Here is a 230,686-nt window from a genome sequence, read left to right on the forward strand (position 1 = left end):
GCCGGGCGAGCACCCGGCGTGCGGCGGTGCGGGCGCCCGCGTGACGCAGTCCGTTCGGCCGTGACCTGCGGTGCGGCACCGCGGGTCCGGCCACGGAGAGCAGCCGCGGGTCGGCGGCGGACGGCGGGTCGTGCGTGGCGCCCTGCCGCAGGTGGGCGCCGCCGCTGTCGCACAGAGCGCGGTACTCGCGCTCAGCGGCACTCATCGGGCCTCAGTCGGACATCGCGACGAGCACGCGGCGGGTTCCGGTGAAGGGCCGACGGCCGTGCGAGACCAGCATGTTGTCGATGAGCATCAGGTCACCGGTGCGCCAGTCGCAGTTCACGGCGGCGTCCAGGCCCCGGTCACGGATCTGGAGGACGTACTCGTCGGGGATGGGCGTGCCGTCGGCGAACGTGACGGATTGCGGCAGTTCGTCGGCCGGCATGATCTGGGCGAGCGCGGCGGCGGTGTCGTCGCCGAGGCCCGCCGGGTGCCACTGGTCGGACTGGTTGAACCAGACCTCCGCGCCGGTCACCGGGTGCACAGCGGTCGCGGGCCGGATCTGGCGCACCCGCAGCGAGCCGTCCGGCTTCCACTCCCACTGGGCGCCGGTCTGTCCGAGGAAGGCCTCGACCTCGGCGCGGTCGGTGGTCTCGAAGGTGTCCTGCCAGCTCTTGCCGAGGCCGAGGCCGTCGTGCAGGTTCTGCTGGTAGCAGACGCCGTCCTTGAACGCCTCCCTGACCTCCGGGTCCAGGGACCGGAGCCAGAGGGCGGAGTCGGTCACGGGGGTGGCGCCGCCGGTCTCGGCGGCCTTCTGGCAGAAGAAGAGCAGGCGGGCCGGCCACGCGTGGGCGTACGACATCTCGTTGTGCATCGAGATGGTGAACTCCTGCGGGTACTCCGTGGAGGTGTAGACGTTCTTGCCGACCTTGGTGCGCGGCGAGTTGCCGTGGACGTAGGCGAGCCGGTTGGGCAGCAGCTCGTCCATGACCGGGTCGAGTTCCTCCTGCGTGACGCCGAAGCCGCGGAAGATCAGCGCCTTTTCCTTGACGAGCTGGTCGTCGATGGTGGCGGTGTCGCCGATCACCTTGAGCAGCCCGGCGGCCGAGGCCTCGACCCCGGCGCTCTGCGGGGTGATGACCAGCGGGGTCCAACTGAGGGTTGCGTTCATGAGGTGCGTTCTCCTTCTTGTTCTCGTATGGGCTCTTGCTGCTGCTCTTGAGAGGCCTGCTGTTCCTGGGAGGCCTGTTGTTCGTCGGAGGCGAGGAGGCGGGTCAGTGCGGAGGCCGCGGCGACGAGCGCCAGGACGCCCATCGCCACACCGAGCAGGGCGGCCGTGCGGGCCGCGCCGAGGGAGTCGAGGAGCACTCCCCCAGCGAGCGCGCCGAGTGCGTTGGCACCCGAACCCGCCAGCTGCAGCGCGCTGTTGACGCGGCCCTGGAGGGCATCGGGCGTGGTGCGCACCTGGTGGACACCGCCGGCGACGGTGACGGCGCCGCCCACCAGGCTCATTCCGGCCAGCAGCGCTCCGAGGAGCAGCGGCGACCGGGTCAGGGCGAGGGCGGGCACGAGCAGCGCCCACACCACGAGCGCCCCGCGGACCAGGCCGGCCAGGCCGATGCGGCGCGTGGCCCAGCCGCCGCACAGGGCGCCGACGGCGCCGCCCGCCCCGCTGATCGCCGCGATCACGCCGACGGTCGCGGGCGAGAGCCCGTCCTCGTACAGGACGAAGGCGGGCAGCAGGGCCAGCGCCTGGAAGATCACGTTGCTGCCGGAGATGAGCAGCGTGATCCGGCGCAGGAAGCGGCGCCGCCACAGCCAGCGCAGCCCCTCGGCGATCTCGGGCCCGAGCCTGCGCCGTTCGGCCGCCGGCCTGCCGCCGAACGGCGCCCTGACGCACAGGACTGCGAGCAGCGACAGCAGGTGCGTGACGCTCCCGAGCAGGAACGGCGACCACCGGGCGGCGGCGAACGCGGCGCTGCCGAGCGGCTGTCCGAGCAGGCCCGCGGCCCGTCCCCGGGCCTCGTTCCCGGCGAGCGCCGCGGTGAGCTGCGACGCCGGCACGACCTGGCGGACGCAGGCCCGTTCGGCGAGGCGGTGGCAGACCATCAGCGATCCCTCGACGAACGCGGCCACCGCCAGGTGGGCCAGATGGACCTGGCCCACCCCGACCGCCGCGACCACGCTCGCCGTGGACACGGCGCAGCCCGCGCTGCACACGAGCATCGTGCGACGCCGGTTCCACCGGTCGACGAGCGCACCTGCGGGCAACTGCACGATCAGGTGCGGGAGTTGCGCCGCGAAGGCGGCCATCGCCCCCGCCGCCGCCGATCCGGTGGACCAGATCAGCAGCAGCGGGTAGGCGACCGAGGTGGCGCGGGAGCCGAGCAGGGTGAGCCCGGCGCCGCTCCACAGCATGAGGTAGTCGCGGTTGCGTCGCAGCGGGACCGGATCCGGCCCCTTCGCCTGCGGGTGCGCGGGAGCCGTCCGGCCGTCGGTGACGCTCACTCTCCCGGTGCCGGCTGGCCGCCTGCCCGGCACCACTTCAGGACGGCCATCGCGCTGTGCATCTTGTTCTCGGCCTGCTCGAAGGCGATGCTGTGCGGCCCGTCGAGCACCTCGGCGGTCACCTCGTCACCGCGGTGCGCGGGCAGGTCGTGCAGGAACACGGCCTTGGGGCTGGTCTCCCACAGCCGCGCACTGACCTGGAACGGGGCGAAGACGTCCCGCCAGTCGGGGTCGGGCTTGGTGGTGCCCGTGGTCTGCCAGCGCGTGGTGTAGACGGCGTCGACGTCGGCGGGCAGGTCGTCCATGTCGTGGCGTTCGCGCACGCTCGCACCGGTGCGGGCGGCGTGCGCCTTTGCCCGTGCCAGATAGGCCGGGTCGAGCCCGTAGCCGGGCGGGGTGCGCAGTTCCAGTTCGGTGCCCGGGAAGCGGCTCAGGGCGAGGGCGAGCGCGGACGCCGAGTTGTTGCCCTCTCCCACGTACAGGACGCGCAGCCCGTCCAGCCGGCCGAAGTGCGCGCTCAGCGTGGTGAGGTCGGTGAGGGCCTGGGTGGGGTGCTCGCCGGCGCTCATCGCGTTGACGACGGACATCCGCCGCTGGCTCGCCCAGGCCCGCATCTCCGCCTCGTCACCCGCGGTGCGGGCCACCAGGACGTCGAGCATGCGGGAGAGCACGGCCCCGGTGTCCTCGCTGGTCTCGCCGGTGTTGAGCTGAAGGTCGCCGGGCCCGTAGGTGATCACGGAGGCGCCCAGGCGCAGGGCGCCGCTGGAGAAGGCGGTGCGGGTGCGGGTGGACGTCTTGCTGAAATAGATCCCCACGACCTCGTCCCGCAGCGGCTTCGGGCCGCCCTTGCGGTCGGCGGCGCGGAAGGCGACACCGTCCGCCACCAGGGTGCGCAGGTCGTCGTCGGTGAGGTCGTCCACGGAGATGAGGTGGCGTGTGCGGGGGTGGTGCACAGGGTCCTCCTGGATGATGGTGGCCGTTCGCGGGCCGTGGGTGGTCATGCCCGCTCCTCGTCGGTGACGACGGGGCTGAGCAGCGGATGATCGGCGGGGGCGGCGGAGCCGGTGCCGGCGGCCGCCCAGTCCGCCATCAACTCGCCCTTGCCGAAGGTCTCTTCGTGCTTGCCGAGCCGGGCGGTCAGATGCTTGACGACTCCCTTGCCGCTGTCGGAGTTGGTGAGGGCGACCAGGCCGGCGCCGCTGCCGAGATGGGAGAGCGAGAGGTTCCAGTAGCCGGCGGGTTCGCCGCCGTGGCCGAACTCGGCGTCGCCACCGGTGTCGTCGACGATGGTGCCGAGGCCGTAGAAGCTGCCCGGGTGGGTGGCGAGCAGCTCCTGGGCGACGGCGCGGGGCAGCAGGGCCCCCTCGTGGCCGAGGAGCGAGGCCCGCACCTGCCGGGCGAGCCGGGCGATGTCCTCGGCCGTCGTCCACAGTCCGGCGGCGGCGAGGTGGGCGCGTTCACGCCAGCCCCCTTCCATGGCCACGCCCTTGACGTGGTGGCCGAGTGCCACCGGCCGCCCCGACGTGCGCGGGAAGTCCTGGTCGAAACTGCTGCCCGTCATGCCGAGCGGCGCGAGGACCAGGCGGTGCGCGAGGTCCTGGAACGCCTCACCGGTGACGTCCTCGAGGAGCTGCTGGAGGACCCAGTAGTGGGTGCTGGACTTGCGGAACGTGGAGCCGGGCACCAGCTGGCGGCGTACGCGCGGGGTCGAGACGGCGCCCGTGCCGTCGAGGAGGTCCCGCAGGGTGGGCACCTCGCCGCCCGGCGGGAATCCGACGCTGCGGTGCCGGGCGAGCCCGGCGGTGTGCCCGAGCAGGTGCCGGACGGTCACCGCGCCGGGCGCCGAGTCCAGCTCGTCGAGGCTCCAGGACGTTAGGTGCGTCTCGATGGAGTCGTCGAGGCCGATGCGCCCCTCCGCGACGAGCCGCAGGGTCGCGAACGCCGCGACGTGCTTGCTGATCGAGCCGACCTGGAACAGCGTGTCCGGGGTCACCGGACGGTCGCCGTCCACCGCGAGGACGCCGGCCGCGTGGGTGCGCACCGAGCCGTCCGCGCCGAGCAGGGCGAGGCTCACACCGGGCACCCGGTGCTCGGCCATGAGGGCGTCCAGGTCGTCGAGAGCGACCGTCTCCCCGGCCTCGGCGGCGGCCTGCGCGCCGCCGCCGAGCAGGGCCGCGACCTGGGCGAGCGGCCCCTCGGTGAGGCGTGTGGCGTCGCCACCGGCGGCCTGCCGCAGGAGCGAGGCGAGCAGCTCGGCCGGGACCTCGACCGGTGCGGGCTCCGCCTCGGCGGCCTTGGCGGCCTTGGCGGCCTCCTCCGCGGCGGCGGCCGCCCTGTCCTCGTCGATGGCCGCGGCCAGGTCGACGAGCGTGCCGTGCTGGTACATGCGCCAGACCGAGACCGCGAGGCCCTCGCGGCGGGCCGCCGCGAGCACCTGGATCATCAGGATCGAGTGCCCGCCGAGCTCGAAGAACTCGTCGTGCACGCCGATCTCGTCGACACCCAGCACCTCGGACCAGATCTTGGCGAGCGTGCGTTCCGTGTCGGTGCGCGGCGCCACGAACTCGCGGCCCGAGCGCATCGCCGAACGGTCGGGCGCGGCCAGCGCCTTGCGGTCGACCTTGCCGTTGGCGTTGAGCGGGATCGCGTCCAGGGCGACGAACGCGGAGGGCACCATGTACTCCGGCAGCAGCGCCCCGCAGTCCCCGGCGAGAGCCGAGGCGTCCGGCAGCCGCTGTCCTTCCGCGGGCACGCAGTAGGCGACGAGGCGCTTGTCGCCGGGCGTCGGCTCGTGCACGGCGACCACGGCGTCCCGGACGGCCGGGTGGGCCGCCAGCACGGCCTGCACCTCGCCGAGTTCGACGCGGTAGCCACGGATCTTCACCTGGTCGTCGAGGCGGCCGAGGAACTCGATGTTCCCGTCGGCCGGCATCCGGACCCGGTCGCCCGTGCGGTACAGGCGGCTGCCCGCCGGCCCGTACGGGTCGGGCACGAAACGTTCGGCCGTCAGGCCGGGGCGGCCCGCGTATCCGCGCGCCACGCCCGTGCCGCCGACGTACAGCTCGCCGACGACACCGGCCGGCACCTCGCGCATCGCCGCGTCCAGGACGTACGCCGTCATGTTCGGCAGCGGGCGGCCGATCGGGACGACGTCGAGCGCGACGTGGTCGGTGACGGGGTGGATGGTGGAGCCCACGGACGCCTCGGTCGGCCCGTACTCGTTGATCATGCGGCCGGAGCCGAGGACTTCGAGGGACCGGTTGGCGGTGGAGCCCGGCAGGGCCTCGCCCGCGACGACGTAGACCTGGCTGAGCCGGTCGACCTGCTCGGTGGTGAGCTGCTCGGTGAGGATGTCCAGGTGGCCCGGGGTCAGCTTGACGAAGCTGTACGGGCCGGCGTCGAGCAGCGCGGCCGGCAGGTCGGCGGGCAGCGTGTCCTGCGGGACGACGTGCACGGCCTGGCCGGTGACCAGCGGCCCCCACAGGTTGGGGACGACCAGGTCGAAGGCGACCGAGGAGAACAGCGGCGCACCGCCGGTGCCCCGCACGGCGAGCTCGTCCGCCGCCCAGGCGACGTGGTTGGCCAGACCCCGGTGCGGGACCTGGACACCCTTGGGCCGTCCGGTGGAACCGGAGGTGAAGATGACGTAGGCGAGCCGCTCGGGGTCGTCGACCCGGGCCACCGCACCGAACTCGCCGTCGTCGTCGGCCAGTCGGGCGATGTCCAGCACCGGCACGGCGGCGGGGAAACGGTCCGCGTAGCCCTCCTGCGTCACGGCGAGCTGCGCGCCCGCGCTGTCGCACATGGAGGCGATGCGCTCGGCCGGGTAGGACGGGTCGATCGGCACGTAGGCGCCGCCCGCCTTCCACACCGCGAGCAGCGTCGCGAGCAGGTCCGGTCCGCGGTCGAGCAGCACGCCCACCGTGGACTCGGCGCCGACGCCCGCCGCGCGCAGCCGGTAGGCGAACCGGGTGGCCCTGGCGTCGAGTCCGGCGTACGACAGCTCGCCGCCCGCGTGCCGTACGGCGACGGCGTCGGGGGTGCGGGTCACCTGCTCCTCGAAGCGCTGCAGGACGGTCGCTTCCGGGAAGTCGCGGGCCGTGTCGTTCTGCGCGAGCAGCCACTCCCGCTCCTGTGCGGGCAGGTACGTGTCCTGGGCGCTGCCCCGCGGGTCGCCGGCCATGGCCTCCAGGACCTGCCGGTACAGGGCGGTCAGGCGCTCGCCCTGCGCGCGGGCCAGGGCGTGGGTGTGCGTGGTGAGCAGCAGGTGCCCGGAGACCGCGGAGACCGCGAGGGCGAACTCGGTGCCGCCCTCGCCGCCACTGGCCCCGGCGTCGACGAGCTTGTCGTCGACGTGGTCGAAGTCCTGGTAGCTGAACCGGACGTGGAGCAGGCGGCCGGCGCCCGCGTCCCGCTGGATGACGGGCATCGGGAATCGCCGGCGGTCCCAGACCTCGGCCTCGCGGGCGAAGACCTGGCGGACCAGGTCGGTCCAGTCGCCCGCGGTGCGGTCGAAGGCGAACGGCAGGGTGTTGAGGTACATGCCGTAGACGCGTTCCGCGCCGGGCGACTCCGGGCGGGCACTGCACACCAGGCCGCTGAAGAAGCCGTCCTCCTCGGTGAGGGTGCTCATGACCTTCAGGTGGGCGGCGAGCAGCACACTCTTGAACGACACCTGTGCCTGGGTGGCAAGGGCGCGCAGGCGCGGTTCCAGGTCGTGCACGGGCACGGCGAGCCGGTACTTCTCGCTCGGCTGGGTGGGGTCCCCGGCCCAGCCGGCGGGCAGCGCGAACGGTGCGTACCGGCCGATGATGTCCTGCCAGTACGTCCGGTCCTCCGCTGATTCCAGGGAGGCCAGTTCGGCCGCGATGAAGTCGGCGTAACGCACCGGCGTGGGCTCGGCGGGAGCGGGGACGCCGCCCTCGCGCAGCGCGCGGTAGACGTCGAGGAGCTCCATCAGGAGGGCGCGGTGGCTCCAGCCCTCGGTGATGGCGTGCGAGACGGTGACGACGAGTCGCCAGGAGTCGTCGGCCTCGACCTGGGCGGTCATGCGCAGCAGCGGGGCCGCCGCGAGATCGAGCCCCCGGGTCCGCTCCTCGCTCATGATGTTCCGTACGCGCAGCTCGCGAGCGCCCTCCGACAGCTGCCGCAGGTCCTCCACGGCCAGCGGGATCCTGGCCTTCGGGTGCACGATCTGCAGCGGCTGGGTGAAGGTGTCCAGGTCGAAGGAGGTCCGCAGCATCTCGTGCCGCCCCGTGACCACGTCGAGGGCGGTGCGCAGGGCGTCCGCGTCGAACAGGGTGCCGTCGGTGATGCGGAACGACGCGACGTTCAGATAGACCCGCCGTTCGTCGTCGGCGAGCATCTCGACGAGCATGCCGAGCTGGACCTGCGACATCGGGTACGCGTCCACGACGCCCTCGGGCAGCCCGGCCCGGTCCTCGTCGGCGAGCAGGGCGAACGGCTCGACGGGCGCGGCGGTCTCCTGCGGCGCCGGGCGCCCGGTGAGGAACTCGCTCAGCTCGGCGACCGTGCGGTACTCGAAGACCTCCCGCACGCCCACGTCGAATCCGGCCGCACGCAGGGCACCGACCAGGGCGACCGCGCGGATGGAGTGGCCGCCCAGGTCGAAGAAGCCGTCCAGGACGCTGACCCGCTCCAGGCCGAGGACCTGTGACCAGATGGCCGCCACCTGTGCCTCGGTGATGGTGCGGGGCGCGACATGGGACGTGCCGCCGTCGAGGCCCGTGTCGTCCGGCGCGGGCAGGGCCCGCTTGTCGGTCTTGCCGTTGGCGTTGAGGGGGATCTCGTCGAGGGCGATGTAGGCCGCCGGGAGCATGTAGTCGGGCAGCCGGGCACCGCTGTGCTCGGCGAGTTCGGCGGCACTCGTGCCCGCGCCGGACGGGACGTAGTACGCGACGAGCTGGATGTCTCCCGTCGCCGTCTCGTGCGGGACGACGACCGCCTCACGGACCGCGGGGTGCTCGGCGACGACGGTCTGGATCTCGCCGGGTTCGATGCGATAGCCACGGATCTTCACCTGGTCGTCGAGGCGGCCGAGGAACTCCACGGCGCCATCCGGGCGCGTCCGGGCGAGGTCGCCCGTGCGGTAGAGACGCGCGCCCGCCGGCCCGTACGGATCGGGCACGAAGCGCTCGGCCGTCAGACCGGGCCGGCCCGCGTAACCGCGCGCCACCCCGGTACCGCCGACGTACAGCTCACCCGCGACACCGACCGCGACCTGGTCGAGCCGCGCGTCCAGGACGTACATCGTCATGTTCGGCAGCGGGCGGCCGATCGGCATGACCTCGCCGGACTCGGCGTCGGTGACGGGGAAGACGCAGGTGCCGACGGAGGCCTCGGTCGGCCCGTACTCGTTGACGAGCTCGGTCCCGGGCGCCAGCGCCCGCCACCGCTCCACCGTCGTCCGCGTCAGCGCCTCACCGGCGATCACCAGCACCGGCGCGAGGGCAGAGGCCTGCTCCGCGGTCAGCTGGGAGGCCAGGACGTCGACGTGCCCGGGGGTCAGCTTGATGAAGCTGAAGGGGCCGGCGGCAGACAGTTCCCGTGCCAGGTCGGCGGTGTCGGTGTCCTGCGCGATGGTGTGCACCCGCTGACCCGTGACCAGCGGCGCCCACAGGTTGGGGACGACCAGGTCGAAGGCCACCGACGAGAACAGCGGCGCACCCGTCGTCCCCCGCGAGGCCAGATCCCGCGCCGCCCAGGCGACATGGTTGGCCAGACCCCGGTGCGTGACCGCGACACCCTTGGGCCGGCCCGTCGAACCCGACGTGAAGATGACGTACGCCAGCGCCTCGGCATCCTCCGCACGCTCCGGCGCCGACCGCGGCCGCGCGTCGATCTGCGAGGCGTGCCGGTCCACGAGAACCAGACCCACATCACCGCCGAAACGGTCGGCATACGCGGACTGCGTCAGGACGGTGGCCGCACCCGCGCTCTCCAGCATCGAGGCGATGCGCTCCACCGGGTAGGACGGGTCGATCGGCACGTACGCCGCGCCCGCCTTCCACACCCCCAGCAGACTCGCCACCAGATCCGGTCCGCGGTCGAGCAGCACACCCACCACGGCACCCGGACCACTCACGCCCGACGCACGCAGATGGTGAGCGATCTGATTGGCCCGCACATCGAGCTGCGCGTACGTGACCACCTCACCGCCGAAACCGACCGCAGGCGCCCCGGGCGTGCGGGCGGCCTGCTCCTCGAAGCGGGCACACACGCTCGCGTCACCGAAGCCGGCACGCTTGCCCGTGCCCTGTTCCAGGAGCGTCTTCCTGGCGGCGGAGGGGAGATACGAGGCACTCGCGTCGCCCTCCGGGTCCGCGGCCATCGCCACGAGGACCTCGCGCAGGGTGCCCGCAAGGCGGTCCAGGGCCTCGGCGGAGACGTGCTTGCGGCCGCCGGTCAGGAACAGGTGGCCGAGGCGGGCCGAGACGCCGAGCGGGAACTCGGTGGGGCTGTCGTCGATGCTCGCCAGGTAGTCGACCCGGTCGCGGTCGACCTGGTCGAAGTCGTGGTAGCTGAAGCGGACCGAGACGAGCCGCTGCCCCTCCTCGGCCTGCCGCTGGATGTCGGGCATCGGGTAGCCGCGGTGCGGCCACAGTTCGACCTCGCGTTCGAAGACCCGGTGCACCAGGTCCCGCCAGGTGCCAAAGGCGCCGTCGAAGGCGAACGGCAGCGTGTTGAGGTGCATGCCGTACAGGCCGTCGGCGCCGAGAGCCTCGGGGCGGGCGTTGCACACCAGGCCCGTGAAGAAGCGCTCGTCACCGGTGACCGTGCTGAGCACCTTCAGATGGGCGGCGTGCAGCACACTCTTGAGGGAGGCGCCGGCGGTGGACGCCAGGGCGCGCAGCTGCGGCTCCAGGTCGTGGAAGGGGACCTTGACCCGGTGCGGGGCGCCCGCGACCCCGTCACCCGCCCAGGCCTCGGGGAGCGTGAACGGTGTGTGGCCCTCGATGATGCCGGTCCAGTACGCGCGGTCCTCGCCGGCCTCCCGGGAGGCGACCTCGGCGGCGATGAAGTCGGCGAACCGCACGTCGGGGGCGGCCGGCGCGTCCACGGGCTGCCCGTCGCGGGCCCGGTGGTAGCCCTCGACGATCTCCATCAGGAGGGAGTGGTGGCTCCAGCCGTCGAGGATCGCGTGGCATTCGGTGATCGTCAGCCACCAGCTGCCGTCGTCGCAGGCCGTGCCGTACAGGCGCAGCTGCGGCGCGCTGTCCAGCGGGATCAGCCGGGAGCGCTCCTCGGCGGTGAAGGCGCGCAGTGCGTCCCGCACCGCCTCGTCGCCGAGGCCGCGCAGATCGCGTTCCCGCACAGGCAGTTCGACCTGCTCGTGCACCAACTGCATGGGCACGGAGTAGGAGTTGAGGTCGAAGGACGTGCGCAGCACCTCGTGCCGGGCGACGGCCGAAGCGACCGACGCGCGCAGCGCCTCGATGTCGAAGGAGCGGCTGTCGGGGACGCGGAAGGAGGTGACGTTGTGGTACGGATGCCGGCCGCTGTCGCTGAGCATCTCGACGACCATGCCGATCTGCACCTGCGACATCGGGTACGCGTCCACGACGCCTTCGGGCAGTCCGGCCCGGTCCTCGTCGCCGATGAGGGCGAACGGGCGTACGCCGTGGGTGGTGGTGACCGGCGCCCGGTCGGCGAGCTGCTCGCACAGCAGGGCCACGGTGCGGTACTCGAACAGGTCGCGGACGTTGACGTCGAGCCCCGCCTCGCGCAGCCGGCCCGCCAGGGTGATGGCGCGCAGCGAGTGCCCGCCCAGGTCGAAGAAGCTGTCGTGGACGCCGACCCGGTCCACGCCGAGGACCTCACCCCAGACGGCGGCGGTGCGCTCCTCCAGGGCGGAGCGCGGCGCGGCGTACCCGGACGCGGCCACACGCGCGGCGGGCGCGGGCAGCGCCTTGGCGTCGAGCTTGCCGTTGACGGTCAGCGGCAGCGCGTCGAGGGCGACGAACGTCTCCGGGACCATGTACTCGGGCAGTTCGCGGGCGAGCAGGGCGCGCAGCCCGGCGGCGTCGGGGGCGGCACCGTCGGCGGGGACGACGTAGGCGACGAGCTGCTTGTCGCCCGGGATGTCCTCCCGGACCAGGACGACGGCGTCCCGCACACCGTCCTGCGCCGTGAGCGCGGCGTTGATCTCACCGAGCTCGACGCGGAAACCGCGGATCTTCACCTGGGCGTCGTTGCGGCCCAGGAACTCCAGGCTGCCGTCGGCCAGGCGGCGCGCGACGTCGCCGCTGCGGTACAGACGGTCGCCGGGCGCCCCGTACGGGTCGGGCACGAACCGCTCGGCGGTCAGGGCGGGACGGCCCAGATAGCCGCGGGCGACGCCGCGGCCCGCGACGTGGATCTCTCCGGGCACCCCGATCGGCGCCAGGTTGCCGTGCGCGTCGAGGATGCGGACGGCGAGGTCGTCGAGGGGGACGCCGACCGGGCTGACGGAGCCCCGGGCGAGGTCGTCCTCGTCGAGGAGGTGGTACGTGACATGCACGGTGGTCTCCGTGATGCCGTACATGTTGACGAGCGTGGGGGCGTTCAGGCCCACTCGGTGCGCCCACGCCCTCAGGTCGGCGACTTCGAGCTTCTCGCCGCCGAACACCACGGTGCGCAGGGCGAGTTCGCCGACGCGCGGATCGCCCTCGCGGGCGGCGGCGACCAGGGCGCGGAACGCGGACGGTGTCTGGTTGAGCACCGTCACGCGCTGCTCGACGAGCAGGTCGAGGAAGGCGGACGGGTCGCGCGAGACGTCCTGCGGCACGACGACGAGCCGGCCGCCGTGCAGCAGCGCGCCCCACATCTCCCACACGGAGAAGTCGAAGGCGTAGGAGTGGAACAGCGTCCACACGTCGTCGGTGCGGAACCCGGTCTGGTCCGCGCAGACCGTGAACAGGCGCTCCACGTTGGCGTGGGTGAGGCCGACGCCCTTGGGGCGGCCGGTCGAACCCGAGGTGTAGATGACGTAGATCAGGCTGTCGGCGTCGGTCCGCGGGGCCGGGTCCGTGACCGGCCGGGCGGCCAGCGCGGCGCGGTCCTCCTCCCCGTCGAGGACGAGGACGGGCCCGTCGTGCAGACCGTTCAGCAGCTCCGCGTGGGCGCGTTCGGTCACCACGACCGGGGCTGCCGCGTCCTGGAGCATGTAGCCGATGCGGTCGGCGGGCTGCGAGGGGTCGAGCGGCAGGTAGGCGCCGCCCGCCTTGAGGATGCCGAGCAGGGCGGGCATCAGGTCGGCGCCGCGCTCCAGGCAGACGCCGACCAGGGTCTCCTGGCCGACGCCGAGGCCGACGAGGTGGTGGGCGACGCGGTTGGCGCGCTCGTTGAGCTCGGCGTACGTCAGCTCCTCGCCGGCGGCGTGCACGGCGACGGCGTCCGGGGTGCGGGCCGCCTGCTCCTCGAAGGCCCGGTGGACGGTGCGGGTGACCTCGCCGGTGACGGCCGCGCCCTGCGTGAGCAGCCGTACCTCGTCCGCGCCGAGGAAGGCCAGTTGAGCCAGGTCGGCGTCCGGGTCCGCGGTCGCCGCGTCGAGGAGGCGCACGAGCTGCCCGGTGAGGCGCTCGGCGGTGGCCCGGTCGAACAGCTCGACGGCGTACTCCAGGTGCCCGTGCAGCGTGCCGTCGGCGTCCTGGCGCAGCTGAAGGTCGAGGTCGTACTTGGCGGCGTCGCCCTCGGCCCGGTACGGCTCGGCGGCGATGCCCGGCAGGGCGAAGGAACTGGTGCGCTCGCCGTGCATGGTCAGGGCGACGTCGAAGAGCGGGTTGCGGGACAGGTCGCGCTCGGGCTGCACCGCGTCGATCAGCCGGGCGAACGGGACGCCCTGGTGGTCGAAGGCGCCGAGGACGGTGCCCTTGGTGGCGTCGACGAGATCACGGAAGGAGGTGCCGTCGGCCCACCTGCCGCGCAGTGCCAGCGTGTTGATGCCGTAGCCGAGCATGCCCTGCAGCTCGGGGCGGCCCCGCCCGGACACGACCGTGCCCACGGTGACGTCGGCGGAGCCGGTGTGCCGGGCCAGCAGGCCCTGGAACGCGGCGAGCACGACCATGAAGGGAGTGGCGGCCCGCTCCCGGGCGAACTCCCGCACGCGCCCGGCAAGTACGGCGGGCACGGAGAAGGCGACCGTGTCACCCCTCGCGTCCCTGACGGCCTTGCGGGGCCGGTCGGTGGGCAGCTCGATCGGGGTGATGCCCGCCAGCTCGGCCTTCCAGTGGTCGAGGTGCCGCTCCAGGGTGGCGCCGGACATCTCGGTGCGCTGCCAGGCGGCGAAGTCGGCGTACTGGACGGCGACGTGGGGCAGCCGCGGCTCCTCCCCCTTCACCAGGGCGGCGTACAGGGCGCTGAGTTCCTGCCCGACGATCTCGGTGGACCAGGCGTCGCAGGCGATGTGGTGGAAGACGACGGCGAGCACGTGCTCCTGGTCGCCGAGCCGGATCAGACGGGCCCGCACCGGCAGGTCGCGCTCCAGGTCGAACGGCACGAAGATCTCGCCGGTGACGATCGCCTGGACGCGTGCCTCGCGCTCGTCCTCGGGCAGGTGGGTGAGGTCTTCGAGGGGCAGCGTGACCCGCTCCCGCTCGGAGACGATCTGCACGGGCTCCTCGCCGTGCAGTCCGTACCGGGTGCGCAGGATCTCGTGCCGGTCGGTGAGCCGCTGCCAGGCGTCGGCCAGGACGCCGGCGTCCAGGGACCCGGTCAGCCGGACGAGCAGCGGGACGAGGTACTGGGTGCTGTCGGGGTCGAGGCGGTTGAGGAACCACATCTGCTCCTGCCCGTACGACAGGCGCAGCGGGGCGTTCCGGTCCGCCTTGGCTATCGCGCTTCTGCGCGTACGCCGCCGCCCGGCGAGTCGCTGCCGCACGATCGCGTCGCGCGCCTCGTCCGTGTCGATGCCCGGGGGCGTGGTGGCACCGGTGCTCATGCTGTCTCCTTGACCGGCGCGTGGCCGTTGATCGCGGGGTCGGGGTGGGTGGACGCGTTGGCGAGACCGGACGGGTCGTCGAGGTCCACGGGCCGGAGCAGGCCGGACGGGTCGTCGGGCTCCGAGGGGTCCTCGGGCTCCGGCGGGTCGGCGATGCCGGACGGGTCGTCGGCGTCCACCGCCTCGTCGGGGTCCGACAGGCGTGGCGCGGCGGCCGCGTCCTGTCCGTCGAGGTCGGCGAAGATCTCCCGTTCCACGGCGACGGCCAGCTGAGCCACCGTCGGGCCCTCGAAGACCGCCCGGACCGTGAAGTCGATGTCGAACTCCTCCTGGATGCGGGAGATCAGGCGGATCGCCAGGATCGAGTTGCCGCCGGAGTGGAAGAAGCTGTCCGTCATGCCGGGCTCGACCGCGAGGAGCTCGGTCCAGATCTCCGCGAGGCGTTCCTCGGTGGCGGTGCGCGGAGCGATCCGGCCCTGCGGGGCGTCCGTGGCGCCGGCGTCCGGCGCGGGCAGGGCCCGCCTGTCGGTCTTGCCGTTGGCGTTGAGGGGGATCTCGGCCAGCGGGACGTAGTGGCCGGGGAGCATGTACTCCGGCAGCCGCGCGGCACAGTGCGCCGCGAGCTCGTCGGCCGGGCTCACGTCCGCGTCGTCCCGCGGGACGTAGTACGCGACGAGCTGATGGTCACCAGCCGCCGTTTGACTCGCCACCACGACCGCCTCACGGACCGCCGGGTGCTCGGCGACGACGGTCTGGATCTCGCCGGGTTCGATGCGATAGCCACGGATCTTCACCTGGTCGTCGAGGCGGCCGAGGAACTCCACGGCGCCGTCGGGGCGGGTACGAACGAGGTCACCGGTGCGGTACAGACGCGCGCCCGCCGGCCCGTACGGGTCGGGCACGAAACGCTCGGCCGTCAGACCGGGCCGACCCGCATAGCCGCGCGCCACCCCGGTACCACCGACGTACAGCTCACCGGGCACCCCGACGGGTACGAGAGCGAGCCGCGCGTCGAGGACGTACATCGTCATGTTCGGCAGCGGGCGGCCGATCGGCATGACCTCGCCGGACTCGGCGTCGGTGACGGGGAAGACGCAGGTGCCGACGGAGGCCTCGGTCGGCCCGTACTCGTTGACGAGCTCGGTCCCGGGCGCCAGCGCCCGCCACCGCTCCACCGTCGTCCGCGTCAGCGCCTCACCGGCGATCACCAGCACCGGCGCGAGGGCAGAGGCCTGCTCCGCGGTCAGCTGGGAGGCCAGGACGTCGACGTGCCCGGGGGTCAGCTTGATGAAGCTGAAGGGGCCGGCGGCAGACAGTTCCCGTGCCAGGTCGGCGGTGTCGGTGTCCTGCGCGATGGTGTGCACCCGCTGGCCCGTGACCAGCGGCGCCCACAGGTTGGGGACGACCAGGTCGAAGGCCACCGAGGAGAACAGCGGCGCACCCGTGGTCCCCCGCGAGGCGAGATCCCGGGCCGCCCAGGCGACGTGATTGGCCAGACCCCGGTGCGTGACCGCCACGCCCTTGGGCCGGCCCGTCGAACCCGACGTGAAGATGACGTAGGCCAGCGCCTCGCCATCCTCCGCACGCTCCGGCGCCGACCGAGGCCGCCCATCGATCAGGGACGCATGCCGGTCCACCAGGACCACGTCCGGATCGCCGCCGAACCGATCCGCGTACGTGGAATGCGTCAGGACGGTGCCCGCACCCGCGCTCTCCAGCATCGAGGCGATGCGCTCCGCCGGGTAGGACGGGTCGATCGGGACGTACGCCGCGCCCGCCTTCCACACCCCCAGCAGACTCGCCACCAGGTTCGGGCCGCGGTCGAGCAGCACACCCACCACGGCACCCGGACCACTCACGCCCGACGCACGCAGATGGTGAGCGATCTGATTGGCCCGCACATCGAGCTGCGCGTACGTGACCACCTCACCGCCGAAACCGACCGCAGGCGCCCCGGGCGTGCGGGCGGCCTGCTCCTCGAAGCGGGCACACACGCTCGCGTCACCGAAGTCCGCGGCGGAGGCGTTCCACTCCGTGGCGATCAGGTGCCGCTCCGCGTCGGACAGCAGCGGGACCTCGGCCAGGCGCGCCGACGGGTCGGCGGTCACCTCTTCGAGGAGGCGCACGAACTGCTCCCGCACCCGCTCCACGGTCGCCGCGTCGAACAGCGAGACCGCGTACTCCAGGACCCCTTCCAGGGAGCCGTCCGCCGAGCGCCCGATGAACACCGACAGGTCCGTCTTGGCGACGGTCCACGACTCGGCGAAGGCGCGCAGGTCGGCGGCGTCGGTGGCGATGCTGGTGACGCCCTCGCTGTGCATGTCGAAGGCGACCTGGTACAGCGGCGTGCGCGACAGGTCGCGTTCCGGCTGGATCTCGTCGACCAGGCGGTCGAAGGGCAGTTCCTGGTGGGCGAAGGCGGCCGTCGCGGCGGCCCGCACCCGGCCCAGGGCCTCCTCGAACCGCAGCTCGGGACTCAGCCCGCAGCGCACCACCAGGGAGTTGAGGAAGAAGCCGACGGTGCCGGACAGCTCCGGCCGGGTGCGGCCGGCGACCGGGGTGCCGACGGGCACGTCCCACTGGCCGGTCTGCCGCGCCAGCACCGTGGCGAACGCGGTGAGCAGCGTCATGAACTCGGTCGCCGCGTTCTTCCGGCTCAGCCGCTCCACGGCCGCCGCAAGGCCGGGCTCGATCCGGACCGGCACGACCCCACCGCGCGGGTCGCGCACGGCGGGCCGGGGCCGGTCGGCGGGCAGGTCGAGCGCGGCGATGCCCTCGAGCGCGGTGCGCCAGTGGGCGAGCTCGCCCGCGACGAACTCGTCGGTCTGCCGTCCGGACTGCCAGGCCGCGTAGTCCGCGTACTGCACGGTGACCGCGGGCAGGACGGGCTCGCGGCCCTCCCGGGCGGCGGCGCACAGCTCCTGCAGTTCGCGCTCCAGGACGACCGTGGACCAGCCGTCGCACGCGATGTGGTGCAGGGTGACGAGCAGCACGTGGTCCTCGCCGGGGATCCGGGCCAGCAGCGCCCGCCACAGCGGTCCGGTCACCAGCTCGAAGCCGCGCGCGAACTGCTCCTCGAAGTGCTCGGCGAGCCGCTCACGCCCGGTGTCGACGACCCGTAGCTCCACGGGGTGCGCGGCGCCGATCACCTGACGGGGTTCGCCGCCCTCGTCGACGTACCGCGTGCGCAGCGCCTCGTGACGGCCGCCGAGCGCGGTCAGCGCCGACTGCAGCTGCTCCGGCGTGGTCGCGGCCGGCAGGCGCAGGATCAGCGGGGCGACCCACTCGCGGCTGCCCGGACCCATCCGGTCCAGGAACCACAGCCTGCGCTGCCCGGACGAGAGCGCCAGGCGGCCCGTACGGTCGACCGCCGGGATCGGGGTGCTGTCCGCGTCCAGCGCGCCGATCAGCCGGGCCTGGGCCTCGACCGTGGTGGCGCTGAACAGGCCGCGCATCGACAGGGTGACACCGGTGGCGCGCAGCCGGGCCGCGAGCCGGGTGAGCTGCAGCGACGTGCCGCCCAGGGCGAAGAAGTCGTCGGTGGCACCGATCTTCTCGCGTCCCAGCAGCGCCGCCCACACCTCGGCGACCTTCTCCTCGGCCGCGTTGCGCGGGGCGATGTAGGCGCCCTGCCCGGTGAGGTCGTCGCCCTGCTCCAGGGCGGCGGTCAGAGCCGCGCGGTCGATCTTGCCGTTCGGCGTCAGGGGCAGCTCGTCGAACGTGCGGAACAGCGAGGGGACATGGCTGTCGGGCAGCCGGGTGCGCAGGAAGCGGCGCAGGTCGCTCCCGGTGAGCTCGCCGCGCGTGGTGACGGCGGCACCGATGCGTACCGCGTCCTCCTCCGTGCGGAACGCCACGACGGCCGCGCCCGTGACCTCGGGGTGCGCGCCGAGCTGGGCCTCGATCTCGCCGGGCTCGATGCGTACGCCGTTGACCTTGAGCTGACCGTCGGCACGGCCCTGGTACTCCAGGAGACCGGCCGCGTTCCAGCGCACCAGGTCGCCGGTGCGGTAGAGGCGGGCGCCGGGCGGACCGTACGGGTCGGGCACGAACCGCTCCGCCGTGAGGCCGGGGCGGCCCGCATAGCCCTGGGCGACGCCGACGCCGCCGGCGTACAGCTCTCCCGTGACGCCCTTGGGCGCGAGGCGGCCGTCCGCGCCGAGAACGAGGACCCGCATCCCGGTGAGCGGCCGGCCGATCGGGACAGGCCCGGCCTTCTGCGCCGGGTCGACCTTGTGGGCGGTGATGTCGATCGAGCACTCCGTGGGCCCGTACGTGTTCCAGACCTCGATGCCGGGGCCTGCCAGCGCCCTGACCCGCTCGACGAGTTCGGCGTGCAGCGGTTCACCAGCCGACGCGAGCAGCCGCAGCGCGCCGCAGCCCTCCCATGACGGCTCCTCGACCAGCAGGCGCAGCACGGACGGCACCAGCTGCAGCACGGTCACGCCGCCGTCGGCGACGGCCTTCAGCAGCGCGGCGGGGTCCTTCTCGGCGCCGTCCGGCGCGACGACGACGCTCGCTCCGCAGACCAGCGGCGCGAAGATCTCCCAGCCTGCCGCGTCGAAACCGACGGACGTCTTGAACAGGATCCGGTCGCCGGCGCCGAGCCGCTGGGCGCGCACGGCCCAGGCGACCCGGTTCGCGATGCCCTCGTGGGTGATCTGTACGCCCTTGGGGGCGCCCGTGGAACCGGACGTGAAGATCGTGTACGCGAGCGAGACCGGGTCCGCCGGGGTCGGGCCGGCCGGGCCGTCCTCGGCTGCGGTGGTCAGCTCTTCAACACTCAGGACGCGCGGGCCGTCCTCCCCGAGCGGCCCGCGCAGTGCTGCTGTGGTGACGACGAGTTCGGCACCGGCCTGGGAGGCCAGGGATCTGAGGCGCCCGTGCGGATGACCGGCGTCGAGCGGCAGATAGGCCGCGCCCGCCTGCCACACCCCGAGGAGTGTGGCGATGAGTTCGGTGCCCCGGGGGAGGCACACCCCGACCAGGGAGCCCGGGCCCACGCCCTGCGAGCGCAGGAAGCGCGCGGTGCGCCCGGCGGCGTGGGCCAGGTCCCGGTAGGTCGTCGTGCGTGGGCCGTCCAGCACGGCAGCCGCGCCGGGCGTGCGGTCCGCCTGCGCGGCGAAGAGCGCGGGCAGGGTGGGCGGGACGGTTCCGCTCAGGGTGTTCCCCGGCAACTGTGCGGCGTTCAACAGGTGCTCCTTCAATGACCTGGCGTACTGGACGGTTCTCCGAAGTGACGTTCAGGCGGGTGTCGTTCAGGCGGCGGTGACCTGGGTCTCCATGCGGCGGCGCAGGCTCAGCGGGCGCATGTCGGTCCACACCTCGTCGATGCGGGCGAGGCACTCCTCGCGGGTGCCCTGGGTGCCCTCGGCGTTCCAGCCGGCGGGCAGTTCACGGCCGGCGGGCCAGATGGAGTACTGCTCCTCGTCGTTCAGGACGACGCGGTACTCGGGGGTGGCGGACTGCTGGGACATGGTTCTCCTCGTGGGGGTACGGAAGGGGCTGGGGAAGGGCGGGTACGGGCACGGGCCGGGTCAGGACAGGAAGTCCGTGACCTCCACGCCGATGCCGAGCTCGCGGGCGGTGGCGTGCACGTCGACGGCGAGGGCCAGGTCGAGGACGCCGAGGCCGAACGGCGAGTAGACGGTGACCTTGTCCGGGTCGGGCGTGAACGCGGCGGTCCCGTTGATGAGCTGGCCGATGGAGGCGTCGATGAAGGCGCGGCCGCCGGTGATCTGCTCGGTCAGGTGCAACGAGGTGCGCTCGCGGCACACGTGGTCCGCGTCGTCGACGATGTTGTGCGCGCCGTCGATGGAGAGCGGGTCGATGTCGCGCAGCGAGACGTGCAGGACCACGGTGCCGGGTTCGGCGGGCGTGAGGTCCACGTGCGGCTCGCCCGCGTTGGTGGCGAACGAGACGAGGCGCTGCGCCTCCAGGGCGTCCTCGATGCTGTCGGCGAGGGTGACCCCTGCGTCCGGCAGGAGCTCATGGCAGCGGCGGGCGAACTCCTCGGCGCGCACCCGCGAGGTGTCGTAGAGCGTGATCTCGCCGAGCGTGCCGATCGCGGCCTTGAGGTAGCGCAGGATCTCCAGGTTGATGACGCCGCAGCCGATGAGGGAGACGCCCTGCGGGCGCCGGCCCTCGGTGAGGATGTCGGCGGCGAGTGCGGCGCTCGCGGCGGTCCGCGCGGCCGAGATCAGCGAGGCCTCCAGCAACGCCTCGGGGTGTCCGGTGCGCAGCGAGTTGAGCACCATCACCGCACTGGCACGGGCGATTCCGGACTGGATGTTCTCGGGGAACGAGGAAATCCACTTCAGCCCCGCTGCCGGGTTATCGCCGCCTCGATAGGACGGGAGTCCGATGATCCGGTTCGCCGGCTGGTCGGGGAAGCGCAGGAATATGGAGTGCGGTACGGCCGTCGCCCCCTCGTCGTGCAGGGAGTAGGTCTGCCGGACCAGCTCGATGTGCTCCTTCTCCCTCCCACCGAGTATTTTCTCTACGTCTGCCTTGCGCAGTACGAGCATCGGGAGTTTCAGTCCTTCCACAGGTGCGACACTTCACCGAAGTGTTCGCGCACCCAGTCGTCGGAATAGATGGTGTCGAGATAGCGGTCACCGCCGTCGGGGAATATCAGTGCGCTGACCGAGCCGGGCGGAATGCGTGGCAGCATTCGCTCCGCCGCGGCGAGCGTCGCCCCGGAGGAACCGCCGGCCAGGATCGCCTCGCGGACCACGAGACGGCGGCAGGCCGCCACGCAGTCGAGGTCGGAGACGTGGACGACCTCGTCGGCCGCGGCCGGGTCCATCAGGGCCGGCACGACGGAGGCGCCGTGCCCCGGGATCAGCCGCCGGGTGGGCAGCTGGCCGAAGATGGCGCTGCCCTGGGCGTCGACCGCCACGATCTTGGTGCGCAGCCCCTCCTTGCGGAGGTGGTCCGCGCAGCCGCGCAGCGTGCCGAAGGTGCTGACGGAGCAGAAGAGGTAGTCGAGCCGCCCGTCGAGCTCCTCCACGATCTCCCGCATGGTCCGCTCGTGGGCCCGCGGGTTGGACAGGTTCCCGTACTGGTTCGGGGAGTAGGCGTGCGGGATGCTCGCCACGAGCTCTCGCACCCTGCGCAGCCGCACCGGCAGGAACTCGCCGGTCGCGGGGTCCCGCTCGTCGATCACCACCACCTCGGCCCCGTAGGCCCGCATGATGGCCAGGTTCTGCTCCGTGGTCTTGGCGTCGACCACGCAGATGAAGCGCAGATCGAAGTACCGGCAGATCTGGGCGAGCCCGACCGCCAGATTCCCCGAACTCGATTCCACGACCACGGAACGCCCCGGCGTGATCTCGCCGTTGCGCAGCGCCTCGAGAAGCATGTTGAGGCCGCTTCGGTCCTTGATGCTGCCACCTGGGTTGAACCGCTCGATCTTGGCGAAGAATTGCGAGCGTTCCCCGGGGAACACTCTCTCCAGTTTCACCAGAGGTGTCTCGCCGATCGTCCCCAGAATCCCCGAATCAAACGTTTTCGGCATGGATTCCCTCTCACCTGTTAGGCGTGCAGTGGAGACACTAGTTCGCCTTTGGACGGGGGTAACGGGTTCAGCGCTGGCAGCCAGATGCAGGCGCAGGATCCTGACACCGGGATCCTGCGACAGCGCTCCTTGCGGTGGCCAAGACTGGGGTTATTCAGAAATCCGGAGTGCACACATTCTCAGATTCAGGTGGAGTCGTGACGGAACCTCAACTCGCACCCCCGCGGCGGTACGCGCCGTACGACCGGGCCGGCGGATTCGACCGCTCCCTCGGCCATCCCGCCCGCCGGGACCTGCCGTTCTTCGCGGCCCGGCTGCGTGAACTCGACGCCGCCGAGGCGTTCCCCACGGACGCCGTGGCCCGCCTCGACGCGCTCGGCATGGCCGCGCACTACGTGCCAGCCCGGCACGGCGGCGCCCTCCACAGCTACGAGGACCTGCTCCAGCTGGTACGGGTGGTGGCCCGGCGCGATCTGACCGTGGCGATCGCGCACACCAAGACGTATCTGGGCGCGGTGAGCACCTGGGTCGGCGGAACGGCGGAGCAGGCACAGGAGCTGGGCGCCCGCGTCACGTCCGGCGCCGTCGTCTCCTGGGGCCTGACCGAGCGGGCCCACGGCAGCGATCTGCTCTCCGGCGAGCTGACCGCCACCCCCGTGGCGGGCGGCTACCGGCTCGACGGCGAGAAGTGGCTGATCAACAACGCCACCCGCAGCGACCTGGTCTGTGTCCTCGCCCGGACCTCCCCGGCCGGCGGCACCCGCGGTTACAGCCTGCTGCTCGTCGACAAGGACCTGCTCGCGGAGGGCAGTCACACCTGTCTGCCCGCGGCGAAGACGCACGGCATCCGCGGCGCCGACATCAGCGGCATCGCCTTCGACGGCGCCGTCGTGCCCGCCTCCGCGCTGATCGGCGAGGAGGGCGAGGGCATCGAGACCGTCCTGCGCAGTCTGCAGATCACCCGCACGATCTGCGCCGCGCTCTCGGTCGGCGCCGGCGACCACGCGCTGCGCATCGCCACCCGGTTCGGCCTGGAGCACCGGCTGTACGGCAAGCGGCTGATCGACCTGCCGCAGGCACACCGCGCGCTCACCGAGGCCTACGCCGACCTGCTCGCCATGGAGGCCGTCACGCTGCTCGCCTCGCGGGGCGTGCACACCCTGACCGAGGAGATGAGCGTCTCGTCGGCCGCGGTGAAGTACCTGGTGCCCACCACGGCCGACGAACTGATCTCCGCCATGGGCCAGTTCCTCGGCGCCCGCTCCTTCCTCAGCGAGGACTACGCGCACGGCCTGTTCGCCAAGCTGGAGCGCGACCACCGGATCGTCGGCATCTTCGACGGCAACACGCTGGTCAACCTGAACGCCCTGATCAACCAGTTCGCCGCCCTCGCCCGCGGCTACCGCGCCGGGCGCACCGACGCCGAGGGCCTGGCCGCCGCGGCCACGTTCGACGCACCGATCCCCGCCTTCGATCCGGCCCGGCTGCTGCTGACGTCCCGTACGGGCAACAGCGTCGCGGCGTCCTTGCCCCGAGCCGTCGCGGAACTGCGGGAGCTGGTGGCGTCCGGCGAGGCCCCCGCATCCCTGCTCACCGTCGCCGAGAAGCTGCTGCGCATCAGCGACACCACGCACGAGCGGATGGCCGCCCACCGGCCGAGCCCGCGCGACGTGCCCGCCGCGGCCTTCGACCTGGCGCACCGCTACACCCTGTGCTCCGCTGCCGCGGCCTGCCTCCAGGTGTGGCTGCGCAACCGGACCACCGTCGCCGCCGACACCACCGCGACCGCGGGCCTGTGGCAGGACGGGCTGTGGGCCGAGGCCGCGCTCTGCCGCCTCGCCGACCGACTGACGCCCGGCATGCTGCCCGAGGACGGCACCGACGGCTCGGCGGTGCTCGACCGGCTGATGCCGCTCCTCGTCGACCAGCACGACAGCGGCGAGATGTTCTCCCTGCTGCCCTTCCCGCTCGCCGAGGCGGCCGACTCCCTCACCGAGGAGGCGTCATGACCGGCCCGAACTCCGTCCCCGGCGGCCCCGACGTCCTGGAAAGGGCGCTCGGCGACGCCCACGACCCGGACAACCCGCTGGGGTTCGAAGCCGTCCTCGCCGCCGACGAGCGCGCCGAGATCCTGCCCGCCGGCGAAGCCGCTCTGGACGCCTACGGGTTCAACGCGGAGTACGTGCCCAGACGGCTCGGCGGACGCCTGGGCCGGATCGACCGCCTGATGCGCATGATGCGTACCGTCTCCCGCCGCGACCCGACCCTGGCGCTCGGCCACGGCTTCACCAACTACATCTCCGGCTCCGCGATGTGGACCGCGGGCAGCGACGTCCAGCAGAAGCGGATGGCGGGCCTCCTGCTGTCCGGCGGCAAGACCGCGGCGGGCTACAACGAACTGCCGCACGGCAACGACTTCACCCGCACCGACCTCACCGCGACGCCCTCGGCCGACGGCAGCCACTACCGGATCAACGGCCGCAAGCAGATCGTGAACAACCTGGGCCGGGCCGACGCCGTCGTCCTGCTCGCCCGCACCGGCGCCGGCCCCGGCAACCGCAGCCACTCCCACCTGTGGGTGGACCTCACGCAGGCCCCGGCCGACCGGTTGCGCAGGGACTACCGCTTCCCCACGGTCGGACTGCGCGGCTGCCTCATCGGCGGCGTCGACTTCACCGACCTCGAGGTCCCCGCGGACGCCCCCGTCGGCCCGGTCGGCAGCGCGATGGAGACCGTCCTGCGCGCCTTCCAGACCACCCGCGCCGTACTCCCCGGCATGATGGTCGGCACCGCCGACACCCAGCTGCGCACCGTCACCCGATTCGCCCTGGACCGTGCCCTGTACGGACGCAGCGTCGCCGACCTGCCGCATGCCAGGGCCACCCTGGTCGGCGCTTTCCTCGACCTGCTCGCCGGCGACTGCATGGCGACCGTGGCGTGCCGCGCCCTGCACGTCCTGCCCGGCCAGACCAGCGTGATCACCGCGGTCAACAAGTACGTCGTTCCGAAGGTCCTGCACCGGTCGTCGCAGACGCTGGGCACCCTGCTCGGCGCCAACTCGTACTGGCGCGACGGCCGCTACGGCATCTTCCAGAAGTTCTACCGCGACCTGCCGGCCATCACCTTCGCGCACGCCAACGCGGCCGTCTGCCAGGCCACGACGCTGCCGCAGCTGCCCCGCCTCGCCGCCACCAGCTGGGGCACCGCCGAGGTGCCGCCCGCCGCGCTCTTCGACCTGTCGGCGCCGCTCGACGACATCGACTACCAGGCACTGGAACTCACCTCGCGCGGCGCCGACCAGCTCACCGCGCTGCTCCACGACCACACAGGCGGCCCGGCGCTGCACCCGGCGACCGCCCGGATCGCCGCCCTGCTCCGCGCCGACCTCGACGACCTCGGCCGGCGCTGCCGTCAACTGCCGCCGAGCGAGCACTCGGTGGTCGCGGGCCGCTCCGGTTTCGCCCTGGCCGAACGGTACGCGCGGCTGTCGATGGCCGCCGCGTGCATCGGCGTGTGGCAGCACAACCAGAGCGGCGTCGATGCGTTCCTGCGCGACGACGCCTGGCTGACCGGCGCCCTCGCCCGGATCGCCGCCCGCCTCGGCCACGACGTGGGCGCCCTGCCCGACGCGGTGGAGCAGCGTCTGTTCGCCGAACTGACCGCCAGGGAGGAGGACCGTGCCGGTTTCGACCTCGACCGTTCGCGGCTCGCGCGCGCCTGACCGAGCACCCGGCGGCGCCCACCGCCCCGGTCCCTCCCACCCCGGCCCCTACCCGTATCCGGACCAGAAGCCCTACCCCACCGATTTCCACACCCTTCACATCACCAGGAGCCTTCTCATGGCCACACCCGCCACCACCCCCGGGACCACCGGCACCGAGACGACCGGAGCCGAGGCAACCGGAGCCGCATCCGCCGGCGTGGAGACGATCCGTACCTGGCTGACCGAGCGCGTCGCCTACTTCCTCGACGTCCGGCCGCAGGACATCGCCGCCGACGACCTGCTCGTCGAGATCGGTCTCGACTCCGTGTACGCCCTGACGCTGTGCGGCGACGTGGAGGACGAGTTCGGCATCCTCGTCGAGGCCACCCTCGCCTGGGACCACCCCACGATCGACGCGCTCACCGCCCACATCCACTCCGAACTCGCCGCTCGGTGATGGACCGGGAGCGAGCCCTCTCCATCGGGCAGGAAGCGCTCTGGTTCCTGTACCGGATGGCGCCCGACAGTCCCGCCTACAACGTCCAGGCCGCCCTGCGCGTGCGCGGCGCGCTCGACGAGGCGCGACTGCGGCGCGCCCTGCGCGCGGTCGTGGAGCGGCACGACGTGCTGCGCTCCACGTTCACCGAGACCGCGGCAGGTCCGCGGCGCGTGATCGGCCTCCCGGACCTGGTCCCCCTCCAGGTCCGGGAGGTCCCCGGGGTCACCGACACCGGCCTGCTGGAGAAGCACGTCAAGGCGTTCGGCGACACCCCCTTCGACCTCACCGGAGAGGGAACGTGCCGTGCCCTCCTGCTGCGCACCGCCCCCGACGACCACGTGATCGTCGTCAGCGCCCACCACATCGTCACCGACGCCACCTCCCAGTGGCTGCTGCTCCAGGAGCTGCTCGACGCCTACGCGACGGACACCGCGCCGCCGCCCCTGGCCCGCGGCTACGACGACTGGGTACAGGGCGAACAGGAACTGCTCCAAGGGCCGCGACGGGCACAACTGGTCGCGTTCTGGGCGGAGTTCTGTGCGAACGCGACCGCCGGTGAACTCCCCGCCGACCGGCCGCGGGCCCCCCGCCCGCCGGCCGTCTTCAACGGCGGCACCTGCGAGGCCCGGATCCCCGACGAGCTCGTGCCCCGCCTGCGCGAGGCGGCCAAGCGGGCGAAAGTGACCCCGTTCGCGCTGACGCTCGGCGTCTTCCAGGCCCTGGTGCACCGCTACAGCGGACAGCGCGACTTCCTCGTCGGCTGCCCGACGACCACCCGCAGCGGGCCCGGCATGCGCGAGGTCGTCGGCTACCTCGTCAACACTCTCGTCCTGCCCGCCCACTTCACCGACACGACCACGTTCGGGCAGGCCGCGCACACGGCCCAGCGCCAGGTGATGCGGGCCATGAAGCACATCGGCTACCCGTACGCCCTGCTCGCCGGCGAGGAGCCGTACAGCAGCCGGAACCCGCCCGTGCGGATGGTGTTCACCATGGTGGCACCCGGCCGCCTCGAACCCCTTCTGATGCAGGTCACCGAGGCCGCGGCCCGCGGCACGGACACCGAGTACGCCGGCCTGCGCATCGAACTGATCGAGGTACCGCAGCTGGAGGGCCAGTTCGACATCAACGTGGAGATGCGGCAGAGCGCCTCCTCGCTGACCGCCGTGTTCCGCTACGCCACCGACCTGTTCGACGAATCCACCGTCCGCCGGCTCCTCGACTCCTATGTGCGGCTGCTCGCCGAGGCGATCGACGACCCGGACGCCCCGGTGGCCGGCGCGGCCCTGGTCGAGGCGGGCGACCTGGACGACCTGCTGGCCCTGGGCGAGGCCACCGACTGGTGACCGAGCCCGCCGACCCACACCCGCTTCCTGCTACCCCCCGGGGGGATCCCATGCTCACGGACGACCACACACTTCTGCAGGCCCGCAGCGCCACGGCCCGCATCCGTACGAACGCCCATGTCACCCCGGACGACCCGGCCGTCATCTTCGTCCGCGACCCCGACTCGCCCGACGGGGACGAGACCTGGTCGTACGCCAGACTCGACCACGAGGCCCGCAAGATAGCCGGCTGGCTCCAGGAGAGGTACGCGCCCGGCGACCGGGTGCTGCTGCTGTATCCGGAGAGCCTGCAGTTCGCCGCCGCGTTCGTCGGCTGCCTCTACGCGGGCATGGTCGCCGTGCCGTCCTCGCTGCCCGGCCAGTACAGCCACCAGCGCCGCCGCGTGGACTCCATCGTCGAGAACGCGGCCGTCGCCGCCGTCCTGACCAGCGAGGCCGTCGCCGCGAACGTCCTGGACTGGGCGGCGTCCGACCCGGGCCGGGAGATCACCTGCGCCGTCACCGACGGCCCCGGCTTCACCGTCGCGCACGCCGAGGCCTGGCAGGTGCCCGACGTCGACCGGAACACCCTGGCCCTGCTCCAGTACACCTCCGGCTCCACCTCCGACCCGAAGGGAGTGATGGTCCACCACGGCAACCTGCTGCACAACTCGGCTGCCCTCAGCTCCGCCTTCGGACTCGACCGCACCACCCGCTTCGGCTCGTGGATCCCGCAGTACCACGACATGGGACTGCTCGCGATCCTGCTGCCCCCGCTGCTGCTCGGCGGCTCCTGCGTCCTGATGAGTCCGACGACCTTCCTGAAGCGACCGCACCGGTGGCTGCGGATGATCGACAAGTACCGAATCCACTGGTCGGCCGCGCCCAACTTCGCGTACGAACTGTGCGCACGCCAGATCACCGAGGAGCAGCTCGCCGAACTCGACCTGTCCTGCTGGCGGTTCGCCGCCAACGGGTCGGAGCCCGTCCAGGCCTCCACCCTCACCGCATTCGCCAAGCGCTTCGCCCCGGCCGGCTTCCGCAGCGACACCATGGCCCCCTGCTACGGCATGGCGGAGGCGACCGTGTTCATCTCGGGCACCGGGCCCCGCGAACTGGCCGTCACCCGGGTCGACGAAACCCTCCTGGAACGCCACGAGTTCCGGCCGGTCACCGAGGGCCGGCCCGGCCGTGACGTCGTCAGCTGCGGCAGGGCCGAGGAGTACACGGTACGGATCGTCGACCCGGCCACCCGCGAGGTGCTGCCCGCGGGCCGGGTCGGCGAGATCTGGCTGCGCGGACCCAGCGTCGCGCAGGGCTACTGGGGCCGCGAGGACGCCACCGCCGAGACGTTCGGCGTCAGCACCCTCGACGGGGACACCGGGTACGTCCGCACCGGCGACCTGGGTACGCTCCACGACGACGAGATCTACGTCACCGGCCGTCTCAAGGAGATGCTGATCCTGCGCGGCCGCAACATCTACCCGCAGGACGTGGAGCACGCGCTGCGACGACTGCACCCGGAGCTGGTGGGACTGTTCGGCGCCGCGTTCGCCGTCCCGGTGGCCGGTGCCGACGGCGCCGCCGAGGAGCAGCTCGTCGTCGTGCACGAGGTGCGCGGCTCAGTCGGCGCCGAGGAACTCCCGCGCCTGGCCGCCCGCATCAGGGGCGGCATCGCCCGCGACTTCAGCGTCCGGCCGGCGGCGGTGTCCCTGGTCAGGCGCGGGGCGGTCCTGCGCACCACCAGCGGCAAGATCCAGCGCGCGGCGATGCGCGCGCAGTATCTGGACGGCCTCATGGAGAGCCGTCACCTGGACGGCCCGCCGGCCGCGTAGCCCGAGGGGACGGACACGAAGAGAGGGCGCCTTGCGGCAAGGCGCCCTCTCCCCCAGCTTCCCGGCGCCACGGCCCCGAGCAACAGAAAACCCCAGGTCACTGGCTATGTGACCTGGGGCCCCAGGAGAGCCGCCTTCGGGATTCGAACCCGAGACCTACGCATTACGAGTGCGTTGCTCTGGCCATCTGAGCTAAGGCGGCGCGCTGTCCGCACTATGGTGCGATCAGCAACGACGGTAAGTCTACACAGTTTCGAAGGGTGCTCCGTACCGGCCCCGGAGGCGGGCCCTCCAGGGCCGGGGGCTGCGGTTATGAGCAGCGCTTCCCGTCCTGGGGCGGGGTGCCGCGGAGGAGGTAGGCGTTGATCGCGCGGTCGATGCAGGCGCTGCCGCGGCCGTAGGCCGTGTGGCCGTCGCCCTCGTAGGTGAGGAGGCGGGCCGAGGAGAGCTGGCCGGCCAGGGCCTGCGCCCAGCGGTACGGGGTCGCCGGGTCGCGGGTGGTGCCGACCACCACGATGGGCGCCGCGCCCTTCGCCTCGATGCGGCGCGGCTCGCCCGTGGCGTGCACCGGCCAGTACGCGCAGTTCAGCGAGGCCCAGGCGAGGCCCTCGCCGAAGACGGGGGAAGCCTTCTCGAAGTCCGGCAGCGCCCTGCGCACCTGGTCCGGGGTGTCGAAGGAGGGCGGCAGGTCCAGGCAGTTCACCGCCGCGTTGGCGAACATCAGGTTGCTGTAGGCGCCGTCGGCGTCACGCTCGTAGTAGCCGTCCGACAGGACGAGGAGTCCGGCGCCGTCGTCCTCCTTCATCGCGGACGTCAGCGCCTCACGCAGCTGCGGCCAGGCCCCCTCGTCGTACATGGCCGCGATCACACCGGTCGTGGCGAGCGACTCCGTGAGACGGCGGCCGTCGGGGTCGCCGGTGGGGATGGACCGGGCGTCCAGTTCCTCGAAGAACGCCTTCAGGTTCTTGCCCACCCGCTCGGGCGAGGTGCCCGCGCCGCCCAGCGGGCAGTCGGTCTGCCGCACGCAGTCCCGCGCGAACGAGCGGAACGCCGTGTCGAAGCCCGCCGTCTGTTCCAGGTTCAGCCGCCGCGCGGGCAGCGACGGGTCCATCGCGCCGTCCAGCACCAGCCGGCCCGCCCGGTCCGGGAAGAGCCCGGCGTACGTCGCCCCGAGGAACGTCCCGTAGGAGGCGCCGACGTAGTTCAGCTTCTTGTCGCCGAGCGCCGCCCGCACGATGTCCATGTCCCGGGCCGCCTCCACGGTGGACACGTGGCGCAGCAGCCTGGGCGCGTCCGCGCCGCAGCCCTCGGCGAACGTCCGGTACGCCGCGACCAGCCCGTCGTCCTCCTTCCTGTCGTCGGGTGTGATGTCCGTCTGCGTGTATGTGTCCATGTCCGGCCCGTCCAGGCACTCGACGGGCTCGCTGCGGGCCACGCCGCGCGGGTCGACCGCCACCATGTCGTAGCGGGCACGGACCTCCGCCGGATAACCGATGCCGGCGTACGACTCCATGTAGCCGATCGCCGAACCGCCCGGCCCGCCGGGGTTCACGAGCAGCGAGCCCAGCCGCTTGCCCGTGGCCTTCTTGCGGGCGACGGCGAGCCGGACGTCACCGGCGGTCGGCCTGGCGTAGTCCAGCGGCGCCTTGACGGTGGCGCACTCGAAGCCGGGGACGCCGCAGCCGCGCCAGGCCGGCTTCTGCGCGTAGTACGACGTGAGCGCCGCGGGGACGGACTTCGGCAGCGCGGCCAGTGCCGCCGGCTTTGCCGCCGCCGAGGCCGCGGACGTCGTCGGGCTCCCCGAGGAGCAGGCGGAGACGAGCAGCGCGGCCGTGGCGAGGAGGCCGACAGCGGTCCTGGCTCCGCCACGGGCCCTGCGGTGGGCGCCGCCGGAACCCGCGCGGCGGGGAGCGGGGGTGGAGGCGGAGCGGGGGGTACGCCTTGTGTGCATCCAGCGAGCGTAACTCTGCGCGATGGAATGAGTGCCGTGCGTGCGTGTCGTGCCTCGTACGAGTTACAACGTCAATCCCACGTCCCCCGGCCGCACCGGGTGTCAGCCCGCTCTGAGGGCCATCGTCATCGCCTCCACGGCGAGCAGCGGCGCCACGTTGCGGTCGAGCGCGTCGCGGCAGCCGGCGATCGCCTCGATGCGGCGGAGCGTGGACTCCGGGGAGCTGCCGCGGGCCAGGCGCTCCAGGGCTTCCTCGGCGTCCGCGTTGGCGATGGCCACACGGGAGCCGAGCTGGAGGGCGAGGACATCGCGGTAGAAGGCCGTGAGGTCGGTCAGGGCGAGGTCGAGGCTGTCGCGCTGCGTGCGCGTTCTGCGGCGCTTCTGCTTGTCCTCCAGGTCCTTGATCACACCGGCCGTGCCACGCGGCATCCGGCCTCCCTGGGCCGCGCCGAGAGCGGCCTTCAGCTCCTCGGTCTCCTTGGTGTCCATCTCCTCGGCGAGCTGCTTGGCGTCCTCGGCGGCCGCGTCGACCAGTTCCTGGGCGGCCTTGAGCGCGCCGCCGACCTCCTCCACGCGCAGCGGCATCCTCAGCACGGCGGCACGGCGTTCGCGCGCGGCCGGGTCGGTGGCCAGGCGGCGGGCCCGGTCGACGTGGCCCTGGGTCGCGCGGGCCGCCGCGGCGGCGGCGGCCGGCTCGACGCCCTCGCGTCGTACGAGCATGTCGGCGACGGCGTCGACCGACGGCGTGCTCAGGTTCAGGTGGCGGCAGCGGGAGCGGATGGTCGGCAGGACGTCCTCGATGGAGGGGGCGCACAGCAGCCAGACCGTGCGGGGGGCGGGCTCCTCCACGGCCTTGAGGACGGCGTTGGCCGACTTCTCGTTCAGCCGCTCGGCGTCCTCGACGAGGATGATCTGCCAGCGGCCGGTCGCCGGCGAGGTGAACGACTTGCGGACGGTGTCGCGCATGTCGTCGGCGAGGATCTGCGAGCCGACCGCGGCCACGGTGGTGACGTCGGCGTGGGTGCCCACCAGTGCCGTGTGACATCCGTCGCAGAAGCCACAGCCCGGGGAGCCGCCGAGGGCCCGGTCGGGGCTCACGCACTGCAGCGCCGCCGCGAAGGCCCGCGCCGCCTGGTTCCGCCCGGCTCCGGGCGGCCCCGTGAACAGCCACGCGTGGGTCATCTTCGACGCCTCGGGCGGAGGGGTGTCGGCCGCGGCCGCGGTGACCAGGGCGTCGGCGTCCCGGGCGGCAGCGTCCAGCTGCGCGCTCACCCTCTCCTGCCCGACGAGGTCGTCCCACACGGTCATGGGTCACGCCGCCCTTCCGTCACGTCCGCGTGTGCGGACCGTACTGCCGCTGCGAGATCCATTGTGGGGGCGACCACTGACAATCCGGCCCCGGCCCTCAGAGGGCCGGGGCCGGGTGATCTTCCGGAACCGCCTGCCGGGCAGGGCCTCAGCGGCCGCGGCCCCTCCCCCGGCGCCCACGGCCCTCGTCCGGCTCGTCCTCGTGCGGTCCGAGCAGCTCGTCCGCCAGTGAGGGCAGGTCGTCCAGCGGCGTCTCCTCGGCCCAGTCGGACCGGCGGCGGCGCGGCCCGCCCTCGGCGTCGACCTGGGGCATCTCACGCGTACGGTCCTCGGTGCCGTCGGGGCGGGTGTCCGGGGAGTCGTCCCGGAAGTACCCGGGCGGCAGCCGGTCCGCCGGTTCGTCGCCGCGTACGGGCGGCAGCACGGCCGTCTCCTCGGCGTCCCCCGGCCGGACCGGAGGCAGCACGGCCGTCTCGTCCCCTGCCCAGGAAGGCGTGTCCTCGGCCCCGGGGCGAACCGGAGGCAGCACCTCGGTCTCCTCGCCCGCCCCCGGCGGCACCGGCGGCTTCGGCAGCTCGGCCGTCACCTCGGCGTCGGCTCCACCGGAGGTCCGGCCCCGGCCTGAGGCCTTGTCGCCGGCCTTGTCGTCCCGCACCCGGCGCAGCACGGTCGTCTCGTCCACGGAGCCGGAGCCCGAGCCGCCCGGGGCGTTCTCCGGTGTCACCACGGGCGCCGGCACGGTCGCCGCGTCCTGAGCGGCCGGCGCCCGGGACGCACCCCGCGGAGCGGAACCCCGGCCGGCCCCCGGGCCAGAACTCTTCGGTCCCGCCTCCGCGGCCGCGGCCGCCGCCTCCGCCAGGCGTCGCGCCTCCTCGGCCCGCAGCAGCGCGTCCTCGGCCTTGCGCTGCTTCTCCAGCCGGAGTGCCTCGGCCTCGGCACGCAGCCGGGCCTCTTCCTCGGCCTGCTTACGGCGCCGATCCTCCTCGGCCTTGCGGCGGGCCTCTTCCTCGGCCCGGGCCTTCTCCTCCGCGAGGAGCCGCGCCCGCTCCTCCTCAGCCTTCTTCTGCGCTTCCTCGGCCCGTCGCCGGGCCTCCTCCGCCTGCCGTTCGGCCTCGCGCCGCTGCGCCTCCTCGAGCTCGCGCCGCTTGCGCTCCTCCTCCTCGGCACGCAGGCGGGCCAGCTGCTCCTGGCGCTCACGCTCCAGGCGCTCCTCCTCGGCCTTGCGGGCGGCCTCTTCCTCGGCCTTGCGGCGGGCCTCCTCCTCGGCCTTCTTCCGCGCCTCCTCCTGGGCCTTGATCTCGGCCTCGGACAGCGGCAGCACCTGGTCGAGCCGGTGCCGGATGACGGTCGTGACGGCCTCGGGCTCCTGGCCGGCGTCCACCACCAGGTACCGCCCGGCGTCGGCCGCGGCCAGGGTCAGGAAACCGGAGCGCACGCGCGCGTGGAACTCGGCGGGCTCCGACTCCAGCCGGTCGGGCGCCTCGGTGAACCGCTCGCGCGCGGTCTCGGGCGCGACGTCCAGCAGGACGGTCAGATGCGGCACGAGCCCGTTCGTGGCCCAGCGGTTGATCCGGGCGATCTCGGTCGGCGACAGGTCGCGGCCCGCTCCCTGGTAGGCCACGGACGAGTCGATGTACCGGTCGGAGATGACGACCGCGCCGCGCTCCAGGGCGGGCCGTACGACGGTGTCGATGTGCTCGGCCCGGTCGGCCGCGTACAGCAGCGCCTCCGCGCGGTGCGACAGGCCCTCGCTGGACACGTCCAGCAGGATCGACCGCAGCCGCTTGCCCACCGGCGTCGCCCCCGGCTCGCGCGTCAGCACGACCTCGTGGCCCTTGCCGCGGATCCACTCGGCGAGCGCCTCGGCCTGCGTGGACTTGCCGGCCCCGTCGCCGCCCTCCAGGGCGATGAAGAAACCGGTGCTCGCGGGCGCCTGATCCGGGTCGTCGCCGCGGAGGAACGCGTCCCGCAGGTCCTGCCGCAGCGGCACGCCGGAACGGTCGTCGACCTTGGCCAGCACCAGCGCGGCGACCGGCAGCAGCAGGGCGCCGGCGAGCATCAGCGTGAAGGCCGCGCCGCCGTGCGCGAAGACGAACTTGCCGCTCTCCAGCCGGTGCGGCCCGATCCCCGCCGCCACCAGCGGGGCGATCACCGCGCCGAGCGCCACGCAGACCCGGACGACCGCGTGCAGGTGCTCCGTCGTACGGGGCCGCCGGTACTCCTCGGTCTCCTGGTCGAGCAGCGTGTGCCCGATGTTGGCGGCCATGCCCGCGCCGATACCGGCCAGGGCGAGGATCAGCAGCACGGTGGTGACGTCCGGGACCAGCCCGGCGGCCAGCAGCGCGACACCGGTGAAGGCGATCACCAGCGCGAGCAGCCGACGGCGCGACAGTGCGGGCAGCAGGGCGGGCGCCGTACGGATGCCGACGACGACACCGCCGGTGAGCACGCCCACGAACAGGCCGTACAGCACCGGGCCGCCGCCCAGGTCCTTGGCGTGCAGCACGACCACGGCGACGGCGGCGGACACCGCGGCGGCGACGGCCGCGCAGGCCAGCACCAGCAGCGGCATCGCGCCGGTGCGGCCCTTGTCGGGGCCGGTCGTGGTCTTCGGGCGGCGCAGCCCCTCGAGCGGCGACCGCGCGCGCGGGGTGCGCGTGGCGGGCAGCTCGAGGAAGGTCAGCACGGAGAGGGACGCGGCGAACATCCCGGCCGCCACGTACGAGGCGAGGGCCGCCTGGTGCTGGCCGAACCAGTCGATGCCGACGCCCAGCAGGTTGTTGAACAGGGCCGCGACGACGAGCGCGACGGCCGCGAGCGGGATCGCGACGAATCCGGTGCGCAGCGAGAGCCGGCGCAGGGCGTCCAGGTGGTCGGGCAGCGGCCGGACCGTGGCGCCTTCCGGCGGCGGTGCGGGCAGCAGCGCGGGGGCCGCGCTCTCGCGGCACACCGTCCACAAGCGCTCGGCGACTCCGGTCACGAAGGCCGTGACGAGGAGCATGGCCAGCGCGTCCTCGGGCATCCAGTCGATCCACAGCGGCGCGACGATGAGCAGCGCGGCGCGCAGCCCGTCCGCGCCGACCATGGTCCAGCGGCGGTCGAGCGGGCCGTCCTGGGAGGTGAGCGCCGTGAGCGGACCGAGGAGCACGGCGCCGAAGAGCAGCGTCGCGAGGATGCGTACCGCGAAAACGGTCGCCACTGCGAACGCCACGCCTCGGTAGCCGCCCCCGAACGCACCCTCGGCGACAGCCGCCTGGAGGGTGAGCAGGACCAGCACGAGAAGGGCCAGGGTGTCGCCCACGCCGCCCACGAGCTGTGCGCTCCAGAGCCGCTTCAACTGCGGACGGCGCAGCAGGGCGCGGACGGCGCGCTCGCGGGAGTCCGCGACCAGGGCATCGTCGGGGGCCGGCGGAGAGGCCGTGGGGTGCTCGGCTCGCGTCATGCATTCAGCCTATCGGGAGCCACCGACACCCTGGAGGGCCCCGTCTGGCATGCGCACGCCCCGACACCGAAGTGTTGCCGGGGCGTTCGCTTTCCGAACCCTGGGCGAAGACCCGGGCCTGGGCGGCCCGGGTATCGAACAGGTCCTCAACGGGTCCTGACCGGGCCTCAGTCCTCCGCCGGCTTCGAGGCAGTCGCCGTCTTGGCCGCCGTCTTCTTCGCCGTGGTGGTCTTCTTGGCCGTCGCCTTCTTCGCGGTCGTGGTCTTCTTCGCCGCGGTCTTCTTGGCCGTCGCCTTCTTCGCCGGGGCCTTCTTGGCCGCCTTCTTCGCGGTCTTCTTCGCCGGCCCCTTCGCACGCTTCTCAGCGAGGAGCTCGAAACCGCGCTCCTGGGTGATCTCCTCGACGCTGTCGCCGGAGCGCAGGGTCGCGTTGGTCTCGCCGTCGGTGACGTACGGGCCGAAGCGGCCGTCCTTGACGACGACCGGCTTGCCGCTGACCGGGTCCTCGCCCAGTTCCTTCAGCGGCGGCTTGGCGGCCGCCCGGCCACGCTGCTTCGGCTGGGCGTAGATCGCCAGCGCCTCCTCCAGCGTGATCGTGAAGAGCTGCTCCTCGGCCTGGAGGGAGCGCGAGTCCGTGCCCTTCTTCAGATACGGGCCGTAGCGGCCGTTCTGCGCGGTGATCTCCTGGCCCTCGGCGTCGGCGCCGACGACGCGCGGCAGCGACATCAGCTTGAGGGCGTCGTCGAGAGTCACCGTGTCCAGGGACATCGTCTTGAAGAGGGAGGCCGTACGCGGCTTGACCGCGTTCTTGCCCGTCTTCGGGGTGCCCTCGGGGAGGATCTCCGTCACGTACGGGCCGTAGCGGCCGTCCTTGGCGACGATCGTGTGGCCGGTGGCCGGGTCGGGGCCCAGTTCGTAGTCACCGCTCGGCTTGGCGAGCAGTTCCTCCGCGAGGTCGACCGAGAGCTCGTCCGGCGCCATGTCGTCCGGGATGTCGGCGCGCTGGTGCTGCTCGGTGTCCTTCTCGCCGCGCTCGATGTACGGCCCGTAGCGGCCGACCCGCAGCACGATGCCGTTGCCCACGGGGAACGACGACACCTCGCGCGCGTCGATCGCGCCCAGGTCGGTCACCAGCTCCTTGAGGCCGCCGAGGTGGTCCCCGTCGCCGTTGCCGGCGTCGGCGGCACCGCCTTCGCCTGTGCCCTCACCGAAGTAGAACCGCTTCAGCCACGGCACGGACTGCGCCTCACCGCGGGCGATGCGGTCGAGGTCGTCCTCCATCTTGGCGGTGAAGCCGTAGTCGACGAGCCGCCCGAAGTGCTTCTCCAGGAGGTTGACCACGGCGAAGGACAGGAAGGACGGCACCAGGGCCGTGCCCTTCTTGAAGACGTACCCGCGGTCGAGGATCGTGCCGATGATCGACGCGTACGTCGACGGGCGGCCGATCTCGCGCTCTTCCAGCTCCTTGACCAGGGAGGCCTCGGTGTAGCGGGCCGGGGGCTTGGTGGCGTGCCCGTCGACCGTGATCTCCTCGGCGCTCAGGGCGTCGCCCTCGGAGACCTGGGGCAGCCGGCGCTCACGGTCGTCGAGCTCGGCGTTCGGGTCGTCGGCGCCTTCGACGTAGGCCTTCAGGAAGCCGTGGAAGGTGATCGTCTTGCCGGACGCGCTGAACTCGACGTCCCGGCCGTCGGCCGCCGCGCCGCCGATCTTCACCGTGACGCTGTTGCCGGTCGCGTCCTTCATCTGGGAGGCGACGGTCCGCTTCCAGATCAGCTCGTAGAGCTTGAACTGGTCGCCGGTCAGTCCGGTCTCGGCGGGAGTGCGGAAACGATCACCCGAGGGGCGGATCGCCTCGTGGGCCTCCTGCGCGTTCTTGACCTTCCCGGCGTACGTCCTCGGCTGCGGCGGCAGGTAGTCGGCGCCGTACAGCTGCGTGACCTGGGCGCGGGCGGCGGCGACCGCCGTGTCGCTCAGGGTCGTGGAGTCCGTACGCATGTACGTGATGTAGCCGTTCTCGTACAGCTTCTGCGCGACCTGCATCGTCGCCTTCGCGCCGAAGCCGAGCTTGCGGCTGGCCTCCTGCTGCAGCGTCGTCGTACGGAACGGGGCGTACGGCGAGCGGCGGTAGGGCTTGGACTCGACGGACCGCACCGAGAACTGCGTGTTCTCCAGGGCGGCGGCCAGGGCGCGGGCGTTCGCCTCGTCGAGGTGGAGGGTGCTCGCGCTCTTCAGCTGTCCCAGGGAGTCGAAGTCGCGGCCCTGCGCGACCCGCCTGCCGTCGACGGTCTGGAGGCGCGCGACCAGCGACGACGGGTCCGACGAGTCTCCGGCGCGGCCGGTCGCGAAGGTGCCCGTCAGGTCCCAGTACTCAGCCGAACGGAAGGCGATGCGCTCGCGTTCCCGCTCGACGACGAGCCGGGTGGCGACCGACTGGACACGGCCCGCGGACAGCCGCGGCATGACCTTCTTCCACAGGACCGGCGAGACCTCGTAGCCGTAGAGGCGGTCGAGGATGCGGCGGGTCTCCTGGGCGTCGACGAGCTTCTGGTTGAGCTGGCGCGGGTTGGCCACGGCGGCCTGGATCGCGGCCTTGGTGATCTCGTGGAAGACCATCCGCTTGACCGGGACCTTGGGCTTCAGCACCTCCTGGAGGTGCCAGGCGATGGCCTCGCCCTCGCGGTCCTCATCGGTGGCGAGGAAGAGTTCGTCGGACTCCTTCAGCAGGTCCTTGAGCTTCTTGACCTGTGCCTTCTTGTCGGCGTTGACCACATAGATCGGCTGGAAGTCGTGTTCGACGTCCACACCGAGGCGGCGGACCTCGCCGGTGTACTTCTCGGGCACCTCGGCGGCGCCGTTGGGAAGGTCGCGGATGTGCCCGACGCTCGCCTCGACGATGTATCCGGGCCCGAGATAGCCCTTGATCGTCTTCGCCTTGGCAGGCGACTCGACGATGACGAGTCGGCGGCCGCCCTCTGCGGTCTCGCTGGTCGGGGACAACTTCGCTCTTCTCTCCGGTCGACGCTGGGGCCTCCCCGGAGTCGCTTGCCCGGGGCTGGGTCGTGGTGACGCTGCGGAGTGTGACGGTACAGCCCGCCCCCGTGTCAAACGGGAAAAGCCCGCAACGGCCACTCGAACGGTAACCCGACTACCACCATTCCTGCCGCCCGGAGTGCCCGGACCAGGCCCGGCCCTATGCGGAGCGCGATCTCTTGATTACCGGCGGGCGCGACGCCGATACGGGCTTCAGAGGCGGGTGAAGCACCATGTTCCGACCGTCAGGGCGAGCACCGCGACGACGCTCGCGAGGGTCGCCGATGCGACGGGCCTCACACCTTCGGCGACGGGCAGGTGCCGGCGTACGCGCGTCACGGTCCACGCCAGCAGTCCGCCTCCGAACAGGGAGAACACCGCTCCCGCGAAGATCGCCGGTTCGCTCTCCATGGCCCCCGTGCCCCTTTTCCCCGGTCCGCGACTCTCCAGCCCCGGGAGGCTGACACGCGTGGGCGGCGGGCAGGCGAACCGTAGGTGAACGCCGGGGCGACGCGGCTGTGGATTTGGGAGGACCGGCCCCTCGGGACCCGTGCGGGACGAGGTGTTCAAATCGACTCGAAATTTATTGGCGGGCCTCTTCGCCGGGCCCCTCAGGCCCCGCCTCGCCCGGCCCCGCCTCGCCCGGCGCCGCCTCGCCGGGCTCCCTCAGCGGACCGGATCCAGGAACCCCTGCTCCACGAGCAGCCGGATCTGTGCCGGTGTGCGGTCGCGCAACAGCACCGGGTCCTCGCCGATCAGCTGGGCGATGGCGTCGAGGATGCGGCCGGCACTCATCGTGCCGTCGCAGACGCCCGCGAAGCCCGCGCCGACCGTGTCCACCCGGGTCGCCCGGCGCATGCCGCGGTTCTGGCGCAGCACGACGTGCTCGGGGTCCTCGGCGCCGGGCAGCCCGACCTGTTCCTGCACGACCTCGGCGGCGAGCCGGAAGCGCCCTTCGAGCAGGGCGGCGTCGTCGTGGCCGCGCAGGTGGTCGATCCGGTCGAAGTGGGCCCTGATGGTGTCCCCGAGCGGCTGCTCGACCGGATGCGGCCATTCCTCCACCGTGAGGGAGGGCACGGCGGCGCCCGTCCTGCGCAGGGTGATCCAGCCGAACCCGACGGCCTTCACCTTGCGCGCCTCGAACTCGTCGAGCCATGCGTCGTACCGCGCCTGGTACCGCGCCGCGTCGCCCTCGTGGTCGCCCGCGTCCCGCAGCCACAGCTCGGCGTACTGGTTGACGTCCTGCACCTCGCGCTGCACGATCCACGCGTCGCAGCCCCGGGGCACCCAGGACCTGAGCCGGTCCTGCCAGTCCTCCCCTTCCACGTGCTGCCAGTTGGCGAGGAACTGCGCGAAACCGCCCTCGTTCAGCCGCTCCCCAGCCTCCTGAACGAGCGTGCGGCACAGATCGTCCCCGCCCATGCCGCCGTCGCGGTAGGTGAGCCGGGCACCGGGAGAGATCACGAACGGCGGGTTCGAGACGATCAGGTCGTACGTCTCGTCGTCCCGGACCGGGGTGAAGAGGGAGCCCTCGCGCAGATCGGCGGCCGGGGCGCCGGACAGGGCCAGCGTGAGACCGGTGATGTGCAGCGCGCGCGGGTTGAGGTCGGTGGCCGTCACGCGTGTGGCGTGCCGGGCCGCGTGCAGCGCCTGGATACCGGAACCGGTGCCGAGGTCGAGGGCGGCGCCGACGGGCGTACGGACGGTGATGCCGGCGAGGGTCGTGGAGGCGCCGCCGACGCCCAGGACGACTCCCTCGTCGCGGCTGCCGATCCCGCCGGCGCCACCGACCGCGCAGCCCAGGTCCGACACGATGAACCAGTCCTCGCCGCCGGGCCCGCCGTACGGCCGCACGTCCACGGTGGCGGCGAGCTCGTCCGCGCCGGCGTGCTTGAGCCAGCCGGTCGCCAGGCAGGCGTCGACGGGCAGGACGTCCGCCACGCGCGCGTGCGGCACGGGTTGCTGGAGCAGGAACAGCCGGACGAGCATCTCCAGCGGAGTGTCCCCGCGGGTCGCCCGGAGTGCGGGCACGGTCTCGCTCCGGGCCAGCGCCGCGTACGCGGGGGCGCCGAGCAGTTCGAGCAGTCCGTCGGCGGTGAAGGAGGCTCCGAGCAGGGCGTCCCGGAGCCGGGCGGCGACCTCGGGGCGGTCGGGGGCGGGCAGCGGGGACAGGGGTGACTGGCTGGCGTTACTCACGCCCCCATTGTGGCCGCCGGCACCGCCGGCGCACCTGCCCGTGCCGGGGATCGGGTGCGCCTGCCCTGCTCGCCTCGGCGGTCACTCCGGCTCAGCGGTCCCCGGCACCACATGTCCTCAGGTCGCCGACGCCGGCCCCGTCGCCGCCTTGCAGCTCGACTGCCGGGCCATCGCCTGGCCGACCTCGCCCTCCTCCAAATTCCTGAGCGCGTCGTTCCCGCTCTTGCTGAGCTTGTCCAGCTCGGTGGCGATGTCCTTGAGACCGTCGGCGAACTTGCCCTGGTCCTTCGTGTCGAGCCCGTCGACCTGCTTCTTCAGCGAGGCGTACGACGCGGAGATCGTGTTGAGCTCCGTGACCGCGTCCTTCTGCTTCTTCTCGCCGTTCTCGACGTCCGGCGCGCCGGCCTTGTTCACCGCGGTCCCGATCGCCTTGTAGGCGTCGGACATGTCCTGGAAGGCCTGTGCGTCGGTCTTCTGGACGTCCTCCGGTGTGCTGTTGTCCGAGGTCTCCTTCTGGATCGAGGCATTGGCCGACTCGATCTTCTTGGCCTGCGGCTGTACGGCGTCGCAGACGTCCTTGGCCCAGGAGTCCAGCTTCTCGTTGTCGTCGCCGCCGCAGCCCGACAGCGCCAGTACCAGTACCGCACCGCCGGACAGTGCGGCCGCGAGCTTCTTGTTCACCGGTTTGGTCCCTTCCATGGCTCTCGGCCCCGGAACATACACGCCAGATGCACGGCAACCCCACGCCGAGCACCCATTAAGACCTTTTTGTTACCTTTTGCTCCAAGCGAGATAAGGCTCACGACGTGGTGGTGCGGACACACGGTGCGGGCGGACGACGCGCCAACGCGCGCCGCCCGCCCGCACCTTGAGCTGGGGCTCGACGGACTTCCCTACGAAACCACCGCCGGATCCGGTGACTTGGGTTCCGGTTCGGCGTTGTCTTCGTCACCTACGGCGATGCCGCGCCGCTTTGACACGTAGACCGCCCCGGCGATCACGGCGAACGCGAGCGCCGCGATCAGGATCCGCATACCGATGCTCTTGTCCGGGCCGTAGGAGAACTTGATCACCGCGGGCGCGATGAGCAGCGACACCAGGTTCATGACCTTGAGCAGCGGGTTGATCGCGGGACCGGCGGTGTCCTTGAACGGGTCGCCGACGGTGTCGCCGATCACGGTCGCCGCGTGGGCCTCACTGCCCTTGCCTCCGTGATGACCGTCCTCGACGAGCTTCTTGGCGTTGTCCCAGGCGCCACCGGAGTTGGCCAGGAACACCGCCATCAGCGTGCCCGCGCCGATCGCGCCCGCCAGGAACGCGCCGAGCGGCCCGACGCCGAGCGTGAACCCGATGAAGATCGGCGCCAGCACGGCCAGCAGACCGGGCGTGGCGAGCTCGCGCAACGCGTCCCTGGTGCAGATGTCGACGACCTTGCCGTACTCCGGCTGCTCGCTGTAGTCCATGATCCCGGGCTTCTCGCGGAACTGCCGCCGCACCTCGTAGACCACGGAACCCGCCGACCGCGACACGGCGTTGATCGCCAGCCCCGAGAAGAGGAAGACGACCGCCGCACCCGCGATGAGACCCACGAGGTTGTTGGGCTGCGAGATGTCCATCATCAGGCTCATCGGGGCGCCTTCCCCGCTGAGTTTCTCGCCCACGTCCCGCGCGCCGGTGATGATCGCGTCGCGGTACGACCCGAACAGCGCCGCCGCCGCGAGCACGGCCGTGGCGATCGCGATGCCCTTGGTGATCGCCTTGGTGGTGTTGCCGACCGCGTCCAGGTTGGTGAGCACCTGCGCGCCCGCGCCCTCGACGTCACCGGACATCTCCGCGATGCCCTGCGCGTTGTCGGAGACCGGCCCGAAGGTGTCCATCGCGACGATCACGCCGACCGTGGTGAGCAGGCCGGTGCCGGCCAGCGCCACCGCGAACAGCGCCAGCATGATCGACGTACCGCCGAGCAGGAACGCCCCGTACACGCCGAGGCCGATCAACAAGGCGGTGTAGACGGCGGATTCGAGACCGACGGAAATACCGGCGAGGACGACGGTGGCCGGACCCGTGAGCGAGGTCTTGCCAATGTCCCTGACGGGCCGGCGGGTGGTCTCGGTGAAGTAACCGGTCAGTTGCTGGATCAGGGCGGCGAGCACGATGCCGATGGCCACCGCGATGAGCGCGAGGATCCGCGGATCGCCGTCCTTGCCCAGGATCGCGGCGTCGGTGACGCCGTCCAGCTCCGAGTACTTCCCCGGCAGGTAGACGAACACGGCCACCGCCACCAGCACGAGCGAGATCACCGCGGAGATGAAGAACCCGCGGTTGATGGCGCTCATGCCGCTGCGGTCGGCACGCCGGGGCGCCACCGCGAAGATTCCGATCATCGCGGTGATCACACCGATCGCCGGCACGAGCAGCGGGAAGCCGAGCCCGGCGTCGCCGAAGGCCGCCGAGCCCAGGATTAGCGCGGCGACCAGGGTGACGGCGTACGACTCGAAGAGGTCGGCCGCCATGCCCGCGCAGTCGCCGACGTTGTCGCCCACGTTGTCGGCGATGGTCGCGGCATTGCGCGGATCGTCCTCCGGAATGCCCTGTTCGACCTTGCCGACCAGGTCGGCGCCGACGTCGGCGGCCTTGGTGAAGATGCCGCCGCCGACCCGCATGAACATCGCGATGAGCGCGGCCCCGAGGCCGAAGCCCTCGAGCACCTTCGGCGCGTCGGCCGCGTACACCAGCACCACGCACGAGGCGCCCAGCAGGCCGAGGCCCACCGTGAACATGCCGACCACGCCGCCCGTGCGAAATGCGATCTTCATCGCTTTGTGCGAGACGGCGGTCAGATCCTTTTCCGGCTCGCCTGCCGCCGGTGTGGCTTCACGCGCCGCCGCGGCGACACGCACATTGCTGCGTACGGCGAGCCACATGCCGATATAGCCAGTGGCCGCCGAGAACGCCGCTCCGATCAGGAAGAACACCGAACGTCCGGCACGCTGATTCCAGTCGTCCGCGGGCAGCAGCATGAGCAGGAAGAACACGACCACGGCGAATACGCCGAGCGTGCGAAGCTGCCGTGCCAGATAGGCGTTCGCGCCTTCCTGGACCGCAGCCGCGATCTTCTTCATGCTGTCGGTGCCCTCGCCGGCCGCGAGTACCTGGCGTACCAGGACCCCCGCGACCGCAAGTGCCGCCAGCGCGACGACCGCGATGACCACGATGAGGACGCGGTTGCCATCGGTCAGTACGGCGGCTGCGAGGTCTGTGGGATGGCCCGACTGTGGTGAGTTGAAAAGCCCCGCCATTCGTCCTCCTTGACGCTTGGGCTGAGCTCAAGATGTGGACGGGATTGTAGGTACCGGAACCTGATCAAAACAGAGCGCGATAAACGGAATTGGACTTCCGAGGTAATGCCCTGAAAGCATTCCGAGGCGTCCGTGGAGCACGCGAATGATCGTGAACGAATTCACGCGGTGAACGGCACAGGAACTACTGTAAAGGCGAGCACTGACAGCCGCACATGACGAAGGGCCCCACGGGTGGGGCCCTTCGTCTGGAACGGTGTACGTCGTGGCCGGCTCAGACCAGAATCGTCGGCGGCGGCGTGGTCGGCCACGTCATCTTGATCAATCCGCCGTGCTCTCCCGCGCTGACCTCGACATCGTCGACGAGTCCGCTGATGACCGCGAGGCCCATCTCGTCCTCGTCGGCTTCGCCGTCGGGGTCGCCGGGACCGGCGCCGGGCGCGTGCTCGCCCGGGACCGCGTGCGGGGCCTCGTCGCCGACCTCGATGGAGAACTGCTTCTCCTCCTCGATCAGCAGCACCTTCACAGGTGCCGAGATCCCTACGGTCTGGTGCAGCCCGACGGCACGGGTACACGCCTCGCCGACGGCGAGCCTGACCTCGTCGAGGACGGCCTCGTCCACCCCGGCCCTGCGCGCCACCGCTGCCGCCACCAGCCGGGCGGTCCTGACGTGCTCGGGCAGCGCGCTGAAGCGGAGCTCAACGGTGGCCATGCATCCCCCTCGCAACTACGGGCGTGCTGTCGGGAGGCTCCGGGCCGCCGAAAGCCCGGGCCCCCTCGGTCTTCACTTCTTCCGAACCTCTGCCATGCTTCGGCCGGCCCGGGCGCGAGGCCCGGGTCCGGTGTCAGTCGGTGGCCGCCACCGCTTCCTCGACCGAGGTGTGAATCGGGAACACCTTGGTGAGGCCGGTGATACGGAAGATCTTCAGAATGCGCTCCTGGTTGCAGACCAGGCGCAGGGAGCCCTCATGGGCTCGCACGCGCTTCAGGCCGCCGACCAGTACGCCGAGTCCGGTGGAGTCGAGGAAGTCCACGCCCTCCATGTCGACGACAAGGTGGAAACTGCCGTCGTTCACCAGCTCGACCAACTGCTCGCGCAGCTTGGGCGCGGTATATACGTCGATTTCGCCACCGACCCTGACGATCGTGCGATCGCCCATGGTCTCGGTCGACAGGGACAGGTCCACGGATCCTCCAGCACCTTGCTATCGAGCGGTCGCCCTTGGGGCACTCGGCTTCAGCCCTTGGACGCTTCGCCAGCCGCGATGGCATTCAATCACTTACCGGCAGGCGTGCACGACGCCTTGGCTCCATTGTCCGTCACGCCAGTGACACACTCGGTGCCGATGGCCAAGAATCACCGATCCGATCGAACCCCGACGGACCCCGCCTCCCGACCCGCGCCGGGCGTGGTCCTGGACCGGCTCGCGTCCGGTCCGAGCAGGGCTTCGCGCATTACTCATACGGAGCACTTGCCCCCGCGCGAGGGTCGGCATGCCGTCTGGCCGGACCGGATCCGCGCGGAAGTCGTCGCCGCCGTGCACGCCGCGGGCATCGAGCACCCCTGGGCCCATCAGGCGCGTGCGGCCGAGCACGCGCTGGACGGCCACTCGGTCGTCGTCGCCACGGGCACGGCCTCCGGCAAGTCCCTGGCGTACCTCGTGCCGGTTCTGTCCACCCTTCTGGAGGGCGCCGAGGCCCCGAACGGCCGCGGCGCGACCACCCTCTACCTGGCCCCCACCAAGGCCCTTGCGGCGGACCAGTGCCGTTCGGTGAAGGAACTTTCACATCCACTGGGCCATTCGGTGCGCGCGGCCGTCTACGACGGCGACACTCCGTTCGAGGAACGCGAATGGATCCGCCAGTACGGCAACTACGTCCTGACCAACCCGGACATGCTGCACCGCGGCATACTTCCGTCCCACCCCCGCTGGTCCTCCTTCCTGAAATCGCTGAAGTACGTCGTCATCGACGAGTGCCACACCTACCGCGGCGTGTTCGGCTCGCACGTCGCCCAGGTGCTGCGCCGGCTACGCCGCCTGTGCGCCCGCTACGGCGCCTCGCCCGTGTTCCTGCTGGCCTCCGCAACCGCCGCCGAGCCCTCGGTGGCGGCCCGCCGCCTCACCGGCCTGCCGGTGCTGGAGGTCGCCGACGACGCCTCCCCGCGTGGTGAACTGGTGTTCGCCCTGTGGGAGCCGCCGCTGACCGAGCTGCACGGCGAGAAGGGCGCCCCCGTCCGCCGCACGGCCACCGCCGAGGCCGCCGACCTGCTGACCGACCTCACCCTGCAGGGCGTGCGCTCGGTCGCCTTCGTGCGCTCCCGGCGCGGCGCCGAGCTGATCTCGGTCATCTCCCAGGAGCGCCTGGCCGAGGTCGACCGGTCGCTGGCCCGGCGTGTCGCGGCGTACCGGGGCGGCTATCTCCCGGAAGAACGCCGCGCACTCGAACACGCCCTCCATTCGGGTGAACTCCTGGGCCTCGCCGCGACGAACGCCCTCGAACTCGGCATCGACATCTCCGGCCTGGACGCGGTCGTCATCGCCGGATACCCGGGCACCCGCGCCTCCCTGTGGCAGCAGGCGGGCCGGGCCGGACGGTCCGGGCAGGGGGCGCTGGCCGTCCTGGTGGCCCGCGACGACCCGCTGGACACCTTCCTGGTCCACCACCCGGAGGCCCTGTTCGACCAGCCCGTCGAGTCCACGGTCCTCGACCCGGACAACCCCTATGTGCTGGCCCCGCACCTGTGCGCGGCCGCTGCGGAGCTGCCCCTGACGGACGAGGACCTCGACCTGTTCGGCCCGGCCTGCGAGGGTCTCCTGCCGCAGCTGGAGGCCGCGAAGCTGCTGCGCCGCCGCACCAAGGCCTGGCACTGGACCCGCCGCGAGCGCGCCGCCGACCTGACCGACATCCGTGGCGAGGGCGGACGCCCGGTCCAGGTCGTCGAGACCGGCACGGGCCGGCTGCTCGGCACGGTCGACGCCGGTGCCGCGCACTCGACGGTGCACGAAGGCGCGGTCCACCTCCACCAGGGCCGCACCTACCTGGTGCGCTCCCTGGACATGGAGGACTCCGTCGCCCTCGTCGAGGAGGCCGCCCCGCCGTACTCCACGGTCGCCCGCGACACGACGTCCATCTCCGTCCTGGAGACCGACACCGAGATCCCCTGGGGCGACGGCCGCCTCTGCTACGGCTCGGTCGAGGTCACCAACCAGGTCGTCTCCTTCCTCCGCAGACGGCTCATCACCGGTGAAGTGCTGGGCGAGACGAAACTCGACCTCCCTCCTCGTACGCTCCGCACCCGGGCCGTGTGGTGGACCGTCACCGAGGACCAACTGGACCGGGCCCGGATCAACCCGGAGATCCTCGGGGGCTCCCTGCACGCCGCCGAGCACGCGTCGATCGGCCTGCTGCCCCTCTTCGCGACCTGCGACCGCTGGGACATCGGCGGCGTGTCGATCCCGCTCCATCCCGACACGCTGCTGCCCACGGTCTTCGTCTACGACGGCCACCCCGGCGGCGCGGGCTTCGCGGAGCGCGCCTTCCACACCGCCCGCACCTGGCTGACCGCCACCCGCCAGGCCATCTCCTCCTGCGAGTGCGACGCCGGCTGCCCGTCCTGCATCCAGTCCCCCAAGTGCGGCAACGGCAACGACCCGCTGCACAAGAGGGGGGCGGTGCGGCTGCTCACGGTGCTGCTGGAGGGCGCCCCCGAGGAGAAGGAGACGGAGGAGAACGTGGCGGCCGGGCAGCCGACCGGAGGTCCGGAGGAGCCGCTGGAGAACCGGCCCGCGTCCTCCCCGCCGCCGACGGGAGCTCCAGGGGAGCCGTCGGAGGCCCCGCCCGCGCCCTGACCTCCGCCGTGAACGGCCCGCGTCCCGACGCCGCAGTCACGTCCGAGATCTCGCCGACGATCTCGCACCGCACGAGCCGGACGCCCTGTGCCCGGGCCACCCGGCCGGCCCGGGCGCAGGCCGCCGTACCGCCCTCGGCCCAGTGGTCCGCCGCCGCGAGCGCCGCGAGATCCGCACCGCCCGCCGCTCGGTGCCGGATGGCGACGGCCTGTCCCAGCGCGAGGACGACGCCGAACACCACACACAGGACGGCGATCGCCCCGACGCTCCAGACGGTGGCGGAACCCCGGTCCGAGACGGCGGGCGTCATGCCCCGGCGTCTCATGTGCCCACCGCCTCCTCCACCGACGCCACGGCCTCCTCGCGCACGGCGAAGGACAGCCCGCGCAGCACCGGCGGTTCGGCCACGACGATCACCCGGACGTGTTCCCCTTCCCGGCTGACGGTCACCTTCGCGCCGGGCGGCGCCGCCTCGCGGGTCAGCCGCACGACCGCGTCAGGCGGGTCCTGGCGGGCCGCAGCGCGAGCGCCCGTCCGTGCCGCGTCCACGCACTGGATCTGCGCGGCCACGGCCAGCAGACCCGCCACCAACGCCATCGCGAACATCACCAGTACGGGCAGCACCACAGCCGACTCCGCCGTGACGAACCCCCGGTCCGAGCCCCGCTCACATCCGCGCATTGAGGGCTTCCGTCACGACGCTCTGCAACTCCGCGCTGACCGCGCCGCTGGTGACGACCTTGTAGAGCACCACCGCGAACGCCACCGCCGCGACGATTCCCATCGCGTACTCGGACGTGACCATCCCCGCGTCCCTCCGCGCCGCACGCATTCCGCACACCAGGGCACGCAGCCGTGCCCGTACCACCTGATACATCTCAACCTCCGTAAAAAATACGAACTTCTGTCTCGTGTCGCCGGCTTCTCTCGGGCCCTTGTCCGCGTCAGCCACCACCCCCTCCGAGCACCCCGCCCGCGAGCCCGATCACCACGGGCAGTACGCCGACCGCGATGAACGCGGGCAGGAAGCACAGCCCGACCGGTGCGCTGACCATGACGCCCGCCCGGCGCGCCCTGGCCGTCGCGGCGCGGCCCCAGTCGGCTCGGGCCTCGGCGGCGAGCCGTGCGACCGGTGCGGCGGCGGGCAGTCCGGACACACCGGCCCCTTCGAGCAGCCGGGCCAGGCCTCCGGCGCCCGGCACGGCGGCCAGCCTCCGCCAGGCCGCGCCCGGTTCGCCGCCCAGCCGGACCTCCGCCGCGCCACGCGCCAGGGCGTGGCCCACAGGGCCGCCCAGGGCCTCGCCCACCGCCTGCGCCGCGATCACCGGGCCGGCACCCGCCGCGATGCAGGCCGCCAGCAGATCGGCCGCGAGGGGCAGTTGCCGCGCCGTCTCGGCGAGGTCGGGTGCCCGCGCGGCCTTACCCACCGCCTCCTGCCGAAGCCGCCACCGCCACATCCCCACCGCACCGGCCAGTCCCACGGCGGCACCGACGAGGCCTCCGACCAGCGCCCACCCGGCGCACGCCACACCCGCAGGAGGCAGCCATGTCCGCGCGGCCCGGCGTAAGGCGAGGCGCGGGACGGGAGCGGTCGCCTTCCGGGACGACAGCTCGGCCAGCCGTCGCCGCATCCTCCGGCGGCGCCGCGCCTCCGTCAGCCACCGCACCGCCCACCCGAGGGCCAGCACGATCCCCACCGCCACCCCCAGCCTGTGGACAACTTCCCCGCTCATGCCACCTCCTCGGCGTCCCGCACGATCCGCAGCACCCACCACAGCCCCAGGCCCTCCAGCACCCCGCCGACCACCAGACAGCCCAGGCCCGCCGGGGTGTGCAGCAGCACATGGAGGGGCTCGGCGCCGAGGGCGGTGCCGATGAGAAGCCCCAGGGCCGGCAAGCCGGCGAGCATCACCGCCGTGGCCCGGGCGCCAGCCAACTGGGCGCGTAGATCGGAGCGTTGGTCCCGCTCGGCCCGCAGGGCGGCGGCGAGCCGGTCGAGTCCGGCCGCGAGCCCCGCGCCCTGGTCCACGGCCACCCGCCAGCACGCCGCGAGCCCCCGCAGCCCCTCGCCCCCCGGTTGCCGGGCCGCCGCCTCGAGCGCCCCCGGCACGTCGCCGCCGAAGCGCGCCGCCGCCAGAACCGTCGCCTGCGCGTCCACAGGCCCCCCGCAGTCCCGCGCGGCGCGCAACAGCGCCTCACCCGGCTGACGTCCGGCCCGCACCTCGCCGGCGAGCGCCCCGCACAACGCGATCACCGCTTCCGCCCGACTCTCCCGGTCACGCCCAGCCCGACCGGCCAGCCGGACCCGCCGCAACAGCGGCACCCCGGCCGCTCCCAGGACGACCGGCAGCACCGACGCCCCGAGCACCGCCAGCACCAGCCCGGCCACCGGTGACCACCACTCGGCCCGCAACCGCCCGCGGACCCTTCGCAGCCCACCTGTCACCTGCCACCACCCGGGCGGCCCACTCCCGACGGCTCCGCCGCCCGCGAGCAGCAAGCGCGCCCGACCCGCCACCGAGTCCCGCTCCCCCAACAGCCAGACCGCCGCCCCCATGCACGCCACGGCCGCCCCCATCGACATCTCAGCCACCCCCGCCATCACTCGACCCCTTCAGTCCCTGTCATCACTCGGCCCTCCCAGTGCCTGCCATCGCCAGACCCTCTGAGCCCCCGTCATCACTCGCCCACCGCTGTGACCGACGCTGGGCCGACATCACCCGTCCCGCTTCCGCTCCCGTCGCTGCCGTAGCTGCCTTCGCTGCCTTCGCTGCCTTCGCTCCGCAGCAGCCCACGCAGCCGCTCCCACCCCCGTTCGCGCACGAAGGCCTCCGCTCCCCACCGCAGTGCGGGCACCGTCCGCACCAGCCCCGTCGGATCCCGCTCCAGCACGTGCACCTCGGCGATCCGCCGCCGCCCGGCCCGGTCGCGTGCAAGGTGCAGCACCACGGAGAGGGCCGCCGCCACCTGGCTGTGCAGCGCGGCCCGGTCGAGCCCGGCGGCCGTGCCGAGCGCCTCCAGCCGGGCCGGTACATCGGCGGCGGCATTGGCGTGCACGGTTCCGCACCCGCCCTCGTGGCCGGTGTTCAACGCGGCCAGCAGATGGACCACTTCGGGTCCGCGCACCTCGCCCACCACCAGCCGGTCGGGCCGCATCCGCAGTGCCTGGCGCACCAGGTCCTCGAGAGTTACGAGGCCCGCGCCCTCCTGGTTGGCGGGTCTGGTCTCCAGCCGCACCACGTGCGGATGATCCGGCCGCAGCTCCGCCGAGTCCTCGGCGAGGACGATCCGCTCGTCCGGTCCCACCAGCCCCAGAAGCGCACTCAGCAGCGTCGTCTTGCCCGAGCCCGTGCCCCCGCTGACCAGAAAGGACAGCCGTGCGTCGAGCAGCGCGCGCAGCACGCGGTCCCCGCCCGGCGGCACCGTGCCCGCAGCGACCAGCTCGCCGAGGGTGAAGGCACGCGGCCGTACGACCCGCAGCGACAGGCAGGCGCAGCCCACGGCCACCGGTGGCAGCACCGCGTGCAGCCGGGTCCCGTCGGGCAGCCGGGCGTCGGCCCAGGGGCGGGCGTCGTCCAGACGGCGCCCGGCCACGGCGGCGAGGCGCTGGGCGAGTCGTCGTACGGCCGCCGCGTCCGCGAAGCGCACCGTCGTCAGCTCCAGTCCGCCGCCCCGGTCCACCCAGACCCGGTCAGGGGCCGACACCAGCACGTCCGTCACCGACGGGTCGGCGAGCAGCGGCTCCAGCGGCCCGCTGCCGACCAGTTCGGATCGCAACTGTGCGGCGGCACCCAGGACTTCGGCGTCCCCGAGCACCCGCCCCTGCTCCCGCAGGGCCTGGGCCACTCGCGCGGGGGTCGGCTCGGCCCCGCTCTCGGCCAGCCACCGCCGCACCCCGTCGAGCAGCCCGGCGCCCTCGGGTCCGGACACCGCTTCGGTCACCGCGCTCATGGGGCACCCACCTCGACGAGCGCCCGCTCCCAGAACCCCTTGCAGAACCGGGCGAGCGGTCCGCGCGGGGCGGCACCAGGTGGTGCCGTGCCCCCGTCCGGGCGCAGCAGCCCCGGCTCGACCGGCACCTCGCCGGCCAGGGGCAGTCCGAGCAGCCGGGCCACCTCCCGGTCGTCGAGCCCCGGCGGATACGGCCCGCGGACCGCCACCCGCAGATCGCGCAGGACCATGCCGACAGCGGACGCCACGCGCCCGGCGGCCGCGACGGCCCGCAGTTCCGCGGGCACCACCAGCACGCCGACGTCCAGTTGGGTGAGCACCTCGGCGACTCCGTCGTCGATGCGGCGTGGCAGGTCGACCACGACCGTGCCGCCCCGGCGACGGGCCGCCGCGAGCACCGCGCGCACCGCCTGGGGCGGGACGGCGATCCGGTCGCCACGGTCCCAGCTGAGCACCCGCAGCGAGTGCAGCTCGGGCAGCGACTCCTCCAGGGCACCACCGCCGACCCGCCCGCGGGAGGAGGCGAACGCGGGCCAGCGCAGCCCTTCGGCCGTCTCACCTCCGAGGAGTACGTCGAGTCCGCCACCCAGCGGATCGGCGTCCACGAGGAGCGTGCGCAGCCCCTCCCGCGCGGAGGTGACGGCCAGCGCGCACGCGAGCGTGGACGCTCCGGCCCCGCCCCGGCCGCCGATGACGCCCACGGTGAGGGCGGGCCGGCCGACGCCCTCGGCCACGTCGGCGATGCGGTCGACGAGCCACTGCTCGCCGTCGGGCAGCATCAGGACGTGCTCGGCGCCGATCTCGACGGCCCGCCGCCATACCCCTGAGTCGTCCTGGTCCCGGCCGACGAGGACGACGCCCCTTCTGTGCGCGGCCCCGCGTACGCGCCGCGCGGCGTCGTCACCCACGAGGACGAGCGGCGCCGCCTCCCAGCTGCCTCTGCGCTCCGGCACCCCGTGGTGCACCTCGGGTGTGGCGCCCGCCGCCGCGCACAGGCGCAGCAGGTCGTCGAGGAGCTCGGTGTCCTCGGTGACGATCAGTGGTCCGCCCTGCCGCCCTCCGGCGGCCGGTGGCGGATCGTGTGTGACGGCTCCGGCCACGGTCATCCCCCTTCACTGCTTGCCTCGCGCGGCCCTGCGGCCCCGCGATCCCCGAACGTGGGAAGAACCGACCAGGCGGCCTCCCTATGAACGGCCGGAAGAAACCGGCCAAACGCCTCCCGGCAATCGGAACCGGCCATGAACTCGCCGCGAGCGGGGTGCATGGGAATCACGGTGCAGTGATCCCGGAAATCGTGTGGATCTTGGTGGATAACTGTGGACGTCTCGACAGTTGTGAATATCGCCGTCACCCATACCGGTGACCGCCGCAGGCCCTCTGTGCGACTTCCACAGAGCAGTCCGACGACTACACAACGTGATGAATCATGGGCATGACAACACTGCCGTCAGTGCCGCATCAGAGCGGCGATCCGGCCGCGCGAAGTAAGGAGAAAACCCACCCGGACATGCGACGACCCCCGCCGGGGGGGAGAGCGGGGGTCGTCCCCACGGCCGACTCGGGGGGGGAGGAGTCGGACCGGGTTAGCACGGTCGCGAACGATCCGTGACTTCCATGGTGTACCCGAGAGCCCTCTCAGGCAAACCCACGCGCCCCACCTTACGCCGAATGGGCTGCCCCTATGCTCAAGGGCGTGGAAAACCACTCGTTGCCCCGCACAGCGGCCTTCTTTGACCTGGACAAGACGGTCATTGCGAAGTCGAGCACGCTCACGTTCAGCAAGTCGTTCTACCAAGGCGGTCTGATCAACCGCAGGGCTGTGTTGCGCACCGCATATGCCCAGTTCGTCTTCCTGGCCGGCGGCGCCGACCACGACCAGATGGAGCGCATGCGCGCCTACCTGTCCGCGCTGTGCCGCGGCTGGAACGTGCAGCAGGTGAAGGAGATCGTCGCCGAGACGCTGCACGATCTGATCGACCCGATCATCTACGACGAGGCCGCCTCCCTCATCGAGGAGCACCACACGGCGGGACGCGACGTCGTGATCGTGTCCACGTCGGGCGCGGAGGTGGTCGAGCCGATCGGTGAACTGCTCGGCGCGGACCGCGTGGTGGCGACCCGGATGGTCGTGGGCGACGACGGCTGCTTCACCGGCGAGGTGGAGTACTACGCGTACGGCCCGACCAAGGCCGAGGCCATCAGGGAGCTGGCCGCGTCCGAGGGGTACGACCTCAGCCGCTGCTACGCCTACAGCGACTCGGCGACCGACGTCCCGATGCTGGAGTCCGTCGGCAACCCCCATGCCGTGAACCCGGACCGTGCGCTGCGCCGCGAGGCCCTCGCGCGCGGCTGGCCGATCCTGGACTTCCACCGCCCGGTCCGGCTCAAGCAGCGCATTCCCGCGTTCTCCGTACCGCCGCGTCCGGCGCTCGTCGCGGTCGCCGCGATAGGCGCTGCGGCGGCCACCGCGGGTCTCGTCTGGTACGCGAACCGGCGCCGGGCGACGGTCGCCTGACCCGGGACGATCCCAAGTCCTATTTGAACCCAAAAGTAAAGAAGTACAGCCTGGACTTCCGCTTGCTGCGGGGCTGGAGTACAAAGGACTCAACGGCCCGCGAGACCAAGGACATCCGAGAGGATCACCTTTAAATACGCATGTGGCCCCACGGACCGAGCATGAACACCGGGCACCCACGCGACGTCGACCCGTCGAATACGGGCCAGCCGCACCAGGGACGGGCAAAGTTCCCGACCTGATGGGCATATATCGAGGACGCTTGGTACCCCGATGCTCATGCCAGCGGCGGTACGAGTTTCTCGTACCGCCGCATCACTTTCCGGCCCGGCCGGACGAGTTTCACGCCGCTCCGCGCTGCAGCGCCTCGCACACCGCCGTCGATTCGCGTGCCCCCAGTTCGACCGCCCTGCCACAGTGGGCGATCCAGGCGGCCACGCCCTCCGTCGTACCGGAGACGTACCCGTCGAGGGCTTCCAGGTAGGCGCCGCGGCCCAGCTCGGCGTGGCCGACCTCGGCCGGGCAGACCGACTTCGGGTCCAGGCCGCTGCCGATCAGGACGATGCGCTCGGCCGTGCGCGCGACCAGGCCGTTGTGGGACGTGAACGGGCGCAGCGCGAGGAGTTCGCCGTGCACGACGGCGGCCGTCACCAGCGCCGGGGCGGTGCCGCCCGCGATGATGAGCCCGGCCAGCCCCTCCAGCCGGCCGTGCGTCTCAGCCGCGCTCGGCAGCGGCAGCGCGACGAGCGGCTCGTCGACCGGCTCACCCTCCTGCCGGGGCCGTCCCACCTGGTCGGCCTGGTCGGCGGCCGCGACCAGGTGCAGCCGGGCCAGCACCCTCAGGGGTGACTGCCGCCAGATCGACAGCAACTGGCCCGCCTCCGCGGTGAGCCGCAGTGCGGCACCCACGGTGTGCGCCTCGTCGTCACCGCTGAAGTCCGTACGCCGGCGCACCTCCTCCAGGGCCCAGTCCGCGCCGGACAGCGCCGCCGAGCCACGGGCGCCGCGCAGGGCCGCCTCGGAGGTGACCGCGTTGCTGCGCCGCCGCATGATCCGGTGCCCGTAGACCCGGTCCACGGCCTTGCGCACGGACTCCACGGACTCGGCCACACCGGGCAGGGCCCCCAGGGTCGCAAGGGGATCGGCGGTCGCACCTGCTGTACTCATGAGTACGACCCTACGCACCCCGGGAGCCCTCACCACGGCGGAGTGGCCTTCTTCACTGCGCTACCGCTTCGCCGCCGGCGCCCCTGGCACGCCCTTCGGGGCAGGGGCGGGGCCACCCGCGAGGAAGGACGCCCAGCCCTGCTTCGGCGCCTCGCCGACCTTCAGGGAGCGCAGCTTCTCCAGCGTCTTCGGATCCTGGGCGTCCAGCCAGTCCACCAGCCGGCGGAACGAGACACAGCGCACCTCCGGCTTGGTGCACACCGCCTCGATGACCTGCTCGACGGCCCGCATATAGGTGCCGCCGTTCCAGGACTCGAAGTGGTTGCCGATGATCAGGGGCGCACGGTTGCCGTCGTACGCCCGGTAGAAGCCCTTGAGCAGGCCGTCGCGCATCTGGTCGCCCCAGAGGCCGAACTTGCCGCGGTCACCCTGAGTGGTGGTGCCCGACTGGTTGACCATGAAGTTGTAGTCCATGCTGAGCTGCTCGTAGGAGTGCCCGGGGAAGGGCACGAGCTGCAGGGACACGTCCCACAAGCCCTCCTTCCGCTTGGGCCAGACCTGGTCGTTGACACCGCTGGTGTCGTAGCGGAAGCCCAGTTCGCGGGCCGCCTTCATGAAGTTCCGCTGCCCTTCGAGGCAGGGTGTGCGGGCGCCGATGAGCTCCTTTTCGTAGTCGAAGGGCAGCGGGGACGCGTTGCGCAGGCCCGTGTTGGTCTTCCAGGTCCTCACGAAGTGTTTGGCCTGGGCGATCTCGTCCTTCCAGTCCTCCACCGACCACTCGCCGACCCCGCCGCCGCTTCCGCAGAAGTGGCCGTTGAAGTGCGTGCCGATCTCGTTGCCCTCCAGCCACGCGAGGCGCAGTTGCTCCGCGGTGGCGGCGATGCCGCTGCGGTCGTTGAAGCCGATGTCGGAGCGGCCCGGGGAGTGCTGCGGCGGCCGGTAGAGGTCGCGTTTCTCGTCCGGCAGCATGTACACGCCGCTCAGGAAGTACGTCATCGTCGCGTCGTTGGCCTTGGCGACCTTGCGGAAGTGGGAGAACAGCTTCTGGCTGTCCTCGCCCGCGCCGTCCCAGGAGAAGACGACGAACTGCGGGGGCTTCTGGCCGGGCCGCAGCCGTTCGGGCCTGGGCAGGTGGGGCTGGGCGCCGGTGTAGGCGGTGGAGCCGTCTCCGATCAGCCGGACCGGGCTCTTCGGTGCCGGGGCCGGCTTCGCCGTCCGCGGGTCGGGGTCTGCGTGCCGGGACGTGCCGGTCGAGCAGCCGGCGAGCGATGCGGCGCAGACCGCGGCGATCACGCGGCCCGCGGCGATCCTGTGAGTGGCGGCCATGTGTCGCCCACCTTCTTCCTTCTCTCGGGTGCCGACAGCGCCGCCAAATTCGCACGGGACCGAGAAGGAATTAGTACGACAAGCCGATCAAATAGCCGCTTCACTCGTCGGGGTGATTTATTCGCCCATTTGCCCGTAAAGTCTATGCCCGCCCTTTACTCTGCATTACGATCCGTTTACCGAGCGTTGATTCATCCCGCCGATTTACGCCGTGACCTACGGCCGCGACCGAACCCCGCCCCGAGCGGAAAGTCCAGTTACGCGACCGCGCAGCCCCGGAGGAGACGGGAAACAATGTCTGCCTGCGTCCCCACACGCGCCGCCGACCCGAACCGGACCGAGCGCACCCACCCGCCCCACAGTCCGCCGCCGACCGGCCCCCGCCGCTTCCGGATCGCGGGTGCCGACGTGTCGGCCTCGATCGCGGTCTTCCTGATCGCCCTGCCCCTGTCCCTGGGCATCGCCCTCGCCACCGGCGCTCCCCTCCAGGCCGGCCTCGTCGCCGCCGCCGTGGGCGGACTCGTCGCCGGACGGCTCGGCGGCTCCCCGCTCCAGGTGAGCGGGCCGGCCGCCGGACTCACCGTCGTCACCGCCGACCTCATCCTGCGCTACGGCTGGCGAACGACCTGCGCCATCACCGTCCTCGCCGGCCTCGCCCAACTCGGCCTGGGCTGCCTGCGTGTGGCCCGTGGCGCCCTCGCCGTCAGCCCCGCCATCGTGCACGGCATGCTGGCCGGGATCGGCGTCACCATCGCCGTCGCCCAGCTGCACATCGTGCTCGGTGGCACACCGCAGAGCTCCGTCCCCGACAACCTCCGTGCGCTGCCCGCCCAGCTGGCACACGTGCACCCGGCGGCCGTCTCGGTGAGCGCGCTGACCCTCGCGCTGCTGCTGCTCTGGCCGAGACTGCCCGGCCGGGCCGGACGCCTGCTGCGCAAGATCCCGGCGGCGCTCGTCGCCGTGACCGGAGCCACCGCGGTCGCCGCACTCGCCGGTCTGCGCCTGCCCAAGGTCGACCTGCCGTCCTGGAGCAACCACGCCCTGGCCGGGCTGCCCGAGGGCCCCGTGCTCGGCCTTGTCGCCGCGGTGCTCACCACCACGCTGGTGTGCAGCGTGCAGTCGCTTCTCGGCGCGGTCGCCGTGGACAAGCTGGTGGCGGGCCGCCCGGGCCTGTCCGCCCACGTCGGGCGTTCCCGCCTCGACCGCGAACTGCTCGGACAGGGCGCCGCCAACATCGTCTCCGGATCGCTCGGCGGGCTGCCCATCGCCGGTGTGGCCGTGCGGAGTTCGGCGAATGTGCACGCGGGCGCGGTGAGCCGGAACTCCACGATGCTGCACGGCGTTCTCGTAGTGATCGCCGCGCTGCTGATGGTCCCGCTCCTGGAGCTCATCCCGCTCGCCTCGCTCGCCGCCCTGGTGATGGCCGTCGGCATCCAGATGGTGTCCCTGAACCACATCCGCACGGTGACGCGCCACCGGGAAGTGTGGGTCTACGCCGTCACCACCCTGGGCGTCGTATCCCTCGGCGTCCTGGAGGGCGTGGCACTGGGCATCGCCATGGCCGTCGGCGTCGCCCTGCACCGCCTGACCCGCACGCGCATCACGCACGAAGTGACGGAGAAAGTCCATCACGTACACGTCAGAGGACAGTTGACGTTCCTCGCCGTGCCACGGCTCAGCCGGGTCCTGCATCTCGTACCCCATGGGGCGGACACCGTCGTCGAACTGGACGGTTCGTTCATGGACCACGCGGCGTACGAGACATTGCAGGACTGGTACAAGACGCACACCGCGCAGGGCGGCACCGTGGAGATCGCCGGCCGGCATCCCGGCACGCGCGTCTCCGAGCCCCAGGCCTTCACCGGCTGCCGTTGCCGGCCCTGGACACCCTGGCGCAACCACCAGTGCGACCGCCCCCGGTCCGCGGCCCACTCCGGGCACGACCCGGGCGGGACGGACCGCCCCGAGCCGGACCCGACGGGTTCCGGCGGAGCCAGCGGGCACGAACTGGCGCGTGGCATCAGCGCGTTCCAGCGCAACACCGCGCCCCTGGTGCGCAGTGAACTGGCCCGGCTGGCGCGCGAGGGGCAGCGGCCATCGCAGCTCTTCCTGACCTGCGCCGACTCACGGCTGGTCACCTCGATGATCACTTCCAGTGGTCCCGGCGACCTCTTCGTGGTGCGCAACGTGGGCAACCTCGTGCCGCTGCCCGGCGAGGAGAGCGGGGACGACTCGGTGGCCGCGGCGATCGAGTACGCGGTGGACGTGCTGAAGGTGCGGTCCATCACGGTGTGCGGGCACTCCGGGTGCGGAGCCATGCAGGCGCTGCTCAGCTCCGAACCCGGCGGCACCCGGACCCCGCTCGAGCGATGGCTGCGGCACGGTCGGCCCAGTCTGGAGCGCGTGACCGACGACAGCCGGCCGGGGGGCAGAATCGCCGGACGGGCGCCCGAGGGCGCGGTCGAGCAGCTCTGCCTGACCAACGTGGTCCAGCAGCTGGAGCATCTGCGCGCCTACGACTCGGTCGCCCGCGCCCTGCGGGACGGCGAGCTGGAGCTCCAGGGCATGTACTTCCATGTGGGCGAAGCCCAGGCCTATCTGCTCACCGAGGTGGACGGGGACCGGGTGTTCGACCACGTACGGCCAGCCGGCGTGAGCCCGGGCCCCGCCCCACGACAGCCGGCGTGAGCCCGGGCCCCGCCCCACGACAGCCGGCGTGAGCCCGGGCCCCGCCCCACGACAGCCGGCGTGAGCCCGGGCCCCGCCCCACGACAGCCGGCGTGAGCCCGGGCCCCGCCCCACGACAGCCGGCGTGAGCCCGGGCCCCGCCCCACGACAGCCGGCGTGAGCCCGGGCCCCGCCCCACGACAGCCGGCCGAGCTGCGGTCCGCGCCGCCCAACAGCCCCTGCCCGGGGCAGGTCGGGCGAAGGCGAGCGGCGACCCCCGTACGCCGCCCGCGGAGGAGACGATGTTGCGGGCGATGCCGTACAGCCAGGCCCGCTCGTCGCCCCGGCCGGGGGCGGTCGGTGTGGGCGGAGTCGAGCGCCGCGAGGAAGACCTCGGCGGTCAGGTCCGCCGCCGTGTGGACGTCGGCGACACGCCGGGCCACGAAAGACATCACGGCGTCCACGTGGCGCCGGTAGAACTCTTCGAAGATCTGGGGGTCGTGGGCCGCCGCCGCGGGCCCGCCCCGTATGCCGTCCACTCGCCGGTCCTCTCTCGGTGCGCTCCACCTGTAATTGGGCCGGACTGTGAGAGGCGTTACAGAGACTGAACCCTGCCTGGTCGGCGTCCGTGGGTACGGATGACCCCGGCCGCCGAAACCGACCTCCTCAAGAGGTCTAAACCAATCGGCGGTCGGCCCTTGTCACCGCACCCCCGGGTCTGATGAGCTGTGGCCTGGGACACAACGGACACCCCGGGAAAGGCAGATGCCGTGAGCAACGAAAGCCTGGCCAACCTGCTGAAGGAAGAGCGCAGGTTCGCACCCCCCGCCGACCTGGCCGCCAACGCCAACGTCACCGCGGAGGCGTATGAACAGGCCAAGGCTGACAGGCTCGGCTTCTGGGCCGAGCAGGCCCGTCGGCTGACCTGGGCCAAGGAGCCCACCGAGACCCTCGACTGGTCGAACCCGCCGTTCGCCAAGTGGTTCAAGGACGGCGAGCTCAATGTCGCCTACAACTGCGTCGACCGGCATGTGGAGGCCGGGCTCGGCGACCGTGTCGCCATCCACTTCGAGGGAGAGCCCGGCGACAGCCGCGCGATCACCTACGCCGAGCTCAAGGACGAGGTCTCCAAGGCCGCCAACGCCCTGCTGGAGCTCGGAGTTCAGGCCGGCGACCGGGTCGCCGTCTACATGCCGATGATCCCCGAGACCGCGATCGCGATGCTGGCGTGCGCCCGGATCGGCGCCGCCCACTCGGTCGTCTTCGGCGGCTTCTCCTCGGACGCGCTCGCCACCCGCATCCAGGACGCCGACGCGCGCGTGGTCATCACCTCCGACGGCGGCTACCGGCGCGGCAAGCCGTCCGCGCTCAAGCCGGCCGTGGACGAGGCGGTCGAGAAGGCGGGCATCGTCGAGCACGTCCTGGTCGTGCGCCGCACGGGCCAGGAGGTCGCCTTCACCGAGGGCCGCGACGTGTGGTGGCACGACGCCGTGGAGCGGCAGAGCGCCGAGCACGCCCCGCAGGCGTTCAACGCCGAGCACCCGCTGTTCATCCTGTACACCTCGGGCACCACGGGTAAGCCCAAGGGCATCCTGCACACCTCCGGCGGCTACCTCACGCAGACCGCCTACACCCACCACGCCGTCTTCGACCTCAAGCCGGAGACCGACGTGTACTGGTGCACCGCCGACGTCGGCTGGGTCACCGGTCACTCGTACATCGTCTACGGCCCGCTCGCCAACGGCGCGACGCAGGTCATGTACGAGGGCACGCCCGACACCCCGCACCAGGGCCGCTTCTGGGAGATCGTGCAGAAGTACGGCGTGACGATCCTCTACACCGCGCCGACCGCGATCCGTACGTTCATGAAGTGGGGCGACGACATCCCCGCCAAGTTCGACCTGTCCAGCCTGCGGGTGCTGGGCTCGGTGGGCGAGCCGATCAACCCCGAGGCGTGGATCTGGTACCGCAAGAACATCGGCGGCGACCGCACCCCGATCGTGGACACCTGGTGGCAGACCGAGACCGGCTCGATGATGATCACCCCGCTGCCGGGCGTGACCGCGACGAAGCCCGGCTCCGCGCAGACGCCGCTGCCCGGCATCGCCGCGACGGTCGTCGACGACGAGGCGCGCGAGGTGCCCGACGGCGGTGGCGGCTACCTGGTCCTCACCGAGCCGTGGCCGTCGATGCTGCGCACCATCTGGGGCGACGACCAGCGGTTCATCGACACGTACTGGTCGCGCTTCGAGGGCAAGTACTTCGCCGGCGACGGTGCCAAGAAGGACGACGACGGCGACATCTGGCTGCTCGGCCGGGTCGACGACGTCATGCTCGTCTCCGGGCACAACATCTCCACCACCGAGGTCGAGTCCGCGCTCGTCTCCCACCCGTCGGTCGCCGAGGCGGCCGTGGTCGGCGCGGCGGACGAGACGACCGGGCAGGCGATCGTCGCGTTCGTGATCCTGCGGGGTACGGCCGCCGAGACCGAGGACCTGGTCGCCGAGCTGCGCAACCACGTCGGCAACACCCTCGGCCCGATCGCCAAGCCCAAGCGGGTCCTGCCGGTGGGCGAGCTGCCCAAGACCCGCTCCGGCAAGATCATGCGCCGTCTGCTGCGGGACGTCGCCGAGAACCGTCAGCTCGGTGACGTGACCACGCTGACCGACTCCACGGTCATGGACCTCATCCAGTCCAAGCTGCCCGCCGCGCCCAGCGAGGACTGATCAAGACGCACGCATAGCGGAGCAGACGAAGGGCACCCGGCGATCGACACGCCGGGTGCCCTTTCGGTATCCGTTCTGCGTTCTGCGCCCGCGGCGAAGATCGCCGGATGCGCTCGGCGATACGTTTTACCTAGACTGAGAAGAACAACTGCTTCATGGTGCGCCGGGAAGTCTGGTCGGCATGTGTTCAGCCCTGCCCACCGACCGGAGGTCTCCCCCGTGACCGCGCCCCGCTCCACCACCCCTCGCAAGGTCCTCGGACGACTGTCGCTGCCCGAGCGCACCTACGTGGCGGACGCGCTGCGCACCGAGACCGTCGGCGGTGTGCTGCTGCTCGCCGCCGCGGTCGCCGCGCTGCTCTGGGCGAACATCCCGGCGCTGGGGGACAGCTACGGGAGCGTCGCCCACTTCCATCTGGGCCCCGCCTCGCTCGGCCTCGACCTGTCTCTCGCGCACTGGGCCGCCGACGGGCTGCTGGCGATCTTCTTCTTCGTCGCCGGGATCGAACTGAAGCGCGAACTCGTCGCGGGCGACCTGCGCGACCCCAAGGCCGCCGCGCTCCCGGTCGTCGCCGCCCTGTGCGGCATGGCCGTACCGGCGCTCGTCTACACCGTCACCAGCGTCACCGGCGGCGGCTCCCTGGCCGGGTGGGCCGTGCCCACCGCCACCGACATCGCCTTCGCGCTCGCCGTGCTCGCGGTCATCGGCACGTCCCTGCCGAGCGCGCTGCGGGCCTTCCTGCTCACGCTCGCCGTCGTCGACGACCTCTTCGCGATCCTGATCATCGCCGTCTTCTTCACCGCCGATCTGAACTTCGCCGCGCTCGGCGGCGCCGTGGTGGGCCTGGCCGTCTTCTGGCTGCTGCTGCGCAAGGGCGTACGCGGCTGGTACGTGTACGTGCCGCTCGCGCTCGTGATCTGGGCGCTGATGTACAACAGCGGCGTCCACGCCACCGTCGCCGGCGTCGCCATGGGCCTGATGCTGCGCTGCCACCGCGAGGAGGGCGAGAGCCACTCCCCCGGCGAGCACATCGAGCACCTCGTACGCCCCCTGTCGGCGGGCCTGGTCGTGCCACTCTTCGCGCTGTTCAGCGCGGGTGTCTCCGTCTCCGGCGGAGCGCTCGCGGACGTGTTCCGTTCGCCGGAGACCCTCGGTGTCGTCCTCGGGCTGGTCGTCGGCAAGGCGCTCGGCATCTTCGGCGGGACCTGGCTGACGGCCCGTTTCACCAGGGCCTCGCTCAGCGACGATCTCGCCTGGGGGGACGTGTTCGCGGTGGCGAGCCTCGCCGGCATCGGCTTCACCGTCTCGCTGCTCATCGGCGAACTCGCCTTCGCCGGCGACGAGACGATGACGAACGAGGTCAAGGCCGCCGTGCTGCTGGGCTCGCTCATCGCCGCGACACTGGCGACCGTCCTGCTGAAGATACGGAACGCCAAGTACCGCCGTCTGTGGGAGGACGAGGAGCGCGACGAGGACCTCGACGGCATCCCGGACGTCTACGAGGAGCACGACCCGGCGTACCACCTGCGCCTGGCCGCCCGCTACGAGGCCAAGGCCGCGGAACACCGCAGGATCGCCCAGGAGAAGGCAGCCGCGCGCCACGAGCTTGCCGAAGTACCGGGCGGGGCAGGCGAGGACCACGACGGTCCGGCATGATCTGACGAGACGGTACAAAAAGACGGAGAGGGAGAGACCGCGATGAGCGCACCCGACGGCAGCCCGGTCGGCGCCGAACGCAGCATCGGCCAGCTGTTCGCCTCGGCGACGGCGGAAATGTCGGCGCTGGTGCACGACGAGATCGCGCTGGCGAAGGCGCAGCTCAAACAAGACGTGAAGCGCGGCGCGACCAGCGGCGGTGCCTTCTCCATGGCCGGCGCGGTGCTGCTGTTCTCCCTGCCGATGCTGAACTTCGCGCTGGCGTACGGCATCCGCACCTGGAGCGACTGGAACCTCGCGATCTGCTTCCTGCTGTCCTTCGCGGCGAACGTGCTGGTCGCGGTCGTGCTCGCGCTGATCGGCGTGGTCTTCGCGAAGAAGGCCAAGAAGAGCAAGGGTCCGCAGAAGGTCGCCGCCTCGATGAAGGAGACCGCGGTCGTCCTGCAGAAGGCCAAGCCGCACCCGCGTCCGGAGCTCCCGCAGGACCGGGTCCCCGAGGCCATCGAGGCTGTGGCACGCTCGTCGTCATGACGGACCCCGCCACACCTTCGGCACAACCGGCCTCGGCCGTTCTCCTCGACCTTCCCGGCGGGAGGAAGGTGAGCCACCGCGACGTCGCCGCCAACGGCGCCCGCTTCCACATCGCCGAGCTGGGCGACGGGCCGCTGGTCCTGCTGCTGCACGGCTTCCCGCAATTCTGGTGGACCTGGCGGCACCAGCTGGTGGCGCTCGCCGACGCGGGCTTCCGGGCCGTCGCCATGGACCTGCGGGGCGTCGGGGGCAGCGACCGTACGCCGCGCGGTTACGACCCCGCCAACCTCGCGCTCGACGTCACCGGCGTCATCCGCTCGCTCGGCGAGCCGGACGCCGCGCTGGTCGGCCACGACCTGGGCGGATACCTCGCGTGGACGGCCGCCGCGATGCGCCCCAAGCTGGTGCGGCGGCTGGCGGTCGCGTCCATGCCGCATCCGCGGCGCTGGCGCTCGGCCATGCTGCGAGACGTCAAGCAGTCGCGTGCCGGTTCACACATCTGGGGGTTCCAGCGGCCCTGGATCCCGGAGCGGCAGCTCACCGCCGACGATGGGGCGCTCGTGGCCGAGCTGATCCAGGACTGGTCCGGGCCGCGGCCTCCGGAGGACGAGGCCCTCGAGACCTACCGCCGCGCCATGTGCATCCCCTCCGCGGCGCACTGCGCGGTCGAGCCGTACCGCTGGATGGTGCGCTCCCTGGCCCGTCCGGACGGCATCCAGTTCAACCGGCGCATGAAGCGGCCCGTGCGCGTACCCACCCTCCATCTGCACGGCTCGCTCGACCCCGTGATGCGCACGCGCAGCGCGGCCGGATCCGGCGAGTACGTCGAAGCCCCGTACCGCTGGCGCCTGTTCGACGGTCTCGGCCACTTCCCGCACGAGGAGGACCCGGTCGCGTTCTCCTCGGAGCTCATCAACTGGCTGAAGGATCCCGAACCCGATCGGTGACCGGTTGACCCCGCCCGGTATCCGCACGTGAACGCCTGTCCTACGAACGGCCAATTGCCTGGCGCATAGGCCAATTGGGCGCCCCGGGAGCGGTTATCGACCATGGGGCGGGGGCACACGTCGGGGTATGGGCTGGACGCACGACTACAGTGACGCAAGCCGCAATCGCCGCTCGGCGGGCGGTGCGAACCCCCACCAGCGAAGCGGCGCACCGCAGATGGTGACCGCGGATCCCCGGGTCGGGATCCCGCGTATCCTCCGCCGCCGGGCCCGCTGGGTCTCCGTACGTCTGCGCCACACACGCGACTGAGGCGCCACCCGCGCGAGTGACGCCCCGACCACCCCTCCGCAGGGTCGCTCCTAGAGCGCGCAGCTGTCGCTGTCCACCTGCTGGTTGGCGGTGCGCCCCTTGGTGATGTCCTCCTGGATCTCGTCCACGGTCAGGGCGTACCCCGTCTCGGCGTCGTCGAGGGACTTGGCGAAGACCACGCCGTAGACCCTGCCTTCGGGGGTGAGCAGCGGGCCGCCGGAGTTGCCCTGGCGGACGGTCGCGTAGAGGGAGTAGACGTCACGGCGGACCGTGTCCCGGTGGTAGATGTCTGGGCCGTTGGCCGTGATGCGGCCGCGCACGCGCGCGGCCCGCACGTCGTACGCCCCGTTCTCCGGGAAGCCCGCGACGATCGCGCCGTCCCCGCTGCCGGCGTCCTCGGTGGTGAACCGCAGAGCGGGCGCCTTGAGGTCCGGCACGTCGAGTACGGCGATGTCGCGCCGCCAGTCGTAGAGGACGACCGTGGCGTCGTACTTCCTGCCCTCGCCGCCTATCTGCACGGTCGGCTCGTCGACGCCGCCCACCACGTGCGCGTTGGTCATCACACGGCGGCCGGCGAAGACGAAGCCGGTGCCCTCCAGGACCTTGCCGCAGCTCGGGGCCGTGCCCATGACCTTGACGATGGAGCGCTGGGCGCGGTTCGCCACGGGGCTGCCGGCCAGGGCGGGGTCCGGCGGCTGGACGTCGGTGATCGGCTCGTTCGAGAACGGGCTGAAGACCTGCGGGAAGCCGTTCTGCGCGAGGACCGAGGAGAAGTCGGCGAACCAGGTGGCGGCCTGTTCCGGCAGCGCCTGCGAGACGCCCAGCAGCACCTTGGAGTTGCGGACCTCCTTGCCGAGCGTCGGCAGGGTGGTGCCCGCGAGGGCCGAACCGATCAGCCAGGCGACCAGGAGCATCGCCACGACGTTGACCAGGGCACCGCCGGTGGCGTCGAGGGCCCGGGCCGGGGACCATGTGATGTGCCGGCGCAGCTTGTTGCCGAGGTGGGTGGTGAGGGCCTGGCCCACGGAGGCGCAGACGATGACGACGACGACCGCGACGACGGCGGCGGTCGTGTTCACCTCCGCGTTGTCCGTGAGCGCGTCCCAGATGACGGGCAGTACGTAGACCGCGACGAGACCGCCGCCGAGGAAGCCGATCACCGACAGGATGCCGACGACGAATCCCTGGCGGTACCCGACGACCGCGAACCACACGGCGGCGACCAGCAACAAGATGTCCAGCACGTTCACGGAGGCCACCCTGTCATGCGCGCCAGTCGAGCGGGACCTGCTTCTCGCGGTCCCAGGGCCGCTCCCAGCCCGCGAAATGCAGCAGCCGGTCGATGATTCCGGCCGTGAAACCCCATACAAGGGCTGATTCGACCAGAAATGCCGGACCTCGGTGGCCGCTGGGGTGGACGGCGGTGGCGCGGTTGGCGGGATCCGTGAGATCCACCACGGGGACGGTGAAGACCCTGGCGGTCTCGTTCGGATCGACGACCCCGACCGGGCTCGGTTCACGCCACCAGCCCAGCACCGGGGTGACGACGAAGCCGCTGACCGGGATGTACAGCCTGGGCAGGACGCCGAAGAGCTGGACGCCTGAGGGGTCGAGGCCGGTCTCCTCCTCCGCCTCGCGCAGGGCGGCCCGCAGCGGGCCGTCGCCCCGCGGATCGCCGTCCTCCGGGTCGAGGGCGCCGCCGGGGAACGAGGGCTGGCCGGCATGCGAGCGCAGGGAGCTCGCGCGCTCCATGAGCAGCAGCTCGGGGCCGCGCTCGCCCTCCCCGAACAGGATCAGCACGGCGGACTGGCGCCCGGCGCCGTCCTCCGGCGGCAGGAAGCGGCTGAGCTGCCGCGGACTGACCGTCCGCACGGCGTGCACCACCGGGTCCAGCCAGGCGGGCAGACCCTCCTTGCTCGGCGTCAAAGGCCCGCCCTGTGTGTCGCTCGCACGCGTCATCGCCACCCCCGTCGTCCTGCCGCTTCCAACGCACGGCGGGGCCGAGATCGTTCCGCGAACGACCGCGATCCCCCGTTCGGGCAGCTCATCCGGCCCCCAGCGGCGGCGCCGGCCTGCCGCCCGCTTCCAGATACGCCTGCGGGGGCCGCAGGCGCTGGCCGGGGAAGCCGCCCTTCTCGTACTTGAGCAGCTTCTTCGCCTTCTCCGGGTCGGTCTCGCCCTCGCCGAACGCCGGGCAGAGCGGGGCGATCGGGCAGGCGCCGCAGGCGGGCTTGCGAGCGTGGCAGATACGGCGGCCGTGCCAGATGACGTGGTGCGAGAGGTCCGTCCAGTCGCTCTTCGGGAAGAGCGCGCCGATGGCGGCCTCGATCTTGTCCGGGTCGGTCTCGCCGGTCCACTGCCAGCGGCGCACCAGGCGCTGGAAGTGCGTGTCCACGGTGATGCCGGGCCGCCCGAAGGCGTTGCCGAGCACGACGAACGCGGTCTTGCGGCCGACGCCGGGCAGCTTGACCAGGTCCTCCAGCCGGCCCGGGACCTCACCGCCGAAGTCTTCCACCAGGGCCTTGGACAGCCCTATGACCGACTTCGTCTTGGCCCGGAAGAAGCCGCACGGGCGGAGGATCTCCTCCACCTCCTCCGGGTTGGCGGCGGCCAGGTCCTCGGGGGTGGGGTACTTGGCGAAGAGGGCGGGTGTCGTCTGGTTGACGCGCAGGTCGGTGGTCTGGGCGGACAGGACCGTGGCGACGACCAGTTGGAAGGAATTGTCGAAGTCCAGCTCGGGGTGGGCGTACGGGTAGACCTCGGCGAGTTCGCGGTTGATACGGCGGGCCCGGCGGACCAGGGCCGTACGCGACTCGTCACCCGGCGGGTGGACGACGGCCTTTGCGGGGGCGGTGCCCTTGACGCGGGCCGTGGCCTTCTTGGGCGCGACGGTGACCTTCTTGGCGGCAGGCGCCTTCTTCACAGCTGCCGCCTTCTTCGCAGACGCCTTCTTGCTCGCGGCCCCGGCCTTCTTGGCGGCAGCCTTCTTGGCCGGCGTCGACTTGCCTGAAGGCACCGCCCTCTCTGTCGCTTTCGCCGTTTTCCTACCGCCATCGGGGCTCTGTTCGCCCACAGCGGAATCGCGACGTACAACCACCCGCGCAGCCCCCTCGGCCTGTGCTCTCACCGGCGATTTGGACACCCGGCCAGCCTAAGGCGTGGCACCGACATCCGCCCCGGGCCCTGAAGATCGGCGTCCAATTGGACCCCTGCCGCGTACCCCGGGACACCTGTGCTGCATCCTTGTGACAGATCACACTGTTTGGACCGTCCGGCAAAATGGGCACCACGGTGCCTTGATACAAGGGGGATCCAGGTCCCCTGAGCAGGTCGACAAGGAGAGAACTCGTGGACGACGTTCTGCGGCGCAACCCGCTCTTCGCGGCGCTCGATGACGAGCAGGCCACGGAGCTCCGCGCCTCCATGAGTGAGGTGACCCTCGCGCGCGGCGACTCACTGTTCCACGAGGGGGACCCCGGCGACCGCCTGTACGTGGTCACGGAAGGCAAGGTCAAGCTCCACCGCACGTCCCCGGACGGCCGCGAGAACATGCTGGCCGTGGTCGGCCCCGGCGAGCTCATCGGCGAGCTGTCGCTCTTCGACCCGGGCCCGCGTACCGCGACGGCCTCCGCACTGACCGAGGTCAAGCTGCTCGGTCTCGGCCACGGCGATCTCCAGCCCTGGCTGAACGCCCGCCCCGAGGTGGCCACGGCGCTTCTGCGCGCTGTCGCCCGCCGGCTGCGCAAGACCAACGACGCGATGTCCGACCTCGTCTTCTCGGACGTCCCGGGCCGGGTCGCCCGCGCCCTGCTGGACCTGTCCCGCCGGTTCGGCGTGCAGTCCGAGGAGGGCATCCACGTCGTCCACGACCTCACGCAGGAGGAGCTGGCCCAGCTGGTCGGCGCGTCCCGCGAGACGGTCAACAAGGCGCTGGCGGACTTCGCCCAGCGCGGCTGGCTCCGCCTGGAGGCCCGCGCGGTGATCCTGCTGGACGTGGAACGCCTCGCCAAGCGCTCGCGCTGACGCGCACACGCGCGTGCCGTACGTCATCGGGCCCTGTCTCCTGCGAGACGGGGCCCGACGTCGTACACGGCCACGTCGGTCCTCCACGGGCACGGTCAGATGAGCCCGTGCTCCTCCAGGTAGTCCAACTGCGCCCGCACCGACAGTTCCGCCGCCGGCCACAGGGTGCGGTCCACGTCCGCGTAGACGTGGGCGACGACCTCGGCCGGGGTGCGGTAGCCGTCCTCGACGGCCGTTTCCACCTGCGCGAGGCGGGTGGCCCGGTGGGCGAGGTAGTACTCGACGACGCCCTGGGCGTCCTCCAGGACCGGTCCGTGGCCCGGCAGCACCGTGTGGACGCCGTCGTCGACCGCGAGGGACCTGAGGCGCCGCAGGGAGTCCAGGTAGTCGCCGAGGCGGCCGTCGGGGTGGGCCACGACCGTCGTACCGCGGCCGAGGACCGTGTCGCCGGTCAGGACGGCCCGATCCGCCGGGAGGTGGAAGGAGAGGGAGTCGGCGGTGTGGCCGGGGGTCGGTACGACCTTCAGTTCGAGGCCGCCGACGGTGATCACGTCTCCGGCGGCCAGCCCCTCGTCACCCAGCCGGAGGGCCGCGTCGAGCGCACGCACGCGCGTGCCGGTCAGTTCGGCGAACCGCCCGGCGCCCTCGGCGTGGTCGGGGTGGCCGTGGGTCAGCAGCGTCAGGGCGACGCGCTTGCCGGCCTGCTCGGCCGTGGCGACGACATGACGCAGGTGTCCGTCGTCGAGCGGGCCCGGGTCGACCACCACGGCCAGGTCCGAGCCGGGCTCGGAGAGGATCCAGGTGTTCGTGCCGTCCAGGGTCATCGCCGACGGGTTGGGGGCCAGGACGTTGACGGCCCGCGCGGTGGCGGGGCCCGTGAGGACACCGCCCCGAGGCTGGCCGGGAAGGGCTGCTGCGTCCGTCATGCGGTGGCTCCACCGGTGGTCGGGATGTGCTTGGTGAACTCGTCGTGGCCCGGCCAGGACAGCACGATCTCGCCGTCCACGAGGCGGGCGGTGGCCAGCACGGGCGTGAGGTCACGCCCCGGGGCGTCCGCGAGCGCCCGGGCGGCCGTGTCGTACGGCGTCAGCTGGCGCAGGGTCGCGATGGTCGGCGGCATCATCAGCAGCTCGCCCTTGTCGTAGCCGGCCGCCGCCTCGCCCGGGGCGATCCACACCGTGCGGTCCGCCTCGGTGGAGACGTCGCGGGTGCGCTGCCCCTCGGGAAGGGCGGCCACGAAGAACCAGGTGTCGTAGCGGCGGGCCTCGAACTCCGGGGTGATCCAGCGGGTCCAGGCGCCGAGCAGATCGGAGCGCAGGACCAGGCCGCGGCGGTCCAGGAACTCCGCGAAGGAGAGGTCCCGGGCCACCAGGGCGGCACGGTCCGCCTCCCAGTCGGCCCCGGTGGTGTCGCCGACGACCGAGTCGGGCGCCGGTCCGGCGAGCAGGACGCCCGCCTCCTCGTACGTCTCCCGCACGGCCGCGCAGACGATCGCCTGGGCCGCCGTCTCGTCGACGCCGAGCCGGTCCGCCCACCACGCGCGCGTGGGGCCCGCCCAGCGGACCTGGTGGTCGTCGTCCCGGGGGTCGACGCCGCCGCCCGGATACGCGTACGCGCCCCCGGCGAAGGCCATGGAGGCGCGTCTGCGCAGCATGTGGACAGCGGGACCGGTGCCGGTGCCGGTGTCCTTCAGGAGCATGACGGTGGCCGCGCGCTTCGGGGTGACCGGCGTGAGCGTCCCGTCCGCGAGTGCGCGGATACGGTCAGGCCATTCCGGTGGGTACCACTGACCGTTCGCCATGGTCGCGAGGCTATCCCGTGACGGGCTGATGTTCGAGTGGCCCTCGGGGCCCGTGCCGCGGCCGGGCCCGCGGAAGAGGCACTACATGGACTCCACCTGGATTACGCGAGCTCCACCTGGATCTCGACCTCCACCGGGGCGTCCAGCGGCAGCACCGCCACGCCCACCGCGCTGCGCGCGTGCACGCCCTTGTCGCCGAGGACCGCGCCGAGCAGCTCGCTCGCGCCGTTCAGCACGGCGGGCTGGCCCGTGAAGTCCGAGGCCGAGGCCACGAAACCGACGACCTTCACCACGCGCGCGATGCGGTCCAGGTCACCGGCGACGGACTTGACGGCGGCCAGGGCGTTCAGCGCACACGTACGCGCCAGCTCCTTGGCCTCCTCCGGGGTGACCTCCGCGCCGACCTTGCCGGTGACCGGAAGCTTGCCGTCCACCATCGGGAGCTGCCCGGCGGTGTAGACGTACGGGCCGCTCTGCACGGCCGGCTGGTACGCGGCCAGCGGCGGGACGACGTCGGGCAGGGTCAGACCGAGCTCGGCCAGCTTCGCCTCGACGGCACCCATTACTGCTTCTCCCGCTTCAGGTAGGCCACGAGCTGCTCGGGGTTGTTCGGCCCGGGCACGACCTGGACGAGCTCCCAGCCGTCCTCGCCCCAGGTGTCCAGAATCTGCTTCGTGGCGTGGACGAGCAGCGGCACGGTTGAGTATTCCCACTTGGTCATGCGGCCGACTCTAGTCCCTGTCGGACAGGGGTCACGCGGCCGACCACGGCGCCGGTTGTCCACAGCCTCCGGAGTAGCCCGGGCGCGGACTGGTTAGGCTCGAATACGTGAGCAGGCTCCAGGTCGTCAGCGGCAAGGGCGGTACCGGCAAGACCACGGTGGCCGCGGCCCTAGCGCTGGCCTTGGCCACGGAGGGGAAGCGGACGCTTCTCGTCGAGGTCGAAGGCCGCCAGGGAATCGCGCAGCTCTTCGAAACGGAAGCGCTGCCTTATGAGGAGCGGAAGATCGCCGTCGCTCCCGGGGGCGGGGAGGTGTACGCGCTGGCCATCGACCCCGAACTGGCCCTTCTGGACTACCTCCAGATGTTCTACAAGCTGGGCAGCGCAGGACGGGCCCTGAAGAAGCTCGGCGCGATCGACTTCGCCACCACCATCGCGCCGGGACTGAGGGACGTCCTCCTCACCGGCAAGGCGTGCGAGGCGGTGCGGCGCAAGGAGCGCAGCGGGCGGTTCACCTACGACTACGTCGTCATGGACGCGCCTCCCACCGGGCGCATCACGCGCTTCCTCAACGTCAACGACGAGGTGGCCGGCCTCGCCAAGATCGGCCCGATACACAATCAGGCACAGGCCGTGATGCGGGTGCTGAAGTCGCCGGAGACGGCCGTGCACCTGGTGACGCTGCTGGAGGAGATGCCCGTCCAGGAGACCGTGGACGGCATCGCCGAGCTGCGGTCGGCGCGGCTGCCGATCGGGCGGATCATCGTGAACATGGTGCGGCCGGAGGTGTTGGACGAGACCGATCTGGAACTCGTCCGGACGGCCACGCGTTCCACGGTTGCGCGGTCACTGTCGTCCGCCGGGCTCGGCGGGGCACGGCGCGGCGGGCGCGCCGAGCGGCTGGTGGACCCGCTGCTCACGCAGGCCGATGAGTACGCCGAGCGGTACGCGCTGGAGCACGAGCAGCGTGCGGTGCTCGCCGAGCTGGGCCTGCCGCTGCACGAACTGCCGCTGTTCGCCGAGGGCATGGACCTGGCCGGGCTGTACGCGCTGGCCCGCGAGCTGCGCGAGCAGGGCGTGTCATGAGCGGTGCCGCCACGGACGGGGCACGTTCATGAAGGCCGTCGTGGAGCAAGGCGTCATGAAACTGGTCATGAGTCGGAAGCAGGGGATGTCATGAGTCGTCCGGACCCGGCCCACACACACGACCCGGCCCGCCCCCGCATGTCCCCCGCTCGCCTGCTCGACGTCGATCCGCTGCTGGCGGATCCGAAGACCCGGATCGTGGTGTGCTGCGGCTCGGGCGGGGTCGGCAAGACCACGACCGCGGCGGCCCTGGGCCTGCGCGCGGCCGAGCGGGGCCGCAAGGTGGTCGTCCTCACCATCGACCCGGCCCGCCGGCTCGCCCAGTCCATGGGCATCGACTCCCTCGACAACACCCCGCGCCGGGTCAAGGGCATCGACGACACGGCGGGCGGCGAGCTGCACGCGATGATGCTCGACATGAAGCGCACCTTCGACGAGATCGTCGAGGTGCACGCGGACGCCGAGCGGGCGGCCGCGATCCTGGGCAACCCCTTCTACCAGTCGCTTTCTGCGGGCTTCGCGGGCACGCAGGAGTACATGGCGATGGAGAAGCTCGGGCAGCTGCGGGCCAGGGACGAGTGGGACCTGATCATCGTCGACACTCCGCCGTCGCGCTCGGCGCTGGACTTCCTGGACGCGCCCAAGCGGCTCGGATCGTTCCTGGACGGGCGGCTGATCCGGCTGCTGACGGCGCCGGCGAAACTGGGCGGGCGCGCCGGGATGAAGTTCCTGAACGTCGGGATGTCGATGATGACCGGCACCCTCGGCAAGCTGCTCGGCGGACAGCTCCTCAAGGACGTCCAGACGTTCGTGTCCGCGATGGACACGACGTTCGGAGGCTTCCGCACGCGAGCGGACGCGACGTACAAGCTGCTCCAGGCGCCAGGGACGGCGTTCCTCGTGGTCGCGGCCCCGGAGCGGGACGCGCTGCGCGAGGCCGCGTACTTCGTGGAGCGCCTGGCCGCGGAGGACATGCCGCTCGCCGGGCTGGTGCTCAACCGGGTCCACGGCAGCGGGGCCGACCGGCTGTCGGCCGAGCGGGCACTCGCCGCCGCGGAAAATCTTGAAGAGCCCCGCATTGTGGATCAGGAGGGCGGGAAAGCTGGACTTCGTAACTCCCCCGACGCATACGACAGTTCAGCCTCGCCCACGTCCGAAACCCCAGCTCAGACCTCAGATCAGACCTCAGATCAGACCCAAGCTCAGACCTCAGCCACGGCATCGACATCGGCTCCCGAGGGTGGCTCCCCCACCGAGGACGCAGCAGACGCCGAGAACGCCGAAGACACCGAGAACGCCGAAGACACCGAGCGGTCCGTCGACCAGCTCACGGCAGGCCTGCTGAGGCTGCACGCCGAGCGCATGCAGCTGCTCTCTCGTGAGCAGCGCACGCGTGACCGCTTCACCGCGCTCCACCCCGAGGTGGCCGTGACGGAAGTGGCCGCGCTGCCCGGCGATGTGCACGACCTCGCGGGACTGCGCGACATCGGCGACCGGCTCGCGGCGAACGAGCGCGAGCTTCCCGACGCGGCGGAGCCGGAGTCGCCCGGCCGTGATGCCTGAGGGCCCGTACGGGCCCCCGACCGGGACATCAGTGCCGAGGAGCCCCCGTAGAGTCCCCGGTGGGAACTCCTCAGCTCACCGCGGCGTAGTTCTCGTAGATCTCGTCGTCGTCGAGGGACACGACACCCGTGCCGCGCTCGTACTCGCTGCGCGCCGTCTCCAGCAGCCGGCGCCAGGACGTCACCGTGGGCCGCCTGCGCAGCAGTGCGCGGCGCTCCCGCTCCGTCATGCCTCCCCACACGCCGAACTCGACGCGATTGTCGAGCGCGTCGGCCAGGCACTCCGTACGCACCGGACATCCGGTGCACACCGCCTTGGCCCTGTTCTGCGCTGCTCCTTGAACGAACAGTTCATCCGGATCGGTAGTGCGGCAGGCCGCCTGCGCACTCCAGTCGACTACCCAGCCCATACCGGCGCCGTCCTCTCCCGAATCGAGGCTCCCCCACGGCGGCAGCGGCATATTCACCGCCGCCAGTTGAGGACGTTACGGAAGGTGGGCACAGCGCAACACCCCCGTCGGGCCCAATCTTGAATGGCCCGAACGGACTATGGGTAAGCGGCAGATCACCCGGGGGAGTGAGCTGGCGACATACATAACTTTCCCGGCAAACCAGGACAGTTCAGCTGCGTCACAACGGACGCCCTATGACACACAAGGCGGATTCGGACACGACCCCACCAAAAAAGTTGGGGAACACCCGGAACGATTCGGGGTCGCCGGACGTATTGATACGTGACCTCACTGCTGTGACAGTTGAGAGCAGCTTAGGCCAAGGCCTATACGCCTGTCCGGCGAATGAGAACGTAGGCTGCCCTCATGCCAAAGAAGAGCTCGGGCGGTGGTCTGTCTCCTGCGCAGCAGGCCGCCAAGTTCCTCGGTGTCAGTGTCCTTGCGGGAGCCGTGCTGGCCGGTATCGCGCTGCCCGCGGTGGGTGCGCTGGGGCTCGCGGCGAAGGGCTCGGTCGAGAGCTTCGACGAGCTCCCCGCCAACATGAAGACGCCGCCGCTGAGTCAGCGCACCACGATCCTCGACGCCGACGGCGGCCAGATCGCCACGGTCTACTCGCGCGACCGCACGGTGGTCGGGCTCAGGGACGTCTCGCCGTACATGCAGAAGGCGATCGTCGCGATCGAGGACTCGCGCTTCTACCAGCACGGCGCGGTCGACCTGAAGGGCGTCCTGCGCGCTCTCAACAAGAACGCGCGCAGCGGTGAGGTCTCCCAGGGCGCCTCGACCCTGACGCAGCAGTACGTGAAGAACGTCTTCGTCGAGGAGGCGGGCGACGACCCGACGAAGGTCGCGCAGGCCACCCAGCAGACCATCGGCCGCAAGATCCGCGAGCTCAAGTACGCGATCCAGGTCGAGGAGGAGCTGGGGAAGAAGAAGATCCTCGAGAACTACCTGAACATCACCTTCTTCGGCCAGCAGGCCTACGGCGTCGAGGCCGCGGCCCAGCGCTACTTCTCCAAGTCCGCCAAGGACCTCAACATCCAGGAGTCGGCCCTCCTCGCCGGCATCGTCCAGTCGCCCAGCCGGTACGACCCGGTCAACGACGAGGCGGAGGCCACCAAGCGCCGCAACATCGTGCTCCAGCGCATGGCCACCGTCGGCGACATCTCCCGGGCGCAGGCCGCCGACGCGATGAAGGCACCGCTCGGCCTCAAGGTCAGCAAGCCCAGGAACGGCTGCATCACGGCGGTCAAGGGCGCGGGCTTCTTCTGTGACTACGTGCGCGAGGTCTTCCTGAACGACAAGGTCTTCGGCAAGACCAAGGAGGCCAGGGCGAAGGTCTGGAACCAGGGCGGCCTCACCATCCGCACCACCATGGACGCGGCGGCCCAGGACTCGGCACAGCGGTCCATCAAGGACCACGTCTACAAGAGCGACGAGGTGGCCACCGCCGCCAGCATCGTCCAGCCCGGCACCGGCAAGATCCTCGCCATGGGCCAGTCGCGTCCGTACGGCTTCGGCAAGAACGAGACGCAGATCAACCTCTCCGTCGACGGGTCGATGGGCGGCGGCATGGGCTACCAGCCCGGTTCGACGTTCAAGCCGATCGTGGCGGCGGCGGCCCTCGAGGACGGCATGCCGGCGAACAAGGTGTACTCCTCGCCGTACCAGATGGCGTACCCGAGTCCTGTCTCGGCCTGCGGCGACAAGAGGTGGATGAACGACCGGGGCAACCCCGCCAAGCTCGAGAACGAGAACAGCTCCGAGGTCGGCCCGTACGACATGAAGGAAGCGACCGCCAAGTCGGTCAACACCTACTACGTCCAGATGATCAGCGACATCGGCATCTGCCCGGTGACGACGATGGCGAAGAAGATGGGCGTCGAGCGGGCCGACGGCGACAAGATGCCGCAGGTGCCGTCCATCGCCCTGGGCACCCAGGAGGTGTCCCCGCTGACCATGGCGAACGGGTACGCGACCTTCGCGTCGCGCGGCATGTACTGCACGCCGATCGCCATCGAGTCGGTCGGCCAGCGGGTCGGTGACAAGACCAAGTCGCTTCAGGTCCCGAAGTCGACCTGCTCGCGTGCGATGTCGGAGAAGACCGCCGACACGATCAACGCGCTGCTGAAGGGCGTCGTCGAGGACGGTACGGGTTCGAAGGCCGGCCTCGGCAGCCGTCCCAGCGCGGGCAAGACCGGTACGACGGACGAGCGCTACGCGGCCTGGTTCGTGGGCTACACGCCGAACATGGCCGGCGCGGTGTGGGTCGGCGACCCCGCGCACAAGCGGAAGATGTCCGGCATCACCATCGGTGGCCGGTCGTACGGCAAGGTCTTCGGCGGTGAGGTGCCCGGTCCGATCTGGCGGGACATGATGTCCGGCGCGCTGGAGGGCAAGCCCGTCGAGCAGTTCAACGACATCCACATCCCCGACGGCCGCGACAAGGGCCGCGGCGACGGGAACCGCGACGACGACGACCGCGACGAGGACAACGGCGGCTTCATCGGCGGTCTGGTCGGCGGCAACAACAACGGCGGCGGGGGCGGCGAGCCCTTCCCGACACCTTCGTTCTCCCTCCCCGAGGGCTTCTTCCGGGGCCAGGACAACGGGGGCGGCAACGGCAACGGCGGGCGGTTCGGCTGAGCCGACGGTATGAGCGAACAGGGGTGGCCCCCTACGTCCTGGACGGGACGTGGGGGGCCACCCCTGTGAGGTGAGCCGGTCAGCCGGCCAGCAGCTTCTTCACCGCGGCGGCGACGCGGCCGCCCTCGGCCTGCCCGGCCACCTTCGGGTTCACGATCTTCATGACGGCACCCATGGCCCGGGGCCCCTCGGCACCGGCGGCCTTGGCCTCCTCGACGGCCTGCGTGACGATCGTGTTCAGCTCGTCGTCGGACAGCTGCTTGGGCAGGTAGGCGGCGAGCACCTCACCCTCCGCCTTCTCCCGCTCGGCGCTCTCGGCACGACCGCCCTGGGCGAAGGCCTCGGCCGCCTCGCGACGCTTCTTCGCCTCGCGGGTGATCACCTTCTGCACCTCGTCGTCGGAGAGCTCGCGCTTCGTCTTGCCCGCGACCTCCTCCTTGGTGATCGCGGCGAGCGTCAGCCGGAGCGTCGAGGAGCGGAGCTCGTCGCGCTCCTTGATCGCAATGTTGAGGTCATCCTGCAGCTTCGACTTGAGCGTGGTCATGGGGCTGATTGTCGCAGGTGCGGGAGGAAAGACGCCCCCTGTTTTGCGGGGCGGTGGCAGGGCGAAGGCGGGGCGGCGGATTGAAGCGCCGGTGCCGCCAGGGGATTTCGGCCACCGCCCGGGCATGGTCTACGTCCGGGGTCTGAGACGATGGCCGTATGCGCGCGCGATACGGAGTCCCCCTGGGAATCGCGGCGGCTGGTGCCGCCGGTCTGTTGTACGCCGCGGGCTTCGAAGCCCGCTCCTTCCGCCTCCGCCGGGTCACCGTCCCGGTCCTGCCCCCAGGAATGCGCCCTCTGCGTGTGCTCCAGGTCTCCGACATCCACATGGTCGGCGGCCAGCACAAGAAGCAGCGCTGGCTGCGGTCCCTGGCGGGCCTGCGCCCCGACTTCGTGATCAACACGGGCGACAACCTCTCCGACCCGGAGGGCGTCCCGGAGGTCCTGGACTCGCTCGGCCCTCTGATGGAGTTCCCGGGCGCGTACGTCTTCGGCTCCAACGACTACTACGGCCCCACCCTGCGCAACCCCGCCCGCTACCTGCTGGAGAGGGCCCAGGGCCGCCACGGCCTCAACGGCAACGCCCCGGCCGTGGGTGTGGTGCACAACCCGTGGGAAAACCTGCGGGACGGTTTCGACGCGGCGGGCTGGCTCAACCTGACCAACACACGCGGCACGCTCAAGATCGAGGGCGTCTCGCTGGAGCTGACGGGCCTGGACGACCCGCACATCAAGCGGGACCGCTACGAGCAGGTGGCCGGCGGCCCGGCGGAGTCCGCCGACTTCTCGATGGGTGTCGTCCACGCTCCCTACCTGCGCACCCTGGACGCCTTCACGGCCGACGCCTACCCCCTGATCCTGGCCGGCCACACCCACGGCGGCCAGCTGTGCATCCCCTTCTACGGCGCCCTGGTCACCAACTGCGACCTGGACACGGACCGGGTGAAGGGCCTGTCGACGCACACGGTGGAGGACCGTACGTCGTATCTGCACGTGTCGGCGGGCTGCGGTACGAGCCGCTACACCCCGGTGCGGTTCGCGTGCCCGCCGGAGGCGACGCTGCTGACACTGGTGGGTCGGGAGCAGCAGCAGTAACGGGGTGGAGTAACGGGAGGGCGGCCGGGGCTCGCGGTCGGACCGGCCGGGGCTCGCGGTCGGACCGGCGGGGGCTCGCGGTCGGACCGGCGGGGGCTCGCGGTCGGACCGGCGGGGGCTCGCGGTCGGACCGGCGGGGTAACGGGCAACCAACCCTCGGCTAACCCACACAGCCCCGCCCGCATCGCCCCCTATGTCCCCTTCTGTCAGCGTGGGGGCATGACCGCCCCGATACCCAGGGACATCCCGGACCTGCCCGCGATACCGGGCAGGCCCGCGCTGAAGCCCTCCCCCGTCCCGGCCACGGCCGTAGTCACCCCGGTCCGCCGCCCCGCGGCCGCGGCCTTCCGCCTGCTGGTCGCCTTCGCCGCGGCCGTCGGCGTGACGCTCGAACTGATCCTCGGCGACCCGTCCCGGGCTCTGGGGTACTTCGCGATCCAGAGCAACATCCTGCTGGCGCTGGTCATGGCCCTCTCGGCCCGCCGCGCCTGGACGGCCGGACGCCCCCTGCCAGGAGCCGTGCTGGGCGCGACGACCCTCTACGTCGTCATCGCGGCCCTCGTGCACCACCTGCTCCTGGCGAACGAGGCCAGCCCCTTCTCCCTCACCGGCGAAGCGGCCCACCCGGCGGGCTGGCAGGCCCTCACCCACTACACCCTCCACACGGTGACCCCGATCTTGGCCGTACTGGACTGGCTCCTGCTCACGCCCCCCGGCCGCCTGCACCTGCGCCAGGCCAGCACCTGGCTGCTCTACCCCCTGGCCTACCTGGCCTTCTCCCTCCTCCGAGGCGAACTGCTCCTCCCGGGCTCGTCCGGCCGCTACCTCTACCCCTTCTTGGACGTCGACCTGGACGGTTACAAGAAGGTCCTCGGCAACGCCCTCCTCCTCGGCCTCGCCTTCTACGCCCTGGCGGTCCTCCTCGTGGCCCTCGACCACGCCCGCCCGAACCCCCTCCGGCACCCCTGGAAAACCGGATTTCGTCTCTAGCCACCGGTGGGCTAAAGTAAACGTCGTCGCCGCGACAGCAGCGACATCGGGGTGTAGCGCAGCTTGGCAGCGCGCTTCGTTCGGGACGAAGAGGCCGTGGGTTCAAATCCCGCCACCCCGACAGTGAAACACCAGGTCAGGCCCGGTGCTGAGAGATCAGCACCGGGCCTGATTTGTTTAGCAACCCAGTTTTGGCCTCGCACAGACGGTACGGACATCGTGATGCCGCCCCTGGCCTCCCTTTCAGAAGACGACACGAGAGCCTCCGAGGCCGCTTCGAGCGGTGCTCTTTACCTTCCATTGGAACGTGCCTTGCCTGCGCTAGAACCGGTCCACCTACGGTTTCGGGGTTGGCATGTGCGCAGTCTGAGGTACGGGGGCAGGACACCATGTCGGACCTGAAAAAAGAGGCCACGTCGCTGCACAAGGCGGCATCGGGGCTCCGCAAGGTGGGCAACCACACGGCGAAGCCGTTGCAGGAGTTCCAATCCGCCTCGACCGATCTGTCGGCCCTGGGGGCTCTCGGCTCACTCCTGGGCGCGAAGAGCGATATCGAGGAGGGCATGACCACACTGGCCAAGCTCACCAGGCGACTGGACGAGGAGTGGGAGGCCGAGGCGAAGCTGATCGGCGAGGTTTCCGACGCCTTCGACCTGCTCGACGTGCTGCTGGCGGCCCAGGCGCGCGCGAAGAAGGGCTGAGCGACCCGTGGTCGACCTCAACCCCCTGCACTACATCAACAAGTTCAACCACATGATGGGCGACAGCGTCGCCCAAGGTCTGGAGTTCCTCGGCATCACCGACCCTGCCGTGGACCCGGAAGGCGTACGGGAGATCGCCAAGAAGTGGCGGCACCTGGCCACCGGCCTGGACGACGCTGCGGAGGCGGCGCGGAAGGCGCTGGCGGACGTCGAGTGGGAGGGCAAGGCGGCCAAGGCTTTCCACAAGCGTTCCAAGGCCGCCCGCAAGCAGGCCACGGAGATGGCGGACTCCCTGCGCGATGGTGCCAAGGCGCTCGACGACTTCGCCGACAAGGCGCACGAGTTGCTGACCGAGATCGGCGTCATCCTGGTGGAGATCGCCGAGTTCGAGATCGCCGGCCTGGCCCTGTCCGTGCTGACCGGCGGCACTTCCGCGGTCGTCTCCTCCCTGATGGCCGGCCAGCGAGCGGCGAAAGTCGTTGCGCTGGTGGCCCGGATCGAGAAAGAAGGCACCGCGCTTGCCTCCGCTATCCGCGGCGTGATGGAGGTCATCCGCGCTGTGGAGCGGGCACTCAAGGCGCTGAGGGAGATCCGCGGTGTCGCCGCGGCGGCCAGAATGGGCAAGGAAGGCGCGAAGTTCGCCGCCTTCGACACCCTGCTGAAGGACCCGAACGCATTCTCCGACCCGGACAAGTTGGCCAAGATCCTCACCGAGGGCGCCCTGCTGGGCATCGGCTTCGGCGCCCTGGGCAAGGCCCTCGGCAAGGGACTCAAAGCCCTCAAGCCCGCCCAACTGGCGCAAATGACCAAGAGTTTGAAGCTGAACTGCGCCACCTTCGAACGGCTGAGGCTGAATCCGGGATTCGACAAGCTGCCGGCGTCGGTCCGCAACATGGTCAAGAAGTTCGTGCGGGACCCGATCGACGTGGCCACCGGCGACATGGCCCTCACCCGCACCGACGTGACCCTTCCCGGCGTCCTGCCGCTGATCCTGGAACGCACCCATATATCGTCGTACCGCTTCGGGGGCTGGTTCGGCCCCACCTGGGCCTCGACCCTCGACCAGCGCGTGCAGGCCGACGACGAGGGCCTGGTCCACGCCACAGCGGACGGTGCCCGCCTCTGCTTCCCCTTCCCGGACCCGGACACGAACGAACCGGTCCGGCCGGAGACGCCCGGCTCCCGGCTCACGCTGGCCTGGGACGACGAGGTGGACGGCGCGATCCGCATCACGGACCCCGACACCGGGCTGACCCATGTCTTCCACAGCCCCGTCCCCGCGGCCTGCGACACAGCGGTCGACCTACCGCTGCAGCAGATCCGTGACCGCAACGGCAACCGCATCACCATCGTCTATGCCGCCGGCGGCGACATCCCCACCGCGGTGGTCCACTCCGGCGGCTACCACCTCGCCCTGGACCACCACCCCTCTCTGCCCCTCATCACCGGCCTGCGCCTCCTCGATCCGGTCACACCTCAGGCGCCCGGCACCACTCTGCTCACCTTCGGCTACAACGAGAACGGCCATCTGGTGGAGGAGACCAACTCCTCCGGCCTGCCGATGCGTTACGCCTACGACGCGGAAGGCCGGATCACGTCGTGGGTCGACCGCAACGACACGACGTACTGGTACGCGTACGACGACCAGGGCCGAGTCGTGGCCACCGGCGGCACTGGCGATTGCCTCGCCTCGACCATCGAGTACGACGCCACAGCCCGTACCACTCGCGTCACCGACTCCTTGGGCCACATTCGCGTCTACGAATACAACGAAAGCCTGCGCCTGGTCCGCGAGACCGACCCGCTCGGCAACGTCACGACTCAGGAGTGGGACGATGAGCTGCAACTCATCGCGGTGACAGACCCGTTGGGCGCAGTCAGGCGATATGCCTATGACGAGCACGGCCGCGTCACGCAGGTGGTGCGGCCGGACGGCCAGGAATTGCATTCCGAGTACAACGCCCTCGGCCTGCCCACGAACATCACCGGGCCCGACGGGGCGGTCTGGCACCAGGAGTACAACGAGCATGGCGACCGGGTCGCCGTGACCGACCCAGTAGGGGCCACGACCCGTTTCACCTACGACTCCAAGGGGCGCCTGACCTCTGTCACGGATGCACTGGGGAACACCACAGGAGTCCGGTGCAACGAGGCGGGACTGCCCGTCGAGTTCACCGATCCGCTGGCAGCACTCACCCGGTACGAACGTGACGCCTTCGGCCGGCCGAGCCTGATCACCGACCCTCTCGGGAACGCGACCCGCCAGGAGTGGACAGTGGAGGGCAAGCTCATCCGGCGCACCGCGGCAGACGGAACCACTGAGAGGTGGACCTACGACGCCGAAGGCAACCGCATCACCCACGAGGACGCCAGCGGAGCGGTCACGCGGTTCGAGTACACCCACTTCGACCTGCTGGCGGCCCGCACCGGGCCCGACGGCGTGCGCCACACCTACGTCTACGACACCGAGCTCCGCCTGCGAGAGGTCATCGACCCCCTCGGCATGATCTGGAGCTACGTCTACGACGCCTCCGGACAACTGGTCTCCGAGACAGACTTCGACAACCGCACCGTCACCTACGCTCACGACGGCGCGGGCCGCCTCACCTCCTGCAGCGACACGCTGGGGCAGACCACCCGATTCGTACGGGACGCGCTGGGGCAACTCACCCGGAAGGAAGCCGCCGACCAGGTCACCGCCTACACGTACACCCCGACGGGCCGGCTTGCCACGGCCCGTACTGGAGACGTCACGCTCCGGCGGGCCTTCGACCCTGCGGGCCGGCTGCTGTCGGAAACCGTCAATGGCCGTACGACCACCTACGCATACGACCTGCTGGGTCGCCGCACGAGGCGCACGACCCCGACGGGAGCGGTGAGCTCCTGGAGCTACGACACGGCCAGTCGCCCCACCGAACTCATCACCGCCGGCCGTGCCATCAACTTCACGCACGACGCGGCGGGCCGTGAGCTGAGCCGCCGCATCGGCACGACATCCGTCCTGAGCCACTCTTTCGACCCGCTCGGCCGCCTCGCCGCTCAGTCCTTGCTGGGCCCCTCGGGCCAACCCCTCCAAACAAGGAGCTACGCCTATCGGGCGGACGGTCAGCTCATCCGCATCGAGGATCGGCTCAACGGCACCCGTCACTTCGGCCTCGACGACGCCGGCCGTGTCACGGCAGTCCACGCCGCGGACTGGACCGAGCGCTACGCCTATGACGCAGCCGGCAACCAGCTCGACGCGTCCTGGCCCGCGGTACACCCGGGCCAGGAGGCCACCGGCCCGCGCGACTACGCTGGTACACGCCTCACCCGCGCCGGGAACGTCCGGTACGAGCACGACGCGGCCGGCCGCATCACGCTACGCCAGAAGACCCGGTTGTCCCGCAAACCGGACACCTGGCGCTTCACCTGGAACTCCGAGGACCGTCTCGCGTCCGTCACCACACCGGACGGCACCCGGTGGCAGTACCTCCACGACCCGCTCGGGCGACGGATCGCCAAGATGCGCTTGTCATCCGATGAGGGCACGGTCGTCGAGAGAACCGACTTCACCTGGGACGACACCACCCTCTGCGAGCGGACCACCTCTTCTGCCGAGTTGCACCATCCGGTCACCCTCACGTGGGACCACCAGGACCTGCACCCCATCGCTCAGACCGAACGCATCAACGTCGCGGACGCGACTCAGGACGAGATCGACTCCCGCTTCTTCGCGATCGTCACCGACCTCGTCGGTACCCCCACCGAACTGGTCGACGAAGCCGGCAGCATCGCTTGGCGCACTCGCACCACGCTGTGGGGCACCACGTCCTGGGCATCCGACAGCACGACCTACACCCCGCTACGGTTCCCGGGGCAGTACTTCGACCCCGAGACGGAAGTCCACTACAACTACCACCGGCACTACGATCCGCAGACCGCTCGCTACCTCACTCCCGACCCGCTCGGGCTCGCACCCGCGCCCAATCCGTCCACCTACGTACACAACCCGCACGCGTGGACCGACCCCCTGGGACTCGCACCACGATGCGAGGAGACCATTCCCGGCTACCGCAAGCAGACCGATCACCCCCTGAGCCGGCGGATCCACATCGGTGAGGATGGCAAGGTGACCATCACCGGTAAGGGAGCCCTGTACGTGAACCTGAGTGGTGATGTAGGACACACAGTGCGGTTCCGCGGCGAGAGTGGTCAGATCGTGGAGTTCCAGATCTCGGCAGAATTTCGGGAGAAGATCAGAAGGACAGCGATTCCACAGAAGCAGCCGGACGGGCTGGGGTTCACTAGGGAAGAGTGGAAGCAACTCAAAAAGGTCTGCCCTGAGATATCCGACCCGACCATGGGAGACGATCTCTACGGGATTCCCAGCGGCATGCTCGATGAGTTCAGGAGAGAAGTGGCGAAGTATCCGGGCAGGGTAGTCCAGGAAGGTTGACGGGGAACTCAGGGAATGATTCACGAAATTGAGGACATCGAGCAGGAGCGCGTCAGGCTGTCACGCAGACCGGCACGGGATGACGCGCCCCCCGTCCTCTGCGCCTTTGATGTGCGGACGAGCGGCTCGGTAACAGAGTTCGCCACCCGAGTGCGCTCCGTGCTGACCCCTGCCCTCCAGCTTGCGGTGTCACAGCCGTTCACGGGAGAGGACCTCCCTATCGACGCGATTCCTGACTGGTTCGTTGCCGCCGGCCGGCCAGGCGCGGTTTCCGTCCCCGACTTCGCCCTGCGAGGCGTGGAGTTGTACGAAGCCGCGATCGGTGGCGGACCGTGGGATCTGCAGGAGTGGCTTTACCAGTTCGATCCGGACTCCGAATTTCGCGGTTGGGCGTGGTGGGACCTGACACACTCAAGTGATCGTGAAACGCGTATCTGGGTGGACACGTGGGGTGAGTCGTTCTTCGCCTGCGATGAGCTGCGCTGGCTCGCCTACGTTTCCGGCGGCAAGGAAGTCGGCGGACCAACCCTTGTAAGGGCTCCCGACTGGATCGCCGCAACGAGGGTGTGAGCGGGCGGGTGACCGCAGCGATACAGAAGAGACTGCCCGGGTCAGCTCCGCGCGGTGCTCAGCGAAGGGGGCGAGCAGCTAGTGCACTTCATGCCTACTCCGTCGTACCTGTGCTCCGCCGGGGGGGGGAAGGTTCTGCGCCGCGGAATCAGCCCGGTGGATTCGGGCTGAACCGAAGGGCGTTGAGCCGTAGACTTCGGCAGCCAACGCCGACGACGTCCGGCCGCTGCGTGCGCCCGCCGGGGGGAGATCGCATGCAGGACCCTTCGGACTCGATGGAGATCGCCGAGCCTGAGGAGAGTGGCCGGAGCAATGCTGTCGGCTCACCTGTTGAGAACGACTCGGCGTCCAGCTCGGACAGCGACTCGACGACGGCGTCGACGGTCCTGGTGGAGGTGCTCCCGGGGGTGGCTCTCGTCGCCGGTGAGGGGCCGCCGGAGCTGAAGCCGATCTGATCGACTTCGGGATCGTGCCGGCTGCCGACCGCAAGCAGATCTCCGCAGTCCTCGCCTCGATCGGGAACGCGGCGACAGTGGCTGGCAACCTCGGAAACGCGTTCGCCGGCGTGCAGGGGCTCTACAGGATCGGCGACACGGCACAGGCTCTGCTGAGGAGCGGCGCGACGCTCGCCGTCAAAGACGGCGGGAACCTCGGAGCGGTGATGGTTCCTGGCCGCATCCTGCGTCAGGCCCGCTTCTACCCCGTGAATGCGGTGAGCAAGGCGCAGACCGCGGCCTCGGTCGGGCCCGCGCTGGCCATGGTCGCCCTTCAGATGATGCTGAGTGAGGTCTCGGGCCTCGTCAGGACCAACCTCGCGGTGACGAGTCAGGTCCTCACCACCATCCGCAAGGATCAGTGGGCCGAACTGACGGGGCTCGTCGCCGCCATCGATCGCGCGGTCGACCAGGCGCGAGAGATCGAATCGGTCCCGACGTCCTTGTGGGAGGACGTCGCGGGCAGTGGAGCGCTGCTGCAGAAGCAGCTTGAGCTCTACCGGGGGAATGTCGGAGACCACGTCAGGCAGATCGGTCGGGCCGACGCGCGCAGCCACCATGAGTATCTACAGACGAACGCCGAGGCGATCGCCTTCGACGCCTACGCCCTCCTGTCCTCCCTCAAGGCATGGACCGGGTATCACGCGCTCCGCGCCGCAAGGGCGAGAGCCGCTGGACGCGAAGACGCCGCCGAGGCGCAGTACGCCGAGGTCATCGCGCGCTACACCCGCGCCGAGTTCGACTCCGCTCTCGCCAAGTCGACGAGCCTCGTCGACGCGCTGACGCGGGAGCTGAGGATCACCGCCGAGCTCCCCGGACCCGACGCATGGCCGCTGCCGGGGAAGCGGAAGGACGTGAAGGCAGCCCGCGAAACCTCCGCCCGTCTTCTGAAGGCGATCGAGCCTCTTGCCGACGCTCTCCATCCGCCGGCCCCTCCGCTTGAGTCTCCGGGCGTCGTCTGCGCACCCGAATCGCTGGATCGCGAGCCGTACCTTCGCATCCTGCGTACCGCGAGGGAATGGGCCTAACGGTGGATGGCCGGACGTTCCGCAGGGCACTGCAGCTACTGGACGGCACGATGGTCTCCGTGGAACAAGGGCGAGTGGCGTTCCACAACCCCTCGATCGAGGACTACGTCCGCTTCCACCTCGATGCCGGTCGGACCCGCTTCCCGGAGTTGATCGGTGCCGTCATTCACGGGGAACAGCTGCACCGGCTCGTCGCAGCGGCCCGCCTGGTCGACGGCGCGGGGATCCTAGCCGGACTCCGGGAGAACGAGCCAGCCTTGATCGCGGCCGTCCGTGAGATGGAAGAGGATCTGGAGGCCGGGCCGGCATATGGAGACGAGAGCCTGTCGACCCATCTTGAGTGGGCCTTGGAGACGGCAGAACTACTGGGCTCCCCCGCTCTGGCCAGCTACGTGACGAGGGGAACGCGTCTCCCGTTCATCCACTTCGTCCCCCTCTCCCACCTGGTGAGCCTGGCCAACGCGCTCGACGCCAGCCCACTGGTGCCGCAGGAGCACGCGGAGCAGTTCCGGGAAGGGGTTGCCGATGTGATCCACACCGAGCTGCTGGAGAGCGCCGAAGCCGGCGACTGGTACCGGTGCATCGAGCTGAATCACCAACTGCACGCGATACCGTCCGCGGTGGTCCGTGAGCCGGCGACCCAAGTCCTTGTCCGATGTGCCCTGGACGAGCTGCGCCGGCGAGCGGCCGAGCGAGAACCGCTCGACGCGTACCCGGATTCGATGGAGGAGCTGCTGGACTTCCTCTGGGAGCAGGGTGCCGAGGACGAGCTGCCGGAGGAGTTCGCCCTCGTGCAGGAGCGGGCCGAGCGTGTGGCCGCAGCTCGGGCAGCTGAGCGAGACAAGCGGCTCCGGCAGGATCAGGAGCATTGGAACTCCGCCGGGCGTTCTGACACGGCACGTGATCGCGCGCTGGTCACCGAACTGATGCGCAGGCTCGACGACGAACGCTGACCCTTCCCCGCTGGGAGCCATCTGGGAGCCAACCCGCTCCCCGACCCCCTTCGAGACCGCCCGAGGCCACGACAACCCGATGCTCTGACCAGGGCAAACGCCATCCGCGCTGGCAAGATCAGTAACCGAACCTCATTCGGGACGAAGAGGTCGTGGGTTCAAATCCCGCCACCCCGACAGAGAAACACCAGGTCAAGGGCCTGATCCTCGCTGAGGATCAGGCCCTTCCTGCTTCTCTGGAGATCGTTTGGGCCAGGTCGCATCGCAGGTGTACGTGTGCTGTTCTGGAAGCAGCCGCAGGAGGCAACACCGATGCGTCGCAGCCGGACTTCCGCCTTCGTACCCGCCCGGTCACCCGCCCCCACCGGAGCGGGCGGGGCGTTGCTGCCCACGCGTGATCTCGCGGTCGCCTGGATCCTCGTCGTCCTGATCGCGGTGCCCGCCTGGGCGCTGACGATCGGACAGGCCCGGGACATGGGGGTCGAGCCCGGCACCATGGGGATGGCGCTACCCCTGTTCCTGCTGCTCTGGGTGACCATGATGGCGGCCATGATGCTGCCGTCCATGGCACCGGTGGCCCTCACCTGGGTGCGGGGCATCGGACGGCAGTCCTCGGGCTGGACCCGGGCCGCCCGCTCCATCGAGTTCGTGGGCGGATATCTGTTGGTGTGGACGGCCTTCGGACTGCTCGCCTACGCGGCCCTGGCCTTCACCGGCGGCTTGGTGGACGACCATCCGACCGCCGGACGCTGGATCGGCACGATCGCCTTCCTGCTGGCCGGCCTGTACCAATTCGGTCCCCTCAAGCACGTCTGCCTACGGCACTGCCGCGACCCGCTGAGCCATCTGGTGCGCTACGCCGGCTTCCGGCGACCGGCCCGCGACCTGCGGGTGGGCATCCACCACGGCGCCTACTGTGTCGGCTGCTGCGCCGGACTGATGGTCGTCCTCATTCCGCTCGGCGTGATGAACGTGGCGGCGATGGCCGCACTGGCCTTGGTGATCTTCATGGAGAAGCTGTGGTCCCGGGGCTTCCTTCTCACCAGCGTCGTGGGCGCCGCCTTCCTCGTCCTGGCCCTGCTCGCCCCGTTTCAGGACTGGCTGCTGCCGGGGCTGCAGGGCTCGATGGCGTCAATGGACGGCATGTGATCACGCCTGTACGTGCCAGGTTCGCTTCACTGGCGCTCCCGCCGACTCGTCGGATGTGGGTCCGCTCGATGAGCGGCTCGGCGCCGCTGCCCACCACAGGGGCGATTGCCGACGTGGGCCGGTTTCCCGACCGGGACGTGAGGTGCAAGCTGGAAGGGAGGCCACCCTCCCGATCCCGGGAGCGGGCTCGGGATACGCGGTCTCGCCACTCCGAGTGAGCTCTTTCGGGCTCGGCAGGAGGGAAGCGAGATGACAGAACAGGCCACCACCGTTACGCGCTGGCACCTGGCCGGCGACTGGTTCGACGTGTGCAAGTGCGCCATCCCCTGCCCCTGCACGTTCGCGCAGCCCCCGACCTACGGTGACTGCGAAGGCGTACTGGTCTGGCACATCCGGCAAGGCAACTTCGGCGACGTGCGGCTCGACGATCTCAACGTCCTGATGCTCGGTTCCTTCGAGGGCAACCCGTGGGCCGGCACGCATACCGATCCGTACGCCGCGGTCTTCCTCGACGAACGCGCCGACGACCAGCAGCGGGCCGCACTCGGGGCCGTCTTCGGCGGTGAGGCGGGCGGATGGCCGGCACAGTTCGGGGAGATGTTCCACCCCGAGATGCGTGGCATGGACATCGCCCCCATCCACGTGGAGATCGACGAGGACCTTGCCACCTGGCGAGCCGAGATCCCAGGCCGTGTCACGGCGACCGCCGAGGCTCTCACCGGCCCGACCACCCCGAACGGCGCACGCGTCCAGGTCCACAACGCCCCAGGCGCCGAAGTGGGGCCTGGCCAGATCGCCACGTGGGGCCGGGCCACCGTCGACCGCGCCGACGCATTCGGCTTCTCCTGGGAACGCTCCGGCAAATCGAGCAAGTACTTCCCATTCGACTGGAGCGGCCCTGACTGAAGAGCCGGGGCTGCCCGGCGGGTGCCTGCGCACTCATCAACCGGGATGCGGGTACGAGTACGTACCCGTAAATCACCGCGCTGACAGGCCCTAGGTGAGCGCCCCGGCCAGTGTTCCCGACAGGGTGAGTGTGAGGAAGACCGCGCCCCAGGCCATCCCCCGGCGTATGCAGCGGTATTTGATCCAGGCGGTGCGGGACAGGGCCTCCGGTGAGGACAGGTCGCGGGCCGGGGTGGGGCGGGGCCTCGCGGCCTGGCCGAGCAGGACGAGGGACGGGGCGCAGGCCGCGCAGCCGGACCAGACCAGGAGCTGGGGGATCACGGCGTACTGGGCGGGTGCGATGACGCCGGCGGCGATCGCGCCGAGCAGGGCGGTCAGGGCCGCGCCCAGGGTCGCCAGTGTCAGTTCGGCCCTGTTGTCGGCCTTCACGAGTTCCTCGCGTGCCTCGGTCAGGAGAGTCCGGGTGAGGTCCGCGGGAGGAGCGGCGCGATCGGCCTCGGTGCGAAACTCGCCTCTGTGTGTGGTCATGGCGTCCCCCTCACTGATCAGCGGGTTTCACGAGTACCCCGAAGTGGGCGTTCCAGTACGCCACTTCAGGTGTTCCAGGTTTCGTCGTAGGGGTCGTGCGGGGTGGGGACCGGTTTGGCGCGGGTGACCTCGAGGTACGGGATCGGGCCGTCGTTGACCGGGTCCTTGGTCCGGCGCGGGGTGTAGCGGCCGGTGATCTCCAGCCAGGTGTCCGGGCTCAGGACCGGGGGGATGTCGCCGGTCAGGGCGATCTTGACCGGCTGGGCGTCCGCCGCGCAGCAGTTGAGGCCCATTCGGGCCAGGTAGGGGGTGCCGGCGCGGTCCAGCGTGACGAAGCCGGTGATCTTCACTTCCCGGTCGCGGAGGGAGCGGCCGTTGTCGTAGACCGCTCGGCCCGCGTAGTCGGCGACGCCCAGGCGGAGGGGGCCGTCGGCCGGGAGGTCCGCGAAGCCGAAGGGCTTCTGGAGGGCCGTGCCGGTGTGGGCCGCGCTGTAAGAGCCCAGGGCCGGCGGGGCGACCAGGATCAGGGCGAGGACGGGGAGCGTGAGGAGCCAGGTGATGCGGGGTTCGTGGTGGTGGTCGTGATCGTGACTGGTTCGGCGGCGGTCGTACCAGAGCGTCGCCGCCGCCGTCGCGATCAGTACCACGCCCGCCAGCAGGACCAGCGGGCGCAGGCCCGCCTTGACGTAGCGGAGATAGAGGTCGGTCATGCCGGCGTGCAGGAGCGTGGCGCCCAGGAGGAAGAGGAGGGCGCTCTGGGCGAGGCGGTTCACAGCAGGACCGTTCCGGTCAGGGCCGATACGACGACGGCCAGGGCGAAGGTCGCGGGGGCGAAGCGCAGTGCGAAGGCGCGGCCGAAGGTGCCCGCCTGCATCGCGAAAAGCTTCAGGTCGATCATGGGTCCGACGACCAGGAACGTCAGACGGGCCGTCAGGGAGAACTGGGTGAGGGACGCCGCCACGAACGCGTCCGCCTCCGAGCAGATGGAGAGGAGAACGGCCAGGACCGCGAGGGCCAGCACCGAGAGGACCGGATGACCGGCCGCCGCGCGCAGCCAGTCCGCCGGCACCACCGCCTTCAGCGTCGCCGCGGCCATCGCGCCGACCACCAGGAAGCCGCCCGCGTGCGTCACGTCGTGGCGCACCGAGCCCCAGAAGGCCGCCCCCTTGCCCTGACCCTCGTACGACGCCCGGGCCGGGGGACGCAGCCAGTCCGTGCGGCCGACGCGGTGCCAGAGCCAGCCCATCGCGCAGGCCACCAGCAGGCTCGCGACGAAACGGGCCAGGACCATCTCCGGGTTGCCGGGGAAGGCCACGGCCGTCGCCGTCAGCACGATCGGGTTGATGGCGGGCGCGGAGAGGAGGAACGCCAGCGCCGCCGCGGGGGTGACGCCTCTGCGCACCAGTGCTCCGGCGACCGGCACCGAGGCGCACTCGCAGCCCGGCAGCACCGCGCCCGCCGCGCTCGCGACCGGGACCGCCAGGACCGGGCGCTTCGGCAGGGCCCGGGCGAAGAACGACGGCGGCACGAACACCGCGATCGCCGCCGACAGCAGCACGCCGAGCACCAGGAACGGCAGCGCCTGGACCATGACCGCCACGAACACGGTCATCCAGCTCTGCATCACGGGTGCGGCCAGGGCCCCACGGATCGGGCCCTGGAACATCACCGCCGTGACCAGCAGAAGGGTCAGCAGGAGGGCGGAGTTGAGGTGTCTGCCCTCGTCCCGGTCTTCCTGGCGTTCCCGACCTTCCTGGCCCCGGTCCGGCTCGATGTCCCCGTGCTCGCCGCTCTCCCTCGGGACGGTCTTCGTGGTGGCCACGGGCCCGGTACCTCCGGTGGTGCGCATGGGCATGCATTGCCTCCCCTTCGGTACGGACGGGCGGGCCCGGGCGTTCAAGCACGTCGGTTCCCCTGTGGAACCAGCCGTCCCGGTGAGGCAGTCTTCTCCCTTGTGGGGAGCGTTCCGAATCAAGGTCAGCCAGGTGAACCGGCCACGCACATGGTCGTGTGCGGTGACGACGGGCTCGCCCATCGGCTGGCCGCCGAACTCCGGGGTGTCTACGGCGAACAGGTCACGCTCGTCGTGCCGCCGTCGGGGCGCCGGGTGCGGCAGCCGGTGGTCGGACGGGCCCGGGCCGCCTCGGCGGCCCTGTTCGACCGGGTCAGCGCGGCCGTCAACCGGACGGGCGCGGGCGGCGCCGAACCGGCCGCCACCGAACAGGTCGTGGAGGCCGCCGAGATCACCGAGGCCGTCCTCACCGAGGTGGGCGCCGACCGGGCGGCGGCTCTGGCGCTCGTCTACGACGACGACGAGACCAACATCCGTGCCGCGCTCACCGCCCGCCGGATCAACCCCAGCCTGAGACTCGTACTGCGGCTCTACAACCGGCGGTTGGGGCAGCACATCGAGGAACTGCTCGACCAGACGGCGGCCGTGGCCTCCGGGGCGGGACCCGGCGCGGGCGTCGACACCTCGACGACCGTGCTGTCCGACGCCGACACGGCCGCGCCCGCGCTGGCCGCCACCGCCCTCGTCGGCACCAGCAAGGTCGTCCAGACGGAGGGGCTCGTCCTGCGGGCCGTGGAGCGGCAGCCGCCGCGGCCGGGCGAGGTGGCCGACCCCGGGCTGTGCACCCTGGCGCTGCTGTCCGCGACGAGCAACGACCCCGCCGGCGCGGACGGTTCCGAGAGCAGCGGGGAGTACGGACCGCAACTGCTGCCGGACGAGATGGCGGTGGCGTCCGCGACCGGGCGCGGGACGGTGGTCCTGGAGCAGGTGTCGTACTCCGGGCCTTCCCTGCCCTCCGGGCGGGGTGGTGTGCCGCCGTTCGCCTCGCTGTTCTCGCGTCGGCTGCGGTGGTCGCTGGCGGGGCTGGTCGGGTGTGTGCTGGCGCTCGCCGTCGCGTTCATGTTCGTGACCGGGGAGCATCCCCTGTACGCCACGTACGTCACGCTCCTCGACCTCTTCGGCATCAACGATCCCGCGTACCACAAGTCGACCGGGCGGCAGGTCCTGCAACTGCTGTCCGGGCTGGTGGGGTTGCTGCTGCTGCCGGTGCTGCTGGCCGCGGTGCTGGAGGCCCTGGGCACGTTCCGCAGCGCGTCCACCCTGCGCAAGCCACCGCGGGGGCTCGGCGGGCACGTGGTGCTGCTCGGGCTCGGCAAGATCGGGACACGGGTGCTGACGCGGTTGCGTGAGCTGCACATTCCCGTGGTGTGCGTCGAGTCCGACCCGGAGGCCAGGGGGATGGCCACGGCACGGCGGCTGCGGGTGCCGGTGGTGCTCGGGGATGTCACGCAGGAAGGGGTGCTGGAGGCAGCCAAGATCCACCGGGCGCACGCCCTGCTGGCGCTGACCAGTGCGGACACCACGAATCTGGAGGCCTCGCTGTACGCGCGGTCCGTGCGGCCCGATCTGCGGGTCGTGCTGCGGCTGTACGACGACGATTTCGCGACCGCCGTGTACCGGACGCTGCGGGCCGCGCATCCGTTCGCCCTCACCCGGAGCCGGAGTGTGTCCCATCTGGCCGCGCCCGCGTTCGCCGGGGCGATGATGGGGCGGCAGATCCTGGGGGCGATTCCGGTGGAGCGGCGGGTGATGCTGTTCGCGGAGGTGGAGGTGGCCGGGCATCCGCAGCTGGAGGGCAGGACGGTGGCGGAGGCGTTCCGGGCGGGGGCCTGGCGGGTGCTGGCGCTTAATACGGCGCCTCCTGGGGGGCGGCGGGACGAGGCCGCGGCGTCGGGTGAGGAGGGTGCGCCGGCCTCGGGGCTGGTGTGGGATCTGCCTTCCACGTATGTGCTGGGGGCTGGGGATCGGGTGGTGCTGGCGGCTACTCGGCGGGGGTTGGCGGAGTTGCTGGGGCGGAGGAGGCGGGAGCGGGCGGGCACGTAGACGCCGAGCGGTGTTCATCGCTGCTCGGCGTTACGAGGTGCTCGGCGTTACGCAGTGCTCGGCGTTGTTGCTGGGGGCGGGGCGTTGCGCAACCCGGCGCAGCGGGGTGCCGCCCGCGCCCACCCGTGCCGCCCCTAGCGGCACGCATGCCCGCGGGCTAGGGGCGAATGTTCCTCAAGTGCCTCTCCGCGAATTCCAGTTCCAGCCGCACCTGCTTGATGCGCTCGTCCACCACGAGTGACCCGTGCCCGGCGTCGTAGCGGTACACCTCGTGTACCGAACCCTGCTTCTCCAGGCGTTTGACGTAGTTCTCGATCTGGCGGATCGGGCACCGGGGGTCGTTGACGCCGGCCGAGATGTAGACCGGGGCCTTGACCTGGTCGACGTAGGTGATGGGGGACGAGGCCTCGAAGCGGTCGGGGACCTCCTCCGGGGTGCCGCCGAGGAGGGTGCGGTCCATCGCCTTCAGCGCTTCCATCTCGTCGTGGTACGCCGTGACGTAGTCGGCGACGGGGACCGCCGCGATGCCCAGCGTCCACGCGTCGGGCTGGACGCCGAGGCCGAGGAGGGTGAGGTAGCCGCCCCAGGAGCCGCCGGTGAGGACGATGCGGTCGGGGTCGGCGAGGCCGGAGGTGACGGCCCATTCCCGGACCGCGGCGATGTCCTCGAGCTCGATGAGGCCCACGCGGTGCTTCAGGGCGTCGGTCCAGGCACGGCCGTAGCCCGTCGAACCGCGGTAGTTGACCCGGACCACCGCGTAGCCGTGGTCGACCCAGGCCGCCGGGCCCGCCGCGAAGGAGTCGTTGTCGTGCCAGGTCGGGCCGCCGTGGATGTCGAAGACCGTGGGGAGCGGGCCGGTGGTGCCCTTCGGCTTCTGGACCAGTGCGTGGATGCGGCCCCCGGGGCCCTCCACCCACACGTCCTCCACCGGCACCGAGCCGGGGGACTTCATGCCGGGCGGATCGAGCACGACACCGCCCGTCGTGGAGCGGAGCGCCGACGGTTCGGCGGCCGAGGACCACAGGTACTCCACGCTGCCGTCGGGCCGGGCCGTGGCGCCGGAGACCGTGCCGGGCGGGGTCGGGATCTCCGCCAGGGCGCGGCTCGCCAGGTCGTAGCGGAACAGCTCGCTGCGGGCCTCGAAGCCGTGCACGATGAGCAGGCCCGTGCCGTCCGGGTACCACTCGGCGCTGACGTCACCGGGAAGCTCCAGCGCCAGGTCCGTCTCCTCGCCCGAGGCCACGTCCCACACCAGGGGCTCCCAGCGGCCGCGTCGCTGGTGGCCGATGAGCAGGCGGGTGTCGCCGTCGACGGGGGCGAAGCCGAGGACCTCCAGGCCGAGCTCGCGCGTACCGCCCTCGGTGTCGTCGAGGTCGGCGACCGGGGTGCCGTCGGGGCGCAGGACGCGCAGGGCGGAGTGCATCGCGTCGCCGTGCTCGGTGTGCTCGACGGCGATGAGCGAGCCGTCGTGGGAGAGGTCGCCGACGCCGGCGGACTCGCGGTGCCGGTAGATCTCCACCGGGTCCTCGCCGGCGCGGACGAGGTGGATCGTCGTACCGTCCTCGTCCGTCGAGCGGCCCACGACCGCCGTGCGCCCGTCGCGGGCGAGGGCGAGGCCCGCAGGGTAGGAGGCCTCGAGGCCCGCGGCGGCCGGTTCGTCCTCACCGCCCGTGAAGGGCTGGCGGCGCCACACGCCGAACTCGTCGCCGTCCTTGTCGTCGAACCACCAGATCCACGCGCCGTCCGGCGACAGCACGCCGTCCGTCGTGCCGTTCGGCCGGTCCGTCACCTGGCGCTGGTCGCCCGTCGACCGGTCCCACGCGTACAGCTCGTACGTCCCTGTCGCGTTCGACACGAACAGGGAGCGGTCCGGCGCGTCCTCCGCCCAGTCGGGCAGGGACACCCGGGGCGCCCGAAAGCGCTTCTCCCAGTCCGGCATCCGCTCCTGCTGTCCCGCCTGTACCGCTTGCTCGTGCTGGTCCCGCTGGTCCCGCGCATCGGACGCGTTGCTCTCAGTCATGGCCCCATACTGCCCGCCTCGACCGACATCGCGCTGCCGAGGTCCCCAGCCTGTGGATAACCTCCACCGATCCCCCTTCCCGGCAGGTCGGAAAGAACTGAAAGCGCGTACCGAGCGGCGCCCACCCCGCGGGCCGGGCTCGTCCGGCCGCCCCGTACCGTAAGGGTGTGTACCGGTTTCTGCTGACGCCCCGATGGTGGGGGATCAACGTCTTCGTGCTGTTGTCCATCCCCTTCTGCATCTTCATGGGGTCCTGGCAGCTGGGCCGGTTCGAGGACCGCGTGCAGGACCACCGCACCGCGACCGAGCAGGTCTCCGAGGCCCGGCACGAGGCGCCCCGGCCGCTCGCCGAGATGCTGCCGGTGACCAAGGCGACGTCCGGCAAGCAGGTCACCGTGACCGGCCGCTACGGCAAGCAGCTGCTGGTGCCGGACCGTGAGCTCGACGACAAGCGGGGCTACTACGTCCTGACACTGCTGCGCACCGACTCGGGCGAGGCGCTGCCGATCGTCCGCGGCTGGCTGCCCGGCTCACCGGACGCGGCCGAGGCCCCCGCGCCGCCCACAGGTGAGGTCACCGTCACGGGGGCTCTCCAGGCGTCCGAGAGCCCGGGTGCCAACGGCGTCAGCGCGGAAGGCGGCCTGCCGTCCGGGCAGACCGCGGCGATCAGCGCGGCGTCCCTGGTGAACCTGGTGCCGTACGACGTGTACGACGCGTGGGTCACGCTCGCCAAGGGCGACTCGGGCATGAAGGCGGTGCCCGCGAGCGCCCCGCCGGACTCGGGGCTGGACCTGAAGGCGTTCCAGAACCTCGGCTACACCGCCGAGTGGTTCGCCTTCGTCGGGTTCGTGATCTTCATGTGGTTCCGGTTGCTGCGGCGCGAGGTGGAGTTCGCCCGGGACGCGGAGCTGGGCCTGGTCCAGGAGGAAGAGGAGCGCGTGGTGGCCTGACGGCGGCCGGCCCTGCCCGGCAAGGCCCGACCCCCTGCCCGACCCTGCCCGGCAAGGCCGGCCGGTGTCCTAGGCGCCCGCCAGCACGCCCGTCCAGTACACGGTCCCCGCGCACGCGTTGGACACCGTGACCGAGCTCGCGCCCGAGCCGGTACCCGGCGTGTACGTCACCGCCACGCTGCCGTCGGTCGTGCCGTCCTCCGTGGCGAGCTGCGGGGCCGTGCCCGTTTCGCCGCCGGTGGAGGTGCCGCCCGTGTCCGTCGCGTCGCCCGACGGGGTGGGGTCGGGGCCGGGGCTGGGGTCGCCGGGGCCGCCGACGCTGCCACCGGGGGTGGGGCAGGTCTCCGTGGGAACCCAGGCGAACTTCACGTCGTAGGCGGCTCCGGGCGCGAGCATCAGCTGGGCGGCCTCCAGGGACGGGTCGGGCAGGCCGGCCGCCGGATCCCCGGCCGCGTGCCGGGCGGTGCTGACCTTGCTGATGTCGGCCGTGCCCTGGGGCAGCGCGCTCACCGAGCCGGGGCCGGTGACCGTGCAGCTCGCCGCGGAGACGTTGGTGACGCGGAAGGAGCCGTAGACCGCGCCCGTGGAGTCGGGGGCGGCGCTGCTTCCGGTGGCGGGGCCGAGCTGGGCCGCGGTGCACGCCGCGATGCCGGCGGCGGTGCTGGAGGAGGGGTCGGCGCCCTGCGTCGCGCCGGTGGCGGCGCCGGTGCCCTTGTCCTTGTCCTTCTCCTTCTTCTCGCCCTTGTCCTTGCCCTCGGTCTTGCCGGAGGTGCCGCCCGCGGTGCTCTCGCCGCCGTCCGGTCCCTTGCCCTGGCTCGCGCCGCCCTGGGTCTCGGAGGCGTGGCCGATGGCGGACGGGTTGGCGTCGGAGCCGGTGGAGTTGGAGACGTGGACGAGGGCGGGGACGGCCGTGCCGATGAAGAGGCAGGCGGCGGCCATACCGACGACGGCCTGCCGCTTGCGGGTCCGCCGCTGGGGCACCGCCTTGCGGAGATAGTCCAGCGTGCCGTCGCGCGGTTCCACCTCCTGCACCACCTGGTGCAGCATCGTGCGCAGGTCCAGCTCGTCCGAGTCGAACCCTTCGGGGCTCTGGTCGTCGGGGCCGTGGTTCACAGTTACGTTCCCAGCGTGCGATTGCTTCGGATCTTGCCCGTGCGGCCTGGTCGGCTCGTGCCGGTCGGGCCCGTCACGCCCCGCGCCGTCCGAGGCGCTCATGCCGGCGCCTCCATGGCCAGCCGGAGTGCCGCGATGCCGCGCGAGCCGTACGCCTTGACCGAGCCCAGGGATATGCCGAGGGTCTCGGCGACCTGCGCCTCGGTCATGTCCGCGAAGTAGCGCAGCACCAGCACCTCGCGCTGGCGGCGCTGCAGACCCTTCATCGCCTTGATGAGGGAGTCGCGCTCCAGCTGGTCGTAGGCGCCTTCCTCGGCACTGGCCATGTCGGGCATGGGCTTCGACAGCAGCTTCAGGCCGAGTATGCGGCGGCGCAGCGCGGAACGCGAGAGGTTGACGACCGTCTGCCGCAGGTAGGCCAGGGTCTTCTCGGGTTCGCGGACCCGCTTGCGGGCCGAGTGGACCCGGATGAAGGCCTCCTGGACGACGTCCTCGCAGGAGGCGGTGTCGTCGAGGAGGAGGGCGGCGAGACCCAGCAGCGAGCGGTAGTGCGCGCGGTAGGTCTCGGTGAGATGGTCGACGGTGGTGCCGGCGACCGCATCGTCCTCGGCACCGTCGCGCTGGTTCGGTATGCGGGCCGGCCGCGCTGCGGGCACGGGCGCGATCACCGGCATGCCACCGGGCGTACCGGCCATGCGGGGTCGGAAAGCCGCCGGACGGGGCGGTCGAAGGACCGCGCCGCGTGCCGCGCTGAAGTCGAGTACCTCTGCCACGCCTGTTGGACACGCTGACCCCTGTGAGGGTTGTACGTGCCGGGCGTCGCTTTCACGCCGACCGTCGCCGTCGACGGTCTACCCGCGTCAGGCTGCACAACAGATGGTGCGTCAAATGCCCTCATGCGTCCCGCTCTTCCCCTATGTCCAATTGTGAACGGACGTCCCCACGCCCGACTCCAGGCGTCCCCACGCCTGATGAAGCGCTTACACGGCCGAAGGGCGACCGCAAAGACGCTCCCCGCCCTCCGCACGGTTGCGGGGGACGGGGAGATAAATCCTCTGATGCCGAAGCGCCACGGACAAGTGGTCCGGACCATCGATCAGCTCACATGTCGCACACAGATCCTACAAACCACCCACCTCGACGGTCGGAGGTTTTCGCTGCCGCGAGAGTCAGGACAGCTCGGCGGCCACCACCTCGGCGATCTGCGCGGTGTTGAGCGCGGAGCCCTTGCGCAGGTTGTCCCCGCACACGAAGAGTTCGAGCGCCGTGGGGTCGTCCAGCGCCCGCCGCACCCGTCCGACCCAGGTCGGGTCGGTGCCGACGACGTCGGCGGGGGTCGGGAACTCCCCGGCGGCCGGGTTGTCGAACAGCACGACACCGGGCGCCGTGGCGAGGATCTCGCGGGCCTTGTCGACGGTGACCTCGCCCTCGAAGCGGGCGTGCACGGTCAGCGAGTGCGTGGTGATCACCGGCACCCGGACACAGGTGACGGCCACGGGCAGATCGGGCAGGCCGAGGATCTTGCGGGACTCGTCCCGCACCTTCAGCTCCTCGGAGGACCAGCCGTCGTCACGCGCCGAACCGGCCCACGGCACCACGTTCAGCGCGACCGGCTCCGGGAACGGCCCGGTGTTGTCCCCCACGGCCCGCCGTACGTCACCGGGGCTGATGCCCAGCTCCGTGCCCGCGACCAGGGACAGCTGCTGGCGCAGCGTGGCCACGCCGGCGCGCCCGGCGCCGCTGACCGCCTGGTACGAGGAGGCGACGAGCTCGCGCAGCCCGAACTCGGCGTGCAGCGCGCCCAGGGCCACGATCATGGAGAGCGTCGTGCAGCTGGGGTTGGCGATGATCCCGCGGGGCCGCATCCGCACGGCATGCGGGTTGACCTCGGGCACGACGAGCGGCACGTCCGGGTCCATCCGGAACGTGCCGGAGTTGTCGACCACCACCGCGCCCTTGGCGACCGCCAGGGGCGCCCACCGCTCGGCGACCTCGTCGGGAACGTCGAACATCGCGACGTCGACCCCGTCGAAGGCCTCCTCGGTGAGCACCATGATCTCGGTCTCCTCGCCGCGCACGGCCAGCTTGCGGCCGGCCGAGCGGGGGGAGGCGATCAGCCGGATCTCGCCCCAGATGTCGGCCCGCTGGGACAGGATCTGGCGCATGACCGTGCCGACGGCTCCGGTCGCGCCCACCACGGCAAGCGTCGGACGCCCGGACCTGCCGGTCCGGGCGTCCTGTCGGAGGTGGGCCATCAGCGGCCGGTGCCCCCGTAGACGACTGCCTCGTCGCTGTCGGAGTCGAGTCCGAACGCGGAGTGCACGGCGCGGACGGCCTCGGGCACGTCGTCGGCGCGCGTGACGACCGAGATGCGGATCTCGGAGGTCGAGATCAGCTCGATGTTCACACCCGCGTCGGACAGCGCCTTGAAGAAGTCGGCCGTGACACCCGGGTTCGTCTTCATGCCGGCGCCGACCAGGGAGATCTTGCCGATCTGGTCGTCGTAGCGCAGCGAGTCGAAGCCGATGCCGGCCCTGTTCTTCTCCAGCGCGTCGATGGCCTTGCGGCCGTCGGTCTTCGGCAGCGTGAAGGAGATGTCCGTCAGGCCCGTGGAGGCCGCGGACACGTTCTGCACGACCATGTCGATGTTGAGCTCGGCGTCGGCGATCGTGCGGAAGATCGCAGCCGCCTCGCCCGGCTTGTCCGGCACACCGACGACCGTGACCTTGGCCTCGGAGGTGTCGTGCGCGACACCGGAGATGAGAGCCTGCTCCACCTGCTTTTCCCCTTGCTGCTGCGTCTTCTGAACGACTGGCTCGCTGCTGACCCACGTGCCCTGAAGCCCGCTGAAGCTGGACCGGACGTGGATCGGGATGTTGTACCGGCGGGCGTACTCCACGCAGCGGTGGAGCAGCACCTTCGACCCGGACGCCGCGAGTTCGAGCATGTCCTCGAAGGAGATCCAGTCGATCTTCCGGGCCTTCGTCACCACGCGCGGGTCGGCGGTGAACACGCCGTCGACGTCCGTGTAGATCTCGCAGACGTCGGCGTCGAGGGCGGCGGCGAGAGCCACCGCCGTGGTGTCGGAGCCGCCGCGGCCGAGGGTGGTGATGTCCTTGGTGTCCTGGCTGACGCCCTGGAAACCGGCCACGATCGCGATGTTGCCCTCGTCCACCGAGGTCTTGATCCGGCCCGGCGTGACATCGATGATGCGCGCTTTGTTGTGGACCGAGTCGGTGATGACACCTGCCTGGCTGCCGGTGAACGACTGGGCCTCGTGGCCCAGCTTTTTGATCGCCATGGCCAGCAACGCCATGGAGATCCGCTCTCCGGCGGTCAGCAGCATGTCGAGCTCGCGCCCGGCAGGCATCGGGGATACCTGCTCCGCGAGATCGATCAGCTCGTCCGTCGTGTCGCCCATCGCGGAAACCACGGCAACCACCTGGTTGCCGTTCTGCTTCGCTTCCACGATTCGCTTGGCGACGCGCTTGATGCCCTCGGCATCGGCTACGGAGGAGCCTCCGTACTTCTGCACGACAAGGCCCACGTGCGCTCCTCGCTCAATCCGTCTCTATCCGCTCATACGCATTCGTACCGCGGTCGGCTCAGTCTAACGAGCGTCCGAAAATCCCCTCCGCGATATCGCATGGTGAGACTTCCGGGGTACTCGTTCAGACCTGCTCATGCCCATCTGGGCACAGGCCACGCGAGAAAGTGCCCGGCGTCACAATCGCCGCCCGGCCGACCTCGGTAAGCCAACTTTCAAGCACTAGGGTTCGCCTGTGCGCGTACTCCTGGTGGAAGACGATGAACCGGTCGCCGAATCCCTGCGACGTGGCCTGAAGCGCTACGGCTTCGAGGTCGAGTGGGTGACCACCGGCGAGGCCGCGCTGAAGCACGAGGGCCCCTACGACGTCGTCCTGCTGGATCTCGGCCTGCCCGACACCGACGGCCTGGACGTCTGCAAGGCGCTGCGCCTGCGCGGCGACGTGCCGATCATCGTGATCAGCGCCCGCAGCGACGAGACGGACCGGGTGGTGGGCCTGGAGCTCGGCGCGGACGACTACGTCTCCAAGCCCTTCGGCGTCCGGGAGGTCATCGCCCGGATAAGGGCGGTCATGCGCCGCACGCAGGCCCGTACCCCCGCGGCGGGCGCCCCCGCGACCGGCCCCGACCGCTACGGCACGCGCCTGACGATCGACCGCAAGGCGGCCCGGGTGCGCCTCGACGGCGAAGAGGTGGCCCTCGCGCCCAAGGAGTACGACCTGCTGGCCTTCCTCACCGAGGAGCCCGGGGCGCTGATGTCGCGCGAGCAGATCATGGAAGCGGTCTGGGACGCGAACTGGTTCGGGCCGACCAAGACGCTGGACGTGCACGTGGCGGCGCTGCGGCGGAAGCTCGCGGGGGCGATCACGATCGAGGCGGTGCGCGGGGTGGGCTTCCGGCTGGAGATCGCCAAGGACGAGACCGTCAAGGGCGAGGACAGCGGCGCCTCATGATCCGCCAGCTCGTCCGCAGTTACGTCCTGCTCGTCGCGGTGGCCATCGCGCTGTTCACGGTGCCGGTGGCGTTCACCCTCACGGACCAGCTGCGGGACGACACCGAGGCGTCCGTGCTGCGCGAGGCCGACACCATGGCCCTGCTGCTGGCCAACGGCGACCGCACCTCGTGCGAGGCCCTGCAGAAGATGGCCACCGCGTACGCCGAGAAGACACCCGGCGACGTCCAGGTCACCGGCGCCGCGGGCTGCACGCCGGGCCTGCTCGCCCCTGGCCGGGACACGGACCTGAGGAAGGTCCTCGACGGGGACGGCCCCACGACCGACTGGGGCTCCTCCTTCATCTGGGGCCCCGAGCTGGTCATCACGGTCCCCGCCCACGAGGCCGGCACGGACCGGATCGTCGGTGCCGTGCGCGTCATGTACTCCACCGGTGAGATGACCGACCGGCTGTGGCAGATCTGGGGCTTCCGGGCGGTCCTCGCCGTGCTCGTCCTGGGGGTGGCGGCCCTGCTCGGTGTCGGGGTAGCCCGGCGCCTCACCCGCCCGTTGCGCCAGCTCAACGACATGGCCAGCAAGTTCAGCGACGGCGACCTGACCGCCCGCTCCCCCGTCACGGGCCCGCCGGAGACGCAGACGCTGGCGCGCACCCTCAACCAGGGCGCGGAACGCCTGGACACGCTGATCGCTGCCCAGCGGATCTTCGTCGCGGACGCGTCGCACCAGCTACGCACCCCGCTCACCGCGTTGCGGCTGTCCCTGGACAACATCGCGGACGGCGTGGACGACGAGTTCGTGCATGAGGACGTGGAGCAGGCGACGGCGGAGGTCGTCCGCATGAGCCGCCTGGTCAACGGCCTGCTGGTGCTGGCCCGGGCCGAGGCCAAGGTGGCGGCGGCCGAGCCGCTCCCGCTGATGGACCTCGTGCGGGAACGGCTCGCCGTGTGGAGGCCGGCCGCCGACGAGCGCGGAGTCACCATCGCGCTCAGGGGGAGTATCGACGGCCGGCCGTCTGTGCTGGCCAGCCCCGGTCATCTGGACCAGATGCTGGACAACGTGCTCTCCAACGCCCTGGAGGTGTCACCGGACGGCGGGACGATCACCGTGCGGGTGGACCCCCGGGGCGATGTGGTGGGGGTGTCGGTCCTGGACGAGGGGCCCGGCATGTCGGACGCCGAGAAGTCCCGCGCCTTCGACCGTTTCTGGCGGGGCCAGGGCCTGACCGGGAAGTCCGGCTCCGGCCTCGGTCTCGCCGTGGTCCGGCAACTGGCGACGGACGACGGCGGGACGGTGACGCTGACGGACGCTCCGGGCGGTGGCCTGTGCGTGACGATCACGCTGCGGGCGGCGACCCACCGGGGCGGCGTCTGAGGTGGCGGCCGAGGCGGCTCACCCCTCCGGCATCTTCGAGGAGTGGTGGTTCACGATCAGCCACGTGCCGTTCGGCTGCTTCTCGTAGGCGTACGTGTAGCGGGCCTTGACGTTGCTCTTCTCGCCCGACCCGGGGTCGGTGAGCGTGAACTCGTACACCCCGGTGTCGATCACGGTGTCCCGGTCGAGCACGCTGACGACGGATTCGGTCTTCTTCCCGGACGGCTTGTTCCGCAGGAAGTGCTCGAAGTAGTCGACGATCTCAGCTCTGTCGGTGCGGACGTCGTTCGAGACGGTCGGCAGCAGGACCGCGTCCTTCGCGTACAGGTCGGCGACCTTCCGCGGGTCGCCGGTCCGCAGCGCGGCGTTCCAGTTGTCGAACAGCCCGAGCACCTGGGCCTTGGTGACCGTCCTGGCGGACTTCTCGCCCTTGCTCCCGGAGTCGGCTCCGGCGACCCCGGCACCGGCGGCGAAGGTGCCGGCGGCGACGACGGCCACGGCGGTGGCGACGGCGACGCGCTTGCGTATGGAGGTGGCTGCGGGGCGGCGGGTCATCTTCATCTCCGGTGAGGTCGAGGGGAGTTGGTGAAGTGACTCCAGACTCGCGTCTCACCGGTTAGGGGCCGTGCAGCCCGCGTACAGGGGTCGTACAAGGAGCTACCAAAACACGCGGTGTGACCGTGGGGCCGGGCGCTACCGTCTGGGCATGGAGATATTGCGCTACGTGGCGTTCAGCACGGATCCCCAGGGCGGAAACCCGGCAGGTGTGGTGCTGGACGCCACCGGGGCCGACGACGCGGCCATGCTGGCGGCGGCGGCCGAAGTCGGTTACTCCGAGACGGCGTTCGTGGTGCCGTCCGGCGACGGCGCCCTGGACGTGCGGTACTTCAGCCCGCTCGCCGAGGTGCCGTTCTGCGGCCACGCGACGATCGCCACGGCCGTGGCCCACGCTGAGCGGCACGGCACCGGGCGTCTGCTGCTGCGCACCGCGGCGGGCCCGGTCACCGTCACCACCGACCGGTCGGCGGACGGCACCCTCGTGGCGACCCTGGTCAGCGTCGCCCCTCGTACGGCACCGATCGAGGCGGGCGACCTGGCCGAGCTGCTGGCGATCCTGGGCTGGTCCGAGGCGGACCTGGACCCGGCGCTGCCTCCCCGGGCGGCGTTCGCCGGAGCCTGGCACCCGGTCCTCGCCGCCGCGAGCCGGGACCGGCTGGCCCGCCTGGAGTACGACATGACGGCACTCGGCACGCTCATGGCCCGCACGGGCTGGACCACGATCGACCTGGTCCAGCGGGAGTCACCCACCGTCTTCCACGCCCGCAACCCGTTCCCGCCGGGCGGTGTGGTGGAGGACCCGGCCACGGGAGCGGCGGCGGCCGCGTTCGGCGGCTACCTGCGGGAACTCGGCCTCGTACCGACCCCGGCCACCCTGACGGTCCACCAGGGCGTGGACATGGGTCGGCCGAGCACGATCACGGTGACGGTACCGGCGGAGACGGACACCGGGATCGCCGTGACCGGCCCGGCCGTACGGCTCTGAGGAAGGGCTCGAAGCTCAAGCCTCGGGCTGGACCGCGGAGACGAACGCCGCCCAGGCGGGGGCGGTGACGTGGAGCTCGGGGCCCGCAGGGATCTTGGAATCGCGGACGAGGACGGCGGCGGAGAGGGCGACTTCGACACAGGCGCCGCCCTCGTCGTCGCTGTAGCTGGACTTGAACCACTTCAGCTGGTCGCTCATGACTGATTCACCATCCGCTCGATGAAACGCGCCGACTCGTCCGGACTGAGAGCCTGCGTGCGGATCATGCTAAGTCGCTCGGTCACGCGGCTGACAGCCCCCGGATCAGCCGAAAGTTCACTGGCCAGGGGGCTTTCCGTGAAGGCGAATCGCTCATGGTCACGAGTCTCCAGCAGAACCATGGGCCCCATGAGCGCGGCGGGAATGGCCCGTTCGAAGGGAAGCACCTGCACCACGACGTTCCGCAGTCGGGAAGCTTCCAGAAGGTGACGCAGTTGATGAGCGTCCGCCTGAGGGCTGCGCAGTACGGCCTCGTAGAGAACGAAGCTCGCGATTCACCGCCCTGAGTGGGTTCCGGCGGCAGGTCATCAACTCCACGTCACCGGAGTGCACTTCGACGCGGTCCGGGTCGAGGGCGTGCGAGGGGAGCTGGTCGCCGAGTGGCTGATCGAGGCGGCGGACGGGGACGCGGGGCCGATCGTGTGCGAGGCGAGCGGGCCGCGGTGGGTGTACTTCCTGCTGGCCCCCGGGGCGGTACGGAGACGGGAATGGCCGCTCGGGGTGCAGCAGTTGGGCGGCCGGGACCCCCGTACGGTCACGGTCACGTACATCGGGATCCCGGCGCTGGAGGGGAACACCTGGCCGCTCAGGTGGTACAGCGAGCCGACGCCGACCGCCCCGTACGTCGACGCGGAGGCCTTGGCCGCCGCCGTCGGCCGGTGAGAGCTCCCGGGCGAGGGCGACTACGTGGCCGGGCGCATCCCCAGCGGCCCGCCGATCTCCTCCGCCATGACCCGGCCCGCCTCGATCTCCAGGGTGTCGTCGCCCATGCCCTGGTCCGTGTCCAGGCCGTCGAGTTCGGCGAGGGGCTGGTTGAGGCGGACGTGGGCGAGGACCGACTGGAGGGCCCGGAGGGTCGCGGAGGCGGTGGAGCCCCAGTTGGAGAAGTAGGAGAACTGCCACCACCACAGGGCCTCGCTGGTGCGGCCCGCGCGGTAGTGGGCCATGCCGTGGCGCAGGTCGGCCATGACGTCGGCCAGGTCGTCGGAGATCCGGGCCGGTACCGGCGCCTTCCGGGGCTCGTACGGGTCGAAGACCTCGGAGTAGACGTCGATGGGGTCCAGCAGCCGGGCCAGGTTCTCGCGGAGCACGTCCTCGTCCGGCTCGGGGCCCGAGTCGGGCTCGTAGCGCTCGTCCGGCACGATGTCCTCGTGCGCGCCGAGCCGGCCGCCGGCCAGGAGGAGCTGGGAGACCTCCAGGAGGAGGAAGGGCACGGCCGATTCCGGCTCGTCGCCCTTCGCGACCTCGGTGACGGCGACCAGGAAGCTCTCGATCTGGTCCGCGATCTGGACCGCGAAGTCGTCCGGGTTCTGGTCGGTCGCGTGCAGCGTGGCGTCAGACATCTAGGAGTCGTCTCCCCTCGAAGGCGCGGCCGAGAGTGACCTCGTCCGCGTATTCCAGGTCGCCACCCACCGGGAGGCCGCTGGCCAGGCGGGTGACCTTCAGGCCCATGGGCTTGATCATGCGGGCGAGGTACGTGGCTGTCGCCTCGCCTTCGAGATTGGGGTCCGTGGCCAGGATGAGCTCCGTGACCGTGCCGTCGGCCAGCCTCGCGAGCAGTTCCCGGATCCGCAGGTCGTCCGGCCCCACCCCGTCGATCGGGCTGATCGCGCCGCCCAGGACGTGGTACCTGCCCCGGAACTCACGCGTCCGCTCGATCGCCACGACGTCCTTCGGCTCCTCGACCACGCAGATGACGGCGGGGTCGCGCCGGGTGTCGCGGCAGATGTTGCACAGTTCCTCCTGCGCGACGTTGCCGCAGGTCGCGCAGAAGCGGACCTTCGCCTTGACCTCCATGAGGGCATGGGCGAGACGCCGTACGTCGGTCGGTTCGGCCTGCAGGATGTGGAAGGCGATCCGCTGGGCGCTCTTGGGACCGACGCCGGGCAACCGCCCCAGTTCGTCGATCAGGTCCTGGACCACGCCTTCGTACAACGGACTGCCCTTCTTGGGTCATCGAGGTCGTTCGCCGCGTACGGCCTTCCCGTACGTACGGTAGTTGTCCGCCGCCCGTCCGAGGAAGGCGGCGGGCGTCTCAGAACGGCAGACCCGGGATGCCGCCGCCGCCCAGACCCTGCGCGAGCGGGCCCAGCTTCTGCTGCTGGAGCGCCTGCGCGTTCTCGTTGGCCGCCTGTACGGCCGCCACGACCAGGTCGGCGAGGGTCTCGGTGTCGTCGGGGTCCACCGCCTTGGGGTCGATCTTCAGGTTGCGCAGTTCGCCGGCGCCGGTGACGGTCGCGGTCACCAGGCCACCGCCCGCCTGCCCGTCGACCTCCGTCTGCGCCAGTTCCTCCTGCGCCTGCGCCAGGTCCTGTTGCATCTTCTGGGCCTGCTGGAGCAACTGCTGCATATTGGGCTGGCCACCACCGGGGATCACGATCAGCTCCTTGCTCGGTACGGGTTTTCCCGTTCGGCACGAGCCTACGTGGTCAGGCCTGCCGTCGCCCCGGCACTCTTTCGAGTGAGTCCCCCTCGCGCCCTATACCGGATCAAGGAATACTTCCGGGCGGAAAAGAGGCGAAAGCTACGCCTTCGACACCCACTGGGGGGTAGGAAGGGTCCGGCGCGTCAGGTGGGTCGTTTCGTCGCGCAGGGTGAGTCGGCGTGGACCGCGCGTGGTCGCTCGTGGTCAGTAGGGAGTGCCGGGTGGGTCAGCCGGAGATGCAGCCCGAGGTGCCGCCTCAGGACGGACGGGGCGAGGGGGCGTCCCGGCCGCGGCCGGGCGATCTGACCGGGCGGGCCTTTCCGCTCGGGGACTGGGGCGAGCCGGCGGTCCGGCTGGACGAGCTGTACCGGTGGGTGGAGCGCGGAGCGCTCCGGACAGCGGCCTGGTATCTCGAGGACCGGGTGTGGAAGCGGCGGTGTGCGCGGGTGCTGCGCTGCGGGGCCGCGGTGGGGGCGGTCGCCGGCGTCGCGCTGCCCCTGCTGGATCTGACCGGGGCCGCCGGCGGGGTCGCGCCCTGGGGGTGTCTGGCGCTGCTGCTGGGGGTGGCGTGTGTGGCCGCCGACCGGTACTTCGGGGTGACGTCGGGCTGGATGCGGGATGTGGCCACCGCGCAGGCCGTGCAGCGGCGGCTGCAGGCGCTGCAGTTCGACTGGGCGGCGGAGTGCGTGCGGGAGGTCCTGGGGCCCGCGGAGGGGACGGCCGGTGAGGCCGCCGAGCGGTGCCTCGGGGTGCTGCGGCGGTTCACCGAGGACGTGAGTGAGCTGGTCCGGGTGGAGACCGGGGACTGGATGGGCGAGTTCCGGGCCGGGGGCGCGCCGGTGGGGATGCAGGCGGTGGTGTTGTCCGGTGGGGCGCGGGGGGCTGAGGTGGGGGGTGTGAACGGGCGGTTCTCCGTGCCGCCGCCGGGGGGCGCCCGGCCGAACATGCCCCGGCAGCGGCCGCCGGAGCCGCGGTGAGCTGGTCGGGGTCACTGGTGCTCGGGGTCCTAGCCGAGCGCCGGTGGGTGCGCAGCTCGGCGCTACGAGGTGCCTCCCCCCGCTCGAGCGGGGGGACCCCCACCCGCCCACCCGTGCCGCCCTGGGGGCACCTCCCAGGCCCTTAAGGCACTGGGGGAGGCACGCATGCCCGCAGCTGAGCGGGCCGCAGCTAAGCGCCCTGCGCGCACAGGGTGAGGCCCTCCGGCGTCCAGCACGGCACGTGTCCGTGCGTGCGGATGACGTCCTGGCCGTTGCCGCGGGAGAGGTACGTCAGGAAACTCGACGCCAGGGAGTCGGCCGGGGGCCGGCCGTAGGTGTAGGCGTACTCGATCTCGCGGTACGGATAGGCGCTCGTGCCGTGTTCGATGGCGTCGACGGAGGCGGGGTCGCCGTCCAGGCGCAGTGAGTGCAGGCCCTTCGCGCGGGCGGCCAGGTTGAGTTCGCTGTAGCCGATGGCGCCCGGGAGGCCTGCGACCGTGGTCAGTACCTGTTCCGTGGAGTCGAGTTCGCAGCGGATCACGGCCGCCGTCGGGTCGTCCTTGTGGACGCAGTCGACGGAGGAGTTGGCGATCTCGCCCCGTCCCAGCACCCGGCGCTGGAAGACCTGTCGTGTCCCGGAGCCCGCGTCCCGGCTGACCAGGTGCACGGGCAGGTCCGGGCCGCCGAGCTGCTTCCAGTTGCGGATCTCGCCCCGGTAGAGGCGCCGTACATCCGCCGTGGACAGGTTCTTCAGGCCCACGTCGTCGTTGACCACCAGCGCGAAGACGGACACCGCCACCCGGTTCTCGCGCAGTGCGGGCAGGCCGGCCGGCTTGGGTCCGTCCGACAGGGCCACCACCGGCGGGGAGCCCCGCCCGTCCCGGGCCGCCCGGTCGCCGGCCGCGGCGAGCTCCCGGATCCCGGCCGTCGAGCCGTGGGTGTCCACCTCGATGGCCGGGTCGCCGCCGCAGTCCCGCTCGTACTTGCCGGCCACCTCGCGCAGGACGGGCGCGAAGGCGGTCGAGCCGGTGAGGGTGAGGGTGCCGCTCGCGCAGCCGATCGGGGGCGGGGTGTCGTCCTGGACGACGACGATCGCCGCCAGGGTGACCACGCTCGCCGTGAGCGCGATGGTGATCAGCCGCGCCGCCCGGCTGAACAGCGGCGGCTTGACGTCCGGCGTGGCACTGCGGTTGGGGTGCACCTCGCCGTCGCGCAGGCCGCCGACCAGCCGGATCTCGTCGCCGACGTCGCCGCCGGCGAGCAGCACGAGCAGCTTGAAGTGGTCGCCGCGGTTGAGCGGGACGCGGGGGATGCGCAGGGTGTTGCCGTCGTAGGCGAAGCCGCGGGCCGCGGTGAAGTGGTCCATGAGGTGGTCGGTGTCCGACGGCTGGGTCACCGAGACGCCCCGGACGGTACGGCCGGCGAACACCGCGGTCAGGCCGTGGAGTTCGGGGCCGGTGTAGTCGTCGCGATCGATGCCCTGCGAGCCGTCGTTCTCGATGCGCAGCAGGACCAGGGTCGCGTCTGCCATGCCGTCCGCTTCGTCGAACAGGCCGAGACGGCGGTTGGCGCGGCCCGAGCGCACGTCGTCGCCGATGGGGTTGTCCATCTGCACGCGGTAGCCGACCCGTTTGCGGCGCGGCACCCGGCGCTCGTACCAGACCATGACGCCCGAGGCGATGATGCCGAGGAGGGCCGTCGCCACGGCCACGAGGTTCTCCGCGCTCAACCACTCCACCGTGGGTGCCCCCGCCGCCGCCCGGACTCGATCGTCCGGTCACCGTACGGCTGTACGAGCGGGTATCCGCATTTCGTCGGCTTGAATTCGCCGGACGTTCAACTACCTCGTGGGAACCGGGAGTTGCCTCACTCCTTCGAGTAAGTCAGCCGCTCCCCGCTGCCCGTGTTCACGCGCTGGAGCGTGAAGTCCGTCAGGAGGGTGACCTCGGTCGCCTCGCCCGGGGTGCAGGCGGTGCGCGGCTGCCCGACGGTCACGGTGGACGGGCCGATCTTCAACGGGCCGTCGGAGCCAGGGGCGTCGGTCAGCTCGCCCTCGAACACGCAGTGATAGGTGCCGCCTGAGGCCGTGGGTCCGTCTGCCACCAGGGACAGGACCGTGTCGCCCGGCTCGCCCTGCTGGATGGTCAGTGAGCGGGTGTGCTGTCCGTCGGAGTTGTCGATGGTGGTGGTCCAGGTGCCGAGGTACCCGGCCGGGATCGCGCCGTCCGCCGGGGAGGCGGTGGTGTCCGGCCGCGAGGTCTCCGGGGAGGGGCCGGCGTCCGAGGGGGCGCCGGTGTTCTGCGTGGGGGTGGGGCGGTCATCAGCCTGGTCGCCCTCACCGCCCTGCATCAGCGCGTACACCGAGCCGCCCGCGGCCAGCGCGACGACCAGGGCGATCACGACGAGCAGCGCGGTGGAACGGCCGCTCCGTGGCGGATCCTGCGGGGGGCCGTAGGGCGGGGGTGTGCCGTACGGCGGGGGTGTGCCATACGGCGGTGGGCCGTAGGGCGGGGTAGAGCCGAGGCCGCCGTAGGCCGGGTGGTACGGCGGGGCGGCGCCGGGCTGGGGGTGTTGCTGGGGGTAGCCGTAGGCCGGATAGGGCGGCGGGGGCGGTGCGGCCGGGCCGGGGGCCTGCTGGGGCGGAGGGGGCGCGCCCTGGCCCGCGACCATGGTGGGCAGATGGTTCAGTGGACGGCCTTCGCCCGGGCTGCCCGGCGGGGGCGGGCCGGCGGTCGCGGCGGGCGCCGCGGCAGGGGCCGGAGGCAGCGCCGGGCTCGGCGACGACTCGTCGGCGGCCGGTGCGTGTTCGGGGGTCGCGTCGGGGCCCGGGTTCTGGTCTGAATCAGGGCCCTGCGGGCTGGGGGTGTCACGGCCGTTCTCCGGCTGCGGGCCGGTGGGGGCTTGTCGCGCCCACGCGGCGGAGCCGCCCATGTCACGGCCCCGCGCCCCTTCGGCCTCCGGATCCTCCGTCTCCAGCAACCGCACCGCGTGCCGCCCGAGTTGGGCCACCAGTGCGCTCGGGAGCCACGGGTCGAGGGCGCGGCCGTCGGAGACGGTGTCGTCCGCGCCCGTGCGCTCCAGGACGCGGTCGAGACTCGGGCGGGCGGCGGGGTCCTTGCGCAGGCAGTCGCGTACGAGATCGGCGATGCCCTCGGGGACGCCCGTCAGGTCCGGTTCCTCCTGGGCGATGCGGAACATCAGCGCGTGCACACCGCTGTTGGCGGTGCCGAAGGGCAGGGCGCCGGTCGCGGCGTAGGCGAGGACGGAGCCGAGGCAGAAGACGTCGCAGGCCGGGGTGATGCGTTCGCCCCTCACCTGCTCGGGCGCCATGAAACCGGGCGATCCGACGAGCGCGCCGGTGCGCGTGAGCCCGCCGTCCGTGACGGTCTCCAGGGCCCGTGCGATACCGAAGTCGATGACGCGCGGGCCGTCGATGGTGACCAGCACGTTGGACGGCTTGAGGTCGCGGTGGACGATGCCGGCGGCGTGGATGTCCTTCAGCGCGTGCGCGAGCCCGGCCGCGAGGATGCGGACCGAACGCTCGGGCAGGGCACCGTGGTCGTGCCCGACGACCTGCTGGAGACTCGGCCCGGCGACGTACCCGGTGGCGACCCACGGCACCGCCGCCTCGGTGTCCGCGTCCAGCACCGGCGCCGTCCAGTACCCGCCGACCCGCCGCGCGGCCCGCACCTCCTGCCGGAACCGCTCGCGGAACTCCTCCTGCGCGGCGAGTTCCTCGCGCACGAGTTTCACGGCGACCGTACGGCCCCGCTCGGAGCGGGCCAGATACACCTGCCCCATGCCCCCGGCACCGAGCCGCGCCAGCAGCCGGTACGCACCGATACTCCCCCAGTGCTCAACGCCTGGGGGCACCCCCAGCGGATCCCCGGACCCCAGCTTCTCCATCGCTCAGCCGCCTTCCCCCCACACGTGAGCAACAGATCGAGAATAGTGCGGGGCCGGGGCGGGGTGGCCTGGGCGTTGTCTACGGTTCCGTAACAGGCGGACCCATCTGGTCGAGCACCTTGGACAGACGTTCCAGTGCCTGCACCGCCTCCGCGAGTTCCGCCTCTCCGAACGCCTCCGCCAGCCGGTCGGCGAAGGCCGAGTGCCCGGGGTTGATCCGGGAGATCGCCGCACGCCCCTCCTCGGTCGGTGCGAGGAGCTTGGCGCGGCGGTGCGCGGGGTTGGGCCGGTACTCCGCGAGGCCGCGCTCCACCAGCAGGTCGGCGATGCGCTGCACGCTCTGCCGGGTGATGCCCATGGCGCGGGCGATGCCGGAGACGGGCAGCGGCTCGCCGAGGACCGCGCCGAGCACCTGCCACCAGGCGGCGGTGAGCCCGGCGGGCCGGGCCAGCTCCTCCGCCACGGCGAGGAACTGACCGTTGAGCCTGAACACCCCGAGGGCGCTGCGGCTGAGCGAGTCCTGACGCTCCCGGCTCACAGCGCGCCGGCCTTCTCCAGCACCGCGTAGGCCGCCGCGTCGGAGTCGTGGAACAGCCGGTACCAGGCGTCGAGCACCTCACCCTCGTAGACCCCGAGCAGCCGGAGGATCTCCCGGGCGAAGGCGACGGGCTCGGTCGGGCCCGCGGTGACCAGGGTGCCGTCGGTGACGGCGTCGGTCTCGACGTAGCGCTCGCCGCCCGCGTAGCCGGTCGCGGCCAGGTAGAAGGAGACCGCGCTGGTGTGGTCACGGTCGTCGAGCAGGCCCTCCCGGGCCAGTCCGGCGGTGGCCCCGCAGATCGCGGCGACCGGTACGCCCGCCGCCAGGAAGGCCCGGGCCTTGCGGGCGAAGGGCGCGAGGTCGTCCGTCGTGTCCCAGAGGTCGGCGCCCGGGAGGATCAGCAGCGCGCTGTCCTCGGGCCGTACGTCCTCCAGGGCCGCGTCGGGCTGGATGCGCAGTCCGCCGGTGCTGGTGACCGGGGCCGTGGACGGGCCGACCGTGACGATCGTGTGGCCGGCGCGGGCGAGCTGGGCCGTGGCGTGGCCGGTCTCCCAGTCGGCGAGGGTGTCGTAGACGGCGAGATGGACGGGCTTGGCGCTCATGGCTCCTCCTGGAGATCCGAGTATGACAACATACTGTCGATTCGACAGCATGTTGTCAATAGATCCCCCGCGCGACACGTCCGCGCGACCCCTCCGCGCGACACCTCCCCGTCGACAACCTGTCGCGGAAACCCCCAGACCTCACACACGACGCCGATTTCCCGCCCGCCCCCCGCATGCCTACGCTCGCCCGCATGACCCCTCAGCCGAACCCCGAAGCCGGTGCCGCTGTCAAGGCCGCCGACCGTGACCATGTGTTCCACTCCTGGTCCGCTCAGGAGCTCATAGACCCGCTCGCCGTCGCCGGCGCGGAGGGGTCGTACTTCTGGGACTACGACGGCCGGCGCTACCTCGACTTCTCCAGTGGGCTCGTCTACACGAACATCGGCTACCAGCACCCGAAGGTCGTCGCCGCGATCCAGGAGCAGGCGGCGCGGATGACGACGTTCGCGCCCGCGTTCGCGATCGAGGCGCGGTCGGAGGCGGCACGGCTGATCGCCGAGCGGACCCCGGGCGACCTGGACAAGATCTTCTTCACCAACGGCGGCGCCGACGCCGTGGAGCACGCGATCCGGATGGCCCGTCTGCACACGGGCCGCCCGAAGGTGCTCTCGGCGTACCGCTCGTACCACGGCGGCACGCAGCAGGCCGTGAACCTCACCGGCGACCCGCGCCGCTGGGCCTCCGACAGCGGCACGGCCGGGGTCGCGCGCTTCTGGGCGCCCTACCTCTACCGCTCCCGCTTCTACGCCGAGACCGAGGAGCAGGAGTGCGCGCGGGCACTGGAGCACCTGGAGACGACGATCGCCTTCGAGGGGCCCGCGACCATCGCGGCGATCATCCTCGAGACGATCCCGGGGACGGCCGGGATCATGGTCCCGCCGCCCGGCTACCTCGCCGGCGTGCGCGAGATCTGCGACAAGTACGGGATCGTCTTCGTCCTGGACGAGGTCATGGCCGGTTTCGGGCGGACCGGTGAGTGGTTCGCGGCGGACCTGTTCGACGTGACGCCCGACCTGCTGACCTTCGCCAAGGGCGTGAACAGCGGATACGTGCCGCTGGGCGGCGTCGCGATCTCCGGTGCCATCGCGGAGACGTTCGGGAAGCGGCCGTACCCCGGCGGTCTCACCTATTCCGGGCACCCGCTGGCCTGCGCGGCAGCCGTGGCGACGATCAACGTCATGGCGGAGGAGGGCGTCGCCGAGAACGCGGCCCGGCTGGGCGCGTCCGTCGTCGGGCCGGAGCTGGCCGCGCTCGCCGAGCGGCATCCGAGTGTCGGCGAGGTACGCGGCACCGGCATGTTCTGGGCGCTGGAGCTGGTGCGGAACCGGGAGACGCGCGAGCCGCTGGTGCCGTACAACGCGGCCGGGGAGGCGAACGCACCGATGGCCGCCTTCGCCGCCGCCGCGAAGGGCGGCGGGCTGTGGCCGTTCGTGAACATGAACCGCACGCATGTGGTGCCGCCCTGCAACATCAGCGAGGCGGAGCTGAAGGAAGGCCTCGCGGCACTGGACACGGCGCTGTCGGTGGCGGACGAATACACCGGGTAAACATCTGTAAACCCGTCAGTAACCGACAGCCTCGCGCCTCATTCGAACGCGTAAGGTGGCGTGCTCGTAGACATACATATACGTGCACGCCACCCGAACGCGACGAGGGAGACGCCCTGACCATGCCCGGCAGCACCGGCAACGGCGCCGTGACGCGCAGCACCCTGCGCCAGCAGATCGCGGACGCTCTTCGTGACGAGGTGCTGGCCGGACGGCTCCAGCCGGGGCAGGAGTTCACGGTCAAGGAGATCGCCGAGCAGTACGGGGTGTCCGCGACGCCGGTGCGCGAGGCCCTGGTCGACCTCTCCGCCCAGGGGCTCCTCGACGCCGACCAGCACCGCGGCTTCCGGGTCCACGAGTACTCGGCCGAGGACTTCCGCGGCATGATCGAGGCCCGCGACCTGGTCATCGAGGGGATGTTCCACGCTCTCACCTCCGGGCAGCGGGCCTCCCTCCAGCCCGACGATCCCCGGGTCGCCGCCGTGCTCGCCGGGGTCCGGCGGCGCGGCGAGGAGGCCCAGCGGGCCGCCGCGGCCGGCGACCTCACCGTCCTCATCGGCTACGACCTGCGCTACTGGCGCGAACTCGCCGCCCTCTTCGGCAACCCGTACCTGGGCGACTTCCTGCACCGGCTGCGCGTCCAGACCTGGGTGGGCGCGGTGCAGCATCTGCGCCGGCTCCCGGACCTGCGCGGCGAGCTGTGGGCCGGCCACACCGCGCTGGTCGACGCGCTGGCCGCCCAGGACACCGTCACCGCCCGGTCGATCATCGCCGGCTACAACTCGCACTCGCTCGCCCTGATCGAGCGCCTCGCCCGCTGATGGGCTGCGTCGCATCTGTTCGTATGGGTATGGGACATGCACGACAGGAGCCTCTGCCGTGCCGCACCGATACCCTTCCCTGACCACCGTGCTACCCGACGCCACCCGACCGCTGAGCTGAGCGAGGAGCCTTCTTTGGCCTGTGACCTGTGGCTGGTACCGCTCGTCGACGTCTTGTGCCACACGCCGGACAACCCGTTCGCCGAGGAACTCGCGCAATACAACAAGGTGCTCACCGAGGCCGGGTTGCCACCGGTGCCGGTGTACCAGTACATGCCGGGCCTGTCCGGCGAGGTCGCCCCGGTCGCGGGTTTCGACTACGACGCGCTGCACTTCCTGCGCCGCGCCTATCTGCTCCAGGTGTGCGGCCTGCCGGTGACGCCCGTGGGCGAACTCGGCGGCGACTATGAGCAGTTGCTGGAGATGTTCGAGTCGACGGCGCAGCAGTCGCACCTCGTCTGGCACTACGACCACGCGGGCGCGTACGTCCCCGTCGACTTCCCCAGCCCGCTCGCCGACGACGATCTGCTCGCGGGCGGCGGGCCGCTGGGCTCCTCGCACGCCCTGCTGCGGGAGCTGGAGACGGTCGCCCCCGCCCTGGGCATCGACCCGGCCAACCCGCCGGCGGCGCCCCAAGCACCGCTGGCCCCCACGGAGCTGGAGGAACCCGCCGTCCCCGCTCCGTACGACCCCAGCCCGTTCGCCCGTGAACGGCACGTCTGGCTCGGGCTGCACGCGGCGGTGACGCGGAGTCTGGCGCAGGGGTCGATGATCGTCTTCAGCTGAGGTCAGCGCAGCTGGGACAGCCCTTTCTGGAGGTCGTCGCTGTTCATGATCGGACAGACCTCGACCTCGGCGTTGAGGTCGTTGAGGAACGGCTCCAGCGCGGGAGGCAGCTGAGAGCTGTCCTGCATGTCGAAGACCAGGAAGCAGGTCCTGCGCCCGCCCATGGGACCGAAGTAGGCCGCCTCCGGCTTGAGCTTCTCCATGGCCTCCTGCATGATCTGCGGCATCTTGCCGCCCCGGATGGCGTCGTTCCCCTTGTCCGTGTCGAGCGTCGCCTTGAGCATCACGCGCATAGCACTCACTTCTTCGGTCTCGAGGTGATTGATGGTGACTGCTGCGATTCGCACGCCCAGGGTATGAGTCCGATTTACCTCATATGCCCTTTAGTTGCTCCATCGGGAGCAGACAGCAAAACGCCCCGGTGACCACGAGGGTCACCGGGACGCAGGGCGTATGCCGCTCGGTTCGGCTACAGGAACGAGTTGATCTCGATCGTCTCGTCCCGGCCCGGGCCCACGCCGATCGCGGAGATCGGGGCGCCGGACATCTCCTCCAGCGCCTTGACGTAGGCCTGGGCGTTCTTCGGCAGGTCGGAGAAGGACTTGGCCTTGCTGATGTCCTCGGTCCAGCCCGGCAGCATCTCGTAGACCGGCTTCGCGTGGTGGAAGTCGGTCTGGGAGTACGGGAGCTCCTCGACGCGCTTGCCGTCGATCTCGTACGCCACGCAGACCGGGATCTGCTCCCAGCCGGTGAGGACGTCGAGCTTGGTGAGGAAGAAGTCCGTCAGGCCGTTCACCCGGGTCGCGTAGCGGGCGATCACCGCGTCGAACCAGCCGCAGCGCCGGTCACGGCCGGTGGTGACACCGCGCTCGCCACCGATGCGGCGCAGCGCCTCGCCGTCCTCGTCGAAGAGCTCCGTCGGGAACGGGCCCGCGCCGACACGGGTCGTGTAGGCCTTGAGGATGCCGATGACCCGGCTGATCTTCGTCGGGCCCACGCCGGCGCCGGTGCAGGCGCCGCCCGCGGTCGGGTTCGAGGAGGTGACGAAGGGGTACGTGCCGTGGTCGATGTCGAGGAGCGTGCCCTGGCCGCCCTCGAAGAGGACCACCTTGTCCTCCTCCAGGGCCTGGTTCAGCACCAGGACCGTGTCGGCGACGTACGGGCGGAGCTTCTCGGCGTAGGCCAGCAGCTCCTCGACCACCTGGTCCACGGCGATCGCGCGCCGGTTGTAGAGCTTGGTGAGGACCTGGTTCTTGATGTCGAGGGCCGCCTCGACCTTCTGCGTGAGGATCGACTCGTCGTAGAGGTCCTGCACACGGATACCGACACGGTTGATCTTGTCGGCGTAGGTCGGGCCGATGCCGCGCCCGGTCGTGCCGATCTTGCGCTTTCCGAGGAAGCGCTCCGTCACCTTGTCGACCGTGACGTTGTACGGCGTGATGATGTGCGCGTTACCGCTGAGGAGGAGCTTGGAGGTGTCGACACCACGCTCGTTCAGACCGCTCAGCTCGGAGAGCAGGACCGACGGGTCGACGACGACACCGTTACCGATGACCGGCGTACAGCCGGGAGACAGGATTCCGGAAGGGAGGAGGTGCAGTGCATACTTCTGGTCACCCACGACCACCGTGTGGCCGGCGTTGTTGCCGCCCTGGTAGCGCACTACATAGTCCACAGATCCACCGAGCAGGTCGGTGGCCTTTCCCTTGCCTTCGTCACCCCACTGAGCACCGAGCAGCACAAGTGCGGGCACGCGCGTACACCCCTTCCGGGCGGGGCATGTCCATGGTCGAGGGCGAACGCGGCGGTGTACCACCGTGTGCACCGCGACCACCGTTGGCCGCCAACCGTCGGACCGGATGCCCCGGAATAGACGAAGCCCCTGGCGCAATAGCGCAAGGGGCTCTTGCACAAAGATGCTACCCGAGGAAGCGAGGCATGGCCGAGGTGGCGACTTCCGCGACGTCCGAGCAGCTGTTGGTGGTCATCGACCACGTCGCCCGTCGGTCGGACGGCGAGTCCGTCCGGATCGCGAAAGACGTGCTCAGCGCGGGTGCCGCCATGAAGGTGTGCCTGCCGGAGGGGCCGGACGAGTTCGCCCGGGCGCTGGCCCGGCGGGGCTCTCGGCGCCCGGTGGTGGTGGGCGACGACCGGGCTCTGATCCGCGCGGTGTCGCTGCTGCACCGGCATCGGGAGCTGGCGGGGTGCGCGCTGTCGGTGGTGCCGGTCGGTGGCGTCATGTCCCTCGCGCGTTCACTGGGGGTGCCCACGGGGACGGTGGCCGCGGCGCGGGCGGTGCTCGACGGGGTCGAGCGGCGGATGGACCTGATGGTCGACGACAGCGACGGGGTGGTGCTCGGCGCGTTGCGCATACCGCCCCTCTCGCCCTTCCCGGCGGCCGAGGGGCCTCAGGACGAGGAGCCGGAGGAAGCGACGGGCCGCCCGTGGCTGCGGACCTGCCAGTCCCTGGTACGGACCCTGGTGCCGGCCGGCCGGCCGTCCCGGCTCGCCGCCGCGCCGGAGCCCGGGCCGTCCCGGCTGCGGGTCGAGGTGGACGGGGAGACCCTCGTCGACCTGAACCAGCCGGTCGAGGCGGTGTCGGTGGCACCGGGCCCCGCGGGGATCGCGTCGGTGGAGGTCAGGCCGGTGTCGGTGGGCGCCGAGGCCTCTCCCCTGCTCGCGCAGGGCCGGACGGTGACCGTCTCGGGGGCACACTTCCGCTACCGGGCGGACACGGCGGTGTCGGGACCGGTACGGACCCGGACGTGGAGGGTGCGGGAGGGGGCTTGGGGGCTGACGGTGCCGGGGCCGGGGTGAGTCAGGCTTCGGTGTCGGCCTCGGAGGGGGCTTGGAAGCCGGCGGTGTCGAGGGTGCAGCCGAAGGGGTCGGGGATGTCGAGCTTCTCGCCGAAGGGCTTGGAGAGGCGGAGCTCGTAGCCCTTCGCCGACGGGGACCCGTAGACGATGGCCTGCTGCTCCTGCATATCAAGGATCAGGTAGACGGGGACGCCCGCCTTGGCGTAGACGTCGACCTTGTCGGTCAGATCGTCGGACCGGGTGGAGGTGGAGGTCAGCTCGGCGACGAAGGACAGGGCTTCGCCGTCCAGACGGTTGCTCTCCGTCTCGAAGACCCGCTCGTGCGCCGCATGGATGTCCGGCCCGTAGGCGCACTCGTCCCCCGGAAAGACGTACAGGAAAGGGGCCCGCTCAATCACATGTCCATCAGGGAGGTGCGGTTCCAATTGCGCGCTCACCCGGCGCATGACGCGGTTGTAGTACCCCTTCGACCACGGCGACACGACGATGCTCCCCCTGACGATCTCGGCCTTGTAGCCGTCGGGCACGTTCAGCTCGTCGAGGAGGTCGAGAAGCTCCTCGAAGTCACTGCGGGGCCTGGTGCCGTTTATCACCGGTCGCTCTGCCATGAGTGTCATGATGCGCCCTCCCCTTGGATGCGGACCATCCGCCACCCAGTGTAACCATCCGATCACTCCGGCCCGAACGTCTTCTCCCTGTGCACCCGCCAGCGCTCCATCATCTGCACGATCTCGACCTCGACGAACTCGAAGAACGCGAGTGTCTCGGCCATGCGGCGGCCGGCCGGGGTGTCGGCGCCGAGGCTGGTGACGCCCTCGCGCAGGGCCCCTTCCCAGCGCTTGAGGACGGTCTCGCGGTTGGTCAGGGCCTCGTACCACTGGTCGCCGTGCACCCGGTAGCGCTCCCGGCGCGAACCGGGCTCCCGTTCGCGCGAGACCATGTGCGTCTGGGCCAGGTAGCGCACCGCCCCGGACACCGCCGCAGGGCTGATCCGCAGCTGTTCTCCCAGTTCGGCGGAGGTCCTCGCACCCTCGTCCGAGGAGAGCAGCGCGGCGAAGACCCGGGCCGGCATCCGTGGCATCCCGGCCTCGACGAGCTGCGCCGCGAAGGACTCCACGAACCTCGACACGGCCTCCGCGTCCCGGCCGCTCTCGGCTGATTCCGTCATGCGGCTCACCCTATCCGCGATTCATACGCTTCCTTAACTTCACAAGTTTCTGAAGCAAGCGTACTTTCTGACTCATGACGAAGGCCATCACCGTCTCCGGACTGCACAAGTCCTTCGGACGGACCCACGCACTCGACGGGCTCGACCTGGAGGTCGCCTCCGGCGAGGTCCACGGCTTCCTCGGCCCCAACGGCGCCGGAAAGTCCACCACCATCCGTGTCCTGCTCGGCCTGCTGCGCGCCGACTCGGGCGCCGCGCAGGTGCTCGGCCGCGACCCGTGGACGGACGCCGTCGAGGCGCACCGCCGGATCGCCTACGTCCCGGGGGACGTGACGCTGTGGCGCAACCTCTCCGGCGGCGAGGTCATCGACCTCTACGGCCGGCTGCGCGGAGGGCTTGATCCCCGGCGCCGGGCGGAACTGATCGAGCGCTTCGAACTCGACCCCACCAAGAAGGGCCGTACGTACTCCAAGGGCAACCGGCAGAAGGTCGCCCTGGTCGCCGCGTTCGCCTCGGACGTCGACCTGCTGATCCTGGACGAGCCGACCTCGGGCCTGGATCCGCTGATGGAGGAGGTCTTCCAGCGGTGCGTCGCCGAGGAGCGCGACCGGGGCCGCACGATCCTGCTCTCCTCCCACATCCTCAGCGAGGTGGAGGAGCTGTGCGACCGGGTGAGCATCATCCGCAAGGGCCGTACGGTCGAGAGCGGGTCGCTGGCCGACCTGCGCCATCTGACCCGCACCAGCGTCGTCGCCGAACTCGCGGGCCCGCCCAACGGACTGGCGGACCTGCCCGGCGTCCACGACCTCGATGTGCAGGGGCGCCGCGTCCGGCTCCAGGTCGACACCGACCGGCTGGACGGCGTACTGCGGTCGCTGAGCGAGTCGGGTGTGCGGTCGCTGACGTCGACGCCGCCGACGCTGGAGGAGCTGTTCCTGCGGCACTACCAGGACGAGGCGGCGGCCTGATGACGACCACGGCCTTCGCCGTACGGCCCACGAGCTCCCGCCAGCTGGCCGGGACGGGAACACTGTTGCGGTTCGCTCTGCGCCGCGACCGGCTGATGATCCCGGTGTGGATCGCGGTCAACGCCCTGATGGTCCTCTCCATGCCGAACACGCTGGAGGGCCTGTACGGCACCCCGGCCGAACGCGCCGACCTGATCCGGCAGATGGCCACCAACCCCTCGCTGCGCGCGATGATCGGCCCGGTCTTCGACGACTCGCTCGGTGCCCTGACGGCCTGGCGGGTCGGCGTCTACGCGGGCGCCCTGGCCGCCGTGATGAGCCTGCTGGTCGTCGTACGGCACACCCGGGACGAGGAGGAGAGCGGCCGTCAGGAGCTGGTGGCGTCCGGGATGGTGGGCCGCCGGGCCTCCCTGACGTCGGCCCTGCTGGCTGCGGCGGTCGCGAACGCGGTCCTGGCGCTGCTGGTGACGGCCGGACTGGCCGGGCAGGGTGTGGCCGGGGCGCTGGCGCTGGGGCTCGGGATCGCCGGAGCCGGGATGGTCTTCGCGACGATGGCGGCGATCGTGGCCCAGCTGACGGAGAGCGCGCGGCTGGCCCGTGGGCTGACGGCGGCGGTGCTGGGCGCCGCGTTCGTGCTGCGCGCGGCGGGCGACTCGGCGACGGACGACGGCTCGTCGGTGCTGACGTGGGTGTCACCGCTGGGATGGCTGGAGAACCTGCGGCCGTACGCGGACGAACGCTGGTGGGTGCTCGGGCTGCTCGTCGCAGCGGTCGTCCTCCAGGGCGTGGTGGCCTACGGGCTGGCCGGCCGCCGGGACATCGGCATGAGCTTCCTGCCCACCCGGCCCGGTCCGGCGACCGGCCGCCTGGGCAGCGCGGGCGCCCTGGCCTGGCGGTTGCAGCGGGGCGGTGTGCTGGGCTGGAGCATCGGCTTCCTCCTCGCCGGGGTCGTCTACGGCGGCATGACCGAGGGCGCGGCCGACCTGGTCGGCGACAACGCCGGTGCGCGGCGGATCTTCGAGCGGATGGGCGGCCAGTCCGGGCTGACGGACGCGTTCCTGGCGGCGATGGTCGGCATGCTCGGCCTGGTCGCGGCCCTGTACATCGTGGCGTCGGTGCTGCGCCTGCACGGCGAGGAGACGTCGGGCCGGGCGGAGCCGGTGCTGGCGAACGCGGTCGGGCGCCTGCGGTGGGCCGCCGGGCATCTGGTGATCGCCTTCGGCGGTTCGGCACTCCTCATGCTGCTGGCCGGCCTCGGCTTCGCCGTCGGCTACGGCAGGGAGATCGGCCCGATCCTGGGGGCGTGCCTGGTGCAGCTCCCAGCGATCTGGGTGATCGGCGGCCTCGCGGTCCTGCTGATCGGCGTTCTGCCCGGGGCGGCGGCCGCGGCCTGGGGCGTCGCCGGAGCGGTGCTGCTGATCGGCTGGGTCGGGCCCGCGCTGGACGTGCCCCAGGTGGTGCTGGACCTGTCCCCCTTCGGCCATCTGCCGAAGTTGCCGGGCGGGGAGATGGAGTGGGGGCCGGTGCTGGTCCTGCTGGGGCTGGCCGTGGTGCTGGTGGCCGCCGGCCTGGCGGGGTTGCGGCGCCGGGACATGACGACCTGAGCTGCGGTGGGAACTGCGCGGCGGCCCGCGTACGTCCATGCCGGGCATGGGACAACGTACGCAGGCCGCGGCGGGATGTCTGACCGCGGCCGTCGGCGCGGGCGCGGGACTCGCGGTGTGGGCCTTCGGCGTCCGGGAGCGGCTCTGGCGGTTCGAGGCCGCCCCGGACTGGAGCGTGCTCTACGCCGAACTGCCGCTGGCGATCCTCGGCGGGATCGCCGCCGCCCTGACGGCGTGGGCCCTGCTGCGGCGTCTCAGACCGCGACGCTGAGCCCCTCCAGCCCCCGGATCACGAAGTTCGGCTTCCGCCGCGGCTCCTCGGCGAGGCGGAGTGCCGGGGCCTTCTCCAGGAGGGCCGTCATGGAGGCCGCCAGCTCGATCCGTGCCAACGGCGCGCCGATGCAGTAGTGGATGCCCGCGCTGAAGGAGATGTGGGGGTTGTCCGTGCGGGTCAGGTCCAGGCGGTCGGGGGCGGTGAAGACCGCCGGGTCGTGGTTGGCGGAGCCGAAGAGCAGGGCGATCTCCGCGCCGCGCGGGATCGTCGTGCCGGCGATCTCGATCTCGTCCAGGACCCAGCGTTCGAAGAGCTGGAGCGGGGTGTCGTAGCGCATCAGTTCTTCGACGGCGGAGGGGACGAGGGTGTGGTCCGCGCGCAGGGCCGCCAGTTGGGCCTCGTTGCGGAACAGGGCGTACCAGCCGTTGACCGTGGAGTTCACCGTGGCCTCGTGGCCGGCGTTCAGGAGGAGGACCGCCGTCGAGATCATCTCCTGCTCGGTGAGGCGGTCGCCCTCGTCGTGTGCCTCGATGAGGCCCGAGATGAGATCGTCGCCCGGCTCCTTGCGGCGGGCCGCGATCAGCTCGCGCAGGTAGTCGGAGAACTCGGCCGACGCCCTGACCGCCTTGGCCGCCGTCTCCTCGGACGGGTTCAGCTCGTACATCCCGCAGATGTCCGCCGACCAGGGGCGCAGCGGGGTCCGGTCGGACTCCGGGATGCCGAGCATCTCGGCGATGACGGCGACCGGGAGGGGTTCTGCCACGTCCTTGAGCAGATCCCCACCGCCGGCGGCCACCAGCGCCGACGCCAGGTCGTCCGCCAGGCCCCGCACATACGGCTTCAGCCGCTCCACCGTGCGCGGTGTGAACGCCTTCGAGACCAGGCGCCGGATCCGGGTGTGGTCGGGCGGCTCCAGGTCGAGCATCCCGTGGTCGTTGAGCGTGTGGAACGGCTCGTGCTCCTGCGGGGGCGCGGTGCGGCCGAACTCCTCGTGCGTGAAGCGGTGCTGGTACGTCCGGCCGAGGCGCCGGTCGCGCAGCAGGGCCGAGACGTCCGCGTGGTGCGGGACGAGCCACTGGTTCGTGGGCTCGTAGTAGTGCACGCGGCTCTTGGCCCGCAGCTCGGCGTAGGCGGGGTACGGGTCGGCGAGGAACGCCGGGTCCCACGGGTCGAACGCGAGGTCGAAAGCAGCTGCCATGGACGGACGCTAGCCCGGATCCCCGTCTCCGACCAGGGGTGTTCCGACACGAACGGCCCTCGCCCCCGGCTAGCCGGGCGTCACCAGCCGCGCCTCGTAGGCGAACACCGCCGCCTGGGTGCGGTCCCTGAGCCCCAGCTTCACCAGGATCCGGCTGACATGCGTCTTGATCGTCGACTCGGCGACCACCAGCCGCTCGGCGATCTCCGCGTTCGACAGGCCTTGTGCGATGAGGACCAGCACCTCCGTCTCCCGGTCGGTGAGGTCCCCGTACGCGGCCTGCGCGGAGGGCATCAGGCGCGGGGTCTCGGAGAGCTTGGAGAACTCGGTGATCAGTCGCCTGGTCACCGAGGGAGCCAGGAGGGCCTCCCCGGTGGCCACGATCCGCACCCCGTCGGCGAGCTGGCGGGCCGAGGCGTCCTTGAGGAGGAAGCCGGAGGCTCCCGCGCGCAGCGCCTGGTACACGTACTCGTCGAGGTCGAAGGTGGTGAGCACCAGCACCTTCGCCTCGCCGTCGGCGGCGACGATCTCGCGGGTCGCCTCGATGCCGTTCAGCTCGGGCATGCGGATGTCCATCAGCACGACGTCCGGGGCGAGTTCGCGGACCTTCGCGACGGCCTCCCGGCCGTTCACCGCCTCGCCGACGACCTCGATGTCCGGCATCGCGTTCAGCAGGACCGAGAAGCCCTCGCGCACCATCATCTGGTCGTCCGCGATCAGTACGCGAATGGTCATGCGTCACCCTCGTCCGGCAGCGCGACCGGAAGGTACACCGCCACCTCGTAGCCTCCGTCGTCCGTCCGGCCCGCCGTCATCCCGCCGTTCAGCATCGACACCCGCTCCCGCATGCCGGTGATGCCGTGCCCGGCGCCGGGCGAGGGTTTGATCAGGCTCGGGTTCGGCGGCGGGCCGTTGACTATACGCAGGCCCAGCCCGCCGAGGACATAGCTGACCTCGACACGTGCGGTCGCGCCCGGCGCGTGCCGCAGGGAGTTGCTCAGCGCCTCCTGCACGATGCGGTACGCCGACAGCTCCACGCCCTGCGGCAGTTCGCGCACCGCCCCGGTCACCGCCTTGTCCACGCTCAGCCCGGCGTCCCGCACATTGGCCAGCAGCCCGTCCAGCTCGGCGAGCGTGGGCTGCGGGGCGTCCGGGGCCTCGTAGTCCTCGGCGCGGACGACGCCCAGGACGCGGCGCAGTTCGGTCAGGGCCGCCACCGCGTTCTCCCGGATCGTGGCGAAGGCCTTCTCCAGCTCCGGCGGCGGGTTCTCCACCCGGTAGGGCGCGGCCTCCGCCTGGATGGCGACCACCGACATGTGGTGGGCGACGACGTCGTGCAGCTCGCGGGCGATCGTCGTGCGCTCCTCCAGCAGGGTGCGGCGGGACCGCTCGTGCGCGGTGACCGTCTGCTGGGCGGTGACCTCCTGCACGGCGTCCCGGCGGATGTGCCGGACGGTGACGCAGAGCAGGATCAGGGCCGAGATGACCAGCATGGGGCCGGAGTTGGTGCCGTACGTGTTGGACGGGCCGATGCCGGCATCCGCGACCAGGGCGTACAGCGCCGTCAGCACCCACATCCAGCCGGCCGTGCGTGGCCGGGTGCGCACGGCCACGACCGTCAGCACGATCAGATGGCAGGCGAAGCTGCCGGGCGTCCAGGGCCATTCGCCCCATTGGCTGCCGAACACGGCGACGATCGGGGTCGAGACCATGGATGCCCAGAACGCGCCGACCGGCCGCACCATGGTCAGCAGCACGGGAATCGCGCAGAACAGACCGAGCAGCAGGGCCGGACCGTCGAAGTCAGCCGTGGCGATGGCCAAGGTGAACAGGGCCCCGGCGGTGATCACCGCGTGCGGGAGCCACGCCGCGTACTCCCGCAGCCGGCCCGGCAGCCGCCGGACGAGCCGCCCGTCCGTGCGCCGGGCCGGCAGCGGCCGGTAGGCGAAGGCGTCGTGGATCAGGTCCTGCCGCAGCCCGCGCAGGGAGTCCACCGCCACCCGGTACTCGGGGCTGTACTGCTTGGCCCCGTCCCCCGGCGGCGTGGTCTGGGTGTGAGTCGTCTCGGTCACGTACAGAACGGTAAGCGCACCCCCGGCTGCCGGTCGTCCCCAGTGAGAGGGGTTCCCCGGAGTCCCTCTCAGGTACTACGGGGACGCGGGGGTGCGGCCTCAGTACCCCGAGGGCCGTACCAGCCCCGACTCGTACGCGAACACCGCCGCCTGCGTCCGGTCCCTGAGGCCCAGCTTCACCAGGATCCGGCCCACGTGGGTCTTCACCGTCTGCTCGGCGACGAAGAGGTGCCGGGCGATCTCCCCGTTCGACAGGCCCTGCGCGATCAGGGCGAGCACCTCCGTCTCCCGCTCGGTCAGGTCGCCGATGCGTTCCTTGAGCGGGGCTCGGGGCCGGTCGTCCAGCCGGGAGAACTCGGCGATCAGCTTGCGGGTGATGACCGGGGCGAGCAGCGCCTCCCCGGCCGCCACCACCCGGACCGCCTCGGCGAGCTGCTCCGAGGACGCGTCCTTCAGCAGGAACCCGGAGGCCCCGGCGCGCAGCGCGTCGTACACGTACTCGTCGAGGTCGAAGGTGGTGAGCACCAGCACCTTGATGTCCGGGTGCGCGGCCGTGATCAGCTCGGTGGCCTCGATACCGCCGACCCCGGGCATGCGGATGTCCATGAGGACGACGTCCGGGGCGGTCTCGGCGGCCTTCGCGATGGCTTCCCGGCCCTCCCGCGCCTCGCCGACGACCTCTATGTCGGGCTGGATGCCGAGCAGCACGGTGAAGCCCTGCCGGACCATCGCCTGGTCGTCGACGATGAGTACCCGGATGGGATCGCCGGTGCCGCCGCTCGTCATGGGGTTCCTGCCTCGGGGTCGGGGAAGTGGTAGGTGATCCGGTCGGTGCCCGGCGCGTCGGCGGGCGGGGTGTCCGGGAGGAACGCGGTGACCTTGAAGCCGTCCCAGTGCCACGGGTGCGCGGTCATGGTGCCGCCGAGCATGGCGACGCGCTCCCGCATGCCGAGCAGTCCGTGCCCCGCTCCCGTCGAGGGCGGCGCGGGCCCGGTCGGCCGGGAGTTGACTATCTCCACCTCCAGCCCGTCCGGCTGGTACGTGAGACGGACCTTGGCGCTCGCGCCGGGCGCGTGCCGCAGGACGTTGCTCAGGGCCTCCTGCACGATCCGGTACGCCGACAGCTCCACGCCGGGCGGCAGCGGTCGCCGCTCGCCGTTGATCTCGGTGGTGACCTCGCGGCCGGCGGCCCGGGTGTTCTCCACCAGCGCGTCGAGCCGGTCGAGGGTGGGCTGTGGGGCGTGGGCGGCGGTGTCGCCGCCCGGGCCGCCGGGCGTCTCCCCCGGCCCGGGGTGCTCCGAGCGCAGCACGCCGAGCACCCGGCGCAGCTCGGTCAGCGCCTCCAGCGCGTTCTGCCGGATGCCGGCGAGGTTCTCCTTGAGCTCGTCGGGCGGGTTCTCGACGAGATGCGGGGCGACCTGCGCCTGGATGGAGATGACCGACATGTGGTGCGCCACCACGTCGTGCAGTTCCCGCGCGATACGGCTGCGCTCCTCCAGCAGGGTGCGCCGGGTGCGCTCCTCGGCGGTCAGCGTGGTCTGCTCGACGAGTTCCGCGCGGGCCTCGCGGCGGCCGCGCAGGGCGGTGCCGACGACCACGACGACGGTGGACAGGGAGACTGCGAGCACGCCGGTGGTGTCGTAGCGTTCCGCGTCCCGCAGGCTCTCCAGGACGTAGGTGAGCAGCGCGGTCACGGCCAGGGCCGATATCGCCGCGCGGGTGGGCACCCGCAGGGCGAGCAGCAGCAGCACGAACAACTCGGCGATGATGCCGGCCGCGGTCCAGGGCCAGGTGTAGGTCTCCGGGGCGAAACCGAGCCGGCCGCGCACCGCCACGGCTCCCACGACGAAGGCGCCCATGGACAGCCACCACGCCGGCACCGGCCGCCACAGTCCCAGGACCATGGCGCCGCCCTGCCCGCCCGCGATCAGGAAGGCCAGGCTGGAGCCGAGATGGCCGTTGTCGTTCATGTCGCCGGTGCCGCCGACCGTGACACCGAACGCGACCAGGCACACCAGCCCGTGCGGCAGCCACCGCAGCCAGGTGGAGGGCGGCAGCGGGTCCGTACGGACCGTCCACAGGTCCTCGCGCAGCACCCGTAGCCAGCGCCTGACGCGCGCTCGCAGCGCGCGGCCCACCCCCGTGTCCGTCACGCGGCCCAGCCTAGACATGGCGGGCCCTCGCCGCTGTCCCCTGGTCGGACGGACGGTGCGCCCGCACCACCCGCGACGCGCGGCCCCGCCCGCCGCCCTTCACGCCGCCCCGCTCACCGCCCTGCTCGCAGAACCGGAAGGCGGCCCAGCAGACCGCGAGAGCCAGGGCGAACACGGGGAGCCACAGGAGCCGGGCCCCGACCCAGTCGAGCCCGTCGGGCCGCGTGTGCAGCCCGGGGAGCCGTCCCGCGAGGAGGCCGGTGGCCGTCGTGGCCATCAGGGCCGTCTGGTGCCAGAGGAAGATGGTCATCGCGGAGAGGTTGACGACCGCCACCGCCGCCCAGGCCACCGGCCGGCGCATCGCGTGCCGCAGCCGCTCGCGCAGCAGCAGGGCGAGACCGCACTGGGCCAGGCCGAAGGTGACGACGGCCAGCGTCGGCGGGTCCAGGTTGGACATGCCCTCGCCCGGGACGCCGACCATCGACGCCGGGTAGCCGGCCCACGTGACGAGTGCGGCGGTCGCCGCCGTACCGCAGCCGAGCAGGACCCAGCCCGCGCGGCGGCCCTCCAGCTCGCCCCGGGTCCAGGCCGCGCCCAGGGTGTAGGGCACCATCCAGCCCGCCGCCACGTTCACCCAGCCCAGCCAGGAGGGGCCGCCCAGGCCGAACCGCAGAAGGTCCACGTGCAGTACGACGGCCAGCGGCCACAGCGGGTTGAGCCGGGTCAGCAACGGGGTCGCCGCCGTCAGCACGGCGAACACCACGAGGAACCACAAGGGGGACAGGGCCAGTTTCACCAGTGTGCGGACCGTCCCGAACTCGGCGCCCGTCAGCAGCAGGGCGAGCGCGGCGATCGTCCACAGGCTGAGGACGGCCGCGACCGGCTTGAACAACCGGGTCAGACGGCCCGTCAGCCAGCGGTGGTACGGGACGCCCCGGGCCCGGGCCGAGGTATAACCGCGCGTGGCGACATGGCCGCCGACCAGGAAGAACACGGCGAGTGTCTGGAACATCCAGGAGACGGGCGTCAGCCAGGGCATGTCCCTGAGCGGACTCGCCGTGCGCAGGGCGCTGCCGTCGGAGACCAAGGCCGTGACCAGCCAGTGGCCGAGGACGACGCCGAGCACCGCGACGGCCCGCAGGGCGTCCACGGCCCGGTCCCGGTCTGCCGGAGTGGCCGAACCGACGCGGTCGGCGCCACGGAGCACCGCATGCCGGATACCTCGTACGCCGATGTCAGTCATGGGTCACCGCCTTGGTCTCGCCCAGGACGATCCGGGCCAGGTTGGTCAGAGAGGTCGAGCCGGGCCTGAAGTAGTCGCTGTGGCCGCCGTCGCCGGCCGCGAAGACCCGGGCGCCGAAGGCCGGGGAGACGGGGTCGGTGCCGAAGCCGACGGTGGTGCCGAACAGGTCCGCGCTGAGGTGCGGGACGTTCTCCACCCAGTCGTCGCCGCCGCGGGCCGCCCAGACGCGGGCGCGGGTGCGCAGGGCGGCGGCGGAGTCCGCGCCGGTGCCGGGGCTGCCGACGAGCGCGAGGTCGTCGACGGCGAGCCCGGCGGCGGCCCGCCCGCAGACGACCGAACCGTACGAGTGGCACAGCAGCGAGAGGCGCGGTCCGTCACCCGCTATGGCGCGCAGGCCGGAGACCAGTGCGCGCAGCCGCGGGGCCGCCTGCTCCGCCCTGCCGGTCGTCGTGACCGTCGTGCTGACCGTGCCCGGCGTCTCGTAGCCCAGCCAGGCCACCACCGCGGTGCGCGTCCCCGCCGGGGCCTGCCGGACGAGCTGCCCGTACAGCGCGGCGGCGGCCGCGTGGAACCGGCCGTAGGTGTCGAGGCTCGTGTCGGAGCCGGGGACCAGGACGGCTATCCGGTCGGCCCGGCCGAGGTCGCCCAGGACCTCCGTGACCTGGCCGGAGCCGCGGCCGTCGAAGGCGAGGAGGTGCCGGGCCGGGGCGGCCAGGGAACGGTCCGTCGCGGCACGGGCCCGGTCGTGATGGCCTGCGGCCATGCGGGCCGCTTCGGCCGCGTTGGCGCGGTTGGCCGCGTACGCCTCGTCCAGCGTCGACGCGCTGAGCGGAGCGAGGGAGGCGGGTGGCGGCGCGGGGATCTCCGGTCGCACGGCCCCAGAGAGGGGGAGAACCACCGCACCGGTGATGAGGGCGGCCAGCGCGGCCCGACGCCATCGGCCGGCGCGGCGCCGAGCGCCCTCGCTACGGCGGTACCTCGGCGCGAACCCCATGGTCGTCCCCCTCCACTGCACCCGGCCATCGGGGCTGCGTGGAAAGGAAGTTACGGAGCGGAGCTCGTCGTCCGCGTCACACCGGGGACCCCATCTGCGGCGTAGCTCTCAGGTACTAGGGGTATGACGGGGGGCGGCTCCTACGGGTGCACCCGGGTGCCTCCGAGAGGGCCCTTCACCAGGCCAACTGCTCGATCTCCTCCGCCACCACGGCACAGGCGTCCGCCGCCGGGTCGATGAGCGGGAAGTGCCCCACGTCCTCCAGCAGAGTGACTCCCACCATCTCCCCGGCCTTCGCCGCCGCATCCGCGTACGACTCGGCGACCATCTGCGGCACATCGAGGTCCGCGCGGCCCTGGACGAGGGTGGTGGCGACGCCGGTGGGCAGCAGCAGCGCCGGGTCCGTGTACGGCTGCCGCTCGGCGAAGTGCTCGTCCCCGCCGAGGAGTTGGCGTACGGCACCCCCGCACACGTCCAGCTTGTCGGCGACCGCGAAGTCCGCGATCGGGGCGAGCGCGACCACGCCGCGCAGGGCCGCCGAGCCGCCGGAGCGCCAGGGCGAGCCGGCCGGCAGGACGTGCCGGGCCGCGCCCCACAGCGCGAGGTGCCCGCCCGCCGAGTGGCCGGTGAGGACCGTACGGCGCGGGTCGGCCTGCGGCAGCAGTTCCCGTACCAGCGCCGGGAGGGCGTCCAGCGCGGCGGCCACGTCGTCGAAGGTGTCGGGCCAGCGGCCCGCGAGGGAGTCGTCGTCGCCACCGCACCGGTACTCGGCACTGGCCACGGCGAATCCGCGGCGGGCGAGGAAGTCCGCGAAGGGGCTGATGTGACGCCGGTCGTACGGCGCCCGCCAGGCACCGCCGTGCAGCACGAGGACGACCGGGGCGGGCCCGCCCGGGCCGGCCTCCCCGCGCGGGGCGTAGAAGTCGATCACCTGGTCGGGGTGGTCGCCGTAGGCGGCGGTGGCGTCGGGACCGACGGGCTCGTGGGAGAACACCGACTTCTCCTCGGCAGCGGCCCGTGCTGCTGCGACGTCGTCCGTCATGCTCCAACCTTCCAGCGAAACGTACGGGCGGACCAGTGAGAAGTCGGCCGTTGGCCGGGACGGTACCAGGCACGTGACATGCGCGGACACGTGGATGTCACGCTGGGTGAAGATCGGACGGTTCAGCCGTTTCCTTGCGTCTACGGTGCGTCTGCGGCCAGTTGGGAACGAACGGCCCCACGGCGAGCGGGGCCGTTCGTCACGGTCGGCTCAGCCCAGCGTCCGAGCCAGCACCCGCGCCGCCCGCTCCACGTCGGCGAAGCCCACGTACAGCGGCGTGAACCCGAAGCGCAGCACGTCCGGCGCCCGGAAGTCGCCGACCACACCCCGCTCGATCAGCCGCTTCATCACCTCGCCGGCGTCGTCACAGCGCAGGGCGATCTGGCTGCCCCGCTCCGCGTGCGCCACCGGCGTCAGGCACTCGACCCTGCCCTCGGGCACGTACTCCGCCACGCACTCGAGGAAGAAGTCCGTCAGCGCGAGGGACTTGGCCCGCACCGCCTCGACCGGCACCCCGTCCCACACCTCCAGGGCCGCCTCCAAGGCGAGCATGGAGAGGATGTCCGGCGTACCGACCCGGCCGCGCGGCGCACCGGAGGCCGGCTCGTAGCCGCTCCGCATCCCGAACGGCTCGGCGTGCGAGTTCCAGCCGGGCAGCGGGGAGTCGAAGCGGTCCTGCAGCTCCCGGCGCACATACAGGTACGCCGGTGCGCCCGGCCCGCCGTTCAGGTACTTGTAGGTGCAGCCGACGGCCAGGTCCACCCCGTGCTCGTCCAGTCCGACCGGCAGCGCGCCCGCGCTGTGGCACAGGTCCCAGACGGCGAGCGCACCCGCCTCGTGCACGGCGGCCGTCAGCGTCGGCAGGTCGTGCAGCCGGCCGGTTCGGTAGTCGACGTGGTTGAGGAGGACGGCGGCGGTACGGTCGCCCAGCGCGCCCGGCACCTCCGCCGGTGTCACCGGCCGCAGGGTGCGGCCGGTCATCCGCGCCGCGGACTCCGCGATGTACCCGTCGGTCGGGAAGGTCGTCGCGTCGACGAGGAGCTCGTCACGGCCGTCCCCGGCCATGCGTACGGCCCCCACGAGCGCCTTGAAGACGTTGACACTGGTCGAGTCGCCCACCACGACCTGCCCGGGCGCCGCCCCGACCAGCGGGGCGATCCGGTCACCGATCCGCTCGGGCGCCGTCCACCAGCCGCTCTCCTCCCAGGACCGGATGCGCAGCTCGCCCCACTGGCGGCGTACGACGTCCTCGACCCGCCCGGGCACGACGGCCGGCAGCGCGCCGAGCGAGTTGCCGTCGAGGTAGATCCCCGCGGCGTCAGCCGCGTGATCGGACGCAGCGTCGAGGACGAACTCGGCCCGCTTGACGGCTAGTTCGTCAACGGCGTCCAGCTTCTCCGCCCGCACCGTCAGCTCAGACATACGACCGCGCCGTCCACAGCTCGGGGAACACGTTCTTCTGCGCCCGCTTCTCCAGCCAGGCCACCCCGGCGGAGCCGCCCGTGCCGGTCTTGGAGCCCATCGCGCGGCGGGTGGCGACCAGGTGGTCGTTGCGCCAGCGCCACACCAGCTCGGCGACATCGCTCAGCGCCTCCCCCAGCCGGGCGAGTTCAGCACCCTGGTCACCGGAGTAGACGGCCGTCCAGGCCGCCTCCACCTCCGGCGACGGCTCGTAGCGCTTCGCCACGTCACGCCGCAGCACGACGTCCGGGATGTCGTAACCGCGCCGCGCGAGCAGCCGTACGACCTCGTCGTACAGGCTCGGTTCGTGCAGCGCCTTCTCCAGCTCGGCGTGCACGCGCGGCGCGCCCCGGTGCGGGACGAGCATGGACGCGGACTTGTCGCCGAGCAGGAACTCCATGCGCCGGTACATCGCCGACTGGAAACCGGAGCCCTCGCCGAGGGCGCTGCGGTACGAGTTGAACTGGGCGGGCGTGAGCTGGGCGAGCGGCTTCCAGGAGGCGTTGAGCGCCTCCAGCTCGCGCACGGACCGCTTCAGCGCGGCGGTCGCGGTGGGGATGTCGTCGCCGCGCAGCGCCCGCGCCGCCGTCTCCCACTCGTGGACGATGACGGTGAACCACAGCTCCATCACCTGGGTCGTCACCAGGAAGACCATCTCTCCGGGGTCGTCGGAGAGGGTGTGCTGGAGGTGGGTGAGCACGTCCGCCTTGACGTAGTCCTCGTACGGCGTCGTGCCTTGGAAGTCGAGATGCGGGGTCTCGGGCTCGTGAGCCTCGTGGGACATCGCTGTCTCCTGCAGATAACTCCGGGTAGCGGTCCGCCCCTGCCGATGCCGGCACGGGGGCCCCGGTCCCCACGGGCATACTCCGCAATCGTCCCCCGAAACCGCAAGGCCCGCCCGCTCAGCGGACGGGCCTCGCGCACACGGACCGCTCTCAGCCCAGGACCTGCGCCGCCGTCGGCGAGGAGTCCTTGAGGAACTGGGAGCAGCGCTCGTACTCCTCCTGCTCGCCGATCGTCTGCGCGGCACGGGCGAGGGCGTGCAGGGCCCGCAGGAAGCCGCGGTTCGGCTCGTGCTCCCACGGCACCGGGCCGTGGCCCTTCCAGCCGCTGCGACGCAGCGCGTCCAGACCGCGGTGGTAGCCCGTACGGGCGTACGCGTACGACTCCACGGCCGCGCCCCGCTCGAACGCCTCGTCGGCGAGCTGCGCCCAGGCGAGCGAGGAGGTCGGATGCGCGGCGGCGACGTCGACCGGCGCGGTACCCGAAGCGAGCAGTTCCCGTGGCCCGGGGTCATCGGGGAGGTGGGTCGGGGGCGGACCCCCGAGAAGGTTCTCGTGAATGGACATGCCCCAAGTCTGCGGCATATCGCTCAGTGACGGACAGCCATGCCACCCAGCTACGGTCACGCCGTCCGGCGGAGCCGCGGGCAGCCATGCCGCCCAGCTGCGGGCACCCGCCCCGCTGAGCTACGGGCACCCCTCCCGCTGAGCTGCGGGCAGTCGTGCCGCTGAGCTACAGGCACGCCGCCCCGCTGAGCTGCGGGCAGTCGTGCCGCTGAGCTACAGGCACGCCGCCCCGCTGAGCTACAAGCACGCCGCCCCGCTGAGCTACAAGCACGCCGCCCCGCTGAGCTGCGGGCAGTCGTGCCGCTGAGCTACAGGCACGCCGCCCCGCTGAGCTGCGGGCACGCCGCCCCGCTGAGCTACAAGCACGCCGCCCCGCTGAGCTGCGGGCAGTCGTGCCGCTGAGCTACAAGCACGCCGCCCCGCTGAGCTGCGGGCAGTCGTGCCGCTAGGGGCGGCACGGGTGGGCGCAGCGGCACCCCGCAACGCCGGGCTGCGCAACGCCCCGGCCTCAGCACCAACGCCCCGCACCGACTACAACCTCAGCACCAACACCGCGCACCGACTACAACCTCAGCACCAACACCCCGCACCAACTACAACCTCAGCACCAACCCCCCGCACCAACGACAACCCCGGCCCCTACACCAACCGCTTCCGCACCGGCTCCCCCTCCAACGGCGGCGACACGACGCTCCCATACCTGAGACACTCCGGCCGCTTGCACCCGGGCGGCGGCCTCCGCACCGTGACCAGGGCGATCAGCGCCCCCGCCACCAACGCCCCCGCGCACCACCCCATCGCCCGCCCGAACGCCGCGTCGAAGGCGGCCGGCTCCCGGTACGCCTCCTCCCCCATACCGGCCAGCAACGGCAGCGCCGCCACCGCCACAAGACCCGCCGCCCGGGCCGCCGCGTTGTTGATCCCGCTGGCCAGCCCCGCCCGCGCCACATCCACGGAACCCAGCACCGTCGCCGTCAGCGGCGCCACCAGCATGACCAGGCCCAGCCCGAGCACCACCAGCGCCGGCAGCACATCGGCCCAGTAGGACGCTCCCGGCCCCACCCGCAGCATCAGCAGCATCCCGACGGAACACAGCAGCGGCCCCACCGTGAGCGGCAGACGCGGCCCGATCCGGTCGGCCAGCTCACCTGAGCGCGCCGACAGCAGCAGCATCAGCACGGTCGTCGGCAGCAGCGCCGTACCGGCCGCGAGGGCCGAGTAGCCCACGACGACCTGGAGCTGGAGCGCGGCGAGGAAAAAGAACCCGCCGAGCGCCGCGTACACACACAGCGTGACGAGGTTGACCGCCGTGAACTGGCGGGAGGAGAAGATGTCCGGCGGCATCATCGGATCGGGACGGCGCCGCTCGACGACCACGAACGCGACGGCCGCGGCCACCCCAGCCACCGCCGTGACGGCCACCACCCAACCGCCGGCAGCGGCCTCGATCAACGCGTACGTCAGCAGCGCCAGCGCCACCGCGCCCAGCACGGCCCCCAGCACGTCGAACCGGCCACGGGCCCCCTCTCCGCCCGACTCGGGGACGTGCCGCAGCGCCACCGGCACGCACACCAGCGCCAGCGGCACGTTCAGCAGGAACACCCACCGCCAGCCCGGCCCGTCCACCAGCCAGCCTCCGACGAACGGCCCGACCGCCGCGCCGACCCCGCCGAAGCCGGACCACAGACCCACCGCCCGGCCCCGGTCGTCGGGGTGGAAGGAGGCCTGGATCAGCGCCAGCGACCCCGGCGTCAGCAGGGCACCGCCCACCCCCTGCAGGGCACGCGCGGCGATCAGCGCCCCCGCGTTCGGCGCGATCCCGCACAGCAGGGAGGCCACCGCGAACCACACCACACCGACGACGAACACCTTCCGGCGCCCGAAACGGTCCCCCAGCGCCCCGCCCAGCAGGATCAGCCCGGCCAGCGTGACCATGTACGCGTTGACCGTCCACTGGAGGGCGGACAGGTTCGCGTCGAGGTCACGGCCGATGCGCGGCAGCGCGACATTGACGACGGTCGAGTCCAGCAGGGCCATGCTGGAACCGAGGACGGTGGTGAGCAGGATCCATCTGCCCTGGGGCGAGGCCATCCGGACATCGGGCATGCAGGGAGCATACGGAAGAGCCCGGCACCACAGGAGGTGCCGGGCTCAACGCGTGCGAACCGGATACGACCGGATCGAACCGGACTTACTTGATCTTGGTGCCGGTGGAGCGCAGGTTGCCGCAGGCCTCGAGGACGCGCTTGGCCATGGACGCCTCGGCCAGCTTGCCCCAGGTGCGCGGGTCGTAGGTCTTCTTGGAGCCGACCTCGCCGTCGACCTTCAGGACGCCGTCGTAGTTGCGGAACATGTGGTCCGCGACCGGGCGGGTGAAGGCGTACTGCGTGTCCGTGTCGATGTTCATCTTGACCACGCCGTTCTCCAGCGCGGTCAGGATCTCCTGCTCCGAGGAGCCGGAGCCGCCGTGGAAGACGAAGTCGAACGGCGACGCCTTGCCGAACTTGGCGGCGACGCCCTCGTTCAGCTCCTTCAGCAGCTCGGGGCGCAGGACGACGTTGCCCGGCTTGTACACGCCGTGCACGTTGCCGAAGGACGCGGCCAGCAGGTAGCGGCCCTTCTCACCGAGGCCCAGTGCCTCGACCGTGCGGATCGCGTCGTCGACCGTCGTGTACAGGGAGTCGTTGATCTCGTGCGTGACACCGTCCTCCTCGCCACCGGTCGGGGTGATCTCCACCTCGAGGATGATCTTGGCGGCGCGGGCGAGCTCCAGCAGCTCCTGGGCGATGGAGAGGTTGTCGGCCAGGGTCTCGGCCGAGCCGTCCCACATGTGGGACTGGAACAGCGGGTTCAGACCGGCCTCGACGCGCTTCTGGGAGAGCGCCAGCAGCGGACGTACGTACCCGTCGAGCTTGTCCTTCGGGCAGTGGTCCGTGTGCAGCGCGATGTTCACCGGGTACTTCTCGGCGACGATGTGCGCGAACTCGGCCAGGGCGACCGAGCCGGTCACCATGTCCTTGCTGTACTGACCGCCCAGGAACTCGGCGCCACCCGTGGAGATCTGGACGATGCCGTCGCTCTCCGCCTCAGCGAAACCGCGCAGGGCCGCGTGCAGGGTCTGGGTGGAGGTCACGTTGATGGCCGGGTAGGCGAACTTTCCTGCCTTCGCCCGGTCCAGCATCTCGTTGTAGACCTCGGGAGTTGCGATGGGCATGCGTCCGCTCCTTGTATCTGCGGGTTGGCTACTGCGTCTTTACGGCCCTGACCTAGACCTTGGGATGCGACGTCATCGTCGGCCCCATCTTTCCAGACTTGGCCGGAAGGTCCAGGCCACCGTCCACGCCCTGGTCAGGTCCCGGTCAGTCCAGGCCCAGCTCGTCCTTCGAGAAGGCGAAGAGGTACGGCACCCCGGCGCCCTCCTGGATCTTCTCCGCGGCGCCGGTCGCCCGGTCGACGATCGTCGCGACGGCGACGACCTCGGCCCCGGCCTCGCGCACGGCCTCGACGGCGGTGAGCGGGGAGCCGCCGGTGGTGGAGGTGTCCTCGACGACCAGCACACGGCGGCCCGCGATGTCCGGGCCCTCGACGCGCCGCTGCAGCCCGTGCGCCTTCGCTGCCTTGCGGACGACGAAGGCGTCCAGGCGCTTCCCGCGAGCGGCGGCGGCGTGCAGCATGGCGGCGGCGACGGGGTCGGCGCCCATGGTGAGCCCGCCGACGGCGTCGAAGTCCAGCTCGGCGGTCAGGTCCAGCAGCACCTGACCGACCAGCGGGGCGGCCTCGCCGTCGAGGGTGACGCGGCGCAGGTCGACGTAGTAGTCGGCCTCCAGACCCGAAGACAGGGTCACCTTGCCGTGCACCACGGCCTTGTCCTTGATCTGCTGCAGCAGCGCGCCGCGTGTGTCCGTCATGGCGCCCAGCTTAGAGGCGGCGCCAGCTCCAGGTCGTGGTGGCCTCCAGCGGCTCCAGGGGCGTGACCAGGCGCGGCAGGGTGTTGAGCCCGTTGGGCGGGCCGGTCTGCGGCTCCACGCACACGGCGGCCTCCTGCTCGTCGTAGACGACGACCCACTCCTCGCGGCTCGCCACCTTCAGCTCCAGCTGCCCGGGCCAGGTCAGGGTGACGTCCACGCCGCCGGGCATCCCGAAGCAGTCGTCCCAGGGGCCGGGCTTCGGGTCGATCCGGTTGCCGGTGGGCAGGTGGTCGTCGCCGCGCTCCTCCTGCCAGGCGGGGTCGAAGTCGAGCTGTACGTCCTCGCCGCCCAGGTTCCGGTTGAACCACGGGTGCCAGCCGATCTGCGCGGGGAAGGACGAGTCGTACGTCTCCACGGACATGGTGAGCGTCAGCGCGTCCTCGGTCAGTGCGACGACCTGGGTGACGCGGCCCGGGTGGGGCCAGGGGGCGGCGAGCTCGGCGGTGATGACGGCCTCGGCCGTGCTCGTGCGGGCGGTGCGCCAGGCGCCGTCGCGGACCGTGCCGTGGATGGCGTGGGGCGGGGCGTTGAGCGGCATCTGCCGCACGGCGGCGCCGTCCAGGAACCGCCCGTCGCGGACCCGCCCGCACCACGGCACCATCGGGAAGCACCCGAAGCGCTCGCCCTGCCGAAGCATCTCCACGCCGCCGATCCGCAGCCCTCCGACCCGGCCGCCGTTGCCCGGCTGCACGGTCACCTCCGCGTCGCCCGCGGTCAGCGTGATGTTGTCGTCACTCACGGGACGACCCTACTGGGGTGATCAAGAGGGCCTCACCCGGTGCGCGGCGTTTCAGCGGCGTCGGCGCAGGGCCCGGACCGCCACGATGGCCGACGCCACCGCGAGCGCCGCCGCGGGCGCCGCCCAGCGCAGCGGGGCCGGGGGCGTCACGGTCTGCGGTGCGGGCACCGGCGCGTACCGCCCGCGCGGCGGGGCGTGATCGACCTCCTCGGCACTGCGCCCGATCATCGTGCGCCGCGCATGCGCCGCCTCGGCGATGGACTCGGCGTCGTCGTCGCCCTTGGCGGAGGGCCCGACGGGAGCCGAGGGAACGTCGGCGCCGGAGACGGAGGGGGGTTCGGGGGCGGGGGCTTCGTCGTCGGTACCGGAGGCCGGGCTCTCGTCGCCGGTACCGGAGGCCGGGCTCTCGTCGCCGGTACCGGAGGCCGGGCTCCCGTCGCCGGTACCGGAGGCCGGGCTCCCGTCGCCGGTACCGGAGGCCGGGCTCCCGTCGCCGGAGCCAGTGGCGGAAGGCTTCCCCGCGGTGGCCGCGGTCCCCGGGGGCCCGGCGCCCTCGTCGTCCCCGGCCCCGTCCGCCGCCGTACCCCCGTCGGCCCTCGCCTGAGGCGGGGCCTCGTCGTCCGCGTCCGGGGTCGTTTCGTGGTCGGTCGTCGCCCGGGGTTCGAAGTCCTGCGTGGCGACGGACGTGGTCGTTTCCGCTGCGGCCTCGGCCAGGTGTTCCGCGAAGCGGTTCAGCAGCCGGACGACGGCGCCCTCCACCGCGTCGGCCGGCAGGTCCTTGATCCGCCCGTCCGCGGAGGCCGTGCCGTCGAACGCGACGGTGCAGCCGTCCTCCGCCTCCCGCAGGCCGATCCGCAGCGCGAGCTTGACCGAGCCGCTGCCGCGCGACTCCTCCGCCTCGCCCTCCACGGCGTACGCCCCGTCGTCCCGCCGGGAGACCCGTACGGCACCCCGGTAGGTGACGGAGTGACTGCCGACCCGGATCTTCAGCCGCCCGGCGACGGGCTCGGCGCCGGCGTCCTGCTGGAGCCCGGGAACCACCCGGGCGACCCGCGCGGGGTCGTCCAGCACCTCCCTGAGCCGCTCGGCCGGAACCGGAACGAACACCTCGTGCTCCATGTCGACGGACTCTACCCAGCACAGGCGGAAACGCACCCCCACCTCCGGGATTCGCTCCGGATCGGGGTCCGCCCGGCGTATCCTCCCCACCGCGCTCCTCGGCACCTCCCCCTCCGCCCCGGCCCCCTCAGTACCGCGGATGCAGCAACGTCGAAGCGGGCAGCCCGGCGATCCGCGTCTCCCGCACCGTCCGCGCACCCGCGGCGAGGGACTCGTTCGTGAGGATCAGCGGGCGCGGACCGTCCGGGTCGAGGCGTGGCCGCGGTTCGGTGCGGGCGGCCAGGACGAAACCCCAGTCCCGGGGGGCCCGGGAGCGGCCGGCGGGTGTGCGGTCGGGGCCGACGGCGGAACCGGCGCGGCGGCCGCCCGTGCCGTACGGGGCGGTGCGGAAGCCGGCCGCGCGCAGGGTCGCGTCCACCGTCCAGTACACCCGGGGGCCGGCCGCGACCGGCCCGGCGTGCACCACGAGCCGGCCGCCGGGGGCCAGCACGCGCCGCGCGAGGCCGTAGAACTCCTGGGAGTACAGCTTCGTACTCGCCGTGATCCCCGGGTCCGGCAGGTCCGAGACGACCACGTCGTACGCCGCCGGGGGCGCTCCGCGCAGCCAGCCGAAGGCGTCCTGGACCGTCACGTGCACGCGCGGGTCGCCGTACGCGTGCCGGTTCAGCGCGGACAGGCCCGGGTCGGTGCGGGCCAGCCGTACCACCTCGGCGTCGAGTTCGATGACGTCGACCCGGTCCACTCCGGGATGGCGCAGCACCTCGCGGGCCGCCAGGCCGTCACCGCCGCCGAGGATCAGCACGCGCGCGTGCGACCCGGTCATCGCGGGGTGGACGAGGGCCTCGTGGTAGCGGAGTTCGTCGCTTTCGCTGACCCGGAGCCGGCCGTCGAGGAAGAGGGCCAGGGGCCGCCCGTGCGTGCCGCCGGCGAGGACGACCTCCTGGACGCCGGTCCGCAGCGCGACGCGGACGTCCCTGCCGTACATCGCCTGCCGGGCGGCCCGCTCGAAGTCGTCGACGAGGACGGCGGCCGAGGCGAGGATCGCGAGCACGAGCCCGTTGGCGAGCAGCAGCAGCCAGCGGGCGCGCCGGGTCAGATCCCGGCGGAACAGTCCGAGCACCAGCGCCCCGCCGACGACCGCGTTGACGGCGCCGGTGAGCAGCGCGCCGGTCAGCTGGCCGAGGAACGGCAGCAGGAGGAAGGGGAAGGCGAGGCCGCCGACGAGGGCACCGACGTAGTCCGCGGCGAACAGGTCGGCCACCGCGCCGCCCGCGTCCTGGCGGCGGATGCGCTGGATCAGCTCCATCAGCAGCGGGACCTCGGCGCCGATGAGCAGCCCGGTCGCGAGGGAGAAGGCGACCAGGAGGCAGCGGGGGCCGCTCGCCCACACGCCGCCCCAGTCGCCGGTCCAGGCGAACACGGCGTACAGGGCCATCGCGCTGCATCCGCCGACGAGCGCGAGGGTGGCCTCGACGGCGCCGAAACCGGCCGCGGCGAGCCCGCGCAGCCGCTTCGCGGCGAGGGAGCCGATGCCCATCGCGAAGACCATGACGGACAGCACGACGGACGCCTGGGTGACCGAGTCGCCCATCAAGTAGGAGGCGAGGGCGACGAGTTCGAGTTCGTACACGAGTCCGCAGGCCGCACAGACGAACACGCCCGCGAGGACCAGGAACCGCCCGGTGCCGGGCCGGACGGGCAGCCGCGCCGGGCCGCCGGGGCCGCCCGGGGCGCTCCAGGGCGGCGGGGAACCGGGCGGGGCGGGCGCGTGCGGCTCGATCACGCTGCGACGTTACGTCACGCCTCGACCGCGGTTCGTCACCCACACGTGTGGTGCTGGTTTACGGAGGCCCGATTTCGGTACGCGATTCGGTTCGGCGCGTGAGGCGCAGGCGGTTCAGTTGGCGCAGACCGTCGCCGGCATCCGTACGCCGACTCTCGTACGGGTCGCCACCAACTGGCCGTCCTGTGGGTACGCGTGCCAGGTCCGCCAGTGCACCTGTCCGTCGTGGTGCTGGGCCAGCAGTGCCGTGAAGGCGTGCGGGCTGCCGGGGAAGACGCCCACGAGGCCGTGCGGGTGGTCGGAGACGAGGGCCAGCAACTCCTGGGCGCGGCCCGCGAAGGACCCCGGCGAGAGGATCTCGACCCGGGCGGCGAACTCGTACTCCCAGTCGTCCACCCGCTTGGCGACGCCGAGCGGAAGCGGCGTGCGGCTGCCCGGAATGCACGCCACCGTCTCCGAGCAGATGCCCCGCTCCTCCTCCAGCAGGACCTGGTGCGACGCGCCGAGGAGTCGCAACTGCAGTTTGGTGCCCGCCAGTTCGAGGTCCAGCGTGGCCAGTGCGGGAAGCGGCTCACGCCCCAGGGCCCAGGCGAGATCGGCCGCGCGCGTGTCGGTGTAGGAGGTGTTGAGGGTCGTGAGCATGGATCGGCTCCGCAAGCACACAAGGAGAGGGAGAGGGGTCCGCTGCGCCTTGGTCGCACCGGGGATTACGGCCCGGATCAAACCGGTCGGCCGGTTTCAGGAGGGTGTTCGCAGGGCGTCCGAGGGGCTGCGTTGGTGCCTTAGAGGGAATCATGAACTGTGGCGCTGCCACAGCCTTTTTACCCAAGTTCGTAGGGTTTCCATCCCTCAGAGGGCTCTACAGCTCAATTGTTCCACTACGGCGTGCGCCGGTCCCGGGGAGGCGTGCGCCGGTGCGCCGTGGCTCGCCCCCGGAGCCGCGACGGACGGGCGCCCGGGTTTCCGCCCCGCTCCCGAAGTGGCCGTTTGACGTGCGCAGTTGCCGGGGTCACGCCCGGGTACGCCGTCCCATGGACGCGGTTGTCCTACAGGCATGCGAAGGCGCCTGAGACCTCGCACAGTTGCCCTACAGACGTTCGACCGATCCGCCGGACGGGAACTCCGGTCCCGTACGGGAGCCCCGGGGCCCCGGACGGTAACCCCGGCCACGGGCACAGGAACGCGGGGCCCGCCCCAGATGCGGGCCCGCGTTCGGTGGGTGTGGCTTCCCCGAAGGGAGGGCCGGCCGACTGCCGTCAGCTGCCTCCGCCGCCGCAGCCACCGCCGCCACCACCACCGCCCCCGCCGCAGGACGACCCGCCTCCGCAGGACGAGCCGCTGCTGCAGGACGAGCCGCCGGACGAGCCGGAGTCTCCCCCGCCGGCCCACCAGCTGCCGCTGTTGTTGCTGCCGGCCGAACCGGAGGCCCACGACCCGCGACGCGCCGTCCGCGCGGAACCGCCCCTGCGCGCCCCGGACACCAGCGCCGCGATCAGGACGACTGCGAACACCGCCAGGATGATGCCGATAACCATGGCGTCACCCTCCTTTCGTTTCCCCCGAAGCGGCCCCCCGTGGGCGCCTCGCTCTTACGTGAACAGGGGATGCCCGGCCCCCGCACGCCCCAAAGCAGAGTTGAGGAAGTCCAGAGCTTCGGCGGAGGATGACCCGCATGACCTCCAGCGCGCGCCCCCTCCTCAACCGCCGGCTCGCCGAGTTCGGGACGACGATCTTCGCCGAGATGTCCGCCCTGGCCCTGAGCACCGGCGCCATCAACCTCGGCCAGGGCTTCCCGGACACCGACGGCCCCGAGGAGGTCAGGGAGGCCGCTGTACGGGCCCTGCGGGACGGCCGCGGCAATCAGTACCCGCCGGGCCCCGGCGTCCCCGAGCTGCGCACCGCGGTCGCCGCCCACCAGCTGCGGCGCTACGGCCTGTCGTACGACCCCGACACGGAGGTCCTGGTCACCGCCGGGGCCACGGAGGCCATCGCGGCCTCGCTGCTGGCCCTGGTGGAGCCCGGCGACGAGGTGATCGCCTTCGAGCCGTACTACGACTCGTACGCGGCGTGCATCGCCATGGCGGGCGGACGCCGGGTGCCGGTCACCCTCCGCGCCCACGAGGACGAGGGCCGCTTCCGCCTCGACCTGGACGAGCTGCGCGACGCCGTCACCGACCGCACCCGCCTGCTGCTGATCAACACCCCGCACAACCCGACCGGCACGGTCCTCACCCGCGAGGAGCTGGCCGCGATCGCCGAGCTGGCGGTGGAGCGCGATCTGCTCGTGGTGACGGACGAGGTGTACGAGCACCTGGTCTTCGACGAGGCAGAGCACGTGCCGCTGGCGACGTTCCCGGGGATGCGCGAGCGCACGGTGACCATTTCGAGCAGCGGCAAGACGTTCTCGTTCACCGGCTGGAAGGTCGGCTGGGTGACGGCGGCCCCGGAGCTGGTCACGGCGGTGCGCTCGGCGAAGCAGTACCTGACGTACGTCTCGGCGGGCCCGTTCCAGTACGCGGTCGCCGAGGCCCTCTCACTGCCCGAGTCGTACTTCACGGACTTCCGAGCCGACATGCTGGCCAAGCGGGACCTGCTGGCGGCGGGCCTGGCGGAGGCCGGGTTCCGGGTGTTCCGCCCGACGGGCACCTACTTCATCACGACCGACATCCGCCCCCTCGGCGAGAGCGACGGCTTCGCCTTCTGCCGCGGCCTGCCGGAGCGCGCCGGGGTCGTCGCCATCCCCAACGCGGTCTTCTACGACCACCGCGAGGAGGGCGCCCCGTTCGTACGGTTCGCGTTCTGCAAGCGGACGGGGGTGCTGGAGGAGGCGGTCAAGCGGCTCAGTGCGGCGCTCTAGGCGCACCTGGCCGGCCCGACCGGCGACGGACGGTCAGGCCGGCCAGGTGCGCTCGATGCGGTCTTGTCGTACCGCGTAGGCGGCAGGACCGCCCCTGCTCACTGCACGGTGGATCGCCTCACGGTGGGCCTCGAGCCGTTCGACCATCTCGACACTGCGCAACTGCTGGTTGTCGAGGTAGAACAGCACAGCCTCACGCTCAAGGACGGGTCGGATCTCCAGATCCCGGCTCTTGATCCGGCCGTCCTTCGAAAGCGGCACCCATGACTGGTCGAGACCGTGCGCGATCCACTCCTCATCGGCGACGTCCTGTCCGTCGTCGGGGAAGACGTCACCGATGCGGTGAACGATCCAGCCGCACGCCCTCAACCCCTCCGCGACACGACGTCCGAGATTGCGGTCGAGGAAGAACTCAGGCGGCAAGGCGCACCACTGCCCGGCACAGCTCGTCAACCTGCTCGGGCGTCATGTCGAAGTCGTACGCGATGTCCTCGACGCTCTCACCGGCCTCCCAGAGGTCGGTGATGGCCTTGACCGCGACACGGTTCGCGGCCACGACGGGCGTCCCGTGTCCGAACCTCGGGTCGATCACGACGGGTACGGAGTCCGGGTACTGCCTCAGCCGCAGGCTGGAGGGGAAGTCGTCGTCGGGTTCCCAGTTCAGGTAGCGGAGGTAGTCGGAGACCACCTCGTGGATGGGCGCCTGACCGTCTCGGGCCCTGCGGAGATCCCCGAGGCCATGCTCGACGAAGATGTCCACGCCGTCCGTCGCGATCCGCTTCGACACGAGACCGTACGGAGTCGCAAAGGCGTCCCGTACGGCGCCGGCGGCTTCCCTGATCTCACTCATCCGAAGCCCGAGGGAGCGCAGCGAACGGAGGACGTGAGCCTCGGCGACCGCGATGAACGGCACCGAGGGCTGCCCTTTGCGCAGCGGCTCGACCTGATGGACCAGGGGCGCCCCGGCAGCCCTGCCCTTCAGCCAGGAATGGAGCGTCGACTGCGGGATCTCCAGGTAGGAGGCGGTTTCGGCGGGAGTCAGAAGTCCGTCCCTGAACCTGTCGACCATGCCCCACCTCCTCCTGCCGTATTGCCCGGTTCCGCGTTTCGCATCGTCGCACATCAAGCCTGCCACCCAGGGGCGGACCGCACACCCGCCCACCGGCTCAGCCCGCCGCACGCAGGCATTCCCCGGCGAGTCGGTCCCGGCAGCTCCGGCAGTGTCCGGGCCCCGGGGCGCGGAAGGCGCGCTCGCAGCCGTCGCAGGTCTGGAAGGGCAGTACGGCCGGGCGCTCGACACTCGGCGGGAGCAGTGCAGGGGAGGGCAACGGCAGCGGCGTTTCCCGGAGGCGGAAGGCAAGGACGCTTGCCGGGCGGGCCCTGAAACGGTCGGGGAGCCGTACGGTCAGCAGCTCCGTGATCTCCCGCGGCCCGACACCGGCCGCCAGCCACTCGGCGACGGCCGGTGCCAGGCGGGCGGCCTCCTGCGCGGACAGGACGAGGCGAGGGTCGAGCCGGCGCAGGGCGGTCAGTACTGCGACCGCCTCGGGGTCGGCGTCGGCGAGTGCGGGCGCCGGGCTGCCGGGCTCCTCAGGAGCGGGAGCGGGCGCCCTCTCCCGTCGGCTTTCCGGGACGGTGGGCCGCTTCCGTGGCCGGGGCTTCGGCGGCTCGGGCGGGTCGTCAGGGCCTTCGCCGCGCGGTACGTCGTAGAAGTACGTCCGGGTGCGTACCTGCCCGGTGGGCGTGCGTTCGCGGCGGCGTTCCAGGTATCCGGCCGATTCGAGTTCTCTGAGCGCCCGCGAGATGAGGATCTCGCCCTCGCTGAAGTGCTCGCACAGAGCGGTGATGGTCACGGGGGAGCCGTCGGGCAGGGAGGAGATGTATGCCGCGACGCCGATCGTGACCGCGCTGCCGCGCCGCTGGGCGAGACCGTTGGAGATCACCGTGAAGTCGGCCGTGAGGCGGGTGCGTACGTGGATCACGCCGGTAGTCGGAGCTCCGGCGTCGGCGCGCAGGCGCGCGTTAGACTGCGGGTCAGCCATCGGGAAGGTGCTTTCTTCCTGAGCGGTCAGGCCCTCGTTCGGGATTGCCGTCCCGGCCGGGGGCCGTATCTGTTTGCGGTTGTCGCGGCGAACGTAACGGCCCGTTACCCGCCCCTGCAAGCCGGTCACTCGGACGGGTGACGCCCGCCTTCCGGCGCGGGAGGGTGGGTGGGCGGGTAGTTCTTTCCCCGGTTCTTTCAGGAGGTCAGTGGCCTACCGGACCCTCGCGGACAAGGGCCCGGTGAGCCCGAAAGGCCGCTTCAGAGACGGTGGTTCCCGGCCTTCAACTCGCCTATGAAGGCGGCCCAGGCAGCGCCTTCGAAGCACAGCGCCGGACCCTGCGGGGACTTGCTGTCACGGACCGGGACGACGGCCCCTCGGAACCCGTCGGCCACCTCCACGCAGTCGCCCCCCTCCTGATTGCTGTAGCTGCTCTTGCGCCAGGCGGCGCCGTTCAGATCGGGACGGGACCTTCGCTCCACGGTGGTTGTCCTCCCTCACGGATCGGATCATGTTCAGCGACATGAGCGGGGGCAGAGCTGCCGCCCGCAGCCGATCGTAAGTCAGCGCGAAACTCCTGACCTCGTCCGGATCCTCGATGAGTTGGCCGTAGTGCGCGCCTTCCGTGTACGCGACCTCCGAGCCGTCCGGCATGGTGAGCACCGTGAGCGAACCGCCCATGACCTCGTGCTCGCCCTGGTCGAACGGCAGTACCTGCACGGTGATGTGAGGTTCCGCCCTGGTCCTGAGCAGTCGCTCCAACTGCTCATGCATCACCCCCTGGCCTCCGACAGGACGCCGGAGCACCGCCTCGTCGAGGACCACCCACAGCTCGGGCCGGTCGGGCATGCCGAGTCGCTCCTGTCGTCCCAGACGAAAGGTGACCCGTTCTTCCAACTGCTCTTCGCTGCCGAGCGTCCGGCCGACTCTCAGCACCGCACGCGCGTAGTCCTCGGTCTGCAACAAGCCGGGCACCACATGAGCCGCATACTGCCGGACCGCCACCGCCCGCTCCGCGTACTCCATGAACTTCCGCGACCAGTCCGGAAACGCCTCCCGGTACACATACGGCCACAGCTCCACCAGCAGATCCTCCGCACCGAGCGCCGCATCCAGCGCACGCGCCAGCTCCAGCGTCGGCTTCGCTCCGGACGCCCGCTCGATCTGCGTGATCCGCGTGCTCACCACATGCGTCCGGTCGCCCAGCTCGGCCTGGGTCAGTCCCGCCGCCGTCCGGAGCCTGCGCACCCGCGCACCGAACAGCGCGGCCATCGAGGCACTGGGGTCAATTCCGTTGGCCAAGGCATCACTTCCGTTCCTTACGGCCTCACAAGTAAGGCTGCGCCCCCTGTCGAGCGTAGGACGATCGGCCGACTCTTGAGCACGGAACGTGATGACTCGTGTGCGCAACGGAGCGCTCCGAGCCGACAGGAAGGGACGGACAGGCCGTGCTGACAGAAACCGCCACCCCGGGAGACATGCCGCAGCCTGAACTCCAGTCGCTCACGCTGCAGTTCCCCTCCTCCCCGCGCGGTGCGCAGCTCGCCCGGCGGCACGCCGTCCGGTGGATGGCGGAACGGGGTCACCCGCCGGCGTCGGACGTCTCGTGCGCGGTCGCCCTCGTCGTCGGGGAGCTCGCGGCGAACGCCGTACAGCACGGTCGGGTTCCCGGCCGGGAGTTCGGTCTGCGGCTCGCCCTGGACCGGGCTGCGGGCGTGCTGCGTGTCGAGGTCGCGGACGCCGCCTCCGCGAAGCGGCTGCCCACGGCCGCGCCCTCGTCGTCTCCCGATGGTGAGTCCGGCCGGGGGCTGCTCCTGGTGGATGCCCTGGCCGAGCGCTGGGGGTCGACGCCTCGCAGCCCGGTGGGCAAGACGGTATGGGCGGAGCTGCGTCTTGAGATCTGATCCGCCCCCTGAGCGAGGGAGGGGAGGCAGCGGCGCCCGAAAAAGGCGTACGGCGCGTACAGCGCGTACCTGTCCTGCTCGTACGCGCCGACGCGCCGCTGGGGCGTGGCCTCGCTGGGCCTACTCTTCGTCTTCGGGCTTCTCCGCCTCGTTGATCTCCTCCTCGAGACCGAGCTGCTCGATGAGCCACTTGTCGAACTCGATCGCGGCGCGCACCCAGCTGACGGTCGAGGAGACGAAGTGCTCCAGGCTGACACCCATGCCGATCAGCATCTGGGCCTCGCCGATCAGGCGGACCGTGCCGTCGTCGTGGGTGTGGCTGTAGACCTTGGGCCACAGGGTGCGGCGGTTCCAGTCGTCGATGGACTCCAGGATCTGCGGCTTCGCCTCGATCTCGTGGGGCCGGTCGTAGAACGTCCGCACGGAGAAGACCTGCTGGTCTCCCTCACCCCGGAACATGAAGTAGGTGCGGAACTGCTCCCACGGCGCCGCGAGGTCTCCCTCGTCGTCGACGACGTACTTGAGCTCCATCTGGTCGAGGAGCTGCTTCACGAGGTCCTGATCCGGGACGACGGGGCCGGCCGGGCCGCCGCCGGGCTGCGGCTCGGGCTGGCCCCCGAAGTTCGGAATCGAGGACGGGTCGATGGTCACCGTGAATTTCCCTTCGTACGGATTCCGCCATCCTCCCCCATGCGGGGAGGGGGGTGGCAAGCCCAGACAGACCCTGTCAGCCCTCGGCTGACACGATCCGGTCAAGCGCAACCTCCGGGTACCCGGACCCGTCCTCCTCAGCGGCATACGTGGAGGGGGCGATCACCGTGGTGGCAGCAGGCAGCGGGACGGAAACGAGCAGGGGGCGCACCCGGTGGGGACTGGTCCTGCCGATCCTGGCCCTGCCCGTGCTCGTCCTCGGGTTCCTGATCATCGGCATGTTCATGTGGGCCCTGTCGGACAAGCCGGACGAGAACGATGCGCGCGCGGGCGGCCCGGCGAAGGTGGCCTGCGCCGAGGCCCTGGCGTTCGGCGGCGCCGAGCGCCCCGTGAACGTCCAGCCCGAGCGCTGCACCGTGCAGCACGGCATCGACACCGCCTACGCGGCGGTGCTGCGGATGCCGCGCGAGGATGTACGCGCCTGGCTGCGGGAGACGTATCCGAACGCACCGGAGATCCGCGCGGGCGGCCCCTGTGGCGCCCTGTGCCTCGATGTGAGCCACGAGGACGGACTGCCCGCGTCGGCCGAGGCACACGTGGTGCAGGTGAGGGTGGAGTACGAGAACGCCGAGACCGCGCTGGTGCGGTTCTCGGCATTCACGATGTGACGGACTAGAGCGTCTTGCCCGTCGCCGGGCCCACGATCAGGCCCTGGTCGAAGCGGTCCACCCGGACCGTGTCGCCGTCCTTGATCTCGCCCGAAAGGATCTCCTTGGCGAGGCGGTCGCCGATGGCGGACTGGACGAGGCGGCGCAGCGGGCGGGCGCCGTACGCCGGGTCCATGCCCTCCTCCGCGAGCCAGGCCAGGGCCTCGGGCGTGATGTCCAGGGTGAGGCGCCGCTCGGCGAGGCGCTTGGCCAGGCGGTCGAGCTGGAGCTTCGCGATGCGCTCCAGCTCGGGCTTGGTCAGCGCGGCGAAGACGACCAGGTCGTCCAGGCGGTTGAGGAACTCCGGCTTGAACGAGGTCCGCACGACCTCCAGGACCTGCTCCTTCTTCTCCTCCTCGCTGGTGATCGGGTCGACGAGGAACTGGCTGCCGAGGTTCGACGTCAGGACGAGGATCGTGTTGCGGAAGTCGACCGTGCGGCCCTGGCCGTCCGTGAGCCGTCCGTCGTCCAGGACCTGGAGCAGGATGTCGAAGACCTCCGGGTGGGCCTTCTCCACCTCGTCGAGCAGGACGACGGAGTACGGACGGCGGCGCACGGCCTCCGTGAGCTGGCCGCCCTCCTCGTAGCCGACGTATCCGGGCGGGGCGCCGACCAGCCGGGCCACGCTGTGCTTCTCGCTGTACTCCGACATGTCGATGCGGACCATCGCCCGCTCGTCGTCGAAGAGGAAGTCGGCGAGGGCCTTGGCCAGTTCGGTCTTGCCCACGCCCGTCGGGCCCAGGAAGAGGAAGGAGCCGGTGGGCCGGTCGGGGTCGGCGATCCCGGCGCGGGACCGCCGTACGGCGTCGGACACCGCGCGCACCGCCTGCGTCTGCCCGATGAGGCGCTTGCCGAGCTCGTCCTCCATGCGCAGCAGCTTCTGCGTCTCGCCCTCCAGCAGACGCCCGGCCGGGATGCCGGTCCAGGAGGCGACGACGTCGGCGATGTCGTCGGAGCCGACCTCCTCCTTGACCATGGTGTCCTTCGCAACCTCCTCCTCGGCCTCGGAGGCGGCCTCCAGTTCCTTCTCCAGGGCCGGGATCTCGCCGTAGAGCAGCTTGGAGGCGGTGTCGAAGTCGCCGTCGCGCTGGGCGCGTTCGGCCTGGCCGCGCACCTCGTCGAGGCGTTCCTTCAGCTCGCCGACCCGGTTGAGGGACTGCTTCTCCTTCTCCCAGCGGGCGGTGAGGCCCCGCAACTCCTCCTCCTTGTCGGCGAGGTCGCGGCGCAGCTTCTCCAGGCGCTCGCGGGAGGCCGCGTCGGTCTCCTTGCCGATCGCCAGCTCCTCCATCTTCAGCCGGTCGACGGCGCGCTGCAGTTCGTCGATCTCGACGGGGGACGAGTCGATCTCCATGCGCAGCCGCGAGGCGGCCTCGTCGACCAGGTCGATGGCCTTGTCGGGCAGGAAGCGGGAGGTGATGTACCGGTCGGAGAGGCTGGCGGCCGCGACCAGCGCGCTGTCCGCGATCTGCACCTTGTGGTGGGCCTCGTAACGGCCCTTGAGCCCGCGCAGGATCGCGATGGAGTCCTCGACGGTCGGCTCGGCGACCAGCACCTGCTGGAAGCGCCGCTCCAGGGCGGGGTCCTTCTCGATCCGCTCCCGGTACTCGTCGAGGGTCGTGGCACCGACCATGCGCAGCTCACCGCGCGCGAGCATCGGCTTCAGCATGTTCCCGGCGTCCATGGCGGAGTCGCCGCCCGCGCCGGCCCCGACGACGGTGTGCAGCTCGTCGATGAAGGTGATGATCTGCCCGTCGGAGTCCTTGATCTCCGCGAGGACCGTCTTCAGCCGCTCCTCGAACTCACCCCGGTACTTCGCCCCGGCGACCATCGCGCCCAGGTCGAGCGCGACGAGCCGCTTGTCCTTGAGGGACTCCGGCACGTCCCCCTTGATGATCCGCTGGGCGAGCCCCTCGACGACGGCGGTCTTGCCGACACCGGGCTCACCGATCAGCACGGGGTTGTTCTTGGTCCGCCGGGACAGCACCTGCACGACCCGCCGGATCTCCTGGTCCCGCCCGATGACCGGGTCGAGCTTGCCTTCGCGAGCGGCGGCGGTGAAGTCGGTGCCGAACTTCTCCAGGGCCTTGTACTGGCCCTCGGGGTCGGCCGTGGTCACCCGGCGTGCGCCCCGGGCCTTCTGGAAGGCCGCCTGGAGCTTCTTCGCGTCGGCCCCCTGCCCGGACAGCACCTCGCCGGCCGCGCCGCCCTTCGCGGCGATGCCGAGGAGGAGGTGCTCCGTGGAGAGGTACTCGTCCCCTAGCTCCTTGGCACGGGCCTGCGCGTCGGCGACGACGGCGAGCATCTCGCGGTTGGGCTGGGGCGGCGCCACGGTGGAGCCGGTCACGCTGGGCAGCCCGGCGAGCACGCGCTCGGCTCCGGCGCGTACGGCCGCCTGGTCGGCGTCGACCGCCGCGAGCAGGTCGGTGATGTTCTCGTTTTCCCGGGGGCCTCGCCCCTGGAGCAGCGAGAGCAGCAGATGGGCTGGGGTGAGGTCGGGGTGCCCCTCGGTCACGGCCCGGTTGCTGGCCGCGTTGATCGCGTCCCGGCTCCTGTTGGTCAGCTCGGCGTCCACGTTCGCGTTCTCCTCCTCCTTGCACTGAGCCGAATCAGCGCACTGACCCGATCAGCGCACTGACTCAATCAGCGTACATAAAGTTGAGTCTATTCCACTCAAGGCCGGATCCGGGAGTCCGCGAGGGTTAAGTTCCGGGTCATGGCCACCAAGTACTCCGTCGATCCGGGTGCCCCCGACCAGCCGTACCTCGCCTTCTGGCGGGAGCGGCACGTCTGCACCCTGACGACTCCCCGCCCGGACGGCACTCCGCACGTGGTACCCGTCGGTGTCACATACGATCCCGAGGCCCGTCTGGCTCGGGTGATCGCGAACAAGGCGAGCGCCAAGGTGCGCCATGTGCTGGCCGCCGGGGAGCAGGGGGCGGCAGTCGCCGTCTGCCAGATGGAAGGCAAGCGGTGGGCCACGCTGGAGGGCCGGGCCTTCGTCCACGGCGAGCCCAAGCGGGTCGCCGAGGCGGAACGCCGGTACGCGGAGCGCTACGGCCGGACCCCGTCACCCAACCCGGCGCGCGTGGTGATCGAGATCGAGCTGACGCGAGCGATGGGGCGTGGGTGACCAGCAGGTGAGCGGAGTGAAAATCCACACCGGTGATCGACTGCTTCCAGCCACCGCGTGACCAGGTCGATTCCAGGAAATGTCCCCCAAAAACTGCAGCGGCGTCACCGTGTTCAGGTCACGGTGACGCCGCTGCGGGGGGAAGCACCTGAGCGATCTGTTACGACGGGGGAATCGCGTCAGGCACTGCGGGGGGTGGCAGAGACGGTCCTAGGGGCAGGGGACTCGGCGTCCACCTGCTCATGGTCCCTTTGGTCCAGGTTCACAAAGATCATTCCGTACCGTACGGCACATCGCACAGGCTGCGGCGCCCCCCGAGGCCGCCGCAGACACCGGTAAGCCCGCACGTCCTCGTCGTCGTCCCGCGTGACGACCACCGGCTCGCCGAAAACGGTCACCATCAACGAGTCACCACTGTGGGGGATGGCGGTGACCAAGTCGATGAAGTGCCAGCCGGAGCGGTAGGCGGTGGCCATTTCACGGCGGAAGGAGCGGTCGTCGGGTGGAGTGGTCACGGTCAGCTCCCGGATCCCGCGGTCGCGGAACTCGGCCAGCTAGTGTTGTTCACGCCGTAGCTGGTCTGAGCCACCGCCGGCCAACTCGTGTTCGCCCGAACATCGCCCTTCTCATCGGAGAAGCCACTCAGCGCGCCGAGGGTGACAACGACGGAGAAGGCGGCGACAAGCACCGAGCGAAGCATTCTGTTCCGCATAGTCGGCTTCGTCCTCACTTGAAGGTCCCCTTTTCCCCCGTCGAGTACGACGATGGCTCATTCGGGCACGTCATGGCCACACAATCGATGCATCATGTTCCTGCATGTTCAGGACCCTGGGGGGTGGAGATTTGACAATAAATCAAGCAAAAGGGACACATCCCCATCCGATGACCGAGTGGTGCGAGGAGGGCGGACGTCTGTATGCCACCGCTCTGCGCACAGGACGCATCGCACGCGCGGACGTGGAACCGGCCCCCTGCCTGATGGAGTTCGCCCTCCTCCACCCCGATCCGGACGATCCCGACTGGCTGCGCCCGGTGGCCCCGGTCGTCGCCCTTTCCCGGCAACTCAACCCCCTGGAACACGAGATCGCCGAGCGCAGGCGCCTGGCCGTCGACCTCGCGGAGACCTTTCAGCCGTTCATGGCCCTGGGCACCCAGATCGCAACGGTAAGTGACGCCATCACCGTGCTGGAAGGCGGTGAACGTATCAACGCCGCACTCAACATGGCCACGGTCCAGTGCCGGACCGAGGTCCTCACCCTCCAGCCGAGCGACCGCATGTCCGAACGCAGCCTCCTGAGAGGGCTGGAACGCGACAAGCCACTCATCGAACGCGGTGTGCGGATCCGCACGGTGTACCAGCACACCGCCCGCTACAACCCGGAGCAACTGGCCTACGCGGCCAGGCTCTCCGACGGCAAGGCGGAGTACCGCACCATAGACGAGTTGGTGGAACGTTTGATCATCTGCGACCAAACGGTCGCCTTCATCCCCGCCCGGGACGACCAGCAAGTCGCCCTGGAACTGCGCCACCCCGGCCTCGTCCGCTATCTGCTCAAGCTTTTCGAATACCTGTGGGACCGCGCGGTCCCCCTGAGCACCGGCACCCCGTACGAAGCCGCCACCGGCGGTATCACGGATGTCCAGCACTCCATAGCCAAGCTTCTGGTCGAGGGGCACGTCGACGAGGCCATCGCACGCCGCCTGGGCATGAACGTGCGCACCTGCCGTGCTCACATCGCCAAGCTGGCGTCGGCCCTGGGCAGTGGCAGCCGGGCCCAACTCGGGTACCTCATAGCGCAGTCGGGGATTCTGCAGCAGGACCACTCAGGAGGAGGAAGTCCCGAGTGACGTCGGGCGCCACACCCCATGCACGACGCGGAAGAGCTGTGTTCTGCCGGGACCGAGCTGTACGAACGAGCCCTGCTAGAAGGTCACGCACCCGCCGAAACGGCCCGCGCCGCACCCAACTGAGCTATCTCATCGGGCAGTCCGGGATTCTGGACCAGGAACGCTGAGGGGCGTGGACGCGGCAGCCCGTGACGGACCGTCGAGTCCGACCTGGGCGATGCGCACCCCGAGCTGCGTACGGCTCGCCGCCCCCAGCGTCTCCGAGAGCCGTGCGATATGGGCCCGGCACGTCCGGACGCTTATGCCCAGCCGCTCCGCGATCACCGCGTCCTGGTGGCCCTCCGCCAGCAGCGCCGCGATGGACTGCTCCCGGTGGGAGATGTCCTCGATGCCGGTGTCGGGGAGCGGCGCTGTCAGCGGGATGGCAAGGCGCCACAGCCGCTCGAACACGGTGACCAGGTACTCGATGAGCGCGGGGTGCCGCAGCTCCAGGGCCATCGTGCGGTCGTTGTTGGCGGGGATGAAGGCCACCGTCCGGTCGAAGAGGATCAGCCGGTCGATCACCTCGTCCAGCGTGCGCGCCTCCACGGCGTCGCCCATCAGCTCCAGATACGTCAGCAGCCCCTGCCCGTGCCGGGCGACATGCGTGTACAGGTCCCGCATCCGCACGCCCCGGCCGCGCAGCGCCAGCGCCCGGTGCAGGCCCTCGGAGAGTTCCGCCTCGCGCCGGATGCCGCCGGGCTGGACCGTGAGCACCTCGGTCGTGCACGCCTGGGTCGCCTCGTCCATCGCGGCCTGGATCCGGGCGAGCCCGTCCAGCACCCGGATCGCCGAGCCCTCGCCCGCCGAGGGGGCGGGCCGGACCCGGCGGCCGAGACCGGCGTACCACTCGACGGCCGCCACGGCCGAACCCACCCGCCGCTGACTGGCGCTGACCTCGTCGTACATCCCGCGCAGCAGCCGGGTCATGACCTCCTGCGGGGAGGTCGGCACCAGCCAGTCCATGTCGTCGGGGTCCGGGTGCAGCAGGGCGAGTTCCAGGAGACAGGGCACCGGTTCGGCATCCCGGCGGGGCACGCGGCCCCGCCGTACGGCCCGGGAATACACGCGATCCCCGGCCTCGCACAGTCGGTCAGCACCGTGTGGATGCTCCTCCGCCCCGTGCCCGGCCATCGCCCATCCCACCCCCGGTTCACCGTCTTTCCGCAGCGCAACTATGCGCGGACCCGCCCTGCTCCGCAACACGGCTCCCCCGCACCCACGGCCCTTTTCCGGCCGTTCTGCCGCCGAATTCACCCCCTCATGGGCTGCTGAAACAGGAGGGGGTGGTGCGGGTGCGGCCGACGTGTGACCCTCTGTGATGGCGGGTCCCGACCAGGCCCGGCTACGGACACCTCGGAGGACCCGTGACCATCAACACCGGGGTGGACCCCCGGCGTCTGCCCGCTGTCGACGCGCTGCGGGGTTTCGCCCTGCTGGGCATCCTGGTGGTCAACAGCGCCCAGATGATGGACCCTTACGTCGTCGAGGGGATCCGCCGGCCGGGGGCGCCCCTGTGGGACCAGGCCGCCGTCTGGCTGGTGACGGCGCTGGCGACCTTCAAGTTCTACCTGTTGTTCTCGTTCCTGTTCGGCTACAGCTTCACCCTGCAGCAGGCCTCCGCCGAGCGGGACGGAGGAAACGCCACCGCGCGCTTTCTGCGCCGGTCCCTCGGCCTGGTGCTGCTCGGGCTGGCGCACGCGGTCGTGCTGTACAGCGGCGACATCCTGCTGACCTACGGCCTCCTCGGCCTGATCCTGCTGTGCGCTCGCCGGATCGGACCGGCCACCGCCGTGAAGGCCGCCGCCTGGATCTACGGCGTCTACGTCGTCGTCCTCACCGGACTGGGGGCGCTGGCCACCCAGGTGGACGACGAGGAGCCCGCGTCACACCAGCGGATCGCGCAGCCCGTGGCCGCCTACCGCGGCAGTCCCGGCACCGTCGTCCAGGAGAACCTGGACCGGCTGCCCGAGGCGCTCCTCGGTTCCCTCCTCATGGCCCCGGGCGTGCTCGGCGCGTTTCTCCTCGGTCTGGCCGCGGGGAAGCGGCGCCTGCTCGCATCCGGCGGAGCGGACCGCCCTCGACTGCTGCGGATCACGGCCGTCGGACTGTCCGTCGGAATCCCAGGTGCCCTCTTCTTCGCCTCCGCGGCGGACGGTCCGCTGGAGGCCCGGTGGCAACTCCTGGGCATCGGCGTGGGCATGCTGACGGCACCCGCCCTGTCGGCCGCCTACGCCTGCCTCTTGCTGCTCCTCCTGCACTCGTCGTGGGGAGACCGGGTGCGGCGGCTGTTCGTCCCGGCGGGGCGCCTGGCGCTCACGAACTACCTCGGGCAGTCCCTGATCACGATGTTCGTGGCCACGGCGTACGGACTGTCCCTCTACGGGCAGGTGGGGCCGGCCGCCGTGCTGCTGCTCGCGGGCGCCGTATACGCGCTGCAGCTCGCTCTCAGCACGGCGTGGACACGGCGTCACCGGCACGGGCCCGCCGAGTGGCTGCTCCGGGCGATCACCCTGGCCGGACGGCCGGGCCGGGCCGGCACACCGAGAGGGCCCGAGCGCGAGGCGGCCCAGCGGGGCTGAGCGGCTTCGTGCGCGCGAGGCCGCCCCTCACCGGCTCACTTCAGGCCGATCGCCTCGCACGCCGCCCGGTACTTGGCCGTGCAGATGTCCGACAGCTTGTAGATGTCGTCCGCGACCACCGTGTCCTCGATGTTCCCCTTCGTCAGCGCGACCACGGGCACCAGCTGGGCCGGGATGCCCTTGTGGGTGGGGCTGTCGACCTTGTCGCGGGTGAGGGCGGCGAACTGGATGTCCCGGCCCTGGACCTTGGCCACGGCCATCTCCGCGGCGTTCTCGGCCTCCTGCGGGTAGGACTTGTACACGCTCATGTACTGCTCGCCCGCGATGATCCGCTGCACCGCCTGGAGCTCCGCGTCCTGCCCGGTGATCGGCGGCAGGTCGGTCACGCCCGCGGCCTCCAGCGCCTTGACGATGCCGCCGGCCATACCGTCGTTGGCGGAGTAGACGGCGGCGATGTCGTCCTTGCCGATCGCCTGGATCGCCTCGGCCATGTTGGCCTGCGCGTTCTCCGGCTTCCAGTCCTTCGTGTCGAAGGACTGCGCGATCGTCACCTTGCCGTTCAGCTCGGACATCGCACCCGCCTTGAACTGCTTGGCGTTCGGGTCGGTCGACGAGCCGTTCATCATGACGATCTTGTCGGAGAGGCTCGCGTCCTCGCCGATGGCCTCCAGCAGGGTGCGCCCCTGGACCTCGCCGACCAGCTCGTTGTCGAAGGAGATGTACGCCTCGATGGGCCCCTCGGCCAGCCGGTCGTAGGCGATGACCGGGATGCCCGCGTCCTTGGCCTTCTTGACGCCGCTCGCGATCGCCTGCGAGTCGACCGCGTCCAGCAGGATCACGTCGACCCGGTCGTCGATCATCTTCTGCAGCTGGCCCGCCTGCGTGTCGGCGTCCGCCTCGGCGTTGGCGTACTCGACGCGGCCCTTGTTGTTGGTGAGGGACTCGACCTTCGTCTTGATGATCGGGTAGTCGAAGTTCTCGTACCGGGTGTTCGCCTTCTCCGGGAGCAACAGGCCCACCGTGATGTCGTTGCCCTTGGCCGGGCTCGCGTCGTCACTGCTCCCCGTCGCGTTGAGCGCGCCGCAGCCGGCGAGCGTGACGGACATCGCGGCCGCGGCCACGGATATGGAGATACGACGACGCATGTCGGGAGCTCACTTCGCGTGTGATTCGGACGTGGGCACAGCTTTGTGGCCCATGTGACTGAAAAGCCAACGCGGACGCGGCCCTCAGCGTCAAGCGGAAGCACTTAACGAGATGACAACACCACGCTCCGCAAGCGTTGTGAAGACTCTGCGGAACCATCTCCAAGGTACCTGCACGGACCACCCATCGACGGGAGACCCAGCGAAATCGGGCCAAGGCGCACGAAAGGGGCCGGGAGTTGCCTCCCGGCCCCTTTCGCGTTCGTTCACGCACGCATGCGTCAGTCCGACTGCTGCTGCCGCTTCGGCCGCCACACCACCAGCGCGCTGCTCTGCTGGACCTCCTGGTACGGCACGAGGTCACGGCGGTACGACGCGTGCACCGCCGCCTCGCGCTGGCGCATCGCCGCCGCCGCGCCGTCGAGGGCGTTCTCCAGTTCGGCCGCACGGGCCTGGAGCGCGGCGACCTGGTTCTCCAGTTCGATGATGCGCTTGATGCCGGCGAGGTTGATGCCCTCGTCCTGCGACAACTGCTGCACCTGACGGAGCAGTTGGATGTCGCGGGCCGAGTAGCGCCGGCCCCGGCCGGCGGTGCGGTCGGGGGACACCAGGCCCAGGCGGTCGTACTGGCGCAGGGTCTGGGGGTGCAGGCCGGACAGCTGGGCCGCCACCGAGATGACGTAGACCGGGGTTTCCTCGGTCAGTTCATACGGATTGCGCCGACGACCGTCCATCTGACTCATGCTCCCTTCGCGGCCTGGAACAGATCCGCCCGTGGATCCTCACCCGAGGTCGCCTCGCGATACGCCTCGAGCGCGTCACGAGCCTTCCCCGTCAGGTCCTGCGGAACACTCACCTCGACGGTGACCAGAAGGTCCCCGCGGGTGCCGTCCTTGCGCACCGCGCCCTTGCCCCGGGCGCGCATGGTGCGGCCGTTGGGCGTGCCCGGCGGCAGCTTCAGCGTGACGGGCGGGCCGCCCAGCGTCGGCACCCGGACCTCGCCGCCGAGGGCCGCCTCGGCGAAGGTCACCGGGACGGTGACGGTGAGGTTGTCGTCCTTGCGGCCGAACACCGGGTGGGAGTCGACGTGCACGACCACGTACAGGTCGCCCGCCGGGCCGCCCCGCTCACCGGGTGCTCCCTTGCCGCGCAGCCGGATCCGCTGGCCGTCGCTGACGCCCGCGGGGATGCGCACCTGCATGGTCCGCGAGGACTTGGCCCGGCCGCTGCCCTTGCAGACCTCGCAGGCGTGCTCCGCGATCAGGCCGCGGCCCTTGCAGTCCGGGCAGGGGTCGGTGAGCGAGAAGCCCCCGCCGCTGCCCCGGGCGACCTGCCCGGTGCCGACGCAGGTCGGGCACACACGCGGTGTGCCGTTCTTGTCGCCGGTGCCCGAGCAGGCCTTGCAGGGTGACTGCGAGGACATGCGCAGCGGGACCGTCGCGCCCTCGATCGCCTCGGTGAAGCTGAGCGTGACCTCGGACTCGATGTCCTGGCCGCGCCGCGGGTGCGTGCGCGTCCCCGCGCCCGCACCGCCGCGGTTGAACAGGCCCCCGAAGACGTCACCGATGCCGCCGCCGAAGCCGCCGGCTCCCTGTCCTCCGCCCTGGGGGCCGCCTCCGAAGAGGTCGCCCAGGTCGAAGTTGAAGTTGCCGCCGCCCCCGCCGGGCCCCGGCCGGAAGCCGCCGTTGCCGAAGAGGGCGCGTGCCTCGTCGTACTCCTTGCGCTTCTTGGGGTCGCCGAGAATGTCGTTGGCCTCGGAGATCTCCTTGAAGCGCTCCTCCGCCTTGACGTTTCCCTTGTTGGCGTCCGGGTGGTTCTCGCGGGCGAGCTTCCGGTACGCCTTCTTGATCTCGGCCTCGGTGGCGTCCTTGGGGACGCCGAGGACCTTGTAGTAGTCCTTCTCGATGAAGTCCTTGGTGCTCATCCTCGACGCCCCTCCTTCCTGTCGTCCGTTATGACGTCAGCCCTCGTCCGGGCCACCGCTCTCCTTGTCGTCGGCGTCGGCGGACTCGTCCGCCTTGACCGTCTGTGCCCCCGGCTGGGGTTCGGCCACCGCCACCCGCGCGGGGCGGATGGTGCGCTCGCCGATCCGGTACCCGGGCTGCAGAATCGCCACGCACGTCGTCTCGGTGACGTCGGGTGCGTAGCTGTGCATCAGGGCTTCGTGGATCGTCGGGTCGAAGGGCTCGCCCTCCTTGCCGAACTGCTGCAGGCCCATCTTCGCCGCGGTGCTCTCCAGCGACTCGGCGACGGACTTGAAGCCGCCGACCAGTTCGCCGTGTTCACGCGCGCGGCCGATGTCGTCGAGCACGGGCAGGAGCTCGGTCAGGAGGTTCGCGATGGCGATCTCCTTGACCGCGATCCGGTCGCGCTCGACCCGGCGGCGGTAGTTCTGGAACTCGGCCTGGAGGCGCTGGAGGTCCGCCGTGCGCTCGTTGAGCGCCGTGCGGGCCTGGTCCAGCTGGGCCACCAGGGCCACGTCCTGGCCCGTGTCCCCGGCCGGGGCCGCCCCCTCCTCGGAGGAGGAGGCGGCCTTCGGCTCGGCGTCATCGGAGGTGGCGCCGGAAGGGACGTCGGGCTGCTGCTCGTCGAAGCCCGGGGTCTCCTCCGTCACGCGGCACCATCCTTCCGGTCCTCGTCGACGATCTCGGCGTCGACGACGTCGTCGTCGGCCTTGGCGTCACCGGCACCGGCACCCGCGCCGGCTCCGGCGGAGGCGCCGTCGGCCTGCGCGGCGTTCGCGTCGGCGTACATGGCCTGGCCGAGCTTCTGCGAGACGGCCGCGACCTTCTCCGTGGCGGTGCGGATCTCGGCCGAGTCCTCGCCCTTGAGCTTTTCCTTCAGCTCATTGACGGCCTCTTCGACCTCGGTCTTGATCTCGCCCGGGACCTTGTCCTCGTTGTCCTTGAGGAACTTCTCGGTCTGGTAGACGAGCTGCTCGCCCTGGTTGCGGGACTCGGCGGCCTCGCGGCGCTTGTGGTCCTCCTCCGCGTACTGCTCGGCCTCCTGGCGCATGCGGTCGACCTCGTCCTTCGGCAGCGAGGAGCCGCCGGTGACGGTCATCTTCTGCTCCTTGCCGGTGCCGAGGTCCTTCGCCGTGACGTGCATGATGCCGTTGGCGTCGATGTCGAAGGACACCTCGATCTGCGGGACGCCGCGCGGCGCCGGGGGCAGACCGGTCAGCTCGAACATCCCGAGCTTCTTGTTGTACGCCGCGATCTCGCGCTCGCCCTGGTAGACCTGGATCTGCACGGAGGGCTGGTTGTCCTCGGCGGTGGTGAAGATCTCGGACCGCTTGGTCGGGATCGTCGTGTTCCGCTCGATGAGCTTGGTCATGATGCCGCCCTTGGTCTCGATACCGAGGGACAGCGGGGTGACGTCGAGGAGCAGGACGTCCTTGACCTCGCCCTTGAGGACACCGGCCTGCAGGGCGGCGCCGATGGCGACGACCTCGTCCGGGTTGACGCCCTTGTTGGCGTCCTTGCCGCCGGTCAGGTCCTTGACCAGTTCGGCGACGGCCGGCATACGCGTGGAGCCACCGACGAGAACGACGTGGTCGATCTCGGAGAGGTTGATCCCGGCGTCCTTGATGACGTTGTGGAACGGCGTCTTGCAGCGCTCCAGCAGGTCCGCGGTCAGCTGCTGGAACTGGGCGCGGGTGAGCTTCTCGTCGAGGTGCAGGGGGCCCTCGGCGGAGGCGGTGATGTAGGGCAGGTTGATCGAGGTCTCGGTGGACGAGGACAGCTCGATCTTCGCCTTCTCGGCGGCCTCGCGCAGACGCTGCAGGGCCATCTTGTCCTTGCCCAGGTCCACGCCGTGGCCGGACTGGAACTGCTGGACCAGGTAGTCGACGATGCGCTGGTCCCAGTCGTCACCACCGAGGTGGTTGTCACCGTTGGTGGCCTTCACCTCGACGACTCCGTCGCCGATCTCCAGCAGCGAGACGTCGAACGTACCGCCACCGAGGTCGAAGACCAGGATGGTCTGGTCGTCCTTGTCGAGGCCGTACGCCAGGGCGGCCGCGGTGGGCTCGTTGACGATGCGCAGCACGTTCAGGCCGGCGATCTCGCCGGCCTCCTTCGTGGCCTGGCGCTCGGAGTCGTTGAAGTACGCCGGGACGGTGATGACCGCGTCGGTCACCTTCTCGCCCAGGTAGGACTCGGCGTCCCGCTTCAGCTTCTGCAGCACGAAGGCGCTGATCTGCTGCGGGTTGAAGGGCTTCCCGTCGAGCTCGATCTTCCAGTCCGTGCCCATGTGCCGCTTGACGGAGCGGATGGTCCGGTCCACGTTCGTGACCGCCTGGCGCTTGGCCACCTCTCCGACGAGCACTTCACCGTTCTTGGCGAAGGCGACGACGGACGGCGTGGTCCTGGCGCCCTCGGCGTTGGTGATGACGGTGGGCTCGCCGCCCTCCAGAACGCTGACGACGGAGTTAGTCGTGCCCAGGTCGATGCCGACCGCACGTGCCATGGTTGATTCCTCCAGCTGACTTGAGTGGAACGGACTCAAGTGTGCACGACGGCCCCCAACCGGTCAACAGAGCTGAGTCGACCGGACTCAAGTCTTATCCGTTCCTTACACGCAACGGGGCTCTGACCTGCGGCGACATCACACGCCGAGGGTCACGGGAGGCATACACCGAGACGCGTGACACAGCGAGGACGACGACGAGCGCCGTGCCCGCCACCCACCACAGCGCGTCGTTGCCGACCCAGCCGGCGTGCACGAGTACCCCGACGGCCACCCCGGACAACGCCCCGGCCCCCAGCAGCAGACTCGCCCCCGGCGCGGTCAGCCCGAGCCGCCGCAGCCGGTGCGCGAGATGGTCGGGGCCGCTGCGCAGAACGGCCCGCCCGGCCATCCGCCGCGACAGCAGCACCAGCCCGGCGTCGGCGCACACCAGGGCGGTCAGCGCGAACAGCACCCCCGCGCTCTCCCCGAGCCCGAACCCGGCCCGCGCGTACACGGTCCCCATGGCGATCACGAACCCCGCGGACATGGACCCGCACGCGCCGAGCGCGACCCGGGCGGGGTGCCAGTTGTGCATGAGAAACCCGGTCAGCGCGGCGGCCAGCACGCTCATCAGCACCGCGATCCCGTCCATCACCTCGACCGCCGCACAGACCCCCACCCCGAAGGCGGTCACGACCCCCACGGTCCCGGCGAGCCCGTCGGCGTGATCGACCCCCCGGAACCCGAGGGTCAGACCCGCGACCCACACGACGGCCAGCAGCCCGGTCCCCACCCCCGTCTCCCCGTACGGCACGACGCACGCGGCCGCCGCGGCCGTACCGGCGAAGAGCACCCGCCGCCGCAGCCGCCACACGTCGTCGACCAGTCCGAGCAGGGCCACCACGCCCCCGGCGACGAGCAGTTCCCGCACCTCGCCCCCGGTCGGCACACCCTCCACCCAGCCGTAGGCGCACACCACCGCGCCGGTGACCACCACGACGGCCACACCACCGGACAGCGGCACCTCGCGCTGCCGCCGCCGGTCGACCAGACGCGACCACCGTGCGGGCGCCCTGAGGAGGGCCGCGAGCAGGGCGGTGAGCAGGAGGGCGATGGCGGCGGCAGTGATCCCGTAGAGCACGGATATAAGTTAGGCGGGACTATGACAATTCGGTACGACTAACACGACCGGATCACGACCGGATCTGAGGCAACCCTCAGCGATTCAGATCACCCCCCACCCGGCTACAGTGCGGCGGAGGATAGGGGTAGTCTCAAACGGACTGCATAAGTTACCGCTTAGTAATCTCGGGAACCCTTCGCGACGGAGAGTCCCCGACAGAAACCTCGCAGGCCCGAGGAGCCCCCATGCAACTCGCCGCGATCATCGTGTCGCTGGTTCTGACCGTGGTCGGCGTCGCGCTGCTCGCACGCGCGATCGGCCAGTTCGTCCGGTACTTCAAGCTCGGCCAGCCGGTCCCCGCCGGTGCCCGGACCGACAATCCCTACCAGCGCAGCGTGACCCTGGTGAAGGAGTTCCTCGGGCACACGCGCATGAACCGGTGGGGCATCGTCGGTATCGCCCACTGGTTCGTCGCGATCGGCTTCCTGACGCTGCCGCCGACGATCATCACCGCGTACGGCCAGCTGTTCCAGGCCGCCTGGACGCTGCCGGTCATCGGCGGCTTCCTCCCCTATGAGCTCTACATCGAGTTCATCGCCGCGATGACGACCGTGGGCATCGCCACGCTGATGGTCATCCGCCTGCTGAACCTGCCGTCGCGCCCGGGCCGCAAGTCCCGCTTCACCGGTTCGAAGATGGGCCAGGCGTACTTCGTCGAGTACGTCATCCTCACCATCGGCCTGGCGATCTACGTGCTGCGCGGCCTCGAGGGCGCGCTGCACCACGTGGAGGGATACGAGGCCGCGTACTTCGCCTCGTACCCGCTGGTCCTGGCCTTCAAGGGCCTGAGCGTCGCCGCGCTGCAGAACCTCGTCTACTTCTTCGCGATGATCAAGCTGGGCACGACCATGATCTGGATGATCACGGTCAGCCTGAACACCAACATGGGTGTCGCCTGGCACCGCTTCCTGGCGTTCCCGAACATCTGGTTCAAGCGCGAGGCGACGGGCGGCACGGCCCTCGGTGCCCTGCAGCCGATGACGTCCGGCGGCAAGCCGATCGACTTCACCGACCCGGGCGACGACGACGTCTTCGGCGTCTCCCAGGTCGAGCAGTACTCCTGGAAGGGCCTGCTGGACTTCTCCACCTGCACCGAGTGCGGCCGCTGCCAGTCGCAGTGCCCCGCGTGGAACACGGGCAAGCCCCTCTCCCCCAAGCTGCTGATCATGTCCCTGCGGGACCACGCGCACGCCAAGGCGCCGTACCTGCTGGCCGGCGGCGGCAAGACGATGGAGGGCGAGGAGAAGGCGTCCGAGGAGCAGCTGGCCGGTGTGCCTGCCGCCGCCCTGGCGGAGGCCGAGCGCCCCCTGGTCGGCACGCTGGAGGAGAACGGCGTCATCGACCCGGACGTCCTGTGGTCCTGCACCACCTGCGGCGCCTGCGTCGAGCAGTGCCCGGTGGACATCGAGCACGTCGACCACATCGTCGACATGCGCCGCTACCAGGTGATGATCGAGAGCTCGTTCCCGTCCGAGGCGGGCACGATGCTCAAGAACCTGGAGAAGAAGGGCAACCCCTGGGGCCTGGCGAAGAAGCAGCGCCTGGAGTGGCTGAAGGAGCTCGACTTCGAGGTCCCGGTCGTCGGCAAGGACATCGAGGACCTGTCCGAGGTCGAGTACCTGTACTGGGTCGGCTGCGCGGGCGCCCTTGAGGACCGCGCGAAGAAGACGACGAAGGCCTTCGCCGAGCTGCTGAACATCGCGGGCGTCAAGTTCGCCATCATGGGCGGTGACGAGAAGTGCACGGGTGACTCCGCCCGCCGCCTGGGCAACGAGCCGCTGTTCCAGGAACTCGGCATGGAGAACGTCATGGCACTGAACATGGCGTTCGGCGAGGAGATGGACGACGACGGCAAGGTGACGCCCGAGTCGGCGAAGCCCAAGTCCGCGAAGAAGATCGTCGCGACCTGCCCGCACTGCCTCAACACGCTCGGCAACGAGTACCCGCAGCTCGGCGGCGACTACGAGGTCATCCACCACACCCAGCTGCTCCAGCACCTCGTCGACGAGGGCAAGCTGATCCCGGTCACGCCGGTCGAGGGCATCATCACGTACCACGACCCGTGCTACCTGGGCCGCCACAACAAGATCTACACGCCCCCGCGCGAGATCATCGCCAGCGTCCCGGGCATCCGCAACGAGGAGATGCACCGCCACAAGGAGCGGGGCTTCTGCTGCGGTGCGGGTGGCGCCCGGATGTGGATGGAAGAGCGCATCGGCAAGCGCATCAACAACGAGCGCGTCGACGAGGCGCTGTCGGTGAACCCCGACATCGTCTCCACGGCCTGCCCGTTCTGCCTCGTCATGCTCACGGACTCCGTGAACGGCAAGAAGAACGACGGCAAGGCCAAGGAGTCGATCACCGTCGTGGACGTGGCCCAGCTCCTGCTGGACTCCGTCAAGACACCGGTCCCCGCGGAGGGCTCCGACGGTGACGACGACAACGACGGCGGCGAGCCGCCGGCGGGCACGTCGGACTCGGAGAACGCGCCGGAGCCGGAGCCGGTGAAGTAGCGCCGCTCACGGTTGTCCCCACGCACGTCCCCCGCTGTGGAAGAACAGCGGGGGACGTCGTCGTTCATCCGTACTCGCCGACCCGCTACTCCCCCACATCACTCCTTAGGGTGTTTCGTAGAACACCTGCCCGGTGAACCCACGCAGCCATATGGCTCATTCGTTCGAGTCGAGCCCCTCGAACGAGGTACACGCAATCGATTCTGCGATGCGTGATCAAAAACCTCAGACGTGCCGCGCTCGCGGCCGCACTCGTTGTCCTTCCCCTTCTGGCATCCACTCCGGCCCAGGCGCACGCCCGGGCCGCCGAGCCGCGCACACTCCCGATGGCGACCGCGGTCGGCGTCCTCCCCCTCGCGGAGGAGGTGCGGGAGGGTTACCAGCGCACGAGCTTCCGGCACTGGAACGCGGGCCAGAACCCCGCCGACGGCTGCAACACGCGAGCGGAGGTGCTCATCTCCGAGGCGGTCGACCCGCCCCAGGTCCTGGCCGGCTGCAAGCTCTCCGGAGGGCGGTGGTGGTCGTACTACGACGCCAGGTGGGTGACCGAGGCCTCCGGCCTGGACGTCGACCACATGGTGCCGCTCGCCGAGGCCTGGGATTCCGGGGCATCGCAATGGACTGCCCAGCGGCGTGAGGCGTACGCCAACGACCTCGACGCCCTGACCTCCCTCATCGCGGTCACCGCGGCCTCGAACCGCAGCAAGGCCGACAAGGATCCGGCCGAGTGGCTGCCGCCGGCCGCCGGCGTCACGTGCCGGTACATCTCGGAGTGGGTCGGGACCAAGCTCCGCTGGGGCCTCACCGTCGACACCGTCGAGTTCGGGGCACTCACCCGAATCGCGCAGGACTGCCCCGACACCAGCGTGACGTTCGATCCCGCGCCGTAGAACCGTGGTCCCGCCTCGGCAACGGGGCGGGACCGGGTTGGTTGTCCGGAGGCTACGGCCCTGGAGCGGGCGGCACGTCTCCGTGAGGTGCGGTACCGGTTCCCGGTGGGGTGACGCCGCCCGGCAGGCCGTAGGGGTGGCCGGGCATGGCTCCGTAGGGTTGGCCGGGCATGGCTCCGTAGGTCTGGCCGGGCATGGCCCCGTACGGCATGGCGTACGGCGGGTGCGAGCCGTACGGCGGGTGCGGAGCGGGCGGAGGCGCCGGCGGGGCGAGGCGCTGCGGGTGGTGGCGTCGGGCGAGCCACAGCACGAGCGCCGCGTACATCAGGGTCGTCGCCACGTCCGCGAGGGCGAGTGGCCAGGGCGAATCGGCCGCGGTCTCGTCGGAGGTCAGACCGTCGACGACCGCGGCGAGGGTGCCGAAGGCCACCAGGTTGTTCAGGACGTGCAGCGCGACGGCTGCCTCCAGCCCACCGGTACGGATGGTCAGCCAGCCCGCCACCACACCGAAGACCAGCAGGCCGATGAAACCCCACGTGGTGCCCCAGCCGTGGGCGGCGGCGAACAGCACGGCCTGCGGGAGCACCGCGAACCAGGGAGACCGGACGAAGGCACCGACCGCCTGCGTCAGCCAGCCCCGGAAGACGTACTCCTCGGCTGCGGCCTGCACCGGGACGAAGACGGCCAGCACGCCCAGGGACGTGAGGAACGACCCCCAGCCCACCCACACCTCGGACTCCCCCGAGCCGGTCTCGCCCTCGGGCAGGAGGAAAGCGGTCCCCGTCAGCACGGCCACGGGGAGCACCGCGGCCAGCAGACACCAACCCAGCCAGCGCCACCGCGGCCGTCCGGCAACCGACGACAACGTCCCGGCCGGCCGCCGCCCCGGCCACAACACGGCCAGCAGAACCAGCGGCAGGGCGATCGCGATGTACGTCAGGTCCAGTGCGGTGTTGCTCAGCGGACCGAAGTCGGGTCCGCCATCGGGAAGTTCGGGGCTTCCGGCGAGCTCCCCGAAGACGTAGGCGAGGGCGAGCAGCAGGAGGCTGAGGATGAGATAGGCGCCAACGAACAGCAGAGTGCCGACCAAGGGCCGCCACCAGCGGTGACGGCCCGTGAGGTGGCCCAGGCGGTGATAGGGGAGGCCGTCGGGGCCCGGCGGTAAAGCGCTCGTCATGATCGACAGCTTCCCAAACGCGTCCCACCCCGGTCGTCCGCCCGCAGCAGGAGCGGCCCCTCGGTCTCAGGGTGGATGCTCCGGAGCCAACAGGACGTCATCGGCGGCGGGCTGGGGCGGGGCAATGACCAACTCCGGCAGACTCGAGCGTTCCTCGATGAAGACCGCTCAGCCCAACAACCGGTTCCTGACCGCGGCGAGGACTTCCGTGCGGCTGCGCGGGCCGTTGTCGGCTGCGATGAGATGGTCGCCGATGCGCAGCGAGAAGGTGATCAGGCAGCGGGCCTCGACATCGCCCTCGTCGGGACAGAAGGCCCCGTAGAGCTCGCGCAGATAGTCCATGCGCCGGTTGTCGGCCCGGCGGAGGCACCGCGCGACGCCTTCGTCGCGCCGGGCCCAGTCGCGGATCGCGAGCTCGACCCCGGCGCTGGTCACGCGTGTCTCGCCCGACCCCACGAAGTCGAAGAGACGCCCGAGCCGCTCGCGGGCGTCGCCCCCGTCGCGCTCGATCCGCTCGATGACATCCTCGGTGACCCCGCGCTCCCAGGTGTCGAGTACCGCTGGATCTGCTGGTCGGGGAGGACCGCAAGGCCGTGGTGGACGTGCGGTACCGGCCGGTGCGGGCCGGATGACCCGGCGCCTCCACCTCAAGAATTAACCGAACTCACGTACAACCCTTACGTCCCCACACAGGTCTCCTGATCGCCGACCACCCGTGAACGCCCGGACAACCACCAGCGAACACGGAAGGACCCGGCACTTCATCGACGGTGGATGCCCGCCAGGCATCCCGCGTGCCGCAGGAGACTCCCGCATGCACCAGCCCCAGCTTCAGCACGAGCACAGGCGACGCCCGCAGGGGCGTCCGCACCCGCGCCCCGCCCTCGCGACGGGCACCGCCCCGGCCGCGCCGACGGGTGGGTCGACGGGCGGGTCGACGGGCGGGTCACTCATGCCCGCGACCGCCGGCACGGCTACGACCGGCACCACTAGGGCTACGACCGGCAGGGCCACGCCCCCTTCCCGGACGACCCCGACGCCCCGGGCCTTCGCCCGCACCGCCTGACCTGCCGCACGCCCCGCACCCCGCCCTCCCTCCTCCGCACCGGGAACGGCCCTGCTCTCAATCCCCGGCCCGACCCCACCCACCTCACCCCTCCCACCCGGAGCCCCGCCTTGCGCACCCGCACTCTCCTCCTGGCCGCCGGCCTCACCACCGGCCTCCTCACCACCGCCCTCCCGGTCGGCGCGGCCGTCGCCGCGCCCTCCGGGCTCGCCGGTGACTTCAACGGCGACGGCTACCGGGACGTCGCCATCGGCGCCATGAGTGCCGATGTCGGCTCGGTGCAGAGCGCCGGTGCCGTCGTCGTGCTGTACGGCTCGTCGTCCGGCGTGTCGGCGGCGAGGAAGACCGTGATCACGCAGAACTCCGCCGGAGTCCCGGGCGCCGCCGAGTCCGGCGACCGCTTCGGCCACAGCCTCGCCGCCGGCGACCTGGACCGCGACGGCTACGCCGACCTGGTCGTCGGCGCCCAGTACGAGGCCATCGGCGACCGGGACGGCGTCGGCTCGGCCACCGTCATCTGGGGCGGCAAGAACGGCCTGTCCGGCGGCAGGGGCCTGCCCCAGCCGTCCACCCTCTCCGAGTGGGGCGGCTTCTCCTCCGGCGTCGCGACCGGCGACTTCGACGGTGACGGCGCGACGGACGTGACGATCACCGGCCAGAGCCGCACCCGCCTCTACAAGGGCCCCTTCACCCGTACGAACGGCCCCGCCAGCCACACCAGCATCGGCGAGTTCGGGTCGACGTACGAGGTGTTCGCGGGTGACATGAGCGGCGACGGCGCGGCCGAGCGCGTGTACCCGTTCCTCGTCGACGGCGACGAGGGCGGCGAGATCAGCTACCACCGCTGGACCGGCACCAAGTACGCCCGCACCTACCTGCCCCAGGCCGACGGCGAGAAGGGCACCATCGCCGACGTCAACGGCGACGGCTACGGCGACCTCGTCCTCGGCGACTACCAGGACCCGAGTCCGGCCAGGCCCGGCGGCCACAAGGGCGGCCAGATCACCGTCTGGTACGGCGGCCCCACCGGCCCCGACCCGGCACAGACGCCGACCGTCATCCACCAGGACACCGCGGGCGTGCCCGGCTCCGGCGAGTCCGGCGACCTGTTCGGCTCGGCGGTCGGCGCGGGCGACGTCAACGGCGACGGCTACGCCGACATCGCGGTCGGCGCCTGGGCCGAGGACATCGGCACGGTCGAGGACGCCGGCTCGGTGACCATCCTGTTCGGTTCGGCCTCCGGCCTGAGCGGCAAGGGCGCCAAGTCCTACTCCCAGGACACCGCCGGCGTCCCCGGCAGCAACGAGACCATGGACGCCTTCGGCATGACGGTGCGCCTGGTCGACCTGGACAAGAACGGCAAGGCCGACCTGGTCAGCGGCGCCGGCTACGAGAACGGCTACGGCGCGGTCACCGTCCTGCGCGGCAGCGCCTCCGGCCTGACCACCTCCGGGTCGACGTTCCTCTCGGCCCGCGATGTCTCCCTCAAGGGCGGCGCCGACTTCGCCTGGGCCATCGCTCAGTGACGTCCCGCCAGCTCCCTCACCCGGCAAGGAAACCCATGCGTCTGCGCAGCGCCGCTCTCCTCCTGGCGGCCCTCACCCCTCTCACAGCCGCCCTCACCGCACCCGCCGCCCACGCCGCCACGGCCGCCGCCCCGTACGACTTCAACGGCGACGGCCGCACCGACCTGGCGATCGGCGCCCCGGGCGCCACGGTCGCCGGGAAGGCGAAAGCGGGCGCCGTGTCCGTCGTCTACGGCAGCACGAGCGGGCCGAAGAGCTCGACGCGCACGCTCCTCACCCAGGACACCGCCGGGATGCCGGGTGCCGCCGAGGCCGACGACGCCTTCGGCTCCGCGCTCGCCTCCGTGGACCTCGACACCGACGGCTACGCCGACCTGCTGATCGGCACGCCCGGCGAGGACGGCAGCGACACCAACGACGGCACCGTCACCATCGTCTGGGGCTCGAAGTCCGGCCTGTCCGGAGCCCGTTCGCTGTTCAGCTTCTTCAGCACCGACTACGACCGCTACGGCCAGACCCTGGCCGCGGGCGACTTCGACAACGACGGCGACCCCGACGTGGCCGTCGGCTCCACGGGCCCGATCACCCTCTCCCTCGTCGCCGGCCCGATCACCAGGACCGGCGCACACAACGGCGGTTCGGGCTCGCGCAAGGACATGTGGTCCACGTCGTACGGCATCACCCACCTGTCCTCCGGCGACGTCACCGGCGACGGCCACCCCCGGGTGATCCTGCACGGCCGCGCGGGCGGCACCGACGACGCCGTCACCGCCCTGGCCGACCTGGAGATCGGCAACTACACCGACTGGCTGCAGAACCTGCCCGCCGGCTACGTCTCCGCCGTAGCGGACATCGACAAGGACGGCTACGCGGACATCGCCGTCGGCAACGACCGCGAGACCTCAGCCGACCCGGCGGGCGCCCTCGGCGGCAAGGTCACGGTCGTCTACGGCGGACCGGACGGCCGGGACACGAGCCGCGCGCCGCTCCTCCTCACCCAGGACACCGCCGGTGTGCCCGGCGCCTCGGAGAAGGGCGACCGCTTCGGCAGCGGCGTCGCGCTCGGCGATGTCAACGGCGACGGCTACGCCGACCTGGCTGTGGGCACCGCCGGCGAGAACTCCGCCGCCGGTGCCGTCACCGTGCTGTACGGCTCGGCGTCCGGCCTGACCACCAAGGGCGCGACGTCGTACACCCAGAACACCGCGGGCGTGCCCGGCGGTTCCGAGCAGGGCGACCGCTTCGGCGAGCGCGTCACGCTCACCGACCACACCGGCGACCGCCGCGCCGACCTGTCCGTCTCCGCGCCGGGCGAGAACTCCGGCGACGGCGCGGTCTGGTCCCTGCGCGGCACGACGACCGGCCCCACGGCCACCGGCTCGACGAGCTTCGGCCCGGGCACGACGGGCGTCTCGACGACCGGGGCGCCGGCATACGGCACCGCTCTCAACTCCTGAGCTCCTGAACTCCTGAGCTCCTGAGCTCCTCAAGGCCCCAACGCCTCAACACCTCAACTTCCGGACTTTCACGACTACTTGATCACGTGATCACTTGATCACCGAAACGGGGACTCCGATGCGCAGACGCACCCTCCTCCTGGCCGCGACCCTCACCACCGGCCTCCTCACCACCCTGACCCTGCCCGCGACCACGGCCACCGCGGCGCCCTCCGGCCTCTCCGGCGACTTCAACGGCGACGGCCACCGCGACCTCGCGATCGCCGCCCCGCTCGGCAAGATCGGCGGCAAGACCGGGGCCGGCTACGTCGCCGTCGTGTACGGCACGGCGAGCGGCCTCGACAGCTCCAAGCGCCAGATCATCAGCCAGACCACCGACGGCATCCCGGGCGTCCCGGAGTCGTCCGACTACTTCGGCGACCGCCTGACCACCGGTGACCTGGACGACGACGGTTACACGGACCTGATCGTGGGGGTGCACGCCGAGCAGATCGGGTCCACCGGCGACTCGGGCGTGCTGACCGTCGTCTGGGGCGGCGCGAGCGGCCTGAAGACGGCGACCGACCTGTCCGCCCCGCTCCCCGAGAACCGGAACGAGCTGGGCTGGTCCGTCGCGACCGGCGACTTCGACGGCGACGGCGACACCGACCTGGCCGCCGCCAACATCGCCTACCCCGAGCTGAACGTCTTCGAGGGCCCGGTCTCACGCACGGGCAAGGCCGCCGAGCTCACCGGCGTCGACACTTCCACCCAGACGGGCATCAACACCGACAGAATCGTCACGGGCGACGTGACCGGCGACGGCAAGGCGGACCTGCTCGTCATGGGCCAGGAGGAGAGAAGCGGCGGCTACCGCACCCGCGGCGTGCTGTACAAGGGCTCCGCCACCGGCCTGACGCCCGGCGGCAAGGTCGCGGGCGGCTACGACGCCGTCATCGCGGACGTGGACAAGGACGGCTTCGGCGACATCGTCACCGGCAACTTCATGGAGAAGTCGGCGGACGAGCCGAACGGCGGCCCGGGCGGCGCGGTCACCGTGACCTACGGCGCCTCCGGAGGCCTGAGCACCCGCACCCCCGTCCGCATCACCCAGGACACCGCGGGCGTGCCCGGCGCCGCCGAGAAGAACGACCGCTTCGGCTGGAGCCTCTCTGCGGGCGACACCAACGGCGACGGCTACGCCGACATCGCGGTCGGAGCCCCGTACGAGGTCATCGGCTCGAAGAAGCAGGCCGGCACGGTCACGGTCCTGCGCGGCTCGGCGTCCGGTCTGACCGGCAGCGGCGCCAAGTCCTTCTCGCAGGACACCGCGGGCGTCCCCGGCGCCGTCGAGGCGTACGACTCCTTCGGCTACGCCGTCCAGCTCACCGACGCGAGCGGCGACGGCCGCGCGGAGCTGGCGGCGAGCGCCTCCGGCGAGAACACCGGCGACGGCGCGGTCTGGCTGCTGAAGTCCACCGCTTCCGGCATCACGGCCACCGGTTCCAAGTCCTTCGGCGCCGCGACCGTGGGCGGCCCGGCGGGCGACGCGTACTTCGGTGACGTGCTCGCGGGCTGACCCCCGTACCTGTCCCACCCCCCTCACCAGGAGGAACACCGCATGCGCAGGCACACAGCGGCCACCATCGCCGCAGCCCTGCTGAGCGCGGGTCTCACCCCGCTCACACTGGCCACCCCCGCCTCCGCCGCCCCGGCCAAGCACGCCGACGACTTCAACGGCGACGGCTACCGCGACCTCGCCGCCGCCGCGCCCTACACCCCGGTCGGCGGCAAGACCGACGCGGGCGCCGTCGTCATCACCTACGGCTCCGCGAACGGCATCAGCGCCGCCCGCCGCACCGTCCTCACCCAGGACACGGCCGGCATCCCCGGCACCGCCGAGCAGGGCGACCGGTTCGGCAAGGCCCTCACCTCCGGCGACCTGAACAGCGACGGATACGCCGACCTGGTGATCGGCAGCACCGGCGAGGACGTCGGCACCGATGCCGACGGCGGCTCCGTCACCATCGTCTGGGGCGCGAAGTCCGGCCTGTCCGGCGGCCGTGGCGTCCCCGACCCGGCCGTGGCGGCCCACGACGAGTACGGCATGTCCCTCGCCGTCGGCGACTTCAGCGGGGACGGCCTGGCCGATCTCGCCGTCGGCAGCACCGGCAGCGACATCTGGGTCCACGAGGGCCTCAACAAGGCCTCCGGGTCGGGCGCCCACCAGGAACTCGCCAGCGGCCTGAGAGGCGGTGCCGGCCTCGCCGGTGCCCAGAGCCTCGCCGCCGGCGACATCGACGGCGACGGCACCGACGACCTGGTGGCCACCGGCAGCGAGGCGTCCACATACGAGGACGGCGCCATGGTCTACCTCGGCTCCGCCTCTGCCCTGACCCGCCAGACGTTCCTGAAGAGCGGCGGCTGGGAGCTGGCCGCCGTCGGCGACCTGAACGGCGACGGCTACGACGATGTCGTCACGGCGGACTACGGCGGCGACGCCAAGAGCCTCGGCGGCTCGGTCAGCGCCTGGCTCGGCAGCGCCACCGGCGTCCGCACCAGCCCTCAGACGACGATCAACCAGGACACCCCCGGCGTCCCCGGCGCGGACGAGGAGGACGACTGGTTCGGCAACGACCTCTCCATCGCCGACGCCGACGGCGACGGCTACGGCGACCTGGCCGTCGGCACGATCCACGAGGACGTCGGCACCGCGGACATCGCCGGCAGCGTCACCGTGCTGCGCGGCTCGGCCGCCGGCCTGACCGGCGCCGGCGCCCAGTCGTTCACCCAGAACACGGACGGCGTCCCCGGCACCGCCGAGTCCGCCGACCGCTTCGGCGCGTCCGTACGCCTGTCCGATCTCACCGGCGACGGCAAGGCGGACCTGGCCGTCGGCTCCGACGGCGAGAACCACCCCTCCGGCTCCCTCTACAGCCTGCGCGGCTCGGCCTCGGGCGTGATCACGAAGAACGCGATCAGCTTCGGCCCCGGCTCCCTGGGCATGTCGACGACGGACTATCTGAGGCTGGGCCAGGACATGCTGAGCTGACCCCGCGGTGCGAGGCCCTACGGCCGAACCCTGACAACCCATGGGCTCCCAACGGGCCTTACCCCTAAGGGATGTCACAGCTCGGCCGCAAAGCCGGGCCCGGAAGCCCGGGCCCGGCACGCCACCGCCCTGGACCAGGTACGTTCGAAGACGTGGCTGGATTCAGGATCGGACGCGGCCGGAACAACGGCGCTCCTCAGACGCGACCGCAAAACCCTCCGTACGGGCAGCAGACGCCGCAGGGGCCGCCGAACGGCTACCCGCCGGCGCCGCAGCCGTACCCGCAGCAGCAGCCGTACGGCAACGGCGGCGGCCCCACCTGGCCGCAGGCGAACGCCGGGCCCGGCGGCGGCTACGGCGGCCAGGGCGAGCCGGAGTACTTCGGCGACGGCGCGTACCCGCCCGGCCCCCAGGGCCCGCCCGACCCGTACGCGGCGAACAACCCGGGCCACACCCAGGCCTTCTCGGTCGGTGAGGACCCCTACAACCAGGGCGACACCTACCGCGCCGGCGCGGCGGCCCCGCCGCCCGGCCCGGTCGGCCCGCGCCTGCACTGGAAGGCCCTGCTCCGGGGGATCGTCCTCTCCCCCAACCAGACGTTCCTCCAGATGCGCGACTACTCGATGTGGGGCCCGGCCCTCATCGTCACGCTGCTCTACGGCCTGCTCGCCGTCTTCGGCTTCGACGGCGCCCGCAAGGACGCGATAAACGCCACACTGTCGAACGCGGTCCCGATCGTCCTGACGACGGCCGTCGCGATGGCGCTCAGCGCGTTCATCCTGGGCGTGGTCACCCACACCCTGGCCCGCCAGCTCGGCGGCGACGGCGCCTGGCAGCCCACGGTCGGCCTGTCCATGCTGATCATGTCCCTCACGGACGCGCCCCGCCTGGTCTTCGCGATGTTCGCCGGCGGCGACGCGACGTTCGTACAGCTCCTGGGCTGGGCCACCTGGATCGCGGGCGGCGCACTCCTGACCCTCATGGTCAGCCGCTCCCACGACCTGCCCTGGCCGAAGGCACTGGGCGCGTCGGCGATCCAGCTGATCGCACTGCTGTCGATCGTGAAGCTGGGCACGGTCTGAGGACGGACGGGAACGAAAGAAGGGGCTCCCGGAGGAGCCCCTTTTCTTATTGCTTCTCAGGCGTCGAGAACCTGCCCGGCCCGCCGCACCACCGGCGGTTCCACGGACCAGGCTTCGTTGACCTGATGAGGGTCGTTGCGGACGGGGATCTTCTTGGTCCTCGCGGCCTGTGTCAGCTCGGCGATGTCCGCTTCGACGGCAGCCAGCTCCGACACCTTCGGCCACGCATCTACGGGGCTGACGGCACTGTCGGCGGCTTTCTGCCGCTGCTCGGCAAGAACCAGGCTGATGACGAACTCGTCGACGGGCTCACCGACGCGGCCGACCTGCCCGCACCCACCATTCACCACCGAGCACTGATAGGTGAATCTGGCGGCCTTTGAGCCTGGCTTCCACCGCTTGTTGACCTGGCCGCGAATCTTCGTGTGGCACAGCCCGCACCGCGCGATGCCGGACAGCGGGTACTTGCGCGCGAACGACCGACCGGGATCTTTCCTCTTGTGCTCGGCGACGACCGCGCACACCGCTTCCCACTCTTCAACGGTGTTGATCGTCTCCCACTCACCGATGACCGGCTGGCCGTCATCGTCGAGGAGGATCTCACCCCGGTAGGTGCGGTATCCGCACAGTCGCGGATTGGTCAGCATGTGCTCGACATGGCGCCGTCCCGGAGTGCCGGCCGGAGTAGTGGCGTGCGCGGAGAGCTCCCATCCCGTCTGCCATCGACCCAGGCAGAGCCGAGCAGACGCGGCCCCTGGCGTCCAGGTTGTTCGTACAGTGGCGCGCTCCACCTGGACGCCAGAAACCACGCCGGCTCCACGGTGTGTGGGTCTACGGCAGACGGGATGGGAGCTGGGGAGGGTGATGGGTGACGGACGGGGTGAAAGTGCGGCTCGAGGTCATGTCCCGTGTAGTGGTGTAGCCGGGTCGGCGAACAGCGGCTGGGGCAGCTGCGGGTGGGCGAAACCGTCCGGTACCTCCGCCCGAACGGCTGCCCGGCCCCGCTCAGCTCTTCCGCTCACCCAGGACACAGAATTCGTTGCCCTCCGGGTCGAGGAGGGTCACCCAGTGCTGCTCGTCCTGCACGGTGTCGGCGCGCCGGGCACCGAGGGAGAGCAGCCGGGCGACCTCGGCCTCCTGGTCGTCGGGGCGGAAGTCGGGGTGGAGCCGGTTCTTCGACGTCTTGCCCTCGGGGACAGGCACGAAGAGCAGCCCCGGCATCTGGTCCGGCTCAGGCCGGATCTCGATGATCTCCTCGGATTCGTCGACCACTACCCAGCCGAGAGCCTCGGCCCACCAGCGCCCGAGGGCGATGGGATCGGAGGAGTCGACGATGATCTGTTCCCATTCGAGCGCCATGGGCATGAGCATAAACAGAGTCGGCTGGCTGCCAGGGCTGGGGGTGACTGCCGTCGACCGCCGGTCCGGTGTGCGGATCGTGTCCCGCAGAGCGGTGTAGTAGCGCGATGTGGTAGCAGCAAGTCGCGAGAAGTGATCGCTGCTACACCACTCCAGGGAACACCACCCGGCTCGAAGGACGGGCACACGAGCCACTGACGTGCGCTCCTGGGTCAGTGCGGACCACGCCGCCCTTGATGCCGAGTTCTACCGCGTGGTCAGCGACTGGCTGGCTCGCGAGTGGCCTTTCGACACCCTTTCGAGGGCGGGTTCCCTCAGCCCTCCGGGCCCTTCGACGGCCGCCAAGCGGTAGGGCCAGCAGCCCTGCCGTTCGCGTGATGGTGGCGGCTCAACCCGATGTGGGCTTGCCAGCTCCTGGATGCCGAGTGATCAACCCCTGGGCCGTGCGAGGGCGCCCGACGCCGACAAACAGCGGCCGACAGTGACAGGCGAGTCCCAGCCGCCAACCACGAACCTCCCGGTCACAGCCCCCGCCCCTACGCGTTTCCACCCAGGGGTGGCGATACGCCAAGACGTTTGTGACCAGGTCAGAGCGCTTCCTTCGACGGAGTGATCGGCTCCCCAGACCTACGTACTGGAGGCAAGACACTCCACGGGAAGTTGATCCACTCATCGGTCCGCTTCCACACGTACTCGCACTTCACCAGTGACTGGGACTTCTCGTAGACCACGGCGCTGCGCACCTCGGCGACGGTCTCGAGGCAGAAGTCGCGCACCAGCTTGAGCGTCCTGCCGGTGTCGGCGACGTCGTCGGTGATCAGCACCTTCTTGTCGGAGAAGTCGATCACGTTGGGGACGGGGGCGAGCATGACGGGCATCTCGAGGGTCGTCCCCACGCCCGTATAGAACTCGACGTTCACCAGGTGGATGTTCTTGCAGTCGAGGGCGTAGGCGAGCCCGCCGGCCACGAAGACCCCGCCGCGGGCGATGCTGAGCACGACGTCGGGCTCGTACCCGTCGTCGGCGATGGCCTGCGCGAGCTCGCGCACGGCGACGCCGAACTGCTCGTAGGAGAGGTTCTCCCGTACGTCACTCATATCCGGCCGCTCACACCTGGGTCCGATGGAAGTTGAGGAAGGACCGGGAGGCGGTCGGCCCCCGCTGCCCCTGGTACCGCGACCCGTACCGCTCGCTCCCGTACGGGAAGTCGGCGGGCGAGGTGAGCCGGAACATGCACAGCTGCCCGATCTTCATTCCCGGCCAGAGCTTGATGGGCAGGGTGGCGAGGTTGGACAGCTCAAGCGTCACGTGGCCGCTGAAGCCGGGGTCGATGAACCCGGCGGTCGAGTGCGTGACCAGCCCCAGCCGCCCCAGCGAGCTCTTGCCCTCCAGCCGGGAGGCGAGATCGTCGGGCAGCGTGATGACCTCGTACGTACTGGCGAGGACGAACTCCCCCGGGTGCAGGATGAACGGCTCGTCCCCCTCCGGCTCCACGAGCCGGGTCAGATCGGTCTGCTCGACGGCGGGGTCGATGTGGGGGTACCGGTGGTTCTCGAACACCCGGAAGTAGCGGTCCAGCCGCACATCGATGCTCGACGGCTGCACCATCGCGTCGTCAAACGGATCGATACGCACTCGCGCGGCGTCGATCTCGGCCCGGATGTCCTTGTCTGAGAGAAGCACGCCCCGAGGATACGCAAGGCGCGCGGAGCGACCACAACCGGACGACTCCGCGCGCCTTATGCCCTTTGGCTATGTCTTTGTCCGCTGTTCGTTACTGCTCGCTGTTCGCTGCTGTTCGCAGCCGCTCGCTACCGCTTCTGGTAGCTGACGGGCACGACGCTCCGGAGCCGCGTACACCGCGGGCACCGGAGCAGCCGGCCGGGGCCGAGTCGCTCGGCCTGCTGCATCGGGAACGAAGCGGTGGTGAACACGTGCCCATCGGCACAACGGACGACGGTGCGCTCCATCAAGTCCAAGAGTCCCTTCCCCAAGAGCCGCGTCTGGCTGGTGCTTGCCTGACGACAAAAGCCACAGTACGGGATCAAAGGAACGGCCTTCGAGGCGGCGCTCCGGTCCCGCCCGGACCCTCGCCCACGCCCCCACCGTACGCCCCAACTCCGGTGACCCGCAGCCTCATCCCACCCCTGAAACACCCTCAGGCCCCGCGGCATCGACACCCGGGGCCTGACATGAGGTAAAGTGGCGACCGTTCGCCCGCCGACTCCGTCGGCGTCTTACGCGGGTGTAGTTTAATGGTAGAACATCAGCTTCCCAAGCTGAGAGCGCGAGTTCGATTCTCGTCACCCGCTCCAAGATGAAACCCCAGGTCAGCGGCCTGGGGTTTGTTTGTTGTCTAGTCCAATTTGAGGGCAGCGTGCCCTTCGCGTGCCCGGAGCGACTCGCCGTGCGAGCGTGAGCTTTCGAGAGCGACCTCGGGTTATTGCACGTCCACGAAGTCGCCGGTCGCCTTGGCGGCCGGGGTGGTGGAGGTCCCTGCGAAGTTCCAGCGCCAGTAGCCGTCTTCGGAGGCGGTGGCCGTGGTCGTCAGGTTGCCGGTGCTGGAGGTGTACACGGTCTTGACGGTCGCGTAGGCCGTAGTGCCGGCCTTGCGGAACTGGAGCCTCACCGGCTGGTTGGTGTAACCGCGGTAGTCGAGATTGTCCCAGTCGGCCCGGGTGAGCTTGCCGGTGACGGTGAGGGTCTTGCCCTTGGCAGTCGGTTCCGGGCCCGCGTTCACGGTGAGGTTGGACTGGCGCTGCAGACGGGTCGTGGTGTTGCTCGCCGATTGGGTCCAGCTGTCGTCATTGGCCACCCCCTGCACACTGACCTTCCAGGTGCCGGCATGGGCGTTGGTGAGCGCGGTGCCGCCGTACTTCCAGTCCGGTTCGAGGGAGATCGTCTGCGAGCAGGTGGAGGTGGTGGCGCTCGAGGCGACGCAGTCCGCATGGGAGTAGTACTGGTTCGACACGATGCGGCGGTCGTAGGTCTCGTAGGGGTTCGCACCCTCCGGTCCGCGCCACAGGACGAAGTCCGCGTCCTGGATGCCCGACGGGTGGGTGAAGGTCCCGGAGACGGTGACCGTCTTGGCGTAAAGATCGACCACGATGTTCTTGCCACCGTCGAAGGTGACGTTGCCGATCTGAACGTCGGTCTGGGTCTCGTCGCCGTAGGCACCGGGGGTGGCGAAGCCGGCCAGCGCGGCGACGGCACTGAGCAGGGCAAAGGCAGCGCGCTTGCGCATGTATCTCCTTGAGAGAGGCAAGAGTGGGGACCGGCCGAGCGGGAGCGGCGGGGCTCGAAGCCGGTCAGGGACCGGTGACCGACTTGATCGTGTACGGGAAGCTCTCCTGCTGCCAGATCACCGTGAACCGGGAGGTGGGGCGGGTGTCGACCTGGGGTACCCGGCCGTCCGACGTGAGTGTCTTCACGGTGCCGAAGGTGCCGGAACGGCTGATCAGGCGGGCGCCGGCCTTGGTGTAGCTGTACGGGGGCGTCGACTTGGGGACGACCGTGTGGAAGACCACCATGCCGTCGCCATCGTCGTCGAGAGCCAGGTCGGGGCGGTCGCCGGGACCCAGGCTGGTGACGGCGCCCCGGGCACCGGCCGCGGAGAGGCGGCGGCCGAGCAGCTCGAGCTTGCCGTTGTTGTAGCGGGTCCACACGATCATCGAGTCGCCGTCGAGGTCCGTCGCCAAGGCGTGATGGAAGCCCACGTTGTCCGTGGAGGCCGAGATGCGCAGGGGAGCCGCCAGGGTGCAGGTGCGGCTCCAGCGAGAGGCCCAGACCTGCGAGACGGAGCCGCCGCCGGAGTGGTAGGTGATGACAGCGTCGCCGTCCCGGTCCACGCCGACCCGCACCATGCCGAAACCGCCGTACGACGCGATGGGCGACGTGAGCACCTTCGTCGAGGAGACGGAGGTCGACGTGATCCGCCTGGCCACGACGTCCGAGGCCCGCGCCCAGGCGACGACGAACTGGCCGTTGCGGTCGACGCCGACGGCCGGTTTCTCGGCCGAGCCGGAGCCGAGGGTGATGGCCGCGCCGACCGTCCCGTCGAGCTTGAGGCGGCGGGCGACCGCGTACCAGCTTCCGTCGCGGATCTCCGTCCACGCCGCCATCGCGGTGCCGCCCGGGGTCACGGCGACCACCGGGGTGGTCGCGGGCGCCGACGTGGACAGCTTCTGCAGCGGTCCGACGAGGCTGCCGGAGGCCGAGAGCCGGCGGCCCACGACCTGGCTGTCCTGCTGCCAGACCACCGCCGAGTCGCCGGTGTCGTCGGAGGCGGCCTCCGGCCAGGACGGCGCGGCACCGTCGGGTGACAGGGTGCGGATCGCCGTCACCGTACTGCTCGCGGTCTTCACTCTGGCCTGGATCCGGTAGTAGCAGCCCGGCGTCGACAAGTCGCAGGCGTTCCAGGCCAGCAGGGCGTCGCCCTGCCGGTCGACCGACACCGTAGGGGAATCGTCAGGGGTCCAGCCCGAGGCCGACACGTTCCACGTCGACGTCCACGCCGCCTCGGCGTTCATGGCCATCGTCGCGGTGACCGCGATTCCGGTCGCCGCGGCGACGGAAACCCCGGCAAGAACACGACGCTTCACCGCACGCCGATGACGTGCTGCACGCAGAGCCACCCTCATCCCCCACTTCCCGTGACTTGAGCACAGCCGCCACAGGCCGCCCCCAAACACCCAGCGCATCTGCATGCTCAAACGTCACATGCGTTACGGACGGACATGAGGAGGCCCAGGTCAGAGCGGACCCCGGACCTGGGTCCTGGTCGCCGCACCAAGCTCACTGGGTGGGCGCTGTAGCTCCTGAGGCGCTGATCGGGCCCGGCAGGATCGCTCGGTTACTGCGCGACCGGCCGAAGGAGGTGCGCCGGAAGGGAGTGCCCTTCTCGCCCACGAATAACACTCCCGGCTGCCCGCAGCCTGATCGCGGTCCCGGAACCGGTCGGTAGGCGGCGCGTCCGTCCGGCTCAGCGGTGCTCGGGGTTGTCCGCCCCCGGGCGGCAGCCCGCGTCCCACTCCGAGCGCTGATTGCCGTGGGCGGGAATGCCTCCGGCGCGCTTCAGCAGAGCCGCGACGTGCATCAGGTTCCAGGTCATGAAACTGGTGTTGCGGTTGGTGAAGTCGTTCTCCGGGCCGCCCGAACCCGCGTCGAGATACGACGGGCCGGGGCCGGCGGCGCCGATCCAGCCCGCGTCCGCCTGGGGCGGGATCGTGTAGCCGAGGTGCTGGAGGCTGTAGAGGAGGTTCATGGCGCAGTGCTTCACGCCGTCCTCGTTGCCAGTGATCAGACAGCCTCCGACGCGACCGTAGTAGGCGTACTGGCCCTGGGAGTTCAGCAGGGAGGAGCACGCGTAGAGGCGCTCGACGATCTGCTTGGTGACCGAGCTGTTGTCGCCGAGCCAGATCGGGCCGGCCAGGACGAGGATGTCCGCCGCCGTCACCTTCTCGTACAAGTCCGGCCAGGCGTCGGCGGCGAAGCCGTGCTGGGTCATGTCCGGGTAGACGCAGGTGCGATGTCGTGGTCGACGGCGCGGATCAGGTCCGTGGTCACACCTGCGCCGTCCATGATGGCCCGGCTCTTGTCGATCAGGCCCTGGGTGTGGCTGAGCTGCGGAGACGGCTTGAGGGTGCAGTTGATGTAGAGCGCGGTCAGGTCGTCGTAGTGGTGCACGGCACGGGTGGGGGAGGCGGGCTGCACGGCCATGGCGGACTCCAGGGAGGAGAACGGACAGGTGAGGACCGGGGAAGGGCGGTGCTCCGAGCGGCCCCGGCGGCAGCGTCTCGTGGAACGCGCGCGATGTCCCGCTGCGACCCACCTGCGGACGCTGCTTTCCCCCCCACCGCCATCCGACCGCTCGCCAGGGATCCTGGATACGGCAGCGGGGCCCGGGTCCCGGCCGGACGAGGACGAGGCTGGCCGCCGCGTCCGGCGCGCGCCCGGCCGGGGGGCGCAGGACGGGCGATGGCACCTCAGTCCCCTCCACCGTCCGGTATCGGCCGTGCGGCGTGCCGAGCCGCAGGGTTGACGATCAGACGCCGCGGGTCGCTCGCCCGGTTGATCGCCGACTCGACGGCTGCGATCCGGTCGGCCAGGAGACCGAGGGCGGACACGGCTCGGGCGAGTTGGGTGTCCTCGGGGCCGCCGAGGGACTGGGCTCGGACGTGGGCCGCCTTCAACTCGGTCCAGCGGGCCGACTGCTCGGCGGTGAGGGTGCCGCGCAGTTCGGCCAGCTTCAGCAGGTTGGCCTCGGCTCCGGTGGTGAGGGTCTGGGCCTCGGCCCGGTACTGGTCCTCGATCAGCGCGGCCAGTTCGGCGTCGTTCATGACGGGCTGGACGCGCTGGGTGATCTTGTTCATGGTGCGGTAGGAGCCCTGGAGCCGGAAGGGCGGTTCCGTGCGGGTCGTGTCCGACTGGGCCGCCGAGGCGATGTACGCCGCGTTCACGGCCAGGACCGTCTCCCGCGCGGTGAGCAGGTGACGCAGTACGGCCAGGATCCGCTCCAGCTCCGCGGGGGCGTAGGGATGCGTCAGGCGGTCCTCACGAGCCGTCGGGTCGTCCTGGGCCAGGCGGATCAGCAGGTCGAGGTCGGTGCGGTCGCGGCCGGCGAGCGGGGCGAGGACCTGGTTGGCGGTGAGGGCGTTCTCGATGAAGCTGAGGGCGAAGACGTCGTCCTTGCCGGTCAGGACGTCGCCGAGGTTCCACACGTCGGCACGGTTGGCGAGCATGTCGGGCACCTGGAAGCGGCTGCCGGACTCGGTGTAGGGATTGCCGGCCATGCAGACGGCGAAGCGTTTGCCGCGCAGGTCGTAGGTGCGCGGTTCGCCGTCGCGTACGCCCTCGATGCGGCGGGTGGCGTCGCAGAGGGGGATGAACTTCTGGAGCAGTTCGGGCGAGGTGTGCTGGATGTCGTCGAGGTAGAGGAGGGTGTTGTTGCCCGCCGCCAGCGCGAAGTTGATCTTCTCGACCTCCTGGCGGGCGGTGGCGTTCGGCGCCTCGGCCGGGTCGAGCGAGGTGACGGTGTGGCCGAGTGCCGGGCCGTCGACCCGCACCAGGATCATTCCGAGCCGGTCCGCGACGTACTCCATGAGGGTCGTCTTGCCGTAGCCCGGCGGGGAGACGAGCAGGAGCAGGCCGCCGGTGTCGGTGCGCTTGGACTCGCCCGTGGTGCCGAGCTGCTTGGCGAGGCTGTCGCCGATGAGCGGGAGGTACACCTCGTCGATGAGCCTGCTGCGTACGAACGCCGGCATCACACGGGGCCGGTACTCGTCCAGGCGGAGACGGGTGCGTTCGAGGTCCACCAGGGCGGTGCGGCGGTGCTGGTAGGCGCGGTGGCCGGGTGCGTCGTGGGTTCGGAACCGCTGTGCGCGGGCGAGGAGTTCGTCGATGCGGACCGTGAGGGCACGGCCGGTGATGCGGGGGTGGGTGCCGAGCAGGCCCGTGACGGTTTCGGTGAGCGGCGCGTCGGACTCGTAGCGGGTCAGGCCGGGGCAGAGTTCGGCGGCCACCGCCTCGGCCAGGTCGCCGGGGGTGAGGTCGGTTCCGGTGGCGGTGGTGTACGCCGTCAGCCATGCCTCGACCAGTTGCTTCCGGGCAGCCGGGTCGGTGAGGGCGGTGATGTCGTCGTCGTAGGCCGGGGTGCCCACGGTGCGGCGGAACTTGTCCAGCAGGGTGCGGGTGCCGGCGCTGATGACGAAGCCGGGCGGGCCGCTGGTCAGTTCCTCGAAGAGGTACGCGGCCGCCGCTTCTCCGCCCGCGACGTCCGCCAGCTCCCGCTGCAGGCCGGCGATGGCGGGTGCCAGGCCGAAAGTGTGCCGGGCCCGTTCGAGGGACATCGCGCGCCGGGTCCAGCTCTGCCGCTCGTCGGCCGTCGTACCGTGCGCCCAGAACAGTTGGGCGGCCGCCCGTGCGGCCGGTTCGTGACGCAGCGGACCGGCGCCCTCGTGCAGGCGCAGGAGCGCGGTGAGGATCGCTGTCGCGTCGTGGTCGTGGACCCCGCGCTCGTAGCCCTCGTCGTACGCCGTCTCGGCGGCCTGCCGCACGAGGGCGGGCAGGACGGCCTCCGCCAGGGCCTCGGGGCCGTGTTCGTCCAGCAACCGGGCGGCGAGGTATTCGGCGCGGTAGACCTCGGGCGACTCGCAGGGCAGGGGACGGTCCCAGTACGGGCGGGTGGCGCTGAAGTCCGGGTCCGTGACCGGAGAGCGGTAGTCGGTGCCGGTCAGAGCGAAGGCGAGGGTGTCGCCGTGCGGGACGAGGGTGAGGTCGAGGGGCTGGGTGTTGACGGCGAAGCGGTGGGTGCCGAACCGGATCGTGCGGCCGTCGTCGGCGTACAGGTCGGTGCGGTCGCGCAGGGCGCGGAGCGCTTCCTGGCGGGCGGCTTTGAGGCGGCCGTCCAGTTCCTCGGCCCTCACTTGGTCACCGAGGTCGCGCAGTTCGTCGGCGGTGCGGCGGACCTTGGCGGGCAGCGGGTCGGACGTGAAGAACGTGGCGACGGCGTCCGCGTCCGGCTGGGCGGCGGCACGGCGGGTGACGGTCCGCAGGACGCGGGTCGCCGAGTCGGCCAGGCGTTCGGCGCGATGGGCGCGGGCGTCGGCGAGGGTCTGCTTGCGGGCGGAGAACGCCTCGTGGACCTCGTCGCGCTTGTCGGCGAGGGTGGCGAGGAAGTCGTCGAACTCGGCGAACCGCGACTCCAGGTTCTCCACCTGTACGAGCAGGCGGGCAAGCTGCTCGTCGCATGCCTCCGGGCTGTCGGCGGCGGCGAGTGCGCCGGTGACGGACTGGCCGAGCAGGGCGAACTCGGCGGCGAACTCGGCCCGTCCCTCTCGGTCGAGGAGTTCACGGCGCCGGCCGTCGAGGGCGGCGCGGGCGCGGTTGACGCCGCCGAGGACGGCGGCGATGCGCTCCAGGATCGCGGTGCGGACGGTGGCGTCGGCGATGTCGAGGCCGGCGACGACCTCGGTCACCGTGCCCAGCCCGTCGGCGAGTTCGTCCATGCGGGCGGCGACGGGCGCCGCCTCGGCCACGGTGGCGATCGCCTCGGCATCGGCCACGAGCCGCTCGACGTCCGCGTGGTGGTCGGCGAAGGCGTCCTCGCGGGCGAGGTGAGCCACCGCGCGCCGGCCGAAGGCGGCGAGGTCGGACTCGGTGTCGGCGGCGAGCTCGTCGATGCGGGCGGTGTCCGCGTACCGCATGTCCTTGAGGGTGAGCAGATGACCTTGAGCGTGCCTCAGTTCCGTCAGGCCGGTCACCCACTCGGCCGCGCTGCGCGCGGACTCGCCACGCAGCCGCCGGACGACCTCGGCGACCCGCGTGGCGGCTTCGGTGAGCGCGTCTTCGGCCTGCCGGGTGAGGGCCTGGACGGTCTCGAACTCGACCAGAACCTGTTGTGCCGTGTCGCGTAGTTGCGCCAGCGGGGTGTGGAGGTCGCCGAGTTCGGGGTGGCCCAGCCAGTGGTGGGTGTCCGCCGCCCGGACGCAGGCGGTGAGCAGCGCCTCGTACACCTCGCTCGTGGGGGTCGTATCGGCGACGGCGCCCGTGATGGAGAGGCAGTCGGAGATGCCGCGCACGAGGTCGGCGTTGCCGACGCGTGCCAGGGGGCCGGTGCCGACCGGCTGGGCGGCGGCGTAGGTGTCCGAGACGTACGGGGAGTTCCACAGCTGCACGGGGTGGACGCGCTGCGGTTCGTCGGTGTCGGCCCGGAGGACGGCGAGTGCGCCGTCGTCGAAGAGCGCCCAGCCGTGGCAGGGCAGGGGGTTGGCCATCTCCTTGCGGATCGTGTTGTACGGCAGGAGGAGGCTGCGACCCTCCGCGCGTGCGTGGAAGGCGTAGAGCACGTCCTCGCCGTTCGGGGAGCGGATCTCTCGCTCGAACTCCAGTTCCGCCGTGTCGAGTTCGTACGTCTTGTGGGTGCCGGTGGCCAGGCAGTAGCCGCCGGGGAAGACGATCCCCTGGTCCTCGGGCAGAGGGCGGCACGCCCGGCCGATGCCGTCGAGTCGGACGACGGCCCTGGTGAGGGTGTTGAACACCAGGTGGCGGTCGGTGTCCTCCTTGTAGGGGCGGATGCGCAGGAGGATCAGGGCGCCCACGCGCGCGTGGGCGATGTGCGCGTCCGCCAGGGACTGCAGCGGCTCGTCGACGGGCTCGGTGTAGATGCCTTCTGCCGTCTCGGTGTCGTCGTCGGTCTTGACGGTGAGGACACCGCCGACCGTGGAGACGAAGACCTCGCCGGTGATGGAGACATGCGGGTGCCGTCCGAGGACGTGGTCCTCGCGAGTGCTGTCGGTCCATTCGACGTCGTGGGACTGCGGCAGCACGTGGTCGCGCTCGCCCCGCGCGTCCAGGAACGTGACCGCTCCGTCGTCGGACAGGGCCCAGCGCAGCACCCGTGTGTCGTCCGCCTTCTCGCCGGTCTGGAACACGGCGAGCAGCCTGCCCTCGGTGCGCCGGAGCCGGAGGAGGCGAGCCTGGCGGTAGTAGCGGTGCAGGGCGCCGAACTCGCGGACGAAGGCGGGGTCGTCGAGCAGGCCGGGGACGGAGTGGTCGGGCAGCCGTTCGAGGTCGCGGTCGTACAGGGCCAGGACGTCACCGACGCGCGTGCCGGCCTCCCGGCTCGGGACGGCGTTGGAACCGACGAGCAGTGCGGCGCCCACCGCCACGACGTCCCGGGGCACCGCGGCGTGCTCCGTGCGCAGTCGCTCGGTGCCGGCGAGTTCGAGCCGCGTCGAGCCGAACTCCTCACCCCGGCGGGCGTTGAGCGCCTCGGCGCGGCGGGCGAGTTCGGCGGCCTGCGCGGTGAGGCGGTCGCGCAGCACCTCGTACGTGCCCGTGTCCACGGGGTCGTACGTGCCGGTGTCCGGGACGGTCGTCATGGCGTGCCTCTCGGGAAGTCGATGAGCGCGGTCCGGAGCCGCCGTCCCCTGTGCGGCGGCTCCGGACCGAGGTGGCGGGTCAGGCGTGGACGGCGCTGCCGTTCAGGGCGGTGAGCGGCTTGTCCGCCAGGCCCAGCTCGCCGGCCCTGTCGAGCAGCTGCTGGAGCTGCCCCGAGTCGGCCCCGCCGGTCTTCATCAGCTTCATCAGCAGCGCCGAGACGGTCAGGTTCTGCACGTCGGCTGTGGAGACCGAGCCGAGGATGCGGCCCAGGTCGTCGGTGAAGCTGGAGGTGCCGTCCAGCCAGGGCCGGGCCAGGGCCTGTGCGGTCTCGGAGTGCTGGACGAACCCGTCGACGCCCTTGCCGAGCGCGATGGAGGACATCAGCCGGTCGAAGAAGACCGACTCGCCGCCGACGATGCTGATGTCGGCGCTCTCCAGACCGGTGGCGAGCACCGTGGCCTGCGCCTCGGCGACCTGCCGCTGCACCTCGAGCCCGGCGAGGCGGATCTCCTTGTCCGCCTGTACGCGCAGCCGGTACTCCTCGTGCCCCCGTGAGGCGTCGTCGAGGGCGGCCATGGCGGCGGCCTTCTGGGTCAGGCCCTCCGCCTCGGCCTTGAGCTTCTCGCCGATGGCCGCGGCGTCCGCCAGGGCCTGGGCCTGCGCGCCTTCCGCCTCGGCCCGCAGCCGGGCCTCGGTGGCGGCGGCCTCCGCGCGGCCGGCCTTCTCGGTGACGTCGGCTTCCTTGTCCCGGACCTGGACGGCCGCGAGCCCTTCGGCGGCCGCCTCGGCCTGGATGCCCTCGGCGAGGCGGAGCTTGGCCTGCGCGTCGAGGTCGGCCGTCTTCAACCGGGCCTCGGCCAGCGTCAGTTCCTCGGCAGCGCGGTGCGTGGCGGCCTGCTCGGCGGCCTCTGCGGCCTTGATGTCCTTGACCAGCTTCTCCTGCGCCTCGGCCTCGGCCGCGATGATCACGGCCTGCCGCTGCCGCTCCGCCTCCTCCACGGCCCGCAGCTTCTTGATGGACTCCTCCTGCTCGGCGACCGTACGGTCCACGGCGACGCGCTCGCGGATGACCTCGGCGATGTCCCGCCTCTCCGCCTCGACCTCCTTCTCGGCGGCGATCCGGGTCAGCTGCGTCTCCCGTTCCCTGCCGATGACTTCGAGGAGCCGGTCCTTCTCGATGCGCTCGCTCTCGACGGCGATGACCCGCTCGCGGTTCTTCGCGGCGACGGCGACCTCGCGGGCCTGGTTCTCGCGCTGCACGCCGAGCTTCTCCTCGGTGGCCAGGAAGGCACCCTGGGCCCGCAGCCGCTCCTCCTCCACCACCCGCGCCGTCTCGGCCTCTTCCCGGGCCCGTACGGTCGCGATCTCGCGCTTCTGCTTGGTCTCCGCGTCCGCCTGCCGGCGCTCCAGCTCGAGGATGGCCTCGCGGGCGTCGACGTTCTGCCGGGTGATCTCCTTCTCCTCGGTGCGCCGCGCCTCGTTGGTACGCACGTGCTCCACGGCCGTCAACTCGGTGATCTTGCGGATGCCCTGGGCGTCGAGGACGTTGGCCGGGTCGAGCTGGGCGACCGGTGTCTGCTCCAGGTAGTCGATCGCCGCGTCCTCCAGGTGGTAGCCGTTGAGGTCGACGCCGATGACCTCAATGATCCGGTACCGCAGCTCCTCGCGCTTCGTGTACAGGTCGGTGAAGTCCAGTTGCTTGCCGACGGTCTTCAGCGCCTCGGAGAACTTCGCGTGGAACAGCTCCTGCAGTGTGTCCCGGTCGCTCGCCCTCGCGGTGCCGACGGCCTGCGCGACCTTGATGACATCCTCGACGGTCTTGCTGACCTTCACGAAGAACGTGATCCGGATGTCGGCGCGGATGTTGTCCTGGCAGATCAGACCGTCCTTCCCTGTCCGTGTGATCTCGATGGCCTTCACCGAGATGTCCATCACCTCGGCCTTGTGCAGCACGGGCAGCACGACCTGCCCGGTGAAGGTCACGTCGACCTTCCGCAGCTTGGAGACGATCAGCGCCTTGCCCTGCTCCACCTTGCGGAACAGCCGGGAGACGACCAGTACGGCGAGCAGGGTGACGGCGATGAGCACGCCGACGCCCAGGAGGATGACATTCATGGCATACGTCCTTGGGGCGTGAAGGAATCGAAGCGTGAGGGGGCCGGCGGCGAGTCCGGCGGGGTACTGCTCAGGCGGAGAACCGCTCAGGCGGAGCACTGCTCAGGCGGGGCACCGCTCAGGTGGCGTGGTCCACGTGCTCCCGTGCCTCGCCACGTTCGGGCGGGCCGGGTTCGTCGGGGAAGAGCCGGTGCAGGGGACGTACGAACAGGCAGGTCAGTCGCCATGCGACGGGCAGGGCCGCGACGGGCCAGACCATGCGCAGCAGCCCGGTGGCGGGACACGGCGGCGCGCACGCGGCCAGCAGGAGGACGCCTCCGACACTCAGGAGCCAGGCCACGGCCGTCAGCGTGGAGACGGCTACCGCGACAGGTACGCCGTCCATGCCCCAGGCACGGAGGTTCGCGTCCGCGTCGAAACTGCCGACCGAGGTGAAGCCCGCGGCGACGAGGAGCCAGAAGCACAGCACCACGACGAGGGCGGTGGTCAGGAGGATCGTGGGCGGGCCGGTGGCTGCCGAAAGCAACGTCCGCATGCCTAACCCCCGTCCCTTCCGCACTGCCCGTCAACCGTGCTCGGCGGCGCACCGCTCGCTCAGGGTTCCGGTGCCGGACACCTCTGCCGGTGTCCGGCACCGAATCCCCCGTAGTGCTCCCCGCGACCCATCCTGCATCGCAGGCGCACACCCACGCATTGCCGGTTCCCGGCAGTGTTGTCTAGGGTCTGCATGCCGGTCGGCCGCCAAGAAGCCGTCAGCGGCGCGTCAAGAACTCGGGGGCACCATGGCGGAGTTGGAGATTCCGGAGGAGTATCTGGCGGGCTATGCCCAGATACTGGCCGAGGTCGCGGCCACCGGCCGGCGTCTCACCCGGGAGGAACTCACCTCCCGTCGGGCGCTCGGGGAGCAGGCGGCTGACGCCGGGCACGGATTGCGGGCCCTGGTCAGCGCCCATCTGACCGCAGCGCGCGCGGCCTGGCCGGCCGGCCCCGCGTCGGCCGACAGTGCCCTGGCCGCCGTGCAGCAGGTGACGGATGCCTTCGCCGAGGGCTTCGAGCGGGCTCAGCGCCAGGCCGTACGCCAGGAGGAGGCCGCACGCCGCGAGTTCATCGACGACCTCCTCTACGGCCGCAGCGACCTCGGGCGCCTCGCCGAACGTGCTGAACGCTTCGGTCTGCGTCTCTCGCACGCCCATGCTGTCGCCGTCGCCGAGGGCCCGACCGCCTACGAGGAGGGCGATCCCGTCCCCCGCCAGGTGGAACGCGCCCTCATCTCCCGCTTCGGCGACCGCAGCATCCTGCTCACCACCAAGGACGGCCGGCTGCTGTGCATCGCCCCCGGCCCCCAGGAAGAGGTCCTCGCCCACTTCGCGAAGCATGCCCACGCCGCCACCGACGGCGGCCGGGTCGCCATCGGCCGTCCCCAGCCCGGCCCCGGCGGGGTCGTCCACTCCTACGAGGAGGCGCTCAACGCCCTGGAACTCGCCGAGCGCCTGGAACTGGAGGATCCGGTCCTGCGCGCCGCCGATCTGCTCGTCTACCCCGTCCTCACCCGCGACCGGCTGGCCATGGCCGAGCTCGTCCTCGCCACCCTCGGCCCGCTCACCACGGCCCGCGGTGGTGCCGAGCCCCTCCTGGACACCCTCACCGCCTACTTCGACTCCGGCTGCGTGGCCGCCGAGGCCGCTCGCCGTCTCACTCTCAGCGTGCGGGCCCTGACCTACCGGCTGGAACGCATCCACAAGCTCACCGGCGCCAACCCCGCCGATCCGTCCCACCGCTACATGCTGCAGACCGCGGTGATCGGAGCACGGCTGCTCGACTGGCCTGCACAGGACCTCTGACGCGCCCCCGTGGACGAGCTCAGGTGCGCGCCAGTTCGGCGGCGCCGAAGGACACGTCGAAGCGGTCGCACCAGATGCTCACGCTGGTGTACCGGGACGGGTCGACGTCGGCGGGCACGGCGTAGTTCTGACTCCCCTTGTTGCCCTTGAGCTTGCCGAGGCTGACGTACGCGCCGTCGTCGAAGACGTGCCAGCCGGCCCGCCCCTCCTTCACCGGCGCGTCGGTCAGCCACACGCGCAGATCCGGGCCGTTGCTGGTGTCGAGGTCCTCCAGCCGTACGACATGGGAGCCGTCGGGAAGGCGTACGAGCTTCACGCTGCCCGAGGTGGCGTGCTCGTGGCTGATCAATGCGCCGCCCGCCAGTGTCCGGGGCTGGGGAGCCGGGGAAGGCGACGCGGAGGGCGCTCCGGCCTCAGGCGCCGTCGGGGCCACGGCGCTGGGCAGGGCCTCCTGCACGGTTTCGTCCTGCCACAGCTTCCACGGCTGGAACCAGTACAGCCCGAGACCGACGCCTGCGACCGCTACCGTCAGCGCGCCGATGATCAGCGGCCTGCCCAGCGCCCTCCGCATACGTGCCATGCCCTGCCTCATTTCCTGAGAGCTTTCGTAGCTCCCCATTCAACGGGTCAGGAAGGCGTCATGACCCCCGCGAAAGATGACGGAACGCTTACGCCGCCGCGGCCATGGCCTAGGTGTGTGCACGCTCATTAGCTGTCCGGTGAACGGATCTCCGGCCCCGCATAACGGTCCGATATCGCTCGCTGGCGTTTTCGACCGTAACTGCGAGTCATGTGACTTGAGCCACTAAAGACATGGCAAAGGTCGTGGTACAACTGCGCAACTCCGCAGGTGGAACCGCTCGACACCACAGCGCGGAGCGGTCGGCATGCTCCGGCAGCAAGGCCCGGGTGATCACGATCCGCATCCAAGGACAGCCCACCCAGCGTCGCCGATCGGACAACGGCGTTCGTTCAGAGACCGCACATCAACCGGCGGCACTTCCCCGTGCCCCGGGCTCGCACCATCGAGGTAGCCACTGTGTCACTCGACTCTGTCACCCAGAACGTCGACGAAGCCGTCAGCGATTTCTTCGAACCGATAGCCAAGTGGCTCGGAGAAGTCGTCTTCTACGCGGTTCCCGTCGGCGGAACGGAACTTCCCCTCATCGTCGCCTGGCTCGTCGTCGCCGGTCTGGTCTTCACCGGCTGGTTCGGGTTCGTGCAGGTCCGCAAGTTCAGACTCGCGCTCGACGTGGTGCGCGGGAAGTACGACGAGAAGGGGTCGGCCGGCGAGGTCAACCACTTCCAGGCGCTGACCGCCGCCGTCTCCGGCACGGTCGGCCTCGGAAACATCGCGGGTGTGGCCGTCGCCGTCTCCTGGGGCGGCCCGGGCGCCACGTTCTGGATGATCCTGTGCGGCCTGCTCGGCATGGCCACCAAGTTCGTCGAGGTCACCCTCGGCGTGAAGTACCGCGAGGTGCACGCCGACGGCACGGTCTCCGGCGGCCCGATGCACTACCTGCCCAAGGGCCTCAAGGAGCGCTTCGGCAGCGGCGGCGCCAAGCTCGGCAAGGTGCTCGCCGTCCTCGCCTCGATCATGGTCCTCTTCTTCGGCCTGTTTGGCGGCAACCTGTTCCAGACCAACCAGAGCTACGCGCAGGTCGCCTCGACCTTCGGCGGCGAGGACGGCTTCCTGGCCTCCTCCGCCGGTGCCGTCCTCTTCGGCCTGGTCGTCTCCGCGCTGGTCGGCTTGGTGCTGCTCGGCGGCATCCGCTCCATCGCCTCGGTCACCAGCCGGCTGGTGCCCGCGATGGCCGGTATCTACATCGTGGCCTGCCTGGTCGTCATCCTGAGCAACGTCACCCACGTGCCGGACGCCTTCCAGACCATCCTGCAGGGCGCCTTCGAGGCCGACGGCGTCGTCGGCGGTGTGCTCGGTGCCCTGATCATCGGTTTCCAGCGCGCCGCGTTCTCCAACGAGGCCGGTCTCGGCTCCGCCCCGATCGCCCACTCCGCGGTCAAGACCAAGCACCCCGCCAGCGAGGGTCTGGTCGCCCTGCTGGAGCCGTTCATCGACACGGTCGTCATCTGCACCATGACCGCGCTGACCATCGTCATCGCCGACCCGGCCAGCTGGGGCGAGGCCCGCGAGGGCAAGGACATCGGCGGCGTCACCATCACCTCCGACGCCTTCGAGACCGTACTGCCCTGGTTCCCGGCCGTGCTCACCGTCGCGGTGCTGCTGTTCGCCTTCTCCACGATCCTGACCTGGGGCTACTACGGCCTCAAGGCCTGGTCGTACCTGTTCGGCAAGAGCAAGGCCAGCGAGACCGTCTTCAAGGTCGTCTGGAGCCTGTTCGTGGTCCTGGGCGCCCTGATGTCCCTCGACTCGCTGATCAGCCTCGCCGACTCCGCGCTCTTCCTGCTGTCGGTCTTCAACATCATCGGCCTGTACCTGCTCGCCCCTGTCGTCAAGCGCGAGCTCAACTCCTTCCTGGAGTTCGTCCGCGCCCGCAAGGCCGGTGAGATCGGCGACGACGACGAAGACGAGGAGTCGGCGAAGACCACCGTCTGACCGCCCCCGGCGGCCCGGCTCCTGTACGGGCCCGTACTCACCTCGCGCCTTGGTGGGTACGGGCCCGTACGTCTGCCGCCTACGACCGGCCGCCGAGCTGCGCCCCGTCGCGCCGCCGGTCCAGGTATCCGATGGCCGGGGTCGCCATGACTCCGTGCAGCACCACCGAGATCACCACGGTGAGGGCCACGGTCGCCCACAGTTCCCGTCCCAGCCCGCCGAAGGAGTCCTGCCCCAGGGCGTAGGACAGGTAGAAGAGCGAACCGATGCCCCGGATCCCGAACAGGGCGACCACGGCACGCTCCTTCTTCCCCATGGCGGTCCGTACCTGTGCCAGCCACCCGGTCAGCGGCCGTACGACCATGAGCACAAGGATCGCGACCACCGCGCCCGTCAGCGTCAGGGCGGACAGGGCGCCGGCCACCAGGTAGCCGCCGAGCAGGAACAGCAGGACGGCCGTGAGCAACCGCTCGATCTGCTCGGTGAACTCGTGCAGCACCTTGTGATAGCCGTGGCTGCGCTCGGCGGCCCGGATGACGCAGGCGGTCACGAACACGGACAGGAAGCCGTAGCCGTGCAGCACCTCGGCGATGCCGTACGACACGAAGGTGGCGCCCAGCGCCACGAAGCCCTCCATGTGCTCGGACAGCCGCAGCGCGGAGGCGCGAACCCGGAAGAACATCCACCCCAGCAACCAGCCGACCCCACCCCCGACGGCCAGCCCCACAGCGCACTTGCCCAGCAGGTCGGTCAGCGCCCACGAACCGATCCAGTCCGCCGACCACCCCGTCCCGGCCGCCGCGGCGAGGGCGATGGCCGCGTAGACGAACGGAAAGGCGAGTCCGTCGTTCAGCCCGGCCTCACTGGTCAGGGAGAACCGCACCTCGTCCTCGTCGCGCTCGGTACCGAGCGGCTCGCCCACGCGCACCTCACCGGCCAGCACGGGATCCGTGGGCGCGAGCACGGCCCCCAGCAGCAGAGCGGCAGCGGGCGGCCAGTCGAGCAGCCCCCAGGCCAGCAGGGCGACGACCGCCACGGTCAGCGGCATCGTGATGCCCAGCAACCGCCACGTAGTGGACCACCGGCGCCATCCGAAGGGCCGGTCGATGGCGAGCCCCGCGCCCATCAGCGACACGATCACACACACCTCGGTGGTGTGCTCGACCCACAGGCGATCACGCACGGGGTCCACGGCCGGCACGCCCACCGGCAGCAACTGGATCAGAACCCCCGCGGCGAGGAAGACCATGGGCAGGGACAACGGCCGCTTGGACACCACCCGGGGCAGCACGGCCGCCCCTAGCGCCCCCAGCCCCAGACAGACGTAGACCACGTCCGAAAGCGTCACTGCGACCTCCTGCCCGACGCGATCACTCCCAGGCCACGTGTGTACCCCGTCCGCACCGGCGCCTCGCCCGAGTAGGTCCGCAGATGCTCGCTGCCTGCCCGTTTGCGGCGGACGAGACGGGGGTGGGCCGCCGGGCCCGCTGCGGTTAGGGTGTGCAGAACGCGTCAAGAAGGGCGCGGGGTGTGCCGGGAAGTCTGGTCGGCGTCCGTAGGGCCGTGTGCCCATTTCGCCGATATTCCGGAGGTTCGCCGCCTTGGCCGCCACCCCGCCCCGCACTCCGTTCCTCGGTCTCCTCTCCTGGCCCGAACGACAGGCAGTGGCCCGCGCCCTGCGCACCGAGACGGTGGGCGGCCTCGTCCTGCTGGCCGCCGCGGTGGTCGCGCTGGTGTGGGCGAACACTCCGCTGAGCAGCGCGTACACCACCATCCGCGACTTCCACTTCGGGATACCCGCGCTGGGACTGGACCTCTCGGTCGGCCACTGGACGTCCGACGGGCTGTTGACCGTCTTCTTCCTGGTCGCCGGGATCGAGCTGAAGCGGGAACTGGTCGTCGGCTCGCTGCGCACCCCGGCGACGGCGGCGCTGCCCGTCATCGCCGCCGTGTGCGGCATGGCCGTACCCGCCGCCTTCTACGCCGTCACGGTCGCGGCCGGCGGCGGCAGCATGGACGGCTGGGCGGTGCCGATGGCCACCGACATCGCCTTCGCCTTGGCGGTCCTCGCGGTCATCTCCACCCACCTGCCGACCGCCCTTAGGGCCTTCCTGCTGACCCTCGCGGTGGTCGACGACCTCGGCGCGATTCTGATCATCGCCCTCTTCTTCACCGCGGACCTCAACTACTGGGCGCTGGCGGGCGCGTTTGCCGGGCTGGTCGTCTTCTACGTGTTGCAGAGGCAGCGCGTGAAGGGCTGGTGGTGGTATGTGCCGCTCGGGGTTGCGATCTGGGCGCTGCTGTACAACGGCGGCATCCACGCCACCGTCGCCGGGGTCGCCATGGGCCTGATCCTGCGCACGGTCCGCGACCGGGACGAAGAGGAAGCACCCGCGGAACGCACCGGGCATCTGCTGCACCCCCTCTCCGCCGGCGTGTGCGTGCCGCTGTTCGCGCTGTTCGCCGCCGGGGTCAGCGTGTCCGGCGACGCGCTGGGCAAGGTGTTCACGACCCCCGAACCCCTCGGCGTGATCGCCGGGCTGGTCGCGGGCAAGATTCTCGGGATCTTCGCCGGAACCTATCTCGCCGCCCGCTTCACCCGTGCTCGGCTCAATCCGGACCTGGCCTGGGCCGACGTCTTCGCTCTCGCGACCCTGGCCGGAATCGGCTTCACGGTCGCCCTGCTCATCGGCGAGCTGGCCTTCCCCGGCACGGCCGTCGGCGAGCACGTCAAGGCCGCCGTCCTGATCGCCTCGCTCACCGCCGCCCTGCTGGCCGCCCTGCTCTTGCGCCGCAGGAACGCTGTCTACCGGCGCCTGTACGAGGAAGAGAACCTCGACGAGGACGCCGACGGCATCCCTGACATCTACCAGCGCACCGAATCGCGCGGCGCATGACCTGGCCACCACCGCGCCGTCGCCTGCTCACCGCGGCGGCGGCACTGCTGTTCTGCATTCCGGCCACCATGGCCGCCGTGTAGATCGCCGCGCCGCGGCAGGACGTGCCGACGCCGGCTTCGCAGCGGCCTTCGGGCGCGACAAACGTGCCCGGTCCTCCCGAGGGGCCGGGAAGCCCCACGGCGTTCCTCGGCGACAACCGAAGGTGGGCTCAACCGCGGGGCGTCTGCCCGCGGCGTGGCGTCTGGGGCGACTTCGCGGCCTCCGCCTCCGCCTTGGCGTCGCTCACCGCGGCGGCGGCCTGCTTCTCGGCCTCGTCGGCCGCCGCGGCAGCGTCGGACGAAGCCGTCCAGCCCGCGTCGAGCTCCGGAGTCCGGCCCTCGTCCGGAGTGTGGTCAGCGCCGGCGCCGGCTGCTTCCTCGGGTCGCGCCGCCGGCTGATCACCGAACGCACGGGTGACGGTCCGAACTGCCTCGGTCAGTTCCCCAGGGATCACCCAGAACGTGTTGTTGTCGCTGCTTGCCAAGTGGGGCAGCGTCTCCAGGTACTTGTAGGCCAGGATCTTCGGGTCGGCGTTGTTGCGATGGACGGCCTGGAAGACGAGCTCCACCGCCTTCGCCTCACCGTCCGCCCGCAGGATCATGGCTTGTTGCGTTCCCTGCGCCTCCAGGATGTCCTTCTGCTTCGTACCCTCCGCTGTGAGGATCTTGGCTTGCCGCTCCCCTTCGGCGTGCAGGATGGCCGCGCGCTTGTCACGCTCGGCCCGCATCTGCTTCTCCATCGCCTCCTTGATGGTGTGCGGTGGATCGATGGCCTTGATCTCGACGCGGTTGACCCGGATGCCCCACTTGCCGGTCGCGTCGTCGAGGACGGCGCGCAGCCGGGAGTTGATCTCCTCGCGCGAGGTGAGGGTCTCTTCCAGGTCCATGCTGCCGATGACGTTCCGGAGCGTGGTCACGGTGAGCTGATCGATCGCGTGCAGGTAGTCGGCGACCTCGTAGGCCGCCGACCGTGGGTCGGTGATCTGGTAGTAGAGCACGGTGTCGATGTTCACCACGAGGTTGTCCTCGGTGATCACCGGCCTGGGGTCGGACGAGTAGACCTGCTCGCGGACGTCGAGTTTGGTGTTGATGCGGTCCGCCACCGGCACGACCAGGTTCAGACCGGGCTGCAGCGTCCGGCGGTAGCGGCCGAACCGCTCGATGTTGTAGCGGCGCGCCTGCGGGACGATCCGCACGCTGGAGGCCACGAGGAAGACGACGACGATGGCCGCGACAAGGGCTAGGACGACAACTGGTTCCACAGTGCCTCCGTTGCTAAGTGTTCAGCCGTTCACGGAAGGAGCTCGCGGGGGTAGACGACGGCCGTGGCGCCTTCGATCTCCATGACGTCCACCAGCGCTCCCACCGGGATCACAAGGCTTTCGTCGAAGGCGCGGGCGGACCATTCCTCGCCGGACAGTTTGACCAGGCCACGGGTCGCGGTGACCTCCTGCATGACCTCGGCGCGTTTGCCGATCAGCGCGTCGCTGCCCTCGTGTGTGAGGGGTTGCTGCTCCATGTGCCGCAGCGCGATGGGACGGACGATGAAGAGGCCCGCTGCCGCCGCCGCGCCCAGGGCCAGCAGCTGACCGAGAAGGCCGATGCCCACACCGGCGACCACGGCGGCAACCAACGCGGCACCGGCCAGCAACCCGAAGACCAGTGTCAGAGTGAAGAACTCCGCGGCACCCAGTGCCGCGGCGGCGAGCAGCCATACGAACCACGGCATCGAATCGCCCTCCTTCAGGGGCCTTCTTCCTCCAAGCTACCGCCCGGACACGCCGGGCAGAACCGACACGGCACCTGTGGTTCCTGATCGTGGGCGCCTGCCCGGCGGGCGGACAAGGGCGTCCGGACCGGAGCCGTGGCACCCCGCCCCGCCCCGTCGAGGGTCCATGCGCGAGCGGAACGGGCACTCCGGATCGGCCCGGGTCACGTCACGCGATTGCCCTCGCGGTCTTCGAGGGCGCTGATGGCGGTGGCGGTGAGGCTGTGGGTGATGTGGCCTCGCATCAGCTGGGCGGCTTCGGCGGCGCGGCCGTCCACGATGAGGGAGACGAGTTGGTGGTGTTCCTGTAGGTCCCGGGTGCGGGGTTCGTCACCGGGCGGGAGTTCGAGGCCGAGGCGCCGGTAGCGGTCGGACTTGTCCCACAGGTCGTCCAGGAGACGGATGAGGACGTCGTTGTGCGAGGCCCGGTACAGCGCCTGGTGGAAGGCGCGGTGGGCCGTGAGTGCTTCTTCCCCCCATTGGCGGGTGACGGGGAGGAGCTTGTCGACGGCGGCCCGCATCGTGGCGATGTCGTCGTCGGTCCGTCGCTGGGCGGCGAGTTCGGCGGCGGTCGGGTCCAGGGACAGGCGGACTTCGAAGAGCTGGCGGGCCTCGTTCGAGTTCATGACGGAGACCCGGACGTCGCGGTGGGTGTCGACGGTGACGAGTCCCTCGCTGCTGAGGCGGCGGATGGCCTCGCGCAGGGGCGTGATGCTCATGTTGAGGGACTCGGCGAGGTCGTACTGGGCGAGCCGTGACCCGGCAGGAAGCGTGCCGAAGAGGATCCGATCGCGGAGTTCCGCGTAGGCGAGGTCGCTCTTGCTGAAGAACAGGTTCTGCCCTGCCATGGCCCCCTGACCGTTCCTTCCCGGAGGTTGCCCCCCTTGACATCCCGCAGCGGACCGGCTCAGCCTAACAGCCGTCACATCTTATAAGATATGAGAAAGGCCCGCAGTGAAGATCACCAACGTCTACGAGGGCGTCGTTCCGATCAGCTCCTCGATCCGCAACGCCTGGATCGACTTCAGCTCCATGGACTGTTCGATCGTGGCGATCGAGAGCGACGTCATCCGGGACGGCAAGCCCGTGGTGGGCTACGGCTTCAACTCCAACGGCCGCTACAGCGCCGGAGAGATCCTGCGCCGCCGGGTCCTGCCCCGCCTCCTCGAGGCCGAGCCCGGCGGCCTGCTCGACGAGCGGGGCGGCCTGGACCACGCCAAGGCGTGGGACGTGATGATGAACAACGAGAAGCCCGGCGGGCACGGCGAGCGCTCGGTCGCGGTCGGCGTGGTGGACATGGCCCTGTTCGACCTGGCCTCCAAGATCGAGGGCAAGCCGCTGTACCGGTACCTGTCCGAGCGCTACGGCGACGGGCAGCCCGACGACTCCGTCTTCGTCTACGCCGCCGGCGGCTACTACGCCCCGGGCAAGACCCTCGCCGACCTTCAGGACGAGATGCGCGGCTTCCTCGACCTGGGCTACGACGTCGTCAAGATGAAGATCGGCGGCGCCGGCCTGGCGGAGGACCTGCGCCGCATCGAGGCCGTCATCGACGTCCTGGACGGCGACGGCTCCCGGCTGGCCGTCGACGTCAACGGCCGCTTCGACCTCCACACGGCCCTGGAGTACGGGAGGGCCATCGAGCCCTACGGGCTGTTCTGGTACGAGGAGATCGGCGACCCGCTCGACTACCACCTCAACGCCACCGTCGCCGAGCACTACACCGGCCCCATCGCCACCGGCGAGAACCTCTTCTCCCTCCAGGACGCCCGCAACCTGATCCGCTACGGCGGCCTGCGCCCCGACCGCGACACCATCCAGGTCGACCCCGCGCTCTCCTACGGTCTGGTGGAGTACCTGCGCATCCAGGACATGCTCCGTCAGCACGGCTGGTCATCGAGGCGCTGCATCCCGCACGGCGGGCACCAGTTCTCCCTGCACATCGCGGCCGCCCTCAAGCTCGGCGGCAACGAGTCCTACCCGGGCGAGTTCCAGCCCACCGGCGGCTTCGCCGACGACGCCGTCGTCGAGAAGAGCCGCGTCGGCCTGACCGACACCCCCGGCATCGGCTTCGAGAGCCAGGCCGCCTTCCACAAGGTGCTGCGCGCCCTGCACAGCTGACCGCCACCCCACCGCGGACGCGCCCGCCACCGGGCGGGCGCCGCCTGGCGCAGGCTCCGCGACCGGACAGAGGCCGGCGTCCTGTCGGCCGGCGCCGCCGGATACGGGCGCCACACACGAGATCGGGGGCGCGCGAGCCGCGTCGCGTCCCCCGCACCCCCCACGGGACAGGCCTCTCCCGCCCCTGTGCGGGCGCCCCTACGGTCGAAGCCGCGGGCGCTCACCGGTCCGACGTAACCAAGGAGCGAGACCCCATGAAGATGACCGGCAACACGATCCTGATCACCGGCCCCGGCACGGAGAGCCACAGCAAGCTCGAACTGCTCTCCGTCCTAGGGCAGCAGCAGCTCACCCCCTAGGCGCTTCATCTCCGTGATCGGGCCGCCGGTTGACCGGAGGTCCCCTCCGTTTTACTCTCCCATACATACGGAGGCAGCATCCGCTTTGATGCGGCCGCAGGATCACGACAGGCAGGAGGGCACATGAGCGCCGGCGAACAGCGAGGACGCAAGCCCCGCGCGGACGTCCAGCGCAACCGCGCGGCCCTCCTGGAGACCGCGCAGCGTCACTTCCTGCAGCACGGGGTCGGCACCTCCCTCGAGGCGGTCGCCAAGGAGACAGGCGTCGGGCCCGGCACCCTGTACCGGCACTTCCCCACCCGGGAAGCGCTGCTGGCGGCTGTGCTGCAGACACGCTCCGAGGAGCTGGTGGCCCGCCAGGCGGACATCGACCAGCTCGACGACCCGGCCGAGGCGCTGGAGCAGTGGCTGCGGGCGATGGAGGAGTACTTCAGCGCCTTCAGCGGGCTGCCGGACCCGCTCATGGCCGCGGCCCGGGCTCAGGAGCCGGACAACCCGCTCACGATTCCCTGCGACATCCTCATCTCCGCCACCGATCAGTACGTGCGAGCCGCGCAGCTCGCGGGGCGCGTGCGCGCGTCGGTGCGGGGGAACGACCTGTTTCTCGCGGCCTGTTCCATTGCCTGGATCAAGGGCAACGGCGCCGAGGAGGAGTCGCTCGACCGGCTCCGCATGCTCATCGCGAGCGGCTACCGCCAGCAGGACACCCAGGCGTAAAACGCCAGGCCCCCGGCCCCGACCCCCGCAACGCCAGGTGACACCCGCACCCAGCCATCACATGGTGCTGCCCTCAGGGGCGGCACAACCTCCCAAGGGACAAATCATGAAAATTACTGTCATAGGCGCCGGCGCCATCGGCGGGAATCTCGCTGCCAAGCTCAGCACGGCCGGTCACGACGTCCAGGTGGCCGACGCCCGCGGCCCGGAGGCCGTCCGGGCGGAAGTGCTGGAGTCCGGGGCCCGCGCGGCGGAGATGGCCGACGCCGTCCAGGGCCGGGACGTCATCGTCCTGGCCATCCCCTTCGGGGTGGCGGGGAAGCTGGCCGGCCCGTTCGCCTCGGTCCCCGCCGAGACGGTGGTCATCGACACCTCGAACTACTATCCGCACCTCAGCGGGCAGATCGAGGCCGTGGACAACGGCGAGGTCGAGAGCGTGTGGAACGCCGAGCAGCTGGGGCGCCCCGTGGTCAAGGCGTGGAACGCCGCCCTGGCTGAGACCCAGCGGACCCGGGGCGTTCCGGCCGGAACGCCCGGCCGCCTCGCCATCCCCGTCGCCGGCGACACCGAGGAGGCGCGGCGCGTGGCGATGCGGCTCGTGGACGACACCGGCTTCGACCCCTACGACGCCGGCACGCTGGCCGACTCCTGGCGCCAGCAGCCGAACAGCCCCGCCTACTGCACCGAGCTGACCCTCGACGAGCTGCCGGCGGCCCTGGCCGCGGCAGACCGCGCCAAGGACGCCCGCATCCGCGACAGCGTGCCGGAACGCTTCGCCGCCCTCGGTGCCGATCCCACCCTGGAGGACGTCGTCGAGATGAACCGCGCCGCCCACCGCTGAGTCACCCGACGCGGCTCTCGTGCACGCAACGGCACGAGGGCGGCAGCGTCGGCACGCCACGACCACACAAGACGAACACGAAGAGCGCGCAGTCCCCCGCGCTGCGGCCTGCGGTCTCGGCACGCCGCTGCCCGCGGGCATCCGCATGCCTGCCGATACCCGCAACGGTGCGTCCCGCGCCCGGCCCTTACGTCAGCTGCCTCGTCGCATGGCCTGCCGTACTGCGCTGCGCGGGAGCAGCCGTGGCGGCGGCTGTGGCGGTGACTGCGCGCCATGGAGAGGAACCGCCTTGCCCGGCACCGCATCACCCTTCACCGACTCGCCCGCTCCCGACGCTCTCCCCGGCGGTTCCTGCCCCCGCCCTGTCCCCTTCGGACATCCGCGGCGGCGAGCGCCGTCTCTACGAGGCGCCTCGGCTCAGACCTTCTCCGCACTCAGGCGCTGATGCTCGGCAGTGAGCAGCCTGATGTCTTCCACATCGGAGGTCAAGATCGTTACTTTGCCGGGATGCTGCAGGGCGGTCGCGCACAGTATGGCGTCGATGGCGTACTTGTGGCCGTGCAGCCCCGCCACACGCAGCAGAGCGGCAGCGGATTGCGCGACGGTTTGGGTCACCGGCTCGACGCTCAGGCGGGACAGGGTCCACCTCAGTGCTGCGTCGTGGATCTTCGGGTGGATCACCTCGACCAGCACGGCGGCCGAGGTGATCACTGGCAGGTCCGCGTCGCGAGCCGCCGTCAGCCACTCGTGGATTTCCCGATCACGCTGTACGGCCTTCGCCAGGCTCTCACTGTCCAGGACCAGGGCACCGCTCACGCGGCCGCCCCAGCGTTCGAGGCACCACCCGTCAGCTGGGCGCGCTTGGCCGCCACGGCCTCGGGGTCGGCCGGGCCGTGCACCTTGTCGAAGTCCGCGATCAGCTCGTCCAGGTTGTCGCGCTCGATCTGGCGCTGGGCCGCCTTCTCCAGGTAAGCCGAGACACCTCGCTTGCCGACCCGCTCGCGGATGGCTTGCAGAGTTCCGGCGGTCAGGGTGACGGAGATACCACTGGTGGGGCCGTCGCCGGGCGGGAAGTCAGTGTCGTCATCAGTCACACGTCGAGTATGCCATTGAATATGGCATAGCGTCGGCGGGTGCACGGGGTTCCGACAGGATGACGGAGGAACGGCTACCGAAGTCCATTTTCAGCAGGGACTTCGAACCCGGCAGCCCTCGTCACAGCGGCAGATCATCGGGCAGGACGCGAAATGCCTTGTGCCGGCCGAGAGGGCGTACGGCACGGAAGTCGCGCCGGTCGAGGGTGAGGATCGCATCGGTGTCATAGTCCGCGGCCAGCGCCACGTTCACCGCATCGGCGAGGTCCAGATCCAGTGCGCCGTAGCGGACGCGGACAGACTGGGCGGCGCCCAGGTGGCCCTCCGTGATCTCGGGCATGACGACCCGGCCCCGGCTCATCCAACGCCGGAGGTCATCGACCGCACTGACGGCGGCCTCGCGCCCGAGCTCGCGCGTAGCCACGTGATCGAGTTCCGCCAGCAGGAGCGGGGACATGATCAGGAGTCCGGCGGACATGATCGCCTCATTTGCCGCCTCATGCTCTGGGTGCGCCGAGTCGAGCGCGGCCAGGAGACCGGAGGTATCTGCGATGACGATGATCACGCGGCAGTTCCGGAGCCCGTCTCGCGACGGACAGCGTCGGCGACCGCGTCACGGACCTCGGCCCTGGACGGCGTACGGCCCGACCCCTCGAAGGAGCGCGAGAACAACGGCTCGTCCCACACCCGGTTCGCCATCGCCGCGAGGTGAATCCCCTGCCGGATGATCTCGGCCTCGCTTATGCCGCGACGCTTGGCCGCCTCCTTGATGATCGCCAGGTCCTCGGGGTCGGCGTAGACGTTCGTGCGCTTCAGAGACATGTACCAAGAGTAGTCCATGTACCAGATTGGTGTATATCACTGCCCTTCCCTGAGTGCGATGAAGCTCAGGCGTTGGCGTGGTGGCGCCAAGCCGTCTTCCGCGGGGCGGCGTGGTGCACGGGCTCACCCGAACCGGCAGCCTGTTGCCGCCACAGCCACAGGGACGCCATGGACAGCAGCATGGTGAAGACCAGCAGCAACACCACCGCTATCCACATTTGCCGGCTTCCGGGGTCCACCCATCCCGCCGATACGGCCGAAGCAGCCCACAAGGCGGCGCCCCCGGCGTAAAAGGTGCGGATCCTGCGCAGCTGCCGCAGGGCTCGTACGGATTCAGCGTGATCAGTTTCCGGTGCCATGCCGACGCAGGTACCCCCATACGCGCCCTCCATCAACCCTCGGCGAAGTTTCCGGGGCTCAAGCAGCCAGGCACTAGAGCATCGAAAAGCCGCATGGCGGGACATTATGTCGTGAATGGTGTACGTGAGACCGGATACCCGCCGGGCATGGTGCGGACACTGAGACGGCACGGAAAGCACGGCGGGCACGCCACGGTCGGCCACGAGGCTGAGGCCGGGCGGGGGACGAGCCCCGGGCCGGACGAGCAGGTGGAGGAGCGGGCGCCCGACAGGCTGAAGGACCTGCCCAAGGGCTCCTGGAAGGAGGTACTGAAAGGTTCCCTGAAAGAGTTCAAGAAGGATGAGCTGGCCGACCGGGCCGCGGCGCTGACCTACTTCGGGATCCTGGCTCTGTTTCCGGCGCTGCTGGCTCTCGTGTCGTTGCTGGGGATAGTGGGCCAGTCGGCGACGCAGCAGGTGCTGGACAACATCGGGAAGCTCGCCCCGGGTGCCGCGCGGGACGTCCTCAACAATGCGGTGCAGCAGATGCAGGGCAATGCCGGTCTCGGCTCGATCATGGCGATCGTGGGTCTGGTGCTCGCGGTGTGGTCGGCATCCGGCTATGTCGCCGCGTTCATCCGCAGCGCGAACGCGGTCTACGAGGTCCCCGAGGGCCGACCGGTGTGGAAGGTGTTGCCGGTCCGGCTCGGAGTGACCGTGGCCTTGATGGTGCTGGCCGTGGCCAGTGCGGTGATCGTGGTGTTCACCGGCGGCCTGGCCCGCCAGGTCGGCACCGCGCTGGGGCTCGGGGACACGTTTCTGACGGTGTGGTCGATCGTGAAGTGGCCGGCGTTGCTGCTCCTGGTCACGGTCATGATCGCGCTTCTGTACTGGGCGACGCCGAACGCGAAGGTCCGCGGTTTCCGCTGGATCACGCCGGGCAGCTTCCTGGCGCTGGTGATCTGGATGATCGCCTCGGCCGGGTTCGCGCTGTACGTGGCGAATTTCGCCTCGTACAACAAGACCTACGGCACGTTCGCCGGCGTGATCATTTTCTTGGTGTGGCTGTGGATCACGAACCTGGCGATCCTGCTCGGCCTGGAGTTCGACGCCGAGCTGCATCGCCAGCGTGCCGTCGCGGGCGGCCATCCGGCCGATGCCGAACCGTACGTCCAGCCGCGCGACACCCGGAAGTGGGACGAGGAGGACCACCGCCGGCTTGAATCCGATTGAGGCCGGACCGCGAGACGGCGATCACCGCACCACCAGGCGGTGATCGCCGTCGGGGGCCGCCGTGGGTGCGGTGATTCGCGCCCCACGGCCGGGAAGACAGCCGAGCCACCCAAGCCGTGTGGTGCGCGCTTCGGTCGGAGTGATGGCGGCCGCGGGAGGTGGCGCGGCCGGACGGCTGCCGCGGGGTTGGCCCCTCCGGCCGCACCGCGGCCGCGTTCGCCTCAGCACCGGCGCCTTCCGCCGGTGTGGCCGGCCGCCGGTGCGTATGTGCGGTGCGGGCGGCGATGGTGGCTGCGCAGCGGGTGCACGCCGGTGCGCACTGTCCCACCGACGTGGCGGAGGGCCGTGTGATCGGGTCGGCCGCGCCCGCCCTGATCCGCGCCGCCCGTCTGTGACGGCATGTGCTCTGACAAGCGGTTATGCGTCGCGATCGGGGTACCCGGGCAGCCGATCAGGCGGTGCCGGTGAAGGTCACCGACTGGTCGGCGCGTCAGGCAGTCCGTGGCTGCTCGACCGCAGGTCCGCCACCGAGGACTGCGTGAAACACAGAGGAGGAAGGTGAGCACCCATGACGTCAGCCAGCTCCCCCCACACCGGCGACACAGCGCAGGAACCGGTCGGTGAACTGGTCCAGAAAGCTTCGCAGCAGCTGTCGCAGCTGGTGCGCGACGAGATGCGTCTGGCACAGGCGGAGATGACGCAGAAGGGCAAGCGGTTCGGCAAAGGCGGGGGCCTGTTCGGCGGCGCCGGCCTGGTGGGTGTGCTCACCCTGCAGGCACTGGTGGCCACCGTGATCGCCGCGCTGTCGCTCGTGATGGACGTGTGGGCGGCGGCCCTGATCGTCACCGGCGTCCTGGCCGCCGTCACCGCGCTGATGGCGGCCCTCGGCAGACAGCAGATCGGCAAGGCATCACCGCCCAAGCCCGAGCAGACCGTGGACAGCGTCAAGACCGATGTGGCCGAGATCAAGGAAAGGGCACAGCAATGACTCCGGACAAGCCGCACACGGGCGACGAGACGGCGCCCTCCCCGGAAGAACTGCGCGAGCGAGTCGAGGCAACCCGCGAGGAACTCGGCGAGACCGTCGAGGCGCTGGCGGCCAAGACGGACGTCAAGAGCCGTGCGCAGGAAAAGACGGTCGCCGTCAAACAGCAGGTCGCCGAAAGGAGCACACAGGTCCGGACCCAGCTGCGGGAGAAGGCGACCCATGCGGCCCACGTGGTACAGGACAGGACCCCGCAGCCGGTCCGCGACAAAGCCGCGGCGACCACCGAGCAGGTCCGCGACAAAGCCGCCCACGTCGGTCAGCTCGCCCGGGAAAAGGCTCCCGAGCCGGTGCGCGAGAAGGCCGATCAGGGCATGCGGCTGGCGCGGACCAACCGCACGCCGCTGATCGCCGGGGCCGCCGCGCTCATCGCCCTGCTCCTCGTGCGCCGTGCCAGGCGCCGATGAAACCTCGGAGATCGTCTACAAGCCCGTCGGTCCGGCTCTCGGCGCCGTCAGCGGTGGGGCGGCCGGCGGGCTGTTCAAACAGGTCTGGAAGCAGCTCGAGCACGACGACGCCCCCGAGGCGATCGACGAGGAACGGACCTGGCGCGAGGTCATACGGGCAGCCGTCCGCCGTCCCGCAAGGAGCGGTCTTCGCCGGTGCCGAAGCCGCCGTCGACCGTGACGGCGCCGCCGCAGCCCCACGCCTGACCGGCACCTGGCCCGGCTGACACGACCGACCCCGTCGGCGTCCGCCTCCACACCCGACCTGGCCCGCGCAGCGCCATTTCATCAGCAAATGCCTCCCCAGGCGCGAATATTTTGACATGTTCCTAAATAAGAGGCCCTTTTGGGGTCACCGCGGACGAGGGTGTAACACGGCAGCGCTTGCAGGACGCAGGGATAGGCAGAAGCGGGGCGACGAACCGGGCCGCATTTCAGCGTCCGGGGCGAGCGTGCCGGCAGGACGACACGTCAGATCGGATTCTTGTGAGCAACATCGACCCGGCTCCCGGATACCAGACGTACAACCAGCCCCCGGGCCCGGAGCGCCCCGTACGCCAGCAGGCCACCGCACGCCGCACGGCCCTGACGGTCTGCACGATCGCCGACATCGCGGCAGGTCTGCTTGGCCTGTGGATCCTGCTCTTCCTGCTGGATGCGAACCAGGCGAATGTATTCGTCGAGTTCGTGCGAGGAACGGCGGACTTGCTTGCCTGGTGGTCGCAGGACATTTTCACGATGGACACAGAGGGTCTACGCGTTGTCCTTAACTACGGCCTCCCGGCCGTCATGTATTTGCTGATCGGGCACGGGATCGCCGCACGGCTCAACCGAGCCTGACGGTACAGCCGGCCTTCACGAAAGCCCGCCCTGAACGACTGCAATCAGTACCTTCAGGTCAGGTCACCGGATCCAGGAAGGTCAGCACCGAGGCGTCCTCCTCGATCAGCGGGGCGAGCGCCGCGTTGAACGGGCCGCCGTACGGTGCCTTCAAGTGCGCTTGGAAGGCGTCCTCGTCGCGGTACACCTCGAAGATCCAGAAGGCGCGTGGGTCGGCCGACCTGGTGTAGACGTCGAAGGCGATGTTGCCTTCTTCCTCGCGCACCTTCTTGGCGTACTCCAGGATCAGGCGGGTTACCTCGTCCTGCGCGCCCTCGCGGGCGGTGAACTCGGCGAGCAGGGTCTTGTTCACGGTGTGGTGTCCTCCGTGGTCGAAGTCGGTCGGAGACGGTCGGGGACAGTCGGGGAAGGTGGGGGGATCAGCCGCCGTCAGTCGCGGTAGGAGTCGAGGTGCCAGACGCGGGCCCGGTCCAGCTTCACCGATCCGTTCTCGGCGAAGATCTGCACCCCCTGGGCGGCGGGGTCGGGGAAGATCTGGTCGGTGATGACGGCCTCGCCGCTGCCGCCGAAGACCTCGACGGACGACCGGTCGACGAGGATCCGCAGCTTCACCTTGCCGTTCTTCGCCTTCAGAGGCGCGGTCTGGACGCCGGGGAAGGTGCTGTTGAAGTCGACAGCGCCGGAGCGGGTGCGGTCGACGTACAGCTCCTGTGCCGTGGTGTCGTAGCCGATGACGGTCTCCTCTCCCCCGGCACCGGTGCGCACCTTCAGGCCGAACCGATCGGCGTCCTTGAGGGAGAAGGTCGCCTCGATGTCGAGGGCCTCGCCCTGGGCCGCGGGGCCGATCAGGGTCTGGGTGGTGTTCTTGACGGTGACACCGGCAGCGGTCGCCGGGCGCTTCTGCCGCAGGGACGTCACGCTGTTCACGGGCCGGCTGGTCAGCCGGATGCGGCCGTCGACCGTACGCAGGGCCATCTCCCGGGGGATGCTCTGCGCGCCGCGCCAGGGTGACGTGGGGACCACGCCGCTGTAGTCCCAGTTGTTCATCCAGCCGATCATGTACCGCTTGCCGTCCGGCGCGTCCTCCCAGGACACCGCCGCGTAGTAGTCCTTGCCGTAGTCGGCCCAGTCGGCGCGCTGGACGACGGACTTCGCGGCCGTGTCGGCGGCGGTGAACTGATCGGCGAGGAGGTGGCCCCAGCCGGCGTTGTTCATGTCGACGATCTGGATCCGCGCCTGCTTGCCGGCGTAGGAGCGCATGTCGAAGGAGGACCAGTCCAGGGTCTCGCTGTTGGAGCCGGTGGCGCTTCGGACGACCTTGCCGTCGACGATCAGGTTGACGGACGTCTCCTGGGAGACGGGCCGGGCCTGGGTGTCGGAGAGCATGATGTGGTCGACGTTGAGGTGGCCCCAGCCACCGCTGTTGTCGTCGACGATCTTGATCTGTGCCTTCTTGCCGGCGAGGTCCTTGACGTCCCAGGAGGCCCAGTTGAGTGCCTCGCCATCCTGTCCGGTGGCGCTGCGGACCACCTTGCCGTCGACGAGCAGTTCGACCGCGGTCGGGTTGTCGGAGCCGGCGGGGTGGTTGCCGCCGCCCACAAGGAAGTTGACGTAGTCCTTGTCGATCGTGAACTCGGGCGAGGTGAGGGTGCCCGTGGTGGTGTCCCCGTCCAGGTAGCTGTTGACCAGGCCGTCGCCCAGAAATCCGGAGACTTCCTGCTGGCCGCCGAGGGTGCCGGTGGCCGGTGCCGAGCCGAAGGCGTCCCCGGTCGTCGTCCAGTCGCCGTAGGTGCCGCCCTCGAAGTCGGCGAGGACCGTGCCCGCGGGCGGATCTCCCTGCTCCATGACGGTGCCGTCCACGTGCGGGTGCCGACCGCCACCGACCTTGAAGTTCAGGTACTTGCTGTCGACGGTGAACGAGGGCGAGGTCAGGGTGCCGGTGGCGGCGTCACCCGAGTGGAAGCTGTTGGCGAGACCCTGGCCGTCGAACCCGTCGACGGTGCCCTGACCCTCCACCGCCCCGGCCGCCGGCGCCTGGCCGAACGCGGTGCCCGTGGTCGTCCACGAGCCGAAGTCCGTGCCCTCGAAGTCCTGCACCACCGTCCCGGTGGGCGGGGTGTACGTGCCCTTGTCCTCGGCGGTGAACTTCTTGCCGTCGAAGTCGCCGACGAAGTACTGGGCGGCCGAACCGCCCGCGATACCACCGGGGTTGATGTTGACGACCAGGACCCACTTGATCTTCTTCTTGTCACCGTCGACCGCGAGGGGGAACAGGTCCGGGCACTCCCACACGCCGCCCGTCGCACCGGCCGGTCCGAACTCGCTTTGCAACTCCCAGTCCTTGAGGTTCTTGGACGAGTAGAAGCGCACCTTGTGCTCGGCGGACATCGACACCGTCATCAGCCAGCTCTTCGTCGGCGCGTACCACTGGACCTTGGGGTCGCGGAAGTCCTTGGAGCCGATGTCGATGACGGGATTGCCCTGGTACTTCGTCCAGGTGCGGCCACGGTCGGTGCTGTAGGCCAGCGACTGGGCCTGCTTGCCGCCGTTCTTGTAGGCGCTGGTGTAGATCGCCACCATGGCCGGGTTCTTCTTCGTACCAAAGCCGGTGGTGTTGTCCCGGTCGACGACCGCGCTGCCGGAGAACACCATCTCCTTGTCGTCGTGCGACAGGGCGAGCGGCAGCTCCTTCCAGTGCACGAGGTCCTTGCTGACCGCGTGCCCCCAGGACATGTCGCCCCACGAGTTGCCATTCGGGTTGTACTGGTAGAAGAGGTGGTACTCGCCCTTGAAGTACACGAGACCGTTGGGGTCGTTCATCCAGTTCTTGTCCGGCGTGAAGTGGAACCGGGGGCGGTAGGTCTCGGAGTACGGCGGGGTGCCGGCGGCTACGGCCTGAGGGGCGAGCGAGGCCGCCGACAGGGCGCAGACGGTCGCCACCGCCGCGATCACCCGTATACGGGCATGCCGGGATACACGTCCAGAGCTCATGCTGTCTCCTGTGCTGCGGCCGTCCGCGCAACGAAGCCTGTTGCCCGGCCGGATCCGGCGGAAGTGACGCCCTTCTCGGCGCCGTCGTCCACGACATCTGCAAGGTGTCATCGTTGACTTGTGTCATCGATGACATCAAGTGGCCCGATGATGGGGGCAATCCGGCCGACGCGTCAACGGTTCGGGCGTGATGTTCTGCTGAGCGGCATGCTCGCCCGTCATGCGCGGTCGGCCGTGGCGAGGTGCGCCAGCTGGCTCTGCCACGGCGGGTTGGGGCCGGCGACCGAGCAGGTCAGAGCCGCGACACGGGCGCCGAAGCGGCAGGCTTCCTCGACGTCGTCCGGGCGGAGTTCCGTCAGCCGGCCACCCAGAAGCCCACGAGCGCCGAGGTGGTGCAGCAGTCCGGCGGTGAAGGAGTCGCCCGCCCCGACCGTGTCGGCGACGCTCGTCGGGACGGCGGGCACCCGGACCCGTTCACCGTCGAGCGAGGCCAGGGCGCCGTCGGCACCGCGCGTGATCACGACGAGCCTTGCCCCGGCCGCGTGCCAGGTGTCGCACGCCTGCTCGGGCGGCGTCCCGGGCAGCAGGAGTTCCAGGTCGTCCTCGCTCAGCCGCAGCACATCCGCGAGGCCGCACCAGTGCGCCAGCCGGGCCCGGTAGACGTCGGGGTGTACGAGCAACGGCCGCACATTGGGGTCGATGCTGACCGTGGCCCTGGGGGCGGCCGCTGCCAGGAAGTCCTCCACCACCGCCGCCCCGGGTTTGCTGACCAGGGCCAGGGACCCGGTGTGTACGCAGGCGGTGCCGGTCAGGTCCACCCCGGCCAGTTCCGTGCTGGTCCACTGCCAGTCGGCGGTGGCCTGGGCGTGGAAGGAGAACGTGGCCTGACCCTGGGCGTCCAGCTCCGCCACGGCCAGCGTGCTGGGCTCGGCGGCCTCGACGGCGTACGACAGGTCCACGCCGGATGCCTCGAGGTGAGCCCGGAAGAGGCGGCCGAACACATCGCCGGAGAGCCGTGCGATGAAGCGGGCCGGAGTGCCGAGCCTGGCCAGGGCCACCGCCGTGTTGGCGGGTCCGCCGCCCGGCAGCACGCGCAGGGCGAGTTCGTTCCGGGCAGCTGCGGGTTCGGTGAACGCGTCCGCGACGCATTCTCCCAGGACGGTGATCTGGCGCGGGCTCATGGGCTGCTCTTCTCTGGAACGCGCGGGGCGGAAACGGGCACGGCCCGGGCATGCCGACGAACGGCTTCGGGCGGGCGGCCGGCGAGGGGCGTTGCCGATTTGTGACGAGTGCAAGGCATTGACGTTGCCGGGGAGCGGAGTCCATCATCCTCGCCAAGCAGTGTCAACGATGACATAGGTCATCGTTGACATCGCGGGACGGCAGGCCTCGCTGCCGGCCACCCGCCCGACATCCCGCAGGAGTCGTTCATGTCACGCATCTCTCGTCTGCCCTCCTCCTTGCTCAGAGCCGCAGCGTGCACGGGTGCCGCAGCGCTCGCCCTGACCGCCTGTGGATCCGGATCGGGATCGGGCAGCGCGAGCACCGGCTCGGGCGAGATCAAGGTCGGTCTCATCACCAAGACCGACACCAACCCGTTCTTCGTCAAGATGAAGGAGGGCGCGGAGAAGACCGCGAAGGCCGAAGGCGTCAAGCTCATGACCGCGGCCGGGAAGTTCGACGGAGACAACGCCGGGCAGGTCACCGCCATCGAGAACATGGTCGCCTCCGGTGTGAAGGGCATCCTGATCACCCCCAGCGACTCCAAGGCGATCGTGCCCGCGATCGAGAAGGCCAAGGCCAAGGGCGTCCTGGTCATCGCCCTGGACACCCCGACCGAGCCGCAGAGCGCGGTCGACGCCCTCTTCGCCACCGACAACCTCAAGGCCGGCGAGCTGATCGGCGAGTACGCCAAGGCCGCGATGAAGGGCAAGACCGCGAAGATAGCCGCCCTCGACCTCGCGCCGGGTGTGTCCGTCGGCGTTCAGCGGCACAACGGTTTCCTCAAGGGCTTCGGCATCACCGACAAGGACGTCGCCTGTGCTCAGGACACCGGCGGCGACCAGTCCAAGGGCCAGACGGCGATGGAGAACTGCCTCCAGAAGGAACCCGGCATCAACGTCGTCTACACGATCAACGAACCGGCCGCACTGGGCGCGTACACCGCCCTCAAGGCCAAGGGCCGCGAGAAGGACGTACTGATCGTCTCCGTCGACGGCGGCTGCACCGGCACCCGGGCCGTCAAGGACGGCAAGATCGCCGCGACCTCGCAGCAGTACCCGCTGAAGATGGCCGCCGAGGGCGTCAAGGCCGTCGTGACGTACGCCAAGGACGGCAAGAAGGCGTCGGGTTACACCGACACCGGCGTCACCCTGATCACCGACAAGGCGCAGGACGGGGCCGCGTCCAAGGACACCGCCTACGGCCTGGAGAACTGCTGGGGCTGAGCCGCCGGCCCCAACCGCCGCCGTAGCTGCCGCTGTTCGAAACCCCTCAGCGGGGCGGCCGGCCCCTCCTCCCCGACCGGGGACGGCTGCCCCCTCGTCCTCTTGCCGTCCGACAACGACTGACCGGTCCTGACCAGGACTTGTGTCTTCCGACAAGGACCTCGCATGACTGCCACGTCCACGCCACCCTCCACGTCCACGCCGTACGCGGAGCTCAAAGCGCCGACCACGGTCCGCAGACTGCTCCTTCAACCGACCACCGGACCGCTGGTCGCCCTCCTCCTGGCCTGTGTCTTCTTCTCCGTCTCGAGCGACCAGTTCCTCACCGGCGGGAACTTCTCGCTGATCGTGCAGCAGGTCATGGTCGTCGGCACCCTGGCCATCGGCCAGACACTGATCATCCTCACCGCCGGCATCGACCTGTCCTGCGGGGCGGTGATGGCGTTCGGCAGCATCGTGATCGCCAAGATGGCCGCCGAGGGCTCCCTGCCGCCGCTCGCCGCCATCGCCCTGGGCCTGGCTGTCTGCGGCGGCTTCGGCATGCTCAACGGGGCGCTGGTGCAGAAGATCCCGCTGCCGCCGTTCATCGTCACCCTGGGCATGCTCAACGTGGCGTTCGCGCTGACCCACATCTACTCCGAGGAGCAGACGGTCACCAACCTGCCCGGCCCGCTGACGGCCCTGGGGCAGACCTTCCCGCTCGGCAAGACCGACATCACCTACGGCTCGCTGGTCACCATCGCCCTGTTCCTCCTCCTCGCCTACGCGCTGAGCAGCACCGGCTGGGGCCGGCACGTCTACGCCCTCGGCAACAGCCCGGAAGCGGCGAGGCTGAACGGCATCCGCACCTCCCGCCTGGCCATCGGCGTCTACACCGTGGCCGGCCTCCTCTACGGCATCGCCGCCCTGCTGCTCATCTCCCGCACCGGAGTCGGCGACCCGCAGGCCGGGCAGACCGACAACCTCGACAGCATCACCGCCGTGGTCCTCGGCGGCACCAGCCTCTTCGGCGGACGCGGATCGGTCCTGGGCACGTTCATCGGCGTCCTCATCGTCGGCGTCTTCCGCAACGGGCTCCAGCTCATGGGCGTCGCCTCGATCTACCAGACGCTGATCACCGGTGTCCTGGTGATCCTCGCGGTGACCGTCGACCAGATCTCCCGGAGGAAGGCCCGATGACCACCACCACCGAGACCCCCGTTCTGCAGGCTCGCGGTCTGGTCAAGCGCTACGGCCACGTCACCGCCATCGACGGCGCCGACTTCGACCTGCTGCCCGGCGAGGTCCTCGCCGTCATCGGCGACAACGGCGCCGGCAAGACCAGCCTCATCAAGGCTCTCACCGGCGCGGTGGTGCCGGACGAGGGCGAGATACGCCTGGGCGGCAAGCCGATCCAGTTCTCCGGCCCGCAGAGCGCACGCGCACACGGCATCGAGACGGTCTATCAGGACCTCGCCGTGGCCGCCTCCATGGACATCGCCTCGAACATGTTCCTGGGGCGCGAGCTGCGCCGCCCGGGCATTCTCGGCAGCGCCTTGCGCATGCTCGACAAGAAGCGCATGCGCCAGGAGGCCGCCGAGCACATGGCCGACCTGAAGATCGGCCTGCGCTCGCTGACGCAGTCGGTCGAGACCCTCTCCGGCGGACAGCGCCAGGCCGTCGCGGTCGCCCGGGCCGTCGCCTGGGCCCGCAGCGTCGTCGTCATGGACGAACCCACCGCCGCCCTCGGCGTCAAGGAGTCCGGACAGGTCCTCGACCTGATCCGCCGCGTCCGCGACAAGGGCATGCCGGTCGTCCTGATCAGCCACAACATGCCCCATGTCTTCGAGATCGCCGACCGCATCCACGTCCACCGGCTGGGCCGGCGCGCCGCCGTGATCAAACCCTCCGACTACTCCATGGCCGAGGTCGTCGCCATCATGACCGGGGCGCTCAGCATCGACGAGGCCGGAGATACTGTCGTAGCGGATTCCGAGGCGGCGAAGGCCGCGGGAGTCCAGGCCAACTGACGACAGGACCGCAGCACTCAGAGGTTCCGGTCGAGGCCGCGGCCGGAACCCACGAGACAGGAGACTGTTCCTCCATGGCAGCGAACCGCCGCCCGACGATGGCAGACGTCGCCCGAGAAGTGGGCGTCAGCGCCAAGACCGTCTCCCGGGTTCTCAACGAGGACGGATACGCCTCGGCCGAGACCAGGGAACAGGTTCTCGCCGCCGTGGCCAAACTCGGCTTCCAGCCGAACCTCATGGCCCGCAACATCCGCGTCGGCGGCCCGGACACCACCATCGGCCTGGTCATCCCCGACCTCGCCAACCCCTTCTTCGGAGCCGTGGCCCGCGCGATAGAGGACACTGTCGGCGAACGCGGGCTGACCCTGCTCATGGGGTCCTCCGCGGACGACCCCGACCGCGAACGCGCCCTGACGGACAAGTTCCTCGCCCGGCGCGTCAGCATCCTGATCGTCGTGCCGTCCGTCGGCGCCGACCACTCCCACCTCAAGTCGCACCGCACGGCGGGGCTGCCCATCGTCTTCCTCGACCGACCCGGAGTCGGCCTGCCCACGGACAGCATTGTCAGCTCCAACCGTGCCGGGGCCCAGGACGGTGTCGCCCATCTGATCGCCCACGGGCACCGCCGCGTCGGATTCGTCGGCGACCTGCCCGTCAAGCTGTACACCCGCCGCGAACGCCTCGCCGGATACCGCGCCGCCCTGCAAGAAGCCGGCATCCCCCACGACCGCTCGCTCGTCGCCAACGCCCACGACCAGCCGGGCGCCGAGGCCGCGACCGCCCAACTCCTCGAACTGACCGATCCCCCCACCGCCCTGTTCGCCGGCAACAACATCATGGCGCTCGGCATCGTCGCCGAACTCGCCCGCGGCAAGCGCAAAGACGTGGCCGTCGTCGCGTTCGACGACGTATCACTCGCCGAGGCGCTGGAACCGGCCCTGACGGTCGTCGCGCAGGACCCCGAGGAGCTCGGCCGCAGCGCCGCGGCCACCGCCCTGGCCCGGCTCGACGGCGACCGCTCCCGGGCACGCACCATCACGGTTCCCACGCGGCTGATCGTCCGAGGCTCGGGGGAGCAACCGGCACCCAAGCCGTAGGCGGCTCGCCGCTGCCGGACGACCAGCCGGGACCACGCCCAGACGGCCTCAGCAGGCCGGGTTCCCTGACCACCCCGGCTCGAGGCCGGCCGGCCTCCGTGCGGACGATGGCGGATGATGGCCGCCATGCACATCCGCATCGACGCCGTCGACCTGCCCGGCCGCACCCGTCCCGCCTCCGTCGACGGCAGAGTCCCCGCGTACGACAACGTCCACGTCGCCGTGCAGCGCCGCGACCGACCGGACCAGCTCCTGGAACCGCAGCCCGGCGACGCCCCGTCGGCGACCTGGACCCTGGAGTGCACCACGAGCGCCTCGCCGACCGGCACCGAGGTCAAAGGGCCCTACGTGCAGGACCGGCTGGGCCGACGGTTCATCTACCTGTCGTGGGGCACGGTCGACGAGTCGGGCACCTTCACGATGTTCCGCCGCGCCAAGCTCATGCTCGACGTCATCCCCGCCGACGTACTCACCGCCGCCGCGCGCGCCGGGCTGCTGGTCGGGCGCCTCGGCCTGACCGACGCCCAGGGCGGGCCCCTGTGCGCACGCGTCGAGCCCCCGCACATCACCTGGACCGCCGCGACCGCCGGCTAGGAGAGGTCGCCACCCCGGCGGCGAGACGCCTCGGGTCAGCGGCCCAGGGCGCTCTCCAGCTGCTTCTTGCTCATCGAGGAGCGGCCCTGGATGTTGCGCTTCTTGGCCTCTTCGTACAGCTGGTCCTTCGTCGGGCCTTCCGCGCCGCTGTGCGAGCGCTGCCCACCGCGTTCCGACGCCGACTTCGGGTCACGGGTCGAGGTCTTGCTCGCGCTCCGCGACTCGCCGGACCGGGCCCGCTCCTTGTTGACCGTCCGTGCGGCGATCTCCTTGGCCCGCTTCGACCCCGCGCCACGGTCCTCGGCGCTCTCCTTGACATGTTCGTACTGGCGCTCACGCTTGGGGCTTGATCCGGCCGGCATGTTGCTACTCCCTACTCCTATGGGCTGGCAGCGACGGGACGGGCCGCGCTGCGGAACCGGATCGACGAGTGCCCCTGAGGGCCCATCCGAAGCATGCGGCCGTCGTGTCAGGCCACGTCGTTGTGCAGCACCAGGAGGGCGATGTCGTCGGCGCGCTGCCCGTCCGTGCCGGCCTTCCTGAGCAGGTGGTCGATGAGCAGGTCGAGGTCCCGTTCGTCGGCCTGGGCGAGATGGTGCGCGAGGTCGGCGATGGAGTCATCGAGGTCGGTCCCCGGTGTTTCGATGAGGCCGTCGGTGTAGAAGGCGAGCATCAGGCCCGGGGTGAGCGGGATCTCGGTCAGAGGGAAGGCCGCCTCGGGGTCGATTCCCAGGAGGGGGCCAGGCGAGACTTCGGCGGGCCGGGTGTCACGGTCGGCGAGACGCAGGAGGGGTGGCGGATGGCCGGCGCTGGCCAGCGTCACGCGTCGGCGGGCGAAGTCGAGTCGGGCGTAGAGGCAGCTGGTGAAGAGGTCGGGGGCGAGTTCGGCGAGGAGCCGGTTGGTTCTGGCGAGGATCTGGTCGGGGGGAGTGCCGACGGTCGCGTGGGCGTAGATACCGGTGCGGACCTGGCCCATCAGAGCGGCGGCGGCGACGTTGTGCCCTTGGACGTCGCCGATGACGGCCGCTGCGGCGGTGTCGCCGAGCCGGATCAGGTCGTAGAAGTCACCGCCGATGTCCATGCCCCGGGTCGCGGGCAGGTAGCGGGCGGCGACCCGCAGACCGGGGATCTCGGGGAGGGCGCGCGGCAACAGTGCCTGCTGGAGGCCGTGGGCGAGCTCGTGCTTGGTGTCGTAGAGGCGGGCGCGGTCGAGGGCCTGGGCGATGAGCCCGGCGAGCGACGTCATGACGGCGCGTTCCTCTGCCGGGAACGCGTGGGGGTGGTCGTAGGACAGGACGCAGCAGCCGACAGGCCGGCCGGAGATGATCAGTGGCAGGAAGGCCCATGCCTGTTTTCCGCTGAGCTGTAGGGCCTCGGGGTACGTACGGCGCATCTCCTCCGGGTCGGAGAAGAACGCGGGGGTGCCGTTGCCGAGGGCACGCCCGGCGGGGGTGAATTCGGTGTCCAGGGGCAGGCCGTCGAGGCGCTCGATGGTGCGGGGGTCGTAGCCGCGGAATCCGGTGATCCGCAGCCGGCCGGCGTCGGCGGTGGACAGGACCAGGCCCCGGGCGCCGAAGGCGGGCATGATCTGGTCGGCGACCAGGGCGATGACGTCCTGGACGCCGACGACCTCGGTCAGTCCGGCGGCCAGGTGGGTGAGCTGGTAGAGCCGGCCTGCGCGGGTCGGTGTGACAGCGCGCGTGGACGGGCTCGGCGCCGGTGAGGGTGGGGGCTGTGCACCGCTGGGGACGATGCGGATGCTGATGCCGCTGGCGTCCGGGTAGAGGTGGAAGTCCAGCCAGTGATCCGGTGGGCGGCAGGCCGTGAACGAAACGGGCTCGCGGCTGAGCACCGCGGTGCGGTAGCTGTCCTCGTATCCGGGCTCGTCGAGCCAGCGCAGGGACTGCCAGGGCACAGTGCCCAGCAGCCGGCCGGCTTCGCAGCCCAGCAGGTCACAGGCGCCGGAGCTGACGTAGGTGACCTGGCCCTCCAGGTTCAGCGCGCAGCTCCCGCCGGGCAGGCGCTCCGCGAAGTCGGCGGCGGCCATCGCCGGGCCGCCGGATCGGCGGTCGGTTTCGAGGGAGACAAGACGTGGCCGCTCGGCTCCGGACCGAGGCCTCGCGTATTCGACGGCTTCCTCCAGCAACCGGGCCAGACGCCGGCAACTGGAGGTGATGTGACCGTGTTCCCGTCCGGTCATGTACGGCGGACGGGTGGCCGGCCACATCAGCAACAACGCGCCCCACCTGCGGGCGCCGGTGACCGGCGCGGCGGCCAGGGCCAGCGGGTAGGGAAGCGCCACCGCCGTGCGCGGATAGGAGCGGGCCATCTCCTCCTGGCTGCCCACCCACACCAGACGGTCTTCACGGACCGCTACGGCCACCGGTGCCGGAGCGGCCATCGGCACCCTCGCCCAGGGCGCGGCGAACTCGGCCGGGGCCCCGCACAGCACGTCCAGCCACAAGAACCGCTCATCCGGTGCGAGCAGATACAGGGCGCCGATGGACGCGCCGGTTCGGCGCGCCGTCTCCGCGAACATGGCATCCAGCTCACCGTTGTCGGCGGCCGGATCACCTGCGCTGGTCACGAGACACCTCGGGCAGCAGGGGCGCGTACTCCACCGACGGCTCGAACTACCGCCAGGTGCCGATCGGCGTCGTGGTGCCTCGTACGGTGGAGGCCGGGGCTCATGCCGTGCGGGTGTGCGCCCGCTTCGGTGTCCCGGTTCTGTCGCGGGGTGGCGGCACCAGCCTTGCCGGCCAGTCGACGAACACGGCCGTGGTCATCGACTGGAGCAAGTACTGCCACGGGCTGGTTTCCGTCGATCCGGACGCGCGGACCTGCGTGGTCGAGCCGGGGATCGTGCTGGATGTGCTCAACGAGCGGCTGGCCGGCCGTCGTCTGCATTTCGGGCCGAAGCCCTCGACGCACAGCCACTGCGCCCTGGGCGGCATGATCGGCAACAACTCGTGCGGCGCGTCCGCGCAGGCGTACGGCAAGACCGTCGACAACGTACGCCGGCTGGAGGTGCTCACCTACGACGGCACCCGGATGTGGGTCGGTCCGACCTCGCCGGCCGAGCGGGCACGGATCGCCGCGGAGGGAGGCCGACGCGCCGAGCTGTACGCCGGTCTGGACCGGCTCGTCGCGGAGTACCTCGGCGACATCCGGCGCGGCTTTCCGAAGATCCCGCGCAGGGTCTCCGGCTACAACCTCGACTTGCTGCTGCCGGAGAACGGCTTCGACGTGGCCAGGGCGCTGGTCGGCAGTGAGGGCACGCTGGTGACCGTGCTGCACGCCGAGCTCGACCTGGTGCCGGTGCCGGAGTGCCAGTCACTGCTGGTTCTCGGCTACGACGACATCTGCGCGGCCGCGGACGACGTACCCCGCCTGCTGGAGCACTGCGAGCCCAGCCAGTTGGAGGCGCTGGACGGGCGCATGGCCCAGCTGATGCGTGAGGAGGGCGCCTACCTGGAGTCGCTGGAAACGCTGCCGGAGGGCGGCAGTTGGCTGATGGTGCAGTTCAGCGGCGACAGCCAGGACGAGGTGGACGAGCAGGCGCACGGTCTGTTGCGCGCCGTGGGGCGCACCGAGAAGGCCGGCGATGTCGCCTTCTCCGACGACCTCGAGCGTGAGCAGAGGATGCTCAGGGCGCGCGAGGCCGGGCTCGGTGTCACCGCCCGCCCGCCGGACGGCCGGGAGACGTGGGAGGGCTGGGAGGACTCGGCCGTGCCGCCCGAGCGGCTAGGGGACTATCTGCGGGACCTGAAGAAGCTGTTCGAGGAGTTCGGGTACGACCATCCTTCCCTGTACGGGCACTTCGGGCAGGGCTGCGTCCACACCCGTATCCCGTTCGGGTTCACGACCGCCGAGGGTGTGGCCGACTTCCGCCGCTTCGTGGAGCGCGCCGCCGACCTCGTCGTCTCCTACGGCGGCTCCCTGTCGGGCGAGCACGGCGACGGCCAGTCCCGGGGCGAGCTGCTCACCCGTATGTTCGGTGAGCGGCTGGTGGCGGCGTTCGGCGAGCTGAAGGGGCTTTTCGACCCCGGCAACCGGATGAACCCCGGCAAGGTCGTCCACCCCGACCCGGTCGACGGGCAACTGCGTCTCGGCTCCTCCTGGCACCCGGCCACACCCGCGACGCACTTCGGCTTCCCGGAGGACGAGCACTCCTTCGACCGGGCGGTGATGCGCTGCGTCGGCATCGGCAACTGCCGTAGCCACTCAGGGGGCGTCATGTGCCCCTCCTACCGGGCCACCTCGGAGGAAGAACACTCCACACGCGGCCGCGCCCGGCTGTTGTTCGAGATGCTGGGCGGTCACGCCGACTCGGCCGTCACGGACGGCTGGCGCTCCCCCGAGGTGCGCGACGCGCTGGATCTGTGCCTGGCCTGCAAGGGCTGCAAGTCGGACTGCCCGACCGGTGTGGACATGGCCACCCTCAAGGCGGAGTTCCTCTCCCATCACTACGAGGGGCGGATGCGCCCCGCGGCCCACTACTCGATGGGCTGGCTCCCCGTGTGGGCACGCCTGTCCCGCATCGCGCCCTCCCTGGTCAACTCGGCGCTCCACGCGCCCGGCCTCGCCCGCGCGGGCAAGCGGCTGGCCGGCATCGACGAGGCCCGCTCGGCACCCGTGTTCGCTCGACAGTCCTTTCTGGAGTGGTGGCGGGCCCGCGCCGGCGAGGAACCCGACCCGGCCGATCCGCGCACCGTCGTGCTGTGGCCGGACACCTTCAGCACCTACTTCCACCCCTCGATCGCCATCTCGGCTGTCCGCGTGCTGGAGGACGCCGGGTTTCGCGTCGCCGTACCGACCCGGCCGGTGTGCTGCGGCCTGACCTGGATCTCCACCGGCCAGTTGCCGCTCGCGAAGAAGGTGCTGCACCGCACTCTCGGCGTGCTGCGCCCCTATCTGGAGGCGGGCACCGCGGTCATCGGCCTGGAGCCGTCCTGCACCGCCGTCTTCCGCTCCGACGCCCCCGAGCTGCTGCCCGCCGACCAGGACGTCCAACGGCTGGCCGGGCAGGTCCGCACCTTCGCCGAGCAACTCGTCCGGCACGCGCCGGCCGGCTGGCGGCCACCGCGGCTGGACCGGCGGGCGACCGTGCAGACCCACTGTCACCAGCACGCGGTCATGAAGTCCGACGCCGACCGGGAGCTCATGCGCCGCGCCCGTCTCGATGCCGACGTCCTCGACGAGGGCTGCTGCGGCCTGGCCGGCGACTTCGGCTTCGAACGCGGCCATCACGAGGTCTCCATGGCCGTCGCGGAGCAGGGCGTCCTGCCCGCGGTCCGCGACGCCGCCCCCGGCAGCCTGCTGCTCGCCGACGGCTTCAGCTGCCGCACCCAGATCGAGGAAAGCGGCACCGGACGTCGGGCCCTGCATCTGGCCGAGGCCCTCGCCCTCGGCCTGGAGGGCACCCTTCCGGGCGAGCACCCCGAAAGGGCGGCCGTACGCCCCGGCCGCCCCTCCCGCGCGGCCCGGTGGGCGACCGCCGCGGGCGCCACCGCCCTGACGGCGACGGCCGCGACGGCGGCCGGCCTGGCCGCCCGGCGCCTTCCGCGCCGCCCCTAGTCCCACCCCGCACGCCCAACCCTGCCCGCACGCACCACCGCACTACCGGAAAGGTCTGGAACATGTCGAAGAAGGTCTCCGACCATCTCCTCGAGCGCCTGCGCGAGTGGGAGGTGGAGCATGTCTTCGCCTACCCCGGCGACGGCATCAACGGTCTGCTCGCGGCCTGGGGCCGCGCCGACGACAACCCCCGGTTCATTCAGTCCCGCCACGAAGAGATGTCCGCCTTCGAAGCCGTCGGCTACGCCAAGTTCTCCGGCAAGGTCGGAGTGTGCGCCGCCACCTCCGGCCCCGGCGCCATCCACCTCCTCAACGGGCTCTACGACGCCAAGCTCGACCACGTGCCCGTCGTCGCGATCGTCGGGCAGACCAACCGCAGCGCCATGGGTGGCTCCTACCAGCAGGAGGTCGACCTGGTGAGCCTGTACAAGGACGTCGCCTCCGACTTCTGCGAGATGGTCACCGTCCCCGAGCAACTGCCCAACGTGCTGGACCGGGCGATGCGCACCGCGATGGCCCGCCGCTCGGTCACGGCCGTGATCATCCCCGCCGACGTGCAGGAACTGGACTACGCGCCGCCACAGCACGCCTTCAAGATGGTCCCCTCCAGCCTCGGCATGCCGCACTACGCGCCGGTGCCCGGTGACGAGGACCTCGCCCGCGCCGCCGAGGTGCTGAACGCGGGCGAGAAGGTGGCGGTCCTGGTCGGGCAGGGCGCCCGCGGGGCCCGTCAGGAGGTCATGGCGCTCGCCGACCGGCTCGGCGCCGGAGTGGCCAAGGCGCTGCTCGGCAAGGACGCCCTCGACGACGATCTGCCGTACGTCACCGGATCCATCGGCCTGCTGGGCACCCGGCCCTCGTACGAGCTGATGACCGACTGCGACACCCTGCTCGTCATCGGCTCGTCCTTCCCCTACACCCAGTTCCTGCCGGAGTTCGGGCAGGCCCGGGCCGTGCAGATCGACATCGACCCGCACATGGTCGGCCTGCGCTACCCGTTCGAGGTCAACCTGGTCGGCGACGCCCGCGAGACACTGACCCGGCTGCTGCCGCTGCTCGACACGGCGAAGGACACCGGCTGGCGCAAGAAGATCGAGAAGAACACCGCCCGCTGGTGGGAGGTCATGCAGCGGCGCGCGGCGGTCGACGCCGACCCGGTCAACCCCGAGTACGTCGTGCACGCGCTGAACGACCTGTTGCCGGAGAACGTGATCCTGTCCGCCGACTCCGGCTCGGCCGCCAACTGGTACGCCCGCCATCTGAAGCTGCGCGGCGCGATGCGCGGCTCGCTGTCCGGCACGCTCGCCACCATGGGGCCCGGTGTGCCGTACGCGATCGGAGTCAAGTTCGCGCACGGCGACCGCCCGGCCATCGCCCTGGTCGGCGACGGGGCGATGCAGATGAACGGCATGGCCGAGCTGATCACCATCGCCAAGTACTACCGGGAGTGGGACGACCCCCGGCTGATCGTGGCCGTCTTCAACAACCAGGACCTCAATCAGGTCACCTGGGAGATGCGAGCCATGGAGGGCGCCCCCCAGTTCCTGGCCTCCCAGTCCCTCCCCGACTTCCCCTACGCCGATGCCGCCCGCCTGGCCGGCCTGGAGGGCCTGCGCATCGAGAAGCCGGGCGACGTCCGGGGCGCCTGGGAGACGGCACTGGCCGCCGACAAGCCCTGCGTGCTGGACTTCGTGACCGATCCGGCCGTGCCGCCCATCCCGCCGCACTCCACCCTCGACCAGATCGAGGCCGCCGCGACGTCGATTCTCAAGGGCGACAGCGACCGCGCGGGCATGGTCCGCCAGGGCTTCAAGGCCAAGGTCCAGGAGTTCCTGCCCGGCCACCGCGACCGAGCGGACCGGCCTGGCGCCCGGGACGGCACCTGAGCCGGTCCGGTCGTACGCCCGGCCACGGTCGTGACTGCTTGCCTTTGCCAAGATCGAGTGAAAGCGTTGATGCGACGTGACCGCGGGAGGTGATGGGCATGGCGGGGGACGACCTGCTGGGCGGTGAAGACCCCGAGCAGGAAACGGACGTCGAGCGTGCCCGCATCGCCCACGCACTCGTCGCCGATCTGCGCGGACTGCCTCCGGTCGAGGTGCCCGACGCGCTGTGCCGAACCTGCCTCGCACTGCTCCCGGCGGTCTCGGGACTGTCCGTCTCGGTGCTGGGGGACGGCTCGACGGGCGTCGTGCTGTGCGCCAGCGACGACGTCGCCGCCCGGCTGGCGGAAATTCAGTTCACCCTTGGCGAAGGACCATGCAGGGAGGCGGCCCGCCTGCGTGC

General features: G+C 71.1%; 191 protein-coding genes, 3 tRNA genes and 4 pseudogenes (2 of these 198 only partly in view). 76 read left to right on the top strand and 122 right to left on the bottom strand.

Translation table 11 applies throughout. The features are described 5' to 3' along the window. The 9 genes from OG542_RS18185 to sbnA all read right to left on the bottom strand — a co-directional run. Nucleotides 1-201, bottom strand: partial view of a 4'-phosphopantetheinyl transferase superfamily protein gene (locus OG542_RS18185; protein ID WP_328412154.1) — the 5' portion only. The gene continues 450 nt to the left of window position 1, outside the view; the window shows 201 of its 651 coding nt (coding positions 1-201); it begins with the start codon at nt 199-201; its stop codon lies beyond the left edge, outside the window. Nucleotides 202-211: 10 nt separating this feature from the next. Then, the gene (locus OG542_RS18190) at nt 212-1,153 is read right to left on the bottom strand and encodes a TauD/TfdA family dioxygenase (protein WP_328412156.1); all 942 of its coding nucleotides are present in this window, start codon (nt 1,151-1,153) and stop codon (nt 212-214) included. After that, a complete protein-coding gene (locus tag OG542_RS18195) occupies nt 1,150-2,490 on the bottom strand; it encodes an MFS transporter (protein ID WP_328412158.1) in 1,341 nt (446 codons plus the stop codon). Before OG542_RS18195 ends, OG542_RS18190 begins: the two co-directional genes overlap by 4 nt. Beyond that, complete coding sequence (locus OG542_RS18200; RefSeq protein ID WP_328412160.1) at nt 2,487-3,491, bottom strand: ornithine carbamoyltransferase; 1,005 nt, start codon at nt 3,489-3,491, stop codon at nt 2,487-2,489. Before OG542_RS18200 ends, OG542_RS18195 begins: the two co-directional genes overlap by 4 nt. After that, the gene (locus tag OG542_RS18205) at nt 3,488-14,428 is read right to left on the bottom strand and encodes a non-ribosomal peptide synthetase (RefSeq protein ID WP_328412162.1); all 10,941 of its coding nucleotides are present in this window, start codon (nt 14,426-14,428) and stop codon (nt 3,488-3,490) included. Before OG542_RS18205 ends, OG542_RS18200 begins: the two co-directional genes overlap by 4 nt. Then, the gene (locus OG542_RS18210) at nt 14,425-19,620 is read right to left on the bottom strand and encodes a non-ribosomal peptide synthetase (protein ID WP_328412164.1); all 5,196 of its coding nucleotides are present in this window, start codon (nt 19,618-19,620) and stop codon (nt 14,425-14,427) included. Before OG542_RS18210 ends, OG542_RS18205 begins: the two co-directional genes overlap by 4 nt. Before the next feature lie 66 nt (nt 19,621-19,686). Continuing rightward, nucleotides 19,687-19,905, bottom strand: a complete 219-nt coding sequence (locus OG542_RS18215) for an MbtH family protein (RefSeq protein WP_328412166.1) — start codon at nt 19,903-19,905, stop codon at nt 19,687-19,689. Nucleotides 19,906-19,965: 60 nt separating this feature from the next. Next, nucleotides 19,966-20,955 (bottom strand): 2,3-diaminopropionate biosynthesis protein SbnB, encoded by a 990-nt coding sequence (gene sbnB / locus OG542_RS18220; protein ID WP_328412168.1) that lies wholly within the window; start codon nt 20,953-20,955, stop codon nt 19,966-19,968. Nucleotides 20,956-20,963: 8 nt separating this feature from the next. Continuing rightward, complete coding sequence (gene sbnA / locus OG542_RS18225; RefSeq protein WP_311126989.1) at nt 20,964-21,947, bottom strand: 2,3-diaminopropionate biosynthesis protein SbnA; 984 nt, start codon at nt 21,945-21,947, stop codon at nt 20,964-20,966. Nucleotides 21,948-22,144: 197 nt separating this feature from the next. On the opposite strand from sbnA, the gene OG542_RS18230 reads away from it, so the two are divergent. The 5 genes from OG542_RS18230 (at nt 22,145) to OG542_RS18250 (ending at nt 29,309) form a co-directional block, all read left to right on the top strand. Beyond that, complete coding sequence (locus OG542_RS18230; RefSeq protein WP_328412170.1) at nt 22,145-23,956, top strand: acyl-CoA dehydrogenase family protein; 1,812 nt, start codon at nt 22,145-22,147, stop codon at nt 23,954-23,956. Further along, nucleotides 23,953-25,668, top strand: coding sequence for an acyl-CoA dehydrogenase (locus OG542_RS18235; RefSeq protein ID WP_328412172.1), 1,716 nt, complete (start codon nt 23,953-23,955; stop codon nt 25,666-25,668). The genes OG542_RS18230 and OG542_RS18235 overlap by 4 nt, the downstream gene beginning before the upstream one ends. Nucleotides 25,669-25,786: 118 nt before the next feature. Then, nucleotides 25,787-26,107 carry an acyl carrier protein gene (locus OG542_RS18240; protein ID WP_311126986.1) on the top strand — a complete coding sequence of 107 codons (321 nt, stop codon included), beginning with the start codon at nt 25,787-25,789 and terminating at the stop codon, nt 26,105-26,107. Continuing rightward, complete coding sequence (locus OG542_RS18245; protein ID WP_328412175.1) at nt 26,107-27,495, top strand: condensation domain-containing protein; 1,389 nt, start codon at nt 26,107-26,109, stop codon at nt 27,493-27,495. The genes OG542_RS18240 and OG542_RS18245 overlap by 1 nt, the downstream gene beginning before the upstream one ends. Nucleotides 27,496-27,545: 50 nt before the next feature. Then, a complete protein-coding gene (locus OG542_RS18250; protein WP_328412177.1) occupies nt 27,546-29,309 on the top strand; it encodes a fatty acyl-AMP ligase in 1,764 nt (587 codons plus the stop codon). Between the two features lie 128 nt (nt 29,310-29,437). Here OG542_RS18250 and OG542_RS18255 read toward each other — a convergent pair. The 11 genes from OG542_RS18255 to bldG all read right to left on the bottom strand — a co-directional run bounded on the left by OG542_RS18255 (nt 29,438) and on the right by bldG (nt 45,721). Continuing rightward, nucleotides 29,438-29,511, bottom strand: a tRNA-Thr gene (locus OG542_RS18255). A gap of 108 nt (nt 29,512-29,619) precedes the next feature. Then, the gene (locus tag OG542_RS18260; RefSeq protein ID WP_328412179.1) at nt 29,620-31,260 is read right to left on the bottom strand and encodes an alpha/beta hydrolase; all 1,641 of its coding nucleotides are present in this window, start codon (nt 31,258-31,260) and stop codon (nt 29,620-29,622) included. Nucleotides 31,261-31,362: 102 nt separating this feature from the next. Then, nucleotides 31,363-32,568: a DNA polymerase III subunit delta' gene (locus tag OG542_RS18265; RefSeq protein WP_328412181.1), complete on the bottom strand. Its 1,206-nt coding sequence runs from the start codon at nt 32,566-32,568 to the stop codon at nt 31,363-31,365. A 148-nt stretch (nt 32,569-32,716) separates the two neighbouring features. Continuing rightward, complete coding sequence (tmk, locus tag OG542_RS18270) at nt 32,717-36,010, bottom strand: dTMP kinase (protein ID WP_328412183.1); 3,294 nt, start codon at nt 36,008-36,010, stop codon at nt 32,717-32,719. A 167-nt stretch (nt 36,011-36,177) separates the two neighbouring features. After that, on the bottom strand, nt 36,178-39,006 hold the full coding sequence (gene topA, locus OG542_RS18275) for a type I DNA topoisomerase (protein WP_328412185.1): 2,829 nt from the start codon (nt 39,004-39,006) through the stop codon (nt 36,178-36,180). Nucleotides 39,007-39,252: 246 nt separating this feature from the next. Next, nucleotides 39,253-39,450, bottom strand: a complete 198-nt coding sequence (locus OG542_RS18280) for a hypothetical protein (RefSeq protein ID WP_328341693.1) — start codon at nt 39,448-39,450, stop codon at nt 39,253-39,255. 255 nt (nt 39,451-39,705) lie between these two features. Next, nucleotides 39,706-41,235: a DUF7059 domain-containing protein gene (locus OG542_RS18285; protein WP_328412187.1), complete on the bottom strand. Its 1,530-nt coding sequence runs from the start codon at nt 41,233-41,235 to the stop codon at nt 39,706-39,708. 117 nt (nt 41,236-41,352) lie between these two features. Then, nucleotides 41,353-41,934 carry a small secreted protein gene (locus tag OG542_RS18290; protein ID WP_261680345.1) on the bottom strand — a complete coding sequence of 194 codons (582 nt, stop codon included), beginning with the start codon at nt 41,932-41,934 and terminating at the stop codon, nt 41,353-41,355. A gap of 194 nt (nt 41,935-42,128) precedes the next feature. Then, the gene (locus tag OG542_RS18295) at nt 42,129-44,534 is read right to left on the bottom strand and encodes a sodium-translocating pyrophosphatase (protein ID WP_328412189.1); all 2,406 of its coding nucleotides are present in this window, start codon (nt 44,532-44,534) and stop codon (nt 42,129-42,131) included. Between the two features lie 274 nt (nt 44,535-44,808). Next, nucleotides 44,809-45,246 (bottom strand): ATP-binding protein, encoded by a 438-nt coding sequence (locus OG542_RS18300; protein ID WP_184594622.1) that lies wholly within the window; start codon nt 45,244-45,246, stop codon nt 44,809-44,811. A 133-nt stretch (nt 45,247-45,379) separates the two neighbouring features. Beyond that, nucleotides 45,380-45,721 (bottom strand): anti-sigma factor antagonist BldG, encoded by a 342-nt coding sequence (bldG, locus tag OG542_RS18305; RefSeq protein WP_003991900.1) that lies wholly within the window; start codon nt 45,719-45,721, stop codon nt 45,380-45,382. Nucleotides 45,722-45,799: 78 nt separating this feature from the next. Here bldG and OG542_RS18310 point away from each other — a divergent pair, with 78 nt between their 5' ends. Next, entirely contained in the window at nt 45,800-48,385 is a 2,586-nt protein-coding gene (locus tag OG542_RS18310; RefSeq protein WP_328412191.1) for a DEAD/DEAH box helicase, read from the top strand. Nucleotides 48,386-48,425: 40 nt separating this feature from the next. On the opposite strand, the pseudogene OG542_RS18315 reads toward OG542_RS18310, so the two are convergent. The 7 genes and pseudogenes from OG542_RS18315 to ssd form a co-directional block, all read right to left on the bottom strand. Beyond that, nucleotides 48,426-48,710: pseudogene (locus OG542_RS18315) on the bottom strand (Rv3654c family TadE-like protein); the annotation flags it as partial. After that, on the bottom strand, nt 48,707-49,066 hold the full coding sequence (locus OG542_RS18320) for a TadE family type IV pilus minor pilin (RefSeq protein WP_328412193.1): 360 nt from the start codon (nt 49,064-49,066) through the stop codon (nt 48,707-48,709). The gene OG542_RS18320 and the pseudogene OG542_RS18315, both read right to left, overlap by 4 nt. Next, complete coding sequence (locus OG542_RS18325) at nt 49,053-49,262, bottom strand: DUF4244 domain-containing protein (RefSeq protein ID WP_184594616.1); 210 nt, start codon at nt 49,260-49,262, stop codon at nt 49,053-49,055. Before OG542_RS18325 ends, OG542_RS18320 begins: the two co-directional genes overlap by 14 nt. Nucleotides 49,263-49,329: 67 nt before the next feature. Continuing rightward, the gene (locus tag OG542_RS18330) at nt 49,330-50,118 is read right to left on the bottom strand and encodes a type II secretion system F family protein (protein ID WP_311126975.1); all 789 of its coding nucleotides are present in this window, start codon (nt 50,116-50,118) and stop codon (nt 49,330-49,332) included. After that, complete coding sequence (locus tag OG542_RS18335) at nt 50,115-50,987, bottom strand: type II secretion system F family protein (protein WP_328412196.1); 873 nt, start codon at nt 50,985-50,987, stop codon at nt 50,115-50,117. Before OG542_RS18335 ends, OG542_RS18330 begins: the two co-directional genes overlap by 4 nt. Before the next feature lie 77 nt (nt 50,988-51,064). Further along, nucleotides 51,065-52,336 (bottom strand): TadA family conjugal transfer-associated ATPase, encoded by a 1,272-nt coding sequence (locus OG542_RS18340; RefSeq protein WP_328412198.1) that lies wholly within the window; start codon nt 52,334-52,336, stop codon nt 51,065-51,067. Then, on the bottom strand, nt 52,333-53,436 hold the full coding sequence (ssd, locus tag OG542_RS18345) for a septum site-determining protein Ssd (protein ID WP_311126972.1): 1,104 nt from the start codon (nt 53,434-53,436) through the stop codon (nt 52,333-52,335). The genes OG542_RS18340 and ssd overlap by 4 nt, the downstream gene beginning before the upstream one ends. A gap of 581 nt (nt 53,437-54,017) precedes the next feature. Here ssd and OG542_RS18350 point away from each other — a divergent pair. Next, nucleotides 54,018-54,851 carry an HAD family hydrolase gene (locus OG542_RS18350; protein WP_184594608.1) on the top strand — a complete coding sequence of 278 codons (834 nt, stop codon included), beginning with the start codon at nt 54,018-54,020 and terminating at the stop codon, nt 54,849-54,851. A gap of 342 nt (nt 54,852-55,193) precedes the next feature. On the opposite strand, the gene OG542_RS18355 is transcribed toward OG542_RS18350, so the two are convergent. Both OG542_RS18355 and OG542_RS18360 read right to left on the bottom strand, forming a co-directional pair. Then, nucleotides 55,194-56,018 carry a Fic family protein gene (locus OG542_RS18355; RefSeq protein WP_328412201.1) on the bottom strand — a complete coding sequence of 275 codons (825 nt, stop codon included), beginning with the start codon at nt 56,016-56,018 and terminating at the stop codon, nt 55,194-55,196. A gap of 60 nt (nt 56,019-56,078) precedes the next feature. After that, the gene (locus OG542_RS18360) at nt 56,079-57,344 is read right to left on the bottom strand and encodes a polysaccharide deacetylase family protein (RefSeq protein ID WP_328412203.1); all 1,266 of its coding nucleotides are present in this window, start codon (nt 57,342-57,344) and stop codon (nt 56,079-56,081) included. 294 nt (nt 57,345-57,638) lie between these two features. On the opposite strand from OG542_RS18360, the gene OG542_RS18365 reads away from it, so the two are divergent. Further along, nucleotides 57,639-60,032, top strand: coding sequence for a SulP family inorganic anion transporter (locus tag OG542_RS18365; protein ID WP_328412205.1), 2,394 nt, complete (start codon nt 57,639-57,641; stop codon nt 60,030-60,032). 271 nt (nt 60,033-60,303) lie between these two features. On the opposite strand, the pseudogene OG542_RS18370 reads toward OG542_RS18365, so the two are convergent. After that, a pseudogene (locus OG542_RS18370) lies at nt 60,304-60,550 on the bottom strand (RNA polymerase sigma factor); the annotation flags it as partial. Between the two features lie 231 nt (nt 60,551-60,781). On the opposite strand from OG542_RS18370, the gene acs reads away from it, so the two are divergent. The 5 genes from acs to OG542_RS18395 all read left to right on the top strand — a co-directional run bounded on the left by acs (nt 60,782) and on the right by OG542_RS18395 (nt 66,181). Next, complete coding sequence (gene acs, locus OG542_RS18375) at nt 60,782-62,737, top strand: acetate--CoA ligase (RefSeq protein WP_328341664.1); 1,956 nt, start codon at nt 60,782-60,784, stop codon at nt 62,735-62,737. Nucleotides 62,738-62,956: 219 nt separating this feature from the next. Then, complete coding sequence (gene nhaA / locus OG542_RS18380; protein ID WP_328412207.1) at nt 62,957-64,393, top strand: Na+/H+ antiporter NhaA; 1,437 nt, start codon at nt 62,957-62,959, stop codon at nt 64,391-64,393. A gap of 42 nt (nt 64,394-64,435) precedes the next feature. Then, complete coding sequence (locus OG542_RS18385; protein WP_184594594.1) at nt 64,436-64,924, top strand: phage holin family protein; 489 nt, start codon at nt 64,436-64,438, stop codon at nt 64,922-64,924. Further along, entirely contained in the window at nt 64,921-65,871 is a 951-nt protein-coding gene (locus tag OG542_RS18390) for an alpha/beta fold hydrolase (protein WP_328412210.1), read from the top strand. Before OG542_RS18385 ends, OG542_RS18390 begins: the two co-directional genes overlap by 4 nt. Before the next feature lie 127 nt (nt 65,872-65,998). Beyond that, the gene (locus tag OG542_RS18395; RefSeq protein WP_078506886.1) at nt 65,999-66,181 is read left to right on the top strand and encodes a hypothetical protein; all 183 of its coding nucleotides are present in this window, start codon (nt 65,999-66,001) and stop codon (nt 66,179-66,181) included. Between the two features lie 50 nt (nt 66,182-66,231). On the opposite strand, the gene OG542_RS18400 is transcribed toward OG542_RS18395, so the two are convergent. The 3 genes from OG542_RS18400 to nth form a co-directional block, all read right to left on the bottom strand. Beyond that, complete coding sequence (locus OG542_RS18400) at nt 66,232-67,431, bottom strand: MarP family serine protease (protein ID WP_328412212.1); 1,200 nt, start codon at nt 67,429-67,431, stop codon at nt 66,232-66,234. 13 nt (nt 67,432-67,444) lie between these two features. Next, entirely contained in the window at nt 67,445-68,140 is a 696-nt protein-coding gene (locus tag OG542_RS18405; protein WP_328412214.1) for an NUDIX hydrolase, read from the bottom strand. Between the two features lie 85 nt (nt 68,141-68,225). Then, nucleotides 68,226-69,197: an endonuclease III gene (nth, locus tag OG542_RS18410; protein WP_328412216.1), complete on the bottom strand. Its 972-nt coding sequence runs from the start codon at nt 69,195-69,197 to the stop codon at nt 68,226-68,228. 332 nt (nt 69,198-69,529) lie between these two features. On the opposite strand from nth, the gene OG542_RS18415 reads away from it, so the two are divergent. Continuing rightward, the gene (locus tag OG542_RS18415; protein ID WP_184594584.1) at nt 69,530-70,204 is read left to right on the top strand and encodes a Crp/Fnr family transcriptional regulator; all 675 of its coding nucleotides are present in this window, start codon (nt 69,530-69,532) and stop codon (nt 70,202-70,204) included. 95 nt (nt 70,205-70,299) lie between these two features. On the opposite strand, the gene OG542_RS18420 is transcribed toward OG542_RS18415, so the two are convergent. The 4 genes from OG542_RS18420 to OG542_RS18435 form a co-directional block, all read right to left on the bottom strand. Then, entirely contained in the window at nt 70,300-71,130 is an 831-nt protein-coding gene (locus OG542_RS18420; RefSeq protein WP_328412220.1) for an MBL fold metallo-hydrolase, read from the bottom strand. Next, nucleotides 71,127-72,005: an NUDIX hydrolase gene (locus tag OG542_RS18425; protein WP_328412222.1), complete on the bottom strand. Its 879-nt coding sequence runs from the start codon at nt 72,003-72,005 to the stop codon at nt 71,127-71,129. The genes OG542_RS18420 and OG542_RS18425 overlap by 4 nt, the downstream gene beginning before the upstream one ends. A 101-nt stretch (nt 72,006-72,106) precedes the next feature. After that, nucleotides 72,107-72,568 (bottom strand): RidA family protein, encoded by a 462-nt coding sequence (locus OG542_RS18430; RefSeq protein WP_184594579.1) that lies wholly within the window; start codon nt 72,566-72,568, stop codon nt 72,107-72,109. After that, nucleotides 72,568-72,726: a DUF4177 domain-containing protein gene (locus tag OG542_RS18435; protein WP_097218487.1), complete on the bottom strand. Its 159-nt coding sequence runs from the start codon at nt 72,724-72,726 to the stop codon at nt 72,568-72,570. The genes OG542_RS18430 and OG542_RS18435 overlap by 1 nt, the downstream gene beginning before the upstream one ends. 107 nt (nt 72,727-72,833) lie before the next feature. Here OG542_RS18435 and OG542_RS18440 point away from each other — a divergent pair, with 107 nt between their 5' ends. Both OG542_RS18440 and OG542_RS18445 read left to right on the top strand, forming a co-directional pair. After that, nucleotides 72,834-73,811, top strand: coding sequence for an ArsA family ATPase (locus OG542_RS18440; RefSeq protein WP_311126958.1), 978 nt, complete (start codon nt 72,834-72,836; stop codon nt 73,809-73,811). 90 nt (nt 73,812-73,901) lie between these two features. Further along, nucleotides 73,902-75,374 carry an ArsA family ATPase gene (locus OG542_RS18445; protein ID WP_328412226.1) on the top strand — a complete coding sequence of 491 codons (1,473 nt, stop codon included), beginning with the start codon at nt 73,902-73,904 and terminating at the stop codon, nt 75,372-75,374. Nucleotides 75,375-75,444: 70 nt separating this feature from the next. On the opposite strand, the gene wblA is transcribed toward OG542_RS18445, so the two are convergent. Beyond that, nucleotides 75,445-75,783, bottom strand: a complete 339-nt coding sequence (wblA, locus tag OG542_RS18450; RefSeq protein WP_184594573.1) for a transcriptional regulator WblA — start codon at nt 75,781-75,783, stop codon at nt 75,445-75,447. 408 nt (nt 75,784-76,191) lie between these two features. On the opposite strand from wblA, the gene OG542_RS18455 reads away from it, so the two are divergent. After that, the gene (locus OG542_RS18455) at nt 76,192-78,471 is read left to right on the top strand and encodes a transglycosylase domain-containing protein (protein ID WP_328412229.1); all 2,280 of its coding nucleotides are present in this window, start codon (nt 76,192-76,194) and stop codon (nt 78,469-78,471) included. A 79-nt stretch (nt 78,472-78,550) separates the two neighbouring features. Here the strand turns inward: OG542_RS18455 and OG542_RS18460 are convergent, their stop codons facing one another. Further along, complete coding sequence (locus OG542_RS18460) at nt 78,551-79,015, bottom strand: GatB/YqeY domain-containing protein (protein ID WP_328412231.1); 465 nt, start codon at nt 79,013-79,015, stop codon at nt 78,551-78,553. A 158-nt stretch (nt 79,016-79,173) separates the two neighbouring features. Between OG542_RS18460 and OG542_RS18465 the strand changes: the two genes are divergently transcribed. The 11 genes from OG542_RS18465 to OG542_RS18515 all read left to right on the top strand — a co-directional run bounded on the left by OG542_RS18465 (nt 79,174) and on the right by OG542_RS18515 (nt 91,338). Next, nucleotides 79,174-80,109 carry a metallophosphoesterase gene (locus tag OG542_RS18465; RefSeq protein WP_328412233.1) on the top strand — a complete coding sequence of 312 codons (936 nt, stop codon included), beginning with the start codon at nt 79,174-79,176 and terminating at the stop codon, nt 80,107-80,109. Between the two features lie 219 nt (nt 80,110-80,328). Further along, nucleotides 80,329-81,099, top strand: a complete 771-nt coding sequence (locus OG542_RS18470; protein WP_328412235.1) for a Pr6Pr family membrane protein — start codon at nt 80,329-80,331, stop codon at nt 81,097-81,099. Nucleotides 81,100-81,146: 47 nt separating this feature from the next. Further along, nucleotides 81,147-81,220: transfer RNA gene (locus OG542_RS18475), tRNA-Pro, on the top strand. A gap of 268 nt (nt 81,221-81,488) precedes the next feature. Further along, entirely contained in the window at nt 81,489-81,800 is a 312-nt protein-coding gene (locus OG542_RS18480; RefSeq protein WP_328412237.1) for a hypothetical protein, read from the top strand. A 7-nt stretch (nt 81,801-81,807) separates the two neighbouring features. Beyond that, the gene (locus tag OG542_RS18485) at nt 81,808-86,238 is read left to right on the top strand and encodes a DUF6531 domain-containing protein (RefSeq protein WP_328412239.1); all 4,431 of its coding nucleotides are present in this window, start codon (nt 81,808-81,810) and stop codon (nt 86,236-86,238) included. Nucleotides 86,239-86,253: 15 nt separating this feature from the next. Further along, complete coding sequence (locus OG542_RS18490) at nt 86,254-86,808, top strand: hypothetical protein (RefSeq protein WP_328412241.1); 555 nt, start codon at nt 86,254-86,256, stop codon at nt 86,806-86,808. A 254-nt stretch (nt 86,809-87,062) separates the two neighbouring features. Continuing rightward, the gene (locus tag OG542_RS18495) at nt 87,063-87,263 is read left to right on the top strand and encodes a hypothetical protein (RefSeq protein WP_328412243.1); all 201 of its coding nucleotides are present in this window, start codon (nt 87,063-87,065) and stop codon (nt 87,261-87,263) included. A gap of 14 nt (nt 87,264-87,277) precedes the next feature. Next, nucleotides 87,278-88,330, top strand: a complete 1,053-nt coding sequence (locus OG542_RS18500; RefSeq protein WP_328412245.1) for a hypothetical protein — start codon at nt 87,278-87,280, stop codon at nt 88,328-88,330. A 59-nt stretch (nt 88,331-88,389) separates the two neighbouring features. After that, nucleotides 88,390-89,283 (top strand): hypothetical protein, encoded by an 894-nt coding sequence (locus OG542_RS18505; protein ID WP_328412247.1) that lies wholly within the window; start codon nt 88,390-88,392, stop codon nt 89,281-89,283. Between the two features lie 312 nt (nt 89,284-89,595). Next, the gene (locus tag OG542_RS18510) at nt 89,596-90,432 is read left to right on the top strand and encodes a DUF2182 domain-containing protein (RefSeq protein WP_328412249.1); all 837 of its coding nucleotides are present in this window, start codon (nt 89,596-89,598) and stop codon (nt 90,430-90,432) included. 249 nt (nt 90,433-90,681) lie between these two features. Next, nucleotides 90,682-91,338: a DUF1326 domain-containing protein gene (locus OG542_RS18515; RefSeq protein ID WP_328412251.1), complete on the top strand. Its 657-nt coding sequence runs from the start codon at nt 90,682-90,684 to the stop codon at nt 91,336-91,338. 90 nt (nt 91,339-91,428) lie between these two features. On the opposite strand, the gene OG542_RS18520 is transcribed toward OG542_RS18515, so the two are convergent. The 3 genes from OG542_RS18520 to OG542_RS18530 all read right to left on the bottom strand — a co-directional run bounded on the left by OG542_RS18520 (nt 91,429) and on the right by OG542_RS18530 (nt 93,721). Further along, nucleotides 91,429-91,866 (bottom strand): hypothetical protein, encoded by a 438-nt coding sequence (locus tag OG542_RS18520; RefSeq protein ID WP_328412253.1) that lies wholly within the window; start codon nt 91,864-91,866, stop codon nt 91,429-91,431. A gap of 65 nt (nt 91,867-91,931) precedes the next feature. Further along, complete coding sequence (locus tag OG542_RS18525; RefSeq protein ID WP_328412255.1) at nt 91,932-92,639, bottom strand: TIGR03943 family putative permease subunit; 708 nt, start codon at nt 92,637-92,639, stop codon at nt 91,932-91,934. Beyond that, nucleotides 92,636-93,721 (bottom strand): permease, encoded by a 1,086-nt coding sequence (locus tag OG542_RS18530; protein WP_328412257.1) that lies wholly within the window; start codon nt 93,719-93,721, stop codon nt 92,636-92,638. Before OG542_RS18530 ends, OG542_RS18525 begins: the two co-directional genes overlap by 4 nt. Nucleotides 93,722-93,868: 147 nt before the next feature. On the opposite strand from OG542_RS18530, the gene OG542_RS18535 reads away from it, so the two are divergent. Beyond that, a complete protein-coding gene (locus tag OG542_RS18535) occupies nt 93,869-95,761 on the top strand; it encodes a potassium channel family protein (RefSeq protein WP_328412259.1) in 1,893 nt (630 codons plus the stop codon). A gap of 157 nt (nt 95,762-95,918) precedes the next feature. Here OG542_RS18535 and OG542_RS18540 read toward each other — a convergent pair whose 3' ends face one another. Next, nucleotides 95,919-97,781, bottom strand: a complete 1,863-nt coding sequence (locus OG542_RS18540; protein ID WP_328412261.1) for a S9 family peptidase — start codon at nt 97,779-97,781, stop codon at nt 95,919-95,921. A 167-nt stretch (nt 97,782-97,948) separates the two neighbouring features. Between OG542_RS18540 and OG542_RS18545 the strand changes: the two genes are divergently transcribed. Beyond that, nucleotides 97,949-98,731 carry an SURF1 family protein gene (locus tag OG542_RS18545; RefSeq protein ID WP_328412262.1) on the top strand — a complete coding sequence of 261 codons (783 nt, stop codon included), beginning with the start codon at nt 97,949-97,951 and terminating at the stop codon, nt 98,729-98,731. 69 nt (nt 98,732-98,800) lie between these two features. On the opposite strand, the gene OG542_RS18550 is transcribed toward OG542_RS18545, so the two are convergent. The 4 genes from OG542_RS18550 to OG542_RS18565 all read right to left on the bottom strand — a co-directional run bounded on the left by OG542_RS18550 (nt 98,801) and on the right by OG542_RS18565 (nt 103,391). Next, nucleotides 98,801-99,844 carry a hypothetical protein gene (locus OG542_RS18550; protein ID WP_328412264.1) on the bottom strand — a complete coding sequence of 348 codons (1,044 nt, stop codon included), beginning with the start codon at nt 99,842-99,844 and terminating at the stop codon, nt 98,801-98,803. Nucleotides 99,845-99,942: 98 nt separating this feature from the next. Beyond that, nucleotides 99,943-100,518, bottom strand: coding sequence for a SigE family RNA polymerase sigma factor (locus OG542_RS18555; protein ID WP_328417977.1), 576 nt, complete (start codon nt 100,516-100,518; stop codon nt 99,943-99,945). Between the two features lie 495 nt (nt 100,519-101,013). Then, nucleotides 101,014-102,099: an aspartate-semialdehyde dehydrogenase gene (locus OG542_RS18560; protein WP_328412266.1), complete on the bottom strand. Its 1,086-nt coding sequence runs from the start codon at nt 102,097-102,099 to the stop codon at nt 101,014-101,016. Further along, nucleotides 102,099-103,391: an aspartate kinase gene (locus tag OG542_RS18565; RefSeq protein WP_311126942.1), complete on the bottom strand. Its 1,293-nt coding sequence runs from the start codon at nt 103,389-103,391 to the stop codon at nt 102,099-102,101. The genes OG542_RS18560 and OG542_RS18565 overlap by 1 nt, the downstream gene beginning before the upstream one ends. 235 nt (nt 103,392-103,626) lie before the next feature. On the opposite strand from OG542_RS18565, the gene OG542_RS18570 reads away from it, so the two are divergent. Continuing rightward, entirely contained in the window at nt 103,627-104,343 is a 717-nt protein-coding gene (locus OG542_RS18570) for a response regulator transcription factor (RefSeq protein ID WP_328412269.1), read from the top strand. After that, the gene (locus tag OG542_RS18575; RefSeq protein ID WP_328412271.1) at nt 104,340-105,713 is read left to right on the top strand and encodes a sensor histidine kinase; all 1,374 of its coding nucleotides are present in this window, start codon (nt 104,340-104,342) and stop codon (nt 105,711-105,713) included. The genes OG542_RS18570 and OG542_RS18575 overlap by 4 nt, the downstream gene beginning before the upstream one ends. Nucleotides 105,714-105,731: 18 nt before the next feature. On the opposite strand, the gene OG542_RS18580 is transcribed toward OG542_RS18575, so the two are convergent. After that, nucleotides 105,732-106,268 (bottom strand): SgcJ/EcaC family oxidoreductase, encoded by a 537-nt coding sequence (locus OG542_RS18580; protein ID WP_328412273.1) that lies wholly within the window; start codon nt 106,266-106,268, stop codon nt 105,732-105,734. Between the two features lie 151 nt (nt 106,269-106,419). On the opposite strand from OG542_RS18580, the gene OG542_RS18585 reads away from it, so the two are divergent. Continuing rightward, the gene (locus OG542_RS18585; protein ID WP_328412275.1) at nt 106,420-107,256 is read left to right on the top strand and encodes a PhzF family phenazine biosynthesis protein; all 837 of its coding nucleotides are present in this window, start codon (nt 106,420-106,422) and stop codon (nt 107,254-107,256) included. Nucleotides 107,257-107,271: 15 nt separating this feature from the next. Here OG542_RS18585 and OG542_RS18590 read toward each other — a convergent pair whose 3' ends face one another. Both OG542_RS18590 and OG542_RS18595 read right to left on the bottom strand, forming a co-directional pair. Next, entirely contained in the window at nt 107,272-107,454 is a 183-nt protein-coding gene (locus tag OG542_RS18590) for a DUF397 domain-containing protein (protein WP_328412278.1), read from the bottom strand. Then, complete coding sequence (locus OG542_RS18595) at nt 107,451-107,789, bottom strand: Scr1 family TA system antitoxin-like transcriptional regulator (RefSeq protein WP_328417979.1); 339 nt, start codon at nt 107,787-107,789, stop codon at nt 107,451-107,453. Before OG542_RS18595 ends, OG542_RS18590 begins: the two co-directional genes overlap by 4 nt. A gap of 52 nt (nt 107,790-107,841) precedes the next feature. Between OG542_RS18595 and OG542_RS18600 the strand changes: the two genes are divergently transcribed. Further along, complete coding sequence (locus tag OG542_RS18600; protein ID WP_328412280.1) at nt 107,842-108,177, top strand: hypothetical protein; 336 nt, start codon at nt 107,842-107,844, stop codon at nt 108,175-108,177. 20 nt (nt 108,178-108,197) lie between these two features. Here OG542_RS18600 and OG542_RS18605 read toward each other — a convergent pair whose 3' ends face one another. From OG542_RS18605 to OG542_RS18615, 3 genes are all read right to left on the bottom strand, one after another. Further along, nucleotides 108,198-108,857 (bottom strand): DUF5063 domain-containing protein, encoded by a 660-nt coding sequence (locus OG542_RS18605; RefSeq protein WP_328412282.1) that lies wholly within the window; start codon nt 108,855-108,857, stop codon nt 108,198-108,200. Further along, entirely contained in the window at nt 108,850-109,449 is a 600-nt protein-coding gene (gene recR, locus OG542_RS18610; protein ID WP_062928229.1) for a recombination mediator RecR, read from the bottom strand. The genes OG542_RS18605 and recR overlap by 8 nt, the downstream gene beginning before the upstream one ends. A gap of 100 nt (nt 109,450-109,549) precedes the next feature. Then, nucleotides 109,550-109,891 carry a YbaB/EbfC family nucleoid-associated protein gene (locus OG542_RS18615; RefSeq protein ID WP_184594451.1) on the bottom strand — a complete coding sequence of 114 codons (342 nt, stop codon included), beginning with the start codon at nt 109,889-109,891 and terminating at the stop codon, nt 109,550-109,552. 269 nt (nt 109,892-110,160) lie between these two features. On the opposite strand from OG542_RS18615, the gene OG542_RS18620 reads away from it, so the two are divergent. Next, entirely contained in the window at nt 110,161-110,916 is a 756-nt protein-coding gene (locus OG542_RS18620) for an SLATT domain-containing protein (RefSeq protein ID WP_328412285.1), read from the top strand. 190 nt (nt 110,917-111,106) lie between these two features. Here OG542_RS18620 and OG542_RS18625 read toward each other — a convergent pair whose 3' ends face one another. The 4 genes from OG542_RS18625 to OG542_RS18640 form a co-directional block, all read right to left on the bottom strand. Beyond that, nucleotides 111,107-112,654 (bottom strand): substrate-binding domain-containing protein, encoded by a 1,548-nt coding sequence (locus tag OG542_RS18625; RefSeq protein WP_328412287.1) that lies wholly within the window; start codon nt 112,652-112,654, stop codon nt 111,107-111,109. 128 nt (nt 112,655-112,782) lie between these two features. Further along, nucleotides 112,783-114,822: a serine/threonine-protein kinase gene (locus OG542_RS18630; protein ID WP_328412290.1), complete on the bottom strand. Its 2,040-nt coding sequence runs from the start codon at nt 114,820-114,822 to the stop codon at nt 112,783-112,785. 79 nt (nt 114,823-114,901) lie between these two features. Further along, nucleotides 114,902-115,360, bottom strand: coding sequence for a MarR family winged helix-turn-helix transcriptional regulator (locus OG542_RS18635; RefSeq protein WP_328412292.1), 459 nt, complete (start codon nt 115,358-115,360; stop codon nt 114,902-114,904). After that, on the bottom strand, nt 115,357-115,962 hold the full coding sequence (locus OG542_RS18640) for a DJ-1/PfpI family protein (RefSeq protein WP_328412294.1): 606 nt from the start codon (nt 115,960-115,962) through the stop codon (nt 115,357-115,359). The genes OG542_RS18635 and OG542_RS18640 overlap by 4 nt, the downstream gene beginning before the upstream one ends. Before the next feature lie 194 nt (nt 115,963-116,156). Here OG542_RS18640 and OG542_RS18645 point away from each other — a divergent pair, with 194 nt between their 5' ends. The 3 genes from OG542_RS18645 to OG542_RS18655 all read left to right on the top strand — a co-directional run bounded on the left by OG542_RS18645 (nt 116,157) and on the right by OG542_RS18655 (nt 119,119). Continuing rightward, nucleotides 116,157-117,512, top strand: coding sequence for an aspartate aminotransferase family protein (locus OG542_RS18645; protein ID WP_328412296.1), 1,356 nt, complete (start codon nt 116,157-116,159; stop codon nt 117,510-117,512). Nucleotides 117,513-117,634: 122 nt separating this feature from the next. Then, nucleotides 117,635-118,333 (top strand): GntR family transcriptional regulator, encoded by a 699-nt coding sequence (locus tag OG542_RS18650; RefSeq protein ID WP_311126929.1) that lies wholly within the window; start codon nt 117,635-117,637, stop codon nt 118,331-118,333. Between the two features lie 135 nt (nt 118,334-118,468). Then, a complete protein-coding gene (locus OG542_RS18655) occupies nt 118,469-119,119 on the top strand; it encodes a hypothetical protein (protein ID WP_184594436.1) in 651 nt (216 codons plus the stop codon). Nucleotides 119,120-119,121: 2 nt separating this feature from the next. On the opposite strand, the gene OG542_RS18660 is transcribed toward OG542_RS18655, so the two are convergent. Together OG542_RS18660 and OG542_RS18665 are read right to left on the bottom strand one after the other, a co-directional pair. After that, nucleotides 119,122-119,412 (bottom strand): DUF3303 family protein, encoded by a 291-nt coding sequence (locus OG542_RS18660; RefSeq protein ID WP_328417981.1) that lies wholly within the window; start codon nt 119,410-119,412, stop codon nt 119,122-119,124. Between the two features lie 176 nt (nt 119,413-119,588). Next, nucleotides 119,589-120,872 (bottom strand): adenylosuccinate synthase, encoded by a 1,284-nt coding sequence (locus OG542_RS18665; RefSeq protein WP_328412298.1) that lies wholly within the window; start codon nt 120,870-120,872, stop codon nt 119,589-119,591. 185 nt (nt 120,873-121,057) lie between these two features. Here OG542_RS18665 and OG542_RS18670 point away from each other — a divergent pair, with 185 nt between their 5' ends. Beyond that, nucleotides 121,058-121,936 carry a diacylglycerol kinase family protein gene (locus OG542_RS18670; RefSeq protein WP_328412300.1) on the top strand — a complete coding sequence of 293 codons (879 nt, stop codon included), beginning with the start codon at nt 121,058-121,060 and terminating at the stop codon, nt 121,934-121,936. A 1-nt stretch (nt 121,937) separates the two neighbouring features. Here OG542_RS18670 and OG542_RS18675 read toward each other — a convergent pair whose 3' ends face one another. Further along, nucleotides 121,938-122,552: a Uma2 family endonuclease gene (locus OG542_RS18675; protein ID WP_328412302.1), complete on the bottom strand. Its 615-nt coding sequence runs from the start codon at nt 122,550-122,552 to the stop codon at nt 121,938-121,940. A gap of 53 nt (nt 122,553-122,605) precedes the next feature. Further along, the gene (locus tag OG542_RS18680; protein WP_328412304.1) at nt 122,606-123,103 is read right to left on the bottom strand and encodes a GbsR/MarR family transcriptional regulator; all 498 of its coding nucleotides are present in this window, start codon (nt 123,101-123,103) and stop codon (nt 122,606-122,608) included. Between the two features lie 74 nt (nt 123,104-123,177). On the opposite strand from OG542_RS18680, the gene OG542_RS18685 reads away from it, so the two are divergent. The 3 genes from OG542_RS18685 to OG542_RS18695 are packed head-to-tail and all read left to right on the top strand — an operon-like array spanning nt 123,178 to nt 125,946. After that, on the top strand, nt 123,178-124,071 hold the full coding sequence (locus OG542_RS18685) for an ABC transporter ATP-binding protein (protein WP_328412305.1): 894 nt from the start codon (nt 123,178-123,180) through the stop codon (nt 124,069-124,071). Further along, nucleotides 124,071-125,675 (top strand): ABC transporter permease, encoded by a 1,605-nt coding sequence (locus OG542_RS18690; RefSeq protein WP_328412306.1) that lies wholly within the window; start codon nt 124,071-124,073, stop codon nt 125,673-125,675. Before OG542_RS18685 ends, OG542_RS18690 begins: the two co-directional genes overlap by 1 nt. A gap of 46 nt (nt 125,676-125,721) precedes the next feature. Then, on the top strand, nt 125,722-125,946 hold the full coding sequence (locus OG542_RS18695) for a hypothetical protein (protein ID WP_328412308.1): 225 nt from the start codon (nt 125,722-125,724) through the stop codon (nt 125,944-125,946). Here OG542_RS18695 and OG542_RS18700 read toward each other — a convergent pair. The 19 genes from OG542_RS18700 to OG542_RS18790 form a co-directional block, all read right to left on the bottom strand. Beyond that, the gene (locus tag OG542_RS18700) at nt 125,930-127,147 is read right to left on the bottom strand and encodes a cytochrome P450 (RefSeq protein ID WP_328412310.1); all 1,218 of its coding nucleotides are present in this window, start codon (nt 127,145-127,147) and stop codon (nt 125,930-125,932) included. The genes OG542_RS18695 and OG542_RS18700 overlap by 17 nt on opposite strands. Nucleotides 127,148-127,216: 69 nt before the next feature. After that, complete coding sequence (locus tag OG542_RS18705) at nt 127,217-127,882, bottom strand: response regulator (protein WP_184594416.1); 666 nt, start codon at nt 127,880-127,882, stop codon at nt 127,217-127,219. After that, nucleotides 127,879-129,219, bottom strand: a complete 1,341-nt coding sequence (locus tag OG542_RS18710; RefSeq protein ID WP_328412312.1) for a sensor histidine kinase — start codon at nt 129,217-129,219, stop codon at nt 127,879-127,881. Before OG542_RS18710 ends, OG542_RS18705 begins: the two co-directional genes overlap by 4 nt. A 99-nt stretch (nt 129,220-129,318) precedes the next feature. After that, on the bottom strand, nt 129,319-130,005 hold the full coding sequence (locus tag OG542_RS18715) for a response regulator (protein WP_184594412.1): 687 nt from the start codon (nt 130,003-130,005) through the stop codon (nt 129,319-129,321). Continuing rightward, a complete protein-coding gene (locus OG542_RS18720; protein ID WP_328412314.1) occupies nt 130,002-131,390 on the bottom strand; it encodes a sensor histidine kinase in 1,389 nt (462 codons plus the stop codon). Before OG542_RS18720 ends, OG542_RS18715 begins: the two co-directional genes overlap by 4 nt. Beyond that, nucleotides 131,383-132,615, bottom strand: a complete 1,233-nt coding sequence (locus OG542_RS18725; RefSeq protein WP_328412316.1) for an acyltransferase family protein — start codon at nt 132,613-132,615, stop codon at nt 131,383-131,385. The genes OG542_RS18720 and OG542_RS18725 overlap by 8 nt, the downstream gene beginning before the upstream one ends. Continuing rightward, nucleotides 132,608-133,609 carry an alpha/beta hydrolase gene (locus OG542_RS18730; protein WP_328412318.1) on the bottom strand — a complete coding sequence of 334 codons (1,002 nt, stop codon included), beginning with the start codon at nt 133,607-133,609 and terminating at the stop codon, nt 132,608-132,610. The genes OG542_RS18725 and OG542_RS18730 overlap by 8 nt, the downstream gene beginning before the upstream one ends. A gap of 175 nt (nt 133,610-133,784) precedes the next feature. Next, a complete protein-coding gene (locus tag OG542_RS18735) occupies nt 133,785-134,651 on the bottom strand; it encodes an alpha/beta hydrolase (RefSeq protein WP_328412320.1) in 867 nt (288 codons plus the stop codon). 210 nt (nt 134,652-134,861) lie between these two features. Next, nucleotides 134,862-136,073, bottom strand: coding sequence for a kynureninase (kynU, locus tag OG542_RS18740; protein ID WP_328412322.1), 1,212 nt, complete (start codon nt 136,071-136,073; stop codon nt 134,862-134,864). Beyond that, nucleotides 136,066-136,896, bottom strand: a complete 831-nt coding sequence (locus tag OG542_RS18745) for a tryptophan 2,3-dioxygenase family protein (RefSeq protein ID WP_311126916.1) — start codon at nt 136,894-136,896, stop codon at nt 136,066-136,068. The genes kynU and OG542_RS18745 overlap by 8 nt, the downstream gene beginning before the upstream one ends. Before the next feature lie 151 nt (nt 136,897-137,047). Next, nucleotides 137,048-137,461: a DUF3151 domain-containing protein gene (locus OG542_RS18750; protein WP_184594398.1), complete on the bottom strand. Its 414-nt coding sequence runs from the start codon at nt 137,459-137,461 to the stop codon at nt 137,048-137,050. A gap of 639 nt (nt 137,462-138,100) precedes the next feature. Next, nucleotides 138,101-139,567, bottom strand: a complete 1,467-nt coding sequence (locus tag OG542_RS18755) for an MFS transporter (RefSeq protein WP_328412326.1) — start codon at nt 139,565-139,567, stop codon at nt 138,101-138,103. 85 nt (nt 139,568-139,652) lie between these two features. Further along, nucleotides 139,653-140,675, bottom strand: coding sequence for a class II fructose-bisphosphate aldolase (gene fbaA, locus OG542_RS18760; protein WP_184594394.1), 1,023 nt, complete (start codon nt 140,673-140,675; stop codon nt 139,653-139,655). Nucleotides 140,676-140,820: 145 nt separating this feature from the next. Continuing rightward, nucleotides 140,821-141,369, bottom strand: a complete 549-nt coding sequence (pyrE, locus tag OG542_RS18765) for an orotate phosphoribosyltransferase (RefSeq protein WP_030245666.1) — start codon at nt 141,367-141,369, stop codon at nt 140,821-140,823. A 10-nt stretch (nt 141,370-141,379) separates the two neighbouring features. Next, a complete protein-coding gene (locus OG542_RS18770; protein ID WP_328412333.1) occupies nt 141,380-142,168 on the bottom strand; it encodes an aldose epimerase family protein in 789 nt (262 codons plus the stop codon). 51 nt (nt 142,169-142,219) lie between these two features. Beyond that, nucleotides 142,220-143,287 carry an SRPBCC domain-containing protein gene (locus OG542_RS18775; protein WP_328412335.1) on the bottom strand — a complete coding sequence of 356 codons (1,068 nt, stop codon included), beginning with the start codon at nt 143,285-143,287 and terminating at the stop codon, nt 142,220-142,222. A 127-nt stretch (nt 143,288-143,414) separates the two neighbouring features. After that, nucleotides 143,415-145,070 (bottom strand): polyamine aminopropyltransferase, encoded by a 1,656-nt coding sequence (locus OG542_RS18780; RefSeq protein WP_328412337.1) that lies wholly within the window; start codon nt 145,068-145,070, stop codon nt 143,415-143,417. Nucleotides 145,071-145,184: 114 nt separating this feature from the next. Beyond that, a complete protein-coding gene (locus OG542_RS18785; RefSeq protein ID WP_328412339.1) occupies nt 145,185-145,712 on the bottom strand; it encodes a DUF2617 family protein in 528 nt (175 codons plus the stop codon). 614 nt (nt 145,713-146,326) lie between these two features. After that, nucleotides 146,327-146,605: a hypothetical protein gene (locus OG542_RS18790; protein ID WP_328412341.1), complete on the bottom strand. Its 279-nt coding sequence runs from the start codon at nt 146,603-146,605 to the stop codon at nt 146,327-146,329. 128 nt (nt 146,606-146,733) lie between these two features. On the opposite strand from OG542_RS18790, the gene OG542_RS18795 reads away from it, so the two are divergent. Further along, entirely contained in the window at nt 146,734-147,927 is a 1,194-nt protein-coding gene (locus OG542_RS18795) for a pyridoxal phosphate-dependent aminotransferase (protein WP_328412343.1), read from the top strand. A 33-nt stretch (nt 147,928-147,960) separates the two neighbouring features. Here the strand turns inward: OG542_RS18795 and OG542_RS18800 are convergent, their stop codons facing one another. The 5 genes from OG542_RS18800 to OG542_RS18820 all read right to left on the bottom strand — a co-directional run bounded on the left by OG542_RS18800 (nt 147,961) and on the right by OG542_RS18820 (nt 151,241). Next, nucleotides 147,961-148,350 carry a PIN-like domain-containing protein gene (locus OG542_RS18800; RefSeq protein WP_328412345.1) on the bottom strand — a complete coding sequence of 130 codons (390 nt, stop codon included), beginning with the start codon at nt 148,348-148,350 and terminating at the stop codon, nt 147,961-147,963. Beyond that, nucleotides 148,340-148,996 (bottom strand): DUF433 domain-containing protein, encoded by a 657-nt coding sequence (locus OG542_RS18805; protein WP_328412347.1) that lies wholly within the window; start codon nt 148,994-148,996, stop codon nt 148,340-148,342. The genes OG542_RS18800 and OG542_RS18805 overlap by 11 nt, the downstream gene beginning before the upstream one ends. Before the next feature lie 97 nt (nt 148,997-149,093). Next, nucleotides 149,094-149,969: a hypothetical protein gene (locus OG542_RS18810; protein ID WP_328412349.1), complete on the bottom strand. Its 876-nt coding sequence runs from the start codon at nt 149,967-149,969 to the stop codon at nt 149,094-149,096. A gap of 260 nt (nt 149,970-150,229) precedes the next feature. Continuing rightward, nucleotides 150,230-150,370 (bottom strand): DUF397 domain-containing protein, encoded by a 141-nt coding sequence (locus OG542_RS18815; protein ID WP_328412351.1) that lies wholly within the window; start codon nt 150,368-150,370, stop codon nt 150,230-150,232. Next, complete coding sequence (locus OG542_RS18820; protein WP_328417983.1) at nt 150,324-151,241, bottom strand: helix-turn-helix domain-containing protein; 918 nt, start codon at nt 151,239-151,241, stop codon at nt 150,324-150,326. The genes OG542_RS18815 and OG542_RS18820 overlap by 47 nt, the downstream gene beginning before the upstream one ends. Before the next feature lie 206 nt (nt 151,242-151,447). Between OG542_RS18820 and OG542_RS18825 the strand changes: the two genes are divergently transcribed. Next, nucleotides 151,448-151,873: an ATP-binding protein gene (locus tag OG542_RS18825; protein WP_328412353.1), complete on the top strand. Its 426-nt coding sequence runs from the start codon at nt 151,448-151,450 to the stop codon at nt 151,871-151,873. Between the two features lie 120 nt (nt 151,874-151,993). On the opposite strand, the gene OG542_RS18830 is transcribed toward OG542_RS18825, so the two are convergent. Next, nucleotides 151,994-152,524 carry a YbjN domain-containing protein gene (locus tag OG542_RS18830; RefSeq protein WP_261678620.1) on the bottom strand — a complete coding sequence of 177 codons (531 nt, stop codon included), beginning with the start codon at nt 152,522-152,524 and terminating at the stop codon, nt 151,994-151,996. A gap of 170 nt (nt 152,525-152,694) precedes the next feature. On the opposite strand from OG542_RS18830, the gene OG542_RS18835 reads away from it, so the two are divergent. After that, a complete protein-coding gene (locus tag OG542_RS18835) occupies nt 152,695-153,192 on the top strand; it encodes a hypothetical protein (protein WP_328412355.1) in 498 nt (165 codons plus the stop codon). A gap of 4 nt (nt 153,193-153,196) precedes the next feature. On the opposite strand, the gene clpB is transcribed toward OG542_RS18835, so the two are convergent. Continuing rightward, a complete protein-coding gene (clpB, locus tag OG542_RS18840) occupies nt 153,197-155,803 on the bottom strand; it encodes an ATP-dependent chaperone ClpB (protein WP_328412357.1) in 2,607 nt (868 codons plus the stop codon). Between the two features lie 141 nt (nt 155,804-155,944). Between clpB and OG542_RS18845 the strand changes: the two genes are divergently transcribed. Next, complete coding sequence (locus tag OG542_RS18845) at nt 155,945-156,361, top strand: pyridoxamine 5'-phosphate oxidase family protein (RefSeq protein WP_328412359.1); 417 nt, start codon at nt 155,945-155,947, stop codon at nt 156,359-156,361. 179 nt (nt 156,362-156,540) lie between these two features. Here the strand turns inward: OG542_RS18845 and OG542_RS18850 are convergent, their stop codons facing one another. Beyond that, on the bottom strand, nt 156,541-156,876 hold the full coding sequence (locus tag OG542_RS18850; protein ID WP_193479458.1) for a Rieske (2Fe-2S) protein: 336 nt from the start codon (nt 156,874-156,876) through the stop codon (nt 156,541-156,543). A 367-nt stretch (nt 156,877-157,243) separates the two neighbouring features. On the opposite strand from OG542_RS18850, the gene OG542_RS18855 reads away from it, so the two are divergent. Beyond that, nucleotides 157,244-158,209: a helix-turn-helix transcriptional regulator gene (locus tag OG542_RS18855; protein WP_328412361.1), complete on the top strand. Its 966-nt coding sequence runs from the start codon at nt 157,244-157,246 to the stop codon at nt 158,207-158,209. Nucleotides 158,210-158,338: 129 nt separating this feature from the next. Here the strand turns inward: OG542_RS18855 and OG542_RS18860 are convergent, their stop codons facing one another. Beyond that, nucleotides 158,339-159,382: a helix-turn-helix transcriptional regulator gene (locus tag OG542_RS18860; RefSeq protein WP_328412363.1), complete on the bottom strand. Its 1,044-nt coding sequence runs from the start codon at nt 159,380-159,382 to the stop codon at nt 158,339-158,341. Between the two features lie 233 nt (nt 159,383-159,615). Between OG542_RS18860 and OG542_RS18865 the strand changes: the two genes are divergently transcribed. Next, entirely contained in the window at nt 159,616-160,830 is a 1,215-nt protein-coding gene (locus OG542_RS18865) for a DUF418 domain-containing protein (RefSeq protein WP_328412365.1), read from the top strand. A gap of 35 nt (nt 160,831-160,865) precedes the next feature. Here OG542_RS18865 and OG542_RS18870 read toward each other — a convergent pair whose 3' ends face one another. From OG542_RS18870 to OG542_RS18895, 6 genes are all read right to left on the bottom strand, one after another. Beyond that, the gene (locus OG542_RS18870; protein WP_311126901.1) at nt 160,866-161,975 is read right to left on the bottom strand and encodes a sugar ABC transporter substrate-binding protein; all 1,110 of its coding nucleotides are present in this window, start codon (nt 161,973-161,975) and stop codon (nt 160,866-160,868) included. A gap of 281 nt (nt 161,976-162,256) precedes the next feature. Next, nucleotides 162,257-162,709 carry a heat shock protein transcriptional repressor HspR gene (locus OG542_RS18875; RefSeq protein ID WP_184594941.1) on the bottom strand — a complete coding sequence of 151 codons (453 nt, stop codon included), beginning with the start codon at nt 162,707-162,709 and terminating at the stop codon, nt 162,257-162,259. 5 nt (nt 162,710-162,714) lie between these two features. Further along, entirely contained in the window at nt 162,715-163,899 is a 1,185-nt protein-coding gene (gene dnaJ, locus OG542_RS18880; RefSeq protein ID WP_193479454.1) for a molecular chaperone DnaJ, read from the bottom strand. A gap of 36 nt (nt 163,900-163,935) precedes the next feature. Further along, entirely contained in the window at nt 163,936-164,589 is a 654-nt protein-coding gene (gene grpE, locus OG542_RS18885; protein WP_311126900.1) for a nucleotide exchange factor GrpE, read from the bottom strand. Further along, on the bottom strand, nt 164,586-166,445 hold the full coding sequence (gene dnaK / locus OG542_RS18890) for a molecular chaperone DnaK (RefSeq protein ID WP_328412370.1): 1,860 nt from the start codon (nt 166,443-166,445) through the stop codon (nt 164,586-164,588). The genes grpE and dnaK overlap by 4 nt, the downstream gene beginning before the upstream one ends. 94 nt (nt 166,446-166,539) lie before the next feature. Then, nucleotides 166,540-167,568 (bottom strand): MraY family glycosyltransferase, encoded by a 1,029-nt coding sequence (locus OG542_RS18895; protein ID WP_311126898.1) that lies wholly within the window; start codon nt 167,566-167,568, stop codon nt 166,540-166,542. A 227-nt stretch (nt 167,569-167,795) separates the two neighbouring features. Between OG542_RS18895 and OG542_RS18900 the strand changes: the two genes are divergently transcribed. Together OG542_RS18900 and OG542_RS18905 are read left to right on the top strand one after the other, a co-directional pair. Next, nucleotides 167,796-170,123 carry a heterodisulfide reductase-related iron-sulfur binding cluster gene (locus OG542_RS18900; protein WP_328412372.1) on the top strand — a complete coding sequence of 776 codons (2,328 nt, stop codon included), beginning with the start codon at nt 167,796-167,798 and terminating at the stop codon, nt 170,121-170,123. Nucleotides 170,124-170,335: 212 nt separating this feature from the next. Then, nucleotides 170,336-171,013: an HNH endonuclease family protein gene (locus OG542_RS18905; protein ID WP_328412374.1), complete on the top strand. Its 678-nt coding sequence runs from the start codon at nt 170,336-170,338 to the stop codon at nt 171,011-171,013. Nucleotides 171,014-171,065: 52 nt separating this feature from the next. Here the strand turns inward: OG542_RS18905 and OG542_RS18910 are convergent, their stop codons facing one another. Both OG542_RS18910 and OG542_RS18915 read right to left on the bottom strand, forming a co-directional pair. Continuing rightward, nucleotides 171,066-172,190, bottom strand: coding sequence for a CPBP family intramembrane glutamic endopeptidase (locus OG542_RS18910; protein WP_328412376.1), 1,125 nt, complete (start codon nt 172,188-172,190; stop codon nt 171,066-171,068). Between the two features lie 168 nt (nt 172,191-172,358). Continuing rightward, nucleotides 172,359-172,841, bottom strand: a complete 483-nt coding sequence (locus OG542_RS18915) for a TetR/AcrR family transcriptional regulator (protein WP_328412378.1) — start codon at nt 172,839-172,841, stop codon at nt 172,359-172,361. A gap of 525 nt (nt 172,842-173,366) precedes the next feature. Between OG542_RS18915 and OG542_RS18920 the strand changes: the two genes are divergently transcribed. The 5 genes from OG542_RS18920 to OG542_RS18940 all read left to right on the top strand — a co-directional run bounded on the left by OG542_RS18920 (nt 173,367) and on the right by OG542_RS18940 (nt 180,352). Continuing rightward, nucleotides 173,367-174,782, top strand: coding sequence for an FG-GAP and VCBS repeat-containing protein (locus OG542_RS18920; protein WP_328412380.1), 1,416 nt, complete (start codon nt 173,367-173,369; stop codon nt 174,780-174,782). Between the two features lie 35 nt (nt 174,783-174,817). Beyond that, the gene (locus tag OG542_RS18925) at nt 174,818-176,239 is read left to right on the top strand and encodes an FG-GAP-like repeat-containing protein (RefSeq protein ID WP_328412382.1); all 1,422 of its coding nucleotides are present in this window, start codon (nt 174,818-174,820) and stop codon (nt 176,237-176,239) included. A gap of 118 nt (nt 176,240-176,357) precedes the next feature. Then, nucleotides 176,358-177,797 carry an FG-GAP-like repeat-containing protein gene (locus OG542_RS18930; protein ID WP_328412384.1) on the top strand — a complete coding sequence of 480 codons (1,440 nt, stop codon included), beginning with the start codon at nt 176,358-176,360 and terminating at the stop codon, nt 177,795-177,797. Nucleotides 177,798-177,839: 42 nt separating this feature from the next. Next, nucleotides 177,840-179,270, top strand: coding sequence for an FG-GAP-like repeat-containing protein (locus tag OG542_RS18935; RefSeq protein WP_328412386.1), 1,431 nt, complete (start codon nt 177,840-177,842; stop codon nt 179,268-179,270). Between the two features lie 71 nt (nt 179,271-179,341). Then, nucleotides 179,342-180,352 carry a Yip1 family protein gene (locus OG542_RS18940; protein WP_193479439.1) on the top strand — a complete coding sequence of 337 codons (1,011 nt, stop codon included), beginning with the start codon at nt 179,342-179,344 and terminating at the stop codon, nt 180,350-180,352. 56 nt (nt 180,353-180,408) lie between these two features. On the opposite strand, the gene OG542_RS18945 is transcribed toward OG542_RS18940, so the two are convergent. From OG542_RS18945 to dcd, 4 genes are all read right to left on the bottom strand, one after another. Then, on the bottom strand, nt 180,409-181,161 hold the full coding sequence (locus OG542_RS18945; RefSeq protein WP_328412388.1) for a recombinase family protein: 753 nt from the start codon (nt 181,159-181,161) through the stop codon (nt 180,409-180,411). A 196-nt stretch (nt 181,162-181,357) separates the two neighbouring features. Next, on the bottom strand, nt 181,358-181,711 hold the full coding sequence (locus OG542_RS18950) for a VOC family protein (RefSeq protein WP_261680111.1): 354 nt from the start codon (nt 181,709-181,711) through the stop codon (nt 181,358-181,360). Nucleotides 181,712-182,298: 587 nt separating this feature from the next. Then, on the bottom strand, nt 182,299-182,808 hold the full coding sequence (locus OG542_RS18955; RefSeq protein WP_311126879.1) for a phosphoribosyltransferase: 510 nt from the start codon (nt 182,806-182,808) through the stop codon (nt 182,299-182,301). Nucleotides 182,809-182,818: 10 nt separating this feature from the next. Beyond that, entirely contained in the window at nt 182,819-183,394 is a 576-nt protein-coding gene (dcd, locus tag OG542_RS18960) for a dCTP deaminase (protein WP_328412393.1), read from the bottom strand. Between the two features lie 558 nt (nt 183,395-183,952). Between dcd and OG542_RS18965 the strand changes: the two genes are divergently transcribed. Continuing rightward, nucleotides 183,953-184,026, top strand: a tRNA-Gly gene (locus OG542_RS18965). A 125-nt stretch (nt 184,027-184,151) separates the two neighbouring features. Here OG542_RS18965 and OG542_RS18970 read toward each other — a convergent pair. From OG542_RS18970 to OG542_RS18995, 6 genes and pseudogenes are all read right to left on the bottom strand, one after another. Next, nucleotides 184,152-184,955, bottom strand: coding sequence for a calcium-binding protein (locus tag OG542_RS18970; RefSeq protein WP_328412395.1), 804 nt, complete (start codon nt 184,953-184,955; stop codon nt 184,152-184,154). A 64-nt stretch (nt 184,956-185,019) separates the two neighbouring features. Beyond that, on the bottom strand, nt 185,020-186,312 hold the full coding sequence (locus OG542_RS18975) for a hypothetical protein (protein ID WP_328412397.1): 1,293 nt from the start codon (nt 186,310-186,312) through the stop codon (nt 185,020-185,022). 380 nt (nt 186,313-186,692) lie between these two features. Continuing rightward, nucleotides 186,693-187,429: pseudogene (locus OG542_RS18980) on the bottom strand (flavodoxin family protein). 266 nt (nt 187,430-187,695) lie between these two features. Next, nucleotides 187,696-192,591 (bottom strand): DNA repair ATPase, encoded by a 4,896-nt coding sequence (locus OG542_RS18985; protein WP_328412399.1) that lies wholly within the window; start codon nt 192,589-192,591, stop codon nt 187,696-187,698. Nucleotides 192,592-192,670: 79 nt separating this feature from the next. Beyond that, on the bottom strand, nt 192,671-194,707 hold the full coding sequence (locus OG542_RS18990; protein ID WP_328412401.1) for a flotillin family protein: 2,037 nt from the start codon (nt 194,705-194,707) through the stop codon (nt 192,671-192,673). A gap of 118 nt (nt 194,708-194,825) precedes the next feature. Then, nucleotides 194,826-195,242: a hypothetical protein gene (locus OG542_RS18995; RefSeq protein WP_328412403.1), complete on the bottom strand. Its 417-nt coding sequence runs from the start codon at nt 195,240-195,242 to the stop codon at nt 194,826-194,828. Nucleotides 195,243-195,489: 247 nt separating this feature from the next. Here OG542_RS18995 and OG542_RS19000 point away from each other — a divergent pair, with 247 nt between their 5' ends. Continuing rightward, on the top strand, nt 195,490-196,548 hold the full coding sequence (locus tag OG542_RS19000; RefSeq protein ID WP_328412405.1) for a PucR family transcriptional regulator: 1,059 nt from the start codon (nt 195,490-195,492) through the stop codon (nt 196,546-196,548). A 19-nt stretch (nt 196,549-196,567) separates the two neighbouring features. Here OG542_RS19000 and OG542_RS19005 read toward each other — a convergent pair whose 3' ends face one another. After that, on the bottom strand, nt 196,568-197,128 hold the full coding sequence (locus tag OG542_RS19005) for a DM13 domain-containing protein (protein ID WP_311126866.1): 561 nt from the start codon (nt 197,126-197,128) through the stop codon (nt 196,568-196,570). 459 nt (nt 197,129-197,587) lie between these two features. Between OG542_RS19005 and OG542_RS19010 the strand changes: the two genes are divergently transcribed. Then, the gene (locus tag OG542_RS19010; protein ID WP_328412407.1) at nt 197,588-199,123 is read left to right on the top strand and encodes an alanine/glycine:cation symporter family protein; all 1,536 of its coding nucleotides are present in this window, start codon (nt 197,588-197,590) and stop codon (nt 199,121-199,123) included. 79 nt (nt 199,124-199,202) lie between these two features. Here OG542_RS19010 and OG542_RS19015 read toward each other — a convergent pair whose 3' ends face one another. Next, on the bottom strand, nt 199,203-200,471 hold the full coding sequence (locus OG542_RS19015; RefSeq protein ID WP_328412408.1) for a cation:proton antiporter: 1,269 nt from the start codon (nt 200,469-200,471) through the stop codon (nt 199,203-199,205). A gap of 253 nt (nt 200,472-200,724) precedes the next feature. Here OG542_RS19015 and nhaA (OG542_RS19020) point away from each other — a divergent pair, with 253 nt between their 5' ends. Next, nucleotides 200,725-202,020 (top strand): Na+/H+ antiporter NhaA, encoded by a 1,296-nt coding sequence (nhaA, locus tag OG542_RS19020; RefSeq protein ID WP_328412410.1) that lies wholly within the window; start codon nt 200,725-200,727, stop codon nt 202,018-202,020. A gap of 211 nt (nt 202,021-202,231) precedes the next feature. Here the strand turns inward: nhaA (OG542_RS19020) and OG542_RS19025 are convergent, their stop codons facing one another. From OG542_RS19025 to OG542_RS19035, 3 genes are all read right to left on the bottom strand, one after another. Next, nucleotides 202,232-203,323: an SPFH domain-containing protein gene (locus OG542_RS19025; RefSeq protein ID WP_328412412.1), complete on the bottom strand. Its 1,092-nt coding sequence runs from the start codon at nt 203,321-203,323 to the stop codon at nt 202,232-202,234. A 29-nt stretch (nt 203,324-203,352) separates the two neighbouring features. Next, nucleotides 203,353-203,790 (bottom strand): NfeD family protein, encoded by a 438-nt coding sequence (locus OG542_RS19030; RefSeq protein WP_311126864.1) that lies wholly within the window; start codon nt 203,788-203,790, stop codon nt 203,353-203,355. A gap of 203 nt (nt 203,791-203,993) precedes the next feature. Next, on the bottom strand, nt 203,994-204,677 hold the full coding sequence (locus OG542_RS19035; RefSeq protein WP_328412414.1) for a GntR family transcriptional regulator: 684 nt from the start codon (nt 204,675-204,677) through the stop codon (nt 203,994-203,996). Between the two features lie 106 nt (nt 204,678-204,783). On the opposite strand from OG542_RS19035, the gene OG542_RS19040 reads away from it, so the two are divergent. The 3 genes from OG542_RS19040 (at nt 204,784) to OG542_RS19050 (ending at nt 207,867) form a co-directional block, all read left to right on the top strand. Then, nucleotides 204,784-205,950 carry a mandelate racemase/muconate lactonizing enzyme family protein gene (locus tag OG542_RS19040; protein ID WP_328412416.1) on the top strand — a complete coding sequence of 389 codons (1,167 nt, stop codon included), beginning with the start codon at nt 204,784-204,786 and terminating at the stop codon, nt 205,948-205,950. Between the two features lie 482 nt (nt 205,951-206,432). Continuing rightward, complete coding sequence (locus OG542_RS19045; protein ID WP_328412418.1) at nt 206,433-207,026, top strand: TetR/AcrR family transcriptional regulator; 594 nt, start codon at nt 206,433-206,435, stop codon at nt 207,024-207,026. A gap of 106 nt (nt 207,027-207,132) precedes the next feature. Beyond that, nucleotides 207,133-207,867: an NADPH-dependent F420 reductase gene (locus OG542_RS19050; RefSeq protein WP_328412420.1), complete on the top strand. Its 735-nt coding sequence runs from the start codon at nt 207,133-207,135 to the stop codon at nt 207,865-207,867. Between the two features lie 417 nt (nt 207,868-208,284). Here the strand turns inward: OG542_RS19050 and OG542_RS19055 are convergent, their stop codons facing one another. The 5 genes from OG542_RS19055 to OG542_RS19075 all read right to left on the bottom strand — a co-directional run bounded on the left by OG542_RS19055 (nt 208,285) and on the right by OG542_RS19075 (nt 210,001). Continuing rightward, nucleotides 208,285-208,683: a type II toxin-antitoxin system VapC family toxin gene (locus OG542_RS19055; protein ID WP_328412422.1), complete on the bottom strand. Its 399-nt coding sequence runs from the start codon at nt 208,681-208,683 to the stop codon at nt 208,285-208,287. After that, nucleotides 208,680-208,961 (bottom strand): hypothetical protein, encoded by a 282-nt coding sequence (locus OG542_RS19060; RefSeq protein ID WP_328412424.1) that lies wholly within the window; start codon nt 208,959-208,961, stop codon nt 208,680-208,682. Before OG542_RS19060 ends, OG542_RS19055 begins: the two co-directional genes overlap by 4 nt. Before the next feature lie 121 nt (nt 208,962-209,082). Further along, the gene (locus OG542_RS19065) at nt 209,083-209,526 is read right to left on the bottom strand and encodes a PIN domain-containing protein (RefSeq protein WP_311126856.1); all 444 of its coding nucleotides are present in this window, start codon (nt 209,524-209,526) and stop codon (nt 209,083-209,085) included. Beyond that, complete coding sequence (locus tag OG542_RS19070; protein WP_328412427.1) at nt 209,523-209,783, bottom strand: ribbon-helix-helix domain-containing protein; 261 nt, start codon at nt 209,781-209,783, stop codon at nt 209,523-209,525. The genes OG542_RS19065 and OG542_RS19070 overlap by 4 nt, the downstream gene beginning before the upstream one ends. 65 nt (nt 209,784-209,848) lie before the next feature. Next, a complete protein-coding gene (locus OG542_RS19075) occupies nt 209,849-210,001 on the bottom strand; it encodes a hypothetical protein (protein ID WP_311126855.1) in 153 nt (50 codons plus the stop codon). A gap of 288 nt (nt 210,002-210,289) precedes the next feature. On the opposite strand from OG542_RS19075, the gene OG542_RS19080 reads away from it, so the two are divergent. The 6 genes and pseudogenes from OG542_RS19080 to OG542_RS19105 all read left to right on the top strand — a co-directional run bounded on the left by OG542_RS19080 (nt 210,290) and on the right by OG542_RS19105 (nt 213,685). Further along, entirely contained in the window at nt 210,290-211,354 is a 1,065-nt protein-coding gene (locus tag OG542_RS19080) for a YihY/virulence factor BrkB family protein (protein ID WP_328417986.1), read from the top strand. Nucleotides 211,355-211,512: 158 nt separating this feature from the next. Next, nucleotides 211,513-211,749 carry a phosphatase PAP2 family protein gene (locus tag OG542_RS19085; protein ID WP_328412429.1) on the top strand — a complete coding sequence of 79 codons (237 nt, stop codon included), beginning with the start codon at nt 211,513-211,515 and terminating at the stop codon, nt 211,747-211,749. Nucleotides 211,750-211,922: 173 nt separating this feature from the next. Then, the gene (locus tag OG542_RS19090) at nt 211,923-212,342 is read left to right on the top strand and encodes a phage holin family protein (protein ID WP_193479400.1); all 420 of its coding nucleotides are present in this window, start codon (nt 211,923-211,925) and stop codon (nt 212,340-212,342) included. Beyond that, nucleotides 212,339-212,806 carry a DUF3618 domain-containing protein gene (locus OG542_RS19095; RefSeq protein ID WP_328412432.1) on the top strand — a complete coding sequence of 156 codons (468 nt, stop codon included), beginning with the start codon at nt 212,339-212,341 and terminating at the stop codon, nt 212,804-212,806. The genes OG542_RS19090 and OG542_RS19095 overlap by 4 nt, the downstream gene beginning before the upstream one ends. Then, a pseudogene (locus OG542_RS40745) lies at nt 212,790-213,072 on the top strand (DUF4235 domain-containing protein). Before OG542_RS19095 ends, OG542_RS40745 begins: the two are co-directional and overlap by 17 nt. Before the next feature lie 259 nt (nt 213,073-213,331). Next, on the top strand, nt 213,332-213,685 hold the full coding sequence (locus OG542_RS19105) for a hypothetical protein (protein WP_328412434.1): 354 nt from the start codon (nt 213,332-213,334) through the stop codon (nt 213,683-213,685). A 58-nt stretch (nt 213,686-213,743) separates the two neighbouring features. Here OG542_RS19105 and OG542_RS19110 read toward each other — a convergent pair whose 3' ends face one another. The 3 genes from OG542_RS19110 to OG542_RS19120 all read right to left on the bottom strand — a co-directional run bounded on the left by OG542_RS19110 (nt 213,744) and on the right by OG542_RS19120 (nt 217,857). Beyond that, nucleotides 213,744-214,037, bottom strand: a complete 294-nt coding sequence (locus tag OG542_RS19110) for a putative quinol monooxygenase (protein WP_328412436.1) — start codon at nt 214,035-214,037, stop codon at nt 213,744-213,746. 77 nt (nt 214,038-214,114) lie between these two features. Beyond that, nucleotides 214,115-216,676: a GH32 C-terminal domain-containing protein gene (locus OG542_RS19115; protein WP_328412438.1), complete on the bottom strand. Its 2,562-nt coding sequence runs from the start codon at nt 216,674-216,676 to the stop codon at nt 214,115-214,117. A 218-nt stretch (nt 216,677-216,894) separates the two neighbouring features. Beyond that, nucleotides 216,895-217,857, bottom strand: coding sequence for a carbohydrate kinase family protein (locus OG542_RS19120; protein WP_328412440.1), 963 nt, complete (start codon nt 217,855-217,857; stop codon nt 216,895-216,897). A 249-nt stretch (nt 217,858-218,106) separates the two neighbouring features. Here OG542_RS19120 and OG542_RS19125 point away from each other — a divergent pair, with 249 nt between their 5' ends. The 5 genes from OG542_RS19125 (at nt 218,107) to OG542_RS19145 (ending at nt 222,823) form a co-directional block, all read left to right on the top strand. After that, entirely contained in the window at nt 218,107-219,123 is a 1,017-nt protein-coding gene (locus tag OG542_RS19125) for a sugar ABC transporter substrate-binding protein (RefSeq protein ID WP_311126850.1), read from the top strand. Nucleotides 219,124-219,288: 165 nt separating this feature from the next. After that, nucleotides 219,289-220,302, top strand: a complete 1,014-nt coding sequence (locus OG542_RS19130) for an ABC transporter permease (RefSeq protein ID WP_311126849.1) — start codon at nt 219,289-219,291, stop codon at nt 220,300-220,302. Next, nucleotides 220,299-221,132 carry an ATP-binding cassette domain-containing protein gene (locus OG542_RS19135; protein WP_311126848.1) on the top strand — a complete coding sequence of 278 codons (834 nt, stop codon included), beginning with the start codon at nt 220,299-220,301 and terminating at the stop codon, nt 221,130-221,132. Before OG542_RS19130 ends, OG542_RS19135 begins: the two co-directional genes overlap by 4 nt. A gap of 74 nt (nt 221,133-221,206) precedes the next feature. Then, nucleotides 221,207-222,229, top strand: coding sequence for a LacI family DNA-binding transcriptional regulator (locus OG542_RS19140; protein WP_328412443.1), 1,023 nt, complete (start codon nt 221,207-221,209; stop codon nt 222,227-222,229). Nucleotides 222,230-222,355: 126 nt separating this feature from the next. Beyond that, complete coding sequence (locus tag OG542_RS19145) at nt 222,356-222,823, top strand: DUF5990 family protein (RefSeq protein WP_328412445.1); 468 nt, start codon at nt 222,356-222,358, stop codon at nt 222,821-222,823. 35 nt (nt 222,824-222,858) lie between these two features. On the opposite strand, the gene OG542_RS19150 is transcribed toward OG542_RS19145, so the two are convergent. Continuing rightward, nucleotides 222,859-223,185 (bottom strand): plasmid stabilization protein, encoded by a 327-nt coding sequence (locus tag OG542_RS19150; protein WP_328412447.1) that lies wholly within the window; start codon nt 223,183-223,185, stop codon nt 222,859-222,861. Between the two features lie 107 nt (nt 223,186-223,292). After that, on the bottom strand, nt 223,293-225,362 hold the full coding sequence (locus OG542_RS19155) for a SpoIIE family protein phosphatase (RefSeq protein ID WP_328417988.1): 2,070 nt from the start codon (nt 225,360-225,362) through the stop codon (nt 223,293-223,295). A 35-nt stretch (nt 225,363-225,397) separates the two neighbouring features. Between OG542_RS19155 and OG542_RS19160 the strand changes: the two genes are divergently transcribed. From OG542_RS19160 to OG542_RS19170, 3 genes are all read left to right on the top strand, one after another. Next, nucleotides 225,398-228,400 carry an FAD-binding and (Fe-S)-binding domain-containing protein gene (locus OG542_RS19160; RefSeq protein ID WP_328417990.1) on the top strand — a complete coding sequence of 1,001 codons (3,003 nt, stop codon included), beginning with the start codon at nt 225,398-225,400 and terminating at the stop codon, nt 228,398-228,400. A gap of 62 nt (nt 228,401-228,462) precedes the next feature. Then, the gene (locus OG542_RS19165) at nt 228,463-230,286 is read left to right on the top strand and encodes a thiamine pyrophosphate-requiring protein (RefSeq protein ID WP_328412449.1); all 1,824 of its coding nucleotides are present in this window, start codon (nt 228,463-228,465) and stop codon (nt 230,284-230,286) included. 98 nt (nt 230,287-230,384) lie between these two features. Beyond that, nucleotides 230,385-230,686, top strand: the 5' end (the start) of a protein-coding gene (locus tag OG542_RS19170) for a GAF and ANTAR domain-containing protein (protein WP_328412451.1). Its footprint extends 460 nt past the window's final position; 302 of the gene's 762 nt are visible here — the first part of the coding sequence; its start codon is at nt 230,385-230,387; its stop codon lies beyond the right edge, outside the window.

It is taken from the genome of Streptomyces violaceus (assembly GCF_036014075.1).
Taxonomy (GTDB): domain Bacteria; phylum Actinomycetota; class Actinomycetes; order Streptomycetales; family Streptomycetaceae; genus Streptomyces; species Streptomyces violaceus.

Coding starts and splice junctions, on each gene's coding strand:
- OG542_RS18810 (WP_328412349.1), bottom strand. CDS start 149,969: ATGGCTGACCCGCAGTCTAACGCGCGCCTGCGCGCCGACGCCGGAGCT.
- OG542_RS18825 (WP_328412353.1), top strand. CDS start 151,448: ATGCCGCAGCCTGAACTCCAGTCGCTCACGCTGCAGTTCCCCTCCTCC.
- OG542_RS18855 (WP_328412361.1), top strand. CDS start 157,244: ATGACCGAGTGGTGCGAGGAGGGCGGACGTCTGTATGCCACCGCTCTG.
- OG542_RS18700 (WP_328412310.1), bottom strand. CDS start 127,147: ATGGCAGCTGCTTTCGACCTCGCGTTCGACCCGTGGGACCCGGCGTTC.
- OG542_RS18755 (WP_328412326.1), bottom strand. CDS start 139,567: ATGCCCGATGTCCGGATGGCCTCGCCCCAGGGCAGATGGATCCTGCTC.
- OG542_RS18520 (WP_328412253.1), bottom strand. CDS start 91,866: ATGACCACACACAGAGGCGAGTTTCGCACCGAGGCCGATCGCGCCGCT.
- OG542_RS18580 (WP_328412273.1), bottom strand. CDS start 106,268: ATGACCCGCCGCCCCGCAGCCACCTCCATACGCAAGCGCGTCGCCGTC.
- OG542_RS18430 (WP_184594579.1), bottom strand. CDS start 72,568: ATGGGTGCCGTCGAGGCGAAGCTGGCCGAGCTCGGTCTGACCCTGCCC.
- OG542_RS18395 (WP_078506886.1), top strand. CDS start 65,999: ATGGGCTGGACGCACGACTACAGTGACGCAAGCCGCAATCGCCGCTCG.
- OG542_RS18785 (WP_328412339.1), bottom strand. CDS start 145,712: ATGCTCACGACCCTCAACACCTCCTACACCGACACGCGCGCGGCCGAT.
- OG542_RS19130 (WP_311126849.1), top strand. CDS start 219,289: ATGACTGCCACGTCCACGCCACCCTCCACGTCCACGCCGTACGCGGAG.
- OG542_RS18820 (WP_328417983.1), bottom strand. CDS start 151,241: ATGGCCGCGCTGTTCGGTGCGCGGGTGCGCAGGCTCCGGACGGCGGCG.
- OG542_RS18190 (WP_328412156.1), bottom strand. CDS start 1,153: ATGAACGCAACCCTCAGTTGGACCCCGCTGGTCATCACCCCGCAGAGC.
- OG542_RS18930 (WP_328412384.1), top strand. CDS start 176,358: ATGCGCAGACGCACCCTCCTCCTGGCCGCGACCCTCACCACCGGCCTC.
- OG542_RS18405 (WP_328412214.1), bottom strand. CDS start 68,140: ATGACGCGTGCGAGCGACACACAGGGCGGGCCTTTGACGCCGAGCAAG.
- OG542_RS18245 (WP_328412175.1), top strand. CDS start 26,107: ATGGACCGGGAGCGAGCCCTCTCCATCGGGCAGGAAGCGCTCTGGTTC.
- OG542_RS18325 (WP_184594616.1), bottom strand. CDS start 49,262: ATGTATCAGGTGGTACGGGCACGGCTGCGTGCCCTGGTGTGCGGAATG.
- OG542_RS18420 (WP_328412220.1), bottom strand. CDS start 71,130: ATGACGGACGCAGCAGCCCTTCCCGGCCAGCCTCGGGGCGGTGTCCTC.
- OG542_RS18725 (WP_328412316.1), bottom strand. CDS start 132,615: ATGACTGACATCGGCGTACGAGGTATCCGGCATGCGGTGCTCCGTGGC.
- OG542_RS18650 (WP_311126929.1), top strand. CDS start 117,635: ATGCCCGGCAGCACCGGCAACGGCGCCGTGACGCGCAGCACCCTGCGC.
- OG542_RS18555 (WP_328417977.1), bottom strand. CDS start 100,518: ATGCCGGTGATCGCGCCCGTGCCCGCAGCGCGGCCGGCCCGCATACCG.
- OG542_RS18360 (WP_328412203.1), bottom strand. CDS start 57,344: ATGGCCGCCACTCACAGGATCGCCGCGGGCCGCGTGATCGCCGCGGTC.
- OG542_RS18425 (WP_328412222.1), bottom strand. CDS start 72,005: ATGGCGAACGGTCAGTGGTACCCACCGGAATGGCCTGACCGTATCCGC.
- OG542_RS18335 (WP_328412196.1), bottom strand. CDS start 50,987: ATGGCGGGGGTGGCTGAGATGTCGATGGGGGCGGCCGTGGCGTGCATG.
- OG542_RS19070 (WP_328412427.1), bottom strand. CDS start 209,783: ATGTCTCTGAAGCGCACGAACGTCTACGCCGACCCCGAGGACCTGGCG.
- OG542_RS18750 (WP_184594398.1), bottom strand. CDS start 137,461: ATGTCCATTCACGAGAACCTTCTCGGGGGTCCGCCCCCGACCCACCTC.
- OG542_RS18280 (WP_328341693.1), bottom strand. CDS start 39,450: ATGGAGAGCGAACCGGCGATCTTCGCGGGAGCGGTGTTCTCCCTGTTC.
- OG542_RS19000 (WP_328412405.1), top strand. CDS start 195,490: ATGGCGGAGTTGGAGATTCCGGAGGAGTATCTGGCGGGCTATGCCCAG.
- OG542_RS18950 (WP_261680111.1), bottom strand. CDS start 181,711: ATGGCGCTCGAATGGGAACAGATCATCGTCGACTCCTCCGATCCCATC.
- OG542_RS18870 (WP_311126901.1), bottom strand. CDS start 161,975: ATGCGTCGTCGTATCTCCATATCCGTGGCCGCGGCCGCGATGTCCGTC.
- OG542_RS18735 (WP_328412320.1), bottom strand. CDS start 134,651: ATGACGGACGACGTCGCAGCAGCACGGGCCGCTGCCGAGGAGAAGTCG.
- OG542_RS19090 (WP_193479400.1), top strand. CDS start 211,923: ATGACGTCAGCCAGCTCCCCCCACACCGGCGACACAGCGCAGGAACCG.
- OG542_RS18860 (WP_328412363.1), bottom strand. CDS start 159,382: ATGGCCGGGCACGGGGCGGAGGAGCATCCACACGGTGCTGACCGACTG.
- OG542_RS18250 (WP_328412177.1), top strand. CDS start 27,546: ATGCTCACGGACGACCACACACTTCTGCAGGCCCGCAGCGCCACGGCC.
- OG542_RS18640 (WP_328412294.1), bottom strand. CDS start 115,962: ATGAGCGCCAAGCCCGTCCATCTCGCCGTCTACGACACCCTCGCCGAC.
- tmk (WP_328412183.1), bottom strand. CDS start 36,010: ATGACGCGAGCCGAGCACCCCACGGCCTCTCCGCCGGCCCCCGACGAT.
- OG542_RS18680 (WP_328412304.1), bottom strand. CDS start 123,103: ATGACGGAATCAGCCGAGAGCGGCCGGGACGCGGAGGCCGTGTCGAGG.
- kynU (WP_328412322.1), bottom strand. CDS start 136,073: ATGTCTGAGCTGACGGTGCGGGCGGAGAAGCTGGACGCCGTTGACGAA.
- OG542_RS18805 (WP_328412347.1), bottom strand. CDS start 148,996: ATGGTCGACAGGTTCAGGGACGGACTTCTGACTCCCGCCGAAACCGCC.
- OG542_RS18385 (WP_184594594.1), top strand. CDS start 64,436: ATGAGCGCACCCGACGGCAGCCCGGTCGGCGCCGAACGCAGCATCGGC.
- OG542_RS18695 (WP_328412308.1), top strand. CDS start 125,722: ATGGGACAACGTACGCAGGCCGCGGCGGGATGTCTGACCGCGGCCGTC.
- OG542_RS18995 (WP_328412403.1), bottom strand. CDS start 195,242: ATGCGGACGTTGCTTTCGGCAGCCACCGGCCCGCCCACGATCCTCCTG.
- OG542_RS18515 (WP_328412251.1), top strand. CDS start 90,682: ATGACAGAACAGGCCACCACCGTTACGCGCTGGCACCTGGCCGGCGAC.
- OG542_RS19125 (WP_311126850.1), top strand. CDS start 218,107: ATGTCACGCATCTCTCGTCTGCCCTCCTCCTTGCTCAGAGCCGCAGCG.
- OG542_RS18745 (WP_311126916.1), bottom strand. CDS start 136,896: ATGTCCCACGAGGCTCACGAGCCCGAGACCCCGCATCTCGACTTCCAA.
- OG542_RS18340 (WP_328412198.1), bottom strand. CDS start 52,336: ATGAGCGCGGTGACCGAAGCGGTGTCCGGACCCGAGGGCGCCGGGCTG.
- OG542_RS18535 (WP_328412259.1), top strand. CDS start 93,869: ATGGTCGTGTGCGGTGACGACGGGCTCGCCCATCGGCTGGCCGCCGAA.
- OG542_RS18660 (WP_328417981.1), bottom strand. CDS start 119,412: ATGCGCGTGATGCTCAAGGCGACGCTCGACACGGACAAGGGGAACGAC.
- OG542_RS18670 (WP_328412300.1), top strand. CDS start 121,058: ATGGCCGAGGTGGCGACTTCCGCGACGTCCGAGCAGCTGTTGGTGGTC.
- OG542_RS18355 (WP_328412201.1), bottom strand. CDS start 56,018: ATGAGTACAGCAGGTGCGACCGCCGATCCCCTTGCGACCCTGGGGGCC.
- OG542_RS18560 (WP_328412266.1), bottom strand. CDS start 102,099: ATGGCCCACCTCCGACAGGACGCCCGGACCGGCAGGTCCGGGCGTCCG.
- OG542_RS18970 (WP_328412395.1), bottom strand. CDS start 184,955: ATGCGCAAGCGCGCTGCCTTTGCCCTGCTCAGTGCCGTCGCCGCGCTG.
- OG542_RS18235 (WP_328412172.1), top strand. CDS start 23,953: ATGACCGGCCCGAACTCCGTCCCCGGCGGCCCCGACGTCCTGGAAAGG.
- OG542_RS19120 (WP_328412440.1), bottom strand. CDS start 217,857: ATGAGCCCGCGCCAGATCACCGTCCTGGGAGAATGCGTCGCGGACGCG.
- fbaA (WP_184594394.1), bottom strand. CDS start 140,675: ATGCCCATCGCAACTCCCGAGGTCTACAACGAGATGCTGGACCGGGCG.
- OG542_RS18685 (WP_328412305.1), top strand. CDS start 123,178: ATGACGAAGGCCATCACCGTCTCCGGACTGCACAAGTCCTTCGGACGG.
- OG542_RS18900 (WP_328412372.1), top strand. CDS start 167,796: ATGCAACTCGCCGCGATCATCGTGTCGCTGGTTCTGACCGTGGTCGGC.
- OG542_RS18465 (WP_328412233.1), top strand. CDS start 79,174: ATGCGCGCGCGATACGGAGTCCCCCTGGGAATCGCGGCGGCTGGTGCC.
- OG542_RS19005 (WP_311126866.1), bottom strand. CDS start 197,128: ATGGCACGTATGCGGAGGGCGCTGGGCAGGCCGCTGATCATCGGCGCG.
- OG542_RS19155 (WP_328417988.1), bottom strand. CDS start 225,362: ATGTTCGCGGAGACGGCGCGCCGAACCGGCGCGTCCATCGGCGCCCTG.
- OG542_RS19050 (WP_328412420.1), top strand. CDS start 207,133: ATGAAAATTACTGTCATAGGCGCCGGCGCCATCGGCGGGAATCTCGCT.
- OG542_RS18240 (WP_311126986.1), top strand. CDS start 25,787: ATGGCCACACCCGCCACCACCCCCGGGACCACCGGCACCGAGACGACC.
- OG542_RS18205 (WP_328412162.1), bottom strand. CDS start 14,428: ATGAGCACCGGTGCCACCACGCCCCCGGGCATCGACACGGACGAGGCG.
- OG542_RS19075 (WP_311126855.1), bottom strand. CDS start 210,001: ATGTGGATAGCGGTGGTGTTGCTGCTGGTCTTCACCATGCTGCTGTCC.
- OG542_RS18955 (WP_311126879.1), bottom strand. CDS start 182,808: ATGAGTGACGTACGGGAGAACCTCTCCTACGAGCAGTTCGGCGTCGCC.
- OG542_RS18845 (WP_328412359.1), top strand. CDS start 155,945: ATGGCCACCAAGTACTCCGTCGATCCGGGTGCCCCCGACCAGCCGTAC.
- OG542_RS18990 (WP_328412401.1), bottom strand. CDS start 194,707: ATGAATGTCATCCTCCTGGGCGTCGGCGTGCTCATCGCCGTCACCCTG.
- OG542_RS18605 (WP_328412282.1), bottom strand. CDS start 108,857: ATGTCTGACGCCACGCTGCACGCGACCGACCAGAACCCGGACGACTTC.
- OG542_RS18925 (WP_328412382.1), top strand. CDS start 174,818: ATGCGTCTGCGCAGCGCCGCTCTCCTCCTGGCGGCCCTCACCCCTCTC.
- OG542_RS18490 (WP_328412241.1), top strand. CDS start 86,254: ATGATTCACGAAATTGAGGACATCGAGCAGGAGCGCGTCAGGCTGTCA.
- OG542_RS18940 (WP_193479439.1), top strand. CDS start 179,342: ATGTCACAGCTCGGCCGCAAAGCCGGGCCCGGAAGCCCGGGCCCGGCA.
- OG542_RS18365 (WP_328412205.1), top strand. CDS start 57,639: ATGTCTGCCTGCGTCCCCACACGCGCCGCCGACCCGAACCGGACCGAG.
- OG542_RS19095 (WP_328412432.1), top strand. CDS start 212,339: ATGACTCCGGACAAGCCGCACACGGGCGACGAGACGGCGCCCTCCCCG.
- OG542_RS18330 (WP_311126975.1), bottom strand. CDS start 50,118: ATGAGCGGGGAAGTTGTCCACAGGCTGGGGGTGGCGGTGGGGATCGTG.
- OG542_RS18495 (WP_328412243.1), top strand. CDS start 87,063: ATGCAGGACCCTTCGGACTCGATGGAGATCGCCGAGCCTGAGGAGAGT.
- OG542_RS18630 (WP_328412290.1), bottom strand. CDS start 114,822: ATGGAGAAGCTGGGGTCCGGGGATCCGCTGGGGGTGCCCCCAGGCGTT.
- OG542_RS18985 (WP_328412399.1), bottom strand. CDS start 192,591: ATGACGACCGTCCCGGACACCGGCACGTACGACCCCGTGGACACGGGC.
- OG542_RS18935 (WP_328412386.1), top strand. CDS start 177,840: ATGCGCAGGCACACAGCGGCCACCATCGCCGCAGCCCTGCTGAGCGCG.
- OG542_RS18460 (WP_328412231.1), bottom strand. CDS start 79,015: ATGACCACGCTCAAGTCGAAGCTGCAGGATGACCTCAACATTGCGATC.
- wblA (WP_184594573.1), bottom strand. CDS start 75,783: ATGGGCTGGGTAGTCGACTGGAGTGCGCAGGCGGCCTGCCGCACTACC.
- OG542_RS18690 (WP_328412306.1), top strand. CDS start 124,071: ATGACGACCACGGCCTTCGCCGTACGGCCCACGAGCTCCCGCCAGCTG.
- OG542_RS18645 (WP_328412296.1), top strand. CDS start 116,157: ATGACCCCTCAGCCGAACCCCGAAGCCGGTGCCGCTGTCAAGGCCGCC.
- OG542_RS19030 (WP_311126864.1), bottom strand. CDS start 203,790: ATGCCGTGGTTCGTATGGCTGCTCGCCGCCGCGGCACTGGGTGCCGCG.
- OG542_RS18480 (WP_328412237.1), top strand. CDS start 81,489: ATGTCGGACCTGAAAAAAGAGGCCACGTCGCTGCACAAGGCGGCATCG.
- OG542_RS18260 (WP_328412179.1), bottom strand. CDS start 31,260: ATGCACACAAGGCGTACCCCCCGCTCCGCCTCCACCCCCGCTCCCCGC.
- OG542_RS18715 (WP_184594412.1), bottom strand. CDS start 130,005: ATGACGAGCGGCGGCACCGGCGATCCCATCCGGGTACTCATCGTCGAC.
- OG542_RS18455 (WP_328412229.1), top strand. CDS start 76,192: ATGCCAAAGAAGAGCTCGGGCGGTGGTCTGTCTCCTGCGCAGCAGGCC.
- OG542_RS18910 (WP_328412376.1), bottom strand. CDS start 172,190: ATGACGAGCGCTTTACCGCCGGGCCCCGACGGCCTCCCCTATCACCGC.
- OG542_RS18200 (WP_328412160.1), bottom strand. CDS start 3,491: ATGACCACCCACGGCCCGCGAACGGCCACCATCATCCAGGAGGACCCT.
- OG542_RS18290 (WP_261680345.1), bottom strand. CDS start 41,934: ATGGAAGGGACCAAACCGGTGAACAAGAAGCTCGCGGCCGCACTGTCC.
- OG542_RS18575 (WP_328412271.1), top strand. CDS start 104,340: ATGATCCGCCAGCTCGTCCGCAGTTACGTCCTGCTCGTCGCGGTGGCC.
- OG542_RS18295 (WP_328412189.1), bottom strand. CDS start 44,534: ATGGCGGGGCTTTTCAACTCACCACAGTCGGGCCATCCCACAGACCTC.
- OG542_RS18510 (WP_328412249.1), top strand. CDS start 89,596: ATGCGTCGCAGCCGGACTTCCGCCTTCGTACCCGCCCGGTCACCCGCC.
- OG542_RS18795 (WP_328412343.1), top strand. CDS start 146,734: ATGACCCGCATGACCTCCAGCGCGCGCCCCCTCCTCAACCGCCGGCTC.
- OG542_RS18675 (WP_328412302.1), bottom strand. CDS start 122,552: ATGACACTCATGGCAGAGCGACCGGTGATAAACGGCACCAGGCCCCGC.
- OG542_RS18720 (WP_328412314.1), bottom strand. CDS start 131,390: ATGTCTAGGCTGGGCCGCGTGACGGACACGGGGGTGGGCCGCGCGCTG.
- OG542_RS18530 (WP_328412257.1), bottom strand. CDS start 93,721: ATGCCCATGCGCACCACCGGAGGTACCGGGCCCGTGGCCACCACGAAG.
- sbnA (WP_311126989.1), bottom strand. CDS start 21,947: ATGCCGAAAACGTTTGATTCGGGGATTCTGGGGACGATCGGCGAGACA.
- OG542_RS18875 (WP_184594941.1), bottom strand. CDS start 162,709: ATGGACGGTCGTCGGCGCAATCCGTATGAACTGACCGAGGAAACCCCG.
- OG542_RS19145 (WP_328412445.1), top strand. CDS start 222,356: ATGCACATCCGCATCGACGCCGTCGACCTGCCCGGCCGCACCCGTCCC.
- dnaJ (WP_193479454.1), bottom strand. CDS start 163,899: ATGAGCACCAAGGACTTCATCGAGAAGGACTACTACAAGGTCCTCGGC.
- OG542_RS18590 (WP_328412278.1), bottom strand. CDS start 107,454: ATGAGCGACCAGCTGAAGTGGTTCAAGTCCAGCTACAGCGACGACGAG.
- OG542_RS19150 (WP_328412447.1), bottom strand. CDS start 223,185: ATGCCGGCCGGATCAAGCCCCAAGCGTGAGCGCCAGTACGAACATGTC.
- OG542_RS18265 (WP_328412181.1), bottom strand. CDS start 32,568: ATGACCGTGTGGGACGACCTCGTCGGGCAGGAGAGGGTGAGCGCGCAG.
- OG542_RS18350 (WP_184594608.1), top strand. CDS start 54,018: ATGCTCAAGGGCGTGGAAAACCACTCGTTGCCCCGCACAGCGGCCTTC.
- dnaK (WP_328412370.1), bottom strand. CDS start 166,445: ATGGCACGTGCGGTCGGCATCGACCTGGGCACGACTAACTCCGTCGTC.
- OG542_RS18775 (WP_328412335.1), bottom strand. CDS start 143,287: ATGGAGCACGAGGTGTTCGTTCCGGTTCCGGCCGAGCGGCTCAGGGAG.
- OG542_RS19165 (WP_328412449.1), top strand. CDS start 228,463: ATGTCGAAGAAGGTCTCCGACCATCTCCTCGAGCGCCTGCGCGAGTGG.
- OG542_RS18390 (WP_328412210.1), top strand. CDS start 64,921: ATGACGGACCCCGCCACACCTTCGGCACAACCGGCCTCGGCCGTTCTC.
- OG542_RS18790 (WP_328412341.1), bottom strand. CDS start 146,605: ATGGTTATCGGCATCATCCTGGCGGTGTTCGCAGTCGTCCTGATCGCG.
- OG542_RS19035 (WP_328412414.1), bottom strand. CDS start 204,677: ATGGCAGGGCAGAACCTGTTCTTCAGCAAGAGCGACCTCGCCTACGCG.
- OG542_RS18445 (WP_328412226.1), top strand. CDS start 73,902: ATGAGTCGTCCGGACCCGGCCCACACACACGACCCGGCCCGCCCCCGC.
- OG542_RS18300 (WP_184594622.1), bottom strand. CDS start 45,246: ATGGCCACCGTTGAGCTCCGCTTCAGCGCGCTGCCCGAGCACGTCAGG.
- OG542_RS18320 (WP_328412193.1), bottom strand. CDS start 49,066: ATGCGCGGATGTGAGCGGGGCTCGGACCGGGGGTTCGTCACGGCGGAG.
- sbnB (WP_328412168.1), bottom strand. CDS start 20,955: ATGCTCGTACTGCGCAAGGCAGACGTAGAGAAAATACTCGGTGGGAGG.
- pyrE (WP_030245666.1), bottom strand. CDS start 141,369: ATGACGGACACACGCGGCGCGCTGCTGCAGCAGATCAAGGACAAGGCC.
- OG542_RS18215 (WP_328412166.1), bottom strand. CDS start 19,905: ATGTCCCAGCAGTCCGCCACCCCCGAGTACCGCGTCGTCCTGAACGAC.
- OG542_RS19045 (WP_328412418.1), top strand. CDS start 206,433: ATGAGCGCCGGCGAACAGCGAGGACGCAAGCCCCGCGCGGACGTCCAG.
- OG542_RS19135 (WP_311126848.1), top strand. CDS start 220,299: ATGACCACCACCACCGAGACCCCCGTTCTGCAGGCTCGCGGTCTGGTC.
- OG542_RS19140 (WP_328412443.1), top strand. CDS start 221,207: ATGGCAGCGAACCGCCGCCCGACGATGGCAGACGTCGCCCGAGAAGTG.
- OG542_RS18585 (WP_328412275.1), top strand. CDS start 106,420: ATGGAGATATTGCGCTACGTGGCGTTCAGCACGGATCCCCAGGGCGGA.
- OG542_RS18470 (WP_328412235.1), top strand. CDS start 80,329: ATGACCGCCCCGATACCCAGGGACATCCCGGACCTGCCCGCGATACCG.
- OG542_RS19080 (WP_328417986.1), top strand. CDS start 210,290: ATGGTGCGGACACTGAGACGGCACGGAAAGCACGGCGGGCACGCCACG.
- OG542_RS18540 (WP_328412261.1), bottom strand. CDS start 97,781: ATGACTGAGAGCAACGCGTCCGATGCGCGGGACCAGCGGGACCAGCAC.
- OG542_RS18310 (WP_328412191.1), top strand. CDS start 45,800: ATGGCATTCAATCACTTACCGGCAGGCGTGCACGACGCCTTGGCTCCA.
- OG542_RS18730 (WP_328412318.1), bottom strand. CDS start 133,609: ATGGGGTTCGCGCCGAGGTACCGCCGTAGCGAGGGCGCTCGGCGCCGC.
- OG542_RS18435 (WP_097218487.1), bottom strand. CDS start 72,726: ATGACCAAGTGGGAATACTCAACCGTGCCGCTGCTCGTCCACGCCACG.
- OG542_RS19115 (WP_328412438.1), bottom strand. CDS start 216,676: ATGAGCTCTGGACGTGTATCCCGGCATGCCCGTATACGGGTGATCGCG.
- OG542_RS18705 (WP_184594416.1), bottom strand. CDS start 127,882: ATGACCATTCGCGTACTGATCGCGGACGACCAGATGATGGTGCGCGAG.